General features: G+C 39.3%; 192 protein-coding genes and 2 tRNA genes (2 of these 194 cut by a window edge). 70 read left to right on the plus strand and 124 right to left on the minus strand.

What is annotated here, in order from left to right:
* Nucleotides 1-959, minus strand: the start of a protein-coding gene (locus OGI71_RS18975) for a nucleoside-diphosphate sugar epimerase/dehydratase (protein WP_282251061.1). 1,018 nt of this gene lie to the left of the window's left edge; only the first 959 of its 1,977 coding nucleotides appear in the window; it begins with the start codon at nucleotides 957-959; its stop codon lies beyond the left edge, outside the window.
* Between the two features lie 388 nt (nucleotides 960-1,347).
* Between OGI71_RS18975 and OGI71_RS18980 the strand changes: the two genes are divergently transcribed.
* Nucleotides 1,348-2,145, plus strand: a complete 798-nt coding sequence (locus OGI71_RS18980; RefSeq protein WP_282251063.1) for a CpsB/CapC family capsule biosynthesis tyrosine phosphatase — start codon at nucleotides 1,348-1,350, stop codon at nucleotides 2,143-2,145.
* A 167-nt stretch (nucleotides 2,146-2,312) separates the two neighbouring features.
* Here the strand turns inward: OGI71_RS18980 and OGI71_RS18985 are convergent, their stop codons facing one another.
* Together OGI71_RS18985 and OGI71_RS18990 are read right to left on the minus strand one after the other, a co-directional pair.
* A complete protein-coding gene (locus OGI71_RS18985; RefSeq protein WP_282251064.1) occupies nucleotides 2,313-3,884 on the minus strand; it encodes a hypothetical protein in 1,572 nt (523 codons plus the stop codon).
* 45 nt (nucleotides 3,885-3,929) lie between these two features.
* Nucleotides 3,930-4,103, minus strand: coding sequence for a hypothetical protein (locus OGI71_RS18990; protein WP_282251066.1), 174 nt, complete (start codon nucleotides 4,101-4,103; stop codon nucleotides 3,930-3,932).
* A gap of 1,179 nt (nucleotides 4,104-5,282) precedes the next feature.
* On the opposite strand from OGI71_RS18990, the gene OGI71_RS18995 reads away from it, so the two are divergent.
* Together OGI71_RS18995 and OGI71_RS19000 are read left to right on the plus strand one after the other, a co-directional pair.
* The gene (locus OGI71_RS18995) at nucleotides 5,283-5,456 is read left to right on the plus strand and encodes a hypothetical protein (RefSeq protein ID WP_282251068.1); all 174 of its coding nucleotides are present in this window, start codon (nucleotides 5,283-5,285) and stop codon (nucleotides 5,454-5,456) included.
* Between the two features lie 35 nt (nucleotides 5,457-5,491).
* Nucleotides 5,492-7,303 (plus strand): hypothetical protein, encoded by a 1,812-nt coding sequence (locus OGI71_RS19000; RefSeq protein ID WP_282251072.1) that lies wholly within the window; start codon nucleotides 5,492-5,494, stop codon nucleotides 7,301-7,303.
* Between the two features lie 403 nt (nucleotides 7,304-7,706).
* Here OGI71_RS19000 and OGI71_RS19005 read toward each other — a convergent pair whose 3' ends face one another.
* From OGI71_RS19005 to OGI71_RS19015, 3 genes are read right to left on the minus strand one after another with little or no spacing between them, the layout of a single operon-like run.
* Entirely contained in the window at nucleotides 7,707-8,495 is a 789-nt protein-coding gene (locus tag OGI71_RS19005; RefSeq protein ID WP_282251075.1) for an HAEPLYID family protein, read from the minus strand.
* A gap of 57 nt (nucleotides 8,496-8,552) precedes the next feature.
* Nucleotides 8,553-9,731 (minus strand): C1 family peptidase, encoded by a 1,179-nt coding sequence (locus OGI71_RS19010; protein WP_282251077.1) that lies wholly within the window; start codon nucleotides 9,729-9,731, stop codon nucleotides 8,553-8,555.
* Nucleotides 9,732-9,740: 9 nt separating this feature from the next.
* Complete coding sequence (locus OGI71_RS19015) at nucleotides 9,741-10,868, minus strand: acyltransferase family protein (protein ID WP_282251079.1); 1,128 nt, start codon at nucleotides 10,866-10,868, stop codon at nucleotides 9,741-9,743.
* Nucleotides 10,869-11,167: 299 nt separating this feature from the next.
* Here OGI71_RS19015 and OGI71_RS19020 point away from each other — a divergent pair, with 299 nt between their 5' ends.
* Nucleotides 11,168-13,492 (plus strand): TonB-dependent receptor, encoded by a 2,325-nt coding sequence (locus OGI71_RS19020; RefSeq protein WP_282251081.1) that lies wholly within the window; start codon nucleotides 11,168-11,170, stop codon nucleotides 13,490-13,492.
* 5 nt (nucleotides 13,493-13,497) lie between these two features.
* Nucleotides 13,498-14,280 (plus strand): DUF4249 domain-containing protein, encoded by a 783-nt coding sequence (locus OGI71_RS19025; RefSeq protein WP_282251083.1) that lies wholly within the window; start codon nucleotides 13,498-13,500, stop codon nucleotides 14,278-14,280.
* 25 nt (nucleotides 14,281-14,305) lie between these two features.
* On the opposite strand, the gene OGI71_RS19030 is transcribed toward OGI71_RS19025, so the two are convergent.
* Nucleotides 14,306-15,376, minus strand: a complete 1,071-nt coding sequence (locus tag OGI71_RS19030) for an endonuclease/exonuclease/phosphatase family protein (protein WP_282251085.1) — start codon at nucleotides 15,374-15,376, stop codon at nucleotides 14,306-14,308.
* Between the two features lie 390 nt (nucleotides 15,377-15,766).
* Here OGI71_RS19030 and gldL point away from each other — a divergent pair, with 390 nt between their 5' ends.
* The 4 genes from gldL (at nucleotide 15,767) to OGI71_RS19050 (ending at nucleotide 20,225) form a co-directional block, all read left to right on the plus strand.
* Nucleotides 15,767-16,579, plus strand: a complete 813-nt coding sequence (gldL, locus tag OGI71_RS19035; protein WP_282251087.1) for a gliding motility protein GldL — start codon at nucleotides 15,767-15,769, stop codon at nucleotides 16,577-16,579.
* A gap of 30 nt (nucleotides 16,580-16,609) precedes the next feature.
* Nucleotides 16,610-18,145: a gliding motility protein GldM gene (gldM, locus tag OGI71_RS19040; RefSeq protein ID WP_282251089.1), complete on the plus strand. Its 1,536-nt coding sequence runs from the start codon at nucleotides 16,610-16,612 to the stop codon at nucleotides 18,143-18,145.
* Between the two features lie 225 nt (nucleotides 18,146-18,370).
* Entirely contained in the window at nucleotides 18,371-19,039 is a 669-nt protein-coding gene (locus tag OGI71_RS19045; protein ID WP_282251090.1) for a helix-turn-helix domain-containing protein, read from the plus strand.
* A 16-nt stretch (nucleotides 19,040-19,055) separates the two neighbouring features.
* A complete protein-coding gene (locus OGI71_RS19050; RefSeq protein ID WP_282251091.1) occupies nucleotides 19,056-20,225 on the plus strand; it encodes a hypothetical protein in 1,170 nt (389 codons plus the stop codon).
* Between the two features lie 71 nt (nucleotides 20,226-20,296).
* Here OGI71_RS19050 and OGI71_RS19055 read toward each other — a convergent pair whose 3' ends face one another.
* Together OGI71_RS19055 and OGI71_RS19060 are read right to left on the minus strand one after the other, a co-directional pair.
* On the minus strand, nucleotides 20,297-20,692 hold the full coding sequence (locus OGI71_RS19055; protein WP_282251093.1) for a hypothetical protein: 396 nt from the start codon (nucleotides 20,690-20,692) through the stop codon (nucleotides 20,297-20,299).
* 148 nt (nucleotides 20,693-20,840) lie between these two features.
* Entirely contained in the window at nucleotides 20,841-21,020 is a 180-nt protein-coding gene (locus tag OGI71_RS19060) for a hypothetical protein (RefSeq protein WP_282251095.1), read from the minus strand.
* 241 nt (nucleotides 21,021-21,261) lie between these two features.
* Between OGI71_RS19060 and OGI71_RS19065 the strand changes: the two genes are divergently transcribed.
* A complete protein-coding gene (locus OGI71_RS19065; RefSeq protein ID WP_282251097.1) occupies nucleotides 21,262-21,864 on the plus strand; it encodes a TetR/AcrR family transcriptional regulator in 603 nt (200 codons plus the stop codon).
* A gap of 48 nt (nucleotides 21,865-21,912) precedes the next feature.
* Here the strand turns inward: OGI71_RS19065 and OGI71_RS19070 are convergent, their stop codons facing one another.
* The 11 genes from OGI71_RS19070 to OGI71_RS19120 form a co-directional block, all read right to left on the minus strand.
* Nucleotides 21,913-23,226 (minus strand): aminotransferase class I/II-fold pyridoxal phosphate-dependent enzyme, encoded by a 1,314-nt coding sequence (locus tag OGI71_RS19070; RefSeq protein WP_282251099.1) that lies wholly within the window; start codon nucleotides 23,224-23,226, stop codon nucleotides 21,913-21,915.
* Nucleotides 23,227-23,431: 205 nt separating this feature from the next.
* Nucleotides 23,432-23,617 (minus strand): CsbD family protein, encoded by a 186-nt coding sequence (locus OGI71_RS19075; RefSeq protein WP_046675215.1) that lies wholly within the window; start codon nucleotides 23,615-23,617, stop codon nucleotides 23,432-23,434.
* An 80-nt stretch (nucleotides 23,618-23,697) separates the two neighbouring features.
* Entirely contained in the window at nucleotides 23,698-24,660 is a 963-nt protein-coding gene (locus OGI71_RS19080) for an Rpn family recombination-promoting nuclease/putative transposase (RefSeq protein ID WP_282251103.1), read from the minus strand.
* A gap of 143 nt (nucleotides 24,661-24,803) precedes the next feature.
* Complete coding sequence (locus OGI71_RS19085; RefSeq protein ID WP_282251104.1) at nucleotides 24,804-24,971, minus strand: hypothetical protein; 168 nt, start codon at nucleotides 24,969-24,971, stop codon at nucleotides 24,804-24,806.
* Nucleotides 24,961-25,230, minus strand: coding sequence for a hypothetical protein (locus OGI71_RS19090; protein WP_282251105.1), 270 nt, complete (start codon nucleotides 25,228-25,230; stop codon nucleotides 24,961-24,963). The genes OGI71_RS19085 and OGI71_RS19090 overlap by 11 nt, the downstream gene beginning before the upstream one ends.
* Nucleotides 25,231-25,270: 40 nt before the next feature.
* The gene (locus OGI71_RS19095; RefSeq protein ID WP_282251106.1) at nucleotides 25,271-25,759 is read right to left on the minus strand and encodes a DUF5675 family protein; all 489 of its coding nucleotides are present in this window, start codon (nucleotides 25,757-25,759) and stop codon (nucleotides 25,271-25,273) included.
* Nucleotides 25,759-26,388, minus strand: a complete 630-nt coding sequence (locus tag OGI71_RS19100; protein WP_282251107.1) for a fibronectin type III domain-containing protein — start codon at nucleotides 26,386-26,388, stop codon at nucleotides 25,759-25,761. Before OGI71_RS19100 ends, OGI71_RS19095 begins: the two co-directional genes overlap by 1 nt.
* 159 nt (nucleotides 26,389-26,547) lie before the next feature.
* Nucleotides 26,548-26,832 (minus strand): hypothetical protein, encoded by a 285-nt coding sequence (locus tag OGI71_RS19105; protein ID WP_282251108.1) that lies wholly within the window; start codon nucleotides 26,830-26,832, stop codon nucleotides 26,548-26,550.
* Nucleotides 26,833-26,913: 81 nt separating this feature from the next.
* Nucleotides 26,914-27,231: a hypothetical protein gene (locus tag OGI71_RS19110; protein ID WP_282251109.1), complete on the minus strand. Its 318-nt coding sequence runs from the start codon at nucleotides 27,229-27,231 to the stop codon at nucleotides 26,914-26,916.
* 163 nt (nucleotides 27,232-27,394) lie between these two features.
* Complete coding sequence (locus OGI71_RS19115; protein WP_282251110.1) at nucleotides 27,395-28,447, minus strand: histidine kinase; 1,053 nt, start codon at nucleotides 28,445-28,447, stop codon at nucleotides 27,395-27,397.
* A gap of 4 nt (nucleotides 28,448-28,451) precedes the next feature.
* Nucleotides 28,452-29,303, minus strand: a complete 852-nt coding sequence (locus tag OGI71_RS19120; RefSeq protein WP_282251111.1) for a response regulator — start codon at nucleotides 29,301-29,303, stop codon at nucleotides 28,452-28,454.
* Between the two features lie 114 nt (nucleotides 29,304-29,417).
* Here OGI71_RS19120 and OGI71_RS19125 point away from each other — a divergent pair, with 114 nt between their 5' ends.
* From OGI71_RS19125 to OGI71_RS19145, 5 genes are all read left to right on the plus strand, one after another.
* Entirely contained in the window at nucleotides 29,418-29,630 is a 213-nt protein-coding gene (locus tag OGI71_RS19125) for a hypothetical protein (RefSeq protein ID WP_282251112.1), read from the plus strand.
* A gap of 23 nt (nucleotides 29,631-29,653) precedes the next feature.
* Nucleotides 29,654-30,157 carry a hypothetical protein gene (locus OGI71_RS19130; protein WP_282251114.1) on the plus strand — a complete coding sequence of 168 codons (504 nt, stop codon included), beginning with the start codon at nucleotides 29,654-29,656 and terminating at the stop codon, nucleotides 30,155-30,157.
* Between the two features lie 4 nt (nucleotides 30,158-30,161).
* Nucleotides 30,162-31,109 (plus strand): hypothetical protein, encoded by a 948-nt coding sequence (locus OGI71_RS19135; RefSeq protein ID WP_282251116.1) that lies wholly within the window; start codon nucleotides 30,162-30,164, stop codon nucleotides 31,107-31,109.
* 17 nt (nucleotides 31,110-31,126) lie between these two features.
* Nucleotides 31,127-32,122, plus strand: a complete 996-nt coding sequence (locus tag OGI71_RS19140; RefSeq protein ID WP_282251118.1) for a helix-turn-helix transcriptional regulator — start codon at nucleotides 31,127-31,129, stop codon at nucleotides 32,120-32,122.
* A gap of 195 nt (nucleotides 32,123-32,317) precedes the next feature.
* Nucleotides 32,318-32,746 (plus strand): hypothetical protein, encoded by a 429-nt coding sequence (locus OGI71_RS19145; protein ID WP_282251120.1) that lies wholly within the window; start codon nucleotides 32,318-32,320, stop codon nucleotides 32,744-32,746.
* 101 nt (nucleotides 32,747-32,847) lie between these two features.
* Here OGI71_RS19145 and OGI71_RS19150 read toward each other — a convergent pair whose 3' ends face one another.
* From OGI71_RS19150 to OGI71_RS19160, 3 genes are read right to left on the minus strand one after another with little or no spacing between them, the layout of a single operon-like run.
* Nucleotides 32,848-34,176 carry a RagB/SusD family nutrient uptake outer membrane protein gene (locus OGI71_RS19150; protein WP_282251121.1) on the minus strand — a complete coding sequence of 443 codons (1,329 nt, stop codon included), beginning with the start codon at nucleotides 34,174-34,176 and terminating at the stop codon, nucleotides 32,848-32,850.
* A gap of 49 nt (nucleotides 34,177-34,225) precedes the next feature.
* A complete protein-coding gene (locus tag OGI71_RS19155) occupies nucleotides 34,226-37,405 on the minus strand; it encodes a SusC/RagA family TonB-linked outer membrane protein (protein ID WP_282251123.1) in 3,180 nt (1,059 codons plus the stop codon).
* Nucleotides 37,402-38,034: a hypothetical protein gene (locus OGI71_RS19160; protein ID WP_282251125.1), complete on the minus strand. Its 633-nt coding sequence runs from the start codon at nucleotides 38,032-38,034 to the stop codon at nucleotides 37,402-37,404. The genes OGI71_RS19155 and OGI71_RS19160 overlap by 4 nt, the downstream gene beginning before the upstream one ends.
* An 867-nt stretch (nucleotides 38,035-38,901) precedes the next feature.
* On the opposite strand from OGI71_RS19160, the gene OGI71_RS19165 reads away from it, so the two are divergent.
* Nucleotides 38,902-39,402, plus strand: a complete 501-nt coding sequence (locus tag OGI71_RS19165; RefSeq protein ID WP_282251127.1) for a hypothetical protein — start codon at nucleotides 38,902-38,904, stop codon at nucleotides 39,400-39,402.
* 258 nt (nucleotides 39,403-39,660) lie between these two features.
* Here the strand turns inward: OGI71_RS19165 and OGI71_RS19170 are convergent, their stop codons facing one another.
* The 3 genes from OGI71_RS19170 to OGI71_RS19180 all read right to left on the minus strand — a co-directional run bounded on the left by OGI71_RS19170 (nucleotide 39,661) and on the right by OGI71_RS19180 (nucleotide 41,861).
* A complete protein-coding gene (locus OGI71_RS19170; protein WP_282251128.1) occupies nucleotides 39,661-40,569 on the minus strand; it encodes a DUF4625 domain-containing protein in 909 nt (302 codons plus the stop codon).
* Between the two features lie 287 nt (nucleotides 40,570-40,856).
* On the minus strand, nucleotides 40,857-41,321 hold the full coding sequence (locus OGI71_RS19175; RefSeq protein ID WP_282251129.1) for a DUF1579 family protein: 465 nt from the start codon (nucleotides 41,319-41,321) through the stop codon (nucleotides 40,857-40,859).
* 39 nt (nucleotides 41,322-41,360) lie between these two features.
* On the minus strand, nucleotides 41,361-41,861 hold the full coding sequence (locus tag OGI71_RS19180) for a DinB family protein (protein ID WP_282251130.1): 501 nt from the start codon (nucleotides 41,859-41,861) through the stop codon (nucleotides 41,361-41,363).
* 626 nt (nucleotides 41,862-42,487) lie between these two features.
* Between OGI71_RS19180 and OGI71_RS19185 the strand changes: the two genes are divergently transcribed.
* Together OGI71_RS19185 and OGI71_RS19190 are read left to right on the plus strand one after the other, a co-directional pair.
* Nucleotides 42,488-43,234 (plus strand): DUF4143 domain-containing protein, encoded by a 747-nt coding sequence (locus OGI71_RS19185; RefSeq protein ID WP_282251131.1) that lies wholly within the window; start codon nucleotides 42,488-42,490, stop codon nucleotides 43,232-43,234.
* A 145-nt stretch (nucleotides 43,235-43,379) separates the two neighbouring features.
* Nucleotides 43,380-43,901, plus strand: a complete 522-nt coding sequence (locus tag OGI71_RS19190) for a hypothetical protein (protein ID WP_282251132.1) — start codon at nucleotides 43,380-43,382, stop codon at nucleotides 43,899-43,901.
* 91 nt (nucleotides 43,902-43,992) lie between these two features.
* Here OGI71_RS19190 and OGI71_RS19195 read toward each other — a convergent pair whose 3' ends face one another.
* From OGI71_RS19195 to OGI71_RS19205, 3 genes are all read right to left on the minus strand, one after another.
* Nucleotides 43,993-44,613, minus strand: coding sequence for a hypothetical protein (locus OGI71_RS19195; protein ID WP_282251133.1), 621 nt, complete (start codon nucleotides 44,611-44,613; stop codon nucleotides 43,993-43,995).
* A gap of 89 nt (nucleotides 44,614-44,702) precedes the next feature.
* Nucleotides 44,703-45,299 (minus strand): methyltransferase domain-containing protein, encoded by a 597-nt coding sequence (locus tag OGI71_RS19200; RefSeq protein WP_282251134.1) that lies wholly within the window; start codon nucleotides 45,297-45,299, stop codon nucleotides 44,703-44,705.
* Between the two features lie 346 nt (nucleotides 45,300-45,645).
* Nucleotides 45,646-47,556 carry a nucleoside-diphosphate sugar epimerase/dehydratase gene (locus tag OGI71_RS19205; protein WP_282251135.1) on the minus strand — a complete coding sequence of 637 codons (1,911 nt, stop codon included), beginning with the start codon at nucleotides 47,554-47,556 and terminating at the stop codon, nucleotides 45,646-45,648.
* Between the two features lie 341 nt (nucleotides 47,557-47,897).
* Between OGI71_RS19205 and OGI71_RS19210 the strand changes: the two genes are divergently transcribed.
* Entirely contained in the window at nucleotides 47,898-48,998 is a 1,101-nt protein-coding gene (locus OGI71_RS19210; RefSeq protein WP_282251136.1) for a nucleotidyltransferase family protein, read from the plus strand.
* Between the two features lie 81 nt (nucleotides 48,999-49,079).
* On the opposite strand, the gene OGI71_RS19215 is transcribed toward OGI71_RS19210, so the two are convergent.
* The 4 genes from OGI71_RS19215 to OGI71_RS19230 form a co-directional block, all read right to left on the minus strand.
* A complete protein-coding gene (locus OGI71_RS19215; RefSeq protein ID WP_282251137.1) occupies nucleotides 49,080-50,039 on the minus strand; it encodes a sugar phosphate nucleotidyltransferase in 960 nt (319 codons plus the stop codon).
* Nucleotides 50,040-50,224: 185 nt separating this feature from the next.
* Nucleotides 50,225-51,277, minus strand: a complete 1,053-nt coding sequence (gene gldN / locus OGI71_RS19220) for a gliding motility protein GldN (protein ID WP_282251138.1) — start codon at nucleotides 51,275-51,277, stop codon at nucleotides 50,225-50,227.
* A gap of 36 nt (nucleotides 51,278-51,313) precedes the next feature.
* Complete coding sequence (locus tag OGI71_RS19225) at nucleotides 51,314-52,612, minus strand: SUMF1/EgtB/PvdO family nonheme iron enzyme (protein ID WP_282251140.1); 1,299 nt, start codon at nucleotides 52,610-52,612, stop codon at nucleotides 51,314-51,316.
* 33 nt (nucleotides 52,613-52,645) lie between these two features.
* Entirely contained in the window at nucleotides 52,646-53,338 is a 693-nt protein-coding gene (locus OGI71_RS19230; protein WP_282251141.1) for an outer membrane beta-barrel protein, read from the minus strand.
* Between the two features lie 1,613 nt (nucleotides 53,339-54,951).
* On the opposite strand from OGI71_RS19230, the gene OGI71_RS19235 reads away from it, so the two are divergent.
* The 3 genes from OGI71_RS19235 (at nucleotide 54,952) to OGI71_RS19245 (ending at nucleotide 58,844) form a co-directional block, all read left to right on the plus strand.
* Nucleotides 54,952-55,884: a hypothetical protein gene (locus OGI71_RS19235; RefSeq protein ID WP_282251143.1), complete on the plus strand. Its 933-nt coding sequence runs from the start codon at nucleotides 54,952-54,954 to the stop codon at nucleotides 55,882-55,884.
* Between the two features lie 513 nt (nucleotides 55,885-56,397).
* Entirely contained in the window at nucleotides 56,398-57,327 is a 930-nt protein-coding gene (locus OGI71_RS19240) for a hypothetical protein (RefSeq protein ID WP_282251146.1), read from the plus strand.
* A 371-nt stretch (nucleotides 57,328-57,698) separates the two neighbouring features.
* On the plus strand, nucleotides 57,699-58,844 hold the full coding sequence (locus OGI71_RS19245) for a hypothetical protein (protein ID WP_282251147.1): 1,146 nt from the start codon (nucleotides 57,699-57,701) through the stop codon (nucleotides 58,842-58,844).
* A gap of 195 nt (nucleotides 58,845-59,039) precedes the next feature.
* Here OGI71_RS19245 and OGI71_RS19250 read toward each other — a convergent pair whose 3' ends face one another.
* The 37 genes from OGI71_RS19250 to OGI71_RS19430 form a co-directional block, all read right to left on the minus strand.
* Nucleotides 59,040-61,433, minus strand: coding sequence for a polysaccharide biosynthesis tyrosine autokinase (locus tag OGI71_RS19250; protein WP_282251148.1), 2,394 nt, complete (start codon nucleotides 61,431-61,433; stop codon nucleotides 59,040-59,042).
* A gap of 7 nt (nucleotides 61,434-61,440) precedes the next feature.
* Complete coding sequence (locus OGI71_RS19255) at nucleotides 61,441-62,127, minus strand: polysaccharide biosynthesis/export family protein (protein ID WP_282251149.1); 687 nt, start codon at nucleotides 62,125-62,127, stop codon at nucleotides 61,441-61,443.
* 305 nt (nucleotides 62,128-62,432) lie between these two features.
* On the minus strand, nucleotides 62,433-63,575 hold the full coding sequence (locus OGI71_RS19260; RefSeq protein WP_282251150.1) for a DegT/DnrJ/EryC1/StrS family aminotransferase: 1,143 nt from the start codon (nucleotides 63,573-63,575) through the stop codon (nucleotides 62,433-62,435).
* Between the two features lie 16 nt (nucleotides 63,576-63,591).
* Nucleotides 63,592-64,182 carry an acetyltransferase gene (locus OGI71_RS19265; protein WP_282251151.1) on the minus strand — a complete coding sequence of 197 codons (591 nt, stop codon included), beginning with the start codon at nucleotides 64,180-64,182 and terminating at the stop codon, nucleotides 63,592-63,594.
* A gap of 9 nt (nucleotides 64,183-64,191) precedes the next feature.
* Nucleotides 64,192-64,797, minus strand: a complete 606-nt coding sequence (locus OGI71_RS19270) for a sugar transferase (RefSeq protein WP_282251152.1) — start codon at nucleotides 64,795-64,797, stop codon at nucleotides 64,192-64,194.
* Nucleotides 64,798-66,033, minus strand: coding sequence for a glycosyltransferase family 4 protein (locus OGI71_RS19275; protein ID WP_282251153.1), 1,236 nt, complete (start codon nucleotides 66,031-66,033; stop codon nucleotides 64,798-64,800).
* A gap of 1 nt (nucleotide 66,034) precedes the next feature.
* Nucleotides 66,035-67,252, minus strand: coding sequence for a glycosyl hydrolase family 28-related protein (locus OGI71_RS19280; RefSeq protein WP_282251154.1), 1,218 nt, complete (start codon nucleotides 67,250-67,252; stop codon nucleotides 66,035-66,037).
* Between the two features lie 6 nt (nucleotides 67,253-67,258).
* Complete coding sequence (locus OGI71_RS19285) at nucleotides 67,259-68,479, minus strand: O-antigen ligase family protein (protein WP_282251155.1); 1,221 nt, start codon at nucleotides 68,477-68,479, stop codon at nucleotides 67,259-67,261.
* 1 nt (nucleotide 68,480) lies between these two features.
* Nucleotides 68,481-68,978, minus strand: a complete 498-nt coding sequence (locus OGI71_RS19290) for an acyltransferase (protein ID WP_282251156.1) — start codon at nucleotides 68,976-68,978, stop codon at nucleotides 68,481-68,483.
* Nucleotides 68,947-70,197, minus strand: coding sequence for an oligosaccharide flippase family protein (locus OGI71_RS19295; protein ID WP_282251158.1), 1,251 nt, complete (start codon nucleotides 70,195-70,197; stop codon nucleotides 68,947-68,949). The genes OGI71_RS19290 and OGI71_RS19295 overlap by 32 nt, the downstream gene beginning before the upstream one ends.
* The gene (locus OGI71_RS19300) at nucleotides 70,187-71,557 is read right to left on the minus strand and encodes a hypothetical protein (protein WP_282251160.1); all 1,371 of its coding nucleotides are present in this window, start codon (nucleotides 71,555-71,557) and stop codon (nucleotides 70,187-70,189) included. Before OGI71_RS19300 ends, OGI71_RS19295 begins: the two co-directional genes overlap by 11 nt.
* Before the next feature lie 15 nt (nucleotides 71,558-71,572).
* Nucleotides 71,573-72,610, minus strand: a complete 1,038-nt coding sequence (pseI, locus tag OGI71_RS19305) for a pseudaminic acid synthase (protein WP_282251162.1) — start codon at nucleotides 72,608-72,610, stop codon at nucleotides 71,573-71,575.
* Nucleotides 72,607-73,617, minus strand: coding sequence for a GNAT family N-acetyltransferase (locus OGI71_RS19310; RefSeq protein ID WP_282251164.1), 1,011 nt, complete (start codon nucleotides 73,615-73,617; stop codon nucleotides 72,607-72,609). The genes pseI and OGI71_RS19310 overlap by 4 nt, the downstream gene beginning before the upstream one ends.
* Nucleotides 73,618-73,623: 6 nt before the next feature.
* A complete protein-coding gene (locus OGI71_RS19315; RefSeq protein ID WP_282251165.1) occupies nucleotides 73,624-74,448 on the minus strand; it encodes a hypothetical protein in 825 nt (274 codons plus the stop codon).
* Nucleotides 74,433-75,209: an SDR family oxidoreductase gene (locus tag OGI71_RS19320; protein ID WP_282251167.1), complete on the minus strand. Its 777-nt coding sequence runs from the start codon at nucleotides 75,207-75,209 to the stop codon at nucleotides 74,433-74,435. The genes OGI71_RS19315 and OGI71_RS19320 overlap by 16 nt, the downstream gene beginning before the upstream one ends.
* A gap of 6 nt (nucleotides 75,210-75,215) precedes the next feature.
* Nucleotides 75,216-76,049, minus strand: a complete 834-nt coding sequence (locus tag OGI71_RS19325; protein ID WP_282251169.1) for an aldo/keto reductase — start codon at nucleotides 76,047-76,049, stop codon at nucleotides 75,216-75,218.
* Nucleotides 76,030-77,220, minus strand: a complete 1,191-nt coding sequence (pseC, locus tag OGI71_RS19330; RefSeq protein ID WP_282251170.1) for a UDP-4-amino-4,6-dideoxy-N-acetyl-beta-L-altrosamine transaminase — start codon at nucleotides 77,218-77,220, stop codon at nucleotides 76,030-76,032. Before pseC ends, OGI71_RS19325 begins: the two co-directional genes overlap by 20 nt.
* A 2-nt stretch (nucleotides 77,221-77,222) precedes the next feature.
* A complete protein-coding gene (gene pseB, locus OGI71_RS19335) occupies nucleotides 77,223-78,233 on the minus strand; it encodes a UDP-N-acetylglucosamine 4,6-dehydratase (inverting) (RefSeq protein ID WP_282251171.1) in 1,011 nt (336 codons plus the stop codon).
* A 10-nt stretch (nucleotides 78,234-78,243) separates the two neighbouring features.
* The gene (gene wecC, locus OGI71_RS19340; protein WP_282251172.1) at nucleotides 78,244-79,452 is read right to left on the minus strand and encodes a UDP-N-acetyl-D-mannosamine dehydrogenase; all 1,209 of its coding nucleotides are present in this window, start codon (nucleotides 79,450-79,452) and stop codon (nucleotides 78,244-78,246) included.
* 9 nt (nucleotides 79,453-79,461) lie between these two features.
* Nucleotides 79,462-80,580 (minus strand): UDP-N-acetylglucosamine 2-epimerase (non-hydrolyzing), encoded by a 1,119-nt coding sequence (gene wecB / locus OGI71_RS19345; protein ID WP_282251173.1) that lies wholly within the window; start codon nucleotides 80,578-80,580, stop codon nucleotides 79,462-79,464.
* Between the two features lie 77 nt (nucleotides 80,581-80,657).
* Nucleotides 80,658-81,167, minus strand: a complete 510-nt coding sequence (locus tag OGI71_RS19350) for an ArsR family transcriptional regulator (protein ID WP_282251174.1) — start codon at nucleotides 81,165-81,167, stop codon at nucleotides 80,658-80,660.
* A 233-nt stretch (nucleotides 81,168-81,400) separates the two neighbouring features.
* Nucleotides 81,401-81,874 (minus strand): hypothetical protein, encoded by a 474-nt coding sequence (locus OGI71_RS19355; protein WP_282251175.1) that lies wholly within the window; start codon nucleotides 81,872-81,874, stop codon nucleotides 81,401-81,403.
* Between the two features lie 268 nt (nucleotides 81,875-82,142).
* Nucleotides 82,143-83,141 carry a sugar phosphate nucleotidyltransferase gene (locus tag OGI71_RS19360; RefSeq protein WP_282251177.1) on the minus strand — a complete coding sequence of 333 codons (999 nt, stop codon included), beginning with the start codon at nucleotides 83,139-83,141 and terminating at the stop codon, nucleotides 82,143-82,145.
* Nucleotides 83,142-83,147: 6 nt separating this feature from the next.
* The gene (locus tag OGI71_RS19365; RefSeq protein ID WP_120261148.1) at nucleotides 83,148-83,570 is read right to left on the minus strand and encodes an adenylyltransferase/cytidyltransferase family protein; all 423 of its coding nucleotides are present in this window, start codon (nucleotides 83,568-83,570) and stop codon (nucleotides 83,148-83,150) included.
* Between the two features lie 5 nt (nucleotides 83,571-83,575).
* Nucleotides 83,576-84,043, minus strand: a complete 468-nt coding sequence (locus OGI71_RS19370) for an adenylyltransferase/cytidyltransferase family protein (RefSeq protein ID WP_282251181.1) — start codon at nucleotides 84,041-84,043, stop codon at nucleotides 83,576-83,578.
* Nucleotides 84,044-84,169: 126 nt separating this feature from the next.
* The gene (locus OGI71_RS19375) at nucleotides 84,170-84,691 is read right to left on the minus strand and encodes a 3'-5' exonuclease (protein WP_282251183.1); all 522 of its coding nucleotides are present in this window, start codon (nucleotides 84,689-84,691) and stop codon (nucleotides 84,170-84,172) included.
* Between the two features lie 50 nt (nucleotides 84,692-84,741).
* Complete coding sequence (locus tag OGI71_RS19380; protein ID WP_282251185.1) at nucleotides 84,742-85,863, minus strand: UDP-GlcNAc--UDP-phosphate GlcNAc-1-phosphate transferase; 1,122 nt, start codon at nucleotides 85,861-85,863, stop codon at nucleotides 84,742-84,744.
* A 240-nt stretch (nucleotides 85,864-86,103) separates the two neighbouring features.
* Nucleotides 86,104-86,712 (minus strand): DapH/DapD/GlmU-related protein, encoded by a 609-nt coding sequence (locus OGI71_RS19385; protein ID WP_282251187.1) that lies wholly within the window; start codon nucleotides 86,710-86,712, stop codon nucleotides 86,104-86,106.
* A 61-nt stretch (nucleotides 86,713-86,773) separates the two neighbouring features.
* Nucleotides 86,774-87,574 carry a glycosyltransferase family 2 protein gene (locus OGI71_RS19390; protein WP_282251188.1) on the minus strand — a complete coding sequence of 267 codons (801 nt, stop codon included), beginning with the start codon at nucleotides 87,572-87,574 and terminating at the stop codon, nucleotides 86,774-86,776.
* Between the two features lie 16 nt (nucleotides 87,575-87,590).
* On the minus strand, nucleotides 87,591-88,688 hold the full coding sequence (locus OGI71_RS19395) for an EpsG family protein (protein WP_282251189.1): 1,098 nt from the start codon (nucleotides 88,686-88,688) through the stop codon (nucleotides 87,591-87,593).
* A gap of 1 nt (nucleotide 88,689) precedes the next feature.
* Nucleotides 88,690-89,835, minus strand: a complete 1,146-nt coding sequence (locus tag OGI71_RS19400) for a hypothetical protein (protein WP_282251191.1) — start codon at nucleotides 89,833-89,835, stop codon at nucleotides 88,690-88,692.
* On the minus strand, nucleotides 89,832-90,794 hold the full coding sequence (locus OGI71_RS19405; protein ID WP_282251193.1) for a glycosyltransferase: 963 nt from the start codon (nucleotides 90,792-90,794) through the stop codon (nucleotides 89,832-89,834). The genes OGI71_RS19400 and OGI71_RS19405 overlap by 4 nt, the downstream gene beginning before the upstream one ends.
* Before the next feature lie 4 nt (nucleotides 90,795-90,798).
* Complete coding sequence (locus tag OGI71_RS19410) at nucleotides 90,799-91,905, minus strand: glycosyltransferase (protein ID WP_282251195.1); 1,107 nt, start codon at nucleotides 91,903-91,905, stop codon at nucleotides 90,799-90,801.
* Nucleotides 91,902-92,795 (minus strand): glycosyltransferase family 2 protein, encoded by an 894-nt coding sequence (locus OGI71_RS19415; protein WP_282251196.1) that lies wholly within the window; start codon nucleotides 92,793-92,795, stop codon nucleotides 91,902-91,904. Before OGI71_RS19415 ends, OGI71_RS19410 begins: the two co-directional genes overlap by 4 nt.
* Nucleotides 92,795-94,084: an oligosaccharide flippase family protein gene (locus OGI71_RS19420; RefSeq protein ID WP_282251197.1), complete on the minus strand. Its 1,290-nt coding sequence runs from the start codon at nucleotides 94,082-94,084 to the stop codon at nucleotides 92,795-92,797. The genes OGI71_RS19415 and OGI71_RS19420 overlap by 1 nt, the downstream gene beginning before the upstream one ends.
* 11 nt (nucleotides 94,085-94,095) lie before the next feature.
* Nucleotides 94,096-95,160, minus strand: a complete 1,065-nt coding sequence (locus tag OGI71_RS19425; protein ID WP_282251198.1) for a lipopolysaccharide biosynthesis protein — start codon at nucleotides 95,158-95,160, stop codon at nucleotides 94,096-94,098.
* 18 nt (nucleotides 95,161-95,178) lie between these two features.
* Nucleotides 95,179-97,707: an SLBB domain-containing protein gene (locus tag OGI71_RS19430; protein ID WP_282251199.1), complete on the minus strand. Its 2,529-nt coding sequence runs from the start codon at nucleotides 97,705-97,707 to the stop codon at nucleotides 95,179-95,181.
* A 304-nt stretch (nucleotides 97,708-98,011) separates the two neighbouring features.
* On the opposite strand from OGI71_RS19430, the gene OGI71_RS19435 reads away from it, so the two are divergent.
* The 5 genes from OGI71_RS19435 to OGI71_RS19455 all read left to right on the plus strand — a co-directional run bounded on the left by OGI71_RS19435 (nucleotide 98,012) and on the right by OGI71_RS19455 (nucleotide 102,581).
* Nucleotides 98,012-98,926 carry a DUF5106 domain-containing protein gene (locus OGI71_RS19435; RefSeq protein WP_282251200.1) on the plus strand — a complete coding sequence of 305 codons (915 nt, stop codon included), beginning with the start codon at nucleotides 98,012-98,014 and terminating at the stop codon, nucleotides 98,924-98,926.
* Nucleotides 98,927-98,929: 3 nt separating this feature from the next.
* On the plus strand, nucleotides 98,930-99,400 hold the full coding sequence (locus OGI71_RS19440; protein ID WP_282251202.1) for a S24/S26 family peptidase: 471 nt from the start codon (nucleotides 98,930-98,932) through the stop codon (nucleotides 99,398-99,400).
* A gap of 230 nt (nucleotides 99,401-99,630) precedes the next feature.
* Nucleotides 99,631-99,900 carry a PqqD family protein gene (locus tag OGI71_RS19445; RefSeq protein WP_282251204.1) on the plus strand — a complete coding sequence of 90 codons (270 nt, stop codon included), beginning with the start codon at nucleotides 99,631-99,633 and terminating at the stop codon, nucleotides 99,898-99,900.
* Between the two features lie 20 nt (nucleotides 99,901-99,920).
* The gene (locus OGI71_RS19450; RefSeq protein WP_282251206.1) at nucleotides 99,921-101,549 is read left to right on the plus strand and encodes an ABC transporter ATP-binding protein; all 1,629 of its coding nucleotides are present in this window, start codon (nucleotides 99,921-99,923) and stop codon (nucleotides 101,547-101,549) included.
* 117 nt (nucleotides 101,550-101,666) lie between these two features.
* Nucleotides 101,667-102,581 (plus strand): hypothetical protein, encoded by a 915-nt coding sequence (locus tag OGI71_RS19455; RefSeq protein WP_282251207.1) that lies wholly within the window; start codon nucleotides 101,667-101,669, stop codon nucleotides 102,579-102,581.
* 126 nt (nucleotides 102,582-102,707) lie between these two features.
* On the opposite strand, the gene OGI71_RS19460 is transcribed toward OGI71_RS19455, so the two are convergent.
* Together OGI71_RS19460 and OGI71_RS19465 are read right to left on the minus strand one after the other, a co-directional pair.
* The gene (locus OGI71_RS19460; protein ID WP_282251208.1) at nucleotides 102,708-104,273 is read right to left on the minus strand and encodes a S41 family peptidase; all 1,566 of its coding nucleotides are present in this window, start codon (nucleotides 104,271-104,273) and stop codon (nucleotides 102,708-102,710) included.
* Nucleotides 104,274-104,384: 111 nt separating this feature from the next.
* Entirely contained in the window at nucleotides 104,385-105,665 is a 1,281-nt protein-coding gene (locus tag OGI71_RS19465; protein ID WP_282251210.1) for a replication-associated recombination protein A, read from the minus strand.
* A gap of 243 nt (nucleotides 105,666-105,908) precedes the next feature.
* Here OGI71_RS19465 and OGI71_RS19470 point away from each other — a divergent pair, with 243 nt between their 5' ends.
* The 3 genes from OGI71_RS19470 (at nucleotide 105,909) to OGI71_RS19480 (ending at nucleotide 110,387) form a co-directional block, all read left to right on the plus strand.
* Nucleotides 105,909-107,006 carry a tetratricopeptide repeat protein gene (locus OGI71_RS19470; protein WP_282251211.1) on the plus strand — a complete coding sequence of 366 codons (1,098 nt, stop codon included), beginning with the start codon at nucleotides 105,909-105,911 and terminating at the stop codon, nucleotides 107,004-107,006.
* A 204-nt stretch (nucleotides 107,007-107,210) separates the two neighbouring features.
* Entirely contained in the window at nucleotides 107,211-109,331 is a 2,121-nt protein-coding gene (locus OGI71_RS19475; RefSeq protein WP_282251212.1) for a carboxy terminal-processing peptidase, read from the plus strand.
* Nucleotides 109,332-109,556: 225 nt separating this feature from the next.
* A complete protein-coding gene (locus OGI71_RS19480) occupies nucleotides 109,557-110,387 on the plus strand; it encodes a universal stress protein (protein WP_282251213.1) in 831 nt (276 codons plus the stop codon).
* A 109-nt stretch (nucleotides 110,388-110,496) separates the two neighbouring features.
* On the opposite strand, the gene OGI71_RS19485 is transcribed toward OGI71_RS19480, so the two are convergent.
* Nucleotides 110,497-110,904, minus strand: coding sequence for a DoxX family protein (locus OGI71_RS19485; protein WP_282251214.1), 408 nt, complete (start codon nucleotides 110,902-110,904; stop codon nucleotides 110,497-110,499).
* Between the two features lie 442 nt (nucleotides 110,905-111,346).
* Between OGI71_RS19485 and OGI71_RS19490 the strand changes: the two genes are divergently transcribed.
* Nucleotides 111,347-112,177 carry a universal stress protein gene (locus OGI71_RS19490; protein WP_282251215.1) on the plus strand — a complete coding sequence of 277 codons (831 nt, stop codon included), beginning with the start codon at nucleotides 111,347-111,349 and terminating at the stop codon, nucleotides 112,175-112,177.
* Nucleotides 112,178-112,247: 70 nt separating this feature from the next.
* Here OGI71_RS19490 and OGI71_RS19495 read toward each other — a convergent pair whose 3' ends face one another.
* Nucleotides 112,248-113,150: an LD-carboxypeptidase gene (locus OGI71_RS19495; protein ID WP_282251216.1), complete on the minus strand. Its 903-nt coding sequence runs from the start codon at nucleotides 113,148-113,150 to the stop codon at nucleotides 112,248-112,250.
* Between the two features lie 223 nt (nucleotides 113,151-113,373).
* On the opposite strand from OGI71_RS19495, the gene metG reads away from it, so the two are divergent.
* Nucleotides 113,374-115,443, plus strand: coding sequence for a methionine--tRNA ligase (gene metG, locus OGI71_RS19500; RefSeq protein ID WP_282251217.1), 2,070 nt, complete (start codon nucleotides 113,374-113,376; stop codon nucleotides 115,441-115,443).
* 133 nt (nucleotides 115,444-115,576) lie between these two features.
* Here the strand turns inward: metG and OGI71_RS19505 are convergent, their stop codons facing one another.
* The 6 genes from OGI71_RS19505 to OGI71_RS19530 all read right to left on the minus strand — a co-directional run bounded on the left by OGI71_RS19505 (nucleotide 115,577) and on the right by OGI71_RS19530 (nucleotide 126,830).
* Nucleotides 115,577-116,347, minus strand: coding sequence for a GLPGLI family protein (locus OGI71_RS19505; RefSeq protein WP_282251218.1), 771 nt, complete (start codon nucleotides 116,345-116,347; stop codon nucleotides 115,577-115,579).
* A gap of 20 nt (nucleotides 116,348-116,367) precedes the next feature.
* Nucleotides 116,368-119,160 (minus strand): outer membrane beta-barrel protein, encoded by a 2,793-nt coding sequence (locus OGI71_RS19510; protein WP_282251219.1) that lies wholly within the window; start codon nucleotides 119,158-119,160, stop codon nucleotides 116,368-116,370.
* 636 nt (nucleotides 119,161-119,796) lie between these two features.
* Entirely contained in the window at nucleotides 119,797-120,237 is a 441-nt protein-coding gene (locus tag OGI71_RS19515) for an Rrf2 family transcriptional regulator (protein ID WP_120261185.1), read from the minus strand.
* A gap of 151 nt (nucleotides 120,238-120,388) precedes the next feature.
* Nucleotides 120,389-122,032 carry an alkaline phosphatase PafA gene (pafA, locus tag OGI71_RS19520; protein ID WP_282251220.1) on the minus strand — a complete coding sequence of 548 codons (1,644 nt, stop codon included), beginning with the start codon at nucleotides 122,030-122,032 and terminating at the stop codon, nucleotides 120,389-120,391.
* A 191-nt stretch (nucleotides 122,033-122,223) separates the two neighbouring features.
* Nucleotides 122,224-125,025 carry an excinuclease ABC subunit UvrA gene (uvrA, locus tag OGI71_RS19525; RefSeq protein WP_282251221.1) on the minus strand — a complete coding sequence of 934 codons (2,802 nt, stop codon included), beginning with the start codon at nucleotides 125,023-125,025 and terminating at the stop codon, nucleotides 122,224-122,226.
* Nucleotides 125,026-125,135: 110 nt separating this feature from the next.
* Nucleotides 125,136-126,830: a GMC family oxidoreductase gene (locus OGI71_RS19530; RefSeq protein ID WP_282251222.1), complete on the minus strand. Its 1,695-nt coding sequence runs from the start codon at nucleotides 126,828-126,830 to the stop codon at nucleotides 125,136-125,138.
* 304 nt (nucleotides 126,831-127,134) lie between these two features.
* Between OGI71_RS19530 and OGI71_RS19535 the strand changes: the two genes are divergently transcribed.
* The 3 genes from OGI71_RS19535 (at nucleotide 127,135) to OGI71_RS19545 (ending at nucleotide 132,617) form a co-directional block, all read left to right on the plus strand.
* The gene (locus OGI71_RS19535; RefSeq protein ID WP_282251223.1) at nucleotides 127,135-127,641 is read left to right on the plus strand and encodes an ecotin family protein; all 507 of its coding nucleotides are present in this window, start codon (nucleotides 127,135-127,137) and stop codon (nucleotides 127,639-127,641) included.
* A 290-nt stretch (nucleotides 127,642-127,931) separates the two neighbouring features.
* Nucleotides 127,932-131,099 (plus strand): SusC/RagA family TonB-linked outer membrane protein, encoded by a 3,168-nt coding sequence (locus OGI71_RS19540; RefSeq protein ID WP_282251224.1) that lies wholly within the window; start codon nucleotides 127,932-127,934, stop codon nucleotides 131,097-131,099.
* Nucleotides 131,100-131,129: 30 nt separating this feature from the next.
* Nucleotides 131,130-132,617: a SusD/RagB family nutrient-binding outer membrane lipoprotein gene (locus tag OGI71_RS19545; protein WP_282251225.1), complete on the plus strand. Its 1,488-nt coding sequence runs from the start codon at nucleotides 131,130-131,132 to the stop codon at nucleotides 132,615-132,617.
* A gap of 191 nt (nucleotides 132,618-132,808) precedes the next feature.
* Here the strand turns inward: OGI71_RS19545 and typA are convergent, their stop codons facing one another.
* The 4 genes from typA to OGI71_RS19565 form a co-directional block, all read right to left on the minus strand.
* The gene (gene typA / locus OGI71_RS19550) at nucleotides 132,809-134,614 is read right to left on the minus strand and encodes a translational GTPase TypA (protein WP_282251226.1); all 1,806 of its coding nucleotides are present in this window, start codon (nucleotides 134,612-134,614) and stop codon (nucleotides 132,809-132,811) included.
* A 78-nt stretch (nucleotides 134,615-134,692) separates the two neighbouring features.
* Nucleotides 134,693-135,883, minus strand: coding sequence for a glycine C-acetyltransferase (kbl, locus tag OGI71_RS19555; RefSeq protein ID WP_282251228.1), 1,191 nt, complete (start codon nucleotides 135,881-135,883; stop codon nucleotides 134,693-134,695).
* A gap of 276 nt (nucleotides 135,884-136,159) precedes the next feature.
* Nucleotides 136,160-137,407 carry an ABC transporter permease gene (locus OGI71_RS19560; RefSeq protein WP_282251231.1) on the minus strand — a complete coding sequence of 416 codons (1,248 nt, stop codon included), beginning with the start codon at nucleotides 137,405-137,407 and terminating at the stop codon, nucleotides 136,160-136,162.
* Nucleotides 137,408-137,558: 151 nt separating this feature from the next.
* Nucleotides 137,559-137,984: a DUF2147 domain-containing protein gene (locus OGI71_RS19565; RefSeq protein WP_282251232.1), complete on the minus strand. Its 426-nt coding sequence runs from the start codon at nucleotides 137,982-137,984 to the stop codon at nucleotides 137,559-137,561.
* A 466-nt stretch (nucleotides 137,985-138,450) separates the two neighbouring features.
* On the opposite strand from OGI71_RS19565, the gene OGI71_RS19570 reads away from it, so the two are divergent.
* Both OGI71_RS19570 and OGI71_RS19575 read left to right on the plus strand, forming a co-directional pair.
* Nucleotides 138,451-138,792 (plus strand): phage holin family protein, encoded by a 342-nt coding sequence (locus OGI71_RS19570; protein WP_282251234.1) that lies wholly within the window; start codon nucleotides 138,451-138,453, stop codon nucleotides 138,790-138,792.
* Between the two features lie 194 nt (nucleotides 138,793-138,986).
* A complete protein-coding gene (locus OGI71_RS19575) occupies nucleotides 138,987-140,882 on the plus strand; it encodes a heavy metal translocating P-type ATPase (protein ID WP_282251236.1) in 1,896 nt (631 codons plus the stop codon).
* 129 nt (nucleotides 140,883-141,011) lie between these two features.
* On the opposite strand, the gene pgi is transcribed toward OGI71_RS19575, so the two are convergent.
* Nucleotides 141,012-142,661, minus strand: coding sequence for a glucose-6-phosphate isomerase (gene pgi / locus OGI71_RS19580; protein ID WP_282251237.1), 1,650 nt, complete (start codon nucleotides 142,659-142,661; stop codon nucleotides 141,012-141,014).
* Nucleotides 142,662-142,998: 337 nt separating this feature from the next.
* Between pgi and prfB the strand changes: the two genes are divergently transcribed.
* The 8 genes from prfB to OGI71_RS19620 all read left to right on the plus strand — a co-directional run bounded on the left by prfB (nucleotide 142,999) and on the right by OGI71_RS19620 (nucleotide 157,275).
* Nucleotides 142,999-144,082 (plus strand): peptide chain release factor 2 gene (gene prfB, locus OGI71_RS19585; protein WP_282251239.1). Its coding sequence is split into 2 segments (ribosomal slippage): nucleotides 142,999-143,058 and nucleotides 143,060-144,082, totalling 1,083 coding nucleotides; the frame shifts between segments, so codons are not numbered across the junction.
* A 412-nt stretch (nucleotides 144,083-144,494) separates the two neighbouring features.
* On the plus strand, nucleotides 144,495-145,940 hold the full coding sequence (locus tag OGI71_RS19590; RefSeq protein ID WP_282251241.1) for a glycosyltransferase: 1,446 nt from the start codon (nucleotides 144,495-144,497) through the stop codon (nucleotides 145,938-145,940).
* Between the two features lie 39 nt (nucleotides 145,941-145,979).
* Entirely contained in the window at nucleotides 145,980-147,281 is a 1,302-nt protein-coding gene (locus OGI71_RS19595) for a nucleotide sugar dehydrogenase (protein WP_282251243.1), read from the plus strand.
* A 224-nt stretch (nucleotides 147,282-147,505) separates the two neighbouring features.
* Nucleotides 147,506-148,042, plus strand: a complete 537-nt coding sequence (locus tag OGI71_RS19600; RefSeq protein WP_282251245.1) for a sigma-70 family RNA polymerase sigma factor — start codon at nucleotides 147,506-147,508, stop codon at nucleotides 148,040-148,042.
* A gap of 198 nt (nucleotides 148,043-148,240) precedes the next feature.
* Complete coding sequence (locus tag OGI71_RS19605; protein WP_282251246.1) at nucleotides 148,241-149,356, plus strand: FecR family protein; 1,116 nt, start codon at nucleotides 148,241-148,243, stop codon at nucleotides 149,354-149,356.
* 238 nt (nucleotides 149,357-149,594) lie between these two features.
* A complete protein-coding gene (locus OGI71_RS19610) occupies nucleotides 149,595-153,020 on the plus strand; it encodes a TonB-dependent receptor (protein ID WP_282251248.1) in 3,426 nt (1,141 codons plus the stop codon).
* A 16-nt stretch (nucleotides 153,021-153,036) separates the two neighbouring features.
* Nucleotides 153,037-154,830 (plus strand): RagB/SusD family nutrient uptake outer membrane protein, encoded by a 1,794-nt coding sequence (locus tag OGI71_RS19615; protein WP_282251250.1) that lies wholly within the window; start codon nucleotides 153,037-153,039, stop codon nucleotides 154,828-154,830.
* A 66-nt stretch (nucleotides 154,831-154,896) separates the two neighbouring features.
* The gene (locus OGI71_RS19620) at nucleotides 154,897-157,275 is read left to right on the plus strand and encodes a PQQ-binding-like beta-propeller repeat protein (RefSeq protein WP_282251252.1); all 2,379 of its coding nucleotides are present in this window, start codon (nucleotides 154,897-154,899) and stop codon (nucleotides 157,273-157,275) included.
* A gap of 240 nt (nucleotides 157,276-157,515) precedes the next feature.
* Here the strand turns inward: OGI71_RS19620 and OGI71_RS19625 are convergent.
* Nucleotides 157,516-157,587: transfer RNA gene (locus tag OGI71_RS19625), tRNA-Glu, on the minus strand.
* Nucleotides 157,588-157,727: 140 nt separating this feature from the next.
* Here OGI71_RS19625 and OGI71_RS19630 point away from each other — a divergent pair.
* Nucleotides 157,728-160,244 carry a family 20 glycosylhydrolase gene (locus OGI71_RS19630; protein ID WP_282251254.1) on the plus strand — a complete coding sequence of 839 codons (2,517 nt, stop codon included), beginning with the start codon at nucleotides 157,728-157,730 and terminating at the stop codon, nucleotides 160,242-160,244.
* Between the two features lie 158 nt (nucleotides 160,245-160,402).
* On the opposite strand, the gene OGI71_RS19635 is transcribed toward OGI71_RS19630, so the two are convergent.
* The 3 genes from OGI71_RS19635 to OGI71_RS19645 all read right to left on the minus strand — a co-directional run bounded on the left by OGI71_RS19635 (nucleotide 160,403) and on the right by OGI71_RS19645 (nucleotide 166,259).
* Nucleotides 160,403-162,898, minus strand: a complete 2,496-nt coding sequence (locus OGI71_RS19635; RefSeq protein ID WP_282251255.1) for a TonB-dependent receptor — start codon at nucleotides 162,896-162,898, stop codon at nucleotides 160,403-160,405.
* 142 nt (nucleotides 162,899-163,040) lie between these two features.
* The gene (gene nagB / locus OGI71_RS19640) at nucleotides 163,041-164,996 is read right to left on the minus strand and encodes a glucosamine-6-phosphate deaminase (protein ID WP_282256150.1); all 1,956 of its coding nucleotides are present in this window, start codon (nucleotides 164,994-164,996) and stop codon (nucleotides 163,041-163,043) included.
* A 114-nt stretch (nucleotides 164,997-165,110) separates the two neighbouring features.
* On the minus strand, nucleotides 165,111-166,259 hold the full coding sequence (locus OGI71_RS19645) for a methionine aminotransferase (RefSeq protein ID WP_282251256.1): 1,149 nt from the start codon (nucleotides 166,257-166,259) through the stop codon (nucleotides 165,111-165,113).
* A gap of 72 nt (nucleotides 166,260-166,331) precedes the next feature.
* Between OGI71_RS19645 and OGI71_RS19650 the strand changes: the two genes are divergently transcribed.
* Nucleotides 166,332-167,012, plus strand: coding sequence for a TlpA disulfide reductase family protein (locus tag OGI71_RS19650; protein WP_282251257.1), 681 nt, complete (start codon nucleotides 166,332-166,334; stop codon nucleotides 167,010-167,012).
* A gap of 108 nt (nucleotides 167,013-167,120) precedes the next feature.
* Here the strand turns inward: OGI71_RS19650 and radA are convergent, their stop codons facing one another.
* The 3 genes from radA to OGI71_RS19665 are packed head-to-tail and all read right to left on the minus strand — an operon-like array spanning nucleotide 167,121 to nucleotide 171,422.
* Nucleotides 167,121-168,509, minus strand: coding sequence for a DNA repair protein RadA (gene radA, locus OGI71_RS19655; protein WP_282251259.1), 1,389 nt, complete (start codon nucleotides 168,507-168,509; stop codon nucleotides 167,121-167,123).
* A gap of 31 nt (nucleotides 168,510-168,540) precedes the next feature.
* A complete protein-coding gene (locus OGI71_RS19660; RefSeq protein ID WP_282251260.1) occupies nucleotides 168,541-169,701 on the minus strand; it encodes a dipeptidase in 1,161 nt (386 codons plus the stop codon).
* Nucleotides 169,698-171,422 (minus strand): serine hydrolase domain-containing protein, encoded by a 1,725-nt coding sequence (locus tag OGI71_RS19665; protein ID WP_282251261.1) that lies wholly within the window; start codon nucleotides 171,420-171,422, stop codon nucleotides 169,698-169,700. The genes OGI71_RS19660 and OGI71_RS19665 overlap by 4 nt, the downstream gene beginning before the upstream one ends.
* Before the next feature lie 171 nt (nucleotides 171,423-171,593).
* Here OGI71_RS19665 and xseA point away from each other — a divergent pair, with 171 nt between their 5' ends.
* Together xseA and xseB are read left to right on the plus strand one after the other, a co-directional pair.
* The gene (gene xseA / locus OGI71_RS19670) at nucleotides 171,594-172,877 is read left to right on the plus strand and encodes an exodeoxyribonuclease VII large subunit (protein ID WP_282251263.1); all 1,284 of its coding nucleotides are present in this window, start codon (nucleotides 171,594-171,596) and stop codon (nucleotides 172,875-172,877) included.
* Nucleotides 172,878-172,919: 42 nt separating this feature from the next.
* A complete protein-coding gene (xseB, locus tag OGI71_RS19675; protein ID WP_259185623.1) occupies nucleotides 172,920-173,147 on the plus strand; it encodes an exodeoxyribonuclease VII small subunit in 228 nt (75 codons plus the stop codon).
* Here the strand turns inward: xseB and OGI71_RS19680 are convergent.
* The 7 genes from OGI71_RS19680 to OGI71_RS19710 all read right to left on the minus strand — a co-directional run bounded on the left by OGI71_RS19680 (nucleotide 173,144) and on the right by OGI71_RS19710 (nucleotide 183,291).
* A complete protein-coding gene (locus OGI71_RS19680) occupies nucleotides 173,144-173,788 on the minus strand; it encodes an MgtC/SapB family protein (RefSeq protein WP_282251269.1) in 645 nt (214 codons plus the stop codon). The genes xseB and OGI71_RS19680 overlap by 4 nt on opposite strands.
* Before the next feature lie 188 nt (nucleotides 173,789-173,976).
* A complete protein-coding gene (locus OGI71_RS19685) occupies nucleotides 173,977-174,690 on the minus strand; it encodes a pirin family protein (RefSeq protein ID WP_282251271.1) in 714 nt (237 codons plus the stop codon).
* Between the two features lie 97 nt (nucleotides 174,691-174,787).
* On the minus strand, nucleotides 174,788-175,534 hold the full coding sequence (locus tag OGI71_RS19690; RefSeq protein WP_282251273.1) for an amino acid racemase: 747 nt from the start codon (nucleotides 175,532-175,534) through the stop codon (nucleotides 174,788-174,790).
* A gap of 60 nt (nucleotides 175,535-175,594) precedes the next feature.
* Entirely contained in the window at nucleotides 175,595-176,578 is a 984-nt protein-coding gene (locus OGI71_RS19695; protein ID WP_282251274.1) for a DUF4973 domain-containing protein, read from the minus strand.
* Between the two features lie 15 nt (nucleotides 176,579-176,593).
* Nucleotides 176,594-178,651, minus strand: coding sequence for a RagB/SusD family nutrient uptake outer membrane protein (locus OGI71_RS19700; protein WP_282251275.1), 2,058 nt, complete (start codon nucleotides 178,649-178,651; stop codon nucleotides 176,594-176,596).
* 12 nt (nucleotides 178,652-178,663) lie between these two features.
* The gene (locus tag OGI71_RS19705) at nucleotides 178,664-181,822 is read right to left on the minus strand and encodes a TonB-dependent receptor (protein WP_282251276.1); all 3,159 of its coding nucleotides are present in this window, start codon (nucleotides 181,820-181,822) and stop codon (nucleotides 178,664-178,666) included.
* 11 nt (nucleotides 181,823-181,833) lie between these two features.
* On the minus strand, nucleotides 181,834-183,291 hold the full coding sequence (locus OGI71_RS19710) for an IPT/TIG domain-containing protein (protein ID WP_282251278.1): 1,458 nt from the start codon (nucleotides 183,289-183,291) through the stop codon (nucleotides 181,834-181,836).
* A gap of 987 nt (nucleotides 183,292-184,278) precedes the next feature.
* Between OGI71_RS19710 and OGI71_RS19715 the strand changes: the two genes are divergently transcribed.
* On the plus strand, nucleotides 184,279-184,938 hold the full coding sequence (locus OGI71_RS19715) for a DUF6266 family protein (protein WP_282251279.1): 660 nt from the start codon (nucleotides 184,279-184,281) through the stop codon (nucleotides 184,936-184,938).
* Nucleotides 184,939-185,221: 283 nt separating this feature from the next.
* On the opposite strand, the gene OGI71_RS19720 is transcribed toward OGI71_RS19715, so the two are convergent.
* Both OGI71_RS19720 and purD read right to left on the minus strand, forming a co-directional pair.
* Nucleotides 185,222-185,293 (minus strand) — tRNA-Glu (locus tag OGI71_RS19720).
* 91 nt (nucleotides 185,294-185,384) lie between these two features.
* Nucleotides 185,385-186,659, minus strand: coding sequence for a phosphoribosylamine--glycine ligase (purD, locus tag OGI71_RS19725; RefSeq protein WP_282251281.1), 1,275 nt, complete (start codon nucleotides 186,657-186,659; stop codon nucleotides 185,385-185,387).
* 194 nt (nucleotides 186,660-186,853) lie between these two features.
* Between purD and OGI71_RS19730 the strand changes: the two genes are divergently transcribed.
* The 7 genes from OGI71_RS19730 (at nucleotide 186,854) to idi (ending at nucleotide 195,358) form a co-directional block, all read left to right on the plus strand.
* Complete coding sequence (locus OGI71_RS19730) at nucleotides 186,854-189,538, plus strand: TonB-dependent receptor plug domain-containing protein (RefSeq protein WP_282251283.1); 2,685 nt, start codon at nucleotides 186,854-186,856, stop codon at nucleotides 189,536-189,538.
* Between the two features lie 39 nt (nucleotides 189,539-189,577).
* Nucleotides 189,578-190,342, plus strand: a complete 765-nt coding sequence (locus OGI71_RS19735; protein ID WP_282251284.1) for an enoyl-CoA hydratase/isomerase family protein — start codon at nucleotides 189,578-189,580, stop codon at nucleotides 190,340-190,342.
* A 21-nt stretch (nucleotides 190,343-190,363) separates the two neighbouring features.
* A complete protein-coding gene (locus OGI71_RS19740) occupies nucleotides 190,364-191,047 on the plus strand; it encodes a hypothetical protein (protein ID WP_282251285.1) in 684 nt (227 codons plus the stop codon).
* Nucleotides 191,048-191,081: 34 nt separating this feature from the next.
* Complete coding sequence (locus tag OGI71_RS19745; protein WP_282251286.1) at nucleotides 191,082-192,818, plus strand: phospho-sugar mutase; 1,737 nt, start codon at nucleotides 191,082-191,084, stop codon at nucleotides 192,816-192,818.
* The gene (locus tag OGI71_RS19750; RefSeq protein WP_282251288.1) at nucleotides 192,819-193,361 is read left to right on the plus strand and encodes an NUDIX hydrolase; all 543 of its coding nucleotides are present in this window, start codon (nucleotides 192,819-192,821) and stop codon (nucleotides 193,359-193,361) included.
* A 78-nt stretch (nucleotides 193,362-193,439) separates the two neighbouring features.
* The gene (locus OGI71_RS19755; protein ID WP_282251290.1) at nucleotides 193,440-194,753 is read left to right on the plus strand and encodes a nicotinamide mononucleotide adenylyltransferase; all 1,314 of its coding nucleotides are present in this window, start codon (nucleotides 193,440-193,442) and stop codon (nucleotides 194,751-194,753) included.
* 71 nt (nucleotides 194,754-194,824) lie between these two features.
* Complete coding sequence (gene idi / locus OGI71_RS19760; protein ID WP_282251291.1) at nucleotides 194,825-195,358, plus strand: isopentenyl-diphosphate Delta-isomerase; 534 nt, start codon at nucleotides 194,825-194,827, stop codon at nucleotides 195,356-195,358.
* 170 nt (nucleotides 195,359-195,528) lie between these two features.
* Here the strand turns inward: idi and OGI71_RS19765 are convergent, their stop codons facing one another.
* From OGI71_RS19765 to gcvP, 3 genes are all read right to left on the minus strand, one after another.
* Entirely contained in the window at nucleotides 195,529-196,353 is an 825-nt protein-coding gene (locus OGI71_RS19765; protein WP_282251294.1) for an N-acetylmuramoyl-L-alanine amidase, read from the minus strand.
* 207 nt (nucleotides 196,354-196,560) lie between these two features.
* The gene (locus OGI71_RS19770) at nucleotides 196,561-197,220 is read right to left on the minus strand and encodes a hypothetical protein (RefSeq protein ID WP_282251296.1); all 660 of its coding nucleotides are present in this window, start codon (nucleotides 197,218-197,220) and stop codon (nucleotides 196,561-196,563) included.
* Between the two features lie 394 nt (nucleotides 197,221-197,614).
* On the minus strand, nucleotides 197,615-200,488 hold the full coding sequence (gene gcvP / locus OGI71_RS19775; protein ID WP_282251299.1) for an aminomethyl-transferring glycine dehydrogenase: 2,874 nt from the start codon (nucleotides 200,486-200,488) through the stop codon (nucleotides 197,615-197,617).
* A 555-nt stretch (nucleotides 200,489-201,043) separates the two neighbouring features.
* On the opposite strand from gcvP, the gene OGI71_RS19780 reads away from it, so the two are divergent.
* Entirely contained in the window at nucleotides 201,044-201,997 is a 954-nt protein-coding gene (locus OGI71_RS19780; protein WP_282251301.1) for an arginine deiminase-related protein, read from the plus strand.
* A 171-nt stretch (nucleotides 201,998-202,168) separates the two neighbouring features.
* On the opposite strand, the gene OGI71_RS19785 is transcribed toward OGI71_RS19780, so the two are convergent.
* The 7 genes from OGI71_RS19785 to rpmB all read right to left on the minus strand — a co-directional run bounded on the left by OGI71_RS19785 (nucleotide 202,169) and on the right by rpmB (nucleotide 210,750).
* Complete coding sequence (locus tag OGI71_RS19785) at nucleotides 202,169-205,348, minus strand: carboxypeptidase regulatory-like domain-containing protein (RefSeq protein ID WP_282251303.1); 3,180 nt, start codon at nucleotides 205,346-205,348, stop codon at nucleotides 202,169-202,171.
* 243 nt (nucleotides 205,349-205,591) lie between these two features.
* Nucleotides 205,592-207,181 carry a bacillithiol biosynthesis cysteine-adding enzyme BshC gene (bshC, locus tag OGI71_RS19790; RefSeq protein ID WP_282251305.1) on the minus strand — a complete coding sequence of 530 codons (1,590 nt, stop codon included), beginning with the start codon at nucleotides 207,179-207,181 and terminating at the stop codon, nucleotides 205,592-205,594.
* A gap of 325 nt (nucleotides 207,182-207,506) precedes the next feature.
* The gene (gene rimO / locus OGI71_RS19795; protein WP_282251306.1) at nucleotides 207,507-208,844 is read right to left on the minus strand and encodes a 30S ribosomal protein S12 methylthiotransferase RimO; all 1,338 of its coding nucleotides are present in this window, start codon (nucleotides 208,842-208,844) and stop codon (nucleotides 207,507-207,509) included.
* Nucleotides 208,845-208,938: 94 nt separating this feature from the next.
* Nucleotides 208,939-209,901 (minus strand): signal recognition particle-docking protein FtsY, encoded by a 963-nt coding sequence (gene ftsY / locus OGI71_RS19800; protein ID WP_282251307.1) that lies wholly within the window; start codon nucleotides 209,899-209,901, stop codon nucleotides 208,939-208,941.
* A 135-nt stretch (nucleotides 209,902-210,036) separates the two neighbouring features.
* On the minus strand, nucleotides 210,037-210,204 hold the full coding sequence (locus OGI71_RS19805; protein ID WP_257095943.1) for a DUF4295 domain-containing protein: 168 nt from the start codon (nucleotides 210,202-210,204) through the stop codon (nucleotides 210,037-210,039).
* A gap of 53 nt (nucleotides 210,205-210,257) precedes the next feature.
* Nucleotides 210,258-210,440: a 50S ribosomal protein L33 gene (gene rpmG, locus OGI71_RS19810; protein WP_002998409.1), complete on the minus strand. Its 183-nt coding sequence runs from the start codon at nucleotides 210,438-210,440 to the stop codon at nucleotides 210,258-210,260.
* A gap of 76 nt (nucleotides 210,441-210,516) precedes the next feature.
* The gene (gene rpmB / locus OGI71_RS19815; RefSeq protein ID WP_046672597.1) at nucleotides 210,517-210,750 is read right to left on the minus strand and encodes a 50S ribosomal protein L28; all 234 of its coding nucleotides are present in this window, start codon (nucleotides 210,748-210,750) and stop codon (nucleotides 210,517-210,519) included.
* A gap of 218 nt (nucleotides 210,751-210,968) precedes the next feature.
* Here rpmB and OGI71_RS19820 point away from each other — a divergent pair, with 218 nt between their 5' ends.
* The 3 genes from OGI71_RS19820 (at nucleotide 210,969) to OGI71_RS19830 (ending at nucleotide 212,685) form a co-directional block, all read left to right on the plus strand.
* Nucleotides 210,969-211,235, plus strand: a complete 267-nt coding sequence (locus tag OGI71_RS19820) for a signal peptidase (protein ID WP_282251365.1) — start codon at nucleotides 210,969-210,971, stop codon at nucleotides 211,233-211,235.
* Nucleotides 211,219-211,941, plus strand: coding sequence for a DNA repair protein RecO (recO, locus tag OGI71_RS19825; protein WP_282251367.1), 723 nt, complete (start codon nucleotides 211,219-211,221; stop codon nucleotides 211,939-211,941). Before OGI71_RS19820 ends, recO begins: the two co-directional genes overlap by 17 nt.
* Before the next feature lie 255 nt (nucleotides 211,942-212,196).
* Nucleotides 212,197-212,685: a DUF805 domain-containing protein gene (locus OGI71_RS19830; RefSeq protein ID WP_282251368.1), complete on the plus strand. Its 489-nt coding sequence runs from the start codon at nucleotides 212,197-212,199 to the stop codon at nucleotides 212,683-212,685.
* Between the two features lie 106 nt (nucleotides 212,686-212,791).
* Here the strand turns inward: OGI71_RS19830 and OGI71_RS19835 are convergent, their stop codons facing one another.
* Nucleotides 212,792-212,989: a quinol oxidase subunit 4 gene (locus tag OGI71_RS19835; RefSeq protein ID WP_282251369.1), complete on the minus strand. Its 198-nt coding sequence runs from the start codon at nucleotides 212,987-212,989 to the stop codon at nucleotides 212,792-212,794.
* A gap of 116 nt (nucleotides 212,990-213,105) precedes the next feature.
* On the minus strand, nucleotides 213,106-213,297 hold the full coding sequence (locus OGI71_RS19840) for a cold-shock protein (protein ID WP_046672593.1): 192 nt from the start codon (nucleotides 213,295-213,297) through the stop codon (nucleotides 213,106-213,108).
* A gap of 162 nt (nucleotides 213,298-213,459) precedes the next feature.
* On the opposite strand from OGI71_RS19840, the gene OGI71_RS19845 reads away from it, so the two are divergent.
* From OGI71_RS19845 to gcvT, 6 genes are all read left to right on the plus strand, one after another.
* Nucleotides 213,460-214,176 carry an SIMPL domain-containing protein gene (locus OGI71_RS19845; RefSeq protein WP_282251370.1) on the plus strand — a complete coding sequence of 239 codons (717 nt, stop codon included), beginning with the start codon at nucleotides 213,460-213,462 and terminating at the stop codon, nucleotides 214,174-214,176.
* 2 nt (nucleotides 214,177-214,178) lie between these two features.
* Entirely contained in the window at nucleotides 214,179-214,676 is a 498-nt protein-coding gene (locus OGI71_RS19850; RefSeq protein ID WP_282251372.1) for a DUF4112 domain-containing protein, read from the plus strand.
* A 146-nt stretch (nucleotides 214,677-214,822) separates the two neighbouring features.
* Nucleotides 214,823-215,191 carry a hypothetical protein gene (locus tag OGI71_RS19855; protein ID WP_282251374.1) on the plus strand — a complete coding sequence of 123 codons (369 nt, stop codon included), beginning with the start codon at nucleotides 214,823-214,825 and terminating at the stop codon, nucleotides 215,189-215,191.
* 1 nt (nucleotide 215,192) lies between these two features.
* Complete coding sequence (locus OGI71_RS19860) at nucleotides 215,193-215,885, plus strand: pseudouridine synthase (protein WP_282251376.1); 693 nt, start codon at nucleotides 215,193-215,195, stop codon at nucleotides 215,883-215,885.
* On the plus strand, nucleotides 215,879-216,697 hold the full coding sequence (locus tag OGI71_RS19865) for a hypothetical protein (protein WP_282251378.1): 819 nt from the start codon (nucleotides 215,879-215,881) through the stop codon (nucleotides 216,695-216,697). Before OGI71_RS19860 ends, OGI71_RS19865 begins: the two co-directional genes overlap by 7 nt.
* Before the next feature lie 80 nt (nucleotides 216,698-216,777).
* Nucleotides 216,778-217,860 carry a glycine cleavage system aminomethyltransferase GcvT gene (gene gcvT, locus OGI71_RS19870; RefSeq protein ID WP_282251380.1) on the plus strand — a complete coding sequence of 361 codons (1,083 nt, stop codon included), beginning with the start codon at nucleotides 216,778-216,780 and terminating at the stop codon, nucleotides 217,858-217,860.
* A gap of 82 nt (nucleotides 217,861-217,942) precedes the next feature.
* Here the strand turns inward: gcvT and OGI71_RS19875 are convergent, their stop codons facing one another.
* The 3 genes from OGI71_RS19875 to OGI71_RS19885 are packed head-to-tail and all read right to left on the minus strand — an operon-like array spanning nucleotide 217,943 to nucleotide 218,799.
* Nucleotides 217,943-218,185, minus strand: a complete 243-nt coding sequence (locus OGI71_RS19875) for a DUF6358 family protein (RefSeq protein WP_282251382.1) — start codon at nucleotides 218,183-218,185, stop codon at nucleotides 217,943-217,945.
* Nucleotide 218,186: 1 nt separating this feature from the next.
* Nucleotides 218,187-218,483, minus strand: coding sequence for a PLDc N-terminal domain-containing protein (locus OGI71_RS19880; protein WP_282251384.1), 297 nt, complete (start codon nucleotides 218,481-218,483; stop codon nucleotides 218,187-218,189).
* Between the two features lies 1 nt (nucleotide 218,484).
* Nucleotides 218,485-218,799, minus strand: coding sequence for a rhodanese-like domain-containing protein (locus OGI71_RS19885; RefSeq protein ID WP_282251388.1), 315 nt, complete (start codon nucleotides 218,797-218,799; stop codon nucleotides 218,485-218,487).
* Between the two features lie 267 nt (nucleotides 218,800-219,066).
* Here OGI71_RS19885 and OGI71_RS19890 point away from each other — a divergent pair, with 267 nt between their 5' ends.
* The gene (locus OGI71_RS19890) at nucleotides 219,067-220,371 is read left to right on the plus strand and encodes a M20/M25/M40 family metallo-hydrolase (protein ID WP_282251389.1); all 1,305 of its coding nucleotides are present in this window, start codon (nucleotides 219,067-219,069) and stop codon (nucleotides 220,369-220,371) included.
* Here the strand turns inward: OGI71_RS19890 and OGI71_RS19895 are convergent.
* From OGI71_RS19895 to surE, 8 genes are all read right to left on the minus strand, one after another.
* Nucleotides 220,368-220,868: a GNAT family N-acetyltransferase gene (locus tag OGI71_RS19895; protein ID WP_282251390.1), complete on the minus strand. Its 501-nt coding sequence runs from the start codon at nucleotides 220,866-220,868 to the stop codon at nucleotides 220,368-220,370. The two genes, OGI71_RS19890 and OGI71_RS19895, sit on opposite strands and share 4 nt — an antisense overlap.
* On the minus strand, nucleotides 220,865-221,437 hold the full coding sequence (locus tag OGI71_RS19900; protein WP_282251391.1) for a thiamine diphosphokinase: 573 nt from the start codon (nucleotides 221,435-221,437) through the stop codon (nucleotides 220,865-220,867). Before OGI71_RS19900 ends, OGI71_RS19895 begins: the two co-directional genes overlap by 4 nt.
* 9 nt (nucleotides 221,438-221,446) lie before the next feature.
* Nucleotides 221,447-222,637 (minus strand): M20 family metallopeptidase, encoded by a 1,191-nt coding sequence (locus tag OGI71_RS19905; RefSeq protein ID WP_282251392.1) that lies wholly within the window; start codon nucleotides 222,635-222,637, stop codon nucleotides 221,447-221,449.
* Nucleotides 222,638-222,650: 13 nt separating this feature from the next.
* Nucleotides 222,651-223,109 (minus strand): SPOR domain-containing protein, encoded by a 459-nt coding sequence (locus OGI71_RS19910; RefSeq protein ID WP_120261266.1) that lies wholly within the window; start codon nucleotides 223,107-223,109, stop codon nucleotides 222,651-222,653.
* A gap of 20 nt (nucleotides 223,110-223,129) precedes the next feature.
* Nucleotides 223,130-226,417: a preprotein translocase subunit SecA gene (gene secA / locus OGI71_RS19915; protein WP_282251394.1), complete on the minus strand. Its 3,288-nt coding sequence runs from the start codon at nucleotides 226,415-226,417 to the stop codon at nucleotides 223,130-223,132.
* 321 nt (nucleotides 226,418-226,738) lie between these two features.
* Complete coding sequence (locus OGI71_RS19920) at nucleotides 226,739-227,608, minus strand: 1,4-dihydroxy-6-naphthoate synthase (RefSeq protein WP_282251395.1); 870 nt, start codon at nucleotides 227,606-227,608, stop codon at nucleotides 226,739-226,741.
* Nucleotides 227,609-227,688: 80 nt separating this feature from the next.
* Nucleotides 227,689-227,949, minus strand: a complete 261-nt coding sequence (locus OGI71_RS19925; protein WP_282251396.1) for a hypothetical protein — start codon at nucleotides 227,947-227,949, stop codon at nucleotides 227,689-227,691.
* Nucleotides 227,939-228,748, minus strand: a complete 810-nt coding sequence (gene surE / locus OGI71_RS19930; RefSeq protein WP_120261270.1) for a 5'/3'-nucleotidase SurE — start codon at nucleotides 228,746-228,748, stop codon at nucleotides 227,939-227,941. Before surE ends, OGI71_RS19925 begins: the two co-directional genes overlap by 11 nt.
* Before the next feature lie 155 nt (nucleotides 228,749-228,903).
* On the opposite strand from surE, the gene kduI reads away from it, so the two are divergent.
* On the plus strand, nucleotides 228,904-229,749 hold the full coding sequence (gene kduI / locus OGI71_RS19935) for a 5-dehydro-4-deoxy-D-glucuronate isomerase (protein ID WP_282251397.1): 846 nt from the start codon (nucleotides 228,904-228,906) through the stop codon (nucleotides 229,747-229,749).
* 96 nt (nucleotides 229,750-229,845) lie between these two features.
* Nucleotides 229,846-230,686, plus strand: partial view of a DUF4861 family protein gene (locus tag OGI71_RS19940; protein WP_282251399.1) — the 5' portion only. It continues 287 nt past the right edge of the window; 841 of the gene's 1,128 nt are visible here — the first part of the coding sequence; its start codon is at nucleotides 229,846-229,848; the stop codon falls past the right edge of the window.

Raw genomic sequence — 230,686 nt, forward strand, 5'->3', positions numbered from 1 at the left:
CTTGCAATTTGACGTGCCAACTCTGAGCCAATGGAACCTGCGGCACCAGTGACCAGAATCACCTTGCCCTTCATCTCCTCCTCGATTTCTGGATGATCCAGTTTAATAGGCTTACGTCCAAGCAAATCCTCTATCTTCAGCGGTCTGATCTCCCGTTTAGCGCCAGAATTGAGCAGGATCCGGGCGGGTGGCATAATTTTGAGTTCAAGCCCGATATTCTGAAACCAGTCTGATACATATTCCAACCGCTCAGGGTCATTGTTTTCCACCGCAATGATCACCTGTGTGATTTCATGTTTGCTGATATATTCCTTGGTAATTTCAGTAATATCTTTGATTTTCAAACCTGCAAGACGTTTGCCGATACGTGAGACTTTATCTTCTACAAAGGCGACAACTTGATACTTGATTCGCGGATCTTCCTTCAGCAAGGAGAAAGACACTAGTCCCGGACGCGAAGCTCCAAAAATCAATACATTTTCACCTTTTCGTGCGGGTAAGAATAAATACTCAAAAATCGTTCGGTATACCACGCGTGCGCCGACCATAATTACAAGAAGGATACAGGCCTGCATGGTTAAGACACCATAGGAAAGACGAAGGTAATCTCCCGCTATTGTCTCCTTTTCCACAACAGCTTTAACGACCAGAGTTAACAGCATCAATATAACATAGGCAGATGCAACAGTCTTAAAGATTTTAATGGTGTCCCGGATGCCTGTTTGACGTACGATACCTCTATAAGTGTTATAGCACAAAAATAGCACAAAATACACAGGCAAAACCAGTATAAGCTTCTTCAACATAAGAGCTACATCAAAGACACCTTTGAAATTATTTACTACATAATTTGAAAACACATAACTTGCGAATACAAACCACATATCGATCAGCAAAATGACCCATCGAGGATTATCCTTCCGTAACCGTTTTCTTAAATCCCATAGAGATCCCATCATAGCTTTCTTCACGTTTTAGTTTATTTATTTTTCCGTCGTATTCCATTTATGGAGTTAGCACAACGCATATGGCTTATTTCAATTTTGTAAAGGATGACCAAGATACTTAAAATTTGACAATCATTTGGTCTTTTTACTAAAATATCGATAATGACAGGCGCCATATACCCATCTCCATATCATCGTGGACTAAGCAACTATTATACCGAAAATATTACAAACAACGATAAAAGTTAAAAATCACGAACAAAAGGCAGCCAACATTTACTGTTGTTCAATAAAACTCTCCCTTCTTCATATTTATCCTTTTTAATGAACACCAAAATTGGCATATTGTTTGTAAAACCTTCTGTAAGACAGACAAAACCATATAGCTGAATTATATATTATGAATTTTTTAACCAATTTGTTTAAAAATAAAAAGCCTTCATCCATAAGACCCCTGGCTCAGCTGGAATTTCTGGAAGTGGACATGCACAACCACCTGTTACCCGGAATAGATGACGGCAGTACATCTGTAAAAAATTCTATTGCATATATTCAAGAATTACAGCGTTTGGGTTTAAAGAAGTTTATCTGTACTCCCCATATTATGGCGGGTGTACATCCAAACACCAAGTCAACTATCGAGGGAGCGCAGACTGCTCTTGTTCAAGGATTGAAAGAGAATGGCAACGGAGCCGATATTTTTGCTGCGGCTGAACACATGATCGATGATGGTCTGACCTCACTTATTCAACAGGATGAACTCTGTGTGATGCCCGGTGGTTATGTCCTGATCGAGATGTCTTACCTATCCGAGTCCAAAGCACTTTTTCACATTATTTTAGACATCCAGAAACTTGGCTACAAACCTATCCTTGCACATCCTGAGCGATACAACTATTATCATGGAAATTTCAATATTTACAAACAGATCAAGGATGCAGGTTGTCTATTGCAGTTGAACTTATTATCACTCAGCCGCTATTATGGTGTGGATAGTAAAGCAATCGCCATGACATTACTCAAATCAGGCATGTATGATTTTGTTGGCACGGACCTACACCATGAGCGACATCTTGAAGCCCTCAAGAATATAGCTGAAAAATATCCCGTCCGCGATATGCTAAAAACCTCCCCTATTTTAAATCAGACCCTGTTGGATCATCTGGACAGTAGTAAATCCCAGGGAATAGCTGGTTAAATAATCGGACTGTCCTATTTTCTATTCAAGACAGGCCAAATGAAATAGCAAACAAAAAATAATACGAAATAAAGAAAATCGCATAAAAAAACGCATTCCCCGATTTGGGGAATGCGTTTCCATTAAACTTATTATCCAAATAAATTATATCTTACTCCTCAAAGGAACTATCTTTTTACACAACGGATTTGATAAGCAGTATTGGCCCCAGCACCTGAAGTTGAAGCACCCCAGATATCCGTAAAATGAAACTGCTTCTTATCTTCCAAAAGATAATACCCTTGCCCTCCTATAGAATCACCAGTGTTATTTGTATGATAAGCTCCTCCGAACGGCAAGTAAAGAAATTTATCTCGGCTTGCGCCAGGATTAACTTGAGTACCAAAGAAGATACCCATATTGGTAGCTTTTGTGCCATCCCAAGTCCCCTGATATCTTCCGACACCATAAGGATCTGGATTTTTAGGGTTATCAGCCCCATTCTGATTTGTCCTTTTGATCAAATTATCGAATTCAGCTTTTGTTGGAAGTTTCCATGTATTCAATGGTAAGACCAATGAACATGGATCGGCATTTCCACCATTTAATTGAACTGAAGGCTTTTGATTGTTATGTGTTGCGGGATCATTTACACCAAAAACTTTAGGTTTTTCATACCCCGGAAACCAATAATTACCATAAGCATCGTTGGTAGCAGCAAAACCATATACACCATTATTATAGACCAAATTTCCCAAGGCCCACACTTCACCACCAATATTTACCTGTGTAGGCTTTTTCAGTTTAAATTCTAACACATATTTCACACCTGGTTTTAGATCCCAACCGCCTTTATTTATATCCTTCGCTACACTGCCACCAATAGACAAACCTTTTAACCACACAATACCATTTGCAGTAGCTGCTGTCGTTATGAAAGTAGAATCAGAATCGATCACTGTACCAGTTGTATTTTTCAATTTGAAAGTAACCGGATTGACAGCCCCTTTAAATGTAAGGGCACTATTATTCAGGTTCACATCTACAGCTGCATTAGAAGGCTCGATTGTTGCTCCTACAATGCTGCTAACAGCTCCAATAGCCGAAGCGTCGAATTTCAATGTTACTTGTGTAAATAGATGCTCAAGATCAGCATTCAATATATTCTGACCATCCTTTACTTCAAACGGCACCTGATCTAACATAAAATCCTGATCAGCAGTCAGACCTTCAAAATTTACTGCGCTCAGCTTTGTACCAATTGCAATTGATGGTAAGGTTTTATTTGAACCAGACGCATAGATTACGAATGTATATTTACCTGTTTCAATGGCAAAATCTTGTGTACCGTTTCCCTGTGTAAAAGATTTAGTCTCCTTGTAGTTACCAGCCGCATCAAAAATTGCTACATAGTAAACCGTTCCCTGTTTCAAAGCCTGTTGTTCACTACCTGTGGAAACAGTTGCCGCACGGTTTGAAGCTTTCAGACTTGGAGCCGCTACTTCCTCGGCAGTTAGGCTAGCAACCAAGGTATATTGATTATTAAAGGGAATTTCTACTGTTTGTGTTGCGGAAGCATAAGTACGGCCCGCTGAAGCAGCTTTGACTGGTCCGGTTTTAGCAAAAGCTTGACCTATATTTAAACGTACGGTTGTGCCTTCAGGTACCACAGCACTATTATTTTCCTTACTACATGAAGAGATAAATAATGCGCATGCGAAAAGAGAGGCAAAACCAAATTTTATTGTAAACTTATTCATGAAATTGATTGCTTATATCACTAATTAATTAAACCACCTTATATACTACCAATCGATTTCTTGCGTCTGCGTTTCAGTCTGCCAAGATTCGGTTACCGAACTGTTTACAGAACCAGCAGCAATGCTATATTCCAGTGCGATATTTTGTACATTCATGCAAGGAGCTTCATAAGGAAGACGGCCATCTAGGTTAGCCAGGTTTTTTGTATTCGTTTTCATTTTTTATATGTTTTTAAAATTTCTAAAGCAACTTCTGTTCGTGTGACTAGCACACGCTATGAAAAAGACGGTATCTAATTAATAACAAGACTTTTAACACAGAATAATATGACACTTCTAAGTCAGAAGTTGCACGAAAGTAGATAATATTTGAAAGGAGCCAAAGGAATTCGACTGATGTTTGTTTTCCTGTAGCTAAAGCCCTACAAACAAACTTAAAACGAACCTTTTACATGACATTTCCATGAGAATTCAGGCCAGGTTTGGGACAACCTTGCCATTAAAAAGAGTCTGACATTATTTTTTAGAGACGACGAAAAGAATGAGTTCTACTTAGGAAACCGAAATCGGAGCTTACGTAATCCATTGATTGCTTAAACACTTTAATTATTATGAAATCGAAAACACCAAACAACACTGAAAAACAAAAAAACCTAAATCGATATATATTTTTCCAAAACAATAAATGCAAAGAGCTATTGCTGTTTCTCAATAAAGTTTAAAGGAGATATAGCAACAAATATTTTACTTCAAAAACAAGTGAATATTATTAGGAAATTGATTATCGATATTAAAAACATGTACTATAATTCAAAAATAAAGCAACCACTGACATACACTTATAAATATGGGCTATTAAGAAAGTAACTGTTTAAACACATTAATTATAAAACAAAAATTTACCGAAAAAAAATTATTCAAGTTCAAAACAAAAGGCAAACAACTTTGTTCAAGCAAAGTATTACGTCATATACTAGGTGAATAAAATGGTTAAAAATGCCTCTATTTTACATTAAAAAGCAGTTACATAAAAAAAGAAAACAATAAGGCAGTGAAAAAAGAAAGATCGCTAAATATCAAATGAATTTTATTAGAGAAAATAATTTACAATATTTTTTTTGCACAAGTTGATATTTAGTCGTAATATTACAATTCAAAAACACACAGTGTTTTAGCCAAACTAGAAAAAGTAGTAGACATATATAAATTTATAGCAGCATTAAGTAGGAATATTATAACAAAATTGACGCAGTGATAACAATAACACTTGTCTGTACGCAGAGACAAGCAGCTTATCGAAACGCTAATTTTTAATTTTTTAACAAAGAAGAATTAAATTGTTTATTAAATTTTAAACCCCACGCTAGCAATAGCATGGATTATCCAAATAATATTATCATGAATAAGAACGCAAAAAAAATGTACGTTGCTCCGTCCATTAAGGAGCACGTTATCGAACTTGAGCAAGGCATTGCTGCAGGTTCACAACCTGCACAACCAGGAGCAGGCGGAGCTACAATTGACGATGCAGAAGGTAGTGGTGGATCGGGTTGGGACACTGGTGGTTTTTAAGCAAGTATCCCTACACTAACATTTTTATTAAAATTATGAAAACATTCAACAAAAACTTCGCAAGTAAATTTGCTCTCGCAGCCTTTTTAGCATTAGGTACATTAGCTGTAACCAGCTGTAGCAAAGACAACCAGAACGGTCAAGAAGTACCGGACGGCAAAAATCAAATTATTGTTCGCATCGCGGGAATTAGCGATGGTGAAGAGGTTAAAACTAAAGGTAGCAACCGTACATCATCCGCGCAACACAACCTACAGCTCGTTCAGGGCAATGGTTTTGATGCACTTATTGGTGTAGACAATCAACTTCCGGTGACAGAAATCGCTACGGCGGGTCAATCGGGCATTAAAGCAGCAAGTGGAACCCGCGCAGCTTCGCCAGTGGCTAGCGGTACCAAGTATCGTTTATTCTTATACAAGAAAAACGGCACATCTTATAATTTTGAGAAGTCAGTAGAATTATCTTCTGGCACAGAAACAGCTGTTAACGTAACAGATGGCGCAACATATAAATGGGTTGCTCTTTCTTACAACTCGACTACAGTACAAGTTCCTGAAATGCAGAACTTAGCATTACCAGGAAATACAGATGTACTTCGTGCAACAAATGAATTTACTGTAAGCGGCGCGGCGGTTCCAATCAACATTAATTTCAGCCGTGTATTCGCCCGTATCGGTATCGAACTGAACACCATGGGTATGTTTGCACCGATTAATTCGGCAACCGTGGCTGTGACAGGGAACAACGCAAAAACAGGAACACTTGACGTAGCCACAGGCACATTTGTCGGTGCACTTACGGATGTAACTGCAGCACTTACCTATGCTGATTTCGTTACAGCTCCAGGTTCAGACGGTCAACAAAAAATAGCTTATTACTACACCGCTGATCAAACACTACAAAATCTTAATGTGTCTGTTAGTGCGCTTAAGATCAAACTTGAAAATGGTACGGAACGTTCATTTGGCGCAACGTTATCAAAAGGTCAAGAGATCACACCAGAACGTGGTAAAAACCACCGTTTCTTATTGGGTATTACTGAATCGCCATTAACCTTTGGCGGTGTTCAATGGTCAAGATCAAACCTGTATTACCAAGCAGGTTATAACCCATACCGTTTCTACCATTTCAACCAGCCAACGACAGACGCGAAGAGTTTCTTCTCTTATGGCGCCGCCAAACCAGGTGTCTTAGGTACATATGCATCCCCTAAAGACCCTTGTGCATTGGTATACCCTGCAGGCCTATGGAAAACCCCCGCTAAAGCCGATTTAGATCCTATTAATTCCAATGGATTAACAGGCTTATTAGGTGATCTTGATTTAAATATATTAGGTAGTACAGTAGACTTATTAGTAGATGCTCAAAACGCACTGGCTGCGAATGTTGCGGGTGCAACATCTCCTGTTGGCGCTGGTTACTCAGAATTCACTGCTACAGGCGTTAATGCCGCTTATGGCACAGCGACTTCAGCAACAAACAAATTGCGTTTTAACTTTAATGGCTTTATGAGAGACGTGTCTCTTGTGGAAGATCTTATTACACTAGATTTAGGTTCAACTGGTGGTAAATATACAGCTTTTTGGACTAATGATAGGTCTTTACTATCTCCTCTTGAACCTATTGCAGGTTTGGGTGTCACACATTATTTAGGAAATAGATATGCAGGCATACTCGGCGTAAATGCTGGATACAAAGGATTTAGATCTACAAATGTCTTGGGTATCACTCTTTTAAATAGTGTGAATGTCATTAAATCATCCTTGATGAACGTACGTTGTGTGCGCAATGGCGCTTGGAATCCAAATGCAGCAGGATACAACCCTAATCCGGTTCTTCCGAACTAAGATTAAAATTAAATTATTACTCCTGGTTTATCCCAGTGGCAACTATTATCGACAGGGACTTTCGTTTGAAAGTCCCTGTTTTTTTTCCCGCCCGACATTTGATTATAGTTGCCGAATTGTCACTTTCCCGCTACATTTAAAAATTTCTTTGCGAAGTTTCGTAAAATTTGACTATAAAATTCCCATTTATATTTTCTACATTTGGGCCGTCAAGTCATTTTTTTTGCGTTCGACTTGATAATATTAATGGATAGAATGGGACGAAGGCGTTCGTCCCATTTATTTTCAACAAACTAATAATCAACACTTTAAATACACTTCAAATCACTTATCGCGCTCTACAAAAAATTAACTTAAATCCAACCTAGCATACTCGACATTCTCTTAAAGATAGATTTATATTTTAAAGCTGATAAATCAATCTAAAAAATGAACTGATCGCATTTTCTTTTCCTCCTACTGGAAAACCGACAGCCATACCGACGGCTAATTTATCATTCAACCCCAATTTAACCTGTGGCCGAAGTGTGGTCTCCAAGCAACCCGAGGCGACTTCTTGGTTGATCTCCAATCCAATAAAATGGTCTGTTTGTGGCAAGGTATAATGCAAAGAAGTATTGATCTGCCAGTTCATTCCCGTCTTACCTGATTTATAATGATAAGCAATCTCCGGACCTGTATAGATCAAGGTATGCCAGTTTGAATGCCAACTTTTAGCGGCCACAAAAAAAGGATTAAATGCAGTGCCACCGTCCGCGAAATTAAAAATCTGCGTATAGCCCACAGCTAATGTTGTTGCCTGTTTCTTCGAAACATAGAAGGAATATTGTGAGGACAACCTTAACCTTTCGAGTTTATTGCCCGAGGAAACATCGGCTATTTTACTTTTTGTATAGGCAAAGTCTGTCTCTACTTCCAGCCCCAATCGATCTATGGGCGCAAACTCATATTCCGCCAAATAGCCATATTCATCTGCCTTGCCCATTTTTTTGATATCTGCACCAACATTAAACTCCTTCTCGCCCTTCCTTGCACCCAAATCACGAACAAGATCATTATATAAGGGTTCAGCATGATGTACTTTATCAGGTATATATCGCCCTTGTTGCGCTTGCGCATTCGTTGTCCCCAGTAGCATCCAGGCCATCAGGAAAGCTCCAGAAAATTGTATGATTGTGTTGTTGTTTTTCATACAACAAACCTCCCAATGAATTATGGAAACAATTGGGAATGTATAGCTGCTAGCTTATTAGATCTTTAGCCTCGCTCGTAAGGATGGATCAAGCGCTCCCTTATGCAACATTAACGTGATGGTTTTATAGTTGACAAATTCCTTGGTGACATACATATATCCTTTAAAATCGTTAGCCTTACCCCAGGAATTTTTAACAACGTAATATTCTTTTCCATGCTGATCCTTGGCAAGCCCGACGATATGCATCGCGTGATCATCGGTGGTAGCCCAGTTGTCGAAAGCTTGTTGCCTCTCTTCGGCCGTAATCTTCTTCTCAGTGCTTGGTTTTACGAACATGGTTTTCTTTTCGTCGTTAGACATCTTGTCAAATGGTTTTTCAGGAACGTAAGCAATACCGTACTGCCAGGAGAAGCCCTTTTCAGAAACATCTGTCGTCCATGCAACCGTATAGCCTTGTTGCAACGCCCTATCAATAATGCTCGTTAGATCCTGCATGGGCACATTATAAGAACTATCAAATGACCAATTATCCGGTACCAATAGCACAAAAGGCTTATAGTAAGGTTGATCTGTTACAGAAGCAAAGCCAATATAATCGTCCGGGTCAATCCCGATCACCTGATCTGCAAATGTGCGTGCTGTATACACCTTTCCTTTATAGTCGAATTTTTCGGGTACTACCCCTAGATGCGCATCCAGTGTAGCGCTATAGGCTTTCTCCCAATTCGGTGTCAAGGGTCTACCCTTGACCAATACTTTGAGCATTGCATTTAATAGAGGGGTCATCTCTCTGAAATCATTGTAGGTATGATTACCAGGCAGTCCAGCATAAGCCGATCGAGGCATCGCGCCATATTTACGGAATACATTCAATACATCATGTAATTGCCCACCTTCACCCATTGTCAAGCCACCATGGAGGCGTACATAATTATGCGCCTTATCCAAATAGGCCTGTCTAGCGGTAAAGACCTGAGAAATTTCAACGGGTTCTTTCCCCATCCGAATCATCTCCGACTCCAAAAATGAATTGCCAGTGTATGACCAGCAGGTATTCGATGCTCCTTGTTGCTTGACCGGCGTGCATCCTAGGTTGATGACATCTGTAAATACATACTCGGTTTTAATTCTCTTGTATTTATTTTTATTGAGCATCTTACGAATAAATGTCGCAAGCAATGCTCCAATAATCAAAACAAGAATAATAATGATTAGCCTTTTATACTTTTTCATAATTCCCCATTAACGTCCGCCACTGATCATTGCTGTAAACCGGGGCCAGAACTGCTTTAATAAACTATAAATTACCAAACCCAATACAATTATAATCGTAGGGCATGCCAAGTATAAGAACAGCAATAATCCCTCAGACTGTGGCATGAGTACCTTAAATAAAAATTTGATGATAAAAACCAAAGGTAATCGATGGTATGCAAAAATAAAAAAGCTGCTATTGGCCAAGAAGGTGTTTGTCCGCCAGCTTTCTTTTCCTATAAAATGAGCTGCTATGGACACAGTCGTAATAAGACCTATGATAATTCCAGCACAATACAAGTCAACCCACCACCTTGAACCTAGGAAAAATAGCTGTGCCGCGACGAGCAGGATATACAATGGCACGACAATTGGCAGCATCGGCCGCTTACCACTGACAAAGTTTTTATTGTTGATACTAAAATACGCCCCTGCAGTGAAGAAAAAGAAAGAAACCGTACTCAGCCCCGGTAAATAAAAAAAAGGATTAAAAATCCAAAGCAGTCCCATTATAATCACAGCATAAGTTTTCAGCTTTTTAATGAGTATAAAGACTATTGGAGAAAACAGCACCACGACCATCAAATCACGAATAAACCAAAAGGGAGAGTTAATGGGTAAGGATTTATTCAAATGTGAATTTACTTGGGAAGTATCCCAAAAGGACCAAAGCCAATCCAACAAGCTATAATCTGTTATTAATTTGTTTCTACCAGAAACCAAGCTTCCCGATAAAAACGTTTGCGCAAGCAAAAGAAATAAGATGACCAACAGGTTCCAGAAAATATAAGGAATCAAAAGCGATCGAACACGTTTTTTTAATTTTTGAAGATAAATCTCGGTGGAAAATGTCGCTGTTTTATAGAAGAATAAAAAGCCTGAAATAAAAAAGAAGAGCGGTACACAGACCTCGAAGATAACTTTGGAGAATAAGAAAAAGATGTGCGAAAAAATAGGATAGCTAGCAAAACTGATCTGCTTTACACCAGCCATCACAATATCCGAAAAATCCGTATGGATAAATACCACCCCCACAATCAAAGGGAAGCGTAAAAAATCAATGGTCTTTGACTGCAGCTCATCTCCAGACATTTTATAAAGATAATCTTTACCCATTAGTTAGATTTAAATTATGTATTGGAGCCCTTAAATTACACATTTCTAATTAAATATCCATTATCTGCTTTGATTCACCCAATTTGAACATGCACATTGCAAGTAGAACTGGGCCTTAAATAAGACATCGGGGACAATATTCAATGTACCAAAAGCGTTACATATATAACTAAACCGAACTAAAATAGGAGACATTATGCCGCCTGCTTAACATAAACTATCACAACAAATATTAATAAAGGGTTAATACATCATTCCATTTTCTATTGTATACAAATCAATTCAGATAAGAGCTAAAAATGCGCCCAATAATTCAGTATTTTCTTCCCATTTCTCTTGTACTATCCCCTTTCATTCTCTCAGCACAAGAAGCTGTACTAAGCGGCATCGTTCGTGATGCAAGTACCGGAAAGCCCCTTCATGGCGCAGTCATTATCACAGTCAATGACAGCATAGGTGCCACCTCAGACCTACGCGGATATTATCACTTATCACTTCCCAGGGGAACACATCCGTTTGCGATCAGTTACATCGGCTACCAGCAACAGATAGCTACTATCGAACTACTCCAATCCCATGAAAGAAATTTTGAACTGAAGCCCTTTGCCAATCGAATAGATGAGGTGCTGGTATCCGCCAAAGAGAAGGGTGAATCGGTCGATGATCCACACATGAGTACAGTCCATCTCGCCATGAAAGATATTAAGGATGTCCCCGTTCTTTTTGGTGAAAAAGACCTCTTAAAAACCATACAACTCTTGCCGGGGGTACAAAGTGGAGGTGAAGGCTCGACCAATTTTCATGTACGTGGTAGCGATGGTGGACAGAACTTGATTCTGCTTGATCAGGCTACAGTTTATAATGCTTCGCATCTGTTTGGTTTTTTCTCCATCTTTAATTCCGATGCAATCAAGGATGTGCAACTCTACAAAGGTGGCATACCGGCCCAGTTTGGCGGACGGATTTCTTCTGTATTAGACATTTCCATGTTGGATGGTAACAAAAAACAGTTCTCCGGTGAAGGCGGGCTGGGGATTATTGCTTCCCGGATCAAACTTGAGGGACCACTCACACAAGATAAGAGTTCTTTTTTATTCAGCGCCCGCCGATCCTATGCAGATTCATTTTTAAAACTGGCAAAAAGTAAAGATATGGATAACAATAGTCTGTATTTTTATGATTTAAATGCCAAGCTCAGTATTAATCTGGGCAAGAGAACCAGCCTATACTTATCGGGCTATCATGGCAAAGACAATTTAAAGTACAGCGACCTATTTCATATTGCTTGGGGGAACAGCACTACAACAGCACGGTTGAACCATCAGTTTAATGATAAAATATCCAGTAACACATCCCTTATTTACAGTGGGTTCAACTATCAGGCTGGGGTTTCCAGCCAACAGATTGACTTTCAGGTCGCCTCCAAAATCCGAAACGCGCATGCCAAGCAGGATTTTTCCTATTATGCGAATGCCAATAATACCATCCGGCTTGGGGTAGGTGCATTGGCGCAATCCATCAAGCCAGCCAATCTCTCCTCCGATAAAAATCAATCAGTCAATCCAACCACCATTGAAAACCAGCGCGGGATTGATCTAGGGGGATATATCTCTCATGAATGGAAACCTACAACCGACTTGTCCCTACAGTATGGTGTCCATGTCCATGATTTTATAGTGCTAGGCAAAAGGACTTTCTATCAATTTGACAAAAATGGAAAGCCTGTTTCCGAAAAACGTGATAACAGCCGGATTGCTAAACATTATATCAATCTGGAACCACGCATATCTGCCAGTCTTGTACTGAATGAACAAAGCAGCTTAAAAGTCTCTTACAACCGTATTGTGCAAAACCTACATCAACTGACCAATACCACGGCAAGTCTACCCACCGATCAGTATGTACTCAGCAGTCTAAATATCAAGCCGCAACGTGTGGACCAGGCTGTCTTGGGATACTTTCGTACTTTTAGGAACAAGCAATATAACTTTTCGGTCGAGGCTTACTATAAAAGGCTTGGTAATCAGATTGATGTACGCAATGGAGCTACCTTACAGGCCAATACCTATTTCGAAGGGGAGTTGCTCTTTGGTGTCGGGCGTGCGTATGGCCTGGAGGGCTACCTGCGCAAGAACAGCGGCCGGCTAAAGGGATGGATCAGCTATACTCTATCCAAAAGCCGTCGCAAATTTAACGGGATCAATGAAGGGAAATGGTTCAATGCACGCCAGGATCGTACACACGATCTCGCCGTTGTAGCGAATTATGCGCTTTCCAATAGCTGGACACTCAGCGGAACATTTGTTTTCAATACCGGAAATGCCGTTACATTTCCCAGCGGGAAATACCTTATCAATGGCAAATCCATATTCTACTATACCGAGCGAAATGGCTATCGTATGCCCGACTATCACCGCCTTGACTTGTCAGCAACCTATGATCTACATACAACTAACAAACGTTTTCATTCGAGCTGGACGATTGGTGTATATAATGCCTACAATCGAAAAAATGCTTATACCATCGACTTTCGGGAGGGTAAGACTAACCCAAATCTGACAGAAGCTTACAAAATTGTTTTATTCGGAATTATTCCATCCGTCACGTGGAATTTTAAATTTTAAACACCATGCATGTTAGACAATCTTTTACCCTATCCTGTCTGTTGCTGCTGATTTCCTCCTGTGAGGAAAAAATGGACCTTGATCTCAATAAAGCTGCAGCTCGCATTGTCATCGATGCCCAACTATCCGATGCCAGTTCAGTTCAGCGGATCCGCATTTCACATTCTGTGGGATTTGACGATCCGATCAATACTTCCGGGATCAAGGGAGCAACGGTATCAGTCAAAGACAACGAGAATAGGCACTACTCTTTTCAATATGAGAAAGACGGCTATTATATCCATCGTAACTTTAAGCCCGTTGCCGGCCGGATCTATACGTTGAATGTTGCAGTACAAAAGCAGCAATACAGCTCAAGCTGCCAGATGCCAGCCTATGTCGCAGTGGACTCCACCGGCATTTCAGAAAAAAGTCTCAATGGTAAAACCTATTTTTTTGCAACACTGACTTTTAAAGATCCCGCCAAGGTTGCCAATTATTATAGCTATACCTTATCGATCAATGGTGGCCCCTTTCGCTTTGCCAATGCACAATCTGACCAGTTCAACGATGGATTGAAAGTGACACATTACATCTCTGACTTAGGGACAAACTTAGTACCCGGCGATGGTGTGATTATTCGTCGCTATTGTGTTGACGAAAAAACTTACCAATATTGGAACGAATACCAAAATAATAACCTTAGCAATGCCGCACCCAGCAACCCAAAATCCAATATTTCCAACAATGCACTGGGCTACTTTTCCGTCGCTTCAGTAAAGGAATATCAATTAAAGATCGGGCAGTAATCAAAGCGCTGTCCAAATAAAAAAATTACTCCCGATTGTCGCTTTCTTCTTTACGACCTTCGACGATAAGCTCGTTTACTTCATCCATTTCTCCTTGTTCAAGGTGCTCGATATCTTCTGCCTGTTCGTCTGAATAACGGTCAATGAAAAAAGTACAGCCCATCGGAAAATGGTCAGATCCAACAGAAGGATAGATAAACAATTTATCTATAAATACATTTGGACTGTGGAACAGCAAGTCTAAGGGTACCCGGAAAAACCAATAATTGGCGTGGAAAGTAGATAAGATCCCACGTCCTATACGTGCATCGATCAGCTTGCTGGTTTTCTTAAACAAGACGGAGGATCTCGCCCAAGCCACATTGTTAAAGTCTCCCGTAACCACCACGGGCATTTTATAATCACGCACTTTTTTTGCCACACTGAGCAGATCACCATCCCGTTCTTTGGAGTTTTCCTCCTCTGTAGGACTTGGTGGTGGTGGATGTACAGCAAAAAAGATAAAACGGTGACCATCCTCCGTTTCCAATTCGGCTTCGATACTTGGAATATCATCTGCAACAAAATAGTGAATCTTGCTTTTATTGACTTTCAGCTTGGTATAAAAATGCATACCATAGGTATTGTCTAGCGTCACCTTGACAACATTCGGATAGTCCGATTCCAATACCCTTAACGCCTTTTCCCATACCGCATCACTTTCCATGGTCAGGAAGATCTTCGGTTGTTCTTTCCGAATCAAATCGATAAAACGATCGTACTCTTTATTGAATTGCAGCACATTGCAGGAAATCAACTTGATGCTATCCGAAGCATCTTTGCCCTTCTCGTATTTATCCTTACGCCAAAATTTAGTATAACGCACCAGGATAAATACATGATAGCCGATCAATATTGCCTGCGCGCCCTGGATGCTCCATATCCAGGGCGATTCCGCCACCAGATAAAAGCCCCAGGCCAATACGGGCACCTGAAAGACCAGCAGCTGCAATTTAATAAATTCAGCCACACGAAAGACCCAGTGCTGGCAACGGATAAACGGTAGCAAGCTAAGGAGGATCAAGAGTCCTGATAAAACAAGAAATAAAATCTGCATATTGATTTCAAATTTACTTCACAAAGATATTGTTTGAGTGAGACTTTCCCCTATCTCCTAATCGATAGAAAGATCCCACAAGAAAAGTTACAATTTTCTATCATCCTACATCCAATTATTATCAGTATAACTATTGGGACCAACGAACGTTTATTTTATTTTGAGAAAATGACTATATCCAACCTCAAATGAGCCGAACAAGAAAGTAAAATTTAAGCTTACCGGGATCTTTGGTATATTTTTTGAAACAAGCAGATCTATCAAATAATCAACACTAAATGGAGGTACCATCGTCAATACGATATACTATTAAATAGACAAATCCGTTTTATACAGATAAAGTCAAATAAAACTATCAAAAAAATTAGACCAAATACACACATAAAAACTATGAGCAAGAAAAAAGACAATTCAAGATGGCTAAATGTAGCTATATCCTGGGGCGCAAGTATCGTCATCATTGGGGTACTGTTCAAGATTCTCCATATCGGCGGCAGCACTGCCAACTATATGATCGGTATCGGGCTCGGGGTTGAGGCGCTACTTTTCTTTTTAATGGGTTTCAATCCCCCAGCGCCAGAACCAGACTGGAGCCGTGTCTATCCTGAATTGGACGATAATTTCAATGGCGAGCTCCCTGTACGTGGCAAAGCCGTTGTGGCACAGCCGGCAGGTCCATCGGCAACAGCCGCATTGGACAAAATGTTTGCAGATGCCAATATTGAGCAGGCAAGTATCGAAAACCTGGGCCGTGGATTACGTGACTTCAGTGAGAAGGTATCCGCTATCAACAAACTATCTGACGTGTCATTGGCAACCGAAGAGTTTACACAAAAGCTGCGCACAGCTACATCAAAATTTGACCACCTGAGCTTAGCCTTCGAAAAAGCGTCGGAAAACCTCGTGGCCATGTCCAACACCTCCGGTGATACAGCAAATTACCACGATCAGGTCAAAAATCTGACCAGCAACCTCGGTCAGCTGAATGCCATGTACGAGCGTGAACTCCGCGACTCAGCATCTCATTTGCAATCCATGAATAAGTTTTATGAGAACTTAAGCTATACCATGCAAAACTTCAACGAATCACTGGATGACTCCAAAGCCTTTAAAGAAGAAGTAGGCAAACTGGCGAAAAATCTGAATGCGTTAAATGCCATTTATGGCAATATGCTTAGTGCCATGAACCAGCCGCGCGTATAATTTACCCTTGTATTACTTAAATTAGAAAAAATGGCATTAGGAAGAGAAACGCCAAGACAGCGGATGATTGGCATCCTTTATCTGGTCTTGCTTGCTTTATTGGCACTCAATGTACCAGATTCGATCTTGGATGCGTTCAAAAATATCAACAACAGTCTCGAAACATCTAAGTCAAATGTCAATACAGCTGTACAACAGCTGTTCGCTGCATTTGAAAACACCAAGTTAAAAGAAGAACCGGCACGCGCCAAGCCTATTTACGATAAAGCTAAAAAGGCACAAGCCATTATTGGCGAATTGGATAAATATATTCTATCCCTGAAAGAAGAGTTTGTCAAACAGGGCGGTGGTTACGATGAAGAAAAAGGAGATCTTGTCAAACGGGAAAATGAGGACATCTCGCCCAATCTGATGATTAATGAGAAAAAAGGAACCATCCTCAAAGACAAAATCAATGACACCCGTGCCAAGTTATTGGCATTACTGACACCAGAAGAACAGAAAATGGTTTCCTTTTCACTGGAAGCCAAGAATCCAGAGAAATCGGTGAATGGCAAAAAATCATGGGAAGAAATTAATTTTGGCAGTGGCACGCCGCTTACAGCAGCAATGACTATTCTGACAAAAATCCAAACGGATGCACAAAATGCAGAGTCAGATATTGTTAAGATTATCTTAGGTAAAATGGATCAGGCAGTGGTCAATCTGGACAAGTTTGCAGCTGTAGCTGTTGCACCGACCTCCTACCTGGTACAGGGACAACCCTACAAAGCCGAAGTCTTTTTAACGGCATCCGATTCCAAGTCCGAACCAGCGATCTCTGTCAATGGCTCATCCCTACAGATTGTTGATGGTAAAGGTGTATACGCTGTACCAACGAACCGGGAGGGTATTTTTAGCTGGACCGGGGTAATTAAAGTTAAACAGACTGATGGTTCCTATAAGGAATACCGGACGCCACAGCAGACCTACCAGGTGGCCCGTCCTTCGGCCGTTGTATCACCAGATAAAATGAATGTGCTGTATATCGGTGTCAATAATCCAATTTCGGTTTCAGCTCCAGGCACGCCTACAGATAAAGTACGGGTAAGCATGAGCGGTGGCAGCATATCTAGCGCAGGAGGCGGAAAATACAATGTGCGGGTAAGTTCGCCGGGCACAGCTCGCATCTCGGTATCGGCTGAAGTCGCTCCTGGTAAAACACAGACTTTGAGTTCAACCGAATTCCGTGTCAAAAGAATCCCGGATCCAATTGCCAAATTTGCAGGTAAAACCGGTGGATCTATGGCAACAGTAGCGCTGAAAGCACAAAATGCACTGTTTGCGAAACTAGATAACTTTGACTTTGATGCATCCTTCAAAGTAACCAAGTTCACGATGATCCTCGCCAAGCCACGTGCGGACGCGATTGTCCTTTCCACCTCGGGTGGACAATTAAGCTCCAGTATGTCATCAGCATTAAATGGCATTGTACCAGGTACTCGTGTGATCTTTGATAATATCGTAGCAGTTGGCCCAGATGGGACATCCAGACAGCTTAATGCAGTCGCATTGACCGCAAATTAGTAAATCACCCCTACATTTATACATTAGGCCTGTTCTTTTAGTAGAACAGGCTTTTTTTTAAATCCATGCCTACCGATAGTAGCAAATCCATGGCTTTAGACCGAAACGTACACTGTCAGAGCAACAAAGATGTTATAAACACCTCAAATTCAAGAAAAGATATTATCTTTATATTAATAGTTATTCTAGCTTGCTTTATAACAAACCTAGTTCAAGCATATTATTATGGGAAAGAAACCGAAAAACGAGCTTTCAAAGTCAGTATCACATCGTATCGATGAGATTTTGCGTTTGACAAAACTTCCTATCCAGGAGTTCGCCAGCATTTCGGGTATCAATATCCGATCTTTGCGGGGCTATCATGCCGGTGGCATTCCCATTACACTGGAATCGATCCTAAAAATCTGCACAGCCTTATCAATCAATTTTCATGATTTCTGTGATTTTAACAAAAAGTTAAGTTTAAAGGGACAACCACCACCCATAGCCTCTCCTATAAAACTGAATAAATTCAAAAAACCGTCAGATAATGCAGCGGAAGTCATCCGTCTCGCAAAGCAAGAAAAAAGTGAAAAGAATAAAGAGTATCGCGATCAAATTACCAATATCACCCGTACATCCGACTACTTTTTACGCCCACGGACCCTGTTTCAAATGGTTGTAGATTTCTCGGTCGATTACGATATAAACATTACCCCCGAAAGGCTCAAAGCGATACTACAACAATGTATAGCGAAAGGGTTTATCAAGAAACATCAAACACCCTGGGACTATGGTATCGGTTATCATAGACAAAAACGTATATGGATCTATTTCAAGAATGAAAAAGACCTCTTAAAAGATCCTGAGAAAATCTTTGGTTACAATTGGATCCGCGATAGCATTCTGGCGTAGGAGGAGGTGAAATAATTTGAAACAAACACAAGAAGATATTATTGCCTATGCGTTTTCTATAGTGCGTGAATTTCACAGCAAGCATGGCAGAACTCCGATCCGCCGGGAGATGGAGAACATCAATACAATTGCACGTCGCTATTTTGGTTCCTGGAATAATTTTATTCTTGCGGCCGGATTAAAGCCTAATATAAACAGGTCCAAAGAAGAGATTACAGCTGAACTACTGGCATTGGTAAACGATTTTTATAAAATTAACGGCCGGATTCCAATGCGCAGGGAATTTTCTGCAAAATCATCCAGTATCAATAAATATTTCGGATCGTGGAACAAGTTTATTGCCGCAGCCGGATTTGCCCCGAATGACCGTAGAATTTCTTCCATCGGAAAACTAAAAAATTCACTGGTCAAATTTTACCTTAAACATAGGCGCTCACCCAACATATCGGATTGCACCAAAAAGAATGGGCTCTATAATTCATTATCCTATTACAAACATTTTAAAGTCGACAGCTGGGCTGATGTACTGGAGTATGCCAAGTTAAAACCTCACTTTCGGGTTACAACGATGACGGAAGCTGAAGCCAAAGAGAAAGTGATCAAGCTGATCAAAAAACACCATATCAAATATTATAAAGACTACAAACGGTTAAAGCCCGAAAATTATCCCTCGGTTTGGTATCTGAAAGAAAAATTTGGCTGGAACAACCTATGTTATCTCGCCGGAACTAAAATACCCGTTACCAAGTTTAGCATCAAAGATTATTACCTCAGTCTGGCCAAGGAACTCGGTAGAACACCTACCACCAAAGAGCTGGAAGCCAAAATGGGCGTCACTGCCGGGGCGATGGTCTGGAAAACCGGCCAGCGCTTAAATCGTTTGATCGAATCTTTCGGCCAAAAGCCGGCTTATAGTACGCGTGAGCGTTGCAAGCTCAGCAAAAAGCAGCTTGCGGAACGCTATAAATCCAAAAGCATCGAACATGGTTATCCAAACGGAATGCCACGCAGCAAACTGATGGAGCTTACCGGTTACTCCAGGGATATATATGAACTTCGTTTTTTTTCGATGAATGGACTGCGGCTTGTCTGTGGATTCAAACTGCTCCAAAGCGGCAATAAGCGGTACACCGAAGAGGAACTGCGTAATATATTGAAGAAGCCTCATTACGCCAAAAGAAATTAATTGAGGCTATGACCAAAAAAGAAAGAGCCATTCCCCTGTGGCAATGGCTCAAAAAATTCAATAAATTGCTATTATTTACGCTGGCAATCGGCTGTCCACACTTTGTCATCTTTGGTGTAACCGATTGTTAATTTACCAGCATCAATGCGGATCACTCCGGTACCGGCCGAGCCTATATTGATCAGCACGTTATCCTTCTCCTCAAAATCAACGCCATTGAGATTAGGAATACTATTGCCGAAAGCAAAATTATAGGTATTGCCAGTTTTCGTTACTGTAATGCTTCCGTCGCCAGAAGGTACATCTTTACTATTATCCTTTAGATCGTCAAACGCAATCTTCCCCTCGTATTTGCCGATAAAAAGATTGTTGTCTGCCGGATCATCATCTTTGCTGCATGAAATGAAGCTGATTACTGCTGTCAAGATAAGCATACCTAGTCCCAATGTTTGAATAAATTTTCTCATTGTTAATGTGTTTTTTATTAAAAATCGATAGGTTAAATCCAAACTTTATGCCATTACCCCAGGTGCAAAATAAGATCCGTATCAATTGAAACAAAAGAAGTATAAATACACATCACCCGTACAAATACAATACTGCATACCAAATTATTTATAGCAATACATTTGTATCAGATCCAAGAGGAGCCGGTGGAACTGCTGCCACATTGCGTTCAATCTCCTGTGTTTCCACATGTACGGCAAATTCAGCTGTTTCGATAGGTATGCCTTTTACTGTTGCATATTCGCATGTGAAAATGGCACCGAGATAAAGGATAGTAGCCTTAACCATACACTGCTTTCATCTCTTGTAAAGCATTGTATGGCTACTGTATCTCAACATTATATGTAGCATTTTTTGTAACCAATCGTTTAAATACCTCACAACTCTTTAACTAATTAACGGTATGCTAAGTTAATTTTTTTATATTTGATATTAATCTTTAAATCTTTCGATTTCAGGCAGTATTATGACCGATAAACAACAGTCGAGAAAAAAATATCAGGGAGAAAAAAATAATAAAGAACGAACCATGGGGAAGTTAATTGCTTCCGTTGGCAAAGTACTTGAAGAAAAAGGTTATCCCGGTCTCACCATTGCTAATATTTCAAAAGAGGCAGGTGTTGACCGCAAGCTCATTGGCTTATACTTCGGCACACTGGACAAGCTGGTTGAAACTTACATCAGGGGCAAAGACTATTGGCTTACTGCGACGACGAACGCTGTGGGATATTTTGGGAATGCACCCGAGGTAGGGTCAAGAGGTTTTTTAGAATCCTTATTATTAAATCAGTTTGACGATTTTCTTACCAATACAGAAATGCAAAAGATTTTGGCCTGGCAGATCTGCGAGGAATCTGCACTCATGTCTGAGATTTCGCAGGAACGGGAAAAGATGAGTGCCCTATTCTTTGCCTTTGCAGATAAAGAACTTCAAGGCAAGGACCTCGACCTCAGGGCTGTTGTCACTATTCTGGTTGCAGGTATCTATTATATTGTTCTTCATGCTGCACATACAAAAAGTACCGTCTGTGAAATAGACATCTCCACTCCAGAGGGATTGAACAGGATCAGAGCTTCGATCAAGAACATTTTAGGGTGGGCCTATAACTCAGTCGAGGAGCCTGCCGGATAGCTATATCCCCCTTACTTTTCCGTTTAGCAGAAAATGGTACGGTATGCGCTATTCTTTTTCAGGGCTATGTTCGCTAATGAATTCGCCGGCTGAACGATCCTCCAAACGGGCTACGACCTTGAATGCACTATAGATCTGATCGACTGAATATTGATGCTCACCTAAAGTTTCAAAAAACACTTCATTCAGCGCCTTTACCATTCTTTCGATCTGATCGTAGGATTGCAGCGTTGTCATTGTAAATCTTATACCTGAATGGTTTTTGGATACAGCGGGAAATACCCCGATGTTCAACAAAAATCCGCGCTTGATCATTTTTTCCATAATACTATATGCAAGCTCGGCCCTCGATGTACCAACAAAGAATATTCCCGAATCAAAATTCGAAATTAATGGCAATAAGGTTGCTTTAAATAATGAGTTTGCGTATTTTATCCTATTTGCCAGTTCGGTTTGCAGTACATATATTTCGTCTGTTAAATGGATCTTTGCAGAGGCAACCGCAGCACCTAAGGTCGCTGGCTGCAAAGGACCAGAGGAATTGAATGGCGCCCCACAGGCACGCACTCTTCTGGCGATTTCCATATTCGGAAAAATCAAAATACCACCGCCTGTAGCAAAAGCTTTGGCCATCGATGAGGCTATGATCATCCTATCGTGTATGGTATGATTACTAAGTATGTATCCTTTCCCGTTTTTACCCATTATACTCATACTGTGTGCATCGTCGATATAGGTATGGAATGCGGGAAAGGAATCCAACAAATTAAAGATCTCATCAGCAGGACAGCGATCACCAAACATGGAATATACCCCATCAGCAAAATACCAAACCCTTTTATACGTTTTTTGGAGTGTTTCGATGCGTTCCTTCAGTACATCTAAGCGGTTATGTCGGAGGACTTCAAAGTGAATTGGCCAATTCGCCCTAAATATATTTATACCACTTAGTACCGAATTATGCAGTTGCTGATCGACGATGATAGCATCTCCAGCGCCCAGAATCACAGGTATGGCAGACAAATGTGCGAGTGTTGTCGTGGGAGCAACAATGGTAGGAGCTTCAAAAATCCTGCTCATCAGATCTTCCAGTTCTCTATATAAATCAATGGAAACGTATGCTCTCGATTCGGAAAATTGCACACCATATTTTTCTACGGCAGCTATTGCAGCACGTTTTAAACGTTCATCATGCTCCAGTCCAAGATAGCTGCAAGAGGTAAAGTTCACCAACTCGGAGTCATTGATGCGGATAAGGTTGTCGGTTGTCAGATTACCTTCCTGAGTTAAATGGAGTATACCTCTTTTAACGCCTTCAGAAATGCTCTGGTCGATAGCGCTCATAAAATTATGCTGGTTCATGCTTTGGATTTTATATTTAAGTTATCTATTAAAGTTATCGAATTTGGCCTAAATAGTAGAGCGGTTTCTCGTTATTACTGAGGCTGAATCAAGTTTTTGTAGATAATAGCAACATCAAAACATTTTACCTAGCCGGACTTATTTCAAAAAAAAACGGATAACATTACTGCTATCCGTTTTTCCTTATCACAAAAAACACTTATTTCTACAATCCGTTCAACCAACTATTCACCTCATCTTGTGTTTTTCCGGTCTTCTTCTGAAGTTTACCTACCAATTCATCCTCTTTGCCTTCTGCATACAGTAAATCATCATCCGTAAGATCGGCATATTGCTGTTTTACTTTGCCTTTAATCTCATTCCAACGGCCTTTCCAAGTTAATTCGCTCATACTATTTTCCTTTCGTTGTTTATGAATAGAACAGCCTATAACCAGAATCGTTTAAAAGAAATTGTTATAAAATGTTAAAATTATTTTAATTTTTCGATCTCTTCGATAGAGAGGCCAGAAATTTCGCTAATATCCTCTTTACTATAGCCTTTATTTAGCATCTTGCGAGCGGATTCGATAGCTTGCTTGTGTTCACCTTCTGCACGACCTTTTGCACGACCCTCTTTAAGACCTTTTTCAAGACCTTTTTCAAGACCTTTAGCATGTCCCAAGGCTTCTCCGGATCGTAATGCTGAATTAAATACACTCTCGGCATCACGTTTGTGTTTTAGACTCGATTCGTATGACATCATATCCTCCTTCGTTAATTTACCTATCTCCCCTACTTCAAAGATAAGACCAAATATCCGCTTATCCAAAAACGAAGGCAATTTATCCATGGTACTCAAGTGTTTAAGTAAATATAGCCATTGATCCATAATTGTCACTAACTCTTCGGGCCTCTTATCAAACAAAGGTAGCGAGACCAACTTATATCCCAACTTGTCATAGAAGATCTCATTGGTTGATTTATCACATAAGACCACATCATGATAGTATGGTCTATTGGTAATCTGGTGTAATGGCGCATTACCATTCTCCATCATATTAAATTCCAAGATACCAATAAAATAAACCTCAGGTAGACAATAATTATTCCCTTTACTGCCACGGGGCAGTTGTTTATTGATTAAACGTGATGTGTAGTATACCGCGCGATCTTTAAAAAACTCTTGAAACAACTGCTGCATCTCAATAATAAATATTTCGCCTTTATTACCGATACAGTGTAAGTCAAAGACTACCCTTCGCATATTTTCATAATCACCGTCATGTTCAACAGGTTTGTATCGTAGGTCAGCAATAATTTTCTCGCCTTCGAAAAGACTATTCAAAAATTCAATTAGTAGAATCTTGTTTTCCTCGCGCCCAAAGTAAAGCTTCCAGCCGAAATCAGTACTAGGGTCTACATATTTGCCAATATGCCGTTTTAATTTACCCATAATTATTAAATATTGGTTATCAAGCAAATATAAATAAAATATTATAAAAATACTAATAATATTAGCATTTGATTTTAAAGATTATCCTGTCGGTCAGGTATACATCAAGTGAAGGGCTTCTGCAGTAACAGAAGCCCTTGGTTTCACTTTCGTTTAAATACCTGATTTAAAACGCGGCTCAATAAGAAACTCGCAAGCGTTCCGATCAATGCCGTCAATGCTCCGTTAAGCAGGTCGCCTACTGAAAAAGACGCCCAGATACCGCAGAGTGTGCCACCGATTGCCGATAAGCGCATATCACTAAGTTTCATCAATCGCTCCTTTCCCCGCGGGGTTTACCCTCTGCATATCTAGTGCCTGTTCCCCTAGCCGCCCCTCCTTATCTTCCGGGCCTGTTTCATCCTTCTCCCCTTCACTGATCCTCTGATCATCTTCGTTGATGACCGATTCGATGATCCCCAGCCCCAGCGCAAGATACCGAACGATATTTAATGCCTTCCCGGACAGCTTTATCGGTGCTGCAAGTACTAGTCCCAGTACCTTTCCTATTTTATTGATTATCTTTTTCATCCGTATAAATTTTTATTATGTGTTAGCTGCCTTCGTTGATTTACACGTCCCGGCTCAAACTGGCATAGTTCCCTCCCGTTAGCCTATTTTCGATGGCCAGGATGACCTTGCCACTTTTTACATGGTCGATCACCATTTGATATAACTTCTGGTAAGCCTCCTGTGATTGATATACTTCATAGTCTTCGCGGTTTTTGTCCCGATGGAAGTAAGTCCCCACCAATAGGCAGCCGACAGTATCCGCATGCGTATTGCCGATATGGATATAGATATTACTGAAAGCTGGGACATCCTGTATCTCGATCATGCCCTGATGCATATCCGGAAAACGCTTCTTATAAGTGATATTCATTCCGCCCCAATAGTTAACCCCCAGACAATAGCTCCCGGCCGGAATACAAGTCTGTCCCTTGATTTTACGGTCACGTATCCTGTCTTCGAGGACATAACATTGAAATAGGCCATCTATATACAATTCGGACAGGGTACTATTCTTCCCCTGTCTGACCCTTTTGAGCAGCATATTCATTAACGCACCAGGATATTGGCCGAATCACTCCAGTCGCCCACCCCTTGGGTGTTGATCGCGCGCACCTGCACTTCGTAGAATTTGCCTACTTCCAACGGAGCAATAATATTGCTCCGGGACGAAGTGGTCGTAAATCGATCTCCCCATTCGATCGGAATATCCGTTCGTATGCGAAAGCGGTATTCGTAGATCGTCGCTATCTTTTGGGGCGCAAAGTCCAGCTTCACCTGCCCGGACTGCCGTCCATCCGAGAGCCGCACATTATCCACTTTGAGGGGCACCTGATTGGCAAAGGAGGTACTATTGGTCGGGAATCCCGAACTCAGTAAGGTGGAGAGATGACCTTGGGCCACCGAGTTGACGTAGTATCCCAGCTGCTGCATCACCACAATAAGCGGGCTGCGGCTCTCATCTTTGAGAGCGGTATCTTCGGGCGAACCACGTTTACGGGCAATAGCCAGCTTGGCCGTGAAATCATCCAGCAAGGTCTGTATATCCGCCAATGCAGGCGTCGGTGTCGGGTACTTGGCATTGCCGGTCATTGCACCGATAATTGTATTGCAGCTGATGACCAGTTCATCATCTTTCATTTTTCCAAATCCGATCAGGGCTTTCATTTTTGTCGCCATATTTCTTCTATTTTATTGACCTGTAAATGCTATCTGGCATTTGACAGTGTCGGTTTAAAAATCTGTTTGTTAACGATTAAATCTTCCTCGCGAGATCATTTAATGACACAAACATAGTATGGGAGTAGACCGAAAAAGAAGTTTTGACCCAGATTGAGCTTAATTGAGCCCATCTGAGCCAACCTGATCGACAGTACGCCAGAAAAGAATGATTTTGCCCTGTGACTGCTCAGTTTCACATGATAAAATAGTGTTTCCGTCCCCTGGAATATTCGCGCAATCCAAGGACTGACACAAACAGACCAGTGAAAAGTTCATTTGGCCAGGCGGGGAAATGAAACAGATGGGTGACTGTTTCATATTTCTGTGTGACTGAACAGCAAATTCCCCTGACTGTTCGTTTTCCCCAAGCGGAAAAAACGGAACCTCACCGGTCTGTTTCATACTTTTGGTCGGGAAGATCGCAAAAACACAGCGCGAAGTCACAGTTCCTTCGCACCTAATCAAACCGCTGGGGCCAGAAAATTATATTTTCCCCTTGAGTCGGCTTCTTTCGAGTGCTTCAATCAGATCTTCTTCAAAGTAGCGGTCATCCCCAGTCAGGGTCATCGGATTGAGCAGTCCCTCACGCACACGGCGCTTGTAGGTCGAAACACTGATACCGAGGTAATCGGTCACTTCGGTATGTGTCCAAAGCTTACGTCCGCGCAGTGGCTTTTGTTCTACTTTCTTTATTTTAAGGATGAGGATCAGGGTCGCCAGCAGGCGGTATATCGCCACTAAAATTTCAGTCAATTTTTCTATACGATCTATTAATGTATGTAAGAATACACTTAGGTTCATGGTCTATGGATTTAAGACCATCGACGTACAGGTAGGGTTATTTCCATGGACAAAGAAAAATCAGTTCTATTTCAAGGTCTGCCAAGCCCTGCGAAATAAAGGAAAATACCCACGGATGGTAAAAGGTTTATAATTACCTTAAGTTACACATTTTTCTGATCTGTTAGCTTCTGTCAATGATTTGTGGGAATGAGACTGATAACATAAATATAGAATCATCATTACTTACCGTTATTGCAGCACGCTGCGGATCCAGCAACCGCAGCTGACGCGCTATTCTTTCCAGCGTCGTATTGTGACTTACCTTACCTGCCACCGCTCTCGCGGCAATGCGGTTTGATACCTGCAGCTTCATCCTATGATCCTCCGCCATGGTGATCACTATCTGTATTGGGTACTTCCCTATGGATGTCTCACCGTATTGCAATGCATTTTCGACCAGATTAAACAGGAGCATTTTGGGAATCCTATAAGCTCCGTCCGATATATTCTCCACTTGTAGCGAAATTGAATGTCCCTTTATAAATTCATACATACGTACCAATTTATCAACCATTTCCATCTCCCTCCTTAAGTCAAACCATGTATCATGATTATTCATATATACCTTGGCTATATTACCCAATATACCTACAGCGAGCAATGCATTTGCTGGTGATTTGCGGATCAATGCCCGGATGGTAGCCATACTATTTGTTATAAAATGAGGATTGAGATCTTTTGTCAGGGCAATTAATTCCCAATTTATGGATATATGTTCGATTTCGTTAAGCCGCTGCTGCGCTTCCCGATAGGCTAACCACTTATCAACACCAAACTGCCAGCTATACATAAAGAAAGCTACCAGTACGGGCGGAATGATTAAAAATATCACAGGCCAGAAATTTTCAATATTCCATTGTTCCGGTGTCCATTTCAATGCACCCGTAGACAGGCTAATCAAGATTGGAATAGAACAAAAAAACAGAAAAAGCAGCATGACGAAAGTCATCAGCAGCCAGGCATTATACCTGGACCATATAAATAGTCTGGGGAGTATCAGATGCCTAACCACTACATATATAATACTGGTCAGGCCCATGGCAGTCAATTGATCCCGCCAATCCTGAAATGCCGCAGGTATGATAAGAAAAATATAAGCCAGCGCAAAGACAATCGCAGCGCTCAGTACGATATTTTTGAGCCAGGTAAGCATAAATTGTTTTCTTGCTGGCATGACCTTACAATTTGTGGCGAATATCCATCATCTCCAATCTTCTATGGAGTTCATCAGCACGTGGTTTTGAAACAGATAGAAACTTTGGTCCGACAGTGACTCCTTCCAGGCTCACTTTTCTAACATAGTTTAAATTAATGAATACAGACTGATCGATCCGAACAAATCTCGGATCTTGCTGGAGTAGATCTTCCATGTCTATCATCCTTTTGTTGAGCACCCCCAGCAAGACAAATTGATCATTTGGCCTAAGCGCGTAAAAATGAATGTAATTATATAATTTTTCTAAATAAGCAATTTCCGCAAGTGCGACCGGGACTTTTGCATATTCCCTTTTATTTTCAGGATTCTTTCGCATTGGAGGACCATTCTTTCGTGCAAGATGCAGTTCGCTTTTTGGGTCAACAAAATCCAGAAAGATCGTCGGTTCGGTCTTGGGGGACCGATCAGCACTACTGGCGGAGGCCTTACTTTGTAAGTGCTTTAACAAGCCCAGCAATTCATCCACTTCAACGGGCTTGGACAGGAGACCATCAACATGCACTTTATAGCCCTTTAAAGCATAATTATCAGCATATCCGGTGATAAAAACAAAATGAGAACAGTAACAGCGGATTCGCTCAATCGCGTCAAATCCCGAATATTCCGGCATCTCAATATCGCAGAATATAATATAAACTTTCTCCTCCGCATTTAAAAAATACAATTCGGCATCTCTTACCGAGGTAAATTTACCATGTATCTGAAATAAGCCAAGCTCTTCCAATACGGCGGCTGTATCCTCCAGTGCACCATACAGATCATCGATTATAACAACGGGAAATTTGCCCATAATAGGTTTATGTTGATTGATCACAAAAATAGTTATAGCCGTAAAGTAAATAATTACATCGGTATAAACAAATAGTTAACCCCAAGTTATCCCTTGATTTTAACAATTTAAAGAAACAAACAAAAAAACACTTATATCATGAAACAACCCAAGTTATTCAGCTATCTCATTTGCGCAGGCCCCTTTTTTGCGATGAATGTCACACCTAATCCCATCATGCCCGGGCAGGAAATAAACAACAAAAATTACATACACCTGAAAACGGTGGAGAATCCCATTCAAGATGGACTATCTACCCGCTTATTCTTTCCCTCCTCACCCAAAGAACAGTTCACAAAACATTCGAAATAACGACAGTTGCCTTATTGAAACCTATGCTAAGACTGATTTTTGCCCTAGGCTGTGCCATACATTTCTGTATGGCATCAGCCTACAATCTGCGGATCATTTTTAAACTTCCTGATCATTTGCCAGAAATATTCGAGTTCGCTTGCCTATATCAGGACCTCGCAGGCCTGAGTGGAGGCTATACTTTCTATGGCCCCAGCGTAGGAATGCAGATACAGCTTGAATATATCCAATATCAAAAGGGTAAAGCAACTCTGCTGAGCGAACCGCGCATACAAAGTGCTACCGGAATGCTCCGGCTCAACAGTTACCTGCAATTGGGTTCATCATTCGTTGACAGCAGTCAGTCTTATCTACAGGATCGGGCGCGTACATCAATCAGTAATCTAACAGGCGGTCTGTCCGATATTGTGGCTGCCGACAGCATTTCATGTCGTTTAATAACGAAATATATACCAGCATTAGTTCAAAAAGGTGAGCCGCACCTTTCATCCCAGTACATCATTCTTTTTGAGTATATCAAAAATTAAGGTTATGAACAAGGAAGAACAGCTAAGCACCGATACGATCCTACCTATTATGTCTAGGGGACTGGGCCTGCTATTGGCCATAGACATGTGGCGGCTATGGCCAGACCTCAGTATGCTATTTGGCCAGGGTACTTTCCTGGAAGAGCACAGCATTTCATGGCAGCAAAGACCAGATACACTATCCATCCACACCCTGATTTCCAATTTGCCGGAGTACACACTAGCCAGCCTAGAATGGATCCATTTCTTTGGCTTGCTGTACATCATCTGTGGGTTAGCCTTGTTTTTTGACCACTATCGCAGAGCCGCAATGCTGGGGCTCATTATATTGCATTATCTTTTTTTTATCGCCAACTATACCTGGAGCTACGGAGCAGATTATCTCGCACAGACAGGTTTGTTTACCGGTTTCATATTCTGTTGTTTCGGAAGTCGTGGATTACGTCACCAAAGATGGGCCAGACTTGGGTCCACAGTATTTAGGTTGCAGCTTACTGTCGTGTATTTTTTTGCCGGCTTGGGTAAAGCCATTGGCCCCACTTGGTGGAATGGCGAAGCCATTTGGAAAGCCATACAGCAGCCCTTAAGCCCTGCATTAATCAGCATCCCGCAAGTCGCCCAGCAGTTTGCGACCATCTGGGCCGGACTAGGAATTGCCACATTGCTTTTAGAATTGGGATATGGATTGCTATGGATCAACGGCCGAGCCCGTATCTATATCAGTACCGGCATTATTTTAATGCATTTGGGTATTGCACTGACCATGGGGTTAATCCATTTTTCCTGTCTGATGATCTGGTACAACCTCTGTGCCTGGGATCATCCTCTCTTACATCGTATTGCCAAGCTAGTTATAAAACCTCTTGAGACCACCGAGCCAACGTTACAGGTGCGAACGGCGACAGCGGATCTCGATACAAGGGAAGGAGGTAATAACAAACACGTTAAATAACCAAAAGCCAATTATTTATGAAAAAAACATTCCATTTTAAGCTGCCGGAGGTCGGCACATTTTCTGATCAGGTAAAAGCCTTTTTGCCCAAGCTGGCCAATTCAGCGCTACAGCGGTATGAGGATTCAGGCATTCAGCTTGTCGAAGAATACATTGACTATCATAGCGTCATTTTTTACCGGTTGCAGGCCCATGTGCAAGTACCCAACAGGCTATCCATCGAAACGTGTAAGGCAGATTACCACCTGCTGTACAATCTCCATTCACCTACCGAAATCATACTTAAGCAAGCATCAGGTAACAGCCGGGCAGCGCTTCCCTCCCCATACGCCAGCTATATCTATCTTCCCAATGGGGCCCTCCATACAGACCTAGCCCCCGGCGAGTATCTGGTATATGGCGTTTTGGTCGACATAGGCTATATACGACCCGTCCTATACCAAGAGCGCCATTTTCTATCAGAATTCAGATCCGCCCATTTGCGAGATAAAGATCGGTTTTATCAGAGTGCCATCTGGCCTATCAAAGAGCGGACCCGCTATCAGCTGTCCCAGATTGAAACACGTTTTTTCAAGTATCATAAGGACAACGAAGCCCTGGCGGTCAAGCTCGTCTATGACCTGTACGATATTGCTATTTACAAAAATTTTGAGGGGCATGAAAAGATCAATCCGGATGAGCTGCTGGCCGAACGCGCCCTACAGCTGATCAGCGATCAGGTACTGCAGACCTTTAGCTACTGTTCTATCCGGGCCATTGCCGATGCGCTGGAGACGGACATCAGTAAACTGGGCAAAGTCTACAAGTCAACGTACGGTGAAACGCCAAAGCAGACCTGGAATAAGCTCTTGATCCAAAAGGCCAAAGATTTGTTGCTCATGGGGTATTCTGTCAAAGAGGTTTCCAATTATTGTGGCTATGGACATCAGCAAAATTTCTCGACTTTTTTCCAGAAGCAGACAGGAGTCCCCCCTGGGGACTACGGTAGCGATAAAAATGGGGGTGACCGATAGCTATTGATCGAAAAATCATACAATGGCCAACCGAAAAGTCATACATCCATGGAAGATCGCTGCGGTAACTTTGGTATGAGATAACAGATCGGCTGGGCTCGGGCAGTACCGGCCGGTCAATAGGGAACAACTCCACGGCTGATTCAGGAGGATAATAAGGATAGGTAAATTTTTTAAAATTATAAACATAGAAACATGAACAAAGTAGTAAAAAGAATCATCGGCACCATGAGCATTGGTGTTATGACATTAGGAATTTCAATGGGTGCAAATGCCCAAAGTATTAAAAATGAAAAAGAGGTCAAAGCGGATAAGGAAGTTAAGGCCAGCAAAGAAACAAAGCTTGTACTTGCAAATCAGACATGGTATTTTACAGGGTCTTCGAGCGATAATCCGACAACTCCAAGCCTTTATACGACAACGCCGCATTCAGATGGCTGCCCTACTCCATTACAGCGAATTTGTACTATTGAGGCTCCAGATAATGGCAGTGGACAACCGGATATGTCAGCACCGGTGTTGCCGGGTAAGACAGTTGCTGATCAAATCAACGATGCTAAGGACTCTCTAAACACATCAAGTCCACAAACAAATGAAACCGTTAGCAGTTTCCGAAAAAATTAAATGCCGAACAAATAGGGCTATCCACCTTGGATGGCCCTATGCTATTTTAGTTACATCCTTCAGTCCGTGCATTCAGTCTACTTCAACCATTGACATTATCTTTATCTCAGGTTCTGAGGAATCTGACTTTGGAGAATAACTTCCTGAGGTATGGGGAGACAAAACCTAGGATCATTAGCAGGTAATACAAAAAGTTTCATCTCCCCATTGACAAGCAAATCGCGCTTCAAGACTATCCCCCTATTATCCAAGGCATTTAATCGTCTAATGTCCATCCATCTCACCCCTCTCATCAGCATCTCTTTCCTCCTTTCATCCAAAATTAAAGCTAACAGTTTATGTTTGTTACTTTCCAATTGAATACCATATGATTTATCCTTCCAGCGATTTGACAGCAGCTGATCCAAATAGTTTGCCGCTTCTTCCATTGCGCCTCTCCTGGTCAAGCATTCAGCTTTAGTCAGATAAAGCTCTGGCGTAGCAAAACCGCCAAAGTAAGATACCGCGGTATTGGCATAATATCCTCTGAATGATATTTGGTTTGATGAATTCACCGAAAAAAACAATGATTTCCTTAAGTCTAAGGCATCGTACATGGCATACAAGTCATTGCTTATAAAGGAATAATCAGGATAAATCAATTGATAGCTTTGTCCAGTTTCGGCATAATATATAAGCTCAGGATTCTTAGTATTAAATGGCTGCGCGCTCTCAGCGGCTACAGTTTTGTAATCCAAAAGATCGTCCGTAATTCTCAGGGCTTTATCGGTAAATGACTCTGCCGAAAGGTAATCACCCATCGCCAGATAAGTTCGCGCCAAGGCCATAAAAGCCGCAGCTTTGCTTGGTCTTGATATGAATTTGCTTCTGTTATCCAGATTATCTGCTGCTTTTTTAAGGTCATCAATAATTTGCTGATAGGTATCATTAAGATTACTACGCTGGATTTTTTCTGCCAAGTCTGCTTCAAATTTTAAGGGCAGGCCAAGTTCCTGTTTTGCCGTAAGCGAATTATAGGGTTGACAAAAAATCTGGGCAAGTAAAAACAGTTGATATCCTCTTATGAAGTGTGCCTCACCATACAGTTCTTGATAAAGTTGTGGGTTAGTATTTGGCACTCTCTCTAACGCGTTCAACACTGCATTCGCCATCATAATAGCTTTATATGGCGTCATCCACGATGCCAAATCCGTTGCATTCACATCTGCGCTCCAAATATAAATCTCCTGCAGATATGGAGGGACGACACCATATTGGTCAGCGGAGACATAATAATCATCTGTCCCTGTTTCCAATAGTCCAGGCAGGTTTCTATTGAGATCACCTTCATTGTCAAGCAGCGCTCTCAGGTCATTCAATGTTTCGGCGACCGAAACCGAATAGTCAGCTTTTTCTTCTAAATATTTACCACATGATATTATGCATAGCATGCATATACTACAAAGAAGTAATCGAGAAATGTAAAATGATTTTTTCATATTAAAATTGCATATTTAATCCAACAGAATATGTTCTGGCAGGAGGCATAAATGAATAGTCCGGATCCAAAGGCGTATTTGCTTTTTTCCAGAGGATACCCATATTATAAGCATTCAGATTCAAGCGTATATTTTTGAGATAGCGCATATTTTTAATTTTTAAATCATAGCTAAACTGCACATCCTGTAAGCGGATTAAATCTCCTCTCAAAATATTCGGTTCAGCATTGGCATAAAAACTATCACGCGAAGAATTAGCCGGATAGATCAAGGATGGAACAGTAGTCTTCAATTCGTCACCAGGCTGCTGCCATCTCAATTCATAATCAGCATGAGTTGCCCAAGAATTAAAAAGATTAGCATACATTATCGTAGATTTTTGAAAATAATGTCCTCCTTTATACAAGATGTTGAATGAGAATCCAAAATCTTTATATTGCAATGCGTGTCTAAATGAACCATAAAATACGGGTAATCCCGTGCCATAATAACGTAGTTCACGATTAGGTACATTTAATAATTTGCTATAATCTTTCGAAGTCTCATTATCCAATATTCCAAGAGGATCACCTGTCAGCCCATCTAGACCTTCAAACTTATAGGCAAAAACAGGGTACAGGCTGTATCCCTCCATAGGGCGATTTGTTGTTCCTGAATTCGATACGAGAGCAGGCGAAGTATACTTGCCACCATTGTACTTATCTACGTTATTCTTATTATATGAAAAAAGGAATTGTCCATTCCATTTAAAATCACCATGTAAAATCTGGCTGCCCAACTGAAAATCAACACCTTTAGAACTCAATTTACCTACATTCCTTTCTAAATTTGTAAAACCATGCGTTGGGTCGATATTATCTGCAGCAAGTAAATCTGTTGAGACCTTCTTATAATATTCGAGGGAAAACGTCAACCTTTGTTTCCACAGCGAGAAAGAGAGCCCGTAATTTGTCTGTTGCACCTGCTCCCATTTTAGCTTCGAATTCGCCAATGAACTGACGCGAGCATAGGGCTGATTAGCAATCCAGTATGAAACTGCCTTTGCGTTAGAAATTAACGGATAAAGAGCAGTATTACCCCCAACATTTCCGCCAAAACCATAGGTGAATGACACCTTCATATTATCCAGGAAAGTTAAATCCGCCAAAAAATGCTCCTTGTTTACGAGCCATGCACCTCCAACAGACCATAATGGATTCCATCGGTTATTGGTTTGTTTACCAAAATTATTAGACGCATCCTGTCTGGCTGAAGCATTTAAGATATAGCGATCCATCAAGGTATAGGCTCCATTAAAATACAAGGAAATAAAACGATTGTTTCTTTTACTAAATTGGTCGAGATAAGGAATATTTTGTAAGCCAAAATAATTCCGATAAGTCTGCAGTGAATTCGAATAGTTAACGGGGCGTGATAACTGTGTATTCGGATCAAAACCATATACACGCGAACCTTTGGTATTTGCCAATCGATCAGAAAGCTCTCCGCCTAGTAGAAACACCAGGTCATGCAGCCCCCATTTTTTGGAATAGTCGACTTGTACCCTTGCCTTATGGCTAGTCATCTGGCCAATATTAAAATCGACAATTTGTCCTTTAGGCAGATTATTTACCAACTTCCCTGCGTCTTGAACCGTAAATTTATTATATAGATCTCTAAAATAATATGCGTTTTCTGTATAGATCGTTTTATTATCGGCCGTTTCATTCTCATAATTATATAATGCCGAAAGCCTCCATCCATTTCCTATTATATAATTAAACTGCATATCAAATGCCATATATTTAGCATCTCTGTCCACCTGAATAGCATCTGCTTCTTGCAAAGGCCTGAAAGTCCAATCCAAGAGGTTTCCATTGCCTACTGTGTCGAGAAATACGGGATTATATTGATAAGCAATCGGCAGCGCTGTGCCATCATCGGTAAACAATGAAGCATAAGGATACAAGTTTGATTTTCCACCGGAGATGCTAATCGGGTAGCTAGGATTATAGCCCCGATTCTTTCCTAAGGTTTTGGTATAAGTAAGACCAGGCGTGATATTGAGCTTTTCCCCTATTTTAAACTGGGTACTCCATCGCAAATTCAATTGATCTGTTTGATTCCCCTTAGCTGCTGGAAGAGTCATTTTATATCCCAATCCAATTCGAGTCAGTGCTTTTTCAGTTCCAAAACTATAGCCCATATTCAATTGATTATTCACTGACATGCGATAGAAGCCATCCAGCAACTGATCTCTATAATCTGTCTTTCGATATTGATCAATGGCTTTGGAAGCCTCTTCCTGAGATATTTCTCCTTTAGCAACACGATTTAACAACAATACAACGGGAGAGAACACAATATTCCTGTTATTTACATTTTGAAGTGACGCTTTATAGAAGCCTTTTTCAAACAACATCATTTCGACATCAATAAAATCGCTGCTATTCATCGTTGGTTGATAAGCAATGTTTGGTTTTTGTGTGAGCGAATAATCCCATGATACATCCAACTTATTAGCAATATTTGGCTTTTTGAGATTAATCACAATGACACCATTACCAGCTCTTGCCCCATAAATAGAGGTTGCTGCTGCATCTTTCAAAATGGAAATTGACGCTACTTCATTTGGGTTTATATTGTTAATATCACCTTCAAAAGGAAAATTATCTACGACAATCAATGGTTTTGATAATATTGAACTGAACGATCCCAATCCGCGGATATTGAGCTGTGCGTTTCCCGACCTATTGTCATACTGAAGGCCGGTAGCAAGTCCTTCCATTTGCTGCAATACACTCCAGGAAGTTCTCTTTGTCAGCAGTTCCCTGTCCAGCTGCACGATACTGCCGGTAGCCCGTTCTTTTGGCAACCATTGATAGCCCGTGTTGACCAATACTTCTTGCAGCACATTCGTCTTATTCTTTAATTTAAACTTCGTACTACCATCAATTTTATAAATCACCGTGTCAAGATGTTGGTATGATTGGTGTTTAATTACAATTGATATAGGAAGAACATTAACAGGTATGCTGAATTGACCATATTGATCCGAACTCGTTATTGAATTATTTTGTTTTGCGAGAATGGTTGCATTGGGAATCACATTTCCCATTTCATCGCTAATAACTCCCTTAAGAATGTCCTGCGCACTTACCCCCAATGGCAAGCAAAAGAACAATACGAAATACCATTTCATAATCGTTCTCCTTCCTCTTTAGATGAAATGGGAAAGCGGGCATCCAACAGGTTCATTCCAGTTATCGTACGTATTGCTCCGTCCTCGTTAATCCACACATACATAGGGTATGCAAATGAATCAAACAGATCATACAGGTAGCTATCATAAATAATAGATTCAAAGTCGTCCATTCCAAAATCCCTGTATCTTTCCATTCTATAGAATTTTTTGAACGCTTCGATATTGTCCCAGTTTGGAAGGTTATTGACCATTATTACGTTTAGACGATCTTTGTATTTTTTTTTCGCTTTTGCGATTTCCTTCTGATCAAGTAAGCAGCTCCTGCAGCCTAAGTACCAAAAATCCAACACTAATATTTTTCCCTTATATTTTTCCAGTGTTGCTGAGACAGTATCTCCATTACGAAAGAAGAGATGTTTGCGAGTCCAAAAGTCCTTAGGCACATCATTGCCTACACGCAACACCACTTTTTTAGGCTTAGGCCCATCGGCCCCGCTGTCCTTGCGGGGCGTTTGAGCCGATAAACTAAACATAGAAACTAAGCATAGGATAGATAGTAGGGCACTATACAGTTTGATTGTCTTCGGATTGGGCAAGACCTCTCCTGCCCCAAAAATATTTCTCATTTTTTAGGTGTTTAAAGAGTGACCAAAACACATCGCTTCCCCTTCCGAGTTAAATCAGTTTTTCCAGGTTCCTAAGCCTTGCTTAGGTCACTCCAGTAAATAATAGAACTATTAATAGGTTCTCAGATGCGGTGCAAGACAGTTACATGTGAATAGATATAGACGATACCGCATAAGTTAGAAAATGAAAAACCGACCTTTCTTATAGAAAATCTATATTTATTTTTTAGAATCTTTGCTTATGATTTGCAAAATCCGTACTTTTAAGCTGCTAAAAATAAAAGAAACAGGGATAGCGCAATTGTCGGGCATTGATCTTGAAAAAAACAGGTCGGTAAAACCAACAATGTTAATGCAATAAGCAGGCCTTACAGGCTTTTTTACGCGCATTCCGGCACCATATGGTATCGGTCATTGTTGATTTTAAGCTCTTTGATACTACCCCGGAGGGCAATATTTATTCTTGATCAACAGGATTACTGCATGCTGCCGACTAGGATACTTGATCTGTCGTTGCGATGATGAACGTGTTCTTGACTCTAGCTGTTTCATAATTTAATAGCTGGGTTATTAAAAAGAGTCTCGTGGGAAAGAAAAGGAAGCTCCTCTAAAATATAGAAGAGGTAAGCTCCACTACTATCCACTGAGCACGGGCACGGCAAAGAGCCTAAACACAGCTTCAAATAGGGAGCTTACCCCTACTTGTTGTAAAGATACAAAAAGTGTGGGGGTGCGCAAACCCTACGTCCCGTGTCATTTGAAATTTGCCGTTTCGTGCTCGAGACTTAATCAGACTAACTGATTGCATAACAAATATACAAAGGTTTAAATTAAAAAACAAGAAAATCCTCGTTTTTAAAAATTAATATGATAAAACTTGATTACAAACTTTACAACACTATTTCATTTCGTTCTTTTTTAAAAGGCTACATAAATGAAAAATATAAAAATCTCCCAGTACTCTCTCAGAAAATGGAGGCCATAGACTGGCTTTTGGAAAAGGAAACTGCAAAATTAACTGCGAAAACTTTTTTTAACGTTATAAGATCCTTAGAGTTAGATTTAAAAACAATTTGCGATCTATTCTTTAAGACGATTCCATCAATCAAACTAAAATCTATTAAATCTTCAAAAAACAAACTAGAAGACTTATTGGGATCCTATTTTAATTCTAAACTAGAACTGGTGACAGCTTCTGGAATTAAGGAAACGACTTTAAACGAATTATTTGATAATAAGTTTGACCGATTATATGCATACGAAGCTTGCGCAATTGCTATATCATTTGGAATTGAACCAGCAGTTCTCTTCGACTATTTCTACGGTGATGGTCCACGTCCAATCATTGGAATCATACCTTCCAAGTAAACTAAGTGATGAATAAACATTAACCAAAAACAAATTTCAAAAACTTTGATATTAAATTTCTTATTACTATATTAGTAATGCCGGTTAAAGTAAAACCAACTCTAACTAAGCCTCCTGAGTTACATCTGGAGGCTTTATTTTAAATCATCCTTGAATTTCAATAAAATACTTTTCATAAAATTAGGTTAATAAAAAAGGTAACTCCCCTATCATCGGGCGATGCAAGGGGAGTTTTTTTATATTAAAGGGCCTATTGATTTAAAACCTAATTGTAATGGGAATAGACTTAAAGGTACTCATGTTAAAAGTTGTATTTTTATATAAAATAACAAGATTGTACTGAGCAGATTGCCATTGTCTGTCGCCGGCAATTTGACTACCCAAGCCATCTTTCTCCGCACCGATAATAATATCGTCACCACTGAGTGCTCCATCGACCAACTTATACGTATTGACTTTAGATGCTGGCCCCAAATCCTTATGCTCCACCTTAGATATAATGATTGCCTTTGTCAAGTCAAGTTTATCTATGGTTTCAGGAAAATAATTCAGCGTTCGTTTGATCAATGCTGTATATAAGATACCATCACCTTGTATCTGCTTAATCTGTGCCCGGGCTGTAAACTTATCCCCTTTTTTGAAAAGTAAGGGGTTTTCGACATAGGTATTCATATAATAGATCATCTCGTCATTTCGGGAGAAAATATCACGGTCTACGATAGGATCGACAGGCATATTAGCCGCATCGAAGATCTGAAAATCATCCTTTAGTTCCAGCTTCGATCCGTTTTCGTCATTTACAATGAAGAAAAAATCAAATTTACCCTCGGGTGCTTCCAATGGAATGGTAAAATGCTTATGTACATTGGCATTTTTTAGTCCTTTAAACTCATTCCATGCAATTTCCATCTTCCATGATGAGGTATAGGTCTCCCCAGCCTTTGGTAAAATCTTGATTTGAACAGATTCGATTTTGTCTCCAGCAAGGAGATCCGCATTAAAATGGAAATCTCGTCCTCTGATCGCCTGCTTATTATTTGCATAACCGATTTCTACATTTTCAGTCTTTGGCTGAGTAACCTCGGGCACTTCCCCATCCTTTTTGCAGGATATAAATAGCCCTGCTGTGAACATAAATGCCAAGATAATTTTTATTGGTCTGATCATATGGTATTGTTTTTTTAAATGCAATATGGTTGCAAATATAATAAATATATAATCAAAAGCAATACAGTTGCATTAATAGAGGCTAATCCGATACCTTAACTTTGATTTGCAGTATCCAAACATTATCACAAAAAAGCGGACGAAATTACTACTATCCGATATTTCTTATCACAAGAAAACACTTTTCTATCCATAATAGATAACTCCTCTTCACATCGACCGATGATAAGGGGGTGTTGACCGCCCCCGCTGAACCTTAATTAGCGAATATTTGTTGATGCTTTGCGTTAAACAGGCGAATAATTTGCATTAACGGCTAGGAATTCTTCACCATTTGGCGAGACATTGTACATTTTTATCTGAAGGCTATTATCAGTAGGTAATGGAATGTCAATTCGCCAACCCCAATCGGGATTATCATGTACTTCATAAGTGCCCCTTAAAGAAATATCTCCCACCTCATTCATTGTACCATAACAGTTCATGATCTTTCGACCCATGCCCCATGAGTCAATCCATGATGCTGTAACTTCGGATTGTTCATTGTTGTTACCCACTAATAGCATCCCTTCTTGCGCCACTCCTTCATGATGCCAATCATAAGTAAGCTTCAAAAATTTGCTATTAGCAACGGCTTTTATAGCTAAGTTTGATATCGAATCAAAGTTAGGATCAGGCAACCAGCTTAGGATCAACCGATGGTTGCCTTTCCAAAGTCCAATGTATTTATTATTTACATCTATTAGCTTCATAATTATTTCCGTTATCTCCAAATTAGCTCCGGAGTATCGCTATTTTTGCTGCCGCATCACATTCCAAAAATTATAATCCAACATGGGTGCTTTTAAAACGCCTACATTGTGCCCAATAGTAACTATTTGCCCGCGATGGTAGGTTGTGTGGATTAATAAATGCTGGAGGTACTCATACTTGGGGAAGTTTGACGAAAACCATTGGGATTCTATTAAATAGGGTTCGCTCATCGCTTCAGTATTTTCCTTTACATACGCCGCCAAAAGCTTTGCCTCATTGACCAAGTTGGCCATTTCTTTTTCGATATCCACCGTTTTGGCGATGTATTCAAAACTTGGTATTGGCGTTTCACGGATCATCGAGGACCAGTACAATTGAGTATCACTAATATGTTTCAGTGTTTTTGCAATGCTACTAAAACTGGATGGACATTCCTTCTGCAACAATTCATGGGAGTAGTTTTTCAGCCAACCGACCAATTGCTCCACAACCCAAACGTTGTATTCAACGCTGTTTGTCATTGATGTATTTAAACTCATGGCATTCTTATTTTTTTAAATCAATAAAACTTACAAATTAGGATGAATTCTACTTTCTTCAAGAAGAAGGGCATTTCTTCAGAAGCTTGGTTATTTCTTCTATTAAATATAGTAAATATTTTGACTTAAAGTTCTACTATTTAGATATTTCCATAGACTGGAAATAAGCAATTGGGAAAGCCACAGCTCTGGCAATTTAATATGCCGCCAGCCAAATTGACAAGCCTCTCTGAAATTATTCCGAACACCGAAAAGTATTCCACAGTCCACCAACTTTGACCATACCCGTGCAGATCTCTCCTGCGGCGAAAACTCATGGAAAATAATGGTATGGTCTGTAAAGCGATACCTTCTCAAATGTATTGCTGCATGCAGCTAAAAATCTTGGAAGACAAACAGCTGTAATCATATCTATAACACAAGTAAAATTTTAGAAAAGTTATAAACATAATTATAACTCTATCTATATTTAACTTTATTTACTTTTACATCAAAATATTGATCTATACTGTACAGGGAGCAATGCAGAACTGCTCTCTGGCGATATTGCGGGAAAATTGAGTGGTCCTTTTATAGAAATAAGTGTCTACAGCCTTACCTATAACGAATTCTTGCAGTTCCAAAATTTGGAAGATTCACAAGGCACGTTGTTAAAATATTTAAAATACGGTGGATTACCTTACTTAAAACATCTGCCTTTAGAGGATGAGATTGTCTTTGAATATTTAAAAAACATCTATTCAACTATTGTATTTCGAGATATTATTAATAGGTATTCCATTAGAAATACCATCTTCTTAGAGCAGCTTGTATTTTTTCTAGCCTCTAACACCGGAAGCCTATTTTCCGCAAAAAAGATTAGCGATTTTTTGAAATCGCAACAGATCAATATGGCTCCAAATCAAGTTCAAGTTTACATCAAGCATTTAATAAATGTCTTTTTAATTCATCAAGTAAAGCGATATGACATTGAAGGAAAACGCCTCTTTGAAATCGGTGAGAAGTATTACTTTGAGAATCTAGGTATTCGTAACGCACTTTGGGGATATCGGCTACAAGACATGGGAAAACTAATGGAAAATATTGTTCACAATCATTTACTGGCTGAAGGTTACACCGTCCAAATTGGTATTTTATCTTCCTATGAAATTGATTTTATCGCGGAAAAAAATGGTGAAAAATTATACCTTCAAGTAGCCCTATCACTTTTGGAGGAAAAAACTATAGAACGGGAATTTGGCAACCTACAAAAAATCAACGATAATTACCCAAAGATGGTCATTACCATGGATTCGTTTACAGGAAACACCATTGACGGAATTTTAGCCGTAGACCTACGAAGTTTTCTAACTAACCGATGGAGAAAATACTGAAGGAAAAATGTTAAAATCGGTACGGTTTTCCATAGCTCTCGAAGTGAATCAATAATTCATTCGGTAAATAAAAAATATATCCAATAATCAGAATCCTTTTGTATCTTTAATAAGCAACTCAATTATTCATCTAATACAAAGAAACATGTTCAAAAGATTATCTTTATTTAGTATTCTGATCTTGGGTATAACCACAAATTCTTTAGCACAGCAAGATTGCCAAGAAATAAAGGCTACATTGGAGAAAACCAAAGCTGAAAATGAATACCTAAAAAACTCATTAAAAATTGGCAAAGCAATCAATGACGTTACGACGGATAATATTCTTTTTAAATTAACAAAAGTCGAAGGGGATTCAAAGGCTCAGACTGTTACATGTACTATTGTTCTGACTACCTCGGCAGCCAACTGGTATATCAATTCAGACGTTAGGTCAATTATAGATATTGATGGCAATGAATATCGTTTAAAATCATTCACCAATGGTGCTTCAGATTACCTAACAGCCATTCAACTGAATACGGATGTACCTATAAAATGCACCTATACGTTCGAAGGGATACTTCCGGCCGTGAAAATGATCAAATTATTTAAATTCGGTTATTCGCATTCGGCGGGAGAACCCTATTTTGTAGACTTTAAAGATATTTCAATTGACTGGAAATAACCGATCACGAAAGTCATATACTGAGGTTTAGGCTTTCCATTTATCAATGCAAAATGATGTTTTAGACATCGTGTCGAATAATAAAACAGAGCTATTCAGAACAACGAAAGTTGTCCCATAATCCATTTAGCTTTGTCCACACAAGAGCAGTTCGCTGCTGGGGTGAAAACTGATGAAAAATAATTGTGTGGCCACTACCGGGACACTTTCTCACATGTATTGTTGACTGTAATGTGATAGGCTGCTTGCCCATATAGTCCACCATTTGAATTGTACCGATAAAGGTCAATTCATCTTCTCCCTGAGGCTGGGCTAATTTCTTGAATTTTGCCTTGGTTTTCTTGATCAGCTCCTTTGGCAGGGCGCGCTTTTCTATGTTACGATGCACAAGTCCATCGAAATACATAGACAGATTATTTTCAATTGTTTTTGAATCGAGTACCTGCTGGCCTTCTACATACCACAAGAAAGCATAAGACCAGTACTCATCACTCTGAGGCTTGCTCCATCCGGTCGTAAAGCGAACATCTTCTACACCTTTATAGGGAATTTTAGCTGCAAAGTCTACGGGTATCGTAAACCGCTCTATTCCCCATCCATCAAGGCTAAGATCATAAGGAGCTCGCCAAGCTACTGGATCGAATTTTTCTTGTGCTTGTAGGCCTAAATTGATGGCCAAAGCAAAAATTAATAAAAAGAAACGCCTTATCATAATTGACTCATTTATTGCCGGTTATGCTAAGGTAACAATAAATATTTATCCGAGCGTGGATAATTTTACAAAACCAAAAAATAAAAGCATTATATACTCTTTCTCCAAAAATTCAGCAAGCCATTACATGCTGTGTACTCCATATTGAAGCTTAATGGAATCTCGTCCCATCCACTCCAATAGGTAACCACCCTCGTTCCGATAGGCATTTTTTGGAGCTGGTCTCGGAGGTACTTTGTGTAAGTATAATAGAGGTCCCTATTGGGAAGTATTGAATTATCGATTGGGCAGGATTGATCCAGGTTCTCATAAAAAGAATTATAGAAATAGAATGCATCGTAGTCTTCGAAAGAGACCTGATCAATATTAGCATGAATGAATTCCACGTTTTGTATATCATGCTTTTTGGCCAGATTGTTGGAAATGCGGACGAGCGATTCCCGTTGTTCGACACCATAGAATCTACCATTTGTGCAGGCTGCCCCCACTAAACAAAATTTGCCGGCACCAGCACCGATATCCAACACTTTGTCATTTGAGCTTTCAACTAAATATTGTGAAGCCATCTTAGCCACATCCACAGGAGTCCAATGACGTGCTGCAAGCTCTCTAATTTTTGGAGAATAAAGACCGTTGAATGTACCGTCATCTACATCCACGTCGGATCGCAATAATTTAAAAACCATTTGTTTCGTTTGTAAGGATTAAATAGCCCCAGCTGAAGAGCAAGGGAACAATCATAGTTGCCTAAGAAAGTGTATTTTGCCCGATTTAGGGTCTATTTCTACGAGTATCTTTCGATGGTTTTCATATTCGTAGATATACCAATTGGGATGTTCAGGATCTCCAGCTGAATATGTACTTAATACTTGGTCGTGGTTTGATGTTGATATTTCTAGTGGATTATTATCCATTCTGGGCATTCATATTAGTGTCCTCTAATTTACGATTTTCTGTTTTATTGTGCAATAGTACCTAGCGTTCATCTAAAACTAAAGACTTTAAACTTAACACAAATGCTTGGTCTATTTTTTATTTATCCAATGTTTCATAAACAGAGTTCTGGGAGCGATACTCAGGTACAATATCTTTAATCAGCTGTACCAAGCGCATTTTATCTTGGTTTGGATCAGCTGCTTTCGCAAGTGTACATAATTGTTCCACGCGTGCTTTCTGCAATGTTAAGTCCGGAGTATTAACCTTAGCGATCATAATCTTTTCATGATAGGTCTTCTCCGTATTCTCGCCATTGGCCAAAAGCTCTTCAAAGATTTTTTCCCCAGGGCGCAGACCAACAACTTTAATATCAATATCTTCGGGATAATTATATCCTTTGAGTCGGATCATCTGCTTAGCCAATTCCATAATCTTAACAGGTTCTCCCATATCAAAAACAAATATTTCACCGCCTTTGCCCATAACAGCCGCTTCCTGCACCAACTGACAAGCCTCAGGTATGGTCATAAAATAGCGCGTTATATTTTCATCTGTAATGGTGAGCGGTCCCCCTTTGAGCATCTGTTTTTCAAACAACGGGATTACTGAACCATTAGACCCTAATACATTACCAAAACGGGTTACAATAAAATTCGTCTTCGAGTTGATATTGACCGTCGATATCGCAATTTCGGCAACACGCTTAGTCGCACCCATGACGTTTGTAGGGTTTACTGCTTTATCGGTAGAGACCATCACGAATTTGGATACATGGTATTTATCGGCCAACGTTGCTACATTGTAAGATCCCCAGACATTCGTTAAAATTGATTCGTAAGGATTTGCCTCCATTAAGGGCACGTGCTTATAAGCCGCTGCATGGAAAACATAGGTAGGTCTATAAAATTGGAACAAGGTATCCATAAAAGATTCATCCCGAACATTCCCCACTATAAAGGTACAACGGGGAAAATGAATGCTGTTACTCAGTTCCTGTTGAATATCATATAAAGCGGATTCAGCCTGATCCACCACGATAAGTTGTTTTAGGTCAGTATGGGCTAGCTGCCGCACCAGTTCACCACCTATCGAACCGGCACCTCCGGTTACTAGTACGATTTGCCCTTTCATCTCCGATGCAATCGCAGGATTATCCAAGTCGATCGCCTTACGTCCCAATAAATCTTCAATGCGTAAGCTCCGGATCTGTCTGGTTGCAACTTCTCCCGCCAAGAGCCTGGCCGTATCCGGAATAATCTTAACAATTAATGGAATCGGTTCGGCGAGTTTAAACACTTTATTTAGGCGCTCTGGTTTACGGTCATCCACCGCAATAATAATTTCGGAGGCATTTCCGTACCGTTGTACAAAGGTTTTATTTAACGCATTAATGTCATGAATTTTAAAGCCCTGGATTCGGTTACCGATCCGATGCGGATTATCATCCATAATAGCAACAATACGGTATTTATTACGCGACGTGGTATGGATAAAGTGAAACGTGGTATTCCCCATATTCCCAGCACCAAAAAGGATAACAGGAATACGGTTATCTTTATTGCCCCACATCAGTTCGTGGTACAAGGCACGATAAAGCACACGGCTGAAGGTCATGCCGAAGCCAGCTATTAATGCATGAAAAAGAAGCTGTGTATCCGAAAAAGGGAGTATATCATCATAGGTGGGTGACCACCATTCTATTACTTTACAGATGAAAACAGCGGAAAAATATGCCAGGACAATAGCTAGGACAATACGTTGTAATTCACGGATCCCAGTCTTATGAACGACTCCTTTAAATGTGCCGAAAATACAAAACCAGATTAAATAAACTAAGGAGACAAGTAGTGCCTGCCTGGCCATGTCACCAAATTCTACCCCACCCCTATGTTTGAATATAAGAATATAACTGATAAAAAAAGCTGTAGCGACAATAATCATGTCCAACAGCAAAATTATCCAACGAGGCTTGTTAATGGACAAGCCCTCTTTCCATAAATTACTCATTTAAACTATATATAGAATATTATATACTTTAATCGCATTTTGCGATTAAAAAGTATCCCTTTCACTAATTAAATATTTTAAAAATATCCTTTGTGCTATATCAGTACATTTATCGTACCTAAAATAGTCCTGGTAGTTACATATTTTCAAAAAATTATGCGTCCGCGAAATTACTAAATTAAAAGATTAATAAATGACAAATAAACCTGCTTAATACGGATGTCAACTTTGTACTTTTATATAATAAATTACTATTATTCACTTCAATCTGGAACTTCAATTCCCTAGGAGTACCGCTCAAAATCACTATCTTTGGACAAATTGTTTTTGCGAAGATCTAAATGGACAATCAACTAAGGGATATATTTTTTCAATTACTGCGGATCGGTTTATGGGGGGAGGGAGCTTTATATTTAAAACAACCATTGACGATAGAAGATTGGAGTAAAATCCATCGTTATGCCATCAACCATACAATAGAAGGTTTAATTTATGATAGTTTTGCATTACTAGAGGAAAGCCAGCTTCCACCACAGTCATTGCGATTAAAATGGGCTGTGCGTGTAGATCATATCGAAAGGCATAATGCAAAAATGGATCGTGTCATCGCAGAACTATTTACCGCTTTTAGTGCATATAACATTCGTCCTATATTACAAAAAGGACAGGGGGTCGCGTCCTATTACCGAGTGCCCAATCATCGGATTAGCGGGGATATTGATTTCTGCTTCGAAGATGACGGTTATGCAAAAGCAAGAAACTATTTAAAAGAAAATCAGCTAAAATTTCAGGATACAGCTGGCTTTAGTTTAGACTATAATTACAAAGGTATTCACATCGAGCACCATAAAAGAACGTTTGATTTTCGTAGTCCACTAAAAAGAAGGTACCTCAATAGACTTTTGGGAGAATATAAGTCAAAGCAGCAAATCCTATCCATAAATGATGTACCAGTGCGATTATTAGCTCCAGAGCTACAATTGCTCCAGGTTAACATTCATATCTTAAAGCATCTAATTACCTATGGAATAGGCTTACGTCAATTCTGTGATTCCGCCAGGCTTTATTTTGTCGTATCCGACCAGATAAACAAAGTAGCGCTGCAAGAAATTTATAAGAAAACTGGCATTCTAAAATGGATCCATCTTTTACATAAAGTTTTAGTTGAAAACCTAGGCCTTCCCAAAAGTAAACTACCCTTTCCTTATCCCGAAAATCTTGAAACCGACTGGATGCTCGACGAAGTTTGGTATTCCGGAAATTTTGGGTTTAATGATGAACGTTTTGCGAGCAGCAAGTCGCCCAGAGTCTTTGCTCGTCCAGATTCACCCAAACGTCTATGGCAAAATTTCAAACGGTATGTCAAGTATGCTCCAGAAGAAGCCATTGCTTTTCCACTCATACATACATATTCAAAATTTTTAGGTAAAGATAGCGATTAGCTTTCGGAGGGTTTGTTTCACGGTGCAAAAAAGCGTACTCCTCTTTCTGTAGGAAAATACGCTTTTAAAATGATAACGATATTAAAAATCTAAGTAGATACTCTCGTCTACTACTTTCTTTACCCGCCACAAGCGTTGTGGATAATGTCCCGCATCGATCAACCGCTTAATGCTCTCTTGTACCTGTTCTTTGTCTTCCCTATAAGTTACCCCAAACCACTTCGCACCTGTAGGTAATACAGAAAAATTAGCTAAACCTTGCTTTACCATATAATCCGGCAAATCGGGAATAAAGAATTCGGCTTTTGGATTTCCATAGTTCTGCTCAACAAAAATGGGAAATAATGTACGTGCCACCTCAAATATCTTCGGTGTAAATCCCCAAAAGTTCATTGAAACTCGCGTCTTAGAAGGCAATACAGTTTCTTGCTCTTGCTGTACATACAAGATATGTTCATTCTTACGATAAATATTTGTTCGTTCGGTCACACTCTGTAAATGGTCTGTTTCATTCACTTCACATACACCACGGGACACATAACCAAAGTCAGACAAGGTATTTCCCACTTCAAACCCAACCAAAGCCATTTCTTGATCACTGGCTCTTTCATTGAGGAAATCTGCCATCTTTTGAAATGCATCATAACCATAAAAATCATCGGCATTGATGACACAAAATGGACGATCCACTGCTTCCTCGGCACTCATTACCGCGTGTCCTGTACCCCAAGGTTTCTGACGCTCAACTATACGTTCCACACCAAACTTACTTAAATCAAAGTTTTGGTACACATAATCCACTTCGACTGTATCGGGCAACTTATCACCAACATTATTCTTCATCACTTCCGTGAACTCTTCGCGAATGACAAAAACCACCTTGCCGAAACCAGCACGTATTGCATCATAAATAGAATAGTCGATGATTTTTTCCCCAAATGGGCCAAAACTTTCGACCTGTTTTGCGGAACCGTAACGGCTTGCCATCCCGGCAGCCAAGATGACCAAAATTGGCTTTTGATCCGTTTGTATATCCCTCATTTTTTCTGTTAGTTTAAATTGATTTTTTGATAAAAAAGAGTTACCTCAGTTGTACTGATCAACTTATTGACAATGTTTATACCAATTCCATTTTCCCGGTATTAATAAATCATGAAATTTAAACGAAGAAAGCGAGTTAGCCTATCGGATAGACCTAACTCGCTTTCAATACCTAATTCTTTGCTTTAGAGCTTTTCTTCAGTCTCTTTAGTATTTCCCGAACTCTCAGTTTTTCCCTCTTCATGCTGTTCTAGCTTCGATTGCCTTTCTTTCGATTCGTTCTGGTTGGATTGACTTCCTTCCAGTTCCTCGGCTTTAACACCCTTTGGATTGCTCCATAATTTCTTTTTATAAGCGTCCAACTTCTCCTCTACTTTCCTACCATCTAATAATTGTCCACCATTCTCAGATTCTTTTAAATTCTGCAACATCCCCGGTGATGATTCGCGCACAATTGTACTAGCAAATTTATTCTGTACAAAGAAATCATCCATGGTCATATCATAGAGCCCTTTATCCGGATCGGAAATATCCACCTGTACAAGGCTGTAACGCAATTGAGGGAAATACAGCCAAAAAGCAGGGGTTGCCCCTACAGATTCAGCTAATTCCGCAGATGTGGTAATATTCATTAATGGGGCAACACCAATAATCCGCGTCTCTAGTCTGCTCCGTTGTTTATCAAAAAAGATATCTTCCTTCACTCGAAATTTAGTCACCCGACTTGGATCAAATTCGTTGAGTGCCATCTTAGAATCGATCTGGTTTCCTTCACCATCGAAGATCGGAACCAATACACTATCCGCAAATCGGGCCATTCCCTCTTGTGCACTTAAACGACCTTTGAAAGAATCATCATCGGGACTGTAAAGGGAAAGCTTCCCTTTTTCAATCGCTTTCATTACCACTTCGATCAGGGAGTTTCCGGGGATAGCTAAGATGTAGTTCTTTTCATCCTTTAGATCAATATCACGCCATACACGTTTGTAGAAACGGATATTTTTTTTGTTCACCTCAGGATAAGCAAAAGGCACAGCATCTTCCATACTGTTTGCCTGATAAAATCCATCTGTTGTGGGAATGGTATCAGGATTCACCTCCCCCGAAACCACTGGCACCGCTGACATGATATTATTTAAGGTATCCTGTTTCCTAGGAACTGTATCTATTGTTGTTTCTTGCTGAGCGAACAATGATCCAGTTATCAATGCCATGGTAACTGTTATTATTGTTTTCATCTTTTCCATTATCAATTTTATAATTTACAGTCTGAATTAATACTTACGTGTTTTACTTTGTACTGTAGGCATCTCGAATGCAGACATCACACAACGGAAACCAATATAAGAATGCGGTTCGTAATCCACCGAGTAATTCCGTGTCTCGCTATTCAACTGCTCGCCGTTGTCTTTCCATGAACCGCCACGTACAACTTTCCGTTTAAGTGCATCACCATCTTTTGCATCTGCATCATATAGCAATGCCGGATTAAGATCATTGACAAATACCACCGCAGATGGGCTGTATGCATCCAGCGTCCACTCCGAAACATTTCCAGCCATATTGTACACACCAAAAGCATTAGGCATGTACGATTTAACAGGTAAGGTGAATGTCGCGCCATCGCGGGAGTACGTACCATCCCCCTGTTTAAAGTTGACGGCCAATTTCTTTTTACCTTCCGTACCATCAATTGTCATTCGGGAACCGGCAATTGTATCCTGTGGATCCAGTTTACCAGAAGCCGCATATTGCCATTGTGCCTCAGTAGGTAAGCTTAAGCTTAGCTGATAACCGTTCAGGTAAGAGTTTTTCAAGACTGTTGAAGCCATTTCGCTTGCACGCCAGTCTGTGAATGCCCGCGCCTGCCGCCATGTCACACCTACAACAGGATAATAGTCAAAAGAAGGATGCGTAAAATAATTTGCATCTAAGGAGGCTAATTGCGCATTTGGAAAATCTTTTGTCCAGATATCTTCCACCGGCATTACCACAACAGAATCCGTCACATAGGCTTTTTTCATATTGCCTTTAGACTGTAAGTAGGAGAAGCGATATTTAATTACCTCCGGATTGAGTGCACGGCGGTTACCACGCATTTCCAACATTGGGGCTATGCGTTCTTGGATACTGGGATCGTTACTTTTCCATAAAGGAGATACTTTTTTAACCTTTGCCCAGTTAATTCTTCGCTGCCCCACCTGTTCACCTGCGATCTCCAAAAAGTACTGATCATCTTGCAGGTAATCCGTTACAGCAACTGAATCTGCTACCCAGTTAACAAACTCACGATATTGTTTGTTTGTTACTTCAGCTTCATCAATAAAAAATGCACTTACACTTACATTTTTACCGACATTGCCGCTATCAAGTGAGCCTTTAAAAAGTATAGTCCCTGAAGGAACATAAACCATACCCGGAGGCGCTGGGAGCTTACCCCCTCGAAAAGCATTTACTTTAGGTGCTTTGTAGATTGCTGAGTTCGATTTACAGGCAGAGAAACCGATTAAAAGTGCCAAAGCACCAAAACCCAACAGCCGATTTTTATAGATCTGTTTTATTATCGTTATCATTATTCGTTAATTAAATTAGGTTGTTCGATTTACTTATTTCCGATTGAAAAGCGCATATTTAAGCCCTAGGGATACGAAACCATATTGATCATTACTTTTGTTCTTTATGCCATCAAGATTATCATTGGTTGTTATCGTATGCTGGTAGTTGACGTTGATTGCCCATTGTGGACCATATAGCGTACGCCCGAATGGAATATCAACACCTACATTGACGGGAACGACAAAATGGATTTCACCTAAATCATCCGCTAGTCCACCACCTTGATTGGTAATTGCATCAACATACATGGGATCAATATTACGTTTAATGCGATTTTTCACTAAGCCTGCGCCGGCACCGACATAGACATTGGAAAGAATACGTGAAAGTGTGTTGGCCTGTAAAGTGTAATAACTGTAGTTGTCGGCATGTCCCATAAACTGGCCTAAACGAACTTTACCATTTAGATTTCCTGCGAAATATCGATTTTCAAAATCACTATTATAGCCATTACCACTCAATGTTCCTTTTTCACCGTGCAGACCAACTGATATAAAGGGATTAATTAAGTAATCTGCTTCGCCATAAAAAGCGAATTTAGCCTCTACATTAGCCAGGTCTGTTAAATTATATGCAACACCTGCACCTGCTCCCACACTAACGGGCCGTGAAAACTGTGCTGATACGGATCCTATCATAAAACCAAAAATCCCTACTGCCGTACATAATAGTTTTTTTCTCATAGTGAGTTGATTAGTATTAAAAATATTACAATCTTAACGGATTGATTCAATAATTATTATAAAATAGAACCCCAAGTCGAGTATTCGACTTGGGGTTAAACAACAATAAGGCCAAAATTAGCAAATCAGGCACTTGCCCAATATTTTTTAGCTTGGCATATCAGCTATTATAAAAAAAACTCCGAAAATTGTAAATTCTAAATAGCACAAAAATTAGATATTAAGTCCTAATGTCAATAACAGCTGTTGACCTTGAGTCAATCGTCGAGAGGTGCTAATTTTATTTATTATCTTAAGCTGGGCTATTTCGAATACATATGCATTGAGCGCCCTATTAAATAAAAATAATTGATATCATACCCCAATTGCTCAAAAAATTATTTACTTTTAAAACGAAATGACTAGACTACATAACCTTGATTATTTAAGGGGCATTTGTGCTTTTTTTATAATGATTTACCATTATTCAAATATGGTAGCTCCTATTCCTGACTATAGTATACTGAGCAAATTTGGATATTATGGTGTGTCGATATTTTACATTCTTAGCGGCTTGACGCTTTTTCATGTATGTGAGCATCGATTCAATTTTACATTTTCTGAAATAAAGGTTTTCTTCAAAAAAAGAGTATTTAGAATTTTTCCTTTACTTATTCTCACCACTCTCTTATCCATCTATTTTGTTAAACCAGATTTAAAAACTATTATACTTAACCATTACTGGCCTCTTCGGGATTTTCGCTTGGGATAAAGCAATTGTTACTGGAGGTTGGTCTATTGGAAATGAATTAGTATTTTATTGCTTTTTTCCAATTATCCTTTTGTTTTCAAAAAGGAATACAAAAATTTTTATAGTAATTACCCTTACATCATTAATAGTATAGTTATACTTCGCATTTTGCCTTATAGATACAAAAAATCATTGGCACAATTATACGAATCCATTTAATCAGATTTTTTATTTATTTCAGGGATTGCCATTGGAAGGATATTAAAATACAAAAGTGAATCCAATGTTGTATCGTTAATTTTTATTCTAGTTGGCCTTTTTATCTTTTATTTCCCTTTGGAAATAAAAGAAAGACAATTATTGGTTTCTTATAACTACAGGCTTATTTACACAGTAGCATCTATATTAATATGTACTGGTTTTTATAAATTAACATATACTCTTCCAGATATTCTAAATAAACCTTTAACTATTTTAGGAGAGGCCAGTTATTCTGTATATCTTCTTCATATGTTTGTTTTCTACAGTTTTAAAATTTTAAACGCAAAATTTTTTAATTTCCCGATCAGCTATATAGTAATTCCATCTATAATTGCAACAATTATTTCGAGCTATATATGCTATATGTATTTTGAAAAGACATTCGTAAAAATGGGCTCTAAAAAATAGTATGGGATTTCCTACTTTTAATAGTTAGGTTCCTATTGACAAATTTAAAATCAAACACCAACCTTTCAGCCAAAATCGAGAACATTTTTATTATTGGACGGTTTTTTCTTTTTATTAAGTAAACTTCTCATCCAAAATATTTTTCTAAAAACAAACAGTTAAATAAATAAAATTATACCACTATCTTAGTAACTTAAATTAAAAAACAAAAATTATGAAATCATTGCTAATGTTTTTAATTCCGCTCTTTCTATTCGGGTGCGGAAAAGATGGTGCTATCGGGCCACAAGGCGAACAAGGTCCTGCCGGTCAAAAAGGTATCGACGGAGCCAATGGAAGTAAAATTTACAGTGGAAAATCAGCGCCTACTGCAGCCACTGGGGTAAACGGGGATTTCTTCATCAACTTGACCAATGGAGATTTATACGGACCGAAATCACAGACTGGATGGGGACAGCCATTTAATCTCAAAGGACCACAAGGTCCAGCTGGGCCATCAGGAGCAACTATCCTTTCAGGTCAAACTGCCCCAGCATTAACCGTTGGAAATATCGGCGACTTTTATATTAACATCAAAGAAATGGTCATTTATGGTCCTAAAACAGCTACAAGCTGGGGTAGCCCCGTAAGCTTAAAATCTGACGCCGAAAACGGAGTTTCTGTTTATCTTATAAAACCAGATTGGAATAAAAATTTAGTTGTTATTGAAGGAACAAATGAAAAAACATTCACTACATTTTCTGACGAGTATACAATCCCAGCCACTGCAAACGATTATCTAGTCTTTTACGTGGCAGGAGCAGGTTGGTCGTCTCTGAAACGTGATATAACGTTAAACAACTGGCAGCAATTAGAAAGATCTGGAGGCAAAAATTTCTATATCATACCTTATATAATATTAGACCATTCCGGAGCGCTTTCAAATACAAGATTTGAATCTATAATTACTTCTACTACCTTTATTAATCCGACATACAAATTTACGATGGAAGGAACTGTTCTACCTGATATAGTAGGCGGCAATCAAATTATTCATCAGTGGGCAGTATGGATACTGATTAAATCATATAACTATAAAGAATTAAAAGCAAAAGCGCCGGAAGGGGTTGTTGACACTGATAGATATTTCAGAATACAAAAATTCTAAAATATTTCTAAAATATTATAGTGATCACAACAGGTGGTTAGCTTGTTGATTTAATTTTCGGCATAATGAGCTCAATGTAATAGTGGACCCGTTATTTTTGAGCTCATTATGGACATCATCAATTTACAAACTGTAATAACAGCTGAAAAATAGTGATTGCGTTTAACCTCATTAACAAAGTTCTGATCTATTAAAAGTATAGCAAAGTTTATCTACAATTGCAAACATTATTTCGAACTACATACGTTATATGTATTTTGAAAAGACCTTCGTGAAAATAGGTTTTAAAAAATAGTATGGGGTTTCGTACTTTTAAGATTTAGGTCCTTATTGACAAATTCAAAATCAAACAACAACCTCTCAGCCAAAATCGCAACCATTTTGATTATTTGGCAGGTTCTTCTTATCATCAAGTAAACTTCTCTTATCCAAAATATCTTTTTTAAAACCAAACGGTTAAATAAATCAAATTATACTACTATCTTAGTAATTTAAATTTAAAAAACAAGAATTATGAAATCATTGCTAATGTTTTTAATTCCGCTCTTTCTAATCGGGTGCGGAAAGGATGGTGCTATCGGACCACAAGGAGAACAAGGTCTTGCCGGTCAAAAAGGTATCGATGGAGCCAATGGAAGTAAAATTTACAGTGGAAAATCAGTGCCTACCGCAGCCATTGGGGTAAACGGGGACTTCTTTATCAATTTGGTCAACGGAGATTTATACGGACCGAAAACACAGACTGGATGGGGACAACCATTTAATCTCAAGGGGCCTCAGGGTCCAGCTGGGCCATCAGGAGCAACTGTCCTTTCAGGTCAAACCGCCCCAGCATTAACTGTTGGAAACATCGGCGACTTTTATATTAACCTCAAACAAATGGTCATTTATGGTCCTAAAACAGCTACAAGTTGGGGCAGTCCTGTAAGTCTAAAATCTGATGCCGATAACGGTGTTTCTGTTTATCTTATAAAACCTGATTGGAATAAAAATTTGGTTATTACTGAAGGAACAAATGTAAAAACGTTCACTACAGTTTCTGACGAGTATACTATCCCAGCCACTGCGTACGATTATCTAGTCTTTTATGTGGCAGGAGCAAACTATTCGGGTCTGAAACGTGATATAACATTAAATGATTGGAATCAACTAGAAAGGTCCGCAGGCAAAAATTACTACATCATACCTATCGTACAATTAGACATGTACGAGGAACTTCAAAATACAAGATTTGAATCTGTAATAACTTCTACTACCTTTATTAATCCGACATACAAATTTACAATGGAAGGAACTATTCTACCAGGATTAGGAAGCAAAACAGATATTCATCAGTATGCAGTATGGATTCTGATTAAATCATATAATTATAAAGAATTAAAAGCAAAAGTACCAGAAGGAGTTGTTGATACTGATAGATTTTTCAGAATACAAAAATTCTAAAATATTATAGTGATCACAACAGTGGTTAGCTTTCTTGATTTAAATTTCGGCCATAATGAGCTCATTATAATAGTGGGCTCATTGTTTTTTAGCTCAACATGGATATCATCAATTTACAAACTGTAATAATAGCTAAAAAGGTATAAATGCATCTAACCAAATAATTCTGTCCCACAAACAGTATACCTATAATACCACTCCATCGGTTGATTACCTTACATTCATTAATCTTTCCCGCCTATTACATGCTATTTTGAATACACGCAAATGTACTGTAAATAAAGCAGCTATACCTAAATCTTCTGTACTATGCGCAACGTACTATGGCATAATTATTGAACAAGAGCAGTTATAAACTGCAATAAATCGTTATGAAAATTGTACGATTTTCTATTTTCTTAATGACAATTTGTTATAGTTGTCGAGAAAACGATCAATGGGATATCGACAATCCCATCTCCTCAAGTGATGCTTTGTTTGAAACATTAGGCGTTCTGGATTCGACAACGATGTATCATAGCACCGCTGTTGCAATTTCGGCTGATGGGAATGTCATAGTAGGTCGAAGTAAAGGATCCCATCATATATATGAAGCTTATAGATGGGAAGACGGCAATATGAAATCTATACTAAATAGTGGGATACCTTGGGTATTTGGTGATATGGAAGTCGCAGATGTTTCGGCTGATGGATCTATAATAGTAGGGACCGGCTTAGTGCAAATGGTAATGTATAACTTTGAAGAAAGAGGGTATCGCTGGGAAAATAATCAAATTGAAATACTTGAGGGAGGTGCATACAACAACAATGTGACAGGAATATCCTCACTCGGAAATTTAATTGTTGGCTCAGCTGGCGATCGCCAAACATCATTCTTTCCTTGTTATTGGCAAAATAGTACATTTCATTCTCTTGATGTCGATAATCTACACTCGATGACAAACGAAGCTAACGGAGTAAATACTGTATCAGGCGATGGATCGATAATGACGGGCAGTCGATTAGTTAAAGATCAAAACGGGGTGATAGTATCCGAAACAGTCCGCTGGGAGAACAATATTCCGACGAGATTCTCCAACTATTTCGTTGGAAGTAATTTCACGTCTGGTTATCCTACCGCAATATCGAAAGATGCGACTTCTATCGTAGGTTCAGGAAGAACTTCAAGTGGTCAAGAGGCATTCCGTTTAAAAAATGGGCAAGTAGTTGGTCTCGGGGATCTATCGGGGGGCATTTTTAGCTCCACGCCGCATGATGTTTCATCCAATGGCTCTGTCATAGTAGGAAGCAGCTCAACGGCAGGATCAACAGAAGACAGTGCATTCATATGGACCGAAAATGCAGGTATAAAAAATTTGCAGGAGCTGTTGGAGGACGAATATAACATAAATTTTGGCGACTGGAAGTTGACGGATGCAACCGCAATTTCTGCGAACGGAAAAGTAATTGCAGGTAATGCAGTAAGTTTGAGTAATTCTGCACGTAAAGTTGCTTGGCGTGTTAGATTTAGCGATTAATAAGCAGTCAAATGTTAACCCCTAAATAGTATCATAATTAATATAAACGTACTTCAAATATAAATCGGGAAGAAAAAATACAGAACAATCGTACAAATCGACTTAGATAGTTTATTATAAAATAGAACCACAAGTCTTCAACGAGACACTTGTGGTTCTAAAGGTTCAAAAGTACATCAAGGTTATACTTTTATGCTATTTAAGATTTAAGCGATCTTTTACGGCTTGCCAAACTCTCGGTAAACCACTCTTTTTCTTCCCTTTATCGCCATAACCATAACCGTAACCATAGCCGTAACCATAGCCACGAGCAAAGTCTACATCGTTAATAACTGAAGCAAGATTTCTCAATTTACCTTCAACATATAACTCTCTCGGAACCTGTAGCAATCGTTTATCTAAGTAGTTAACACGAGACACGTATAATGTTAAATCAGCATTATGCGCTATTAATAAAGTATCGGTCACCAAACTTACTGGGGCAGTATCAACTAATATATAATCATAATGTTCCCTAGCATATTTGATTACATCATCGAAATGTCCATTCATCAATAATTCAGCTGGATTCGGAGCAATATAACCTGAATAAACAACATCAAAATCGTAATTACCAGGTTTTTTGATGATGATATTGTTTACGTCCATTTCCGGATTAATCAAAAACTGCGTGATACCCACATTCGTATGCTGCAAATGTGATAGCCCCAAATAATCCAAAACTTTGGGGCTGCGAATATCTGCTCCAATTAACAAAACTTTTTTACCAGACATTGATAAAATTTGAGCTAAATTAGTGGTAACAAACGACTTTCCCTCTCCAGAGATAGTTGAAGTTACAAATACTACCTTCGATGTTGTTTTTTGGTCAGCACCAAACATGAAGTTCATATTTGTCCGTAATATACGAAAAGCTTCCGCTAAGGAGGAGCGATCATTCAGGTGGACGATTGTATCTTCAGCAGTTGGTATCTCTCCTAATATTGGTGCTCCAATATTATCCTCAATATCTTTCCTAGAATGTATTTTACTGTCCAATAGGAATTTTAAATAAATAACTGTAAAAGGAATTAAAAACCCAGCTAGCAAAGCGCCAATATAAACTAACGATTTACGAGGAGCCACCGGAATACTATTCCCATACGCAGCATCAATTACTTTTAAATTATCAGGTGTCGCTGCTGCTTTAACTTCACTTTCTTCACGTTTCTGCAAAAGCAAGAGGTAAAGCGATTCAACAATTTGCTGCTGTCTTGATATCTTCTTGAATCCTTGTTCCTGATTGGGGATTGAACTTATTCTTCCTTGAATTTCATTGGATTTCCGTTCAATACTGTTCAATGCCAATTTAGTAACCCTTTGATAGTTTTGTAATGATTGCGCTATATTCTTTCTACTTTCGGCAATATTTTCATTCAAAGCAATAACAGTAGGATTTTGATCCGAAGCCGACTTCAGAAGATCATCTTTTTCTATAACAAGTTTATTATATGCCTCAATTGCAGCGCCAATAGAAGCATCTTGCAATCCGATATTGGATGGTAAAAGCTTTCCAACCTCTTGACTTTTAAGGTAGTCATTCATATGATCCACTAACTGCAATTGCGTCCGATATTCAAGAACTTTCTTATCATTCTCCGATGCTGTACTAAGGAATACTCCTGCCTCTGTGGCCATATCCACCATAGAGTTAGCTGATTTAAAGTTGGCGGCTTCCTCGTCGGCCCCCGAAAGATCTTTGGAAATCAACATTAAACGCTTATTGATAAAATCAGAAGTTGCACGGGTCATACGTAATTTATCGTTCGTTAGATCCGCATTATAGACATCAATTAATGTATTTAAGATTAGCTGCGATTTCTTCTCCAATGCTGATACCATTGAAAAATTCACGATAAAAGATTGTGCTTCTTTACTTGGTTCAATACTGATAGCGGCTAGATTCGCATCGATCGACCAATCTCTTGGAATAACTGAAATTTCGTAGTCTGTATCTGCTTCAAGTTCACTATTAGGATTTCGCTTGAAAACACCCCGATACTTTCCAATGCTAACTATATTGTCAAATCTAGCGTCAATTCTCTTTCCTGAAAATAAATCAACGATCACAAGGCCATCTTTCCCTTTTGAATTAACCTTAAATTTCATGGATATACTATCTTGTTCTCCTTGTGGCTGAAAAACAAACGGCATATCCGTCTCCAATACTTCTGATGATCTGATTTTTCCCTTTACTGAGTAGATAATATTGAGATTATACTGCTCTACTACCTTACGCATTAGCCTACGAGACGAAAGCACTTCAATTTGATCCGTTACAAAGGCAGCTCGCGACCCTCCAAATCCCATGCTACTTGAAAGTTCGGAAATACCAGCCAGCTCGCCAGCAGAGGCACTCCGTTCATCTTTTAAAAGGATTTTTGCACTCGTGTTATATGTTCTCTGCGCATAGCGGAGGTATAACATTGCCGCCCCTAAACAGAGAATAACGGCGATAACAAACCATTTCCAATAAAACGCATACTGCTCAAAGAGTTGCCTTAAATTGATTTCTTCTTCTTTCTTAATTTCTAAAGGTCGTTGTTCCATATGTAGTTTAACGGGTCAATACTGAAATTACTGTAATTATCAAGCTAGCAATTGAAATAATGATATTTGTATTTGCCCCTAGCTTTGAATTATTTATTTGAGCCTTGTTAGGCTCAACATAAATTACGTCATTTTGAGCTAGATAATAATAAGGTGAATTAAGTGTATTCTGTTTCGTAAGATCTAATCTATGTATTTCTTTCTTACCACCTACTTCCCTAATCAACATCACGTCGCTCCTTACTCCTCTTATAGTTAGATCTCCGGCCATACTAAGTGCCTCTAAAACCGTCACTCGTTCGTAGGGTAATACAAAGGAACCGGGATGGGCTACTTCACCAAGTACAGAAACCCTAAAGTTATTAAAATTCATATTTACTCCTGGGTCCTTGATATATTTACTCAATTCAGCTCGAATCTTCTCAATAGCTTCTAATCTTGTCAAACCAGCAACATGGATTTCCCCAAGCATAGGCAGCATGATATTGCCGTTATTATCTACTGTGTAGGTTGGTCGAAAAGCCATATCAACTTGTTGTGTCATATTTCCGTTCGATATGGAATTAACGGGATTGAAGGGCACCGTTACTTTTGGATCTGCGGCAGTGACCACTATCGTTAATATATCACTCGGTTGGATCTTAGGAACATATTGTTCATATAATGTTGAAATCTGAGAGGAATCAGGTTGCATGTACACCATATTCTTACGGGACCCACAAGAGGTAAACGCAAGAAAAAGTACACTACAGAGCGCAAAAATTGCACTATACTTTGAAATTAATCGCATGCTTTATGTATTATTATAAAATGGTTTTCATTATTTGACAAAACTACATCTATTTATTTGCATATTTATAATGCTTAATTTTATGTGTCTCTCCCTAACAAATTCTATGCCTACTTTTTTTTATAAATTAAGAAGTACAATCCGTTCGCTTTTATATATTATTTTAGAATATCAAATTGTCACGAAAATGTGTTTATCTTTGTTGACATCTATGAAAATTCATCTAACACTCTTTCAACTGATTTTTGTATTCTTTCCCTATCTTCGTCTGTTAAATTAGAACCTGAAGGTAGACACAATCCATTATTAAATAGTGTTTCTGCAACATTCGCACCATAATAAGGTGAGTCGGCAAATACAGGCTGTAGATGCATTGGCTTCCATAATGGACGAGATTCAATATTATCCTTCTGCAGAGCTAGCCTAAGATCCTCACGATTAAATTTTGCTTCTATCGAATCGACTTGAATAGATGCAAGCCAATGATTTGAATAAAAATCACTACTAGGTTCAGTAAAGACTGTTACTCCATTCACATTTGTAAACAGGCTTACGTAAAACTTTGTCATGGCGCGGCGAGCAGCTACTCTTTCCGTCAATACCTCCATTTGTCCGCGACCAATACCTGCAGAAATATTTGACATTCTATAATTATATCCAATATGCGAATGTTGATAATGTGGAGCGTTGTCACGTGCTTGAGTGGATAAAAATATAGCCCTTTCTTTATCCTCCAGCGAGTGACATACAAGTGCACCACCCCCAGATGTTGTAATTATCTTATTCCCATTGAAACTTAAAATCCCAAAATTACCCAATGTTCCACAGGCCCGACCTTTATATCTGGATCCCAAAGCTTCAGCTGCATCTTCGATAACAGGTATTTCAAATGTACGAGCAACGTCAAGAATTTCGTCCATTTTTGCTGGCATTCCATATAAATGTACAACAATTATTGCCTTTGGTTTTTTACCTTTTGAAATGCGATCGATTATTGCTTCTTTAAGTGCTATTGGACACATATTCCATGTGTCCTTTTCAGAGTCTATAAATATGGGAATTGCCCCTTGATACACAATTGGATTTGCAGAAGCTGAAAAAGTCATCGATTGGCAAATTACCTCATCACCATAAGTTACACCGCTCTCAATGAGGGCCAAATGCAAAGCAGCTGTTCCTGCTGAAAGTGCTGCAACTTTAACATTCTCTGATAAAAACTTCTCAAGGTCATCTTCGAGTCCAGTAACATTTGGGCCTAATGGTGCAACCCAATTCTGATCAAAAGCTTCATGAATAAACTTTAATTCATTTCCCCCCATATGAGGAGAAGAAAGCCATATTTTATCTAACATAATATAAAATTAGTTTTTATTGTTTTTTTATAATTCTTCCTGGATTCCCGACTACAGTACATCCGTCTGGTACATCTTTAATAATAACTGCACCTGCACCAATAGTACACCATTTCCCTATCTTAATTCCCTGAATAATACACGCTCCTATACCGACATGTGTCCCTTCTCCCACCTCTACATTACCTGCAAGTGCTACATTAGGAGACAAATGTACAAAATCACCAATTATACAATCATGATCTACAGACGTATTAGTATTTATGATGCTGTGATTTCCAATATTAACATCAGCATTTATTGTGGCTCCTGCCATCACCACTGTCCCATTGCCAACATACATTCTCGAAGATACATGTGCCGCGGCATGTATGGCGGTTTCGTATTGGAAATTATTATAAGAATCTACTACAATCTTTCTCACACGATTATTTCCAATTGAAATTATAACTTTTACTACTTCAGCTGGCGGTTTATGGAAAACATTATACCCTAATAAATTTTCTTTTCCACGGTCTTCATCAATAAATCCGCTGACTTTTATTTTATTACTTTCCAAAATTTCTGCGATAACTTTACCATGACCACTTGCACCAAATAAATACATAATCTAAAATTAATTATTACCGTTAAATGGTTCAATTGTAACATGCCCTTCTGCAGATATCCCTTCGCTTTTTAATACTTTTTTAAACGTCATAAAAAAAACTTTAAAATCGGTTACGAAGGAAACATTATCTACGTACCATACATCTAATTCGAACTTCTTCTCCCAAGAAATGGCATTACGACCGTTAACTTGCGCCCATCCTGTAATTCCAGGTCTCACTTCATGACGACGATGTTGAGTTTTATTATAAAGAGACATATATTGGATCAATAAAGGTCTTGGGCCAATAATAGCCATATCTCCTTTAAGGACATTTATTAATTGAGGAATTTCATCGAGTGAAGTCTTGCGAACAAAAGCTCCTATAGAGGTCAACCTATCTACGTCAGGTAAAAGGTTTCCAGCCGCATCTTTCTTATCATTCATAGTTTTAAACTTAATGATATTAAATACTTTTCCATTCAGACCAGGACGCGCCTGAAAAAAAAAGGGTTTTCCATTATTAACAAAGTATAATCCTATAGTAACCAAAATGAAAATAGGGCTGAGAATCAATAAGCTGACCAATGCTATACAGAAATCAATAAGTCTTTTTAAAAAGTACTGATACATCTATTTAATAAATTTTGCTATTTCATCAAGATATTTATTTGCCAAAAGTTCCCTATCGAAGTTAACCTTGGCATATTCATAACCATTTTCTCCTTCTCGTTTCAATCTCTCTGGATCCTGCATATAGGCACGAATAATGCGATTAAACTCAATTGGATTTTCAGGTTCTACGTACTCTCCGGCCTGCGCTTCTTCGACCAGCTCGCGGGAAACGCCATCTATTGCCATCAAAATCGGTTTTTTGCAAGAAAAATAATCAAATGATTTGTTTGAATAAACGGTCTTAAAAGTATCAACTTTTTTTAATACCGAAGCGCCCATCTCCGAGGCTAATATATATTTAAAAACTTCCTTTTTGGGTACAGGGTCCAAGAAAGTAATATTTTTTAGATTCATCTCTTTCGCTTTCTCCATCAAACGAGCTTTTTCCATGCCTTGTCCTATTAGCAAAAATAATGCATTGGTGTCTTCGAGTAAATGGGCGGCCTCCAATAGTTGATCTAAAAAATTAGCTATACCATGGGCTCCGACATAAGTAATTACGAATTTATCAACTAAACTATTTTGCCGCCGAAACTCTTCACGATCAAAATCTTGTAATAATGATTCTGATAATGAAAAATCAGCCGCATTTGGAATCATGATTAACTTTATTTCCTCAACTCCTTTATTATCCCGAAGTGTCTTATAAAAAGCTGGGGTTAATACGTTTATTAATTTCGCTTTGCTGTATATAAAGGATTCAAACCAATAAGCGAGTTTGATAATAAATTTATTTGTAAGAACTCCCGTGTCAATTGCAGATTCTGGCCATAAATCTCTTATCTCAAAAACCATCGGAATTCCTTTTATCTTTGAAATAAGATAACCGGATCCTCCGACAAATAATGGTGGAGAGGTTACCAAAACCGCATCATACTGCCCTTTAACTTTAAATATCCCCGCCCATAAGGAGGAAAACATAAATGAAAAATAGCCCCATAAGCGACCTAGAAAACCTTTATTGTATGATTCAGATACGTGGGTTCGATATACTGTTACATCCCCCTGCATTTTTTTTGCAAAAAATCTATTTTTATACTCTGCTCTTTTTGTCGAACCATTATAATGCATCATACCAGCGATCACTGTAACTTCATGCCCCAGAGAGATCCAAATTTTGGCCATCTCATTCCATCGCGATCCCCCTGGATCGTCTTCCTCTAAAAAATATTGATGCAGTAATAAAATCCTCATTTTACCTATTTATTTTAACATTACTATTTTCTGCTATTGCTTTCATTTGTACATTACCTTTTACTTGGGGACTTTTTAGGGTAAAAGCTTTTATCCCTCCAAATCCTTTCGCATTTTGTAATCCAGTTGAAAGATCGTTGTCAATAATTGTGCTATTAAATATAATCGCCTTAGTTGATCTACTGGCATTTGATCGCAGACTAGATTGAACTATATTTTTACAATGATCATTTGAAGAACTTAACCCTATCGTATATCCAGGATATGAAGATGCTACCCTACAAATGTAATTATTGATATTTTTATTGCTGTAGGTACTTATATTTTCTGGATCATCTATTTTTAGATCCGACCAATTAAAGTTATTACCATAGATACTAACCTGTTGTGGCGGCATTCGTTTTACAACAGCTATACCAGGATCGGACCCGACAGCCAGTCCATTTTTATAAAAGCTGTTATTGAATATTTTAACGTTTTTTACACGGTCAAATAAAGCTTTGGCATTGCTTCGGTCATACCGTACAACAACAGAAAAAGCACTCTGGTCCTTTGTGTAACCAAATGTGGAGTTTCGGATTTCAAGATTGGAACTATTAATAAAATAAACATCATGCGTCAATCCTTTTGAAGCATACCCGTTGTTGGTAATTTTGGAATTTGATAATGTCAAATTATTACAGATACCAGACAGACCTGTCAAAATATTATTTTCACTAATAAGACCGTCAATATTTATTGAATTTGAATAATAAACTTGTACCCCAGATGTACCGCCCGATGTATAGACGTTGCTTATATTAACACTTTGAGAATTTAAAATTCGAATAGTAGCAGCATCTACGCTGTAATTACTTATACCTCTCTTGACGTTTCCTTTTAGTACAATATCGTTTATCGTTATATTACTTATTCGGTTCCCATAGAATATACTATTCTTACTGTTCAACTTAGATCTAGAAATTGTCGCCTGGTTCCCTAAAATTGCCTTGTTAGACATCAAAACTATTTCTCCATTTACAATGTAATTTTTCTTCGAGAATATTACAGTACGTGATGGCGAATTTATCGCTTTCTGAATGGCATAGGTGTCATCAGTGACACCATCTCCTTTGGCTCCATACGCCTCTACAGTAGTCGACCCCGTTTGATTTGCAAATCCATCTGAGAAGATCAAACTCAAAAAGAGTATAATAAAAAACTTGATTGCCTTTAACATAACATATTAATTTTGAGCTCGCCCCCTAAAGTTTGTTTTAAACATTGTCAGTGAGAAAGCAATTATAAAAATAAAAGGATAATTTGAGAAAGCTCCTGATAGAATTGTACTGAAAATAAATGCAGCAATATAGTAACCAATAACAATTGAATGCCTGAATGGAGAACCTTTTACAGTATTTCTAATCATTCGTACCAACATTAAAAATAGAAATATTCCAAGAAAGCCAATTTCTACAATCATCTGCAATATAATATTATGAAAGCTCTTCGGGGAATAGGCCTCTAATCCAACAGGTGTATGCTCTTTCATAATAATAAAGGAATTACTAGGTCCAATTCCAAATAAATAAGTTTTATAGAGGTCTATTTGCCCCCAAATATAAGCATTCACCCGACTTATTACAGACCCAATACCTTCGTAATCATCCAATGTAAATATTCGACGGATTGTATCCGCAAACAGGTCAAAAAACGTGTAATCATCAAAAATTTTCTTATTTGCTAGATATGGCGTTAATATGAGAATGAGCAAAAACATAGATAGAATCCACAGCATTTTATATTTATAGAATGGAAGTTTAGAAGAATAATAAATACCAAAAAACAGCACAAGCCCAATAATCAAAAGCCTGGCATCACTATAAACAATAAAGAAAAGAGAACAAAAAATCACCAAATACTTTATCAATGTTTCCTTTTCTATTAGAAAATATAATGGAATAAAAATAGCCAGAACAGTAACAAATTCATTTTCATTCCAAAAAAATATATTGACCATGGGAGCTCTATTCTGTGTATTGGGATAAACACCTCCAGCAAAAAATTGGATAAACGCTAATACCAACATCACATAATGAAATTTCTTAAAAAAGTTATATAGATAATCTAAACCAACCTTATCAATAAAATAGTTCATTATGATGAAACAAAAAGGGACGAGAATATAGTGTAGGGTAAAGACAATATCAAAATCTTGAAATCTGTTAAATGGCAAGTAACTAATAATATAACAGTACACTACTGTAAAAATTGCCAGACCAATAAATTCGGTCATAGTTCTTTTACGCTCTGGGATCATCATAAGAATAGTTGGCAATAAAAGTATCCTGAAAACAGTCATATTTCCATCAACCCCAGCCTTTAAAACAGCATTTAAATATGATGTGATCAACAATAAGGAAATCCACCAGCCATTTCTGTTAACCTTAAGATCTAACAATCCCATATCAATAAACTTTTCCTTCCATTTTCAATTGTTCATAATGCACCGTGTCACGCATAGCGAAAACCTGCGCAGGGTTACCACCACAGATAGCATACTTTGGAATACTCTTTACAACAACTGCGCCAGCTTGTATAATAGCACCTTCCCCAATCCTAACTCCACCCAATATTATGACGTCTAGGCCCACCCATACGTTATCCTCGATATCGATATCTTTTGTAATGATCGTATGATCATAAGGAATTCGATCACCTTTATAATTATGAAAAGAAGTTAGTATGCGGAGTCCTTCAGCAGAATGAAAATTATTACCAAAGGTAACTTGACCTTTACCATAAACTTTAACACCATTAAAGTTTACATTTTTACCAAATTTCTCTTTTCCATTAAATCGGCACGTGCCATTAACTTTACATTGTGAAAGAAGGCCTTTATTATAACGAAAGGCACAATAAAGTAATAGTAATTTAGAACGCAGGTTCTTGATGAATTTTATCATTTTTTTTACTGAATAGTACCAAAAAATAAACCACTATAAATGAAATTAACGTTGCTATTGCTGCTCCTATTATTCCGATCCGAGGTATTAGCGCAAAATTTAAAACGACAGAAATAATAGCAGAAATGAATGTGAATATGCTCAATTTTTTCGTATCTTTTGTATATAGATAAAAGTTAGATTCAAATTTGTACAAAGATAGAATAACATTAGCAATTAGAACAACTATAATAATCTGATTTGAAATCTTATATTCAGAGTGCTTAATAAATAAATCACTAAAAGAAAACCAAACCAATAACGTTAAAATTCCTAATAAAGGCACGATTAAATAAATAAGCTTTCGCACTTTTTTGATCTGATTTGTTTTATTTTCTTGCATCCATTTAAAATAAGTTGGAGTCCACGCTAGGTTAAAACTTGTATAGAAAAAATTGATTGCCATACCAATTTGGTATGCTACGGCATAATTTCCTAAATCTTTTTCTGAAAGATAGTATTTGATAAAAAAACGATCTCCAATATTTAACACATATCCAGACAACATGTGTAATACAAGGGGGGCACTATACATTATTCCCAATTTAAGGAGCTCTGATGAAAATTTAAACATATAACCAAGCTTCACAAACTGTACTATTGTCAAAATAGCCACCAGAAAACTTGAAATCACGGTTGGTAAAACACGAAACTTCCAATCCAAAGGCTGTAATACTTTAAACAAAATAAATAAAATACCCAATTCCAATAATATATTTGCAACTCTAATAAACAAATATGACTTGGCTTTATTGTTTACTCGATATATGGCTAACAAGCCCTCCGTAAATTGATTAAAGAGAAAGTATGCTATACTAAGTAAAAGTAAGATTTGGTAAGTGTCAGACAAGAAAGGCGAAAGGCAACAAACGATAATGGTAGCTATAATAGAAGTGAGCAGCTGAAATAACTGAATCGAAGTGACAAAAATCTTAAATCTTTTTTCATCAAAATCATAATAGAACCTAGTGATTGATTGTACAGTACTTAATCCTAATATAGGAACAAGAAACATACTAATTGAGCGGAACAAATCTACATAACCATAATCCTCGGGGCCTAATGTCGCAACTAAAAAAGGTAAGAGTAAAAGTGGTAACCCGCTATATACTGCATTAGTAATGCCATAAATTAACGTCTCTGAAACTAATTTATTTTTCGCAAGAGCCCTAATGTTCATTGTTAGAGATTTTTATTAATGCTTTATCATAGTTTTCAAAAACATGAGCAGCATATATTTGGTTAACATCCTCCTCAAGTGGCAAAAGATACTCCTCTGTTTTTACGGCTTGAACAAATTGCACTTCGTCTTGAAAAAAATTAAAAGATTTGATAAAAGAATAGTTTTGTCGAAAAATCGATGTTTCATTTTCCTTTTCAAGTAGAAAACAAGGAATACCCATAAATAGTGCTTCTAAAGCACCGGTTGAACTTTTCGAAACTAACAGATCAGCAGCTTTATAAACTTCAAACACGTTAGTTTTATAAATATCCAATATTGTAACATTTTCTCGGCTCTCAAGATGCTTACATTCGTGGCGGGGCAAAAGTAGCAAATTGAATTCATTAGAAATAGATATCAGCTTCAAAGAGAATTGGTACAACTCATCGATATCATTTGTAGTTGCTATTATAACTACGTTTTTTTTATTTATAGACAGTTTAGACTTTAAATAGTCTCCAATGACTGTATAATTTTTTCCCTTCCATAAGCCATATGATCCAACCACAAAGGAATTATCTTTATTTACATAATTCAACGAATCTAAACATTCTTTATCCTTATCACCATAAGTAAAAACGAAATCCGGTTTAAATTTTTTCGACTTTTCAAATAATATCGTATTATATGAGGGATGTAAAGGATAAATTATTCCATGTTGTAATTCAATAATTGGTATCCGCCGCTGCTTAAAAGCATAATTATAGCCATAATACCCGCTAGGAAATACGGAATAAACCATTTTTGGTCGGGAAATAAATCTTAAGAAAAAATGCATAAAAAAATATTGTCCCACAAAACGCTTCATTAAAGGTATCAAGTTGACCTTGATACCCTGCTCTTGCGCGAAATCAGTAAACCTTGGATCAATGACTAGATGTTTTCTCTTGAATTTTAGAATACTGAACAGGTAAGACCCAATAAAAAAAAAGGCATCTGAAAGAATAGTATCTTTAGAAGGGTGTTTATGATTTTGAATAACAGGATTTTCTATAAACAAAACATCATTATTTTGCTCAGACACTATTGATGCTACCCTATCATAATAATATCTTTCGAATTTTTTTCGCCTTTCAGCGTTCGAAAATACCCAAACCGATCGCTTTTTGAAAACACTCGGAAAAGTCATTAAGGCTGTCTTAAGAAAACGCCATAATATAGCTGAGTTTAACTTAATTAATGGGTTACCTACATTGTTATTTGTTCTAATCAAAGATATTACATAGTTTCTCACGATATAGGTTACATCTATATCCTTATACTTAAACTCAAATTGGTCTAAAGAATTGTCTATTTTATGATAATCTTCAATATTCATAATTGATATAGGCAATTAAACTAAATCTTCCCAACAAACACGCTCCCCTTTTTCAATCCTACGTATTGCAATCTTTCCAATTACTTCATTATAATAACGTGGGTGCATACCAAATCCCGGACGAACAGAGCGAATATTATCACTAGTTAATTTCTCTCCATTTTCTATATCTTTCACTACGTATAAAGAACGTGAAAAGTCTTTACCCTTTTTTTGTTTGTCAGTCAGTTTATAATCTACGACACCAATTGCTTTTTCTGCTTCCCGAACTGCCTTGACCATTTCGGAGAATTCGCCTTCATCCATAGAAAATGACGCATCAGGTCCGCCAATTGAACGGTCTAAAATAAAGTGTTTTTCTATTATTTTAGCTCCAAAACATGTTGCAACGACAGGAACTGTGCTTCCCATTGTGTGATCAGACAATCCTGAAATTACACCAAATTTTTCGGCAAAATCTTTTACCATTGCCATATTGGCTTCTTCTATTGGGGCTGGATATGATGAAGTACATTTTAACAACGCTATATTCTCGTTCCCCATTCTATAGCATGCATCCAAGGCGAGCTTAATATCTTCTTCTTCTGCAATACCAGTAGATATAATAACAGGTTTACCTTTTGAGGCAACTAACTCAATTAAGGGAATATCGGTTATCTCGAAAGATGCGATCTTATATGCGGGAACATTTAACGTTTCAAGAAACTCCACGCTTGTCGGGTCAAAAGGTGACGAAAAAAATTCTAAGCCTTCTTCATCAGCAACCTTTTTTATATCCTTATGCCATTCCCAAGGTGTATAAGCTTCTTGGTACAGATTATATAGATTTTTACCTTCCCAAATCGTTCCTTTAATTAGGAAATCATCTTTTTTAGAATCTATTGTAATCGTGTCGGCAGTATATGTTTGTAATTTAATACAATCTGCTCCAGCTCTTTTCGCGGCCCTAACTGTCTCTAAAGCAACCTCTAAACTACCATTATGATTAGCAGAGAGTTCGGCTATTATAAAAACCGGGCTTTTATCGTTTATTGCTTTACTTCCTATCTTCATTGCAATTCTTTATAAAATTTTAAATTTTCTGATTCATTAATGACGCTATAATCTAATTTATTGAATATCTTAATGGAAGCGATATTTTCTTTTAAAACATAACCAATAAGTCTGTCAATAGGAATTTTAATATCCTTAGCCTTTTCTTCGGCTAATCTCAAAATAGCTGTCCCCAAACCTCTACCATAGTACTTACTGTCAATCAGATAGCTAATTATACCTTGATTATTTTCCTTTACATCTATTCGAACTGATCCCAAAGGGTTTCTCATACTATCCTCCAAAATAAAATAGAAGCAATTAGGATCCTGAATCTTGTTATTAAACCATTCAATATGTTCTTTTTTTTCTATTTGATTTTGATTAAAGGAATATTTTCTAGTGCACGGATCGCTCGCCCAAACATAGGTAAGATTACAGTCTAATAAGGTCGCAGCACGTAATGAAAGAGTATTTAATTTGGCATGATATAAAACATCAATGTATTTGCCTTCAAAAAAACAATGATCTTTAAGGGTGGCCTCGTGATCAAAACCGGCTCTTTTCAACGCTACATATAATCGTGGTCTTAAATCAAATGCATAAGTATAAATTTTGTGTAAAGAAAGACCTCTAAATGCAATTTGAGATAAAATACTCAAATATTTTTCCCAATGAAATTCAAAGCTGGTTTCCTCCAGTTCTGTTTTTATGATAAATGATATTTCCGCGTTTTTATCAATCCAATTAATATGCACTAATCCCCCGTAGCCAATACAAATACCGTTTTCTAAATAAGAAAACAAAATTTGGTTGGGAAAATCTTGCTCGAATAATTGGCGAACAACTGTATCAAAATATTGCTCCTGATCTTTCTCTGTTAACACTTTGTTCTGTCTCAAATGATAGATTTGTTCATTTCTCCATCTCATGATTTCGAAACGATCCTCATATCTAATGGGGACTAACTGAAATTCGGCCGATGTCCAGGAATTACCCTCCAAACATTTATAGTTTTGAGTAAACATATTCAATTAATTTAATGCATTTCGTAAAATATCCGACGTTTTGTTATACTCCAACTTTTCCAAAAGTCTTATTGCGCTTTTAACTTCATTGTCAAGGTTTTGTTCTGAGTTCTTTTGGAACATATTTGAGTTTCCTTCAAGAATCCACGGATAATTTTTTTTGACATAATAAACAAGCTCGAGCCCCTGAAAGCCTAGATTATTTTGTATTTCTGCGAGGATATTTGCTACCATAAAATCTTGAGGAGTGTCTACCGTCAATCTACATTCCTCTAATTTCCCTTCAATTAAGTAATTTCCTTTACTATATTTTGCTTCCCTTTTAAGTATTAAAGTAACATGTTCTGTATCAGAATCATTTAGAATATATTGTTCTGAGTCAATTAATGAATTCCCTTTCATTACCTCAATATTCATACCTAAAGGTAAACCAACAGTATGTGTGTAGTCATTTCCTTCAGCACAATGAAAATTAATCGCTTTAGCAATTATATTAAAATCAATAAAAGGGTTATCAGCTGTAAGTCTAACAATATGATCAAACTTAAATTTCTTTTGAATATTCAAAAAACGACTTAATACGTTAGATTCATCGCCTCTAAAACATTCTATTTTTTTAGAGAAACAAAATTCCTCAATAACATCATTCTCCGAATTAATTGATGTTGCTATGATTATTTTTCCTTCTAAATTTGACAAAGCCACAACTATCATCTCCAATACTGAACGTCCTGAAGGGAAGGGAAGCGGCAATAACACTTTACCAGGCAATCTTTCAGATTTCATCCTAGCCTGAATAATATAGCCAATATTAACTACTTGCTTGTCCATCCTCCATCTACTATTATGTTTTGACCTGTTATAAAATCCGATGCATTTGACACAAGTAGCATAAAAACACCTATTAGATCCTCAGGAATACCAACTCTCTTTAACATAGTATTGTCTGCCAACCTTCTTTCAAAAGCTGGATCTTTCCTTTTTACTGAATCAGATGGAAATGGTCCAGGAGTAACGCAATTGACTTGTATATTATCTTTACCTAGATAGGACGCATAATATTTCGAAAGTTGGATAAGACCGGCTTTTGCTGCACCATAGTGCGGCGGATTTAAGGAGCCAGGAGAATCTTCATAAATGGTAAAGTCCGGAGCCACTACCCCATACATAGAAGAAACGTTAATGATTTTACCATATTTTTGATTTTTAAAAATTGGAATTATTTTTCGGATAACTCGGAAAACAGAATTTAATGTGCCATCTACACCATACATAAAATCTTCATCCGACATATTCTCCGGCGACTGTCCTTTTAGATAAAATGCATTATTGATGAAAACATCAATCCTACCTTCTATTTTAAAAACTTCGTCAATTGCAGAATTGATCTCTTCCGTTATACCTATATCACACTTTACAAAAATAATATTACTTAAATCACCAAACTGTTCGGTAAATTTTCGCTCATCTCTAGCAAGTATATAAAGTCTAGCTCCACAACTCGCAAGATATTTCACGCAAGGACTACCTAGATAACCATATCCTCCTGAAAAAAGTATTATTTTATTGGTTATGTCAAAAATATCTTTCATTAGCAATTACTTTGGCCATTCCGATGGCATTAATATTTTATCTTCAAACTTATGGTTTAGCAAAGGCAACTTATTATGCATTTTCCCTAAAGTGAGAATGTTCTCCTTAAATTGGTTCAAGTCATTAACCCCAATATTTACTACATCGACATAATCTTTCTCTAAAACATATCGCAACAGCCTAACAGACAAATTATCAAGCTGCTGCAACGTTTCTAGATACGGTTTGACCTCATCAAAAAACATATCCAAACTATCAGGAGCACAGAAGAACAAACCTTGCAAAAAAGTTGATCTTGTGTGAATTTCGACACCTTTTTCATGTAGAGCTTTAATATAAGCATCAAATCGGTGGTCAAAATAATTTAGCGGGACCTGCACAATATCTAACTCGAGACCTTTTTGAAAAATTTCTTCCAACTCTTCAACAGAATTGAACGATGCTCCAATTTTTTTTACCTTTCCTTTCGTTTTTAATTTCATTAAAAATTCCCAGTTTTGGCGATTTTCTATTAAATCATACGGCCTATGAGCCATATATCCGTAGAAAGCCTCAATTCCAAGTCTATCTAAAGAAATTTCAAATTGTTTAGGCAAAGTAATTTCACTTGGAATATATTTAGAGATTATTCGAAAAGAATCTAAGTCGAACTTCCCTAAAACATCCTCAGCATCTCCATATGCAAATGCAGTATCTAAATACTTTATTCCAATACTTTCTGAATATCTCACTATTTCTCCCACCTCTTGGAGCGGAGTTTTTCCTGTGGAATTTGATATTCCATAATGTGCACCGAATTGTACCGTACCTAAACCTATTTTATTGAGCAAAGTAGTCATTTATCGATTCTATCACAAATTGCTGTTCATCCAATGATAATGTCGGATACATTGGTAAGCTTATACAGTGTTTATAATATAATTCCGAGTGAGGTCTATCCCCTTCCTTCCATCCAAATTGACGATAATAAGGCATAAGATGACAAGGAATGTAATGGATTTGAGCATATATATTCTTAGTCCTTAGATAATTATAAAGACCTAATCTATCATCTACCTCTAAAACATATAAATGATACGCGTGGCCTTCAACAAAACCCGAATGTCCCTTAATATATGATTTACCATCGAAAGCATGCTCATATCTGTTTGCAATGGCACGTCTAATTTCAAGGCCTTGGTCCGCTCTTTTTAGTTGACTATCCCCTAAAGCAGCTTGAAAGTCAGTAATTCGATAATTATATCCCAAAGTTTGCATTTCCATGTACCATAGAGGATAACTCTCATTTCCTCCCGCAAAATCAATCGAGTTTTCGAAAAGATCATCTTGCTTAACAATACCATGGGTTCTTAACTGGAGAAGCCTTTTATATAGCTCCTCATCGTTAGTTGTTATCATACCACCTTCACCAGAAGCAATATGCTTCACAGGATGAAATGAGAAAATTGCTAGCTCTGCGAAATTACCATTACCACATAACTGTCTTTCCCCTTTAGTATCAACAAAATATCCTCCAGGAGCATGGCAGGCATCTTCAATAATCCAAAGATTATACTCTTCTGCTAGCTTCTTAAATTCTTCTAAATTAACTGCTCTTCCAGCAAAATCTACTGGTATAATACCTTTATACGTCCCTAACGGCTCAGATTGCAGCAGACTCCGTACAGAATCTATATCCAAAAGGTAGGTATCAGGGTCAATGTCTCCAAAAACTACCTCACCCCCACAATATTTTACACAATTGGCAGAAGCGGCAAACGTAATAGGAGTAGTAATGACCTTATCCCCAGGTTTTATGTCCAAAGCCAATGCACAAAGGTGCAAGGCAGCTGTACCGTTAGCTACTGCAACCGCATATTTTGCCTCAACATATTCCGCGAAATTATCTTCGAATTCTTTAATTTTCGGACCTTGCGTTAAATAATCTGACTTTAAAGTTTTGATAACAATTTCAATATCTTCTTCCGTTATATTTTGCTTACCGTAAGGAATCACTTTGTTCTTTTCCATAATTATATTTCGAAAGTTGAATCAACGTGTTCTTTTATTAGAGTTCTGAGACCTTCTACAGTTTCCCACTCAGTGTTATCCCCGGAATTATATGCAAATCCTTCCTGAACTTTGGCACCATTAAACTTTGCTAGGAACTCTTCCAAATTCCATTTGGGTGTCGAAGGCAGAATAGTATAATATTTACCTAAATCGTAAGTATAAAAAGAATCTGAAGGAGTAATCATCTCTTCGTGAACCTTCTCTCCAGGTCTGATACCAACTACTCTATGCTCACATTCAGGACCCACTGCTGTAGCTACGTCAGTAATTTTGTAAGATGGAATTTTAGGAATAAAGATTTCTCCTCCCCATGCGTTAAATAACGCATGCATTACCATGTCAACTCCACCTTGCAAACTAATATTGAATCTTGTCATATTAGAATCTGTAATCGGTAAAATTCCTTCCTTTTTCTTCTTTATAAAAAATGGTATTACAGATCCATTGGATCCCATAACGTTTCCATACCTAACAACTGAAAAACGTATCGGATTATTCCCTCTAATATTGTTTGCTGCAACAAATAGTTTATCTGATGCTAATTTAGTAGCACCATATAAATTAATAGGTGCGCAGGCTTTGTCTGTTGATAAAGCCACCACCCGTTCAACATCAGTAGCAAAACATGCATCAATTACATTTTGTGCGCCGTGAATATTAGTCTTAACGCATTCATCTGGATTATATTCCGCAATAGGCACATGCTTCATTGCAGCCGCATGTATAACATAGTCAACACCTTTCATTGCTCTAATAAGACGTTCTCTATCGCGAACATCCCCTATGAAAAATCGAATTTGAGGATATTTATCAGCTGGATAGTCTTGAGCCATTTGAAATTGCTTTTGCTCATCACGCGAAAAGATAACTAGCCTTTTAATATCCGAATAATTTTTCAAAATATGTGCAGTTAAAGCCTTTCCTAAAGAGCCTGTACCGCCAGTAATTAAAATTGATTTGTTCTCTAACATTATATTTGTTCTATTTTTTTACACCACAAAAATCCAAAACTATTTGATCATCTCTGAAAGAGATATTATTAAACTCATTATGTGCGACTAGCAAAACGACAATATCGGCCTTGACTACGGCCTCATTATAATTTGTCAATTTAAAAACTTTGTGCTCCTTCACATTCGGTTCAACAATATACATATCAGCATCCCCAGAATCTTGAAGTACCCTTTCTGTAATATGAATTGCTGGAGACTCTCTTAAATCATCAATATTTGGTTTAAAAGCCAAGCCCATAATAGCAATTGAAGGTTCGCGGCCATTCTTAATTTCAAATTCTAAACGAGCAGTCTTGACCTTCTCTGCACACCAAAAAGATTTATAGTTATTAGTTTCTCTGGCCTGTGCGATCATACGAGATTCCATAGGGAAATCGGCTGTCAAAAAGTATGGATCAACTGCTATACAGTGGCCTCCTACACCACAACCAGGCTGGAGAATATTCACACGGGGATGCTTATTCGCTAAACGAATCAAATCCCAAACATTTATATCCGCTTTATCACAAATTAAAGAAAGTTCATTTGCAAAAGCAATCTGTGAATCTCTAGATGCATTTTCAGTCAACTTACACATCTCGGCAGTACGCGCATTGGTCGGGTGCAATTCACCTTTCACAAATTGCCCATAAAATGCCAAGGCTTTTTGAGTAGAAGCTTCGTTTACTCCTCCGATTACACGGTCATTATGAACCAGTTCGTACATGACATTTCCTGGAAGAACGCGCTCAGGACAATATGCCAATGAAATTTTCCCCTCCAGTTCAGGACGTTTTGAAAAAATCAAAGCCATCATCTTCTCTGTAGTTCCAACAGGCGAAGTAGACTCAATCACGTACAAATCACCTTCTTTCAATAATGGAATAATTCCTTCTGTAGCTGCCTGTACATAAGATATATCAGGCTGATGATCTCCTTTAAATGGCGTAGGAACAACAACTAAGTATGTATCAGCTTCAACAGGCTTTGTGTCCGCTTTCAAGAAACCTTCTGCCACAGCTTTTGCCACAGCCTTATCTAAATCCGGTTCAACAATGTGGATTTTACCAGCATTGATTGTGTCTACAACATGCTGTGAGATATCCACACCATGAACAGCGATTCCGCTATTTGCGATTAATGCAGATGTAGGTAATCCTATATATCCTAAGCCAACGGTTACTACTTTTGCTTGCATTGATATGATTTATATTAAGTTTTTAATAAAGTTAACAATTCTTTCACAGGCTTTACCATCACCATACGGATTATGTAGCCCGCTCATTTGTTGATATCTATCTTCGTTTTTTAGCAGTTCTTGTGCTTCAGACACAATTTTTTGTGTATCTGTACCTACAAGAATCACCGTACCTGCATCTACAGCTTCAGGCCTTTCGGTAGTATCACGCATCACCAATACCGGTTTACCAAGACTAGGCGCCTCTTCTTGTACACCACCCGAGTCTGTGATAATTAAATACGATTTATTCATTAGCCATACAAACGCAGGATACGCTAACGGATCAATTAGATGAATATTATTCACATCCGATAGGATTTCATAAACAGGTTTCTTCACATTTGGATTAAGGTGCACAGGATAGATAATTTGCACATCAGTATTAGACAACGCAATTTCCTTTAACGCCTGACAGATATTAATAAAGCCTTGTCCGTGGTTTTCACGTCTGTGACCAGTCACCAAGATCAATTTCTTCGCAGGATCGACCAGTTCCTTCAGACGGTTAATTTCTTCATTATCCAGGTCTTTTACGCGGTCTGAGCTCTCAAATAAAGCATCAATAACGGTATTTCCGGTAACAAGTATATCCTTATCCTGAATATTTTCACGCAATAGATTTTGTCGTGAAGCTTCAGTAGGAGCAAAATGAAAATCACAAATACGTCCAGCTACCTGTCGATTGATCTCTTCTGGAAACGGAGAACGCTTATTGTGCGTACGAAGTCCTGCTTCAACATGACAGACTTGAGCACCAGCATAAAAAGCAGCGATACTTGAGGCCATTGTGGTGGTGGTATCACCGTGAACATACACATAATCGGGTTTAAAATCCTCCAATACAGCCTTCATTTCAGTTATAATATCAGCTGTTAATGAATATAGATTTTGATTAGGCTTCATTAAGTTCAAATCGTAATCGGGTATGATATCGAAAAATTCCAATACCTGATCCAACATTTCACGATGCTGTGCCGTAACACAGACCTTTGTTTCAAAAGATTCATCTTTTTGGAATTCCTTAACCAAAGGCGCCATTTTGATCGCTTCTGGCCTAGTTCCGAATACAATTAAATTCTTCTTCATATATTATTAGTCAAATCGCAAATCATATTAGTTGAAAATTTGCAATAATTTAAGTTAAAGCTCGCTTAGCCGTTTAGTTATACAGCACCTTCAAAAAGTATTATTTTACGTTGTACATCCAAATTTTTGAAATGGATCTTAATGTTTTTCCCTAATTTTTTTTCAACCTTGTCCGCTAACTGCAATAAATATGCCTGTTTTATATTCTCACCCAAAATTAACACATCTATTCTCCCTGAGTCTAGCCCTTCGGCATAGTCTCCGATTAAGCTAACTTCCTGAATATCTCCTGCCTTTTGTAGGATCTGCTCCACAATTTCATCGATACCCAAATAGGTATGAATTAATTTCTGAAGAGGCTTAAATAAAGAATGATTCGTATTGGCTCGGTATAATATTTTATTCTTTGCTGTACTCTTTTCCAAATACCCCGCTTCTGACAGCTGGTTAAGTTCCTTTCGTATCGCATTGGTCGATTCCTGAAACTCGTCTGCCAATCCCCTTAGGTGCCCCTGATTACCAGCAGAAACAAAAAACTTAATCAATAATTTGAGCCGGGTCTTAGAAGTAATCAATGAATCCAACATCGGTTTAGTATTAATGAGTAACAAAAGTACTCAATACAAATAAATTGTGCAAATGAATAAATTGTTAAATAATAATGTTAAATCAATTATCACTGTACATTCTTTTTATTCACCTGAATAACAGCGCTTAGATACTGGAATTCACGTGGAACATCAAACCAAAAAACATATAAAATTGGTTTCTTGTAACGGAGCGCCCATAAAAAATGGAAAACAAGAGTTAGTTTGTTAAGTTATATTTCAGCTTTCTGATACAGATCCGAAATGGGTAAAATTGCAGTAAAGGATTCAGGTCGACTTTCTTCAAAATTCAGCACACCGGAAATACTAACACGTCCCCCAGTTAAGTCTCCAATCTTGGTACTGCGCCTATTGACCTTAAAGCGAACGGAAACATCAGACTTTGTATTGTCTTTCCGTTCAAAGGGAATAACTAAAATTTGCTCCAGGTTAACATCCAGGGCAGCATTGAGGGGCTTTACTTTTCGAATAACAATATTCTTCAACCGCTCGTTACTTCGCTCTGCCTGGAACACAAATACACCACTTCTGGCATTTCTATCTCCACTATATTGTCCCGGCCGTTCCTGAAACATGTAGCTGACAGTCATGCCGACGCTGTTGTTAAATCGCTGTTCTTGCTTTTTCTTCTGCCAGAAAAAAAATCCCCCTAAAAATAAAAAAATAAGTATGGCTATGGTCATCATATCAAATGTTGGTTAAAATTAAATGACTAAAGTGCCGCACGCATGGGTGCCATAAAACACTAACCAAATATCTGATATTACTATTAATTCAACATTAAATCGAGCAGGGACAAATCAGGGACAATTGCGAATGCGCTAACAAACAGCACATATGCACATTAATTTTCTGTTAACAACCTGCTTTGGGGAACAATATTAAATAGTGCTGAAATCTCCCAACAAAAGAGCCTGATCATTCTATAATCAGGCTCCATTATTTCTTTTGCAATTAGTCAATCAGTTTGGACTGATGACGCTCTAATGTATTGTATATTTTTTTGACATCCTGCGACTTTTCTTTCTGTAGCACAAGAATGGCATCTTTGGTATGAACAAGTATACTATCTCTTAAACCAACAAAGGCAGTATAAACATCCGTACCGATCACCATATTACCATTCTCATCAACAGGGTGTCCTGTTTGTTTGAGATAATCATACATTGATTCAAAGGACCCCAGATCTGACCATTGAAAACTTGTAGCAACTACGCGAATTTTCTTGGATCGTTCCATTACAGCATAATCAATGGAAATGGATGGAATTTCTTTGGACAAAGTTAAGTCAAGCTCCCCATTCTGACGATGCTGCCAGGCATTAAAAGCCGTTGCATATACTTTGGGTTCGAAATTCTGTAACTCACTTAGGAAAGTATCTGCTCTAAAACAAAACATGCCTGAGTTCCATAGGAAGTTACCCCGCTCTATAAAATCCTCTGCGGTATCCTGATTCGGCTTCTCCCGGAAAGACAATACCTTATCATCTTTATACTCGATATAACCGTATCCCGTTTCAGGTCGTGTCGGCTGTATACCAAAGGTCACAATATAACCTTTGTTTGCTTTTTCTATACCAGCTTGAATAGCTTTCGCATAGGCCTCATCCCCAACGATAACATGATCCGATGGTGTGACAATAAGAATATCATCAGGTTGAGCTGCAAATGCGGCAAAGGCTATTGCAGCGGCAGTATTGCGTGGTGTTGCTTCAACAATATCGATATAGTCCACTTTATTGTTTTCCATCACTTCCCGGCTCAGCCCATGATTATCACGATTGCCTACGACAATGACCTGACCACACAAGGACTGATTGCGCTTGATAGTCATTTCAAACAAAGATCCCTCTTTGAATAAAGAGAGATATTGTTTGGGATAGCTCTTCCGTGATAGGGGCCATAGCCGGCTACCAACTCCTCCTGTTAATACAACATGGATAATAGTACTCATGATCAATTAATTATTTCCCGCTTCCTTATCGGCTACGACTTTTCGTAAACCCGCGCTTGAAAAACGATGTGTACGCTTATTATAATAAATTTCAATATTTTCTTCCACACAGTAAGATCTTCCTGTAAAATCTGTATCACGATACTCCTCGCCGATAATACGTATATGAATCGGCAAAGCTTTGATCATATCAATCAAGTCCTGTTCGGTCTCGTAAGGGATTATCTCATCCACATAGCGGCAGCCCTCCAATTGGATATAACGCTCGACAATTGTTTGGGTGGGCTTTGCTTTCTCCGGAAATACCTCCGAAGGATCTGTATTAAGCCCAACAATCAGATAATCACAATGTCGTTTGGCCTCCTCCAACATCATAATATGTCCGGCATGCAATAAATCAAATACACCAAAAGTAATTCCGATTTTCATAGCTACTACTTGTTAGAATTAAAAATTTCTTTTTCGTCTGAATTAGCTTCCGCAACAATCTTACGTAGCCCTGAACTTGAGAAACGGTGGTCACGGCTATTAAAATATAATTCAATACCCGTTTCCCCACAATACGCTCTTCCAGTAAAATTCTTTTCTCGATACTCATCACCGACAATACGAACATCAATTTTAAAGGATTTCAGAATGTCTTCAAGATCCTGTTCGGTTGCATAAGGTACAATCTGATCGACATATTTACATCCCTTAAGTTGGATATAACGCTCAACAACTGTCTGAACAGGTTTATTTTTTTCTGGCCGATCCAAAGTAGGGTCGGTCTGCAAGCCGCAAATCAGGAAATCACATTGTCGCTTGGCATCCTCAAGCATTTTGATATGCCCAGCATGCAGCAAATCAAATGCACTAAATGTAATACCAATACGCATATTCTTAGCTGGTATATTTACCATAATAACACAAAAATTTAATTAATAAAGATACTTAAAGGTACTCCCTCTATAAATTTACCAAATATAAAATTATAATGGGAGAACATCGGAAAATAACATTTAGTTCAGCCGCAATTGAGGGAAATATCACACCCAAGAAGGGACATCGGCATGCCTAAGATATAGATTGGCGCAGGCCCGCGCATCAGAAAGCGCCTCATGATGGTTAAGTTCAATTCCCAACACCTCACAACAGGCATTCAATCGGGCGGGTTTAAAACCTTTTTCCTGATAAATCCTGAAGGTACATTCCCATTTTTCCATTAAACCCAGACTGTCGTAAGGCAGATTATAATAATTCATGGTCTTACGCAAAACGCCGCGGTCAAACAATTCATTATGTGCCACCATTATCCGGTTATTGATGAATGGGAAAATCCGGGGAAACAACTCCTTAAATGTAGGCGCTTGTGCTGTATCTCTTGGTTTGATACCGTGGACACGTGTCGTCTGCCACATATATTGGTTTTGAGGAGGCTGGATCAGCGAATAGAACTCTTCAACGATGACTCCCTGCTCCACCACCACCAGGCCAATGGCACAAGCGGAATTTTGGTTGGCTGTAGCCGTTTCGAAATCTATTGCTGTAAAACTTAATCCTGATTGCATGTTCACTCCTCCTAAAATTCGAGGTAAAATTAGAGGTTTTTTAGATCATATCAAACCCCCGTTTGCAACAAGCCCTCCTGCTTCTCTTTTTTAGGCATTTCGATAATTTTTGCTTCTTTGACAACGGCCACTTCTGGAATCCCCTGTGCTCTTCTGCTTCTGCGGGCTCTCACCATCTGTATACGCTGACGGCGGATAGCATGTTCCATTTCGCCCTTAATATAATAATTATTAAAAATATATTGTTTGACAATGAGATAGAACGCGCTCAATGCGGATAATATCGCTATAGCAAAAGACCATTGTACGGAAGCATCAAACCGGACAATATAAATAACCGATGCACCTAGGGCCAATTGCACCAAACCATAAACTGTGGAAACCAATAGGCTGCTGTGACCAACTTCATTGCTTAACATGTGTAGCAAAAATGTTCGGTGGGGTTCGAAGATATGATAACCTTGATAAACACGACGAGCAACAGACCATCCGATCTCAATCCCATATACTCCAAGGAAGAGGAGATAAGTAAAATCACCTGTTTTAAGGATTAATTTTCCCAGAGCAAACAATAGCATAAACGAGAGTACTGCAGGCCCTACATCGCCGGCAAAACAGGCAGCTTTCTTCCTAAAGTTAAAAAATCCAAAAACGACCACTCCCAATAAGGTATAGATCAAGAAATCTTGCTCGATATAATTTATGGTGGTATTAACGTAAAGTAAAAGACCGCCCATGATCAATGTACAAAAGGCTGTCATGCCGTTGATACCATCCATAAAATTGTATGCATTGATGACTCCAATAGTAAATACAAAGGCCAAAACAAGATAATACCATGGGTAATTGAATATACCGAACTCATATACCATAAGTAAGACCGAGGCTAGATGAACAGTGAGTCTTGCTGTTGGATGTACTCCCCGAATATCGTCTAAAAAAGAAATATAGGTTAGAAGCGTAAGCCCCAAAAAGAACCAGGGGTACTGGAAATCGTTATTTATAAAATATATAATTGCAGCGACATAAAAAATAATTCCCGCCCCACGAATGGTAACCTTCGTATGTGAAGAACGCTCGTTGGGTTTATCAATTATATTTAATCGATCTGCAATTTTTAAATAAAGAAACTCTAAGGCGAAAAGGAATATAAGAGTAAAGATATAAATCATAAAATGTAATTAGTGAGTCAAATAAAGCTGTGCAAATATAATAATATTAAGTTTTATTTAACAAACGTTACTAACAACATTTTCGCTACATTAAGAAAATATTTTTTTTACATTGAATTTGCACTGTGCGAAAAGGTGATCCAAGTAAAAAAAGTCGCTTGGGGGTTCTAAAACATTTCGAAATATGCTAGAAAAGACCTTCAAACCAAACGCAAATATTTTTCCTTCCCAGCGCTTTTCCTAAAGTATATCTGCGGCCAAAACCCACCTATTAGTCTCGAAATCATATTGTTTAACCACTTTTGCAGGTATTCCAACCGCAATACTGTAATCAGGAATACTCTTGGTCACCACCGACATCGAACCAATAACACAGCCTCGTCCAATTGTAACTCCAGGTAAAATACATACATTCTCCCCAATCCACACATTATCTTTTATGTGGACGGGTTTGGTAAATAGTAATCGTTCATTGGGTTTGGTTAGTGGACTATCTTGCACCTCACCTGTATACGATCCATGATTCAAATCTGAAATAAAAACACGGCTAGCAATTAATACATCATTGCCGATAACAACCTTATCACCTGCCGCTATATGCACATAATCATTAAGCTGAACATTATTGCCAAAAATCAAGCATTTTTGCTCGTTTTTTTCAACCGGATGAACTTCAAGGCGGCAGCCGAAACCTGTTGTTAAGTTATTACCAAGATCTATCAACCTTCGATTTCTTACATCGAATGGCAAACGGATCAGTCTAGCCCCAGGATAGAATAACCTAGTATGTAAGGTACTTATCAATAAACGTATAACTCCTAATAATCCATAACGTTTATACATTTCCATATGAAATCATTTTATTTTTTAATTCTGCCCTCGCTATTAACTAGGCTATAAAATTTCGGATCTAGCGCAAAAATACAATTAATACCCTTCGAGCATATTTTAAAAGCGAAAACACATTAAAAAATAAATACTCAGCACTATTGATTATCCCTATCCTTAGTGCCATTCTAATATTTTTAAGTTCTCCTTTTTCCATTTCCCACAAATTACTTGAAAGCCCTGACTCTCCAAAATCATGTTTACCTCCACCAGTAATCACCAAGCTTTCATTCAAAAGGTAGCTTTTACATTTATTTGCTATGCGAATGAAATAATTACCTTCTTCTGCATAGCGTTGAGTTTCGTCAAAATATCCCACCCGATCAACAATCTCACGTTTAAAAATAATTGTCGGTGTGACAAAGACAAACTTGAAAAGCAATTCTTTAGCTGATATCTGATTGATTACATCTAATTTTCGGAGGGCCAACTGTTGAATATATTCTCCATTCCTGGTTGTACCCAGAAAATCTATGGTCGGATCTGCCTCCAGTATTTGTAATTGTCGTTCTAATTTGTTTGGCAGCCAGGTATCATCCGAGTCCAGTAAGCAAATCCAATCACCTGTACAGCGCTTCATACCTTCGTTACGGGCTACGGACACACCTGCATTCTTTTGGTTCACTAATCTGATATTATCTCTTTGCTGATCTTTGATATAATTTTCAACTAAGATTTGTGAATCGTCAGTCGATCCATCGTTAATAATGATAATCTCTATGTGCTCTTGCCAGGTCTGCGCATACACAGAATTAACGGTTTGCAAAATTGATTTTGCTGCGTTATACATAGGTATTACAACCGATACTTTGATTTGATTCATGTAAAATAATTATCTGCTATCCGATCTCCGTTGGTAGATCTTTATTAAAAATTGATTTATACGGTACATACAATTCCTCATAAAAAGAAACGTTACTCTTTAACCGCATTAAATAAAACAGAAATACCACTAACAATACTAAATTTCGATTTGACCTAAACTCAAAACGCATAATGAAGAATGGAATAAGCAAAAACTGAAAATATTCGTAATACTGCGCCATACGGGCAACAGCAACAGAAACTGGCGTAATAATAACAAATATACACATGCCTGCGAAGTAGAGATTAAATAAGCCTCTAAATGTTACATTCTCTTTATACAGATCATAAAAAAATCCTATTATTAACAGCAATAACAAAATGCGATAGCTCGAACCAACCAACATAATTTGAAAAGCCGAACGGGTAGGCTCCGCAGCATAATCGCCGCCTTCTTCTGCATAGGTTAACGCCTTTTCAGAAATAATACCAAAATTAATCTGCCCAAGAAATTTCAGTCCGATCTCGAAAATTACAGAGAGAAAAAAAGATAATAACATTCCCATTAATATCTGTTTTCGGGAAAACGTCTTATTGTATAAAAAATAAGCAGGTATAAACAAAATAGCAGATCGATGGAACAAAAAAGCAATAATAACACAAATCAAAAATTTTGGAAAATTCCTCTTTTCTATGAATACAAATGAAAACAAGGTCAATGCCACAGCAACGTTAAAACGGACGAAAAAGATAGACCCCATATAGAATCCAAACCAAATCATCAAAGAAACGAAAGGTTGTAGCGAATACTTCCGAAAAATATAAAAGTGCAGAGAATATATAATAAGTGCCTGTATAACAAGGACAATTGTATAATTATTACTAACAGCTGCGACAAAATAATTGAGATAATAGAACCCTGGTTCGAAAGCCAAGAGATAAAAAACGTTATCCACGTTTTCAAATAATCCGATATAGGCTCCCCAGTCTGTTCCCCGTTCCCATCGTAAACTTGCCAAACAAAATAATAACAGAAAAGGAAATATTAACACCTTACTTAAAAGATATTTCCCGCGATTAATTTCGAAGAAAGCAAGTACTGCGAATAATATATAGATTAAATATAGATACATGTTAAAGAATCATCTTCATCTGCTGAGCGCCAAAAATATATCGTGCTGCCTTTAAATTTACAGAAAATTGCTTTAAATCCACCTCGCCCCGCATCACTTGTTCCACGACCTCATAGATTTCTTCTTTGCTATCACAAAGAAATCCAATAGGCCCACAGGCATTGAAGACAGACTCAAAATAATCGTTCCGCAAAGCAACAATAAACTTATCTTGCTGAATTGCATCAAATATTGCTCCACTAGCAGTGAATTGATAATGTTTATTATCGTAAAAAAACAAGATATAGTCCAACATACTTACCTCTTTATTGAATTCGTTTCGATCAAGAAAAACATTCGGACCGGAAGCAAACTTTATCCATGGATATTCATCTGTTTCAAAATTATGCCAGCCAATGAGGTGTGCCGAAAATTGCTCCGGGTATTTTTCTGAGAAATAATGGGTGATCTCACCGAAAATTTTAAATCCCTTCGCTTGCGTCGCAACACCAACCCAACCAAATCGAGTCATTACTCCACTTTTATTGACCTTGGGAAGAGATTCATTGAAAATATAAGGGTGATGCATGGTGACAATATTTCCCGTCAAATTCGGATAATACCTAGTGAAATTCTGGACAATAGATGGTCCAAGGATAATCAATTTTAGATTTTTAGACAAAGTGCCCCGAAAAAAAGGTTTCAAAAAAGAAGAATACCAATATAGGGGGCTAGTTATCTTATATGTTGAAAATAAATAACCCAGCTCGCCGTGGCAAACAACATAGACCTCTGTTTTTAACATTCTTAAAATTATTTTTAAGAAAACAGCAAAGACCGGATTAAGCGCTGGGAATACAATACGCGATGACTTAAACTTCAATAAATAAAAGATATTTAGAAAAGTTCCAAAAAGATATCTAAAAAATATAGCGTAAAATGAATTTCCTTTGGGGAGGTTTTTTGATTTAAACGTTATCCGATTTGAAAGCTCTTGAAATCCCTGATCTTCCTTTAATAACTTTACTATGGCATTTATAGCCGATTTGTCTGCTATGTAGAGCAAAGGGGTCGTTGAACTATTTAAAATAACATATAAAAACGAAGTATTAAACATTTCGTGAAACCCACCAATGGAAAAAGTATCAACAATAACAGTCTTTTTCATGATTTCCGTTTAAGCACATTTATGATTCTATTTTTTTTCAATGCCATAAAATAGCTCAACACTAATTTCAGTGCATTAACGGAAATGCCAGCATCGGCTATCAATTTTTTAAACTCCTCATATCCCATCTCAGCATGCACACTACCTGCTTGAACCGAAAGCCAACGTAAACACAATTGATCCGTTATAGCGATCTCATTTTCTGTAGTTACATGTTTTAGCCAGCTAATATATTGGCTCGCTGCGTTCAATTTCTTTTCAACGACTGATTTAGATTTTATATCCGACGAAATGTTGAAACCACTAAAACGCCAATAAACATTCGAGCTGAGCGCTGTAATTTGCTTACCATTATTTAACGAATATAGAAACCAAGTAGCGTCATCTGATGCCCAACCCAAAGGGAAATCTGCGAATTTAAATCTTTCATATAGCGATCGGTGAAAAATATACTCTACTGCAAAACTCCGAAAGCCATTGCAAGCCAACCTATTCCTGATAAAGTCAATTGAGCTTATTGATCCCCCAATATCATTTAGGTGATCAAATTTAGTATAGCTGGGGTGCAATTTCCCATGCTCATCAATAACTTTGGTATGAAATTTATATAACAAGCTATGTTCGTTATAGTTATTATAGAACACCTCTACTGCATTGCATTCGATCAAATCATCATCAGAAAAAAGCCAGACCCAATCTTCCTGCGTTAAATCAATACATCTTTCCCATTGTTTTGTCAAAGATTCACCACCTAAGTTAACTTCAAAACGATGATATCTTATCTCTAATTTATCGCAGTATTTGTCCAATATTGGTTGAATTGTATAAGGACTATTATCGTCACCAATGTATACTGTAAAGTTTTTAACCGTCTGAAGGCTTAGACTTTCTAATGTATTTTCGATAAACTTATTTTTATAATATGGAATGACTATCGCCAAGTTGGATTTACACATCATTATATCAACGATCTAAATATGAATAAATTTTTTTTACAATCAGAGACCAGCTAAATTCCTGTTTAGCTCGAGATATGATATCCGTTTCTGCGGGTAGCCTTATCTCTTCATTAATAATTGACTGTAAAATAACGGTCAGCTTTTCAACATTACCAACTTCAAAAAAAATGCCGTAAGGTCCCGCGATTTCTATAGCAGGGGTTAATTCGGTAGATACAATAAAACATCCACATGACATCCCCTCTAGCAAAGCTATACCAAAGCTTTCAAACTTTGATGTCTGAACAAAAATCTTGGATTTTCGGAGCCTTCTCAATAACATTCTTCTATCGGAGATTGGTCCTGTAAAGAAAACCTTATTTTTAAGTTCTGGATTTGCTTCAAAAAAGAGGCTAATATCTCCCCGAAAGGTCTCGTCTATAGGACCTATAAATTCGACCTTCCAAGCTTGCAGATCTAGCGTACACAATGCATTGAGCATCGTTAAATTATCCTTTTCCGGCGCGCCAACTCGTCCCACTAATACGATAATTTTTTCTTTTTCCTTATTAAGATCTTGTTCGGTAAGAAATGACAACTTTTCAAAATCAAAACCGTTCGGAATATAAGCAACACGCATAGATACATCTTGTTCGAAGAAATTTTGCAAAGATCTGCTTTCAACAGATATCAGATCTACTTTATTATATAAACTAACTTTAAATTTCTTCCATAGTCCTTTAGATTTCGCAAAACTGCTTTCTTTTATACTATCATTTGCATCCAATTTAAAATAAAACTTGACTCTATTACCGGTAATCACTTTAATAAACAAAGCAATTAAAGTTTTGATAAATGACTGATGAAAGAACATGACAACATCGAATCTTCTCAAATGATATAAAAGGAAAAAAAAGATGTTTAAATTTTCATTCTTAAATGTTTTTTTGATTCTATAGTAGGATAGACCTTTTACCTCGGTATCAAGATATTCCATGGACTCCCTTTTTTCATAGCAAGCAATGGATGATTTGTAATAACCTTCTTTTTGCAAAAAATAGGGAATCATGCCTACATCTTTAATCAAATGGATATTAGCTCCACCAGGAAAAATTGTTATAAAACGTTTCATAAACTTTCAATCTTACGTATTAGCTGCAACTTACGCTTATAGCCCTCAACTTTTGAAGGTGATCGCTTGAGCTTATTGTAAATTACGACCAATGTATAGAAAAAAGTATCAACTTTGTATGATAGGCGAATCAAGTAGCGCTGATTTGTTTTGGTATAATAGAGCTTCTCGCTTTTGCGCATTCTATAAGCTACTTTTTCATCATTAGGCTCGCTCTGTCCCTCTAAATGAATAATCTTTGCATTTGGAAGAGACATAACATCATACCCTAATTGCCGAACTCTAAATGTTAATTCTGTTTCTTCATAGTACATGAAAAAATCCTCATCAAAGCCACCCGCCTTGACAAATATAGATTTTGGTATAAATAAATCTGCCCCAGAAATATATCCTACTTTTTGAGGAATACCTGTGTTATTAAAACTACCTACTCGTCCTAGGATTTTCCCAAGCTTAAAAAAACATAAAAAATCAATTTCCGCCGTTAAACTTGGAAGAAAACTCCAACAAGAAAATGCTGGTTGGAGATTGGCGTCATATAAATTGCCTCCTACGATCCCAACCTGTTCATTGCTTTCACAGAAAGCATAAAATTTAGCTATAGCATTATTTAATAAGACTGTATCCGGATTTAATAGAAAAAGATATTTTCCTTTAGCCCCTTTTGCTCCAAAATTGTTTCCGGAACCAAAGCCGCGATTTTCTGGATTCTTGAGAAATATAACCTCGCTATAATGTTCATGTATTCGTTCGATGTCACGCTGTGGGGAGTCGTTGTCTACTACAATGATCTCAAAATTTATACCGATAGTATGTTTATAGACAGACTCAATCGAACTGAGTATCAACCGAAAAGAATTATAATTAACGATTATAATAGAGACATCCATTACTTCAAAATATTTTTACAAATACTTATTACAGCACCCAAAGAAAATTTATTGGCCAACAGTATATTTACATTTTTTTTTACCAAAGTAACGTAAAGCGCCCCTAAAACAAAGAGCTCTATCAGCAAATAACTATAACTTGTTCCGATAAAACCATATTGAGAGCTTAACACCAAATTGAGTAAAAAACCTATGCATGCAGCCATTGCCGTAACGCGAAAAAAATCTTTATCCATCTTCAAATTCAACATCGTTTGTATACCCAAAAATGTATTGACCATGGATATTAGAGGAAGGAATGCCAGAATCTTAAGTGGTGCAATGGCGTTATCAAATTTATTACCATAAATTAAATGAATTGAAAAAGGAGCTAGAAAGAAAATGAGAATTCCAACAACCAACAAAACATATATCAAAACAGGCAGTAAACTTCTCAATACATTTAACCCCTCTTCGACATTCGCATTAAACGCCTTTGAAATATAAGGGAAGAGCACTGTAGATAGGGGCAAATTAAGAACATTAATAACAATAAATATTAACGATTGGGCTGTAGTATAATAGCCAACATCCGCTTTTGAAGCGAAAAAACCCAACACGATAATATTCGTTGTCGTATAAATAGAGACTACAAAGGAAGATAAGTACATCATTCTTTCTTCTATCAGTAGGCCCCAAACTCTTTTAGTGGATATGAAGTTAAACTGGATATGAAATTTCTTGACAGCAAAAGCAACCAAAAACCCCGAAATCCCAAAGCTCAAAAAGAAATTAATAAGCGGCAGGACAATAAGATCATCTGCTTTTTTTACCAAAATCAAAATAAATATACAATTAAGCAAACCCCTTAAAAAATTAGTAAATGCGAAAATATTCAAGTGCTGCATACCCTGAAACACGTACTGTGGTGTTAAACAGGTAGAGATACAGGAGCAGAACACGATTATTGCTACAGCTTTATTACTAGCCAGGGGACTGAAGACAAATAATGCGATGATAAATAAGAATACTGAAACCAAAAACAAGTACGCCCGAGCTGTCATAACTTCTGAAAAAACTTTGCTTAAGGAAGAGGGTTCTGCCGCTATGCGTCTGGTTGCTGTATAGTCAAAACCGTAAGAGATCAATATATTGAAATAAGCCACAAAAGCGGTCGCGTAATTAATAATTCCATAACCCTCGGGGCCGATAATCCGAGACACATAAGGTATGGTAATTAATGGAAACACATAATTGATCAACTGTACAAGTCCCAATGAAGCAAAGCTCTGCAGTAAATTCTTTCGCATTCTAAGTAATTTTAATCAATTTGCTCCTCACTCATCGCTGATTTGTAAAATCTAATTAATGTTAATATAAAGGCGGAAAACACAAAACACAAAATAAAACCTATAAAGAAATAGAACTTTTTGCTTACTACTTTATTTTCCAGCGGAAATGTCGGAACATCGATTAACTGAATGAGGGGAGATTCTTTTAATAGGGTCATTTTTGCAATTTCCAAATTTTGAACCAGCTGGTTTAAAATAGCTTTATTCGTTTCGGCTGAAAATTGTGAACGTTGACTAGGTACTATACGCTGTGCCTGACGTGTTGGGTTCAAATTCGGGGTAGCATCGACAATAGAAGCCATTGTACTAATGTTTCCATTCATCATACAACGGATGGAATCTGCCTGCTGTTGTAGCAATTGAATATTATGCTGGGCCCTTTTTGTTTTGGTCTGCATGTAAAAGTCATTGACTTGCTGCACTAAGGCCGTATTAAATTCTTTAGCAAAAGACTCGTCAAATGCTGTAATTTCCACTTTTATAATCGACAACTTTTTATCCAATTTATCTACTTTCAGATTTTTCTTGATAAGCTGACCAATGACTTTATTCATCAGACTATCACGTTGTCTTAACTCAAATCCCGCATCATGTTTTCGAAAATCGATCTGCTTATCTTTTTGCTGTTTCTCCTCTTCCAATTCTAAATAACGGTCAATCAGAAGCTTGCTAGTATCTGACGCAGAAGTTTTAAGTAAAGTAGCTTGAAGCATTTTGCGGGATTTATAAAATTCCAGTAAATTATCGCCCTGAAAAATCCCGCCCCCGGATCCGCCAATGTCCATCCCCACCATCGAAGCCAAACCTTCATATTGACTAAATCCACTACTCTTCTCTCCAGATTCTAAAACGAAGGTTGTGATAGCAGTATAAGCCGTTCTTTTGGTACTTGCATAAAATGACCCCACAGCGCCACCTATTAGTCCCGCAATAATTAGAATATACCATCTACCAAGTAGAAATTTTAGCCATTTTTGAATTAAATGCACCAATTCTTTTAATGACAGCTCACCTTTTTCTCGCGTATTATCCATCTCAACCAATATGTTAAATTAACGCAACAATGATACAATAATAGCCGCTAACGAAGCGATTCCTGTTCCTAATCCAACCCAACCTTGAGCACTCATCCGCTCTCTTGGTGCACGCTTCGGAACAACAATCTCCGCCCCAGGTTTTACTTCAGGATACCCACCAGATTTACCTTTTACAGCACCATTGGCATATTGAACAAAGACACGTTTTTTCAATGCATTGTCCGTAAATCCACCAGCTTGATTGATATAATATTTTAGGCTTTTACCCTTAACATAGACTACATTGTTTGGATTTAATACTTCTCCTACAACCTTGACTGTCTCTAATTCTTTTGGCACAGTAATAATATCACCATCCAAAACTAGCAAGTCGCCTTTTTCGTAAGGTTTTTCCAGAATTTTATTCAACTCAATCCCCACAAGGTCACTCGGCTCAACATCATCAGCCGACATACCTTGCTGCGATACTTTGGCAAGTGCTTTATTTTTTGCCCGAGAACTGTTTGCATCCTCGTCGTTTTCTTGTTCTTGTCTATTTTTTTTACTATTTCTCTCTTCGTCCAGACTATCCTGCTCCAATTCTTTTTTCAAACGTTCTTTCTCTTTTTTCTCTTCTGCTTTCAATTTAGACATCCCTGTACGTTTTAGAGAAGCGCCCTCAGTATAAGCATAAGTGGTCAATCCCCCCGCCCGCTTGACGATGTCGGAAATACGTTCATCCTCCCGCGAAATGGTATAAATACCGGGATATAGGACCTCACCCTCGATCGTCACTTGTCGCTGTGTACGGAACCCCGCGTCTCCTAAGACCGAAACAACATCGTAAGGTTGCAAAGCTATCGTCGGATCTGTAAGGATACCATCTTTAATATCAACCAAAATAGTTTGCGAAGAACTATGATCATCAGCATTGCGCTGTTGAAGTCTTCGGGCAATTTCAACACGTGCATTTTTTGCAGCCTCAGTAAATCCACCAGCTTTTTGAATAACGTCACCTAGTGTTGCATTGCTAGCGAAAGGCAGATCACCGGGAAAACGTACTTCACCCTGAACGGTAAATTTATATTCGTCACGTAAATCAAAAATAGAAGCGATTTCGATCTTGTCCTCACGCTTCAATGGTATATCAGCAACTGTACCAGCCAATACTTCACGTACATTAAAATTAATTAGCTCGGATGTGTTATCTGCTTTCAAACGGTTGATGATCCCTCGTTCCAAAAAGGCATCCTCACGTACACCATCGGCCATTTCAAGCACTTGCTTGAGTGTCAGACCTGACTCCAAACCAAATATACCCGGGCGGAATACCGCACCAAGAACGGATACGCGATTCGCATAACGCTCCAATATCGGCTCGACAATATATTGATCTCCCCCTTTAGGGGTATAATTTGCGAATTGATCAGCGTAGACATCTTGCACACTTCGTTCCCGTCCTGTTGTTTGCAGGATCTTGATCTTCGCAGTATAGGCATTTTCTGTAAAATCGCCCGCATAACGCAAGATATCGGACAATGATTCTCCAGCTACAGTCTCGAAAATAGCTGGTCGTTTTACTTCACCCTCAAACTGCACACGCGCTCCATATACAGGAATATGGATAATATCCTGATCCTGTAAACGTATATTACCTTGTTGTATACCATTAGCCAAAAAGTCATAGACATCAATTGTGCTGACGACACGATTACCACGGATCACTTGGATCTGACGGTAAGTACCATTTTTATTGGGGCCTCCAGAAGCATAGAGCGCATTGAAGACTGTGGCTAAAGACGGCAAACTATAGGTACCCGGTTTGGTAACCGCTCCGGTCAGGGTAACACGAATGGTACGGATATTACCAATTGTTACACTTACGTTAGTCCTTCCTGAACGGATTGCAGGGTAGGTTCCACTTAAACGTTGTTCAATCTTACTCTTCGCCGCAGCGATCGATAAGCCCGCAACATTAATTTGACCCACATATTCCACCTTGATCATTCCATCTGGGCTGACAGGCAAATTATAAGAGGCTTCATTGTCGCCCGTAATATCCAATAAGATCTCATCATCAGGACCAATGATATAAGAACTTGGTGTCGCCATCCGAAGATTGGGCTCAAAAGTAATGCTATTATTTTTAAACAGATCCGCGCCAAAAATCTTCAATTTTCCATCATCATGATGAACGGAATCTTGATTATTGGCCCGTTTATTTTGTAGGGAATCAGTCGTATTTGTTCCTCCGACCTGACGGCCAGTTGCTCGCCCTGTGGTAGTAGTCGTATTCGTTCGCTGCGATTGATCGGGTTGTTGCTTTTTACGTTTAATTTTCGCCAAACGATCTTTTAGTTTTTGTACTTCAACAGTAGATACCCCTTGCGCACGGGCAAAACCATCCAATTGGCTTTCATCATAGCCCATTAAAGCAGCTTGTTTTATGTATTGCTCTATCTGTGCATCTGTCAGATTATCTACTTTGATATTGGCAGGATTGGTCTGTGCGTATACTGAGCCCACAAATCCGATCATGCAAAACCATAATACTATTTTTTTCATTCGATATATTGGCGTTTGCCGCAAAATTAGTAAAACTATTTAATTAAATCGTTTAAAATATTTACACCAGAGGTTCTAAACAGACAAGAAAGAGTTCTCTACCTCCTCACTTAAATCTTTCGCTATTCAGGCATCTAACGTAAAAAGTCTTTCTTTTGCTACGACTTGCCCCAAAGAAATCAGGAACTTCAATTTAAATAGCAGCCAGGCACATGGGCAGCTTTAGCCTCAATTAATGCTGTTGATTCTATCCATGGAATCCTGAAAGTTTTATTAACTTAGCGAAGTTAAGCATTAAATTAGAATGAAAAGTTCAACTCTTGGTTTTTGGTTGCCGATAGGTATGATTGTAGGTCTTTTGTGGGCCTGTGATGGAAATAATAAATCAAAAAAAGAAAGTAACGAAACAATACCGCAAAAAGCGAGTACGATGAGTGCCGCAGATAGTAGCTTGTTACATTTCTGGGATAAGTTCGACATGAAGGACACGGTACAAGTGAAAAATCCGGACATTGGCGAACAGAAAATTGCTGATTTTATTGGGTTATTATCGAAAACCCCGGATTCAGCCCTGCGCGATAAGGCCGTGGATCTGATGTTAGACAAAGCCAAATCCAATAGGACCAGTTTCGACTACTTCATCAAACTATACGAACGTTATCTTTATGATGGTAATTCGCCGATGCGAAATGATATTATCTACGAGTCTGTACTTCGCTATATGATCAAAACCGATCTATTATCGAATCTAGAGAAAGAGGCCTATAGACCCATCTACAAGTTGGTGTTACGCAATAAGGTAGGTCAACCCGCTGAGGATTTTAGCTATGAGCTGGCCAATGGAACAAAACAGAAACTATCACAAACTAAGGGAAAATTCACCTTTTTGATCTTTTATGATCCCGATTGTACCCATTGCAAAGAAACAATTCACCAACTCCGCGATACACCGCAATTGGTTGAGTTATTCTCGCAACTACAGGTACAAGTTGTTGCAGTTGATCCCTGGGGCGATCGTACCAAATGGAAAAATTATATGCCAGAAATGTCTGAAAAATGGATCAATGGTTTTGATAGTGATAGCAAAATTTTATCATTCAATCTTTACGACCTCAAGGCTTCTCCAACAATATATCTCTTGGATGAAAACAAGAAAGTCCTATTGAAAGACACGTATCTACAACCGGTGATCCAATATTTTGTTCAAACCAATCAATAATATATGGCTGAACATTCGGAAGACAATAAGACACGTGTCATCTCCAATGCGCTCTATTTTGCCGAAGTACAGCGTATGCTCGACGAGGGCAAGGAAGTTCGTATCCGTATCAAAGGTGGAAGCATGCGTCCATTTATTCATGACGGAGACAGCGTTTTACTACAGACTTATCGTGGTGAGTCTTTGCAACTAGGCAGTAATGTATTGGCCAAGTATGAGGGGAAGTTTGTTTTTCACCGTTATGTAGGAAAAAAGAATGGGCAGATCGTACTGGCAGGCGATGGCAATCTTGTGCTGCGGGAGTATATAAATAGCACGGATATTATTGCGATCGCTTCTATTCATTTCCCACAAAACTCAGCATTGGAAATAAGTTTAAATCATAGTTGGGCAAGATTACGCGGCTTGGGATGGTATCATATTCGTCTGCTACGCCGGGTTATTGCAAAACTGAGACGCTTAATAACGCGATAAAGTAGGCCCTGCTGGTGAAACTGAAATCTATAACCACAAATAAAAAGGTTGAAAAAATAATTATTAACTTTGATTTTATTTATTCTATTTCGTCCTAATATGTGAACTACCCAAATACGATAAACAAATAAGGAAAATTTGGGTATTCTATAGGATATTAAAACCGCCGAAGGCAGCATGAGTACCTTAAAAAAGGAAAATTAGCTCATGAATAAACAGATAATTTATATATGAAATTAAGATCGGATTTAGTATTGAGAACAATTGGTTCAGATCATTTAATTGTTGACCCTAGTCAGGATATGGTTGATTTATCAACCGTATACACCCTAAACAGCACCGCAGCATGGCTTTGGGAGCAATTAAAAGGAAAAGAGTTTGACACAGCTACAATCGTTGAACTACTCTGTGACAACTATGAAGTGGACGAGGAACAAGCGCAATCCGATGCTAAAGTTTTACTTGCGGATTTTGAAAAACAAGGACTATTGGAAAAATAACCTTTCCATTGATAATCTGAATGAATAACAACAGCCTGAAACAACATGCGCGCTGGGCATGGTCAATCAGCGATGGCTACCGCGGTAGATTGCTTCTATACTTTGTATTGGAACTGATCTGTATCGGTCTCTCCCTGATCTTTGTATACCTGTCCAAAAAAGCAGTTGATGTAGCGACTTCCCCAGGAGAATTACCCCTTAAATGGCTGTTGATAGGCATTATTGGAAGTATCACGCTGAATGTAGCAATAAAAGGCTATTCAGGCCGTCTGTTGGAGCGCATCAAGTTGATGCTGACACTCCAGTTGCAGCGTCATATGCTCGACGCACAGATGTTATCGGTATGGCGGTTGATCAAAAATTGGCATACGGGAGATATCCAGATCCGGATTCAGACAGACTGTGAAGAAGTTGCCAATACGATCGCCAGTACCGTACTTTCTTTTGTATTGACGATTATCCAATTATTGGCTTCTGTGGGTTTCTTGTGGTATATGGATCCGATGCTCGCATTGATGATTCTGGCCATCTCGCCCCTCTTTGTCTTTTCAAAGATTTACTTCCGTAAAATGCGCAAACTCAGCAAGGAGGTCAAAGAGGAGGAAAGTAATTTTTCAAAGGTCCTCCAAGAGAATCTGCGTTTCCGCCTGCTGATCCGTGCCATGGGCATTTTCCCCAAAAGGCGTGCGAAGCTGACCGAAACGCAACAGCAGCTCTTTATGCTGAAAATGCGTCAGATCAATTTTTCAACATATACCCAGGGAGCGATGAAAGTCGCCATGAATGCAGGTTATTTGGTCGCATTTATCTGGGGGATCTATCGGCTACAATCCGGGCAGATTACTTTCGGAACAATGACGGCTTTTTTGCAATTGGTGGCGCGCATTCAGAGCCCAATTCTTGCCTTGATCGGCTATATCCCTGGCTTCGTCCGCTTTCGTGTATCTGCAGATCGGCTGCTGGAATTACAAGAAGGTGAGATTGAACCTCAAGTAAAACAAGAACGCCTGAACAAAACAGAAGAACTGCGCATCACTGACCTATCCTTTCGTTACGAAGACAAATGGGTCTTACAGCAGTTAAATCTTTCCCTCAAAGTGGGGGAACCAACAGCAATTATTGGTCCGAGTGGAAAAGGAAAGACCACCTTGATCCGCCTATTGCTATCGCTACTTAAAGCCGAAAAAGGCGATATCATATTGGTAGATACCGATGGCGAACGATCATTGGAGGCAAAACATCGCATCAATTTTGCCTATATCCCACAGGGCAATTCACTCTTTAGTGGAACAATACGGGAAAACCTTATGCTCCATGTGAAAGAAGATGGACCACTGGATATCGATAAAGCGCTTTGGCTAGCCTGTGCAGAATTTGTATTTGACTTTCCTGACGGAGTAGACACCCTAGTGGGGGAATCCGGCATGGGTTTATCAGAGGGCCAAGCACAACGTATCGCTATTGCCCGTGCACTAATGCATAATGGTGATATCTGGCTATTTGACGAGGTAACCTCGGCCCTGGACAGAACGACTTCAGATATGTTAACACAACGTCTGCTCGAATATGGAAAACATAAAATATGTCTATTTGTAACACACGACTTACATCTGGCAGATAAATGCCAACATCGCGTCTACCTCGATTAAAGGTGTATCTGTGATTACCAGATAGCTCTGAAAACAATCAGGATAGGCAATATAAATATTAAAAGATGAACTGAGCCTTCAAGCTCAAGAAGTAATTATTCACATAGGAACCGAATTATGAATATAACGAATTCACCTGAGTTATCTCAAACCCGCTACCGCATTGCAGACTTAATTTTGGAGTTTAACCATCCGACACATATTGCTTTGAACCATATCCTCGGCTCCTTTCTGGACTTTCAGATTGATATTGTTGACGAAAAAGCTAACATTGTCATCAATATAAGTTTAGAAAAGGCCCCTGTGACAAATGATATGGGAATCTTGCGGACTAATGAGTCCATCGCTTGGGGAGATCGCTTTCGTTTTTATGAAAAGGGGAACACCTTTATTACAACCATCGTAAATGACAAAGGCAATGAGACATGGTATCAATATAGTAACCGCAACTTTGAGCAATCGACAATATATGTCCCAGAGAGCTCTTCAGATGAACAAGGTGCTGTAATTACCTGGATGTCCATGATGATATTTGGCCAGGCCAGCCTCCTACACGAGACGATTATGATCCATGCCTCTGTGGTCAATCATCAGGGTAGCGGGATCGCCTTTTTAGGGAAGAGTGGAACCGGAAAAAGCACGCACAGCCGGCTATGGTTGACACATATTCCCCACACGGTATTGCTCAATGATGATAATCCGGCTGTCCGAATAACAGCAGAGGGCATTTTTATCTATGGAACGCCGTGGAGCGGCAAGACCCCTTGTTATAAAAATGAACGATTACCGCTAAAAGCGTTCGTTCGGTTACAACAGGCTCCGACCAATACCTTTAACTGGCAACCAGGACTCAAGGGCTTTATTGCTGTGTTACCGAGTTGCACCGCAATCCGATGGAATAAAGATCTCTTTGCAGGTATGAATACAATCTTGGAAAAAATTATTAGCGAAGTACCCGTGGGCCATCTACAATGTCTGCCCGACGCGGCTGCTGCCCAGCTGTGTTATTCATTAGTATTTAGTAATGAGTAATTAGTATTAAGATTTTATTAAAGTAAGAGGTCCCCGGATAACATAATTATCCAGGGACCTTTCTATCTTTTTGAGCTATTATCATACCGTACTCGTGCGCTATTAGCACACTGTAGCAGCACGAACTTATTTGCTCCTTGTCTTGATCATGCCACGCTCTGGCCTTGCATGCATTTTGCCCTGATCCACTGTTTGGATCGTACGTGCAGAAATACTGCGCATAGCCGCCCGTGATTTACTTGTGGGAGCTGCATCAGCTAAAGCTGTTGCCAACATTTTCTCCTTAGGATCTCCGACGTCAGCTGAAACATCGTCACCGATACCACTCTTATCAGGAACTAGACCGTCCCAATAATCACGCAGACCGGATTCAGTTCCCTTGTTATATTTCTCGCCGAGATTTCCCCGTGAATTCTTCAGAATAAATGAAGCCGGCCAATAAGATACTTTGTCCCGGACTTTCTGCTCGAAAAAACCAACTGGCTTACCATAGGTTCTTGATTCAGTTGCAATGATCTGCACTGGAAGGTGTGGTGTAAGCACATTAACCAACATCTCCGCAGCTGAAGCCGTCTCCTCACTCACCAAGAAATACACTTTAGTCAGGTTTAACGTACTTAGTCCCTCGAAGTAGGTATCATGCATGTTCAGTTGATCCCTTAAACTCTTGGCGGCATCTGACTGCATATACTTATTCATTTCATAAGTAAGCATCAGCTTACCTTTGGTCTTGGCACCACCGATCTTATCGGCAATATAGATTGCAGCGTCGACATAACCACCACCATTGTACCGCAGGTCAACAATCAGGCTTTTGATCTGTTTGGTCTCATATGCTGTAAAGGCTGCATTGATATTTTTCTGATTCTGATTGTTATTTTCAATCTCTTCAAATGATGATAAAGCCAAATAACCGACATTATTGCCACTATTGAGATATATGGTATCCTTGTAGATCGGATTGATCACATACGAATTGTTATAGCTCATTGGTTTTTCGAACACCTTATTATCCGCACGTTTCACCTGCAAGGTAAGATTTGCGGCATCCAATGCCGAATTGATTTTATTCCGCAATCGACTATAGGCAGCAGGGTCTTTTACTTCGCAGGTTCTACCCCCATCCGGACAGCTGACTTCGATCGAATAATTTTCCTGATCATTATTGACAGATGTAATGATATCTGCGCGTTTAAACCCCGCCAATTGTGCTGGAGAGCCCCCTTCAACAAAGGAAATATAAGGTCGTGCGGTAGCTGCATCCAAAGAAAACCATTGTACTGAGATGCCATAACCTTCGTTGTTATCCATCTTTGTACTGGCCTGCTCGGCGATATTGTAACCGTTGATACCTTCCATAAAGGAAAAGCGGTCAAAAACCCCGGCGTAACCAGCCGCCACATGGGCAGGTGTCAGCCTTTTGAGTGCATCAAGCACATTGCTCGCCGAACCATATTGATCGGTATACTGAGCCGGATTTTTTAAATAATCTGGAATAGATCCATCCGCCCATACGGAATAGAGCTTATAATATTTATAAATATCGTCTTTAATAAGCTGACCTTCGGTACGGTCAGTTGGTTCCGGCTCCGGTTCGGGCTTTGGATTATCCTTTTTACAGGAAAGAACAGTAAGTCCGATCAGCGCTATCGCTGCCCAACGTCCTACTTGCTGTAGAGGCACTATGTTCATATATTGAAGCAATTTGTAAAACAAACATAGATAAATTGCTTTTTATATGCAATTTAATTACGCTTGAGATCAAACAATTGTAGTTTTTCGGCGGCTACTAAGATCTAAATACTAATATCTATATTTCTCTTTCCACTTGTCCCGAAGGCTCTGTCGGACCTTCTCCTCCTGAGGATTTTGTCCTGGTTCGTATAATTTTACACCACTAACCTCTTTGGGTAGAAATTCCTGTAACACAAAGTTTCCAGGATAAGCATGCGCATATTTATATTCGGCTCCATAGTTGAGTTCCTTCATCAGTTTAGTCGGTGCATTACGGATGTGTAAGGGAACCGACAGATCACCGCTTTGTTTCACGAGCGCCTGTGCCTTATTGATCGCTTCATAGGAGGCATTGCTCTTGACCGAAGTTGCAAGATAAATGACGGTTTGCGAAAGAATAATACGTGATTCGGGCCATCCGATAACGTTCACTGCCTGGAAACAGTTGTTTGCCAACAAGAGCGCATTGGGGTTGGCATTGCCAATATCTTCTGAAGCCAAAATCAACAACCTGCGCGCGATAAATGAGGGGTCTTCTCCCCCTTCGATCATCCGGGCAAGCCAGTATACGGCAGCATTTGGATCGGATCCTCGTATAGATTTAATAAATGCCGAAATAATATCATAATGTTGCTCCCCAGCTTTATCATAGATCGCCATATTCTGTTGCACCTGCTTCAGCACAAAAGCATTGCTAATGGGTTCCTTATGGAGAACTGCGGCATTGACAACAAGTTCAAGCACATTCAACAGCTTGCGTGCGTCACCACCAGACAAGCGTAACAGCGCCTCATACTCTTCGACAGCAATCGCTTGCTTTTGGAGATACTCATCCTCATGAAGTGCCTTTTGAACCAGACCAATAAGGTCGCTTTCTGAGAGATGCTCCAACACATAGACCTGACAACGGGATAACAAAGCTGATATAACCTCGAAGGAAGGATTTTCAGTCGTAGCGCCAATCAGTGTAACCAAACCACGCTCAACGGCCCCCAGTAGCGAATCCTGTTGGGATTTGGAAAAACGGTGTATTTCATCAATAAACAGAATTGGCTGATCCTGATTGAAATTCATCAGCCGTTCGGCCTTATCAATGACCTCACGGATATCTTTTACGCCAGCCTGAATTGCACTCAGGGCAAAGAAAGGTCTATCCAGCTCCTTGGCAATCAACAGCGCCAGACTTGTCTTTCCAACACCCGGAGGCCCCCATAATATCATTGAAGGGATATTCTTTTGTTGGATCGCATGATAAAGTACTGCATCGGGACCAACAATATGCTGTTGTCCCACATAATCTTTCAATTGATGTGGTCGTAATCGTTCTGCAAGAGGGATACGTGTTGCCATAACACAAATTTAAAAATTAAACCATACAATAACTAAATATTTTAGCGTACCCTAATAAAATATACACAAGCAGTGGGCATGTAACTAAAAAAGAAAATAACCGGTAAGCCACAGGCTTGTACCACCAAGGTCTCAATACTCAATACTAACTACTTCATACTCAAAAAACACTTTAACATTTTTTCACACAATTTTTCTTCATATTTGTATTAGACGTTAATTGACGCGTAATAATGAATGAGGATGACGAAATACTGGACCTTACTTTTGACTGCCCTAACCACGACCCTTGGAATGAGCGGAAAGGTTATGGCACAGAATACCCCAAAGGACTATACTGGGGCAATAAAAAAATATGATGCTTCATTTAGCGGCGTCGGTCCGGAGGTGTATTTCCTACCTCCTCCAAAGACTGAGAACGAAATTATTGAAGACAATTATACGAGCAAAAAAAGCTTTAGCAAGGAAATTGCCAGGCAACTGTTATTCCAACGTTTATTACTGCAATTGAAAAGCACCAATAATATGGGTCATTTTCAATATCTGATGAATCCTGTTCCCGCTAATACCACAGCATGGAATAATACCATCGAAAATCAGAAAAAAGCAGAGAACTGGATTGCCGGCTATGCCTTAGCCAATGAAGCTGCACTATTTGCAATTAAGAATAATGACAGTATCGCTGCTTCAAAATTTCTATATGATGCATTATCATTAGCAAATCGTACCGACAATAAGGATGATATTGCAACAATTAACTTGAATTTGAGCAATTTTCAATTGTATCATGGCGATTTTGACAAAGCTGAAGAAAGTGCCCAAAAATATCATACCTATGCCACGGTAAGCAAAAGCTATCTCGAGCAGGCCAATGCCTGGTTATTAATTGCTATGGCCCGTGCAGGGCAAAAAAACTTTAAGGCCGCCGAAAATAACATTATCCGAAGCGCTATCCCCTTATTTAATAAAGCAAAGGCTTATGAAGGTAAAATATTCGCATGGGAGATGCTAGCGGAGATCTATTTTAAGCAAAACAAATTCACCGAGGCACAATGGTTCCTATTGCAAGCACGTGATCTGGCCAATGCAAAAAATCTGAGTGGTGAGCTTGCAGAGATTGAATACCTACTTGCCGCTTCCAAGCAAAAGGATGGTAATTACAAGGTGTCCATCAAAGAATTTATTCAAGCTGCTGAATTGGCCTCCAATGAGAATAACAAACAGTTGTCATTGGCGATATTAGACAAATTGGGCGAAGTATATCTTGTATTAAAGGACTACCCTTCGGCCGACCAGACCTACAAGGCATATACACAACTGAAAAACGAATTGTACAATTAATTGACCTTCGTAAGATAACAGCAACCGAAGAATCGAAAGTAAGAAATAAATCGTATTTTAAGCTTTTTGTAAATATTAAAGGATAAATCAAATAAATTTTTAGAATCTATGATAATGTGCTATGAATTTCACTAAATTTAGCACGCTTATCAATAAGAGCTGAAAATTTTTAGTTATAAAATGATTATTAAAACTGTCGAAAATATGTTTAGGAAACTCATATTTGCACTTTTTGTGGTATCTATTGTCTCTTGTGGTTCAAAACCACGGGTAGCACTTCCAGATGATGGTGGACTCAAACCGAGCACACAACATCAGATCATCGCGAAAGAAGTGATTGGATTATTGGAAAATGCAAGCTACAAGAAGGTCAAAATGAATGATTCCATATCTGGAATTATCTATGATAATCTGATCAAAGGTTTAGACCAGAGCAAGAATTATCTACTTCAAGCGGATATTGATGCATTTCAAGCTTACAAGAGTAACCTTGCCCAGGATATAAAAGGAGGAGATCTTTCTTCGGCCTTCCAGATCTTCAATGTCTATAAAAAGAGATATTTGGAAAGAATGCAATATGCGCTTTCTGAGATCGACAAAAAGCAAGATTTCACCAAAGATGAATATTATCAGCCTAACCGTGAAAAATTAGGTTGGTTCAAAACAGATGCCGAAGCCAACGATCAATGGCGTAAACGTGTGAAGTACGATTTGTTGAACCTGGAAACTGCTAGTGGTAAATCTACTGATAGTGCAAAAACCAAGCAGGTGGAAACATTGAAAAAACGTTATGTGAATTTAATTTCCCAAACAAAGAAATATAATTCAAATGACGCCTTTCAGATCATTATGCAGGCGCTTACAGATGCTGTAGATCCACATACTTCTTATTTCAACCCTTCGTATGCGCAAGCCTTTAATGAAGGCATGGCAAATACATTTGAAGGTATTGGAGCAAGGCTGACCATAGACAATGAGGCAGTAAGCATCAATGAGATCATTCCCGGTGGACCTATCTTTAAAGACAAGACCATCCAAGTGAATGACAAGATCATTGCTGTGGCACAAGGTAAAGATGGTGAATTTGAAGATATCATCGGCTGGAGATTAGACGCCGCTGTAGCCAAAATAAAAGGTCCGAAGGGAACGATCGTACGGCTTAAGATTATCCCGGCAGGACAACCGATGAACTCGCATCCGCGCATTGTTTCCTTAGTACGCGAAAAAATCGTTGTCGAGGAAGAGTCTGCCAAGAAAGAGATTATGAACATCAAAGGAGCTGACGGAAAAATGTATAAAGTCGGGGTGATCAATATCCCTAAATTTTACATGGATTTTGAGGCCTACAGAAGACGTGATCCGAACTATAAAAGTACAACAAGAGATGTAAGACTGATCTTAGATACGCTGAAACAAGCGAAAGTGGATGCTGTAATTATCGACCTACGTTTCAATGGCGGTGGCTCACTACCTGAAGCGATTGATCTTACAGGATTGTTTATTGATAAGGGGCCTGTTGTACAAGTAAGGGATACTAAAAATAATATTGATGTCGAAGAAGATAAGAATGCAGGCGTAGCATGGGATGGTCCTTTAGGTGTAATGATCAACCGTTTCTCTGCCTCGGCCTCAGAAATTTTCGCTGGTGCAATTCAAGATTATGGTAGAGGAGTAATCCTTGGCTCACAAAGTTATGGTAAAGGAACTGTTCAATCGGCTATCGATATGTCGCGTGTGATTAGCCCTACAAGTCGCCTATTATTGAAAGCATCCGGAGAGAAAGATCCGGACACACCGGAAGGAGCACCACAGTATGGACAGATTAACATCACTTTGGGCAAATTTTACCGTGTCAACGGTAGCAGTACGCAACACAAAGGGGTAACTCCTGACATTACATTCCCGTCTCAATTCTCCGCAGAGAAATTTGGTGAAAGCTCAGAAAAATCTGCTCTTCCTTGGGATCAGATTCAATCCAGTAACTTCAAAAAAGTAGCGGATATGAGTGGAGTGGATAAAAAGCTGGAGACGCTACATGAGACCCGGATTAAAAATTCACTGGAATATAAATATTTGAAAGAAGATATTGAAGAGGCTCAAAAAGATGAAGATGTCAAAATTTCATTGGAATTAAATAAATTCAAAAAAGAAAAAGACGACAATCTCAAGAAAAATAAGGACCGCATCAATGCTTTACTGAAATTACAGGGTAAACCGGCATGGGAAGAAGGCAAACCTCAACCAAAGATGGACCTTGACTTTGTAAAAGATGAGAGTGCGAAAGTAATGACTGATTATATCATTAATTTTGCGAACAAAAAATAGAGAGGAGTAAAATTCCGCGAAAAAAGGCAATCGTAACAACGATTGCCTTTTTTTATGATGCTCATCACAATCTCAAACCTTTAACATTAAATTCATCTTTTCTTTGTAACTTATCATAACATTAATTGTTCTACACATAAAGACTTTAAAAATAGAACTGACAATTGGAATCTATAAAATAAGAGTCTGGATAATGATGGATTTTACCCTTAAAACGATATCACAATGAAACGTATCCTGCTTCTAACCGACTTTTCAGAAAATGCACTTTTAGCGGCAAAACAAGTAGCCTTATGTGCAGACGCTTGGAAAACTGAAAAAGTTATTGTTTACCATACTTATAACAGTGTAACAATTGTAAACAATGAACCCATTGTTGTGGTTAATGACGAAGTAAAAGAGGCTAAAGAGAAAGAATTAAATGCTTGGTTGGAGCTGATCGGGCCACTCTTTCCTCCACAGGTGACACTGTCCCACAAGATGGAAGATGTCGATCTTCCGATAGGTGTAAATGACCTATGTAAATCTGGAGATATCGATCTTGTCGCGCTAGGGATCACAGGACAGACTGGTTTCGCAAAGATCCTGGTGGGAAGCAATGCCATTACCCTAATGGACATCTGCAATAAACCGATGTTGATTGTCTCCCATAAGGTAAATCCGGCTGTTCCAAAAAATGTATTGGCAACCACTGACCTGAAAGAAGTTGACAGAAAGCTGAGTTTGTTTAATCTGGATCAAGTCCTCGACACATTTTCAGCGCAGTTATATGTTTTGAATGTTGCGAAGAAAGAAGGCTCCGCCGCAGATTTGGCACAAGAATTAAAACATTTGCATGAAAGGCTGGACAAGTATAAACCAATCTATGATTACATCAGTCATGAGGATATTACATTGGGAATAGCAGAATATGCGAAAGAGAAACATATAGACCTCATCCTGTCATTTCACAAGAAACAAGGTTTATTGGCGAGTTTATTTAAAACTAGTATATCCAAAAAAATTGCTTGGAACGGCGCTGCAAACTTATTAGTCATTCCAATGGATAAATCATAAATAGCATAAAGGAGTGGGGCAAAAGTATCTCTCCAAATATTTAATATTCAGGATATACTTTTGCCTTTTAGGGTTACTGTCATTTTACATAGATTTCTATCTACACGATCTATTTCTTGTCTACAGAATGTTTGCCCGGGCCGATAAACACGAGTCCCAAAAATACAAAGAACAATTCAATGGCATGAGATGCGCCAGAGACTCCATCACCTTTTGAAAGATGCATCAATCCAGCAACCACCATGGTAAAAGCAAGTAACAAGGCTGAAGGTCTAAAAAAAAGACCCAATAGTAAGAAAAGACCACCAATAGTTTCCGTAGCCGCGGCCATAAAGCCCCAAAATGTCGGAATAAAATTGATGCCCATATTGCCCATGGCCTTTCCAACCCCCGCCCAGAGCTCAGGACCTCCCTGCAACTTCGGCAAACCATGCATAATCATCATCACTCCCAATCCGATGCGGAGGATCAACAAACCTGTATCCCTATATTTTCCCAATGAATTCCAAATTGCCATAAATAGAAAATTATAATGTATTAAAATGTTAATTACTGATTGATATTTCTAAAATAATCAAATTTTATTGATTTGTGTTTATTTTCAGCGGTTTCAATGAGCTCACTTCGTTCGGTTATTGATTTGTGTCTATTTCTCAAAGGTATCAATAAACTCATTTCATTCGCTAATTAGTACCCATTTATCCTACTTGGTATCGGTGAACTTGTCATTCATGCTACGCACTTTATCCACCTTTAATGATAACAAAATTAGGTCAAAATGTGTTACATCCCCTTGATATAGATTAAGAAATAACAAAACAGGTCTATTTGAGTGAGGGAAAGAAAGACGAAATGGGGCAATTCACTTTAAGAAAAATAAGGGAAGCCGACAGAAAAATATTGTATTTATGATACTAAATGCGTAATTTAAGTCTCATAGACCCGATTATAAAATTATTATGAAGAATCTTCTCTTATTAACAGATTTCTCGGACAATGCCTATGCTGCGGCTCAATATGCCGCAAAATTAGCTCCGCTTTGGGGCATAGAAAGGGTTGTGCTGTACCATACTTATGAGGTTATACCAACGGTTGGAACAGAACCTGTTGTCATCAGCAATTTGGATATACTAGAAGAAAAACAAAAAGATCTCAACGTGTGGCAAGAAGACCTCATCCAACTCTTTCCACAGGGAATAGCATGGAAAGTGGTACTGGAGGAGTATGAATTGAGCTATGGCGTCAACCGTACTTGTGCTGAGGAAGATATCGATATTGTTGTCGTCGGAACTGCTGGAAAAAGTGGTTTTAAAAAGCTTCTCTTGGGAAGCAACACGTTAAAATTAATTGAGAATTGCCACACCCCATTGCTGGTTGTACCTGCCAAAGCCGAATTCAGAATCCCCAAAAAGATGCTGATCGCAACCAATCTCAAAGAAGTGAAGCTTAAGTTAGACCGGCTTCTGATCAATGCAGCTGAAGTGCTCCGAAAGAGTGAGGTCTATGTAGTTCACGTTACCAAGGAAGATCCTGCCAGTAAAGTTGTCAGCACAGAGATTAACATTATGAACGATCTATTGGCCCCCTACCATCCCATATACAGCTATATCTTACACTCGGATATTGCCGTTGGCATCAATCAATATATTAATGAAAACCACATTGATATGATGGTTACTTTCCATCGCGACAAAGGGTTACTTAGCCGGATTTTCAACACCAGTATCGCGCAAAAAATGGCTTGGAAAAGTCAGGCGGCCATGATGGTTATTCCTGTACATTCAGGATAATATAAAAATATCGACAATTAAACCGTAGCATCCCGGACACAACTATTTAATTGTCGATAGGGTTAATCATCTATAAATAGATGAGCTCCGTTTTATCGGCACTCGTTACCAATTTCACTTTCCGGCCTAATACCAGTGCATGGTTATCATCTATATGTCCTGCTGGATAACCAAAGGCGACAGGAAAATCATATTCTTTGACTTTATCCCAAATAATCTCCTCTACAGTCTGTCCAAATGTAGGATCATTGTCTTTCATGGATGAAAAACTGCCCACAATAAGACCTTTCAATTTTTTGAATTTGCCCGCACGTTTCAACGCCCACAGCATCCGATCCACTGAATAATAAGCCTCACCCACATCCTCGATGAAAAGAATCTTATTTGCATACTTGACATCTGAGTCTGACGCCAAAATAGACAATAAAATAGCCAAATTCCCACCAATTAGCTTGCCTTCAGCCTCACCGGAGCGGTTTGGGAATACAGATTGTTCATAGCTAAAGTCTGTGGAATCGCCAAACAATGCATTTTTTAACGTCTCCAAGGAAGCTTTCGTTCCTGATTCAAAAGATTTGGGCATCTGCCCATGTATCGTCGCAATTTTATAGTTACGTTGGATATGGCTATGCAATACTGTGATATCGCTAAATCCGACCAACCACTTGGGATGCTGCTCAAACTTAGAAAAATCGATCTCATCGACAATCCGAACACAGCCATAGCCCCCTCGGGCAGCAAATACGGCTTTAATGGATGGATCATCCAGGGCCCATTGGAGGTCTGCAGCACGTAAGTGGTCATCGCCGGCAAATTGATGATAAGATGTCCCCACGGTCTCCCCTATCAGGACTTCTAACCCCCAGCTCTTCAATGTTTCAATCCCTAGATCAATATTCCCACGGATAAAGCTTGCAGGACAAACGATGGCGACTTTGTCGCCTTCTTTAAGAAATTCAGGTATTTTAGACATATTTATTATGTTTCATATATAATTTGATTCTTTACGGCTATGAAGCGATCATTAGCCAACTCATTTCATTTTAGCCCAAAGTAATTTGTTCCAACTCATGATGGTTTCCTCCAATAAAAATTTTCAATGGATGAGGAGACAACAAATTTATCTTAGTATTATACCGCAAATTGAATTATCTTTGTGAAAGAAACAAGTAAAAACTTTAATATACTTTCAAGCATTGAGTATTCTAGATAAAAAACGATATACAATTACTTCGGCATTACCGTATGCCAATGGTCCTTTACATATCGGGCACCTTGCCGGAGCTTATATTCCAGGTGATATTTTTGTTCGCTATTTGCGTTTAAATCAAAAAGATGTGGTCTATGTCTGTGGTTCGGATGAACATGGTGCAGCCATTACCATCCGCGCAAAAAAAGAGGGAATTACGCCACAGCAGATCATTGATAAATACAACAAACAAATCAAAGAAAGCTTTGAAGAGTTTGGCATTTCTTTCGATATCTACCATCGTACCTCCGAACCGATTCACCACCAACTGTCGCAAGATTTTTTCCTGAACTTATACAATAAAGGTGAATTTGTCGAGAAATTTTCGGAGCAATACTACGATGAGGAGTACCATCAGTTTTTGGCGGACCGTTATATTACTGGGACCTGTCCAAACTGTAAATCCGAAGGTGCCTATGGTGACCAATGTGAAAAATGCGGTACCTCACTAAGTCCAACAGACCTGATCAACCCAATTTCGACATTAAGTGGGAAAACTCCCGTATTAAAAGAAACGAAGCATTGGTATTTACCTTTGGATAAATATCAACCTTGGTTGGAAAAATGGTTAATCGAGGGCAAGAAAAACATTCTTAAATCCAACGTTTTTGGCCAATGCCAGTCTTGGCTCAAGTCAGGTTTGCAGCCACGTTCTATGACCCGAGATTTGGATTGGGGGGTAGATGTTCCCCTGAAAGAAGCAGAAGGAAAGAAACTTTATGTATGGCTGGACGCACCAATAGGTTATATTTCTGCAACGAAACAGTGGGCAATCGACCACGGAAAAAATTGGGAAGACTATTGGAAAACCCATGACAATCCAGCAGATGATTCAACATTGATCCATTTTATCGGAAAAGATAATATTGTATTCCATTGCATCATATTCCCAGCGATCCTTCATGCTCATGGAGACTATATCCTGCCAGAAAATATACCTGCAAATGAATTCCTTAATTTGGAAGGCGATAAATTATCGACATCCAGAAACCATGCTGTTTGGTTACATGAATATCTACAGGAATTCCCAGACAAACAGGATGAATTACGTTATGTATTAACCTCTATTTTACCTGAGACCTCGGATGCTGAATTTACCTGGAAGGATTTCCAAGCGCGGATAAACAACGAGCTAGTAGCGATCTTTGGTAACTTTGTCAATCGTGTAATGGTACTTTCCCATAAATATTTCGATGGCAAAGTATTAAATGGATCTCCACTTACAGCAGTGGATCAAGCGGTATTGGATGAGTTAAAATCCTATCCGGCGTCTATCAAATCATCACTGGAGCAATTCCGTTTCCGTGAAGCGCTGGCGGAGTTTATGAATGTGGCACGCCTTGGAAACAAGTATTTAGCGGATGAAGAACCTTGGAAAGTAATCAAAACGGACGAGGAACGCGTAAAAACGATCCTAAATGTAGCATCTCAGATTGTTGCTAACCTTGCCGTGTTGGCACAACCATTTTTACCAAAAACAGCAATCAAATTATTTGAAATGCTCAATTTCCCGCAAGGAAATTGGAACGATGCAGGTAAGGAAGGCCTAATTCAGGATGGCCATCAGTTGGGTGAAGTCCAATTGTTGTTTGATAAGATAACAGACGAACAAGTTGAGTTTCAATTAAACAAACTTGCGGAAGCGAAACAAAAAAACCGCGCGGACAACACGAAGGTCGCCCCTGCTAAAGAAAATATTAGTTTTGACGATTTTGTCAAAATGGATATCCGTGTAGGGACAATTTTAGAAGCTGAAAAAGTTGCGAAAACAAAGAAATTACTAAAATTAACAATAGATACGGGTATTGACAAACGCACCGTTGTATCGGGTATCGCGGAGTTCTTTAGCCCAGAAGAGATTGTCGGACGCCAGGTCTCAATTTTGGTAAATCTAGAACCTCGTGAAATCAAAGGCATTACCTCACAGGGTATGATCTTGATGGCCGAAGATGCTGATGGTAGATTGGATTTCGTCAAACCGGATACAGCGATCAAAGTCGGTAGCACAGTACGCTAACTAAACGTAAGATATAGCATAAACAAAGAATGCCTGTCGCAAAAGACAGGCATTCTTTGTTTTCAAAAGCCATCCGGTATTTCTATTCCCTTTTAGTGATTTGCTTTAGCTACAGATACCAAGCAAAGAGCGGTTAGAATAAGACATTTTGCAATCTCTTTTTAAAATCTTTCTCATCCATCCAATCATAGACAGTATCTTTTAACTTTTTTATAACCTCCGTTTTCGATTCGGCAACAACCTTCTTCTTTTTGGTAAGTACATTGGACACTGGAGTATTGGTGATCTCGACCTTCGTTGCAAACATATTGATATTCATACTGGGGATAGATATCCCCAAGATCAAGCCCGGCAGCCCATGGATTAATTCTGGCCCCCCTGATATCGGAATCTGTCCCGCAAAAAATGCGACAACATAGATTGAATCTTGTATGATTCCATTTGCTCGCCTACAATCATAGCCTGCGATGTTGCGATATTCATCAGTGTACTTCCATTTCACTGCAGGCAAAGAATCCTTCATCAACAGTTGCTCATCACCAAAAGGTAATAATTTGATGAATTCTTGGTTCTTGAAATTCAAATAAGTTTTTGAATCAGTCACTGCCGGATTATACCAGGAGACATTTCGATAGTTAGCGGGGTAATCTTCCTGTACGGTTTCAAACAAAGTCTCGGTATCATAAAACTTCAATGTATGATGTGTGATCATTTCAACAGGTCCATTTTTGACTGCATTCTCTACCCCCAGTTTATCCCAGGTATCCAAGTCTGGCTTACTTAAATAAGTTCGTTTCAAGTAGTTCTGCACATGGAATTTCCGTTCGAAAGTCACAGTGCCACTGTTCGGGAAAAATGCATGCTGTGCCTGTATTGCAGTGATGGACAAACATAAAAGCCCCATTATTAATATTATTTGCGTCCTCATTTGGCATCTCCTCTCATTGTTGTAAAATTGTAGATCACTTTTAACATCCCATAACGACGCAATACGTTGTTGCTTGTCTGGATAAATGCAGTACCATCCTGATAGCGACGCACTCCAATATTTTTATTTAATATATCGTTGACAAATAATTGCGCTTCCAAAGATTTGTCCTTTAAGAATTTTTTAGAGATATAGCCATTCATGTTCATCATGTTAATGGATTGCAATGTCTTTGTTGCAGCTTGATAATTCTGTTGCATGGATAGCGAAATTTTAAAGTCTTTGGGTAAGTAATAGGTGACTTGCGAATAAGAATTGAATTTAAATGTTGTCTGATTCAATTCGGGCTGCAAATAGGAATCCATTTTTTCCACGCCTGGACTCAAGTTAATATAAAAGTCCATTTTATTTGCTTTAAAACGGTTAAAACCTATATTAGGACCTACGCTCCAAGTTTTGTTACGGTTTAGCTGTGGATCTTGATTCAATAAAGAAAGATAACTATACTGACTATTATAGTTAAGGTCCATACCAAGGTTCATCTTTAATCCCCATTTCTTTTGTATCGGAAAACTATAGCTTCCGCCTCCATACAAAGACCAATTATCCTTATCAATATTGACATAGGAGATTTGTCGGGTACCCTCTTCCAAGTTATAGCGCACACTACTATTAATATTGCGTTTTCCCTGATAAGCGCCAACATAGAAATACATATTTTGATCTTTTAGCTGCTTATAAGAGTTATAATTGACAGAATAGGAATTATTGAACCCAGATTTCAGATCTGGATTGTCCAAATATTCCACGAGCGGCTGGGCATTTTGTTTAAGTGGTTCGATCTGTGTCAATGAAGGCTGGGCAGTCTGTCCACTGTAACGGAAGCCTATGTTTTTACTTTTAGAAATTTTGTAATTTACCGAAAGCGATGGCCTTAAAGAGGTCTGATCGCGCTGCAATATGGTATTTAAATTATTATAGGTTCTTTTTACAGCTTCAAATTCTGTTTGGTTACTCAGATTGATTGTCAAGTCATTTGTTTTATAGTTCAGTGAAGTATTGATACTATTTTTTAAACTGGAAAAATTAAAATCATTCAATACACTTTCATCCAGCACGGTATATTTTTGTGTGATAGGATCTCTATTGAAGGATTGATTGAGTGTTTCTGATTTATTGCTTGAAAAAGAGTACCCGATTGATCCTGTAATCTTTTTTGAAAGGGGCTCGGTATAGGTTATCGAAGCGCCATACGTATTATTTCTGATTTCATCTTTTTTAAATTGATCGATTGTGTCAGTACGCTGGCTATTTTCAAAATAGTTTTCCGAAAAATATTGTGTCTTCGAGAGGTTCCGATCCGTATTTGCGTTGACATTAAATGTGATGGAGCGACGTTCTTTTTTAAACCGCCGTGTCAATATTGCATTTACATTAAATTTATCCTGATCACTATTCAGATCCCTGCGCGATATGGTGTTTGTAATCGGCTGTCCGCTCAAGGTTTTCTGATAAGCTTCCGCTTCGGAGACATTATCCCTATTGGATTTATTAAAGCCCATATTCACGGTCAGATCAGCAAGCGAATCCAATTTATAATCATACCTCAAATTAGCAACATTTGCTCTGTTTTCATTTTCCGTTCTGGTTGTATTACTGTCTATTTGTGCCCGTTCTGGCAAGTTATTCTGCGCATTATAGGTACTTGTATTATCAACATTGATCTGACTACGCTTGTAATTGACGTTAATTTTGTGCTTATCATTTTTAGACTTATCGGAATAGCTTACCCCCATATTTAAAGCTTTAGGTACACCTCCACCCCTGTATTGGCCATCCCATCCGCCTTCCGTTTCATCTCCACCGGAAGAAATCATGATACCTCCACCGTCCATCATCTGTACATTGCCGCTTCCCCCCACACCATATTTTTGACTATCCTCAAAGCCCAAACCTACCATGCCGTCATTGGCCAAAATACCATAAGCGGCAATCTTCTGTGCCCCTTTAAACTTATTGAGCATGACTTTCCCACCATAATACTTATCTGTTCCTGCACCTGCGATTGCCTGACCAAACATCCCTTTCTTTTTATCCTCCTTGAGTTTTATGTCAATAGTTTGCGTACGCTCTCCGTCATCCACACCGGTACGCACAGCCAGATCGGATTTCTTTTCGTATACCTGTACCTTGCTCACCATATCCGACCGGATATTTTTGGTAATCAGGGTTGGGTCATCCCCAAAAAACTCCTCTCCATCGAGCAGCACCTTTTTTACCTCTTTTCCCTGCGCTGTAATCTTCCCTGTCCCATCGATCGTAATACCTGGAAGCACCTTGAGCAAATCCTCAACCTTAGCATCTTTCTCAACCTTAAAACTACCAGCATCATACTCTATCGTATCTCCTTTAATAACGACTGGAATTCGTCCATTGACCTGCACTTCCTCCAAAAGTAATGCTGTCTTTGACAGCGATACCATACCGAGATCAAGACTTTGGGATGTAATATGGATATCTTTCACGAGGTCAGCATATTGTGGATAGGACACGACCATTTTATAAATACCTGTATCCAGATTGGCAATTTGGAAAGTCCCATTTTCTTTTGTTCGATCGAACTTAATTAATATAGAATCTTTTGGGTTAAGTAAAGCAACTGACGCTTGATGGAGTTTAGCTTTGTCTTTGGCATCAACAACTACACCTGTAAGCCGCTGTTGGGCATAGGAAATAGAGCTTATGGCTGAAAGTACAAGAAACAAAACTAAGGTATAGGTTGGTCTCATAAATTTCCGTTTATATATTGTCGCAATAAAGATATCAATGTTGCTACGGAAAATTCGTAAAATAATGTTAAATAATTAAGAAATTAAAAAAATAGTAAAAACAAAAGTAAAAAGCTGTAAAACAACTAATTAAAGACAAATATCTAATAAAACTGGATAGAACAAAATGTTACACCAGCTTTGTTTTCCCAATAAGACACAACTAATAATATCAGAAGAAATATAGTTTCACACATTTCTGCCTGACATATTGAAAATAGTTTCGCTATAGAAAAACCGGTAGCGATGCTTTTTTTACAACCTGTAATCTATTATGATACCAACAGAGATTTCATGGATCTTTGTGGTCGCTTCATAACTATTCAACTGAAATTTGCACAACAGGAATATATTCTTGTACTTAAAGAGTAATTTTTCTATCGCTTTCGATTGTTCATCAGATATCTGTTCCAAGCACGATTGGCCTCGCCTAGCTCATAGTATAAGGCAGCGTGTGTAGAACATTATCCTGCTAGTCACCTTTTTAGAAATACCTTCAGTATAAAAAAACAGCAGTAACTTGCGCTACTGCTGTCTATACTATTCATTGCAAACAAACCTTTTTGCTTAGTTTGTAAACGACATCGAACAAGTCAATTATTCGACGTTTAAATTCAACTCTTTTTCTTTATTGATTAAATGTGCAATGCTGGTGTCATTCAAAATTTGCAACATCGCATTCCGCACTTCCACAAATGTATCACGGATGCCACAGGCATGCTCTTCGGTACACTCTTCACAGGAACGATAAAAATTTAGACTGACACAAGGGAGCAAAGCAATCGGTCCATCGATCAGACGCATTACCTGAGATAAAAATACATCCTCTGGAGCTTTATTGAGACTATAGCCACCACCTGCACCTTTTTTACTATAGAGAATCCCTGCGTTGCGCATTTCAAGGAGAATCTGTTCCAAGAATTTTTTTGGAATATTTTCTTCCTGCGCGATCTTAACGATCTGCATAGGTTCATTTCCGTAGTTACGACCGAGCACCATAAGTGCCTTAATTGCATATTTTGTCTTTTTGGAAAGCATAATTTGTTAACCCCCTGTTGAATTGCAAATTTACGTTTTTTATTCAATAGAATAAAACCTATAAAACTAGCTGTAAAAGAAAAGCCCTTAGCACAATTTACCCGTTGGATATCCTTATGCTAAGGGCGAATATTATTTGATAACCGAATTGCTATTGGCCCAATACTGCTGTAATGGGTTTACCGATACTTCCATTGGGTTCGGTAATATGCAATAGTGATGAAATTGTAGGCGCAATATCGACAATATGGACCTCGGTATTGGACACACCTGGCTTAATACCCCAGCCCATAAATACCAATGGGATATGGGAATCATATCCCGACCAAGTACCATGTGTCGTACCCGTAGAACGTGGGGTACCATCATACCATTGTGGTTCACAAACGATCTGGATAACACCACTTCGTTTGTAGTTATACCCATTGATCATTTTTTCACGGACAGGCTCTGGAATCATTAGGCCTTCGCTCTTTTCCATATCTGCAACGTATGCAACACCTTCGGTGTGGCGCAATTCGCGAATAATTGTCTCTTTTATTTTATCCCGATCCAATTGAAGCGAATCAATGATTTGATTATTCAAATGAACCTGATAATTCATCATACTCTTGACGATTTTTTCCTGTCCAAATTTCTCTTTCAACTTTTTGTTTAGATCCGAGATAATCTGACGGGAATAGAAATAACCGCCATTTCCTTTCATATCCATATAGAATCTCGAGTTGTAAGAAGCGCCATGGTCAGCAGTCAGGAAAAAGGTGTAATTGCCTTTACCGACAGCGTTGTCCAGATAAGCAAAGAAATCGGCAAGTTGTTTGTCCAATTGCAGATAGATATCTTCAATTTCTACAGCTGTTAATGAGTAGCGATGTCCGACATAATCTGTAGCCGAAAGACTAACACAAAGGAAATCGGTATTTTTAGTTGGATTATTTCCCATCTGCTCATTCTTGATGGCTTCCATTGCCAGATCTAAGGTAAACTGATTACCCATTGGCGTTGTTTTTATCAACTCAAGACCTTCGTCTTTCATCAACTTAGATGTCGCACGCGGTAAGGTTGGTTTCTCTTCACCAGGATATTTCCCTTCATAGATATTATCATCAGCAATACTATTCGCTGCATAAGTACGCACATCGTACATCGGCTTCCAGTCTGCCTTAAGATATTTTTCCGCTAATTTTTTCTTATTGAAGTCAACGACCCACTTCGGTAATTGATCCATATAGAAATTGGAGGTAATCCAGTTGCCCGACTTCGCCTCAAACCAATAAGCAGCATCCGCAAAGTGACCGGCAGGTAATATGCCGCCTCTGTCTTTAATTGCGATACCAATGACTTTAGATTTAAAATTTGAAGCCAGTTTCAACTGATCCGTTACTGTAGAAGCCAGTAAATTACGTGGGGATTGTTTTCCTTCTTTCTCTGTAGTACCTACACCAACGACATTGTCATCTTGGGTACAATACATATTCTTGCCTGTAAGCTCCTCGATCCAATCATTACCCGCAATACCGTGGATTGAAGGAACAGAACCAGTGTACACCGAACTGTGTCCTATAGCTGTATAGGTCGGAATATAATTGATCAGGGTATTCTCGCAGGAGAAGCCTTCTTTCAAAAGTCGCTTGAAACCATCATTTCCATATCGGTCCGCAAAGCGATATAGATAATCCCAGCGCATCTGATCCACCATCAGACCGACGACCAATTTGGGTCTTTCCGGTTGTTGTGCCATGGAGGAGAGTGCAGCTATTCCAAATACGACACTTAAAAAAAATCTTTTAATCATAATAGTATTAAGTATTGAGTATTAAGCATTAAGATATTAGATTTGAGACGTTCACAATACGAAGTCTCCGACTTACCTAAATCTCCTTTTTTTACTTATTAATTTTAACCGTTGACTTTACTAATCTAAGTCCCTAACTTCAGCAGCCACTGTGTAGAGCCGCCGTTTAATAACGAATGCTAATGTAGGGTTTAATCTTTTAAATGCGTTTTTAAAAATTGTCCTGTATAAGAATCTTTACAATGTGCAAGATCTTCTGGAAGTCCCGTAAAAACTACCTTTCCACCTTTATTACCCCCTTCAGGTCCAATATCAATCACCCAATCCGCCGACTTGATCATATCCATATTATGCTCAATGACCAAAATACTATTGCCGAGAGCAATCAAAGCATCAAACGATTTTAGCAGTTTTTTAATATCCTGAAAATGCAAACCAGTAGTCGGTTCGTCAAAGATAAACAGGGTCTTCTTGCTGTTATTGCCTTTGATCAAAAAGGAAGCAAGTTTAATCCGTTGGGCCTCACCCCCTGAGAGCGTACTGGAAGACTGCCCGAGCTTTACATACCCTAAACCAACATCTTGTAATGGCTGTAACTTAGCCAATATTTTAGGCTGGTCACCGAAGAAGACAATGGCTTCATCCACGCTCAGTTCAAGTATATCTGCTACGGATTTACCTTTATATTGCACGTCTAGCACAAACTGCTTGAAACGTTTTCCACCACAGGCCTCACATGGGAGTACGATATCTGCCATAAATTGCATTTCGATCTTCACTTCCCCCTCACCTTGACAGACATCACAGCGGCCACCCTCGACATTAAAAGAAAACGCAGCTGGTTTCAATCCCGCAGCTTTGGATGCGGCTTGATTGGCATACAATGCCCTGATCTCATCCCAAGCCTTAACATAAGTCACTGGATTGGACCGTGAAGAACGACCGATAGGATTCTGATCGACCATTTCGATCTGTTCCACTTGTGCAATATCGCCTTCTATGGAATCATATACACCTGTTTGTTCACCAGAATAATTACCGATTGATTTCTGCAATGCCGGATAAAGAATCCGTTTTACCAAGGAAGTCTTTCCGGACCCAGATACCCCAGATACGACGGTAAATGTATTTAAGGGAAACTGCACATCGATCCCCTGAAGATTATTTTCATGCGCTCCCTTTACAGTAATACTGTTGGACCACTTTCGCCGTTTTTTGGGAACTTCGATCTGGCTCTTGCCACTCAGATATTGACCCGTTAAGCTCCTATCATCTTTTAGGATCTCACTATACGTTCCCGCAAATACCATCTCACCACCATTGATCCCTGCTTCAGGGCCAATATCGATCAAGTAATCTGCAGCCTCCATCATTTCCTGTTCATGCTCAACCACAACAACCGTATTACCTACATCACGCAGGGACTTCAGAACCGAGATCAGACGTTGTGTATCCCGCGGATGTAACCCAATACTTGGCTCATCCAGTACATATATTGAGCCGACGAGCGAACTTCCGAGCGAAGTTGCCAAATTGATTCGTTGGGATTCCCCTCCGGATAGCGTATTGGACAAACGGTTTAAGGTAAGGTAGCTTAATCCTACATCGCATAGAAATTGTAACCGGTTATTAATTTCGGCCAATAGACGTTTGGCGATCACCTTTTCATTTCCTTCCAGAGACAAATCTGTAAAAAATGCCAAAGCTTCTTCAAGAGGCATCAATACGATATCGGTAATTGACCTACCACCTACTTTGACATAGGTCGCATCTTTGCGCAACCTTGTTCCTCTACAATCCGGACAGTCGGTCTTACCACGGTAACGTGATAACATCACGCGATATTGAATTTTATAGGTCTGTTCTTCAAGCTCTTCAAAGAACTGGTTAAGCCCTGTAAAATAACTATTTCCCGTCCAGAGTAATTCTTTTTGTGCTGCAGTCAGATCAGAATAGGCGCGGTGTATCGGAAAATCAAACTTTAAAGAATTTTTTACCAGCACCTGTAACCATTCGCCCATTTTCTCTCCTCGCCAAGGAGCAATAGCGCCATCATAGACAGAGCGACTCTTATCTGGTATAACAAGATCTGGGTCTATACCAATGATCTTCCCATAGCCTTCACACCGACGACAGGCACCATAGGGATTATTGAAACTAAAGAAGTTGGGACTAGGCTCCTCAAAGGTAATTCCATCGAGTTCAAACTTATGCGAGAAATGATGTCTTTTATCCTTTTCTTCAATATACAATTCACCTTTACCCTCAAAAAATCCGGTTTGAATAGAATCTGATAATCGATTAATGGTATCATCATCCTGTTCGATACGTACCCGATCCACTACGATCAATACCTCGCCGTCCTGAATCGTTTCATTGGCCATGCTCTTATCGTCAATAATACTTTCGATTTTTTGCATTTTATCTTGATAAACGACACGGACAAATCCTTTCTGCAGTAAGAGAGACAACTCTTCTTTGAGCTTTCGCCCATGGGAAGGCACCAACGGAGCCAAAAGCGTGACAGATTCTCCCTCGTCAAACTTCAAGGCAAAATCTACCACCGAACTCACACTGTCTTTAGTCACCTCCCTGCCTGAGACAGGAGAAATCGTCTTACCGATTCTTGCATATAGTAATTTCAGATAGTCATATATTTCGGTAGAAGTTCCGACAGTAGAACGGGGATTGCTGGTAATAACACGTTGTTCAATCGCAATCGCTGGAGCGATCCCTTTGATGTAATCGACTTCGGGTTTATTCATCCGTCCCATAAACTGCCGTGCATAGGAAGAAAGACTTTCAACGTACCGTCGCTGCCCTTCAGCATATAGGGTATCAAAAGCGAGGGAAGATTTTCCCGAACCCGACATTCCTGTAATGACAACTAATTTATTTTTGGGAATATCAACATCAATATTTTTCAGATTATTGACCCTAGCCCCTTTTATTTGAATATATTCTTTTGGAGTATGCTCCACTTTTTTACTCATAATAATCCTTATCTCACACAAAGTTACGCAATCTTGGCTGATTATAGTCCCTATGAATTAAAAGCTCTCACGAAAAAATACAACCGCTATCATCATGCAGTTCTATAAATTTAGAGGCTGCCTTTTTTCATTTCAGTGACAGCATAATCAACGGCTCTAGCTGTTAATGCCATATAGGTCAGCGACGGATTTTGCGTTCCTGTTGAGGTCATGCAGGAACCATCGGTGACAAATACATTTTTCACCAAATGTAACTGGTTCCATTTGTTCAACAACGAGGTCTTGGGATCCAGTCCCATACGTACTCCGCCCATTTCGTGGATATCTAACCCCGGATTTTGGTTACTGTCACTAATGTTGAGATTCTTGACTCCTGCAACATCCAGCATCTCCTGCCCTTGTTGAAAGAAGTCATCTCTTGATTTGTAGTCGTTTTCCTCGTAACCCACGGCTGTAATCAATTGAGGAATACCATAAGGATCTTTCTTGTCTGCACTCAATCGCACATGATTGCTTTCCTTGGGAATCGTCTCGCCCTGCATCATCATAGAGACGCCCCAGCCCTCAAGTTCGGATAAACTGTCTTTATAATCCCCGCCTACCGGTACTCCCTCAAAAGCCCCTCCCCGCGAACGGGAAGCCCCAAAGAACGAGGCATAACCTCTTAAAAAATCTGTTTCCTGTCGATGTACATTTCTAAAATTGGGAATAATAGGTTGGGTTGGCCTACGTCCATAATAATATTTATCTTCATAACCCTCCATTGTACCCGTTATTGTACCCAAATAATTATGAAAAGCGACATATTTCCCCAACAGTCCACTGTCATTTCCTAGGCCATTCGGAAAACGGTCGGAAGTGGAATTCAATAGAATCTGGTTTGTCGCTAATGCAGAGGCATTGACAAAAATAATTTTCGCAAAAAATTCTTGACTCGCCTTAGTTATGGTGTCAACAATACGGACACCGATCGCTTTTTGTAAACTATCATCGTAAAGTATAGATTCGACAATCGCTTGAGGGCGAATGGTCAACTTTCCTGTTTTTGCCGCCCAGGGTAAAGTGGATGCATTGGAACTAAAATATCCACCAAAAGGACACCCACGATGACATAGGCTACGTGCCTGGCACTGGCTCCGCCCTTGATCAATATGGATCTGTCTGGGCTGTGTCAAATGAGCACAGCGTCCCTGAATCACTGGACGATCTTTATACTGCTGCTGTATGCGTTGTTGTATCGCTTTCTCTACAACGTTCATCTCCCAGGCCGGAAGAAAATCACCATCTGGCATCGCGTCAATTCCATCCTTATTACCCGATATTCCGGCGAAATGTTCGACATACGAATACCATGGTGCTATATCATCGTAACGAATTGGCCAATCCACTGCAAAGCCATCCCTTGCAGGGCCTTCAAAATCGTACTTAGACCATCGCTGGGTCTGACGGGCCCAAAGGAGAGATTTACCACCAACTTGATCAGCCCGAATCCAGTCAAATGGTTTTTCCTGAATATAAGGCTGGGCCGCATCCGGCAGAAAAAAGTGCTTGGCGTCTTCCCGATAGACATAACATTTTGAAGCAATTGGATTTTCATCCTTGGCCTGCTGTTCCACTTGTCCACCGTGCTTGAACTGCCAAGGATCCATATACGCTGTGGGATAATCCTGGATATGTCTGGCATCTTTACCTCGATCCAAAACAAGTGTTTTCAATCCTTTCTCGCAAAGTTCCTTAGCGGCCCATCCGCCAGATATCCCCGAGCCGATCACAATAGCATCAAAATGATTCTCCTTATTCATCATTATATTTAGGTCGTATTTGAAGAGTTAATATACTGTAAATTAAAACTATTGCAGCAAATATTCATTACAACTCACATGATTTTGTTACAAAACAAACGAAGAACAAATGTATCAACCACAGCTTATCAAAGGGTGCTCTTTTACATCCGCACAGGGTTTAACAAACAATTATTTTAAATATTCAACCATTTGCAATTAATCCTTCTGAATTTTATTTAGTCTTAGAAATATAGTTTTACAAAACAGCGTAGCAATAGCAATAGCAATAGAAATTGCGTTTAAAGAATAAAATAAAAAAAAGGTTATGAGAAAAAATGTATTTAAAGTTATGGTCATGATGCTATTCGTTTTCGTCGCATCCACAACAGTAAGTAAAGCACAAATGGTGATTGATAAAATAGATTTAAATATTTTTCCAGCAGCGGAAAAAGGATACAAAAAAATGGTTATCGAAGTTCCATATTCGGAGAATGATAAAAATAAGAAGATCGAATTCTCTGTAAGTAAATGGATGGAGGTAGATGGTTGTAACAGTTTTAATCTAGCTGGTTCTTTTGAGAAAAAAGATCTTCAAGGCTGGGGGTATGATTACTATGTATTTAAAACTAATGGAAATGTAGCAAGCACAATGATGGCCTGCCCAGATAAAGCAAAAAGAAATCTTTTTGTGAGTGCTCAACCTGAAATAGTACGTTATAATGGTCGGATGCCTATCGTTATTTATGTCCCTGAAGGTTATGAAGCGCAATTCAAAATCTACTCAACAGATGGGGATAGCTACCGTGCTGCTGAAGTCAGAGAAAAGAAGTAATCATACAGTTTAGTTACTTAAAATAATAGCAAACAAGCGCTGCTTGTAGCAGAAAGTCTCCAATAAAAATTGGAGACTTTCTTTTTTATATACTGTTAAAAAAACGATCAACATTATTGCCTCCCTCGTGGCATTTTGCTCCAAAATTGGCAACGGGGCTTTCAAGATTATGATTTACACGACATTATAACAAAAGAACTTAATACTATAAACTTAACACCCGGTTAGTTTAGTATTAATATACAAAGTTTAATATTGCTTACGTTTTCAGACATAAGTATAAAATGATCATGTTTAATCAACCTTCATTACATCTACCAAAAATTGCAGTACTCACGTGTATTTTAACGACGTTATCTGCAAAGGGTTTTGCCCAATCCCAAACATTTCAGGGAAAGCTGATTGATTCAGTGAGTCAGGATGCAATTCATGGCGCAACCATTCGAAATTCTCATCTGAGTAAATTAGTTTCATCAGACCAGGCAGGAAATTTTTCCATTCAGGCGCAAATCGGAGACACCTTACGCATAGGTTTTATGGGTTATCTTCCTAAAAGCTTTATTATCTCAAACCAGGGGCCTCTACAGATTTCGTTATCTCCCAATCAACAATCGCTCAATGAAGTTGTGGTAACTGCCCTGGGTATAAAAAAAGAAAAGCAGGCCATCGGTTATTCCGTACAGGAGATCAAAGGAAAAGATCTGGTAAAAGCCCGCGAACCAAACGCAATCGCTAGCCTTGCTGGCCGGGTATCGGGTCTGACAATTACGCCGAGCACAAATCTATTTGGAGACCCTGGTATCACATTACGCGGAAGAAGCAATATTCTTATTGTGGTGGATGGAATGCCGATCAATACCGACTCCTGGAACCTTAGTCCGGACGACATTGAATCCTATTCGGTATTGAAAGGAGCGAATGCAGCAGCCTTATACGGAAATCGCGGACAGAATGGTGCCATTGTCATTACGACCAAACGAGCAAAGACAGAGGATAAAGGCTTTCAAGTAGAGTTCAACTCGAGTACACAACTGCAGACAGGATACAATGCGATTCCCAAGATCCAAACCGAATATGGTCCCGGTTCAAATTTTCAATATGCTTTCAAAGATGGACGTGGTGGCGGAATAAACGACAATGACTATAATATTTGGGGACCTCGATTTGAAGGCCAGCTTATCCCACAGTACAATAGCCCCATCGATCCTAAAACAGGCGCATTGGTTCCGCTTCCCTGGGAAGCTCGTGGGAAGGATAACTTGAAGAAATTCCTTCAAAATGGACTGTTAAGCACCAACAATATTGCTATTTCAAGTAAAACAGAGCGTGGGGACATTCGCCTTTCGGCTTCTCAGCTATTTCAACGTGGCACAACACCGAATACAAAACTCGGGGGCACGAATATCAATTTAACAGGGGGGATCAATGCCGGAAGCAAATTGAGGATTGACGCAAGCATCAATTACAATAAGCAGTATTCGCCAAACTATCCCAATATCGCTTATGGACCAAACAGCCCCATTTATATTCTAACACTATGGGGTGGTGCGGATTATGACATCAACGATCTGAGGAACTATTGGCAACCGGGTAAAGAAAATGTACAACAGTACAATCGCGAATACACGATATATGACAACCCTTGGATGACAGCTTATGAAAACCTACGCACTTATGATAAAGATGATATTTACGGCTATGTATCTGCCAATTACAAATGGAACAGCCATCTCTCTTTAAACGCACGTACCAGCGCAAGCACTTGGAACAGGAACCGAACCATCAAAATTCCAATCTCGGCCAATTTATACAATTACAATATTGGCGGGAGTCGTGTCGGTGGTTACCAAGAAACGTATGATACCTTCTGGGAAAATAACACCGAAGTTTCATTAAAATATCAAAACCGCATTTCAGAAGACATTGGCTTTACAGGTTCGGTATTCGGGAACTTACGAACAGTAAGTGCAAAATCATTGTTTGCCCGTACGGATCGAGGTTTGACTGTCCCTGGAGTCTACGATTTAAGTAATTCGGTCATGCCGACCGTATCGACCAATGACCGTGCACTACGCCAAGTCGGAAGCGCCTATGGTTTTGTGGATCTTGACTACAAAAATATGCTGTTCTTGAATCTGACTGGTCGATTTGATAAATCGTCAACCATGCCCCTAAAAAATAACACCTATTTCTATCCATCTGCTTCCTTAAGTGCTGTCATATCGCAGATGGTATCTTTACCTAAAATGATCTCATCACTGAAAGTGCGTGGTGCCTACGCAAATGTTGCCAGCGATTTTGTCAATGAAACAGCACAATATGATATTTACAAACTTCTACCGGCCTATACCAATTATGGTCGCTGGGCGAATTCCATGACTGGTGTCACCTATACAGATGTATTACCGAATCCAGATCTCGTAGCGGAGCGTGTAAAGACTGCGGAGATCGGCTTGGAAACCCGCCTCTTTAACAACCGTCTCGGCGTAGATTTAGCGGTATTCCGAAACCTGGAAGGCCCCCGCATCATCGAGCTAGCCACATCGGTCACTTCGGGTGTAAAAGCAAGACAAACCAACGGGTTGACTTTGCTACGAAAAGGGATTGAATTGAGCATCGACGCAACAGCAATCCAACGAGAACGCTTTAGCTGGAATATATTGGTCAATGCATCGACCAATCATGCCTGGTTGCATGATATCGATGGCCATCAGACCCGATCAGGGGATGTACGCATCGGAGAACGCTGGGATAGCTTCTATGTAAATGATTTTCAACGCGATGAAAAAGGGAATTTAATCGTAGGAACCAATGGTCTGCCGGCCTACAATCCTTACGTCAGCAAGATTGGATACAGCGATAATAAGTTCACAGCAAGTATCAGCAACAGTTTCCGCTACCGTGATTTCAACTTTAGCTTTCTAGTCGACGGTCGCTTTGGAGGGTTGATCAAAAATGTGCAGGATGCCAAACAATGGGGTTCAGGAACGCATCCCGAATCGGCCAGCGCCTATCGCTTAAAAGACTGGGAAAACAGAGACAGCAAAGACTACAAGGGTTCGGTCATGACTGAGGGACTAAAAATTATCAAAGGCCAATTGAGCACGGACCAAGATGGTAAAATAATTTCTGATACACGGGAGTTTGCACCAAACGACATCCCCGTTCTATGGCAAAACTGGGCTACCAATTATTACCAATCTGGACCGATCAGTGCAAAAGACAGGACATTTGTAAAATTACGGGAAATTGTCTTCAGCTACAATCTTCCAGCTAGTGTACTGAAAAACTCCAGGTTTTTACGTAGTGCAAGCGTATCCCTAGTCGGCCGAAATCTATTATACTTTACCAGAAAAGGCACAAAAAATATGGATCTGGATCAATTTACCGCCGCCAGTTCGGATTACCAGACTCCATCGGTAAAAAGCTTTGGTCTAAATATTAATGCAACTTTTTAAAGATTTTAACACATCAAGATATTTTCAACCATGAAATACTTTAAATCAGTCTTACTTTTATTGCTCTTTGGCAGCACGTTGAGCTCCTGTAAAAAAATCGAAGACCTACAAAAGGATCCCGCGGCCGTGTATGATCCCGCCCCCAAACTGCTCTTTACAGGTATATTAATGCGATCTCATGATGCTCCATGGAACGAAGACCATCGTTACAATCAGTACATGACCCAAAATGAGGCCTATTATACTGGACAGCCATACAGTTGGACCACAGGTTCCTTCGAGACACCTTATGGCATACTACGGGATGTATACCGGATGGAAATCGAAGCGGCTAAAACACCCGAATTGGGTGCTGTGTACCTCACGCTAGCCAAATTCTTCAAAGCCTATTTTTTTGTCCGCACAACCGAAATGTTTGGCGATATTCCAATGGCAGATGCGCTAAAGGGAGAGGCCAACAACAACTTTGCCCCTCGGTACAATACCCAGCTGGAAGTGTATCAGCAAGTGCTCTCCTGGCTAGAGGAGGCCAATACTGAACTCGCTGGTTTTAAAGAAAAAGGCACTATACTTGACGGTGATTTCTTCTACAACGGAAAGACGGAACAATGGCAGAAGTTGGTCAACTCCCTCAAGCTGCGTATACTGCTAAGCCTGAGCAAACGCGCCGATGATAGTCCTGCGCTACGCATTAAAGAGCGATTTGCGGAACTCCTTGCCAATCCTTCAAAATTCCCGTTGATTCTTGATAATAGGGACAATTTCCAGTTGCAATATAACTCCATCAATACCTATCCGCTCTGGCCGACTGATGGTGTGATTATCAAAAAAGATGTGCGGAATACCTTGGGAGCAACTTACTTGGATATCCTAAAAACAACCCGAGATCCACGATTGCTGGTTCAAGCGCTCCCGGCCTCCGCTTTACCTTTTGACCCAACGAAACCTTTCGAGGCTTATCAGGGCGGCAAAACAGGGGATCTACAAAGCAGCCTCCTGAAACAAGCGACAGAAGGCCAACTTTCTATGATCAATTTTGACTATTGGCTCGCTTCACCTTCGGGTTTACCATCCATTCAGCTTGGAGCGTCTGAGGTGCAATTTGCGCTTGCTGAGGGAATCAATCGTGGTTGGAGCAATACTGATGCAAAGTCCAGATTTGAAGCCGGCATAACCCTGTCTATGCAGTTCTATGGGATTTCCCCGGAGAAGATTGCCGCCTTTCTAAAAGGTTATGCTTACAAAGGGAATAATCCCGAAGGCTTGAAACAGATACTCACACAAAAATATGTTGCCTTCTTTGAAAATTCAGGCAAACAGGCTTTCTTTGAGCAACGTCGTACAGGTATACCAGAGTTCAATGTTGGTCCGGCAAATGCCAACAACAACCAGATCCCTAAACGATGGGCTTATCCGAAAAACGAATATAGCACCAACGAAAGCAATTTAAAAGAAGCTTTGCAACGGCAGTTTAACGGATCAGATACACAAAATGATCTGATCTGGTCTATCAAATAAACAAAATCAATACGATCGATTGTCCCATTCAATTTATTCAGCTTCTTCCCTCCTAGCCTTTTCCAGCTTAGAAGCCTTTACAAAGAAGAAATTAAGAAAGGGGGAGGACCGGAAAAAGTGGTATAAGCTGATATAAAAAAAGCCCTCGAAATAGTATTTCGAGGGCTTTTTTTATAATCTTTAGTTACCTACTATTGAAATTTTTTCGCGTTTACTTTACGCTCATTTTCTGTCAAGTAGATTTTACGCAAACGGATAGATTGTGGTGTAACCTCGATGTATTCGTCTGCTTGGATATATTCCATAGATTCTTCTAGAGAGAATTTAATTGCTGGTGCGATACGTGTGTTATCATCTGTACCAGATGCACGCATATTTGTCAATTGTTTACCTTTAACAATATTGATCGTTAAGTCATTGTCACGGATGTGCTCTCCTAAGATTTGTCCTTCATAAATATCCACACCTGGATCAACGAAGAACTTACCTCTATCTTGTAGCTTATCAATAGAATAAGCAGTTGTTGTACCTTTATCCAAAGAGATCAATACACCATGCAAACGTCCAGGGATTGTTCCTCTCCAAGGCTCGTATCCTTTCAAACGGTGCGCCATAACAGCCTCTCCAGCTGTAGCAGTCAATACGTTGTTACGAAGACCAATGATACCACGAGAAGGAATTTCGAACTCAAGATGTTGCATTTCACCTTTCGTTTCCATCACTAAAAGCTCACCTTTACGTTGTGTTACCAACTCGATCACTTTACCCGAAACTTCTGCAGGAACGTCAACAACCAACACCTCGATAGGCTCACATTTCTTGCCGTCGATCTCTTTCAAGATTACTTGCGGTTGACCTACTTGCAATTCGTAACCTTCGCGACGCATTGTTTCGATCAATACAGATAAGTGAAGGATACCACGTCCATATACCAACCAAGCGTCTGGAGATTCAGTAGGAACGACACGTAATGCCAAGTTCTTCTCTAATTCTTTTTGTAGACGATCGTGAATATGTCTAGAAGTAACCAATTTACCTTCTTTACCAAAGAATGGTGAGTTATTGATCGTGAACAACATATTCATTGTTGGCTCATCAATGCTAATAACTTCCAATTGCTCCGGGTTGTCAAAATCAGCGATTGTATCACCGATATCGAAACCTTCGATACCAACAACAGCACAAATATCACCACATTTAACTTCCTGTACACGACGACGACCTAAACCTTCAAATGTATGCAATTCTTTTACACGTGATTTTACGATCTTACCATCACGTTTTACCAACGAGATTGGTTGACCTTCTTTAATTATACCACGAGCGACACGACCGATAGCAATACGTCCTACGAACGTAGAGTAATCCAACGACGTGATCTGCATTTGCAATGTACCTTCAACAAATGGCGAAGGTGGGAAGTGACTAATGATTGCATCTAATAATTCAGATACATCTTCTTTCTTTTCTTTCCAATCTGTTGACATCCAACCATGTTTGGAAGAACCATATAATACGGGAAATGCCAATTGTTCCTCTGTAGCATCAAGGCTAAAGAATAAATCAAATACATTTTCGTATACTTCTTCTGGGCGACAGTTTTCTTTGTCCACTTTATTCACAACAACCAAAGGTTTCAAACCTAAGGATAATGCTTTTTGTGTAACGAAACGTGTTTGCGGCATTGGACCTTCGAAAGCATCCACAAGCAATACAACACCATCAGCCATTTTCAATACACGCTCAACCTCACCACCGAAATCGGCGTGACCAGGTGTATCAATAACGTTAATTTTTACTCCTTTATATTCAACAGAAACGTTTTTAGCGACAATAGTAATACCGCGTTCACGTTCTAAATCGTTATTATCCAGAATTAAATCACCTGTACCATCATTGTCTCTAAAAAGATTTGTGAAGTGTAAGATTTTGTCTACCAACGTAGTTTTACCGTGATCGACGTGAGCGATAATCGCTATGTTTCTAATATTTTGCATCTAGCAAGTAAATTTGTTTTTAAATTCAGGGTGCAAAGATAAACATTTTGCACCATAAATTTTATAACTATGTGTATTTTATTTAATTACACCTAATTCTTTACCTACTTTAGTAAAGGCGGCGATAGCTTTATCCAAGTGTGCAAGCTCATGTCCTGCTGAAATTTGAACACGAATACGAGCTTTTCCCTGAGGTACAACAGGATAGTAGAAACCGATCACATAAATACCTTCGTCCAACATCTTAGCAGCAAAAGCTTGTGCAAGTTTCGCGTCGTAAAGCATCACAGGTACGATTGGGTGGAAACCCGGTTTGATATCAAATCCTGCTTCCGTCATTTTTTCACGGAAATATTTGGTGTTGGATTCAAGCTTATCACGCAAAGCGGTCGTCTCACTCAGCATATCCAATACCCCAACAGAAGCGCCTGCAATTGCTGGTGCCAATGTATTTGAAAATAAATAAGGGCGTGAGCGCTGACGTAACAAATCAATGATCTCTTTTTTACCTGACGTGAAGCCACCAGAAGCTCCACCAAGGGCTTTACCAAGTGTTCCTGTAATGATATCTACACGATCAATCACATTGAAAAGTTCATGCGTACCGCGGCCTGTGGCACCAATGAAACCTGTACAATGCGATTCATCGATCATCACCAAAGCTTGATATTTGTCCGCAAGATCACAGATCTTGTCCAATGGCGCTACTGATCCGTCCATAGAGAATGCGCCATCGGTAACGATGATTTTGTGTCTTGCGCCCGATGCTGCCTGCAACTGTGCTTCTAAATCTGTCATATCCGCATTCTTATAACGGAAACGCTGCGCTTTACACAAACGTACGCCATCAATGATCGAAGCGTGGTTCAATTCATCGGAAATAATTGCGTCCTCAGCACCAAACAATGGTTCGAAAACACCGCCATTCGCATCGAATGCTGCCGCATATAAAATCGTATCTTCTGTTCCTAAGAACTGGGAAATCTTTGCTTCTAATTCTTTATGTACATCTTGTGTACCACAGATAAAACGTACAGAAGACATGCCATAACCATGCGTATCAATGGCTTGCTTTGCCGCTTCGATAACCTTCGGGTGAGAAGATAGTCCCAAGTAGTTGTTTGCACAAAAATTGATGACTTCCTGTCCTGTGCTCACTTTAATATCTGCTCCTTGAGGGGTAACAATCACCCGCTCTTGCTTATACAATCCCGCTTCTTTGATTGCTTCCAATTCCTTTTGTAAAACTGGTTGTAATGTATTGTACATAATTCGAATTTATTTTTTTATACAATATTACAGTTTTTCTTTGGTGGAAACAGCCTGTTTATTGAGAATTCACCTCAAATCAATGTTTTGATAACATTAAACCGTTTGCACAAATTTATACCGCCCTTTCATTTACTTCCTTTTGCAACGAATAACGGTATCATCATGGCATAGATCACAGGCAAGCGACTTCGGATCACTGGCAGCATGACAGCGAAGTATTAAATGTAGCAACTGATAGCGATCAACAATGTATTAATTTAATACAGATTTGGTTTATTCATAACGCAGCGCATCCACGGGATCCAATTTTGAAGCTTTGGATGCCGGATAATAACCGGATAGCATCCCCACAAGACCACAGACAGCAAATCCAAGAATAATAGCTGTCCAAGGAATAATAAAGGATGTTCCTAATTGCAGAGCCAATAAATTACCGATCAGGATGCCAATAAATATACCCGCGACACCACCCATCATACAGATGACAATGGCTTCCATCAAAAATTGCTTGCGGATCACACTTGGAGTAGCCCCTATTGCCTTCCGAATACCTATCTCCCGTGTCCGTTCAGTAACAGACACCAACATGATATTCATTAATCCGATGGATGCACCTACAAGGGTAATAAAAGCAATCACGACTGCTCCTAGGGTCACCATCGCCATATTCTGCATGAGCATTTGTGCTACAGCGTCGGATTTGGTAATCTCAAAATCATTGGTTTGTCTTGCAGATAGACCGCGAATATTCCGAAATACGATGGAAGCTTCTCCAATTGCAGCTTCTAATCGCATGGGATCATTAGAAGAAACTGTGATCACATAGGATGGCTCCACAACCTGCATGACAGATCTTGCTTTCACCAAAGGGATAAAACAGGCTCTATCGCCCCCCATACCTGCAGAAGACCCCTTGCTTTTCAGTACGCCTATCACCTGATAACGAATATTATTGACTGTGATATATTGTCCTATTGGATCAAGGATTTCACTAAAAAGCATTTTACTAACTTCACTACCAATAATAATCACAGCTCCACCGGTCTCCACATCCCGAACAGAGAAATTACGTCCCTCACTGACAACATATCCTGAGGTTTGAAGATAATTTTCATCTGTCCCTATGAGTCCAATATTGGGATTGGTTTTTTTGGATTGAAATTTTACTGTCGAATTCCAGGTCACATTGGCGCTGATGGAGGTCGTTGCATTAAAATGAAAATTCTGTCTGAAACGGGCCGCTTGGGCATAAGTGATATTTGCGAAGACCTTAGATCGCGTTCCACCGGTACCAATCTGCACATTGATCCCTCTATTCCGAATATTGAATGAGTTGGAACCCATGGAGGAAAAAGAATCCGTAAGGGAATTTTTCATGGCATCGATAGATGTCAATACGCCAATCAGGGCCATCATCCCTATGGCTATAATCAGCGCTGTTAAAAATGTCCGAAGTTTATTACCTACAATAGATTGCAGCGCAAGTTTTACGTTCTCAACATAAGACATTTTTACGGACATACAGCGATTATTATAATTTGCAGATGAAAATACTGTTATTCCTCCACAAAACCAAAAGGCAATTTATTCTAATGAAATAAATTGCCTTTTTTATACCAAATCATTGCCATCAAGAAGGTCGATTTTGATTTGCTATAGTTCTTCAATACAATTAGTTGATCCTTTTCCAGGTTTCGGTCCTACCCAATAAACTGACGCCGACATAGCCACGTATATCAAGTTTATCACCTTTTAAAGTCATTTTACAGCTATAGGTCTTTCCTGTTTTTGGATCATAGATTTTTCCATCCTCATAGCTATTCCCGTCTTTTGTAAAATTGGTCAGGATCTCCAATCCCTGAACCGCCCTATCCTGAAGCGCTTTGTCGGGATTTTTCACATCTTTTTTAGGCTGTCTGGATTCATTGTTCGGAAATTTAAGCCAATACAGTTTACCGAAAAATTTGTCTCCTTTTTTATAAATCTCCACACGTCCCTCTCCACTTGGGTTTTCCCATTTTCCGATGATCGGATCTGTTTGTGCAAACAATGTTACTGTAGCAAGTAACATGATGAATGACATCATAATTTTCTTCATTGGTCTACTATTTATAAGTTATTACTAAAAAACGATCGCTGATATCTAATCTATTAATATGAATAAATATACAAAATATTTACTATGCTTGCATATATTTATTTCTCGTGATTCCAATTTATTTAAATAGACACAAAGATTCATTTTTGGTTTAACGATGCCCCCTATTTGCCAAGTCCCATTAAGTCTTATTTGGCACTTATTCGACCCTGTGCGACCTTTGATCTGTCCATAATTTCTAAATCTTATATCCTTTTTCGATCGCTTCGCTATAGATCACTTAAAAAATCAATAGCGGATTAGTCGCAGACTTCCGAACAAAGTCTGAGCAGATCCGGACAAAGTATGAGAAAAGGGCCAACGAAACAACAGTTCATCAGTATATGCACATTAAATTTTGGCATCGCGTTTGCACGATAGTTTTTATATTATTACTTTATTCACTGTTTATAAATTAGCGCATATTATGAAATTTATTATTAGTCTTTTACTCACCGGAGTTGTTGTCGCAATCGCTTGCTGGCTTATACCCGGTGCAAAAGTTGCTGGTTTTGGCTGGGCTATTGTCACAGGACTGGTTATCGGGTTTGTCAATGCTACCGTAGGTTCTATTTTGAGGCTGTTTACCTTCCCTTTGAACTGGCTTACACTGGGTCTAATTTCCTTTATTATCACTGTTTTGATGGTCTTGCTTTCAGACTCACTCCTTGGAGACAAATTTAATGTAGATGGGTTTTGGACCGCGGCGTTATTTGCTATCGTTGTCGCAATATTAGAAATGATCATCGGAAGCACTTCAAAAGACTAAAATTATATTTATTGAATGATAAAAAGGCTGTTTTTCAAATAGAAAAACAGCCTTTTCTATTTCAGCATGACGAATAACTTACGGATGGTACGTCTACTTTGAAAACCCGCTTATCCGCCATTTTTATTGGACCTTCGCTCGCTTTTTAAGCTTAAAATAGCTAAATTTATATTATTTAATAGACCCCTCGATATATGTGCGAACACAATCACGAGCATAGCCATACAGAAAAAGATACACCTTGGTGGATTTCACAACGCAAACTCCTTATTGCTCTCATCATATTGATCACACTGTTGATTCTCAAGTACGCATTTAAGATCACGCTTCCGTTTTACGCGTCACTCCTTCTAAATGGTATTGCTTACTTATTGGCAGGCATTCCGGTTCTCCAGATGGCTTTTCGAAAGGCAAAGCGTGGCGATTTCTTCAACGAGTTTTTTCTAATGAGTATTGCAACCCTGGGCGCATTTGCAATACGGGAATTTGAAGAAGGCGTAGCTGTAATGGTATTTTATCAGATTGGCGAATGGTTTCAGGATACCGCCGTGGACAACGCAAAAAAATCCATTAAATCACTATTGGATATACGTCCGGACAAAGTCACTGTCTTACGAAATGAAAAACAAGTGGACGTCAACCCCAAGACGGTTGAAATCGGCGAAATTATTCTCGTCAAAGCTGGCGAAAAAGTGGCGTTGGATGGTAAACTGATCAATGAACGGGCGGCATTCAATACCGCAGCGCTAACCGGAGAAAGCAAACCGGACACCAAATATAAGGGTGACACCGTCTTTGCAGGTATGATAAATCTAGAAACAGTTGCTGAAATCACTGTAGGCAGCTCGTTTCAGGATAGCAAATTGAGCAAGATATTGGAGATGGTGCAAGATGCGACAGCGCGCAAATCTAAAACACAGCTCTTTATCTCAAAATTTGCAAAAATCTACGTCCCTATTATCTTTGCGCTGGCACTTCTGGTACTTATCGTCCCTATATTCCTTGTCAGTGATTATAGCTTCAGAGACTGGTTTTACCGCAGTTTGGTCTTTTTGGTTATCAGTTGTCCTTGTGCACTAGTGGTCTCTATACCCTTGGGTTATTTCGGCGGAATAGGACTGGCCTCCAGAAATGGAATATTATTCAAAGGCGGCAATTTCCTGGATGCCATCACTGCAGTTGATACTATTGTTATGGATAAAACAGGCACCCTCACCGAAGGTGTTTTTGAAGTAAAAGAGGTCCACGCTGTCAATGGGCAAACCACAACATTACTAGATTATGCCAAGGCCATTGAATCGAACTCTACCCATCCAATCGCGAAGGCAATAGCGAGCTACCATCCGGGAGACAACTCATTCATTACAGAAAGAATTGAGGAAATCGCGGGCTATGGACTCAAAGCAACGATCAACAATAAGCTTGTCCTCGCGGGCAATAGTAAATTGCTGGATAAGTTCGGCATTCGCTATCCGGAAGAAATAAAGCAAATTGTCTATTCCATTGTATTGATTGCCATAGACAATCAATATGCAGGCTACATTACCGTTGCAGATCGAAATAAGCCTGATGCAAAAGAGGTTATTTCGGCTATGCGGGCACGAGGCTTATACACGGTCATGTTGTCCGGTGATAAGAAGGCAGTAGTAGACGAGGTCGCAAGGGAACTTGGCGTTGACAAAGCTTACGGTGACCTTTTGCCTGAAGATAAAGTAAGTCATGTGAAGGGACTGATCGACGAAGGACGAAATGTCGCTTTTGCTGGAGATGGCGTCAATGATGCTCCCGTGGTCGCCTTAGCTCAAGTAGGTATAGCAATGGGTGGATTAGGGGCCGATGCAACCATTGAAACGGCAGATGTTGTGATCCAGAATGATGAACCACATAAAATTTTATCCGCAATCAAAATTGGTAAAATTACCCGCAATATCGTTTGGCAGAATGTCATCCTAGCGATGGGCATAAAGATTATTGTCTTAATCTTGGGTGCCGGAGGAGTTGCAACACTCTGGGAGGCTGTTATCGCCGATGTTGGGGTAGCGCTCCTGGCGATTCTAAATGCCATCCGTATACAAAATAAAACTGTATAAGCTAATTCGCTAGCGGAAGAAAACTGTACAAAATCGGTATAACATAAGCGGCTGACTTTTTCCAAAGTCAGCCGCTTATGTTATACAGTGGTATCAGTATTCCTGAATGCCATGTACTTTTCGCTCATCTTAATCACGCCAGGATTTATAAGTATTGATCAACCCATTGGTGGAAGAATCATGACTAGTGATGGGATTATTATCACCTAATTCAGGTAGAATCTTATTAGCTAACTGTTTACCCAGCTCGACACCCCATTGGTCAAAACTGTAGATATTCCAGATCACACCTTGCACAAAAATCTTGTGTTCATACAGAGCAATGAGTCTACCCAGTGTACGTGGCGTCATTTTTTTCAATAAAATAGAGTTTGTTGGCCGATTACCCTCAAATACTTTATACGTTTTCAATTCCGCCACCTCTTCATTCGATTTACCCGCTTTTTGTAATTCGGCAACAACCTCTTCCTCCGTTTTACCATTCATTAGTGCCTCTGTCTGTGCAAAGAAATTAGACAATAAAAGCTGATGATGATTGCCTATCGGATTAAGGCTATTCGCCGGTGCAATAAAATCGCATGGTATCAATTTTGTTCCCTGATGGATCAGCTGGTAAAAAGCATGTTGTCCGTTTGTTCCAGGTTCACCCCAGATGATCGGTCCTGTCTGGTAGTCTACACGCTCACCATTCCGGTCTATATATTTTCCGTTGCTCTCCATATCCCCTTGTTGGAAATAGGCCGCGAAACGGTGCAAGTATTGATCATAAGGAAGAATGGCATGGCTTTCGGCTTCAAAGAAATTATTATACCATATACCAAGCAAAGCCAATATCACCGGAATATTTTCCTCCAAGGCGCTGGTTCTGAAATGCTCATCAGCATCGTATGCACCTTTTAGGAGTTCCTCAAAATTATCAAAACCAATAGCTAGGCTAATGGACAGTCCGATTGCAGACCATAGGGAATAACGTCCGCCAACCCAATCCCAAAATTCGAACATATTTTGTGGGTCTATTCCAAAAGCCTTTACTGCATCCGTATTGGTGCTCAACGCCGCAAAGTGTTTAGCAACATCCTGCTCGCTTGCGCCCTTACTTAGAAACCAATCTTTGGCTGTATGCGCATTGGCCATGGTCTCCTGTGTTGTGAAGGTTTTGGACGCAATCAGGAACAATGTTGTTTCGGGGTTTACTCCCTTTAGCGTTTCAGCGATATGTGTACCGTCTACATTAGAGACAAAATGTACATTCAGCCTGCTCTTGTAAGCTTTTAAGGCTTCGGTGACCATTACTGGTCCCAAATCAGAACCACCGATACCAATATTAACAACATCAGTGATCTCCTTGTCTGTATATCCTTTCCATTCTCCGGAGAGAATTTGCTCTGTGAACGTTTTCACATGTGCCAACACACTTTTAACAGCAGGCATCACATCCTTTCCATCGACAAAAACAGGCCGATCGGATTGATTTCTCAATGCGGTGTGCAAAACGGGTCTATTTTCGGTCACATTGATCCGCTCACCCGCAAACATAGCCGCTATCGCTTCGGAGAGCTGACACTCTTTTGCTAACTGGATCAACAGTGCCATTGTCTCTTCGTTTACGCGATTTTTAGAATAATCTAAAAGAATATCCTCAAAAAGGATCGAAAACTTCTCAAATCGCTGTGGGTCTGCCACGAAAAGCTCACGGAGATCCTGCTGATTGATATCAATATAATGATCTACCAAATATTGGTAGGCTTTGGTTGTTGTAAAATTAATTTTTGGAAACATACTGTTTTTGTTGAAATTATTTGTTTTAAACCGCTAATAAGAACCTTCCATATTTTTTCATTACACCTGACACAGATCGCAAAATGAAGGTTTATGCTGTTGATGATATCAAAACTAAAAAAAAAAGGTCAATTATTAGTATTGAGTAATCAGTATTGCGTATTTAGCGTCCTTTAGGATCTGCTTACTGTATCCTTTTTCGACTCGCCCGACCAGCCTTGATCTCTATGTCTTCTCGTATGCTTCTATAAGGTAAGCTGAACAACTTATTTGGCTAGCGTCTTCTATTTAGATGTAACATCGGTTTTATTGATTAAAAATATCTACATTAGCAGATATGACAAAAGAACAAATTCAAGACTTGAGGGATCGTGTTACTTCCCTGAGGAGGCATCTTTGACATCGATGTCCGTAAAGAAGAAATAGAAAGAGATCAAGCCATCACAATGGAAGCAACCTTCTGGGATGACTCCAAAGCGGCAGAGAAGATACTTTTGGCCATCAAAAACCAGAAAGTATGGACAGATCATTTTGATGAAGTTGCCTCCGCTGTTGAAGACACCTATGTAATGTACGAGTTTTTTCAATCTGGAGACGCAACTGACAAAGAACTGGACGACCAGTATAGACTTGCATTGGAACAGGTCGAAGAACTGGAGTTCAAAAATATGCTCAGTGCAGAAGAGGATCAGCTGGATGCAATCTTACAGATCACCGCGGGAGCCGGTGGTACGGAGAGTTGTGACTGGGCAGCCATGTTGATGCGGATGTATATCATGTGGGGGGAGAAAAATGGCTATAAAGTCACGGAACAGGATTCTCAGGAAGGGGATGTTGCCGGAATTAAAAGTGTAACTCTTCAACTATCTGGAGACTTTGCATATGGCTACCTTAAAGGTGAAAACGGAGTACATCGACTGGTTCGTATATCGCCGTTTGACTCGAATGCAAAACGACATACCTCATTTGCCTCGGTTTATGTATACCCCCTGATTGATGATAATATTGAAATAGACGTCAAAGATTCAGAAATCGAATGGGATACCTTCCGTTCAGGAGGTGCTGGTGGTCAAAATGTAAACAAAGTAGAAACAGCTGTACGGCTCCACCATAAACCCACAGGTATTATTATCAAAAATCAGGAGACGAGATCGCAATTGCAAAATAAGGAAAATGCGTTACGCCTATTGAAATCACAATTGTATGAGATTGAAATGCGCAAACGGCAAGAAGCCTCCGCTGCGATCGAAGGAAATAAAAAGAAAATCGAATGGGGATCCCAAATTCGTAACTATGTTCTACATCCTTATAAATTGGTCAAGGACCTACGCACAAATTACGAAACATCAAATACCCAAGCGGTATTGGATGGAGACCTAAATGATTTCTTAAAAAATTATTTGATGGAATTTGGCGGTTAATCTATCGCGAAAAATCTACAAAATCGAAAGGGGTATCAGCAAGGCTTGATAGCCCTTTTTTCACACAAAGTCACTGCCTTCTTTCGGACACAGTTTGTCACTTTAACTGTCAAGTTCTCTTAAAAAATTTCCCAAAAACGTTAAAAAACCTTAAATGTCTACTGCTCATATAGGGTTGTTATTTTTTGATCACACAAGCATCACAACAACATAATAATCTGTAAATCAGGAACTTAAAAACAATACAAATGTATCAATAACGTTACAAATAAGCTGCTTCTTCGATTTTTGGCACAAAATAAAGGCATGTATTTTGCGTTTATGGATTCGTAATATTTTCATTACAAAAGACTCCTCGTCTGAGTCAACAAATAAAGTAAAAGAAGAATGTATATCTAAAAATAGAACGGCTATGAATTACATGAAAGAAAACTCAATCGTATCAAAGCAGATGGCTAAACAATGGGAACCTGCAATGTACGACGTAAATGAAGAACAGCAGCAATCCGAGACCGCAGTAGAGAAAGTCGAAGAAAGCAGTTTTGGACCAAAGGAATACGGTATTTTCGGAGCGACCTTTTTCGTACTATTTGCATCAGTCTTTGGTGTGTATATGCTCCAACCAGATTTTGATGCATTACGTTTTCAACGTTTAGATAGTATAGGTGGAACATTTTTAATAGGCTTAGGTATATTTTTGGCCACTGTCGCGATCAGCTTTTTAATATTTTTAATTGTGCTTCACCGTAAATACAAGCCAATTGCATCTGTTTCAGATGAAGAACTACCGACCTGTACGATTATAGTTCCGGCTTATAATGAAGGACAATTGGTTTACGATACACTTCATAGCTTGGCGAGCAGCGACTATCCGGAGAAAAAACTTCAGATTATCGCCATTGATGATGGAAGTAAAGATAATACTTTCGCTTGGATACAACGTGCCAAAATGGAGTTGGGCGATCGCATAGAGATCTACCAACAACCTAAAAATATGGGTAAACGCCATGCTTTATACCGTGGTTTCAAATTAGGAACTGGAGAGGTATTTATCACAGTAGATAGTGACTCTGTGGTAAACAAGGACACTATTCGTAATATGGCCAGCCCATTTGTAACCAATCAGGAATGTGGCGCTGTAGCAGGTAATGTGCGCGTACTGAATAATAAAAAGGCTATTATACCACGGATGCTAAATGTAAGCTTTGTCTTTAGTTTTGAATTTGTACGTTCGGCTCAAAGCATGTTAGGTACCGTAATGTGTACTCCAGGAGCATTATCTGGATATCGCAGAGAAGCTGTCTTGAACTGTCTTGAAGACTGGATCCATCAAACATTTATGGGACAACCTTCCGACATTGGAGAAGATCGTGCCATGACCAATATGATTTTGAAGCAAGGATATCATGTATTGTTCCAGTCTAACGCGTTTGTATATACTGATACTCCTGTACGTTATAAAAACTTATATAAAATGTTTATCCGTTGGGAAAGAAGCAATGTGCGTGAAAACATTATGATGAGTCAGTTTGCCTTTAAGAACTTTCGTCAAGGACCGAAGTGGGGTGCGCGTATCTTATTGATTATGCAATGGCAAAAAGTGCTGCTATCTTACCCAATGCTATTATTGATGCTATGGACAGTATTCCATTATCCATTGATGTTTTTAAGTTCAACTTTGGTAGGTATTCTTATATTTTCAAGTATCCAAGCATATTTCTTTGCCTCTAAAAACGCAAATGCGAAAGAAGCCTTCTGGGCATATAGCTACAGTATATTTTATGCCTTTAGTTTATTTTGGATCACTCCTTATGCCATTGCTACTGCTGGACGTAGAGGTTGGTTGACGAGAGGTTAATTTCAGCGTAAAGAACGTATCTTTACTTTAAATATAAATATGACAGATTTTCAGATAAAAAAAATTGCCATCATTGGACAGGGATATGTGGGATTGCCATTAGCGATAGCTTTCTCTGATTTCTTTCCAGTGATAGGCTTCGATATTAACAAAACACGTATTGACGAACTTAAAGCCGGCATAGACCGTACACTGGAAACTCCTGCAGATGAGCTTACACGTGCAAGGAATCTATTTACGACATCGGAACAACGCAAAGGGTATGATGCGAGTGCAACCGTTCAAGATATCGCAGATGCCAATGTCTATATTGTAACTGTTCCGACGCCTATAGATCGTTATAATTCGCCAGACCTATCTCCACTGTTGGCTGCCTCCAAAATGATCGGTGAACTCCTAAAAGTTGGTGATCTGGTTATTTATGAATCCACGGTCTATCCCGGGTGTACTGAAGAAGAATGTGTCCCGGTTTTGGAAAAAAACTCAGGTTTGAAATTTAATCAGGACTTCTTTGTTGGATACTCACCAGAACGCATAAATCCTGGAGACAAGGTTAATTCACTGCAAAAAGTGATGAAGGTAACCTCAGGAAGTACTGCCGAGGCAGGACTTGTTGTGGATGGACTTTATAAACAAATTATTCACGCAGGTACACATCTTGCTCCTTCAATCAAAGTGGCCGAAGCAGCTAAAGTTATTGAAAATGCACAACGTGATGTCAATATATCGTTTATGAACGAACTCGCTTTGATCTTTGACCGCGTTGGTATAGATACGCAGGACGTGCTTGATGCTGCTGGAACAAAGTACAATTTTCTCCGTTTCAAACCCGGTTTGGTCGGTGGGCACTGTATTTCAGTAGATCCCTATTATCTGGCTCAAAAGGCAACACAATTAGGCTATCATCCACATGTCATCCTTTCAGGCAGGGAGGTTAATGATCAAGTAGCTTCATTTATCGCTTCCAAGGTCGTCAAACTGATGATACAAAAGAACATCAAATTCGATGGCGCAAAAGCTTTAGTATTGGGTGTAACCTTTAAGGAAAACTGTCCGGATATTCGTAATAGCAAGGTCGTCGACATGATTCAAGATCTCAAAGAATTTGGTCTGGAAGTAGATATCTATGATCCTTGGGTAAACCCTGATGAGTTAAAAAAACATTTTGGCCTTGACCTATTAACAACTCTTCCGCAGTCTGGCAATTATGACAGTATCATTCTTGCTGTAGGACATCGAGAGTTCTTACATCTAGATCTCAAAAATTTAAAAAAGAATCCTTCCGTTGTATTCGATATCAAAGGAATATTAGATCGAAAATTAGTGGACGCTCGCCTGTAGGGTCCTGTTTTTTTAGATTATTTTCAATGGTAACATTCTTTTAAACCGTCAGTTTTCCTGCTATTTATTGAGAAAACTGACGGTTTTTGTTATAAATGGAGATTATGCAATCGTTTGTTTAAAAAAATAGCATCAAATCTTTTGTTTTTAATATTAACTTAACACCACAATTATAAATTTGACCTCATTAAACTAAGGGATATTTAGCACAAATTGCGGTACTTATGAAACAGTTAGACGACACCGAGCTATTCATCAGAATTCAAGCGGATGACCGTTATGCTTTTTCTGAATTAGTCAATCGCTATTCAGACATACTTTTCCGTTTTATTCAACGCCGTGTTTCCTGTACCGAAGATAGTGAAGACATTTTGCAAGAAGTATTTGTTTCACTATGGAATCAGCGTCTTAATATCACAATAGAATACTCACTATACCCGTATCTATTTAAAGCGGCTAAGTATAAGATTATCGACTGGACAATAAATGAACAAAAAAAAATTGTCCGTGCCGAAAAACTACTGGCAAGCTTTCAAGGGGTGTCCCCGACATCCGAAGAGGAGCTTCTGGCAAAAGAATTAGCGGTATTGATTGACACCGAAATCGAAAAAATGCCCACAACAATGAAATCGGCATTTTCACTTAGCAGAAAGGAATCCATGTCGATCAAAGATATTTCTTCGGAACTAGCCATATCCGAACAAACCGTGAAAAACAACATTTCGTTAGCCTTAGGTTGGTTAAAGCTTCGTTTTAAATAAAATCTCCGCTATATCTTTATATCAAAATAGGCCATCCAAGCCACTATATTAGCAGGCGAACTCCCTATATCTCTCCTAACTAAAGGTTAGTACGAAAAAAAAGCCTTTCATAAAAATACACCCCTGTTTATCAGTCGTTTAAAAATAATTTCAATTTTCTTCGGTACTTTTATTCTCCTTCTCTGATTATAGGTCTGTATGAAGGAACAAGAATCGTCAGATCAAGCGAAAGCTTTGCTCAAAAAGTATCTGGAAGGCCAGTGTACACCGGAGGAAGAACAACAAGTTCTTCACTGGTTTTATGCACAGGACCAGTCCGAGGAAGAGCAATTAACGAAGGAATACTACACAGGATTAGCATCACGTATCAATACGAAGCTAGAGGCACAGCTATTTAGTGAATCTACTCCTACCGTCCGACGACTAACTTGGTTTCGTTCCAAATGGATGGTGGCAGCGATGCTTGTAGCCGTTTCAGGCTGTAGCCTTTGGATGTACAACAGATTTTCTTCGTCGGATCAAAAGCCGCTGGAACTGGCGGCGGAAGTACCTTCGCAGGATCAGGCCTTTCACAATGATATCCTTCCTGGAGGGCATTATGCCAAAATCATTACACCAAAAGGCGAAGAACAACAACTAGCCGATCCATTCGTCCAGCGACTTGAGCAATCATCCGATCAACAAGGAAAGAATTTTCTTGTTGATGTTCCAAAAGCGGGTTCTTATATGATTATTCTTGAAGACGGAACCAAAGTATGGCTGAATGCTTCTACAAAATTATCGTACCCAACACATTTCGAGGCCAGTCAACGCCAAGTTGCTTTAACAGGGGAAGCCTATTTTGAGGTCGCAAAAGATGCCAACAGACCTTTCCGGATCAATGCCAACGGTACCACAATTGAAGTCCTTGGAACAACTTTTAATGTCAATGCCTATCACGATGAGGTTTCTACATCTTTAGTGGAAGGTAGTGTGAAAGTCCTTAAGGAAGGTAACCAAACGATTATCAAGCCAGGTCAACAGGCGACAACATCGCTAACAAACGATATCAAAGTTACAGCAACTGACCTAACAAAAAATACAGCTTGGCAACGGGATGAATTTTATTTTGATGGCAACAATTTCAAAGATATCTCTCTTCAGATCGCCCGATGGTACGATGTTGAGTTTGAAAATATGGAGACAATCGGCACAAATTCAACCTACAAAGGTTCGATCAGCAGAAATAGTAGACTTTCAGAAGTGTTGCAGATCCTGGCGCTTGCTACGGGACGCAAATTTGATATTATCGGACGAAAGGTTATAATACAATGAGACTAATTACCCAAATATTAAACGGCCTATGGTATAGACATCAACTTTAGCGCCTTGTGGTTAACAAAAAAGGGGATGTTGACGCATCCCCGGTTAAATTCAAGGCTTATTTTACTGATTACCAACAGAAATTTTAAAACCTTAAAAATCATTCTAATTTATGAATTTTTTTTCTCCAATGAAAAGGCAGGAGAAAGATCGGGGATTCCGTATCCCTCCAGCCTTTAAAACTTTATGTATGATAAAGTTAAGCACTCTTTCCTTGCTTTCCCTCGCACTTGGAGCCCATGCGTCGGGAACTGCACAGACTGTCAATCTTTCCTTAAAAAAAGTACGGGTAGAGAAAGTTTTGCAAGAAATTTCAAAACAAACCGATCTCCGTTTTTTCTATGATGAAAAACTATTGAACAGTTTGCAACCTGTAAGTATCCATGTCGATCACGGACCTATACAGCAGGCCTTATCCAAAGTTCTTAAAGGTCAGAACCTGACATATCAGATTCTCAATAACACGATCGTCATTTCAGAAAAACAACGCACAGATATCGAGATAACAGGTACTGTACGCGGGCCAGAGTCTACACTAGCTGGTGTTACCGTATCCGTCGAAGGCCATGCTACACTTTCGACCAAAACCGATGCCAATGGTCAATTCAAACTTCGTATACCGGAGAACGCTGTATTGGTATTTCAATATATGGGTTATACCACAGAACGTGTGCAAATAGGCAGCCAACGTACAGTGAATGTGACCTTGCAAGAAAGCAACTCGCAGTTGGATGAGGTTATTGTTGTTGGCTACGGTACACAACGGAAAGTGAATCTCACCGGAGCCGTTGATATGATATCGTCCAAACAACTGGAAAGCCGTCCGATCGCAAATCTTGGCTCCGGGTTACAAGGGTTAATCCCCAACTTGAATATCACAAGTTCTAATGGACGTGCAACCACCAACCCCTCATTTAATGTACGTGGTTTTACAAGTTTGAATGGTGGAGAACCGCTAATATTGGTGGATAATATTCCTTATTCGACAGATGAGGTTGCTCGAATCAATCCAAATGACGTCGAGAATGTATCTGTATTAAAAGATGCTGCCTCTGCAGCTATCTATGGTGCTCGTGGCGGTTTTGGCGTTGTATTAATCACGACCAAAAAAGCGAAGAGCGACAAATTAGATATCTCGTTCAGCAGCAATGTTGGCTACCGGACTTTAGGAAAGTTACCTAAATTTATTACGGATCCTTATCAGGTCATGGATATCAAGAATGAAGCAGGCAAGCCTTTGTATAACCTTTATCCAGAATCTGCCCGTGAATATGCAAAAAAACGTTCACTAGATCCGTCGTTACCTGCTGTGACCCTGTCCGACAATGGTCAAGATTGGGTGTATACAGGCACAACAGACTGGTTAAAAGAAGCCTATAACAATACAGCTCCGACTTACAACGCTAATCTGAGCATCGCAAAGAAATCTGATAAGATCGGATATTACCTTTCCAGTGATTATTATAAGCAAGATGGGCTTTTAAAATACGGAAATGATATTTACAAACGGTATAATGTCAGGGGAAAAGTTGATCTTGATGTAACCAGTTGGCTGCAAGTTTCCAACAACACACTTTTAACCAGTACGAATTATGAAGCACCGGTATTTCTAGACGGAGACTTCTTCTGGAATGTTAACCGAACAAATTCTTTAGATGTACCATTCAACCCAGATGGCACTTGGACAAGAGCGGGTGCTCAGGTACTCGGTGCATTGCAAAAAGGAGGAAGAAAAGATGATCGCATCAATGAATTTGTAACGACATTTGCTGCCAAAGCTTCATTAATCAAAGGAGTTTGGGACTTAAATGCAGATGCAACAATCCGACGGACTTCTGGTCTAACGCGTTCTTACGATGTCCCATCCATGTACAAAACGGGCCCAGAAGCGATCTTAACACCGACCTTTTCAAATACCTATGCAAGGAATGACAATTCAACGACTCGGTATAATGTATATAATATCTATACCGACTTTCATAAAGAATTCGGAAATCATTATCTGCAGGCGATGGTCGGTTATAACCAAGAATATAATTATAATAATACAAACTGGATCAAAGCGCTAAGTCTTATATCTTCGTCTGTTCCCTCTATCGGAACCGCAACTGGAGATATCTCCAAAGATGAGCGAATTAAAGACTGGGCAGTGCAAGGCATATTCTCTCGTGTAAGCTATAATTATAAAGAAAAATACTTAGCAGAGTTCAATGGCCGCTTTGATGGCTCATCTCGTTTTCCTGCAGGTAATCGCTGGGGATTTTTTCCATCTATTTCCGCAGGATGGGCCGTTTCAAAAGAAAACTTTTTTGAGCCGATAAAAAACGCGCTGGCCATGGATTTTCTAAAGATCAGGGGTTCTTATGGTTCTTTGGGCAATCAGTTATTCAATTACAATTCTGATTATCCTTACCGTGATACCTATCCTTACATTCCTATTATGACCAACAAGCAAACGGATTATATCTTGGGTAACGGAAAACCGCAAGCAGTATATAGTCCCAATGCCGTTTCAGACACCTTTACTTGGGAAACAATACAAACTGTCAATGCGGGTATTGATATGAATTTCTTCAACAGCAAGTTGGGCGTTAATTTTGACAAATATACACGCTACACCAAAGACATGCTGGTCCCGGGGAAAGTATTGCCAGGCCCATTTGGCACAGTTGTTCCCGTGGAAAATGCCGGTGATTTAAAAACCAAAGGTTGGGAATTACGTCTGACTTGGCGCGATAGCAAAGAATTAGGTGGTTCACCGTTTTGGTATAATATTGCGCTTACATTAGCTGATAACAGATCCTGGATAACACGGTTTGACAACCCAAGCAAATCTCTGGGTAACAACTGGATCAACAATTACGTCGGACAAGAAATCGGAGAAATATGGGGAGCTGATATCACTGGATTTTTCAAAAGTGATGCTGATGTAGCTGACCATCCGAATCAAACTGCTATGGGAACTGACGATCAATCCTATAAATTCTATGCCGGGGATCCGATCTTTGCTGACCGTAATGGGGATGGTAAAGTAGATATGGGTAAGAAAACTGTAGATGATCCAGGAGACATGCATATCATCGGCAACAATAGCTCTAGACTACCCTATAGTATTGACCTTTCTACAGGATGGAAAGGTTTTGATTTCCGCGTATTCTTACAGGGTATCGGAAAACGCGATTGGTACCCAGGCGGATCCAACATCTATTTCTGGGGTGTGTATGCACAACCTTGGACTAACCCTACAGCACAAAATGCTGATCATTGGACACCGACAAATCAGGATGCTTATTTCCCGGCAGTACGCGCTTATTCTGCGGAGGATAACTACCAGCAACTGGGCATACCCAATAAACGCTATATGCAAAATGGGGCTTATATGCGAGTAAAAAATCTTACACTCGGTTATACGTTGCCTGCATCCGTACTACAACGCATCAAATTGCATAAAGTACGTTTCTTCTTTAGCGCAGAAAACGTCTTCGAGATTTCACACCTCAAGGTAAAATTGGATCCAGAATCTTTGGGCGGTCTATATCCATCATCAGCGAATCGGGTACAGGCAGCTTATCCTTTTCAAAGGACATTTACTTTCGGTCTGAACATGAATCTTTAATTCTAAAACTCAAAAAATGAAACGTATCAATTATATCGCTTTAGCATCGCTGGTATTCCTAGGAGTATCCTGTAAAAAAGACTACCTTGATCGAACTTCCGGCTCTGCTATCACCAAAGAGGTCTTTTTTAATACTCCTGAAGATCTAGCCACATACACAAATGGTCTTTACAAACAAATGCGTGCAGAATATACAGACTTATATTCGGATAATATTGCCTTGAGCAACAACGATCAAAATGCTGAAGTCAGAACACTCCTAGCGGGCACGCTTTCTCCTGCGACCGTCAAGGGTTGGGATAAGGATGCATGGGCACCATTGCGTGATGTCAATTATATGCTAAACAATGTCGGAAAAGTAAGCGGAGATCCTGCTGTCATTAACCATTATATAGGAATCGCTCGTTTATTCCGTGCAAACTTCTACTATAAGATGGTAAAAAAATATGGCGACGTGCCCTGGTACTCTCAAGTATTGGGAACCTCCTCCGAAGATCTATATAAAGCAAAAGACCCACGTACTGCGGTGGTCGACTCCCTTATGAAAGATCTAGAATTTGCAGCAGCAAATGTACTGCCGGCAAGGACAGACAATTCTTATATAACAAAATGGAGCGCATTGACCCTATTGTCACGAATCGCACTCCACGAGGGAACTTTCCGTAAATACCACCCAGAATTAAATCTACAAAACACAGCAGCGACATTTTTGGAAAGAGCTGCATCTGCCTCACAGGAAATCATAAATAACGGTGGATTTGTAATTTCAGGAAATAACGCAACGGACTATCGCGCGCTCTTTTCTAGCAATAACTTATCGACCAATAAAGAGATCATCTTTATCCAAAAAAATAGTCGCGATCTTGGCGTTGCAAATAATACACATACAGTGTTAGATTGGCAATGGGCGCTAAGTGCTAACTTGGCCAACGAGTTCCTAATGAAAGATGGTACCCCATTTACTTCAGTGGCAAATTATGGTAAGAAAAATTTCTCAGAGATTTTCCAGAATCGCGACCCACGTCTTGCAGAGACAATAATGCCGCCAGGATTTAGTAATAATGCCGCAGGCACGCCTTATATCACTCGTCCTGACTTTGGGGGATTGCTTCAAATTAAGTTCTACCCTCGCGATCCTGCACTGCGTGGTGGCTGGGAACTCAATTATACCGATTTGCCTATCATGCGTTACGCGGAGGTCCTATTAATTAATGCCGAAGCAAAAGCTGAATTAGGAAAATTGACCCAAGCTGATATTGATGTTACTGTAAATAAGATTCGCAGTCGTGTAGGTATGCCTGCTTTAAATCTTGCCGTTGCCAATGCGACACCAGATACATATCTCGCAAACCAATACCCTGCAGTCTCTGGTGTCAATAAAGGCGTACTTTTAGAAATTCGTCGAGAACGTCGTGTTGAACTCGCCTGTGAAGGATTCCGTTTTGATGATCTTTATCGTTGGAAAGCCGGAGCTTTACTTGCACAGGCTCCGGGGGGAATGTATATTCCTGCCCTAGGTGGAATAGATGTAACCGGCGATGGGGTCGCTGATATCGCCATCCTTAAAAAAGGGGATGAATCGCCAATAGCAAACCTTCCTGCGGCTGTAAAGGAGAAAATTGTAAAATTTTATGTGAATGAAGGAACATTCTATCTTGAAAACGAAACCTCAGGGAAGGTAATGTTTTTGGATGATAAAGCACCACAACGCCCAAGAAGCTTCAATGAAGCGAAATACTATTACTTTCCGATACCCATCGAACAAACTGTATTGAACCCAAAATTAGAACAGCCAATGGGCTGGAAATAACGGTTTGATTTTAACCATAAAGAGCCAGCTCTCCCCCGGGAGCAGCTGGCTCTACTTTATAAAACTATGATAAAATTAACTAAACTAATCACATGCCTTCTACTTCCGATCGCGCCCTTATTTGCACAGCAACGGGTAGGTCGCGTTTTTGAAGATCAGAATGCAAACAACCAGTTCGAACAGAACGAAAAACAACTTGCCGGAATTGTTGTATCTGACGGTTATGATGTTGTAAAAACGGATAATACCGGAACATACACCTTACCTCACAATCCAAACGCCCGCTTTTTGTTTGTTACCATCCCTAGTGGATATAAGGCGACTAAAACACATTATATTCCGCTTCGTGCTGAGCATAAAAATTTAGATTTCGCCTTAACCAAAGATGCTGTACAACAAACAGATTTTTTGCGATTTATCCAAGTTACGGATACCGAAACGCCTCTCTATGGCCCATGGATAGATAACGTCAGAAATTATGCCCAGCAGCAAAAGGCGAGCTTGATTATGCATACCGGTGATATCTGTTATGAACCAGGTATGCTTTTTCATGCCAAGCAAGTAAACTCCGAACTGATGGGCAGGCCTACATACTATACGGTGGGCAACCATGATCTCGTAAAAGGAGAATATGGAGAAAAGCTATTTGAAGACCTCTTTGGCCCGACCTATTACTCTTTTGATGCTGGTCCAGCCCACTTTGTCGTGACGCCAATGCCAAATGGAGATTATAAGCCAAGTTACACAGCCGACCAGATCATCGCCTGGCTTAAGAAAGATCTTGCATCAATGGACAGATCCAAACCTTTGATCTTTATCAATCATGATTTCTTCGCTGGCCCAGACTTTATCCTGAAAGGTGAGAAAGAGCAAATTGACTTGATGCAATATAATCTGAAGGCTTGGTTTTATGGCCATTGGCACAACAATTTTGTTTTTAAACAAAAGGGAGTTTATGTTGTCTGTTCAAACGCTCCCAATAAAGGGGGTATTGACAATTCTGCAGCGCAGTTTGTCGTGGTCGATATCGACAAACAAGGAATCAAAGATATTAAGCCTATTTATACCAATCTACGTGACCATATCCAACTGGTACATCCGACCACTGACCAACAAATAAACACTCAAGAAACTCTTCCAATCGTGGTCAGTGCTTATGACAGTGAGCGGAAAATACAAAGGGTAGCAGTGGAAATCTCTGCCCATGAAACTGGTAAACGTCTTACTAGCGTACAGCTGTCTTCTTCTGGCGACTGGTTATGGCAAGCAAAGGTACCTTTCGGAAAACAAAAAGGTCAATATGATGCGCTGGTTACCATCGTATATCAAAATGGAGAACAAGCCTTAAAAAGACAGTCTTTTAATTTGGCTGGCCGTGCAGAAAGCGCCATGAAGCTGCAATGGTCTGCTGCTGTAAACGGAAATATTTGGAAAACCAGTCCGCAGATTGTCGGGGACAAACTTTTCGTTGCGACGATGGACGATGGTATTGGAACCAATCATTCCATTATAGCACTAGATAAACGCACCGGAAAAACGCTGTGGTCATTGCCAACAATTAATTCCATCAAACATAAACTGCGCTACAGCGACGGTATATTGCTCGCAACTGATGTCGAAACAAATATATATGCCATCGACGCAAACACAGGCAAAATCCTGTGGACAAAAAAAACATCCAATCCAAGCCTTCCTACATTTGTATCTGGCCCAGCACTTGACAGAGGAATTTATTATGCAGGCCTAGGCAAGCGTATGTCAGCAATTAACATCCATAGCGGGAAAGTGCTTTGGGAAGGTGTCGATCCATCGGGCGGCGAAGCGACTCCAGCAGAACTATCGGTCGTAGATCAAACCTTATTAGCAGGATACAACTGGAATGCCCTATGTGCGTATGATATCCAAACTGGAAAACTCCTTTGGAAACGCCAAGAGGATGGGCTACGTTTTAGAAGCGGCGGCGTTACCGCAAAAGACGGTTATCTGTATACAGCCGGGCTCAATGGCATATTTAAGCTAAACTTACAGACTGGCGAAATCGCACAAAAAAGTATCAAAACAGATGATTTTAAAGTCATGGCCTCTCCCAAAATTGTTGATGACCTATTGGTCATGCCGACATCTACAAATGGGATAAAAGCATACGACCCTCAAACCTTAGAAGAGAAATGGCATTTTTCTACAGGTGAAGCACTTGTATACACCTCCCCTTATAGTAGTCCCGACCAACACAAACCGGTCGGAACCGTAGAGTCATCGGTAACTGAAGCCAAAGGAAAACTATTTTTCGGTGCTTCGGACGGTTACGTCTATATGCTCAGCAAAGAAGGAAAACTAATTTCAAAATTCAACCTGGGTGCTCCTATTTTTTCGGAAATCACTGTGGATGGTGATTTTATTTATATCGCTGATTTCGCAGGAAATGTCTCCTGCTTTAAATTATAGCAGACAACTTTAACCCACAGGACGCCCGGATCTGCGATTATCCCGAATCCGGGCGTCCTGAGTTTTTTTATCAACGAATTTAAAAAATGAGTTTGTGTCCAATCGACAGCCGAACAGATGACTAGATATTTTCCAAGCAGATAATCTTCCAGCAGATAAATAAAAAGTTGAGCTAGAGATTCGAAAATAGACGAGGGTTTTAGCATAAAAAAAAAGCGACTCTTTTGAAGTCGCTTTGTGTAGCCCGTAGGGGAATCGAACCCCTGTTTCAAGAATGAAAATCTTGCGTCCTAACCCCTAGACGAACGGGCCGTTTTCTGTTTCGGTGTGCAAATATAGAAAGTTTTCTAAATCTGTCAAAATTTTATCGGAATTTTTATTCATTTTTTTCAAAATACATCTTAAAACCCTCTAAAATAGCTATATTTAGACTCATTGAAAAAGTAACCAACATGACTAATTTTAAAAAAATTAAAAATCCGCTACGCTATGCTGGTCTTGGCATGGCACTTTTCAGCCAGGTAGCATATGCTCAAAAATCGAGCTCAATTGCAGATCAGCTGCAACTCACCTGGCAGGTCAAGGATGGCCAGAACATCCGTAAAAACCCTGTCTCAACAATCATTCTGAAAAACAAGGGCAAAAGTGCGATACAGCTCAATGATTGGAGTCTCTGGTTTAATTTTATCAGATCCATTGATCCTGATAAAGTAGATAAAAGATTTGCCATTGACCACAGGAATGGCGATCTATTTCAAGTGAGCTTTAAGAAAACCAATTTTTCATTAAAAGCACAGGATACCATCCATATTGATTTCATTACAACAGGACTTGTCAATTATACCGATGGACCAATCGGTTTGTACATAAAAAATAGCAAAACTGGGCTTTCAACAGATATTCAGAACTATAACGCGGTGAAAACAGCACCTCAATCCGATGCTGAAAAAGCGGATTATTGGTCTCATAAGTATGCCCTAAATAAACTTACCGAAGGTATAGAGGCGCAGGCCATTATCCCTTTACCCAGCAATATCAGTATCAACAATAATGCAAAATTCAATATATCGACTAGTACAAAAGTATTTATCACTAGCGAATTCTCTTCCGAAGCAAGCTTTCTGACAGATTTCCTAAACAAATACGCAGGTATCAGGTTGTCAACTAGCTCTGAAAAACAAGATGGTATTGTTATCGTCAAAGCAAACGATCTGAAACCTGAATCTTATCGCCTAAACATCGATGCAAAAGGTATCCAAATAGAAGCGGCGGATAAGGCTGGCGCTTTTTATGCCATACAGTCTTTGAAATCTTTGATTAATCATCAACAATGGAATAAAACGAGCAAATCAATTGCCTTACCTTATGCAAAAATAGAAGATAGTCCTCGTTATGGCTACCGTGGGTTTATGTTGGATGCGGCCCGTAATTTCCATAGCAAAGCAGAAGTGTTACGGATCTTGGATCTGATGGCTACCTACAAGTTAAATAAGTTCCATTTCCACTTTATTGACGATGAAGGTTGGCGATTGGAAATTCCATCTTTACCGGAACTGACTGCAGTGGGAGCCAACCGTACTGCTAATTTCGAAGACGGTAAAGGAATTCAACCTGCTTACGGCTCAGGTGCAACTGCAAAAGCGCATCAATTCTACACCGTAGCTGATTATATCGAAATCTTAAAATATGCGCAAGCAAGGCATATCGATGTGATACCTGAAGTAGAAACACCAGGGCATGCCCGTGCAGCAATCAAAGCAATGCGTGCGCGCTTTGCACATTTTACGAAGGCAGGTGATAAGCAAAAGGCTGAGGAATTCCTGTTGGATGATGCGGATGACAAATCTGTGTATAACTCCGCGCAAAACTGGAACGACAATGTGATGAACCCTGCCCTGCCTTCAACGTATCATTTCCTGAGCAAAGTGGTCGATGAAATCAAAGCTATCCATGAAAAAGCTGGAGTACCGTTGAAAATTATCGATTTGGGAGGTGATGAGACACCGAGTGGTGTCTGGGAAAAATCACCAAAAATCCTTGCTTTCATGAAGGATAATAACATCAGTAATGTACTTGATGTATGGCCAATATATATTGCCAAAATCAACAAGATTGTTCAAGAGAAGGGTTTGACGATGTCAGGATGGGAAGAGATGGGCATGCGCAATAAAGGAAAAGGAATGGAAGTTAACGCCGAATTGGGTAAATCCGGCATCCATCTCAATGTATGGAATAACCTTCCGGGACAAGGACAGGAGGATTTAGCTTACCGACTGGCAAATGCAGGCTATAAAGTTGTTTACACGAGTGCGGCAAATAATTATCTGGATATGTCATGGGACCGCGACTTTGCTGATCCGGGCCATAGCTGGGTCGGTACCGTAAACCTGAACAGAACCTATTCTTTTTCACCAGAAAACTTCTTCATTAATCTTCGTAAAGATGATACCGGAAAAGATCTCGTAAAAGAAGCGTATACCAACAAAGAGCAGCTTACTGCTGAAGGAAAGAAAAATCTGCTTGGCATTAAGGGTGCACTTTGGGCCGAAAAAGTATCGACAGATCAACGCCTTGAAGAGATGATATTCCCTCGATTAATTGCTATTGCAGATCGCGCATGGGCGCAAGAACAAGCTTGGGAAAAAGGCAATTCTTATGATGAAGCAACCTATCGTAAGTCTTATACGGCCTTTATTAAGAAATTAGGCGAGGATGAATTGAAGAAACTGGATATTATTGATGGGGGTTATACCTATCGCCTTCCGAAGCTTGGAATTAAAAAAGAGGGTAACCAGCTTTATATCAACACCGATTATCCCGGATTCAAAGTCTATTATACAGAGAATGGAAGCACACCGACATTGAAATCAAAAGAAGTAAATGGCACAATTCCTTTTCAAACGGGCAAGAAATATCTATTCAAAGTCTTTGATGCCAAGGGTAGATCTGGAGACGTTATTGCATATTAAAAACTGAACTGGATTATTACAATAAAAAAGTGATATCCGATGTCCTTAAGCTCGCCGGCGAAATAGTATAGGCCGATAGCAATTCTAAAACTGAAAAGGGATGATTTCGAATAGAAATCATCCCTTTTTACTTGTGCTCACGATTAAATGCTATCTGCTTAAAACTTATAGCCTAATGAAACAGCCGCATTTCTAGGGTCGATCTGATTAATAAAACCGCCTCGGAAATACGAGTTCAAGCCAATCTCGTTGGTGATATTGTTAACAAAAACTTTTGCATCAAACCTTCGCCATTTATAACCCACCTGTGCATTTAAAGTTGTATAAGCTGGCATATTGAATGGTTTTTCGCCATAATATTCCCCGTGGCCTTGCGGTGTTAGACTATATTCATTTACTGGACGATCGCCCACATAATAAACTCCGGCACTTAAGCTCAAATTTCTTAAAGCACCTTGATTAAACACATATTGCACCCAGGCATTAGCTGTATGTTTTGGCGCATTCATGGGAGCAGAACCATTCATATAGGATGGAGAGTTTTTATATCGGGCATCCAAATATGCATAACCTAACATCACTGTTAGATTTTCCAATACACGACCATTTAATTCAGCCTCGATACCATCCCGGATTAAATCACCCGCTTTAAAATAAAGTCCAGTTGTCTGATTTTCGGAATTGTATTCCGCATTGGTCAAGTCTGACGTATAGATATGAAAATAGGTTAAATTAAACCGTAATCTATTGCCTAACCAATCGGACTTGATTCCTGCTTCAAATTGTTCTGTCGTTGAAGATCCAGCCTTCGTTCCATCAGTTAAAATATTGGCAGCACTTCTGAGATTGGTGGAGTTCGTATAAGATCCGAAGACATTAAAATTCTCGAAAGGCGTTACGATAACTCCCGCCATCGGATTCCAGGCTGACTCCCTTTTATTTCCGTTTGATGTAAAGTCCTTCGTGGTGATTTCGGAGTAACGTAAACCTAATACTGCTTTAATATATTTATTGAATTCAATGACATCCTGTGCCATGAAGCCAACAGAAGAATAGTAATTTCTAACTGGTGTTTTAGCCTCAAAAGCCACCTTTTTTCCTACCTGTTTGTTCCCCAATGAATCCACATAGGATACTTGAGTCAAATCATTGGCCCAATCACCATGAATATCAATCACGTCGATTGTACCCCCAGCTAATGCAGATTGTCCTGCCTTTGACAAAAGAACTTTACTGTCCAATAAACTCAATTTGGTACCAAATGAAGTTGTTGTTGCATCAGCGATACGATAATCAACTCCTGCTTGTACCAGATGTTTTACGTTACCTGTATAAAGATCTTTTCCAATCAGATCAAATTGAAATGTCTTGTTCTTATCATCCCTTAAGCTCTTACTCATCTTCCGTGAAAAGGTATTGTACTTCTTCTCACTGTCCTCTATCAGGGTCGCTGACGTTGTCAAGTTATCGACCTGATAAGATGATGTCGCTATCGAAGCGCGAATGCTCCAACGATCGGTCAATTCATGATTAATCTGGCCCATAAAACTCTTCATCTCCGTATTAACATTATCAGAATTCATTCCCAAGAATTTATTGTTGGGAATGACATACAATGCATTGACACCCTGCGAAGGGTTCAGGTTAACTGCCGAATTTACCGGAGTGCGGTTATCGTTGAAATAATCCCCCTCCAATGTGATCGTTGTTCTCTCAGTAGGCTTCCAAGCCAGTGATGGATTCAGATAGACACGGTTGGCTGAAAGCCCTTTTCTGAAACTATCATTCCTTTCATAGGCACCATCCATACGAAAAGCGACAGTCTCCTTTTTATCTAATACTGTCTGAAAATCGAATGTTGGCCGAAACTGCCCCCAGCTTCCCACACGTAGCCCAACCTCGCCAGAGTTTGTAAAATTAGGCGTTTTTGTCACAACGTTAATCACCCCACCGGCATTCCCAAGGTCAGTAATAACGCCTTGTGTCACCGCTGCCGATCCTTTGATCATCTGGATAGACTCCACCCCTTGCATATCAACGACGCCCGAAGCCGTCTGAAACTGTGAGTCCATACGTACGCCATTTTTCAAAACTGGCACACCTCTGAAACCACGTGTAGATAATGATTCTTTGACGCCGCCGTAAGAACCAAATAGTGTAACGCCCGGAATATTTCTAACAGCATCAGTCAATGTTAATATACCCTGATCTTGAATTACTTTATTGGATATCACCGATATACTCTGAATCTGATCAGAAGGTTTTAAAGGCATACGGGTAATCATCTCAAGCCCCCTCGGCTTTTTATTCCGCTCACCGAACACTTCCACTTCATCGATAGCTCGCTCATTGCTCACTAACACCACCGGTTTTATGACGACCTCACGGTTAGTGGAACTAAACACATAATCAACCGATGTAGCCTGGTAACCTAAGTAAGTAAAACGAATGATTGCATTCTGATCGACACCCTGAAGTCTAAAATGACCTTTATGGTCTGTCCGTACTGTTTTATCACCGATTGAAACGGTTACTGAGCTTAATGGGTTGTTGTTTGCATCCACAACCTTTCCTTTTACGATTCCTGAAGTTTGACCGTATACAGCGCTTCCGATTAAAAATGTAGAGGCAAGTGCAAGTAAGTGTTTGTCCATGTTAATAATCTTTGGTATTTATTTTTAATTAATCTAAATAACGAAACAAAGGTATAAAAATTTTGCTTGCTATAACAACTAAAAACAAAAAAGCGCTGAACCAATTAAGATTCAGCGCTTTCCTATATTAATTCAGACTATTTTAGTCAAATTTCCATCTCACAAAAGCTTCTATCGCTTCATAGTTTGCAAGACCTAATCGGTCATACATTGATGCGGTATCGCTTGTACGGTCTTCAGCACGTACCCAGAATTCACGTGGATCATCACCCGGGAATACAGGTAGATCTTTTTGAGATTGATGTTTGAAGATCGCTAAACGCTTGCGGTATACCTCTTGTGGGGATAATGGAACAGCCATTTCGATCTCATGGATCGGATATTCATGCCATGCACCTCTATACAACCACAACCAACAGTCTTTTGTCCACTCGTCAGTTTTGCTCAATCTTCTCAAAGCCTCGAACAAAATATCGAAACACACTTTATGCGTACCATGTGGATCTGCAAAATCTCCTGCTGCAAATACTTGGTGAGGTTTCACCTGACGCAACAATTCCATCGTTTGTTGGATATCATCTTCAAACGATACATCCTTCGCAAATTTTTGTCTATCGTAAAATGGTAGATCTTGGAAATGGATATTTTCATCTGGCAACCCGACTAAACGAGCTCCAGCAATAGCTTCTCCTTTACGGATCAATGCCTTTATTTTGCGAACAAGTTCGGTATCGATCTGATTAGGTTTTTTCGTTGCAAAGATTGCTCTTTCCTCATCATAAATCCGATTGATTTGAGCGGCCTCTGTATTTGCACCAATTTGATTTGCCAGATCTTCAGCAAATTCTAAATAACGTACTACATCATCATCCCACACAGCTGTATTACCACAAGTCTGGTAAGCAACATGCACATTGTGTCCTTGATCAGCCAAACGGATAAATGTACCGCCCATAGAGATGACATCATCATCAGGGTGTGGAGAAAATACAATCACATTTTTCTTAGCTGGATTAGCACGCTCTGGACGTTGCGAATCGTCTACATTAGGTTTACCACCTGGCCATCCTGTAATCGTATGTTGAAGTTCATTAAAAATACGAATATTGATATTATAAGCAGGGCCAGTTTCTGTCACCAACTTTGCCATACCATGAGCGCTATAGTCTTCGTCCGTCAGTTTCAAAATCGGTTTATTGATTTCCAGCGCTAACCAAACAACAGCTTTTTTGATCAATGTTGGCGTCCAGGTAACATCTTCTGCCAACCATGGAAGGTCAAAACGTGTCAACAAGGATGCCGCTGCCTCATCTAAGATGAATTCGACATTATCCGATAGTTGAAGATAGGTTGCAGGAATCTCTGACGAAATTTCGCCCTCAACCGCTTTCTTAATGATCTCGGCTTTCGTTTCAGTCCAAGCCATCAAGATAATCTCGCGTGCTTTGAAAATTGTACCTACGCCCATCGTGATGGCTTTTCTTGGTACATTTTCTTTACCACCAAAAGCACGTGATGCATCCCGACGTGTCAAATCGTCTAAGGTAACAATACGAGTACCAGAGTTTGGAGCAGAACCTGGTTCATTAAAACCAATATGGCCTGTACGACCAATACCTAATAATTGAATATCTAAACCACCAGCAGCTGTAATCTTTTGTTCGTATGCTTCACAAAATGCATTGACTTGATCCGGTGCTAGGGTACCATCAGGAATATTTACATTCGCCTTATCAATGTCTACATGATCGAACAAGTTTTTGTTCATAAAAGTCACATAGCTCTGATCGGCGTCAGGTTGCATAGGAAAATATTCATCAAGATTGAAGGTAATCACGTTCTTAAAGCTTAAACCTTCTTCTTTGTGTAAGCGAATCAATTCTTGATAAACTTTCACCGGTGTAGCACCGGTAGCAAGACCTAGAACAGCTTTTTCACCTTTCTCCTGCTTTGCACGAATAATTTCAGCAATACGATTTGCAACGTTTTTCGAAGCTGAATTTTGATCTGGATAGACGCTTACGGGGACTTTTTCGAAGCGTGTTTCTTCCAATAAATTTAATCTAGCCATTTTATGGATATATTGATAAACGTGAATTACAAATTTATGAAATTAGTGAGTTAAGTTGAAGTAAAATTTTAATAAAGTGGCTTATTCTTAACAATATTTTAAATAAAACCTTTTAGCCCTTATTTTAGCATAGAAATCCCGCTATATTTCATTTAAAATCGCTACTGCTTTTAATAAAGTGGCATCTTGCTTAGCAAAACAAACACGTAAAACCTGCTGATCTGTAGCTTGTTTATAAAACGCAGAGAGTGGAATGGTCGCTATTTTGTAATGTTTTGTCAAATAGCAGGCAAAATCAAATTCCTTCTCCTGACTAATGGCACTATAATCGAGATTAAGAAAATAGGTTCCTTCACAAGGGAGAATCTTGAAACGAGACTGTACTAATCCATTTTTGAGTAAGTCTCTCTTCTTCGCGAAAAAGCCAGCGAGACTCTCCACGTAAGCAATATCTTTCAAATATTCAGCAATTGCAATCTGCATAGGCGTATTAACACTGAATACATTAAACTGATGGATTTTCCGAAATTCACGCATCAATAGGACTGGCACTACACAGTAGCCGATCTTCCATCCCGTAGTATGCAACAGCTTTCCGAAGGAAGCGACAACAAAACTCCGCTCCCGTAAGCTCGGTATACTTAAAACAGATTGTGGTGACACGCCATCAAAAACGAGATGTTCATAAACTTCATCGCTCAATAAGAGGGTATTTGTTCCCGCTAATAGCTTCCCAAGTTTATTCAGGTCCTCTTTTCCAAGTACTTTTCCAGTAGGATTATTCGGATTATTGATAATCACCAATCGTGTTTTTTCGTTGATCAGTGTAGCCACATAATCCCAGTCAATTTGAAAATCTGGTGCCAATAATCGAACTGGAATAACCTTACCCCCAAACAATTCAATCGTTGGGGCATAACTATCATATGCCGGTTCAAATATAATCACTTCATCTCCAGCACCAACAACTGTTGCTATAGCCGTAAAGATGGCCTGGGTTCCTCCGGCTGTAACCGTGAGTTCTTCAGTCGGATCTATATCCACGGCATATACCTTCTTGTATTTATTTACGATCGTCTCCCGTAGACTTTGTGCACCGATCATTGGTGCATATTGGTTATGTCCTTTCTCCATTGCGGCGGAGACCAATTGCACAAGCTTGGGATCTGTCTCAAAGTCTGGAAAACCCTGCGACAGGTTCAGCGCCTGCTCCTCATTGGCAAGCATGGTCATCTTGGTAAAGATCGATGTACCGACATGTGGAAGTTTAGCTATTAGGTTGAAGTTCATTTTTTGATATTTTATTAATCTACCAAATTAGTGGATTTTCTTATATTTGTAAATATATACAAGAATAGCAACATGATAAAATACATCACACTACTTTTTTTGGTTCTTCCGTTCTTTGGTTTAGCACAGAAAAAAGAATTGACCAAACAGGAATATATCGCCCGCGTAAAAGCTGCACCGGATTCCATCTCAACTTTAGTTGATTTGCGCCGTGTAGGCGGTTACGACCCTGTCTATACTGAATTACAGGCGCTTTATAATACCTTGAGTGGCAATGTAAAAAATTCCATTGAAGGGAAAGAGTTTCAGGAATATCTAAATGCACTGGAGACGGTTCAGATCGGCAAAGTTGCGCCTGCTTTTACACAAAATGATACAACAGGCACCCCTGTACAACTATCCGATTTCAAAGGTAAATATGTATTACTTGATTTTTGGGCCTCATGGTGTCCAGACTGTCGCGTTGAAAGTCCAGATCTTGTAAAAACGTACGAACAGTTCAAAGGAGACAACTTTGAAATCCTGGGTATATCCTTTGACAAAGACCGTAACTCTTGGATCAAGGCCATTCACACAGACAAGCTACATTGGAAACATGTTTCTGACTTAAAACGTTGGCAAAATGATGTTGGTACATTGTACGCGGTGAAATCTATTCCCCAAAATGTACTGATTGATCCGAATGGAAAAATCATTGCGAAGAATTTACATGGAGATGCTTTACGTGCGAAGCTAAAAGAAGTATTGAAGTAAGAATGTATGTTAGCCAAGAGGCTACAGGGCAATAGGAGAAATATTAAAGAAAAAAACAGGTGTCCGAAAATCGGGCACCTCTTTTTTTTTACTGATTTATTATTCTATTTAGCCAAATAAAGCGCTAAACAGGTCTTCCAATTTAGCTACTGGCCTAATGGCAATATTATATTTCTTGGCATCCAATCCTTTGGTATTAAACTTGGAAATAAATATCCCATCAAAGCCCAACTTCTCTGCTTCTTGGATACGTTGTTCAATCCGATTTACAGCTCTGATCTCTCCCGATAAACCAACTTCGCCGGCAAAGGTCAGACTGGTCTTTATCGGAATATCTTGTTGTGACGAAATAATAGCCACGATAACTGCCAGATCGATGGCTGGATCTTCAACACGAAGTCCTCCGGCAATATTCAAAAATACATCCTGTGCACTTAACCGAAAACCAAATCGCTTTTCCAATACAGCCAACAACATGTTTAATCGTTTTGTATCATAACCTGTAGATGAACGTTGGGCTGTACCAAATGCTGAATTGCTCACCAAGGCCTGAACTTCAATCATCATCGGCCGCATTCCCTCGAGCATGGCAGCAATGGAAACACCACTCACGGGCTCATCTCGCTGTGAAATCATAATTTCGGACGGATTTGACACCTCCCGCAATCCGGAGCCCTGCATTTCATATATACCCAATTCCGACGCGGAGCCAAACCTATTTTTTACCGCACGCAATATACGGTAGACGTGATGGCGGTCGCCCTCAAATTGAAGTACGGTATCAACCATATGTTCCAAGACTTTCGGTCCTGCAATGGAACCATCCTTGGTAATATGTCCTACAATAAATACTGGGGTACTGGTTTCTTTCGCAAACCGGAGTAATTCGGCTGTACATTCCCGCACTTGGGAAACCGAACCCGGTGCCGATTCAATCTGCGCTGAATGCAAGGTTTGGATAGAATCTATGACAATGACATTAGGTTGTACTGTCTCAATCTGCTTGAAAATATTTTGTGTAGATGTTTCCGTCAAAATATAACAATTGGCTTTAGAGGATTGTGACAATCGCTCGGCCCGCATCTTGATTTGCTGCTCACTCTCCTCTCCGGAAATATACAGGGTTTTAACCTGTGGAATGGACAAAGCCAGCTGGAGCATCAATGTGGATTTTCCAATTCCGGGTTCGCCTCCTATCAACACCAGGGAACCCGGGACGATTCCCCCGCCCAACACCCGATTAAACTCCTGATCTGGAGTCAAGATACGCGATTCATCCTGATATACAATCTCATGAATAATAGCCGCCTTGTTTGCCCGCTTTGTATTCCCCGTTGTTGTCGTCGTGCTTCGCCATTCAGGAACTTTTGAGCTTGACTTTTCGACCACTTCCTCCACGAAACTATTCCATTGTTTGCACGAAGGACACTGTCCCATCCATTTGGGAGCCTCATAGCCACAGTTTTGACAGAAATATGCTGATTTTGTTTTTGCCATTCTACGAAATTACAAATTTCTATCCTTTACTTTACCCTTCGTTTTCTTTTAAAATCCGTAGAAAATTCTGTCCCATGATTTTAGCGATATCTGCTTTGTTGTAACCTCTTTCTAAAAGTCCTTTTGTCAATAAAGGAAATTTAGAAACATCTTCCAAGCCCTGAGGAGCAGATTCGATGCCATCAAAATCCGATCCAACAGCAACATGTTCAATTCCTACTTTCCCAACGAGATAATCAATATGGTCCAATAGTTTGGACATTGGTGCATCGACTTCATACCTAGCATCCGCGGGTAACTTATCATACATCTTCCAGGTGCTCAATGTAGTATCGGCATTCTTACCAAATTGCTGTGTATATATGCTCTTTAATCGTGTCTCATACTCGGGATCTAAAAAACCAGAGTAAAAGTTGACACCGATCACACCGCCATTTTTCTTCAGGGCCTCCAATTGTTCATCTTTCAGGTTTCGGAAATGTGGACATAAATGGTAGGCATTGCTATGTGACACCAATATTGGCTTGCTGGAAACCGTAATGACATCATAAAAAGTCTGCTCACCACCATGAGAAAGATCGACTAGCATGCCAAGTTCATTCATTTTCCGAATGATCGCTTTCCCATGATCAGTTAATCCTTTTGCCTTCGCATCCATCTTACCAGACTCCATCGCAGCACAACTCGCCCAAGGTACATTATAGTTCCAGGTCAAGGTTAAATATTTCGCGCCACGTTCATGGAGTTTGATGAGATTGTCTATGCTCCCTTCGATCATATTACCGCCTTCCACACCGATCAATGCAGCAATTTTTCCAGCTTTTAAAATAGCATCAATATCCCTTACTGATTTTGCCAAGGCAATATTCTCGGCGTTGGCAACGATCATTTTCTCCAGTGCATCTATTTGCACATTCGCATGTTCAAATGCTCCAGTCTTCCATTTTGCATCATCGGACCAAACAGCAAATACCTGCACATCGACTCCACCTTCTTTTAATCGCGGCAAATCCGTAGCGCCCGTCTTCAGTCGTTGACCAATATCCTTTCCTCCTAAAATTGATTCATAGATTACATCATTATGTCCATCCACAATAATTAGATCCTGATGAACTTTTTTATAATCCTGACTATAAGCCAACCTGTTTAAAGATAATATGCCCAGCCCCATGAACAATAGTTTTTTTATCATTTCTTCACTTCATTGATTGCTTCATAAATGGCATCCTGAATCCGGCTACGGATATTGAGATCCAACAATTTAGTGCTGACCTGCGGGTGCACACGATTGGATAGGAAGATATAAATCAATTGGTTTTGAGGATCCACCCAGATACATGTGCCTGTGTATCCGGTATGCCCAAAAACAGTACTATTGGCCAATTTAGAGGGATACTCATTTTTCGGGTTTGGATCCCAGCGGTCGAAACCCAATCCTCTTCGGCTTGTCGCAGACTGCTTAGACGTAAAAAGATCTATTGTTTCAGACTTAAAATACCGCTCACCGCCGTATTCTCCACGGTTGAGCAAAAGCTGTCCATATATCGCGAGGTCATTGGCTGTAGCAAATAAGCCGGCATGCCCAGCGATACCACCAGCCATAGCTGCCCCCTGATCGTGCACATATCCTTCCAACAATGTCTTACGAAACGAAGTATCCTGCTCCGTAGGTACAATCTGTTCCTTCGCAAATCGTTCCCTCGGAAGATATCCGGCATGTGTCATCCCTAATGGTCGATAGAAATTCTCCTGAACATAATCCTGCAATGGTTCGGCCGTCTGATGTTCGGCAACTTCCTTCATCACATACATGCTAATATCACTATACACATAGTTTCCTGTTGGCTTAACAGGTGATTTTAACATTTCGGGCCACATCAGATCGCGGTAATAATGATTGAGAATATAACTATTGTCAGCCATCTTGACTTGATGTTGTTGGTCTGGTACGGCGACAACATCACCTGCTTTCAAATATTTATAAAAAGGGATAAATGGCGTAAACCCTGCTTCATGTAACATCACGGAACGCAATTTGATATCCTTTTTATTTGTATACTTTGCCTGCAAGAGGTAATGCCCCATCGTACTATCGAGATTAATGATATTGCGCTCAGTCAATCGCATAATAACAGGAGTTGTGCCCGCAATTTTACTGACTGAGGCCAGATCAAAAATATCACCTGTTTTTGTTGGGATGTCTTTTGTATAGGTATGATAACCATAAGGTTTCTCCAATAGCACCTGCCCATCTTTGATAATCATCACAACTGCTCCGGGGGTCGCCTGCTTTTCAATGGCCTCTTGTGCAATGGCATCAATTTTTTTGGTCAATTTACCCAAATTCAGATTGGAGTTTTCACCTAAACTGTATTGCAGTCTCGATTGGGCCGTCTTAATATTTCCTGCAGTAATCGCGGCACCACCAAAAATAGACATCGCAGCATTGCGTTGACCAAGTTCGGTAAAGGGTGCCAACAACTCGATCAAATCAGACTGTGGATGTTCGGACAATGATTTTTTGTTGCGTTCCTGTTCAAAGAAATGACAAAGAACAACCTTTTTATTGTTCAGCACTGCCTGCTTTAACTGTGACAAGCAGTCAGCATCCAAATCATCTTCCTTACCCGCAACAATAATCGTATTATAATATTTGATATCTTCATCAAATTTACTGAAATCAAATAGCGTTATGCCTGCATAACGTGCCAATTGGTTTGTAAACGCGGCATATTTTTCAGCATTAGGCACAACGACGGCAATACGTAACTGCGCCAGATTGCCCAGAGGGAGTAGCTGATCAACATTATTGTAAAGTATGGTTTCATTCTTTATGGTCGACTTATACTGAGCGAACAAGGGGCCAATACAGAACAAACCTGCAAATAACACCCCAAAAAATCCTTTTTTCATTCTGATTTTATCGTTTTTTAGGTTCTATCAAATAAAAATACGAATAAAATAAAAAAGCAAAGTCCTTTCCCTTAAAAAAATCAATTTTGTTACGCCTTTTTTTTACAGCTTCAGCAGATGGATTTTTGGCATGAGCAAGTATAAATCTTTTTTTTTCTGTAAGTTTGATTAATGCCGGAATTGATTCAAGATAAAACAATATTTTCCCTTTTGGAGGTAAGCAAAAGTATCCAAAAAACGCTTGCTGAGCGTTACAAGAGCTTATATTGGATCAAGGCGGAGATGAATAAGCTCAACCATTATACGCATTCCGGACATTGTTACCCTGAGCTTGTTGAAAAGCAAGACGGTAAAATTGTAGCTGAGATCAGATCAACTTTGTGGAAAGCAGACTTCACCCGAATCAACAACAATTTTCTGAAAATTGCGCAAGAACCCCTACGGGAAGGCATTACGATGTTATTTCAGGCAAGTATTTCCTATGATCCGATGTATGGTTTGAGCTTAAGGATTGTCGATATTGATCCAACTTTTACGTTGGGGGAGCTGGAGAAAGAAAAACTGGATAGCATTAGAAAGCTCAAAGAAGAAGGCATTTACGAGGCTAATAAATCAGTCCCGTTCCCAATGCTTCCAAAAAGACTAGCCATTGTTTCGGTGGAGACGAGCAAAGGCCTTTCCGATTTTTACAAGATTATCAATCAAAATCCTTGGGGTTATCGGTTGGAATGCACCTTATTTCCGGCGCTCTTACAGGGTGATAAATCTATCCCCTCAATCATCAATCAACTCGCGGTGATCGCCGATAAAATAGCTGAATTTGACGTGGTCGCCATTATTCGTGGTGGTGGTGGTGAGGTTGGGCTATCAAGCTACAATAATTATCTGTTGGCAAGGGCTATAGCAATCTTCCCTATTCCTGTATTGACCGGAATTGGCCATTCTACCAACTATACCGTGAGTGAAATGGTGGCCTACAAAAATGCAATCACACCAAGTGAGCTGGCTGACTTCCTCATTCAAAAGTTTCATAATTTTTCTGTTCCTATTGACAAAGCAACTGAAAGCATCCAACACCAGATCACTACTCGTTTTAAGGAAGAAAGGAATACTTTGTCTCAAATGGCAACGCATATCCAATGGGTTGGGAAAAGAGAACTTCAGACTGCGCGCGCCAATATTCAACAGATTCAACACGAACTGGCTGCGTTGATCAAACTACGCTTTTATGAACATAAAACAGCGTTGGCGCACACCGAACGGATTATCCAGCTTTCTGATCCGCGACGACTGCTTAAACAGGGGTTTTCCATCACAAAAGTCAACGGCAAGTTACTTCAATCTGTTGATCAGCTATCTCCGGGTGATCTGATCCAAACGATGGTGGAAGATGGCGAAATTACAAGTACTGTAACGGATAAGAAATCGCTTAGCGACGGATTCGAAGACAGCTAACGGAATTATTTGAAACTGAAAAATTTAAAGAGATAGCATACAATGGAACAAAAATATACATATACCGATGCCTTCAATGAATTACAAACGATTGTAAAAGAAATTGAGAATGGAACAACAAATATTGATGAACTTGCTGAGAAAATCAAACGTGCATCTGATCTAATTGAGGTATGTCGGGCAAAATTGACCGCAACCGAAGACGAGGTGAATCAGTTGTTGCAAAAGATTTCCCCGGTACAGGATTCAGATCCCGGTTCCCCATCCTAATATTGATATGCAACAATTTGTTTATCCCTTCGCAAAACTTTAACGAGCTCTTTATGTTGATTTATGTTGCCTGTCAATCGCCAGGTGGTATTCAGACTTTCCTTATTATACCGTTGATTTACAACCGTTGCTTTAAACCCCATCTGTCTGATCAACTGCTCTGTATGTTCAAAATCTGCTTCAGATAACGTCTGGAGTTCATAGTCTTTAATTTTATGGTAATTATCAATATAAGTCTGTAAATAGGTCAACAGCCCCAAAATTACTAAAACCAATCCTACACCGATAAAGGCTAAAAAAATATACCCCGCGCCGACACACATTCCCAGAGATGCGGTTGCCCATATCGTTGTTGCTGTTGTAATGCCACTAACTTTATTATCTTCTTTAAAGATTACTCCAGCCCCTAAAAAACCAATTCCTGTAATAATATTAGCTGCTAGTCGATCTGGATTTCCGACACCTATCTTCAACGAAATAATAGTAAAAAGGCAGGAGCCAAAACTCACCAGTATAAAGGTCCGTAATCCTGCAGATTTATTACGGTATTCGCGTTCGACGCCAATCAATAGCCCGATCAGCACTGAAAACATAATCAGTAAGACATCCCTGCCCTCAAAAGCATGTAATAAATTGTCCATGGGCTTTACTTCTATTCCTACTCCAATTTACAAAAAATAAGGAGTACCTTTTACAGAACTCCTTATTTTTATATTAGTTATTTAGATTTCTTTTTTCAACTGTTTCGTCGTCTTCCTGGTCTAGTCGAACAATGCAACTAGCATAAAATCAAGTATTACCCAATCATGAAAGGAGCAGACTCCCAGGACTAAAACATTGGGACTTCAATAAGTAACAGCTTTGCATTGTACTCAGCCTTAATCTCAATGCTATCCAACTCGAAGATGCCAATGGCATCCCTTCGCGATAATATTTCGTCTGCTACCTGCACCTTGCCCTCTAGCACAAAAAGATAAATTCCGTTTCTTTCAGAATGAACATTGTACGGGATTGTATTCCCTTCATCCAAGTCCACAATATTGAAATATGCATCTTGATGAATATGAACCGCATCTGGATCCGAAACATCAGGGGACACAATGGTTACAAATTTATTATGACGGTCCAAATGAAGGTAAGACTTCTGGTCATAACCAGGAGTAAGATTCATTTCATGGGGTATTATCCAGATCTGAAGAAACTTAACAAGCTCCTTCTGGTCCCCATTAAACTCCGAATGCTTTACTCCCTTTCCTGCAGACATAATTTGTACATCTCCAGTTTCAATGTTTCGGACATTGCCTATACTGTCCTGATGGGAAAGTACTCCTTCCAGAGGTATGCTCACAATCTCCATATTGTCATGAGAATGGCGACCAAAGCCCTGCCCCCCTTCAACCTGATCATCGTTTAATACGCGTAGCGCTCCAAAATTTACTTTTTCTGGGTCAAAATATTGCCCAAAGCTAAACGAATGGGCACTTTTCAACCAACCAAAATCAACATGGCCACGATCGTTTTCTCGGTGTATGATCTTTTGCATCTGTTCCTTCCTGTTATATAAACAACTATTAATCAGAGGACAAAACTCATACCAACAAGCATTTCCCTAAAAAATCTGCCAATTTGACAAAGCCACGCTAGAGTGCTTTGAGTTTTCCGGGAGCAACCGCTTGAATCAGTGCTCGGGCGAGAATACGATTGGGATCAATTACAACCATTCCGTTGTGATCTTTTTCAGGAATAGCCAATGGCAATTCGGCACATCCCAAAATAATCACCTGAGCACCTTGTTTTTTCAAGTCATCCATAGCCATTAATAGGTCTTCTCTTGCCTTATTGGCTATAGGTGCTGGCTGTGCCTTAATACCATAATCTTTATCGTAGATAGCATTGTTTACCTTTTCTTTCTGTGCACCTTCAGGCTCCACAATAGGAAAACCCTTTTTCATAAAAGCTTCCCGATATTGGCTATAAGCCTGTTCACCTGCTGTCGATAGCACTCCTATTGTACTTTCTGGATAATTTTCATGAACAAAGCGTACTGTCTCATGAACAATATGAAGTAACTTCAGTTCATTCCCTAAACGGGCCATCTCATCCTGGATAACTGAAAAAATCGGTTCTGCATGCGCTGTATTCGACGGAATTGCCGCAATCGTTGCGCCAGCCTGCTCCAGTTGTTTTAAAATCATCGCTATTGCCTTTCCTGGATTCTCCTTCGATGTATCCAATAAATATGCGGAACGATCTGGAATCAAATTAGGGCAGGAAAACAACAACAGTGGCAAGTGTTCCTGATCGGAACTTGCCACTGTTTCATCTATAATTTTCTTGGCTATATCCAAGCCTGCATAAGGACCTAGGCCACCTACTATACCAATCATAACTACTATCTTTTATACCTTATGATATAACCAATAGCTCGCCGAATGGTTTGATAAAGTTTACCATTCAATGGCTTGATCCTCATCTGGAATCTGTGTATTGAGCTGACGCTCCAAAATCAATGAGCCAGAAACCTTGAATTTGATCGCCGTAGTAGAAACAAGCGTATAATCGGTAAATTCGTAATCCACATTATTGATTGTGATATAACGATGCAATAAATAAGGACGGACGGCGTCCATCTGTTCTGAAACAGTATAACTTGCATCTTTTTTGACAACGAACTTCATATTTGGATTTACGGCACGAAAGCTTACCCCACCTTTGTCATTGAATGTTGCAAAAACTTGATAATTCTTCCGGTCCTTTCGCTCTTCATCTATATTACCCGCATAAAAGAAGATCGTATTCTCATCGACAACATAACTCTTTATTTGACTTTTTACGATCGGGGTTTCATTTTCATGTCCTTCCATAACAACCTTCAAGGCCGTCCCGCTATAGGTCCCGGAGTAATTGTTAAAAGGGTTGATACGTAATAGTGCTTTTTTATAATGCTTCCGGGGATTGACCTTATATTTAGCCCCCGGATCATCCAAAATGGTCAAGGGAAGCACCCATTTTTCGGTCATATCAATACCTTTCAGGGTAAAATCAATGGCCATTAATCCGGTATTTTCTCCAGACTTGATATCCACCGCTGATGGAATCGTAAAAAAGTTAGTACTGAGCTGTTTGTAATAAAAATCCGTCCTCGTCTGGAATCGCTCGTAATTCAGGATACCCAATGTATCAGCATCCACCCCAACCTTGACCGAAAGATTATTATCGTTTGTTGTCGACCCGCTCACTTCCAACGGTTGCATGAAGGTGGTCTTTTGCCCATCCTTGTAACGAACATAGATATTCGCGACCCCCTCACTTTCCAAGGGAGCTTTAAAAGAAATGTAATGTTCGAACTGTTCCTCTTTCCATTCATCATTACAAGAGCCGCAGACAGCAAGTAAAGTGAGGAACAACAACTGTATATATGACTTGTTCATAAAATGCATATTTGGTTAATCATTATAAGTCCATCCAGGATTTTGAGTCAGATTCTTATTGCGCTTAAGTTCGGTATGGCTAATCGGCCAAAACCACATTTTGTCAGCAAAGGTTGTCTTCAAGGTCCAGATCGCGACGGGCTGATAGAAAAGGTCACGTTCCTCTACGTTCATCAAAACGTTACAGCCATAGACCGGCAATGCTTCTTCCACTGGCGCATCCATCCAGCGACGTAGATCATAGTAGCGCTGTCCTTCCCCCATCAGCTCAATAAAGCGCTCCCGTTTCAATGTTTTGCGCAACTCATTTTTGTTACCATATATACTGACCGCATAGTCAGGCACTCCAGCACGGATACGAACTGGGTGGACACCCTTTTTAATTTCAGCAATGTCACGACTGATCGAGTAACTTGATCCGCGCCAAGACGGAACCGTATATGAGCCGCTTAACTCATTTAGCGCCTCAGCATACATCAGCAATATATCTGCATAACGGATGGCCGGCTCTGCCTTAGGAATAATACGTGAGCCAACTCCGCCTTCGTAAGTATCACTGGGATGAACAAACTTCTTAACTCCGAAACCCGTACGCAGCCAATAGCCATTCGCTGAATTAAAGCCGTTCCCTTTTGGGTCAGCGCTATAATAGAAGATTTGTTTATTGCGGTTTTCCTCTTTTGTTTCATTAAGCAATGTCCAAAAACTTCCACTATAAGCCACCGAAGCATAGAATCTCGGTTCTCGGTTTGCATATTGCAACGACACTCCGGGACGCAATGGCCTGTATTTTTTGTTGTCATAATCCTCCTGAGACACAAAACCACCGATACGATTTGAACCATTTCCACGGCCAATTTCCTTATCCTTACCCGGTACATCCGTGCCATCATTCATATAATAAGCATCCACCAGCTTCTGTGTTAGTCCGTGCGTATTCCATCCCGTTGCTGAACGCGGTAGTTGGTGGATGACCATTTGGTCGATACCCTCATTCGGTTGGTTGTTACCTCGGGTAAATATTAACTCCGGATTACCCGAAGCAGTCAATGTCCCATTAAAGACCTCTGCATATGATTTGGCAGGATCAATATCCGCCCAACCTGCTGGCCAGCTTTTATCCGAAAAATTATGATCCTGAGGAGGCCTGACTGTTGCCTCATCACCCGTTTCCTGAAAAGGGGCCGTGTAAAGCCGATATACCCCCAGTTCGATGACATCACGCGCAGCAGCTGCAGCCTTTGCCCATTTCTCTTCTTTATAATCGGCAGACAACAGGCGTTTCATCTGCTTGTCTACCAACCGCGCCGCGTAACCTGAATTATTCCCATTGGCCAATGGACTTGCAGCATACAGGAGTACCTTAGCCCGCGCAGCCAATGCTGCCCCTACAGAAGGACGGCTAGAGCCATCCTGTCCACGTCTCATCCCAAGGGCTTCCATTTCTTTCGCGGCCGTTAATAGTTCGTTGCTGATGAATTCAGCACACTCATCATAGGTATTTCGCGCAATGGCCAGTTCTTCGTAACTATCCGTATAATCCAAGCCTTCATCGGGCAGTATCGGAATTGGTCCATATTTACGGAGCAATAACCAGTAGAGGTAAGCCCGCGCAAAACGCGCCTGACCCCGATAATCAACGATTTCAGCCTCAGACATCTCGGTATTCATATAGATATTATGGATAAAGGTTGAAGCATTCCGAATCCCGCGATACGATTGAGTCCATGTCCCCTGTTTATCAGTTTCGGTATACAAACCCATTTTAAACATATTATAGGACAGTTCATTTTTTGATGGATCGTAATCCTTGTCCCGATCACCATAATACATATCATCTGCGAAACAGTGTGGTGTCAGGCCTTTACTGGCGACATCGGCATTTTCACCTTTAAACTCCTCAAATACATGAGCCAGCCATTTCTCCGAATACAGCTTGCTTTTAAATGTTTTTTCCAAGGTGATCCGATCTTTAAAATATTGGTCGGACTTTAAGTAATCCTTTTTACAGGATGAGATCAAATTTGTGCCCAAAGCGAGCATCAACGCAATATATAATGTCTTTCTTTGCATCTTTTTCTAATTTTATAGGTTAATATTGATGCCAAATGTAAATGACTTGGGTAGGGGATAATCCTCGCCCCTTGGTGTTGCCAGCTCTGGATCCCAAAGTTTGAATTTTGACCAGGTCAATAAATTTGAGCCGACGAGGAACAGGCGAATGCTATTGGCCTTAATCCGATTGGTGAGGTGTTTTGGCAGTGTATAACCAATATCCAGAGTTTTCAAACGAAGATATTGTCCGTTTTTCAACCAAAATGTTGACTCTCTGAAATTATTAATATTGTCTCCAAAACTTAAACGTGGATAAGATGCATTCGGATTCTCGGTTGATGGATCGCCTGATATGTCGGCAGAAATCCAACGATTATCACCCATGACACCTTTCATCACCTGGCCCCATTCGCCTTCACGAAAGGCTTGTACCGTTTTTCCATAAATCGAAAAAGTAGATTTCCCTGATCCTTGGAAATGGACACTAAGGTCAAATCCGCGCCAACTTACAGAAGCACCTATACCATAAACCAAATTAGGTCTTCGCGTTGCTCCTATGGCCACCCGGTCACCATCATCCACTATGCCATCTCCATTGACATCTTTATATTTTATATCTCCGGGCTGATAATTTGGTGGATTATTATCAAACTGTTGTTTCGGGCTATTGCGAATGTCATCGTAATCTTTAAACAAGCCTAAAGCGATCAATCCTATAGACTGATCCACACGATAGCCTTTTTGATTTTGATAACCATATACGTTATTTTCCTCATCGATTGCCGTAATTTCGTTCTTACTATAGGTGATATTGCTACGTGCTGTAAGGTTCAATTCACCAATCTTCTGTTTATATTCCAAGCGTCCGTCGAAACCACGTGATTTTACTCCGCCCACATTCGCTCTTGGAATACTTTCCAAGCCAACCATGCTTGGCAAAAATCTTCGTTCCATATAAATGCCGGTACGTTTCTCATCAAAGAAATCGAAGTTGGCGACAATTTTATCCCGAAATAAAGCGATATCCAAACCCAGGTTATTTTTGGTAGCCATTTCCCATGTTACGTAGGGCGAAGCCACCTGACTATACCGAATACCACCATAATAACGATCTAGGCCATAGTCAGCCCATTGATACCCCCCTTCGGGAATCCTCTGACCGCCGTCCAGTATAAGGTTCCCATTATTATCTCTACGCCAGATTTCATCAATCGTATATAAGTACGGGAAGCGTTCGTTGTTGTTGCCTATTTTAAGTTGGTCATTTCCCACCTTACCCCAGGAGTAACGTACTTTAAGCAAATTCAGCCAAGGAACATTATTTTTGACAAAAGGTTCCTCGGAGATATTCCATGCTGCTGCGACAGCGGGAAAGAAGCCATATTGTTGCCCCATGGCAAAGTTTTCCGAACCCGTATAACCAAAATTGAAATCAGCAACATAACGCGACTTCCAATTATAGGTTAATCTTCCTGCTAATGCCTGGTTACGTCGTGATACACCATTTTTGATGTCATTGCCCAAATCAACTGTTTTGGTAAAAGCATCGCGGGTAAAACGTGCAACTGCTCCTAAATTATGGTCTCCGATTTTGCGATCATAATTAAACATAACATCATAAAACTCCCGTCTATTTCCTTCGGAGTACCCTCCCTGTTCCATTTCTCTGGGATTAGCCTTATGCGTAAAAATGAGATTTCCATTCTCATCACGCGCGCGTTCGGCATGCCATAATTCAGGCAATTTAATACGTGTGATATTGTTATTATTATAGGTATCAAAGCCGACAATACCCCTAAGCCTTAAACCTTTGGTAATAAAATCAAAGTTCTGTTCGATTGTGACATCGGTCTGCACTTTGTTTTGCCAATTTTCATTGAATCCCGACTGTGTTGACATGACCCATGGATTGATCTTATTGCCATCTCCTATTGTTGGCACACGGCCGTTGGAATACAGCACTGGTGTACTGATCGGGGAATATCCAAAAAAAGAACCCCAAAGATCCTGATCACCCAGGCCTGGACTATTCCGTTTGTCCAGTGATCCCGCAACACCAACTTTCAATACCGTGCTTTTGGTCACGTTGATATCCGCATTCAGACGATAATTCCAACGTTTATAATTAGCATTTGTGTTATAATCGTTGCGCAGTGTTTCATCTGTTTTATACATACCACCTTCATCGACATAACTTCCCGACACGAAATAACGCGTTGTGGCCCCTCCTCCTATCATATTGAGGTTTGCCCTATACGTCATGGCACCATCTTTCAACAACAGATCTTTCCAGTTGACATTGGGATAAAGATCCGGGTCCAATCCCAAACGCAAGATTTCCAGCTCTTCCGGACGATAAATAGGTTCAAAATTTCGTGTGATCCGGGCCTCATTTAGTAGGTTAGCATAAGTTACACCATCCTCAAATTCAGGCGTAATCGTACGCGTATTATAAATGGTTTCGTCCTTAAAATTGATGTTGATTTTTCCCTCTTTACCGCGTTTAGTAGTGATCAGGATAACGCCGTTTGCACCTCTAGAGCCATAAATTGCAGTCATAGCTGCATCTTTAAGCACTGTAAATGTTTCAATATCTTCGATATTTATATCATTGATATCGCGCTCAACATTGTCTACCAAAACTAAAGCTGCGCTACCACCACCGAAGGTAGAAATACCACGTATCCAAAACTCGGAGATATTTCTACCGGGCTGACCAGACTGCATCATCGCCATTACTCCTGGTACATTTCCAGCGAGTGCATTCGTGATACTTGAAGTCGGGTTGGATTTCATGGTTTCTACATCGACTCCACTTGCAGCCCCCGTCAAAGTCAGCTTCTTTTGAGTTCCTGTTCCTGTTACCACCACCTCATCCAATACACTGGTCTCCGATTCTTTCAAGCTCACATCAATGATATGTGAATCTTTCACAAGTACTTCCTGTTTTTGATAGCCAACAGAAGAGAAGACGAGTGTTTTGTAACGCTCTACCTTTATCTTATAGTTACCCTTGCTATCCGTGGTCGTCCCTAGCCCCGGAGCGTCTTTCACAGCGATGCTGACACCGATCAAAGGGGACCTTTGGGTATCGACAATAACACCCGTTACTTCAACAATTTCTTGTGCGAACACACTCAAGCTGAAACTGAGAAGCGCCATACATGTTAGTAATATTTTATTTATCATCTTATCACAGGTTAATCTTGGTCATTTTCATCCATTTCCTCCAGAGCGATCTTACGAATTCGCCTATTTTCCCGGTCTCCGATATAAAAAGCTTGTTCTTTTTCATTATAGGCGATGCCTGATGGTCGATCAAAACGAGCATCTGCCCTTAGATCTCCATTAACATAACCGTAAGGATTAGTATTCAGGCTTGAACTACCTCTACCAGCAAAAGTTGTTACGGCACCTTCAGGCGTAAGCATACGAATGGCATGATTCATAAGGTCTGTAAAATAAAAATCGTAGACATCAGGCTTACCTGCTTCCACATAGGCTTGATTTTTTACAAATACCCCTTGGTAGGGCTGATTGACACGGGCTGAGGATCCCACCCCATCTTTATAACCGGATTCACGGACTTTACCGCAAACTAAATAGGGTTGGTTAAACCGTTTTTTATCCCAGTTGTAGTCCGCACGCATAATATAACCCTGGTTAATCACCAAAATATAGGCGTAGTTTCCCGTCGGATGGATCAAAGCCCGATACTCCCACTCCGGATCCTGAATCACATATAACTGCTCAGCTTTTACCGTTTTATCCGTGAAATACTGATTGAGATCAAAACGGAAGAACTCTCCCTTTGCATAACTGTTAAAATACATTTCCCCATTAATTGGGTGGATGGAGGCCCCATTACATTGTCTACTTTTGGTCAGTACTTCTTTATCGAGAAAGCTCTTTGCACGGGAAAACAAGAGGGTAGATTCATCGTTCTCTCCTCCCCGATCTTGCGCCACAATCATATATTTCCCATCTACCGAAAAATCTACACTACGCGGACGGTTAAAATCGGAACGCTTTTTGGTAATCGTGCTATCCTCAAAATTGATCAGATAAAGGCCATTATTATCATCAAATGTCACCCACAGATGTTTAGGATTCATGGGGTCAAACTTCATAAAAGAGGAAAGCCAAAAGCCGCTCGCCATTTTGTTTTGGTCAGCATCTTTAAACTTGCCATCTTTCCAAGGTTCGTCACCGCGGGCATTCCGGTAACCAGCGAGTGTGGATACCACCAGCTTACGTTTATAATCAAACTTTGCTTCTGCCCGTCCTATGACAGGTTTCTCGGCCCCGCCAACACGCACTTCGATATCCCCCGCGAAAGCCTGTTTGGGAACAAGGCAATACAATGACTCTCCTAAAGCATTAATAACGACTGCTTGTTGTCCTCCTATAAGTACAGTAACATTCTTCGGATCATTTCCGAAATTTTGCCCATAAATAATTAGACGCTGACCCATACCGCCCGATTTTGGGTTGAAATCAGACACGACGACTGGTTTATTGGGATCAAAAGGCTTAGATTCTCCCATAATTGCTGTTGTATCGTTCTTGCAGGCCCAAAGACCAAAGGTGAGAATCATAAAGACCCAGAGTCTACCCAATCGGTACAAGGCTCTACTCGCTACTTGTTTTGTTCTCATAAATTATGAATTGGTTAGAATTTATTTCAAATACTTTTTTTTAGTACCCCAGTGGACCGCTTCCGGATATTTTATCTTTAGGCTTATCTCGTTGAAAGCATGTCAGGGACTTAACTAGTTTTTCTTACGTCGAAATTTTAGGACGAACGAATCGATGCCCGCCCTTTTGAAGGGCGAACTTCTTTTAAAAGTTTACACATAATTGATTTTTTAAATTATAGCTAAATGGTATTAGCTTTTGACAGCGAAAAAAGACTTTCGTGCAATAGCTTCAAAGTCTTCCTAATTTATTTAAATTACTTTTCTAATACTTTCTATTTCCGTTTTCAAATCCCGAATAGGACACAGCTTCATGTTTTATTAGAAACTCCCTGTTCCTCGTTTAATAGTTACTTCAAACCATTCTACTGATTATTCGCATTGTACTGTCTGTTCCGTTCAAAAAAATTTGTTGGATATTTCTTAAATTTTGGTTTCTAATATTTCTCTAAGATGTTCTGCTTTATAATTGATTACTCAAAAGTAGGGAACGTAAAATTTTTGAGACTATCGAATTATCTCAATAATCTGCGTATTTGTATCAAACCAAAACATCCATAACACAATAATCTATAAACTAGCTTACTAAGGATTTATTTTTTCTGTACAACTAATCAGCTAGTTGATATATAGTCCTTGAAAAGTAGATTTATTTCATTTTGGTCCAGATTGAGATCTTGGATCCTTTTCTTTATGATTGTTAGTTTCTTTTATCGATATTTTTAGGGACAACACATTAAAATCAAATAGAGATCAAATTAGTCCTTTTCACAGTACTTGTTCAGTGCTCGTTCAGTGTTTGCTCAGTGATAACTCAGTAAAGACTGAATAACCAGTGACTGATTACTGTCTAAAAATTGATTGAAAATTGTTATTAGGTATAGTCTGGTATTAGGATGTTTCGGCTTTAATGCCTATCTTAACTATCCATATTATAATCAGTTAGTTATGGCAATCATCAAAAATGGCGTTAATGGAACTGTTTCTGGGAAAGCAGGTTCCGTTGTGTTTGTGTTAACGAAAACAGGAAATTATGTGCGTTCTCTCCCGCGCGTTAAAAAACGGGCGCCCACTCCTGAACAGTTGCTCAGTAGAACGCGCTTCAAAATTGTGAGGTCGCATATTAGCCTGTTAAATTCGATCATCAAGATAGGTTATAAGGCGTATAGCTATCCAAAGCGGGCATACGATGTCGCTATGTCTTATAATCTGAACGAAGCACTTATCCAGGAAGGAGACGGTTTTGTGGTTAACTGGCAGAAATTTATGATTGCCAAAGGAAGCCCAAACCCCATCACTTCCTACACGATGGATTTCGATCAGGAAAAACAAGTGCTTCAGGTTACTTGGGAATATGATGCCTATCTGGAGAAGAAGTTTGACACAAGGTCTTACGATTCCTTCTTAATCCTGTATAGCGCAGCGGATAATAGTGTTGAATTTCCACTTTTGATGAACGACTCGAAAAACAGCTTAATCTCTGGCAAACAAGATGTTAATATTCCAGAGCATAGAAAGGAAGCGACTTATGAAGTGTATCTATTTTTTGTAGAGAGCTATGGTGGAGGTAATACAGATAGCCTGCACTTGGGGAAGATAAAAGTTTGAGCGGTATCATGTGTCATTATTCCAGATTGAATGTAACCCGTAGTACGAAAATCTTAAAAAGACCAGATGCTTAAAATAAATAATTTAAAGAAATTTTATGGGAATCACCTAGCCTTACACATAGGAGATGTAGAATTCGGAGAAGGGCTGGAATTTCATCATTTGATAGGAAATTGCATATGAAGGTTGTTCTTCACTTTTTTCTTGGGAATCAATGTAGGCTTTGCAGATACTGAAAAACAAAAAAACCTGCAAATTTACGATTTTGCAGGTTTTTCTTTTGTAGCCCGTAGGGGAATCGAACCCCTGTTTCAAGAATGAAAATCTTGCGTCCTAACCCCTAGACGAACGGGCCATTTTTAATGCAACTCCAAAAGCTTTCTTGTTTTTGGAGTTGCAAATATAGACCTTAAAATTAGTATTACAAAAATAATTTTAAATATTTTTTAGATTAGGTCAAAACCGATGTCACGTCTGAAGTATTTTCCTTCAAAATAAATTCTTCCGGCATCAGCAGTAGCCTGTTGAAGAGCATCAAAAAGTGAGTCTTGTAATGTCGTAACGGCAATTACACGTCCACCGGCAGTGACAACCTTACCATCCTGCTCCTTGGTCCCTGCTTGGAATACAATAGATTCCTTGACGTTTTCCATATTCGCGATCTCTTTTCCAGATTCATAGGCTCCAGGGTAACCTCCCGCCACTAACATCACCGTAACGGCTGTTTTTGGTGAAACGGTATAAGAACGTTGGTCTAAATTTCCTTGCGCAACGCCTTCCAACAAATCCAATAGATCAGATTCAATCCGTGGCAATACAGATTCTGTCTCTGGATCGCCCATACGAACATTATATTCAATGACATATGGTTCCCCTTCAATATTCATCAATCCAATGAAAATAAAGCCTTTATACGGAATACCATCTTTCTTCAGTCCTTCGACAGTTGGTTTGATGATACGTTCTTCCACCTTATTCAAAAATGTTTCGTCAGCAAAAGGTACTGGAGAAATAGATCCCATTCCACCTGTATTTAACCCCGTATCTCCCTCTCCTATCCGCTTATAATCTTTCGCAGAAGGTAATACCTTATAGGAGTTTCCATCTGTCAATACGAATACCGATAGCTCAATTCCTTTTAAAAATTCCTCAACGACAACGACGCGACTTGCCTCTCCAAATTTGGAATCCGCAATCATAGCTTTCAATTCAGCTTTAGCATCTTCAAGTGTTTCACAGATCAAAACGCCTTTTCCCGCAGCCAAACCATCGGCTTTAAGAACGATCGGCAATTTTTGGCTCTCGAGATAAACCAATCCTTCCTCCAATGACGCGACATCAAAAGAACGTGATGCAGCAGTAGGTATGCCATGTCGATCCATAAACTGTTTCGAAAAATCTTTTGAACCCTCTAATTGGGCTCCTTCCTGTTGCGGACCGATTACCGGAATCTCTTTCAAATCTGCACGGTTCAAAAAATAATCATGAATACCTTTTACCAATGGCTCTTCTGGTCCTACGAGTACCATTTGTATCGCATTTTCCAACACAAAGGAGGCGATAGCTTCAAAATCAGTAACTTTAATATTGACATTTTGGCCATATGCTCCTGTACCAGCATTTCCTGGAGCAATAAACAATTGACCTAAACGTGGACTTTTCGACAACTTATAGGCGAAGGCAGATTCACGACCTCCGGAACCGATTATTAGGATATTCATAGCACAAAGATATTTTTTTTATGCTAATTTTCAGGCATAAGATGGTTCAAAAACGGATTTTAAATTTATTTTCCGGCTCAAAAGAACTCCAAAGCATCAATACAAATAATTTAACATCTCCAATTCGATAATATTTTGATTTATAAGTTGATTAAAGGGAAAATATTTTCTAATTTTCAAGAAACATTAGTCATATGTACGCTCGAATATTGTTGTTAGTCAATTGCCTATTACTTCCTTTCTTGGCGCTCGCTCAAATTGATCAAACGTTACAGACATTGGAGTCTTACCATGAAAATCATGTAACCGAAAAAATTTATTTACATCTAGACAAAAATGACTATTCGGCCGGTGAAAATATTTGGTTCAAAATGTATTGTACCACCGCACCTTTCAACTACTTGAGCAATATCAGCAAAATCGCCAATATCGAATTAATCTCACCAACAAATAACGTCATCAAGAGCATCAAAATTCCACTAACATTAGGGCTCGGCATTGGTGATTTCAGCCTTTCTGACACCCTCGTGGAGGGTTCGTATAGAATTAGAGCGTACACCCGTTGGATGCAAAATGATTCCATATCCAATTTCTATGAGCGTATTATTCCTATCACCAACGGAAGAGCGGATAATGTCATAACCCAAAGCACATTGCTTAAAAATGGGAATGAAAATTTCTTCCAGATCAATCTAAAAACAATTCAGGGAGCACCTTTAATAAACAGCAGTGTAAGCTATGCCCTCAAACAAGATGGCCAAAAGGAAAAGACAGGACGATTAAAATCCAATGAAAATGGAACGATAGCACTTGAACTCAAAGATAACTTTAAAGGCGGGCTATTAACATTGCAATTCCTTTCCTCAGACAAAAGACGTGTGTTAAAGAGTTTTACCGTCCCAAATCCAAATCAGCAAAACAGTATCCAGATTTTTCCTGAAAGTGGTGAATTGGTAAACAATATCTTGAGCAAAACTGGAGTCAAAGTTCTTAGCCCTGCAGGCTTGGGTCTAAAATCAAAAATCAAAATCGGAGAGGAAAACCAATCGCCGATCATCGAATTTGAGACCAATGCTCTTGGTATGGGAAGCATGCCGCTTATTCTAAGCGCTGGAAAAAAATATATTGCCACAGCAATCTTCCCAGATGGAAATTCGGTAAGCGCCCCACTGCCTCCAGTAGCAGCCTCTGGCTATGTCCTCACCGTCAATTCGGGTTTAAAAGACAAAATCGCAGCCCAATTATCCTCCACTAATGATCTGGTAACCGGCAAAGATGTTTATCTAATCGCACAATATAATGGTATTGTACTACATGCTGTAAAGCAAAAGTTAAATGGACCGGAGATTCTATTCAATATTCCCAAAAAGGATCTTCCTTCGGGAGTGATTCAACTGTCTGTACTTAATGAGCAGATGACCCCCATCATCGAGAGGCTCGTCTTTAATTACAATGCTCCTAAAACATTATTTCCAATAGCAATCCAGTTAAATAAGCCTTCCTTTTCGACGAGAGACCAGGTCATCGCAAACCTCTCCGTTAAAGAAGGTAGTAGCGATACATCAAAAATAGCGGCACTATCTGCTGCTGTAGTCAATCTCAGTAAAATCGATTCTACGACAGACCAATATTATTCTTCCATAATCTCGGAGCTTCTACTCAAATCCGATCTCCGTGGTTTTGTAGAGCGGCCGAATTATTATTTTGAAGATCTAAATAACATCCGGTTTACTGATCTTGACAACCTCATGTTGATCCAAGGCTGGCGTAAACTGGATTGGAAGAATTCTCTCAGTACAACGAATAATCCACATCTACCTGAAAAGGGACTCACAATATCAGGAACAGTAAAGAAAACTGGGCGCAAAGCGGTCGTTCCTAATGCGAAGGTGACCTTAGTACCAACGAGCAATATGATGCTGAGTATAGATACATTGACAAATAATGATGGTCGATTTGTTTTTGATAACTTATTATTCGCTGATAGTATTAAATTTATAGTAACGGGGAATGGTCCAAAGGAGAAGAATAGGGTCGATATACTTGTTGACGAAACCGCAGTTCCAGCAGTTACGGAAAGCAAAGACCAGCCATTGATCGCGAATGATGTAAACACCAAACTGATCGATCAACTCAAAGGTAGCCAGCAATTTTTGACGGAACTGGAAGCTGCTGGTATTATTCAAAAAAGTATTAAATTGGAGGAAGTCCAAGTTAACAGGGTAAGGACCAATAAAGCAGACAAAAATTCAAGAAATCTCAATGGCCCCGGCCATGCAGATCAGGTTTTATCTGCGGAAGATCTATCGACCTGCACAACCCTGGAGCAATGTCTCGCAGGAAGACTAGTGGGCGTTATCTTCCGAAATGGAGTCCCTTACAGCACCCGATCGATGGGAATGAACGGGGGTAGTCCCATGCAGGTTGTTTTAGATGGAATGTACATTGAGGCGGATCAGATCAGCATGATCAATATTCAGGACATCGCAAGTATCGAGGTGCTGAGGAGCATAGGCAATACCGCCATTTATGGTATGTATGGCGGAAACGGTGTATTGGTCATTACGAGTAAATCTGGTGAAGCATTTTCAGCCTCCTATACGCCAACAGGAATTGTCACAATTGTGCCTAAAGGACTGCATGTAAACCGTAATTTTTTCAAACCACAATATAACACCGCTCAAAAGCAGGAACTCAAGCGTGATCTCAGAACAACCATCGCCTGGGAATCTAACCTGGTTACAGAGAAAAATGGGAAAACCAAATTTGATTTTTTCACTTCTGATGAACCCGGAACTTATAAAATTATCATCGAAGGAGTTGACATGGAGGGCAAAATTGCCCATCTTGAATATTTAATAGAAGTGAAACCACAATAGCAACACGAACAAACCGTTATAAATTTATATAAATTCGTTATGGAGCACATTAAAACCAACATAGAAGACCATATTTTAAGTATTTTTTTGGATCGGGGAAAGTCAAACGCCATCGATACAAAGCTATTGAAAGAACTTATAGAGACCTTGGAATCTAACCAAGAAAACGATGCCGTCCGTGGAGCGATTCTTATTGGTAAGGAAAACTTTTTTAGTGCCGGTCTCGACCTTATAACCTTATTCGGCTATGATGAGGATCAAATCCGGGAATTCTGGAATCTTTTTTTGGAGGCAACGTCGCTACTGGCCTCTTTTCCTAAACCGATAGCTGCCGCCATATCTGGTCATAGCCCTGCTGGAGGTTGTGTATTTGCCTTATGCTGCGATTATAGGATCATGGCTGAGGGGAATTTTGTCATAGGTCTCAATGAGATACCTGTTGGGCTTATCGTTCCCGAAAGTATCTTCCAACTTTATGCTTTTTGGATCGGGAAACGACATGCTTACCAGAATCTCCTCGAGGGAAAACTGCTTTCTCCGCAGGAAGCAAAATCACAGGGCTTAGTCGATGAAGTCGTTCCAGCGGATATACTTTTTAATACCGCAGCAAAGAAGATCAGACAGATCACGCAGTTTAATCAAAAGACTTGGCAGACTTCTAAACTAAACTTCAGAAAAGAAATAATTCTTAAATTGCGCGAAAATAGAGAAGAAACTATTCAGGCCATTCTAGAGCAATGGTGGTTACCGTCAACACGGTCTATATTAAAGTCGATCATCGAAAACTTGACTTCAAAAAAATAATATTAAATAAACGAAAATAACATGAGAAACCTCTTTTTCTTTGTTCTTATCTGTCTCTCCATAGGTGTGATCTCCTGTAGAAACAATAAAAAAGAAGACAAGGCAGTAAAAATTGCCCAGGATTCTATCCCTTTGGATACCATAAGCAAACCAGACACGATCGAAAAAGAAGTGAAGAAAGAGGATACTGAAACACTGGAAGAAGTATTGGAAAAAATTGCCAAAGCATATACTGATCAAGACAGTAAAACAATCAATAACTATATCCATCCAAAATTAGGGATCTATATCATCTATCGTCCGGGGGCATTAGATTCGTATGTGCATCAAAGTAGTTTTAACTTTTCCAAACCAGTACCAGAATATCATTCGTATGAAAAACTGAGTTACAAAGGACCTCTAAAAGCAGGAAAACTGCCTGTTTTTGACTGTGGAACAATGAAATGGGACAAACTTGGTTTTTTTTATGATAGGAAGTCCCGTCCGAATGAACTGTCACAAACAGCCAAATTCATGAATGAGATTTTAGATGCAAAAATTAATCAAACCGAATTACTGCGATTGAGAAATATAGAAACCAGGAGCTACCGTGCAATCATGACTTCCAACGAAAGCGAAGAACCTTTTGTTTTTCATGTGACAAAAGAGGGGGAAAAATGGTACATTACAGTCATTGACCGCGCCTATGCGGGTTGCGACGCCTAAAAGAATTTTTTACATTTAGCCATATTTAACGATCATGGGAAATTTAGATAAAGACATACAAAAGAAAGTTGACGATTGGTTGACCTCAAATTACGACGAGGAAACAAGGTGCGCTGTTCAGAAATTAATAGATGATCAGGCCGAGACGGAATTGATTGATTCATTCTACAAGGATCTCGAGTTTGGAACTGGAGGTTTAAGAGGGATTATGGGTGTGGGATCCAATCGTATGAATAAGTATACAATTGGAAAAGCGACCCAGGGATTATCAAACTATCTAAAAAAACAGTTTCCCAACGAGGAGATAAAAGTAGCCGTCTCCTACGATAGCCGTAACAATTCGCAGTCCTTTGGCCAGCTTGTTGCCCAAGTATTTGCAGCAAACGGTATCAAGGTTTATCTTTTTAACGAACTGCGTCCTACACCGATGCTATCTTTTGCAATCCGTCATTTTGGATGTAAAAGTGGGGTCATGTTGACTGCTTCACATAATCCTAAGGAATACAATGGCTATAAAGCTTATTGGAACGATGGTTCACAATTGACAGCTCCCCATGATAAAAATGTAATCGATGAGGTCAATGCTATCGCTAGTGTCAAAGACATCCGATTTGAAGGGAATACCCAAAATATTATTTCTGTTGGTGAAGAAATTGATCCAATTTATATTGATGCCAATAAAGCACTAAGCATACACCCAGAGGCCGTACTGGCACAGAAGGACCTAAAAATAGTTTATTCTCCGATACATGGTACTGGAATTACGATCGTTCCAAAAATGCTTGCCTCATGGGGCTTTGAAAATGTTACTGTGGTCACCGAACAAGCGAACCCGGATGGGAACTTCCCTACAGTGATCTATCCTAACCCTGAGGAGGAGGACGCCATGGCCTTAGCGAAGAAAAAGGGGGAAGAGATTGACGCAGACCTTGTTTTAGCAACCGATCCAGATGCGGACCGCGTAGGGATCGCGGTTAAAAACAGTCAAGGCCAATTTCAATTACTCAATGGTAATCAAATTGGCAGTTTGTTAATCTATTATGTGCTGAGTGCAAAAAGTGATCTAAAACAATTGGGCAACAACCCTTATATTGTGAAAACGATTGTAACCAGCAACCTCCAGGTTGACATTGCAAATCATTACCATGTCGCTCATTATGAAACACTCACTGGGTTTAAATATATCGGCGAACTGATAACAAAACTAGGTGATTCGGCACAATATCTTGCCGGTGGAGAGGAAAGTTATGGCTACTTAGTCGGTGATTTAGTCCGGGATAAGGATGCGCCTAATTCCTGTGCATTCTTGGCCGAGATGACTGCATATTTTAAGTCAAAAGGCAAGACTGTTTATGAAGTGTTATTAGATATCTATCAAGAATTTGGTTGCTATCAGGAAAAACTGATCTCTTTAACAAAAAAAGGAAAAGCTGGAGCCGAGGAAATTCAAGCCATGATGGCCGGTCTACGCCAAAACCTACCTACCAAGCTCGGCGGAATAGAAGTCAAAGAAATTCGGGATTATGAGCTTTCCCAAACAACTGACATGAAAACAGGCCGTAAAAGCGAAATTACCCTTCCAAAGTCGGATGTATTACAGTTTATCACTGTGGATGGTGACGTGATTTCAGCGAGACCTTCGGGTACAGAGCCCAAAATCAAATTCTATTGCTCCGTTAAGGGGACGCTGCAAGATAAAAGTAATTACCTAAGCCTTCAAAATATATTGGAAGAAAAGGTAGACCGTATGATGAAAGATATTGTTGGATAAATGGAAAAATGGAAACGATTATCATCTGAATATATCTGTAAGGAACCTTGGGCAACATTACGCAGGGATACTTGCGAACTACCCGATGGGCGCATTAATGACCACTATTATGTCCTGGAATATCCGGATTGGGTTAATATGGTCGGCATCACTGCACAAAATGAGTTATTAGTAATCCGGCAATACCGTCATGGTGCAGGTATCATTTCATTGGAAATTCCGGCCGGTACCACTGAGCCAGGAGAAAATCCGCTAGACGCTGCAGTTCGGGAAATGCTCGAAGAAACGGGATATCAATTCGATAAAATTGAAGAGATTGCGAGTCTCTATGCCAATCCCGCGACAAGTGGCAACATTACCTATACCTACCTCATGACAGGTGGACAGAAAGTTCAGGAACAAGATCTGGACGAACATGAAGAGATTGAAGTTTTTCTTATCCCACTTGAGGAAGCGAAAACAATGTTGCTGGAAAACAAATTTAGTCAGGCATTACACAGCAGCGCATTATTCTATGCTTTTAATAAATTAGGCTTGTTATAAAACAAGCCTAATTTTATTCTGTTTTTCTCTTTCATACTTTAATTTTTACTAGACTTTTGATTTTTGTACCTTTGTCCTATGGCAAGAGAAATTTTTGAAACCAAGCGCAAGGCCCTGAAAATAAATCTAAATCCTGAGATTTATGGAACCTTCGCTGAGATCGGTGCTGGACAGGAAGTCGCACGAAACTTTTTCAATGCAGGGGCCGCTTCTGGCACAATTGCAAAAACAATGTCGGCTTATGACATGGCATTTAGTGACGCGATTTACGGTGAGGAAGAAGACGGCAGATATGTCAGCAGGACCCGTTTACAAAAAATGCTTTCTCATGAATTTAACTTGTTGACCCAACGCTTGCATGGTGATAAATATTGCAATAAAAAATTCTTCGCCTTTGCAGATACTGTTACAACACTGAATTTCACCAAAACGAATGAGCCTCATGGATGGATTGGTCTTCGTTTTCAACATGAGGTCGGTGGGCCCACAAACGATATTATTGTCCACGTCAGACTTTTGGACAGTGACAATCAGCTGCAACAAAAAGTACTGGGCATTATCGGGGTAAACCTGCTTTTTGCGGCTTACTACTACACAGAAGATGTGCAGACCTTGATTGAATCCTTGGTTGATAATTTATCTGTAGGATCGGTCGAAATTGATTTAGTTAAGTTAAATGGTCCTTTGTTTGAAAATGTCAGCCAACGACTGATCAACTTATATCTCATTGCCAAAGGATTTGCAAAGGCTGCTATTTTCCAACCAGACGGTAAAGCGGTCCAGATCAAGGATTATTTGTACAAAAAGAATATCATCTTACTTCGTACAAAATACCGCCAGAAATCACTTCCTAACTTTGACCTATTTAACCTTGCTGTCGAGCAGTTTAAGAAAAATACGGGGGCAACGGACAGCGATACCATTGTATTGATTGAGGTGTTAATGGGTAATGTACTGGAAGATACACATGAGATTACGGATGAAGATCTACAGGAATTTGCATCGAGAGCAGATGAATTATGTGCCACAGGGAATAACATTATCGTCAGCAACTTCCGTAGAAATAATCATCTAGCGGAGTTTATAAGCAACTTCAAACCCAAAAATATCGGGATTGCAACAAACGTATATAACTTAAAGAACATCTTCAATTCGGACAACTACAATAAAGACCTTTACACCAACGAGTTACTATCCTACATATCAGGTATGTTCAATAAAAATGTAAAGCTTTATGCTTATCCATATCTATTGAAAAAGGAAAATAAAATCATCACAACGCAAAATATGCCCGTCTCGGAAGAAGCCAAACCACTATTTGAATTCTTAATTAAGAACGGTTATATCATCGATATTGAAAATTACGACGAGAAATTTGTAAAAACCGTATAACACAAATCTTCGCTATAATTTATTATATAGTCCAATTTGGTTAAATTGGACTATATTTATGTCTGAGCCTTATGAAGCAAGAAAATGTAATATTAGTCGATTCCAATGACGCTGTCATTGGGAGTATGGAAAAATACGAAGCTCACGAAAAGGGTTTGCTACATCGAGCTTTTAGTGTCTTTTTGTTCAATGACAGGGATCAGCTGCTTATGCAGCAAAGGGCTTTGGACAAATATCATTGCGGTGGCTTATGGACCAACAGTTGCTGTTCTCACCAACGTCTTGACGAGAGCAACTTGGATGCTGCCGAACGTCGCCTGATGGAAGAACTCCGAATAAGTGCATCAGACATATACGATGCATTTTCATTTGTTTACAAAGCCGAGTTTGACAATGGCCTTACTGAGCATGAATTTGATCATGTACTTATTGGCAAATTCAACGGCGAGTCTGATTTTAATGTTACAGAAGTAGCAGCCGTACAATATATGGATCAACAACAGATCAAAGATGAGATCGCGCACTTTCCGGGGAAATTTACCCCTTGGTTCAATCTCATCTATCAACGTGTATTTGAAACCTATTTGGACAAATACAAGAAGTAAGATCATCAAAAAGGCCTGAAGCGATAAAAGCAGATCGACGTCCTCCTTATCATGGCCAAACCCTATCAACAGCACGCTAATAGAAACTCAAGGGTCTGCTAGCCTGCAAATAAAAAGGAGCAATTCTATCACAAATTGCTCCTCTCATTTTTATACTGTTCAAGAAACCACTATAAGTATTTCTGATAGATGGAATACATAATCTTTAGATCGTTTTCATTCAAAAATGCGGTATTCACATCTTGTTGAATATAGTGAATTTTAAAAGCTTTTATGGCTGCATCCAGATTACGGACATCATAGCCAATAATACGCAAAGCCATTTTTGGATTAAAATCGACAGGCGGCGTTTCTAAAAATTCCTCATACCAATAGCCAAATCCCTGATCTGCCAATTTTTTCCAAGGGAATCGTGATGGGTCATTTTTACGCGAAGGTGCCAGATCCATATGTCCGATAAAATTTGCCTGTGGAATCTTATAGGTATTTTTCAAATAGTTCAGCAGCTGAACCAAAGCATTTATCTGTGCATCCGTCCAGGGGTCTGTCGTCCCATTATTATCCAACTCGATACCTATCGACGAAGAGTTCAGATCAGTATCATTTCCCCACTTACCCAGACCGGCATGATGTGCCCGGTATAGATCATTCACCATCTGTACCACCTTACCATCCCGCCCCACAACATAATGTGAACTTACACCGGCTTTCGCAGAGTGAAACGTACGGATTGTCTGTCCTAACGAATCTTGAGCCGTATGATGAATGACCACAAAATTAGGCTTTCGGATACCGAAATTGATCGAGGCGATCCACTGCTGATCTTTGACATTGACTTTCTCCAACTGCCCAGATACAGGAGACTGGCGATACAGCTTAGAAAACTCTTTTGCTTGGTTTTTATATACCTTTTCGGTCTTAGCATATTTATTGCCAGCACAAGATGTGATCAATGCTGCAATAATAAAAAGATTGAATCGTGATGTTATCCTCATATCGAAATGTTTCAACACAAATATACTTCCAAAATAGGATATCGGTATGATTGTACTCTAAAATGATACAATAATCTTCTTTTCAGAGACAGCTCCAGTGAAATTGCCAATTGTTCTCAAGTGATTTACCGCACACGAGTAGCTATCATCAAAAAAGTCCAGATGGAATATCTGGACTTTTTAAGATCGATGTAACGTATCGATATTTTATTTTAAAGCGCTTACATTCAATTTACCCATGAATGCTTTCAGCTCATCTAAACTATACCCATTACCTCTTAATGTGATCAAATAACGATCTTTTTCAAGGTAGCTGATTTCGGAACTCTTTGGAGTCGAACCTTCTACACCTTTATTATCCGTTGTTTTCGCCCGCTTTCCTTCAAAATCACCTGTTTTCTCTACTTCTGTATCAGTGATATTTTCTGAATCGACCATAAAGCCCATTTGCGCAAGACTAACAATAGCGGAAGCGGTCTCACCCGCACCATCAATAATGCTTATTTTAATGTCCTTTTGATCATCGACAGTATATGTTGCATCGCCAGAAACGACACTTACACCATACATAGAGCCCGCAGAATAAGACGTTCTTTTCAAACCGTCTAAGCTTTCTGGGAGAAATGCTTTTAATTCATCCGAACTCAATGGTTTTTCAGATTTCAGTTTGGTCTGAAGTTCTTCCATTTTCTTTGCACCATCAGTCAGGTTATCTAGATTAGATACCCCTTTAACCACATCCGAGATTCCCGTACTTGTTTCATTATCATCTGCAGCACCATCCTTGGATTCGTTGCGATTACCGCAACTTGTGATCAAAATAGCTACACCCAATAATAGGGACATTACGCTCAATTGTCTTTTCATAATTATCAGTTTTTTAGATAAAACGTTAGAAAGATAAAAAAATGATTTAATGGGCGCAACTATTTAAAATATAGCAGTAAAATAGTCCTATTCGTTTTTCCTGAACTTATCTAAGAATGTTTGGGGATCATCATGCTTACATACTCTTTCGTGTCTATCCTTCTGGTTTATAAAGGCTTCATTTAAAAGCCTTAATATTTCCCAGACTCCTGCAAATAAACTCGTCTGGATTAACCCTTTTACGGTATAATGCTTTATTTGCCTAGCCCCAATTCGTCTCACACTAAAAGTCAATACATTTTGCATAACAATATAATGACCTTTTCTAAATTCTCAGTAAAAATAAAAGCCCCTCCGATATGGAGAGGCTTTAAGGATATTATTTTTAAGGCTGTTACGCCTCAGCATATTCTTCGATAGAAGGACATGAGCAGATCAATGTACGGTCTCCCTGAGAGTCGTTTACACGACCTACAGAAGGCCAGAACTTACGTTCTCTTACGTACTCCAACGGATAAGCCGCAGTTTGACGACTGTAAGGTCTATCCCATTCATCTGCAGTAACCACCGCTGCTGTATGCGGAGCATGCTTCAATACGTTATTTGCTTGTTCAACATCTCCGGATTCAACCGCAGCAATCTCCTGACGAATTGCAACTAATGCATCACAGAAACGATCCAATTCAGCTTTAGATTCAGACTCTGTTGGTTCAACCATCAATGTACCCGCAACAGGGAAAGAAACTGTTGGTGCATGGAAACCGTAGTCCATCAAACGTTTTGCAATATCAGCAACTTCGATACCTACATTTTTGAAACCACGGCAATCTAAAATCATCTCATGCGCACAACGTCCATTGCTACCAGAATAAAGTACTGGATAAGCATTTTCCAAACGCGCTTTAATATAGTTTGCATTCAATATTGCAGTCCGTGTAGCATTAGTCAACCCTTCACCACCCATCATCGAAATATAAGCGTGGGAGATAATCAAGATTGATGCTGAACCAAATGGTGCCGCCGAAACAGCTGTAATGCCTTCTTCTCCCGAAGTAGAAACAACTTGATGGTTTGGCAAGAAAGGTACCAAGTGTTTAGCAACACCGATTGGCCCCATACCCGGACCACCACCACCATGTGGAATACAGAACGTTTTATGCAAGTTTAAGTGACAAACGTCAGCACCTATATGGCCCGGACTAGTCAAACCTACCTGTGCATTCATGTTTGCGCCATCCATATATACCTGACCACCATTGGTGTGAATGATTTCACAAACTTCAATGATTGATTCCTCAAATACACCATGCGTAGACGGATAAGTCACCATTAAAGAGTTCAGGTGAGCAGCATGCTCCTCCGCTTTTGCTCTTAAATCTGGGATATCAATGTTTCCAAGTTCATCACATTTCACGACCACCACTTTCAAACCAGCCATTGAAGCCGAAGCAGGGTTTGTACCATGTGCAGAAGCTGGAATCAAACAGATATTACGACCATGATCGCCACGGCTCTCATGATAAGCACGGATAACCATTAAACCGGCATATTCACCTTGCGCTCCTGAATTAGGCTGGAAGCTCATTTTAGCAAAACCTGTGATCTCTGATAACCAATCGTTCAATTCACCGATCATCTGCATGTACCCGGAAGTTTGATCTGTTGGTGCGAATGGATGTAGTCCACCAAATCTCGCCCAGGTAACTGGAGTCATTTCAGCGGTCGCATTCAGTTTCATTGTACATGAACCCAATGGGATCATCGAATGACATAAAGATAAATCTTTCGCTTCCAATGATTTAATATAGCGTAACATTTCATGTTCAGAATGGTAGCTATTAAAGTTTGGATGAGTTAAGTAAGCTGAAGTACGAACCAATTCAGCAGGAATCGAAGAGCCTAAGTTTTCCTCTAGCGTATCGAAATCTACGTCGTTCAATGTTTTGCCTTGAATTTTTGCAAACACTTTTACGATCGTTTTGATATCCTCATAGGTTGTTGTTTCATCGATAGCGATAGAAACTTGTGAACCGTTGTAGTAGAAGTTCAATTCATTGTTCAACGCTTCAGATTTTAAAGCGCCGGCATGTCCACCTAAATCTACACGTAGTGTGTCAAAATAAGCGTTATTCAATTGAGTATAACTCAAAGACTGTAAAGCGTGATCCAATAAATTTGCTAAAGCATTGATACGGGACGCAATATTTTTGATTCCTTCTGGACCATGGTAGACAGCGTAGAAAGAGGCCATGATAGCCAATAAAGCTTGCGCTGTACAGATATTCGAAGATGCTTTATCACGACGGATATGTTGCTCACGTGTTTGTAAAGCCATGCGTAAAGCGTACTTTCCATTCGAATCAGAAGTTACACCGATGATACGTCCGGGAATATTACGTTTGAAGCTATCACGTGTAGCGAAGAATGCCGCATGAGGACCACCGAATCCCATTGGTACACCAAAACGTTGTGAGTTACCAACAACAACATCTGCCCCCCATTCTCCCGGAGGAGTCAACAAGGCTAAACTCATTAGATCCGCAGCAGCACATACTGTAATATTTTTACCGTGTGCAGCCTCAGCAAATGATTTGTAATCAATGATTGACCCGTCTGCCGCTGGGTATTGTACGAATGCAGCAAAAACATCATCTGTCAGTTCTGATTCTTGAATAGCTGTAATTTTCAGTTCGATACCGAAAGAAAGCGCACGCGTCTTTAACACGTCAATCGTCTGTGGATAAGCGTTTTCAGAAACCAAGAATACATTTGCATCTTTGTTTTTACGCGCTGAATAAAGCATAAACATCGCTTCAGCAGCAGCAGTAGCTTCATCCAATAATGAAGCGTTTGCAATTTCCAATCCAGTAAAATCAGAAATAACGGTCTGGAAGTTTAACAGTGCCTGTAAACGACCTTGTGCAATTTCTGCTTGGTAAGGTGTATATTGTGTATACCATCCTGGGTTTTCAAACACATTACGTTGAATTACACCTGGAAGGATCACATCATAGTAACCCTGACCAATAAAAGATTTAAAAACTTTATTTTTCTCTGCGATTTCCGCTATCCGCTTTAAATAAGCAACCTCAGACAATGCTTTTGGAAGATTTAAAGGTTTTGGAGCACGGATTTGAGAAGGGACCGTTTGGTCAATTAGCTGGTCAATTGACGATACGCCCAATTTGGCCAACATTTCATTCGCTTCAACTGGACTTGGGCCATTGTGGCGACTTTCGAATTTTTCTTGGAAGTGTATATTGCTCATGTGTGCAAAAAGTTAACGCTTATAGACAGTTAGCGACATAATAATTAGGTAATTAACTCTCTTATAAACAGTCGTTTTTTGGATGAGCAAAGATAGCAAAATAAATGACTGAAAACGAAGCAAAAAAGTGGATAAAAAGTCAGTTTTAAGTACAAGCGAATATGCAATCGATTGTCCTCTCCATATCAAAATTAAAATAAAGATAATCAATGACCGTTCATATTGAAAATATACCAATCAATCCGAAAATAGATTGACACAATGACAAAAAACAAAAGATTATGCTACTATTTTTCAACCATCATTTTTTCTTTTTAAAGATATTCTTTTTGCAATGGCGCTGATTTTTCAATACATTAGTATAAGTACCAATTGTAATTGATTGCTGACACAACGAAATTATTCAGAACGAATGTCACGCAGCTTCTGGAATACGCTGATTCGCTCAAAAATATTGAGAACAGGTATTTTCTCTTTCCTACAATAGGGCTCATACAAGTAAGAATATCATTTCTTTTTAACAAATATAAACCAGCGAAGTAACGATTATAAATCATGAGAAAACAGGTAACAGACAGCGTACTTCTCGTAAGACCCTCTGTCTTCCGCAAAAACGAACAGACCGCAGTCAATAATTTTTTCCAAAAGGACATTGAAAATCTAAGCGGCGAAGAAGTAAATAGAGAAGCACAAGGTGAATTTGATGCTCTTGTCAATGAATTGAAATCACATGGTATTTTAGTGACCGTCATTCAGGACGATGAAAAATCTGAAAGCCCAGACAGTATATTTCCGAACAATATTGTCTCTTTCCATCAGGATGGCAAAATTATTTTTTATCCGATGTTTGCCCCCAACCGCCGAAAAGAGCATTTATTGGACTTTGAGGGACCATTGAAGCAAAACGGTTATTATGTAAAGTTGATTAAAGACCTCAGCGAGGCCGAAAATAATCGACAATATTTAGAAGGAACAGGTGCTCTTGTACTAGATCGTACACATCGCATTGCTTATTGCGCCCTGTCTGAACGAGCGGACCGGACAATGTTAGATGAATATTGTAAAACTGAAAACTACACTCCTATTGTCTTTCATGCATTTCAGACAGTCAATGGCGAACGCAGACCTATCTACCATACCAATGTGGTATTGGCTGTGGGAGAAGATTTTGCAATTTTATGCCCGACTGCAATTGATAATCCATCTGAGCGTGAGGCACTACTAAAGAAATTAAAAGACACTGGTAAGGAAATCATCGAGATCAATGAAAACCAACTGGAAAATTTTGCAGCAAACTGCCTTCAGGTGAGAAATAAATATGGAAATCGTTTTATTGTCCTAAGTGATAAAGCATTGTCATCACTAACACTGTACCAAACCGCACAATTGGAAAAACACGGCAAAATTATCCATCAGGATTTACATGTCATTGAAACCTGTGGCGGAGGCAGTGTCCGTCATATGATGGCTGAGGTGTTCCTGCCAAAAGAAAAAGTGATGAATGCTTAGGCATTCATCACTTCTATAGATAATCAAATTTCAAAGATAAAATAAAGAAGGACCAAATCCATAATGAATTTGGTCCTTCGTCCACTTTACAATACTCACCTTGCTAATCAAAGGCTTATTTTGACTTAGGTGCTAAAATCGGTTTTTGATATAACCGCTTTTGTTTATTAGCTAAAAAGAATAGCGTAATCCTAGCTGAAATTGATAGGGGTTACCTGAAGGAGTAACTATCCCTGAATTGTTCACATTATAATTAAACTGCTGTTTTGTAACATCAAAAGGGATCAGCTTCTCTCCAGCAGCATCTTTTCCACCTAAAGCATATAAATTCTGGTTACCTAAAGATTCATTGATACCCCAAGTTTTCTTGAAGAGATTGCCCACGTTGAAAAGATCTCCCGATATTTCCAATGCATGGTTCCTATACAAATTGAATTTCTTAGCAATCCGTAAGTCAATCAAACCATAGAAACCATTTACTCCACCATTACGTTCGGCCATTTTACCTTGGTATTTTTTGATATAATCTTTAAGACTTTGACTCGCCTCGGGATTATTCAACAGATTGTTTAAGCCAGTAACCAGTTGTTTTGAGGTATTGGGATTATTAGGGTCAAAGATAAAGGCCAGATCATTGTCTCCAGCAACAAAGTCTCCGTTAATATTTCCTCCCGCCAATAAACTATAACGTGTACCGCCAATACCAGAATAGCGTACACCCACACTAACACCGTAAAATGTTGGCAACGTACCATAGATCACAATCTTATTGCGGAATTGATTGTTCGAATAGCTCATCTTACTCAAATCGCGCGGATCATCTTTCACAGCCAAAGATAAAGTTGCTGTATTAGCTACATTTCCGTTGAAGGAGGTATTGTCTTTCGCATCATTCCAGGTATAGCTAACCGAGATAGATCCATCTTTATAATATTGATAACTGGCATCCAATACGACAGCAAATTGATTAACTTTTCCTTCAGAATTCAATTCCAGAACGCGGCCAAACTTATCAGAAATACGTCCTTTTTTCCAATCCGGAGCACCGTCTACGATAGATGTTGCTGGGACAAATACGCCTCTATTATCCTCATTAGCCAATCTAAAGAAAGGATCCTGTACCATATTTCGATCTACGTACATATAGTTATTGCGTCCTAAATTCATATATCCCGAAACGCTCGCTTTTAATTTTTCTGTAAAAAAGTGTGTATAAGATACATTGGCTTTGTATACAACTGGAATCTTGGCATCTGGACCATAAGTATTGATGGTCGGTACTTGGAACTGGGTCAAAGTAGGCGCTAAAGAAGGATCTTTTCGGTAGTCAATAAAATTCGGTGTCGGTACATCAGCCCCACGAACATCAACAGTAGCAAAGTGTTTACCATCGAAAGTAAGGTTATTGATCGTCATATAGTTATTGATATCCGAAGCAAATATACCTCCCCCCACTCGGAAGAAATCTTTACGTTCTTCGTTTACATCCCATGTCATTTGAAAACGAGGCTGGATAACGAAAGACTTCAGTTTATGATCTGTACGTACTCCGACCTCTTTTAACAATTCTTCGTTTAATGGAGAGGTTGGATAATGACCATAATCCAGTCGCAATCCAGCTACCAAATCCAATCCTTGTGCTAATTTAGTCTGTAATTGCCCGTACACACCAACATTGAATATCTTACCGGCTACTGCAGGGTCATTGACCAATGGAACTTCACGATAGTAAGCGTATGGCTTCATCTCGTCAAAGTTTTGCATGGCTGTCTTTCCATCACTCGGTCTAAAGTGAAAGCGGCCATTGACCTCACTTCCATAAATAGAGTTTGCGTGCGTATACATCAAGTCCACGCCAAAGGTGTAATTAATATTATCGGTACTGTAATAGATATTTTCAACAAGCTGAAATACGTTATTTTTAAAGGATTCCTGTGCAAAACGATGACCACCCAATTGCAATGTCGTCTTTTTATCTTCTCCAGCAACCTTGGAAACTGCATCTTCGACAATTGCACGGGGAATATTTTGACTAGGTAAAAGGTCTCCTGGACTACTCTTCTGATAGGTATAGAGATGTTGTACTTTCAATTCATTGGTTACCTTAGGGGAAATGGTTGTACGTAATGTTGCCAATAAACTATTGTCTATATTTTTGTCATTTCCATAGGATTCATATAACGTAATTGGCTTATTGTCCTGCAGCCCCAATTTATTGTTATCGCTCGTAAAATTATTGCGGATTGTCAACAAGTTTTTATCATTGATCTGCCAGTCAATACGGCCGAAAATGGCGTCAGAACCTCTCTTTTTATCAAAAGCACCATATTGACGTTCATCACCCAATCCATACTTTTTCCGTCCAATATTGACAAACTCATCCAACGTCGCATTTGTGACATTGAATCTTTTTTCATCGGCTTCAGAGTTGATATCCGCAATAATCAAAGGACGGGAGTCCTGCTGATGATCCCAAGCAACAAAATAGTGCAGTTTATCTTTTATAATCGGACCACCTAAAGTAAAGCCATATTGATAAGTTGAAAAATCATTGCTTCGTTTATTTCCTCGGATATCATATGGGCTGGACAACCAGTCGGCACGAGAATATAACCACGCGCTACCTTGGGTTTTATTTGTCCCTTGTTTTGTCACAGCACTGACGGTTCCCCCTCCCGCCCTGCCATAGGTTACATCATACTGATTTGTCACGACCTTAAATTCACGGACAGCTTCTATGGAAATTGAAAATGGGGCGCCACTCCGACTTGTTGTTGACCCTGCCGAAGTTGGGTTTTTCGCATTCATACCATCAATCGTAAAATTGGTAGAAGATCCAAGCTGACCACCAATATTATCGCCTTTGCTCAATGGAGATAAATCCATTAAAGACGTAAAATTACGACCATTGACGGGTAGCTTTGCGATATCTCGGGCTGTCACCGCAGTTGCAGCACCAAGGTTCTCAATTTTATTTTTCAACGTACTTATTCCCGTGAGTTCAACCGTTTCCAATACGTTGGATGCATTTTGAATAGGAATATTTAAGCGAATCATATCGCCCTGGTTTAGTGTAAAGCCCGAACGAATCTGTTCGCCATAACCAATAAAGGTAACTTTGATAATATATGGCCCTCCGAGTGGAAGTTCCTTAAAATTGAAATCACCATTGGCATTGGTCGATGTTTTGGTGGTAAAACCTGTAGATTCGTTACGAACCTCTACTGAAGCCCCATGAACGCCTTTGTTATTCTCGTCCGTAATCTTTCCGGAAAATCCTGCTTGGGTTGTTTGCGCATACAAACCTGTTCCTATCGCAATGGCACAAGTCGTAAGTAATATTTCTTTCATTTAGTTGTTGGTTGTAATATGGCAACAAAACTACTCTGACAGTATTAACAGAAGCTAAACGAAATATTATGAAATTATAAACAAAGCATCATAAAACACTATATGAAAAAATAACGAAGCAAAAATAAAAGATAGGGAACAATAGGCCTATTCCGAATAAAACAAGAATCACGCAAATTATAGCTAAGTTTCATCATCCTGCTTGCCTAATATTCATAAAAAAAGTCAGTAAAATACTGACTTTTAATATAAGATGGTAAATTTGAAATCCAAGGGATTAAAATATTTATAAAGATCTCTAAAAAGGTTATCACCATATTTTACATACAACAAAGCAAAGTTTTCAGATCGCTCTTGCAGCCCTCCCCCGGGAAAGAGCTTTTCTTTTACATTGTCGATATCTGCCAATGCATGCTGATGGTTTCGTTTTTCGGCTTTCATCAACTTTTTTTCTAGGTTGTTCATCGCCTTTTTCAGGCGAGCTTTTATCGCCTCAGTGCTGGGTCCTAGACTAGGATCAATTTTGTGTGTACGCAACCTTATCTTTCCGAAGATCGCATTCAGTTCCATCCATTCATCATTAAGATTCAATCTTTCCTTCGTATGACGACGCACATATTCTTTCTTCAAAACCTCCGCAGGGCGAAAGATGCTTTTGAAGGTTAGATCGACCCGGAAAAGCTTGGCAGCCACATTATCTTCGGTAATCATGGCTGAATTTCGCGGAATTAAGATAGGGAAATCTATTTGGTACTGATCAAAATTAGATTTTAGTTGCATCCAATAGACCATCTCAGCACCGCCACCAATATAAGCTAAATTAGGAAGGATAATTTCCTGATACATTGGGCGCATTACCACATTTGGACTAAAACGTTCAGGATGGGCATCTATTTCTTTTTCCAGCTCTTCCTTGGTAAAATATATATTTTGATGTAGCACCTCATATCGGCCGTCTGCAGCCAGAACCAGGCGTTCTCTAAATTCGTCAGTCAGATAGAAGAAGTTGATCTCCCGAGCATGTACCTGAGTAGAAAACCCTTTCGCTTCCAGTTCTTTCGATCTGTCCGTAATGGCCTTAAAACTATTTTCTGATAAAATATCCGTTTTGATAATTGGTTTAAATAATTCCTTTAGCTCTTTATCATCTGCATCGATAATCAAAAGGCCATAGGATTTAAAAAGTTCGTTCACCATATAACGCGTCGCATCAGCCAACCTTTTGTGTTTCAGATAAGCGTCCTCTACAATACGTGTAAGCTTAGCAGAATTGTCTGAAAGGCCAAGGATATTGGTGTATTGCTTTACTGCATCGACAATTGAGGTGGTATCCATACGTCCTGTAGCAGATATCGCGGGCGTCTCCCATGCAATTTTTTTCCCATAGACCTTGGTATGATTAATTTCTTCAAAATCATGATCCTCAGTTGCCATCCAATATACAGGGATAAAGTTTTTGTCCGGATGTTTGGCATGCAAGTCTTCGGATAGACGTATTGCCGTCATGATCTTAAATATAAAGTATAAGGGTCCTGTAAAGATATTCAATTGATGGCCTGTGGTAATCGTATAGGTGTTCTCCTGCAACAACAAATCTATATTTGCGGCGACGGTGGGAGAATCCTGCAACAATGTCGCATATTGAGCTTTTAGGCGCTCCACAAGAATGGTGCGGTGGCCAAAATGCCTTTTTTCGTGCAATTGCTTCTCAAAACCATCAAATGTTGGCCAGTGTCCAACAAACGGTTTCAGTGCCTCGTCATGAGCCAGATAGGCCAGCAATGTTTTGGAGAAACTATTTGTCTCACTATATTCGATATAAGTTGCTTTCATATATGCTTATTGTACGATATACAAATGTATTTAGTTTGAGCAGACAAAATACTGATTTTTAATAAAAAGCTCATTCCACTTTTAAATTATATCATTCTATTGACAAATGTCGAAATAAAACATTCATGCTTTCGCAAGCACCACCAACTAAGAAGTCAACTGAAGGTTCTTCCTGACCAATAAACTGAGCAAAGCGAAATCACTGATGCCTTAATGAAAAAAAATCAATAAAAAGCAGACATTTTTAGAAAAAAAAAGAACCTCCCTGTATTTGGGGAGGCTCTTCTGTATAGTATCTTCACCGCCTACATCGGCCAATCAAGTATTATTTTTTGACAATTTCGCCATAGAGATCGAAATCTTCAGCACGATCGATTTTTACCTGCACAAAATCACCGATTCGTGCATAGGAATCAGCAGCCGAAATCAGTACCTCATTGTCCACTTCCGGGGAATCGTATTCTGTTCGCCCGATAAAATAATCTCCATCCACACGGTCAACCAGCACTTTATAAGTATGACCAACTTTGGATTGATTGATCTCATAAGAAATACCTTGTTGAACCTCCATAATAGCCTCAACCCGCTCTTCTTTTACTTCTTGCGGTACATTATCCGCCAAGGTATGTGCATGCGTCTTTTCTTCATGAGAATAAGTAAAACAACCCAAACGATCAAAACGGGTTTCTTCTACCCATTCCAACATTTCTTGAAAGTCTTGTTCAGTTTCGTCTGGATATCCACAGATAAGGGTTGTACGTAAGGCAATATCTGGCACTTTGTCCCGGATGGCATTGACAAGATCGATCTGCTTTTGTTTGGTTGTCCCTCTGCGCATAGACTTCAACATTGGGTCAGAGATATGCTGCAATGGCATATCCAGATAATTACAAATATTTGAACGTTCATTCATTGCGTCCAAGATATCCATTGGAAAACCAGAAGGATAGGCGTATTGTAAACGGATCCACTCAATACCGTCCACGTCAGATAGATGACGCATTAAATCAGAAAGATTACGTTTACCATAGATATCCAGTCCATAATAGGTTAGATCCTGCGCAATTAAAATCAACTCTTTAGTTCCATTTGAGGCTAAAAATTTAGCTTCTTTAACCAAGTCATCAATTGATTTGGAAACGTGCTTACCACGCATTAATGGTATTGCACAGAATGAACATGGGCGGTTACAACCTTCTGCGATCTTAAAATAAGAAAAGTGTGAAGGCGTCGTCAATAAACGTTCACCCAACAATTCGTGGCGGTAGTCAGCTCCAATGGAGGATAATAAATCCGGCAAATCATTTGTGCCAAAATAAGCATCCACACTCGGTATTTCCGCCTGCAATTCTGGCTTATAACGTTCAGAAAGACATCCTGTTACAATCACCTTATTGATCTTACCTTGATCCTTTAACTCCGAATATTGTAAGATTGCATCAATAGATTCTTGTTTAGCATTGTCAATAAAGCCGCAGGTATTGATGACAACAATATCATTCTCCTGTATATTTGAGGCTTCATGGACAACTTCCATCTGGTTACCTTTCAACTGGCCCATCAGCACTTCACTATCGTGAATATTTTTCGAACAGCCCAAAGTAACCACATTGACACGTGGTTTATTGATCAAAGGGACAGATTTCGTATATTTTGTCTTCATATGATTAGAAGGGTTTGTCGAGAAAAAAAAGGGGCTGATTAATCATTCCTAAGCAAAGAATGACAACCTTATTTCCGACAATTGTTTTAATTTTCTATTTGAAAAGGGAGTCTACAAATTCCTTTTTATTAAATAATTGGAGATCGCCAATTTTTTCGCCTACACCAATGTATTTCACAGGAATCTTAAATTGATCAGATATCCCAATGACGACACCGCCTTTCGCTGTTCCGTCCAATTTCGTCAGCGCCAAAGCGTTTACGTCTGTCGCTTGTGTGAATTGGGTACATTGCTCTATGGCATTTTGACCTGTTGAAGCATCTAAGACCAATAAAATTTCATGCGGCGCACCGGGGACAACTTTTTGCATGACATTTTTAATTTTGGTCAATTCATTCATTAAGCCAACCTTATTATGGAGACGACCGGCGGTATCAATAATACAGACATCTTCGCCATTCGCTAGAGCAGATTTAACTGTATCATAAGCGACCGAAGCGGGATCTGACCCCATCGCCTGTGCAACAACGCGCACGCCAACACGTTCACCCCAGAGTTTAAGCTGATCTACAGCAGCAGCACGAAAAGTATCCGCCGCACCCAAAACCACTTTACTTCCAGCCTGTTTAAGTTGATGAGCAAGTTTACCTATTGTAGTAGTCTTTCCAACACCGTTCACCCCGACCACCATAATGACATAAGGCTTATGGTCTCCGTAATTAAAGTTTTCAAAATCTGAGCTATTATTTTCCGCCAGTAAAGTCTGAATCTCTTCTTTCAGTAAATTGTTCAGCTCAGAAGTGGACACATATTTGTCTCTTGCAACACGCGCCTGTATACGGTCGATGATTTTTAAAGTCGTTGTAACCCCCACATCAGAAGTAACCAAAACCTCTTCTAGATTATCAAGCACATCGTCATCTACAGTCGATTTACCAACTACGGCTTTCGTTATCTTGGAAAGAAATCCTTCTTTTGTTTTTTCCAAACCTTTATCTAAGGCTTGTTCTTCTTCTTGTGTTTGTGGTTTTTTCTTAAAAAAATCAAATAATCCCATGGAGTGTTTAGTGAAAATTGATGTCCAAATATAAACAAATGTCCTCAACAAAAAAAGCCCTTTCGGTAGGATACCAAAACGGCTATTTTTTATCGAATTCTTTTTAAAGAAAAACTTTAAAAAAGGAAAATGCTACTAGTTATTTTTTTGAGCTTCTGCAACTACGTCTTTCACTTTATCATTGTGAATCATACCTTCTTTGAAAGTATACGCGCCAGTTTTCGCAGATTTAGTAGTAACAATAACCTTTGTAAATTCTTTACCGCCACCTTTTTGTAACGATGCAACTGCTTTCTTTGCCATGGTATTTAAATATTTTTACTCAGCCCTCTATTGCAAGTGCTAAGATGGGTGAATTACTTAATTTCTTTATGAACAGTAACTTTTCTCAATACTGGGTTGAATTTTTTCAACTCTAAACGCTCAGTTGTGTTCTTTTTGTTTTTAGTAGTGATGTAACGAGACATTCCCGGAAGACCACTTTCTTTGTGTTCAGTACATTCTAAGATAACTTGTACTCTATTTCCTTTTTTAGCCATTGTTTTACTTTATTTTGATCCTAATATAGGATTGAAATTCATGAATAATCTTAATGTAACAGGCGATAAATCAATATTAAATTGATCCTTTAACGATAAATTTATTGATCGCAGCTGTGATACCGTTCTTGTTGATGGTCTTGATAGCAGAAGTAGATACTTTCAACGTAATCCAACGATCTTCTTCTGGAATGTAAAAACGTTTAGTTTGTAAATTTGGATAGAATTTACGTTTAGTTTTAACGTTTGAGTGAGAAACGTTATTTCCTGTTAACGCTGCTTTGCCTGTTAAATCACAAATTCTTGACATGATATTATCTTTTTTGTTGTCTTTATTACAATATGTTAATCCTTTGCACTCTCTGCAAAGAGTTTGCAAATATCTATATTTTTTTTTAGATAAGCAACAACATTAAGGGAATTATTTTTAAAAATAGTTCTACACAGGAATGGTATGGGCAAAAATAAAGCATTTTATTGTATTATATTTGCTCTGTAAAGAAAAATAGTTTTCAACAATTCACATTTATGAACAAATATCTTCGCAAGGGTCTAAGAGAAATAATCATTGGTGTATTATTGGTTATCCTCGGTTATTACCTGATGGAACAACGATCCAACTGGTATAAATTAGCCATGCTCGTCGGAGTGGTTGCATTTAGCATTGGTTTCCTCACATTAATTTATAGAATGATTCGAAAAGTGGACCGCAATGCAATTATCGAGATGCGTGGAGAGGCCCATAAGGAGGATGTTCCTAAAAAAGACAAGGAAGAAGATGCTGAACAAAACTAGAGCTGTCGTCTTAAAAACAACAAATTATTCGGAAAGCAGCCTCGTCGCGCAACTATATACCGAGTCATTTGGCATGCAATCTTATCTCATTGCTGGAGCACGTAAGCCAAAAGCAAAAATCAAAGCCAATATCTTACAACCTTTATATCTGCTGGAAATCATAGCAACACACAAGGACAATGGCTCACTACAGCGCATTTCGGAAGCTCGGCAAACTCCGGTATTACAGGAAATACCTTACGATATTATAAAAAGTTCGCTAGCGCTCTTTTTAAATGAAATTTTGTACAAAGTATTAAAAGAACAAGAAAGTGACCCTTATTTATTTGAATTCATCCATCAGTCTATCCGATGGTTAGATGAAACCCATTTAAATCTAGCCAATTTTCATCTGGTATTTCTAATCAAACTGACACGCTTTCTTGGCTTTTATCCGACCGCATCCAAACAGTCTCTGCCCTATTTTAACCTACACGAAGCAACATTTTCAAACAGTCTCCCAGAACACCCGCTTGTACTTCAGGAACCACATACTTCAATTTTCCGGGATTTAATAACATCAGAATACTCAAATTGTGATCATATCAAAATGTCTAGTACAGACCGACAATTTTTATTGGAAAAGTTGCTGGATTTCTACCGTCTCCACCGCACAAATTTCAAGGAGATAAAATCGCTCTATATACTTGAAGAGATTTTTCGATAGTGCTGTACAACTGTTATTATAAATAGGTCATCCCCAAGACAGGCCTGTACATTTGGAGGAATAAAAAGATACACTCAATGGGAGACCAATGAGCACATAACATTAGGATCTATTTTAAATTAATATTAAATTGAGCCCAATAAGGCTTCCATAATAATTGTTTAACCAGATAAATTCTTGGTACATTTATTGTAACAGAACCATATTAACAAATGATTTACTAACATATTTTTCACCTAAAAATCTAAAAATTATATGGAAATTAAAGATTGGTTTTTAAAAGTTGTACGGGATAACTATGCAAACTTTAATGGACGTGCACGCCGTAAAGAGTATTGGATGTTCTTTTTGGCAAACGTTATCATTGGAGTAGTCTTCGGAATACTCGGCCGAATTGCAGATGTATTTTCTTATATTTCTGGTTTAATAAGTTTAGCATTACTTATCCCAGGTATTGCTGTTGCAGTACGAAGACTACATGACACAAATAAATCGGGCTGGTTTTTACTGTTGGCTCTTATTCCATTTGTCAACTTATACCTGATTTATTTAATGGTTATTGAAGGAGACAAGGGGCCTAATCAATACGGTCCTGATCCAAAAGCGGAGGAAAATGGAACAAACCATCCATTCAATCAGCCACAAGATCCATTTGGTTCTTCACAACCGAATAACCCCTTTGGAAGTTCACAGACACCAAGCTCATCTTCAACACCTCCTGCAGATAACGATCCTTTTGCATAGGTCGTTCGAAATAACAAAAAAGAGCTTTCATTAAAATGAAAGCTCTTTTTTGTTATTCACTTTTGTTGAGTACGGAATTTCCTGCAAAAGCGAAAAATCCCTGAGATCAATGTTTATGTTTCTTTTTCTTTTGTTGTCCTGGAGCAAAATCTTTTGCAGATTGTTCTCCATAATATTTTTTTGCCTGACCAGGAGGCATACCTTTTGATCCACGCCCATGTCTATGTCCATGATGCGAGGAATAACATGCGGACATCGAAATTGCCAGCACCACAGAAAGGATCAATACTAAAGTACGTTTCATGTTAAACTATATATTTGAAACATATCAATACAATTATCAGTCCAAAATATTTCCTCAATAAAAAAGCCCATGCAGATGGCATAGGCTTTTTCACAATAAATATATCTTGAATCTAATTAGATAACTCTTACATTTACCGCATTAAGACCTTTACGGCCTTGTTCAACTTCGTAAGATACATTGTCATTCTCACGAACTTTGTCAACTAATCCAGAAACGTGAACAAAAATTTCGCTCTCGCCTGAATTAGGGATGATGAAACCGAAACCTTTGGTCTCATTAAAGAATTTTACTTTACCTTCTTGCATGGCACTATTTTATTAATTTCCCTAAAGGTATAGAAATAAAATTAAAAATCTGAACGTTTTTATTTTTTTTATCCGTTAAACTTTTTTGTCTACTTTGGCTCCAATCTTGTAGCAATGCGACAATAGCAATCGTATTATTATAAAACTTTAAGATAGTAAAACATGAAAAAAATATTATTAGGACTGGCTTTTTTAGGTTTGATGACAAAACTAAACGCTCAACAAATGGTAAATAAAGAATTTGTATCCACAGTGGGTCGCGCTGAAGAAGAAGTGACTCCAGACATCATCTATATAGATGTTACACTAAAAGAGTTTTATGACAATGGAAACACCAAGAAAAAGGTTGCTATAGATAAGTTAGAAAAAGACTTATTTGATTCGGCAACAAAAGCTGGTGTTAAAAAAGAAGATTTTACGATCCAGAATATCTGGAGTTACAATACTCCGGAAAAAAAGAAAAAGGATACGGATATCTTGCTTTCCAGACAATACCGCATCAAGGTTACCAACTTAAACAACTTAGATCAATTATTGGATGGTGTCGATAAGGCCGGTATTCAAAGCACCTACATTAGCGAATACGATTATTCGAAGAAAAAAGAACTTGAAAAGACCTTAAAAACAAAAGCGGTTTTAGATGCCAAAGTGAATGCGCAGATTCTCGCTGAAGCAGCAGGACAAAAAATTGGTAAAGCAATCGTGCTTTCGGAGACGCCTCAACAAATTATTTTTGGTGTTCAGCCGATGATGCGTAATGCGATGTATAAAGGCGCCATGGCAGAAATGGCAGACGACGCGGGTGGTAATGGGCTGGACTTAAATATCAGACCAATGAAAGTGACCAGCGAAATCAGCGCTTCTTTCGAACTATTGTAATCATGCATAGAGAATTATCTCAAGAAGATAAGAAGAAACAAATAGACCAAGATTTCGGTTGGATCAACCGAATATCTTGGTTAATGGATAATCAATTCAAGATTGGTAATTTCCGGTTCGGATTAGATCCAATTTTGAATTTGATTCCTTTGGGCGGTGCTATTGCCGGCCTTGGCACATCACTGGTTCTGGTCATCGCCATGTGGCGAAATGGGGCAAGTCCAAAATTAGTTATCCGCATGCTACTCAATATCAGCCTCGACGCAATCTTAGGAAGCATCCCTTTTCTGGGTAATATATTCGATTTCTATAGCAAAGCCAATGAAAAGAATATCAAACTTTTACGCGAGCACTATTATGAGGGGCGACACAAAGGCTCTGGTATAGGTATTATCCTAACGATAGTATTCCTACTATTTATCTTAATAGGAGGCACTTGTTACCTGATCTGGATTTTCTTTTCCTGGGCGTTTTCTCTTCTAAATGGGATTTCTTTTTAAGATCCAGCCTTTTTTACCCCTCCCTCCGTCCACAACAAATCCTTCGTACAAAAACAATTGTGCATATCTGATATCTATTTAATAATTTTGATAGCGATAGATACTGTTTTTACCTGATCTATCAACACTAATTTTAGTATTATAAAATGAGTAAAAAAAGAATATTTGCCCTACTTCTGGTTGTCATCATGCTAGCGGCCATCCTGACAAATCCAAGCAAAGAGGAGCATGAGAAAATTGTACGTGCAAAAGCCGAGCAATTATTGAAAAGTCAGCTTCATGCAAAAGACCAGGCCTTTTTTGGATTGGGCATGCAACTTTTTGGGAACAAATTAGTCGATGATTTTGTCCAAAATTCTGTTATTATAGACAACTATTATCTCTTTTCCCTCACCAAGATCAAATGGCAAGGTAAAGAACAGATTATAGGTGGTGGTGCATTTAAACAGATTTGGTTGAGCCCCAAGATTGACGAAAAAGCAGATGAAATCATTGCTGCATTGAAAAAGATCTAATATGTCCTTAGAAATTCTTTACGAAGACGAATCCATCGTAGCGATTAATAAGCCACATGGTTTATTAGTGCATCGCTCATCCATTGCGCGTGATACATCCGAATTTGCCCTTCAAATACTACGGGATCAGCTCGGAAAAACGGTGTATCCGGCACATCGCTTGGATCGTAAAACTGGCGGTGTGCTGTTATTTTCCCTGAATAAAGAAACAGATCAATATTTACAAAAAAGCTTTCAGGAACATCAAATAGACAAAAAATACCTCGCCGTACTGAGAGGCTTCGCCCCTGAAGAAGGGATTATCGACTATCCTTTGAAAAAAGACAATGGCACGATTCAGGAAGCACAGACATCATTTAGACTATTGGCTAAGAGTGAGCTCGATATTCCTTTCGGGAAATTCCCAACCTCGCGTTACAGTCTTGTTGAAGCCAATCCGCTGACTGGTCGCATGCATCAATTACGGCGTCACTTTGCACACATCTTTTATCCCATTATCGGTGATCGTCCGCATGGCTGTAACAAGCAAAATAAATTCTGGAAAGAGAACTACCAGATGGATACAATGCTACTGCATGCCTCTGAATTAACCTTCAAACATCCGCTGTCAGGTGAAACTGTTCATGTAAAAGCAGCTATCCAATCCGATTTCCAGAAAGTACTTGGAATCTTAAACATACACGAATTATGTTAAAATTAATTCTCGAAGCATTTATCAGCATATCGGGCATCGCCGCAGCATCTGGGATTGTCTACAATAATGATGAACTCCATATTGTATCGGATAACAGCAATTACCTCTATAGCTACAACCTCACCCACCTACGCTTATCCAAAACAGTCTTATTTGAAGCTGAGCCCATGGAAAATATAAGCAAAGCGAATAAAATGGATCTTGAATCTATTACTTTCTATGGCAATCGTTATTATCTCTATGGCTCAGGGTCAACTGAAAAAAGAAACAATCGTTTTATTTGGGACGGAAAAAAGGTCATACAGGAAGACTATAGTAAAATCTATACGCATTTTATGCAGAAATTTGGGATAAGCAAAGAGGACTTTAACATAGAAGGCGTAGTACATATTGATGACCGAATATTGTTTTTCAATAGAGGAAATGGCCCCAAAGGCATCAATGCTGTTTTCGAATATAACAGTAATGCTGAAGATAAATATAGGTATATTCCTATTGAATTACCCAAGTTAAATGGGATCAGCACCGGTTTTTCCGATGCGACAGTTGTCGGTGATGACATTTATTTCATTGCAACTGCAGAAGATGCAAAATCGACCTATCTCGATGGGGAGATCGCGGGATCTTTACTTGGGAAAATATCAACAGATCTGTCCTCCAAACCTAAAGTATTTCAAATACCCGAAAATCACAAGTTTGAGGGAATCACCTTCAAAGAGAAAACTGATAACGGTTTAATTTTCTTACTTTGCGAAGATGCTGATACAGAAGATGCTGAGTTGATGGTTTATTCGTTGAAAGTAACGAATTAAATCGTTTGTTCTAAAATAGATTCAAGGCTAGGAATCACGTATATTTTATTAAATTTGCAACTGATTAAAACTTAATTTTTATGTTAAAAAATACTGCCCTTTCGGAGACGCACATTGCTTTAGGAGCAAAGATGGTTCCCTTCGCAGGCTTCAACATGCCAGTACAATATACAGGTATCAATGATGAGCACGAAACAGTTCGTACAGGTGTAGGAGTTTTTGATGTAAGCCACATGGGCGAATTCATCCTCAAAGGAGAGAAAGCCCTGGATCTTCTTCAAAAAATTTCTTCAAATGATGTATCGAAATTATATGACGGCAAAGTTCAATATGCTTATATTCCAAACGAAACGGGCGGTGTAGTAGATGATTTTCTGACATACAGACTAGACGATAACACTTATTTTTTGGTTGTCAATGCGTCCAATATTGAAAAAGACTGGAACTGGATTTCCAAATACAATACCGATGGCGTAGAAATGAAAAATATTTCTGACCAGACTTCTTTATTTGCAGTTCAGGGCCCTAAAGCAGCGGATGCTTTACAATCGCTGACAGATATCGAGCTTGCACCAATGGAATACTATACCTTTGCCAAAGGTACTTTTGCTGGGGTAGATAACGTATTGGTATCCGCTACAGGATATACTGGTGCTGGTGGTTTCGAGATTTACGTTGCCAATGAAGATGCTCAGAAAGTTTGGGATGCTATTTTTGAAGCTGGAAAAGCTTACGGAATTAAACCTATCGGATTGGGTGCTCGCGACACTTTACGTTTAGAAATGGGTTTTTGTCTTTATGGAAATGACATTGATGATAATACTTCTCCTTTAGAGGCCGGATTGGGTTGGGTAACGAAGTTCACAAAAGACTTTGTAAATTCTGCTGCACTTAAAGCTGAGAAAGAAGCTGGACTTAAAAAGAAACTGGTTGGTTTTGAAATGATCGACAGAGGTATCCCGCGTCACGATTATGAAATCGTAGATGCTGATGGCAATGTGATTGGCCGTGTTACTTCTGGAACGCAATCTCCAACATTGAAAAAATCAGTAGGTTTGGGTTACGTAGATACTGCATTTGCAAAAGATGGTACAGATATCTTTATCCATATCCGTAATCAAAAAGTTAAAGCTAAAGTAACGAAACCTCCATTTGTAAAATAAGAACAGGTGTAGATAATATAAAAAAGAGCAGAAGACGATTGTTTTCTGCTCTTTTTGTATGTGATAAGTAAGAAACTCGCTACTATTTATTTTTTCCTTTTGCTTGCTTGGCAGCATATTCCTGCTTTTTTTCATGATCCTTTTCTTGGATAACGACTTTTATCCGCTTGCTTAAGACTACCTTAAGGTAAATCAGAACAACCAAAAATGCGATAGACAATCCTGTCACCAACATATTTCCAGCTTTATATCCTTCAAATCCACAATACGCCAAAAATACAATGGCCAAGTTCAATACAATATTCAGTATAAAATATTTTGTCATATTACTTTTTTGTTAATCCCAATACACGCGGTCGCCACACAAAGAAATAGAAAATTCCGCCGATAATATTAAACAGTACAATAGCCAGTGCCATCAACATGCGCTCACCATTGGAAATAGTCCTGGAAAGCATAATTTCCCGCAAGGTCAATATCACCCATAAAAGGGACAATAAAATAGAGAGACTACCTAATACAGGGAAGATCCCTAAATTTAAGAGCCGAGTTAATAGGGCTACGATATAAAAAGCAAGACTAAACAAGAAAGCTTGTTTAGTCTGATGCTCCAAATTTTTCATATTAATAAACGTCTAACTCTGGATCGATTTCCTCTTTCCAGGCCAAGATGCCGCCTTTTAAATTTGCTAGATTATCAAATCCTTGTTGCTCCAACAACATAATTGCCTGTGCTGAACGTTTTCCAGAACGACATTGAACGATAACCGGTTTATCCTTCGCAATCTTATCGGACTCGATCAAAATTCCCGAAAGTGGAATATTTAAACCGTCCAAATTTGAAACTTCGTATTCAAATGACTCACGCACATCAATCAATTGAAAATCTTCGTTATTATCGATCTTGTTCTTTAATTCTTGTACAGATACTTCTTTCATTGTCAAATAATTTATACTCAAATATACTACATTTTTTTCTGAATCGTCTGTCTTCAAAGACCATCAAGAACTTTCGTACCTGTTGCCAATTCAATGGATCCTCGAAAGGTTTATTGAAAGCATCTTTTCTCGGAATTCATTAACATCCTCCATTTCAACTTTCATGACCTTGAGCATAAAGATGATATGGGTTTATGGTAAGGCATTACGAATTTCCGCAAAAATTACATGCGAAATCATTATCTTCATCCGAACATTACTAACTTTATGAAATCAGCACCTAAAATATTTTTAGCCTTATCGCTAATTGCGCTATCTTCCATGACATTTGGACAGCAAGTGATTTCCGAACAACAAGGTCAGGACGTGAGTCGTATCTTAAATACGTTGGCCTCGGATAATATGCGTGGACGATCAGCCTTAACAAAGGACATTGAGCCTGCTGCAGATTTTATCGCGGGAGAGATGAAAAAAATGGGTCTTAAACCTTATGCCGAAGAGTCTTTCAGACAAACATTCCAACTGGACAAACTCTCGCCAAAAAGCAATACCGCAACCATAAATAAAAAGACAATTCCCGCGGAGCATATCATATCGCTTGGAAACCATGTGGATCTCAAATGGGATGATAAAAGTCCCATTAAAATCGTTAACATTACATCCGACTCCGATTTCGCTCAGGCCTTCCGGGAACAGTCCTTATCCAAAGAAAATACACTTGTATTGGTAGATCCATCCTTTGAAGCCTCTTTTGTTCGTTTTGGCCAGATGCTTAGCAACCCAAAATTTATTGAAGATTCAAGTATACAAAAACCCTCAATAGTTTATCTGCTAACCAAGGAAAAACCAAAAACATTCCACATTCATATTGAACGGAATCTTCAAAACTTCCCGCTTTTTAATGTTGCGGGAGTTATCCCCGGAAAAAGCAAGCCAAATGAATATGTGATCTTTTCAGGGCATTATGACCATATTGGTATATTACCTGCTGTTGGACAGGATTCGATCGCAAATGGAGCCGATGATGATGCTTCGGGAGTAACAGCGATGTTGACGCTGGCAGACTACTATAAAAAGAAAAACAGCAATGAAAGGACACTTATCTTTGTGGCATTTACAGCAGAAGAGCTCGGTATGTATGGTTCAAAATATTTTTCCAATCACATCAATGCGGACCAGGTTGTGGCAATGGTCAATATGGAAATGATCGGAAAAGATTCAAAATTTGGCCCTAATACGGTCTATATAACAGGATATGATCAATCCGATTTAGGCAAATTAATGCAGGAAAATCTGAAAAACACAAATTTCAAATTTTATCCTGATCCTTATACAAAACAAAATCTATTCTATCGAAGTGATAATGCTGTGTTAGCGGCTAAAGGTGTTCCCGCGCATTCATTTTCTACATCGCAAATGGATAAAGACGAATATTACCACACCGTAAAGGATGAAGTAACCACATTAAACGTTCAAAATATTATCTCCAGTATCGAAGCGATTGCGATTGGGGCCTCAGGTATTGTAGAAGGCAAGCAAACTCCCTCGCGTGTGGAAAAATTAAAAGACTAGGAAGTGGCTGTACGATCTATTGCCAGCTGCATGACATAGTCATTCAATACATAGTCATAATAGGGAATATCAACAGTTTCAATAACCTGAAAACCCTGCTTTAAATAGAAATGGTAAGCAGGGTTATTTCTATTTACATTGAGTTCCAAAATGTCCTTGCCTTTGGCTTTCGCTTTTTCAATAGCAAAGTCAATCAATGCTTTCCCAAAACCTTTTCCCTGAACATTGGGCATCAAATAGAGCTTCTCAATACGGAGTTTATCTGTAAGAGTTTTCAATGCAACAAAACCTTGGCCAATACCGTCTTCCTTCAGAATATAAAAGAACTGTCCACCGACCATTCCTTCAGCTAAGCCCTCTATGGTATAGCTTTTCTCCAGCATGAAATCAATTTGGTCTTTTGAAAGTATTTCTCCATAAGCTTCAGGCCATATAATATGCGCCATATTAGAAATGCTACGGATATCTGTCTGTTCAGCTAATTCTATTGTTATCATGAGATTGTCTCTCCTATTAAAATATATTTTGATTTCGAAAATCTGAGGGTAAATAAGCCATCCGCTACTGTTTCATAAAGATCTTCACCAATTTTTCGAAGCCCTTCTGTCGTGATTTCTTCACCTTGGGAATCTATGTTTAGCTGTTCACCCTCCGTTTTCCATTTTGTAAAACCGGTAGGTACAAAATAGTAGCGTACCCCCTTAGCTAACAAGACCACATTGATCTGATCCAAATAGTGTTGATAGTGTGCAAGACTTATTTGATCCGTAATAATATTGACCGCCTTATACTGATGTTTAATGAGATATCCAATGGCCGATTGTAAAAAACTATCGATATATGGAATCACTTTTAAATTCTCCTGCGCTTGATTCGCTTGGGTCTGCGCAAAAACAATATCAAACTTGTATCCTCTAGCGTCCAATGGATCAACCATATTGTTTTCTATAACAATTGTTGGACTCCATTCAAGCAATTGCCCCAAATCTTCTTCGTCTATGAGAAAAAGGTCTTCAATCAGCAGAGCAGGCTCCTGGTTCTCACGAACGATATGATGCGATGACATACTAAAGATCTAATAGCCTAATCTGCGCAACGTGATATACGCCATTAGCCCTGTACTGATCTCCAACGAGGACTCGTCAACATCGAAGGTTGGTGTATGAACCGCAGAAGTTATTCCTTTCGCTTTATTTCCCGTGCCTAGTCGGTAGAAACAAGCATTGATTTCTTGCGAATAGTAGGAAAAATCTTCAGCAGCAGGCCAAAGATCTAAATCCACGACATTCTCTTTTCCAAGATATTCCTCCGCAAAAGTACGCGCACTCTTCGTCAGTTCAGGCTCATTGATCAAAAATGGATAGCCTCTGCGAACCTCAAAATCACAGGTAGCACCCATACTTTCTGCGATTCCAACAGCCATTTTTACCATCTTCTCATGTGCTTCGGCGCGCCATTGCTCATCGAATGTACGGAATGTACCCTCGAGATAAACTTGGTCAGGAACAATATTTGTTGCACCGTTAGCGATGATTTTGCCAAAAGACAAAACCGTCGGTGTACGCGGATCTGCAAAGCGGCTTGCTATCTGTTGTAAAGCAGTAATAATATGTGCTGTGATCACAATCGGATCAATATTCTGATGTGGATGTGCTCCGTGCCCTCCTCTACCTTTAACGGTCATAAATAACTCGTCACAGGAAGCCATATACTTACCTTCACGAAATCCAACTTTGCCAACTTCGATAAACGGCATTACATGTTGACCTATTATAGCAGAAGGTGCAGGATTTTGTAGTGCTCCTTCTTTGATCATAATGGATGCACCTCCAGGCAAACGTTCTTCGCCTGGCTGAAAGATTAACTTTACCGTACCACCAAATTCAGCTTTCAAGCTATGTAATATCTTCGCAGTTCCCAAAAGCGAGGATGTATGTACATCATGGCCACAAGCATGCATGACGCCTGGGTTATTGGATCCATAAGGTCGTCCTTCGACTTCCTGAATAGGTAATGCATCCATATCCCCTCGCAATGCGATTACTTCATCTGAAGGGAGTTCACCTTTAATTAGTGCTACAATACCCGTATCTGCTTTTACTTCGTAAGGGATGCCTAATTGATCCAGCTGCGCCTTTACAAATGCCGAAGTATTATACTCTTCAAAGGAAAGTTCAGGATTTTGATGAAGATGTCTACGGTTAGCGACTGTATCTTCAAAGTATTGATGGGCTAAGGCCAGGACTTTTTCTTTCGTACTTGCCATGAGGTTGTTTGATTTATTGATAGACAAAAACGCTTTCTGAAAATACGAAAACGTTACTAAAATATTGACGCAGCTCACGCATAAACGCATTTGCTTCGGAACGACTTCTAAAGTCGCCCACCTTCACCCGATAATTGGGTTCATCATAGGTGATATAGGTATCAACATCTTTATACATTCCCCGGAAACGAGTTTGCTCCGAAAAAGCTTGATTTCGACTAGATCCAGCAAAGATCTGTACGCGAAAGCCTCTCACCTTGACTCTTGTTGCAGCAGAACGTACAACAGGTTTCGAAGGAACTGTTGTGATTTTGCTTTCGACAGGATTGATTCCCATGGCAGCCCTAAAATTTTGAAGCTGTGTAATCAAAGAATCTTTGGTTACAATAACTCCACCCTTTTCTTGCGCCTTTACATTAACGATCGTAAATAGCACAAGTGCATGTATGAAAATCAATCCTCTCTTCAGCATAGTTTAACTTTTCTTATCGATTAGTTATTTGCGCCGTGGCAATTTTTATATTTTTTTCCTGAACCACAAGGACATTCGTCATTGCGTCCTACTGTATTCTCGTTGCGAACAGGTTCTTTCGGTCCATCATTCACATCTTCTTCACTGACACCTGTTGGTGAAACTAATTCTGCTTTTGTTTCAATCGTCTTTACAGGAGCTTGATTTACTTGTCTAGCCTGTAATGAAGTTGTTTCCTGTCCAGGGATCTCACCTTTGAATATAAAGCTCACGACATCCTTGTTCATAGAAGCCAACATGGATTTGAACAAGTTAAAGGCTTCCATTTTATAGATAATAATCGGATCCTTTTGTTCATAAACAGCATTTTGAACAGATTGTTTTAGATCATCCATTTCACGTAAATGCTCTTTCCACGCTTCATCGATCAATGCCAAGACGATTCCTTTTTCAAACGATTTGAAAACCTCTTTACCATTGCTCTCAATCGCTTTCTTCAAATTAGCTGAAACTTGGATACCGCGGATACCGTCTGTAAATGGAATAACCACATTTTCAACAATCTGACCGCGTTCTGCATACACATTATTTAATACCGGAACAGTCAATGCGCCAATAGCGTCAATTTTATGATGGTAAGCGTTAATTGCTTGCTCGAAAAGACGATCTGTCAGTCCTTCAATCTTACCTTGTGCAAACTCTTCAGCAGTAATTTCCGGAGTAATCGCAAAAATACGGATTACTTCGATTTGGAAGTCTTCAAAATTACCTTGCTCTTTGGCTTCAGCAACAATCTCTTCAGCAACGTCAAAGATCATATTATTCAAATCCACGTCTAAACGCTCTCCGAATAAAGCATTTTTACGTTTTGAATAGATTACTGTACGTTGGGAGTTCATGACGTCATCATATTCCAATAAACGTTTACGAATACCGAAGTTATTCTCCTCAACTTTACGTTGTGCACGCTCGATAGATTTGGTCAACATGCTATGTTGCATTACTTCTCCCTCTTCAACACCCATTTTTACCATGATATTGGAGATTCTTTCAGAAGCAAATAGACGCATTAAGTTATCTTCCAAGGAAACAAAGAATTGTGATGATCCTGGATCCCCCTGACGACCTGCACGACCACGTAACTGACGGTCAACACGACGCGATTCATGACGCTCAGTACCAATAATAGCAAGACCCCCAGCGTTTTTAACGATCTCGGTCAATTTAATATCGGTACCACGACCAGCCATATTCGTAGCAATGGTTACTTGGCCTGGTTGGCCAGCTTCTGCAACGATATCGGCTTCTTTCTGGTGCAACTTCGCGTTCAAGACATTATGTTTGATCTTCCGTAATTGAAGCATACGACTCAATAATTCGGAAATTTCTACCGATGTTGTACCAACCAATACAGGACGACCTTGTTCTGTCAGACGTTGGATTTCTTCCGCCACTGCATTGTATTTTTCACGTGCAGTACGATAAATAAAATCCTGTTGGTCATTTCGTTGGATACCACGATTCGTAGGGATTTCAACAACATCCAATTTGTAGATTTCCCAAAGCTCTCCCGCTTCTGTTGAAGCTGTACCAGTCATCCCCGAAAGTTTGTGGTACATACGGAAGTAGTTTTGTAATGTAATCGTCGCATAAGTCTGTGTCGCATCTTCGACTTTTACATTTTCTTTCGCTTCGATCGCTTGGTGTAAACCGTCCGAGTAACGACGACCATCCATGATACGGCCTGTTTGCTCATCGACAATTTTCACTTTACCCTCGTCAACGATATATTCTACATCATTCTCGAATAGGGTATATGCTTTCAATAATTGATTGATCGAGTGAATACGATCAGCCTTAATTGAGTAATCGCGTAACATATCTTCTTTCTGAGCGGCTTTTTCTTCCAAAGTCAACGAAGACTTTTCAATTTCCGCGATCTCAGTACCTACATCAGGTAAAATAAAGAATGAAGGATCCTCTCCTGTGGCTGTGATCAATTCAATACCTTTTTCAGTCAGTTCTACCTGATTGTTCTTCTCATCGATGACAAAATAAAGCTCGGCATCAACTTTAGGCATATTTTTATTTTGCTCTTGCATATAGTAGTTTTCTACTTTTTGCAAGATAGAACGATTAGCTCCTTCACTCAAGAATTTGATTAAGGCTTTATTTTTAGGTAAACCTCTGTAAGCTCTTAATAAAGCTAGGCCACCACCTTCTACATCAGAATCACCTGCAGCCAATGCTTTTTTAGCATCATTTAATACGGTATTGATATAAGCCTTTTGGACATGTACCAAACGCTCAATACGTGGTTTCAATTGATAGAACTCATGTTGATCACCACGAGGGATAGGACCTGAAATAATCAATGGCGTACGGGCATCGTCAATTAAAACCGAGTCAACCTCATCGACCATGGCAAAATGCAATTTACCTTGCACCAATGCATCAGGTGTCTGAACCATATTATCACGTAAATAGTCGAAACCAAATTCGTTGTTCGTACCATATACGATATCTGATTGGTAAGCTTTACGGCGTTGCGGCGAGTTTGGTTGATGTTTATCAATACAATCTACTGATAAACCGTGGAATTCAAATAATGGGGCGTTCCATTCAGAGTCACGACGAGCAAGATAATCATTCACGGTCACGATATGTACCCCTTGTCCAGAAAGTGCGTTCAAATAGGTTGGCAAAGTTCCGACCAATGTCTTACCTTCACCCGTAGCCATCTCAGCAATCTTACCACTATGTAATACAATACCACCGATCAACTGTACATCATAATGTACCATGTTCCAGGTTACCTCTGTACCAGCAGCCATCCATTTGTTTTTCCAAATGGCTTTATCACCATTGATAATAACGTTTGGCTTGTAGACAGCCAATTCTCTGTCAAAATCACTGGCAGTAACTTCCAATTCTTCATTTTCTGTCAAACGTCTTGAAGTTTCCTTCACCACAGCAAATGCTTCTGGTAAAATATCCTTCAATACCTCTTCCAACTTCTTATCACGATCTTTAGACAATTTGTCTACTTGCTCATAAATAGAAGTTTTTTTAGCCATATCGTCCTCATCTTGATCCGCCTCTTTTTTAAGCGTATCTATTTCTTGGTCAATATCTGCAAGGTAATTTTTAATTCTTTCTTTGAAGTCAGCGGTCTTGGCACGTAACTCGTCATTGGTTAGATTTGAAAGTTTATCATATTCAGCTTTGATTTGCTCTACAACTGGCTGAATCCCCTTGATATCTCTTTCGGATTTACTTCCAAATAATTTACTTAAAAACTTTAACATAATTTTTTTTCTATCTCAACTAAAGATTTTGTACAATAATGACTCCAAAGTAAAATTGCAGACAATTTGACACTAATCGGGCAAATTTAGTTATTAGATATGATATCTAACAGCTTACCCCTATTTTTTTTGCGTTATTTTTTTCAATCGGATTAGCTTGTTATTCTACTCATCTCAATTTACCCTATTATCTACGATCTCCTGTTCTGGGTATGCTAGTTATTTGATCATTAAACCCAAAAATAGTCACATTGAAACCAAACTGGTAGAGTTCCTATACAAGCGGCCTGCTCATATGGCTACTAAATATCAGTGATGATGTTATGAAAGAAACAGTTTTTTATCCGAATGTGGAATAAACCCCATTTCCTGCGCTTTCTGAAACATCTTAGTAATTGCATTACGTCCTTCGACCCCCAATTCAACGGAATATTTATTGACATACAGTTCAATATGCTTATACATCACCTCCTCACTCATCTCTTGCGCATGACTACGGATAAACTCCAATCCGGACTTTGGATTTGCAAAAGCAAATTCAACACTTTCTTTTAAAATTGTATTAAGCGTGTCTTTCACATCTTTCGGCAACGAACGTTTTACGACAATACCACCTAGCGGAATCGGAAATTTTGTCGTACTTTCCCAATATTCCCCCAAATCGACTACTTTATACAGTCCTTTTTCTGCATAGGTAAACCGATTTTCATGAATAATAAGCCCCAAATCAATTGAGCCATCTAATAAAGCTCCCTCAATATCAGAAAAGACCAGCTCTATTTTATTGGTTAATTCCGGAAATGCTAGCCCCAACAGGAAATTTGCTGTTGTAAACTTCCCCGGATATCCCACCTTTAACTTATTGAATTCACCCAAACCGTCACCATTTTTTAGCTTCGCTTGGAGCGTTTCGGCCAAAGTCGCATCTTTTGTAATCAGCATTGGCCCTACACCAAAGCCCAAAGCACTACCTGCATCCAATAATTCATAGTCTTCAACGGCATAAGCAAAAGCATGATAACTCAGTTTGGTGATGTCCAGATCTCCTTGAAATGCCTTCAAATTTAATGTCTCAACATCCTGATATTCCACCTCAAAATCAAGCCCTTTGGTGTCAATTTTATGATGAATCAAAGCATCAAAAATAAATGTATCATTTGGACAGGGAGAAAACCCCAATGTTAATTTCATTTTATTCCTCTTAAAAAATAAACAATAAAAACTTCGCAAATAAACTTCGCTGTATAGCTCGGATATCTTTACATTTCGTTTTATACAGTCACTTTATGTGTAATTAAATATAATATCATGGCCAAAAATGTCATGATGATAATTCCTTTCCCTACCTGATCATTACCTGAACGGTATGCAAACCTTAAGAAAATCAAATTGATCAAAACGGCAATGGTATACGTTGCCATTGGCTTCTCGGGCAGAAAATGAAGTTCGATGTCGGTGAAGCGTACCAATAAAAATGCCAGCAAGGGAAAAGCAATTCCTACGCCCGAACCTACCCAAAGATTATTTCTCACCTTTGCTGTGTTTCGTCGTACCTTCCAAATGATCAAAACTCCATGAATTGAGCTCTGGGATAGCATGATGTGCAGTCATGTCGAATTGTGTAGGAACTACTGAAACATAACCATTTGCTAATGCAAAACTATCCGTATCTTCTCCACGGTCTTGTAAGACAAACTTCCCTGTCGTCCAATAATAATCACGGTTATGTGGATCTATACGTTCATCAAATTCCTCTACCCAATGTCCTCCAGCCTGTCTGCAGATTTTAATCCCTTTAAATCCTTGTGTTTGAGGAAAGTTGACATTTAGCAGTGTATTTTTGGGTAAACCATTGGCCAAAACCTGTTCCGTTATGGAAATCACATAAGGCCTACAGTAGCTGAAGTCTGCATCATGGGAAAAATTATCCAACGAAAAGCCAACAGAAGGTATTCCCTCTATAGCTCCTTCGACCGCAGCAGACATTGTTCCAGAGTATAACACGTTAATTGAATTGTTGAGCCCATGATTAATACCGGAAACACAGATATCCGGCTTCTGTCCTTTGAAGACTTTATTAACAGCAAGCTTGACACAGTCGACCGGTGTTCCAGAACATTGGTACATCTCAACTCCCTCATAGAGATTGATTTTATCCAATCGAAGTGGTCTACCAAGCGTGATCGCATGCCCCATACCCGATTGTGCCGAATCTGGTGCTACGACAACCACATTACCAATTTTTTGCATTTCTTCTAACAACACCTTAATTCCCGGAGCTGTGATACCATCGTCATTAACAACTAAAATATTCGGTTTCTTCTTTACCATATACGAAGTTAGCAAATCTGAAAAATAAAAACCGCAAGAAAATTTGTCTTAATAGGTCCTTTACATAAGTACGACATCGATTGCGTAAGATTGTATCGTTTTTGAGAAATATTAGCCCTAAATTTAGCTTTCAAATAAAGAAAAATCATTCCGTTATGAGCATTAATTTTGAATCCCGCTATGCAATCGGGCCGAAAGAATACAAAACATTAGATACACAAGGATTAAGAGATAATTTTCTCATTGAAAAAGTTTTTGAAACTGATAAAGTTAACTTTGTCTACACACACTATGACCGTTACATGGCTGGTGGTGCAATGCCCGTAAATTCTAAAATTAAATTAGAAACAATCCCTGAATTATTAAAAGAACCTTACTTTCTCTCTAGAAGAGAATTAGGTATTATCAATGTCGGTGGCAATGGGCAGGTAGAAGTAGATGGAACATTGTATGAACTTAAAACCAAAGAAGCTCTCTATATCGGTCAAGGCGCAAAAGATATCTATTTTTCAAGTCAAGAAAGTGCGAATCCGGCAAAATTTTATTTAAACTCAACACCAGCGCACCATAGTTATCCTACCAAAAAGGTCACTAAGGAAGATGCTAATAAAATAGAATTAGGATCTCTGGAAACAGCCAACCACCGTACCATCAACCAGATGTTATTGAATAAAGTTGTACAGACCTGTCAGCTACAAATGGGAATGACAGAGCTAAAGCCAGGATCCGTGTGGAATACGATGCCATCTCATACACATGACCGTCGTATGGAGGTTTATTTTTACTTTGAGTTACCAGAAGGTCAGGCTGTATCTCATTTTATGGGACCGATAGACGAAACACGTCATATCTGGATGCATAATGATCAGGCTGTCATTTCTCCACCTTGGTCAATTCACTCAGGAGCTGGAACATCCAACTATACTTTTATCTGGGGTATGGCGGGCGAAAACCTCGACTACGATGATATGGATAAGTGCGCTATCACTGAGCTTAAGTAGTATTTAGATATTAAATGACAGATTTGAGATCTCAGTTCGTCAATCCTCCGGTTTACAAACGCTGTCTTTAATCTTTTTTCTTTAGTCCTTTATCAAATGAAAAGAACATTCATATTAAGTTTAACGCTAGGGCTTTCGAGCATCGCTTTTGCCCAAAACAATAAGACGATTACGGTTAAAAATCCTTCAACCGTATCTAGAACAGAGCTGATCAGTATTCCTTATGCAACATTCGAAAAACATTTTGAGTTGAAGAAAAATGTCTTTACGATTGTTGATAGCAAGGATAAAGCGGAATTGGCTTACCAACTGGAAAAGCTAGGACAGTCAATCCCTCAAAATGTACTGATACAAGTATCTATTGCGCCTAAAAGTGCTTTGACTTTTGGTGTAACTGGAAATAGTCCAAAAACCGTTGCTACCAAGACTTTTGCGCGTTATGTCCCAGAACGTAAAGATGACTTTGCTTGGGAAAATGACATTGCTGCATTCAGAGCCTATGGAAAGGCATTAGAAGGTAGCTCCGAAGATGCCCAAGGATTTGATTTTTGGTCTAAAAGGACGAATGATCTTATTATTGACGAATGGTATAAAACAGGGGATTATCATGCCGATCATGGTAAAGGTTTGGATTACTATTCTGTGGGTCAAACACTAGGAGTAGGCGACGCAACTCCATTTATTGATCAGCAGGTCGTCTATCACAAACATTATCGTCAATACGAAGTCTTAGATAATGGTCCTTTACGGACTACATTTAAGCTTATCTATGAGCCAGAAAATGTAAAGGGTCAACATATACAAGTTGAAAAAACAATCTCTCTGGACGCGGGAAGCCAACTGAACAAAATACGTTATGCAATCAAAAATACGACTTCAAGCAGCACCCCTGTTGTCGTTGGTCTTGCCAAACGAAAAGAGGATAAACCTCAGCTGT

The sequence above is a fragment of the Sphingobacterium sp. ML3W genome (genome assembly GCF_029542085.1).
Classification (GTDB): Bacteria; Bacteroidota; Bacteroidia; order Sphingobacteriales; family Sphingobacteriaceae; genus Sphingobacterium.

Coding starts and splice junctions, on each gene's coding strand:
- OGI71_RS19910 (WP_120261266.1), bottom strand. CDS start 223,109: ATGCTGAAGAGAGGATTGATTTTCATACATGCACTTGTGCTATTTACG.
- OGI71_RS19440 (WP_282251202.1), top strand. CDS start 98,930: ATGGCTGAACATTCGGAAGACAATAAGACACGTGTCATCTCCAATGCG.
- bshC (WP_282251305.1), bottom strand. CDS start 207,181: ATGAAAGCAACTTATATCGAATATAGTGAGACAAATAGTTTCTCCAAA.
- OGI71_RS19085 (WP_282251104.1), bottom strand. CDS start 24,971: ATGAAACTTAGTGATATGCGCTTATCGGCAATCGGTGGCACACTCTGC.
- xseA (WP_282251263.1), top strand. CDS start 171,594: ATGCCGGAATTGATTCAAGATAAAACAATATTTTCCCTTTTGGAGGTA.
- OGI71_RS19530 (WP_282251222.1), bottom strand. CDS start 126,830: ATGATGAATAAGGAGAATCATTTTGATGCTATTGTGATCGGCTCGGGG.
- OGI71_RS19025 (WP_282251083.1), top strand. CDS start 13,498: ATGCATGTTAGACAATCTTTTACCCTATCCTGTCTGTTGCTGCTGATT.
- OGI71_RS19400 (WP_282251191.1), bottom strand. CDS start 89,835: ATGAAAAAGACTGTTATTGTTGATACTTTTTCCATTGGTGGGTTTCAC.
- OGI71_RS19485 (WP_282251214.1), bottom strand. CDS start 110,904: ATGGCAATTTGGAATTCATTGGGAAAATATAGGGATACAGGTTTGTTG.
- OGI71_RS19605 (WP_282251246.1), top strand. CDS start 148,241: ATGAAGGAACAAGAATCGTCAGATCAAGCGAAAGCTTTGCTCAAAAAG.
- OGI71_RS19325 (WP_282251169.1), bottom strand. CDS start 76,049: ATGACTACTTTGCTCAATAAAATAGGTTTAGGTACGGTACAATTCGGT.
- OGI71_RS19680 (WP_282251269.1), bottom strand. CDS start 173,788: ATGGACAATTTATTACATGCTTTTGAGGGCAGGGATGTCTTACTGATT.
- OGI71_RS19495 (WP_282251216.1), bottom strand. CDS start 113,150: ATGTCTAAAATACCTGAATTTCTTAAAGAAGGCGACAAAGTCGCCATC.
- OGI71_RS19200 (WP_282251134.1), bottom strand. CDS start 45,299: ATGGTTTTTAAATTATTGCGATCCGACGTGGATGTAGATGACGGTACA.
- OGI71_RS19370 (WP_282251181.1), bottom strand. CDS start 84,043: ATGGTAAATATACCAGCTAAGAATATGCGTATTGGTATTACATTTAGT.
- OGI71_RS19175 (WP_282251129.1), bottom strand. CDS start 41,321: ATGAAGCTAATAGATGTAAATAATAAATACATTGGACTTTGGAAAGGC.
- OGI71_RS19660 (WP_282251260.1), bottom strand. CDS start 169,701: ATGATAAAAAAACTATTGTTCATGGGGCTGGGCATATTATCTTTAAAC.
- OGI71_RS19630 (WP_282251254.1), top strand. CDS start 157,728: ATGACTAATTTTAAAAAAATTAAAAATCCGCTACGCTATGCTGGTCTT.
- OGI71_RS19115 (WP_282251110.1), bottom strand. CDS start 28,447: ATGCCAGCAAGAAAACAATTTATGCTTACCTGGCTCAAAAATATCGTA.
- OGI71_RS19470 (WP_282251211.1), top strand. CDS start 105,909: ATGACGAAATACTGGACCTTACTTTTGACTGCCCTAACCACGACCCTT.
- OGI71_RS19295 (WP_282251158.1), bottom strand. CDS start 70,197: ATGAACATTAGGGCTCTTGCGAAAAATAAATTAGTTTCAGAGACGTTA.
- OGI71_RS19235 (WP_282251143.1), top strand. CDS start 54,952: ATGAAATCATTGCTAATGTTTTTAATTCCGCTCTTTCTATTCGGGTGC.
- OGI71_RS19095 (WP_282251106.1), bottom strand. CDS start 25,759: ATGAATATGCTGCTCAAAAGGGTCAGACAGGGGAAGAATAGTACCCTG.
- pseI (WP_282251162.1), bottom strand. CDS start 72,610: ATGAAGATAGGAAGTAAAGCAATAAACGATAAAAGCCCGGTTTTTATA.
- OGI71_RS19635 (WP_282251255.1), bottom strand. CDS start 162,898: ATGGACAAACACTTACTTGCACTTGCCTCTACATTTTTAATCGGAAGC.
- OGI71_RS19355 (WP_282251175.1), bottom strand. CDS start 81,874: ATGATGACCATAGCCATACTTATTTTTTTATTTTTAGGGGGATTTTTT.
- OGI71_RS19225 (WP_282251140.1), bottom strand. CDS start 52,612: ATGATAACGATAATAAAACAGATCTATAAAAATCGGCTGTTGGGTTTT.
- OGI71_RS19610 (WP_282251248.1), top strand. CDS start 149,595: ATGATAAAGTTAAGCACTCTTTCCTTGCTTTCCCTCGCACTTGGAGCC.
- OGI71_RS19385 (WP_282251187.1), bottom strand. CDS start 86,712: ATGGAAATGTATAAACGTTATGGATTATTAGGAGTTATACGTTTATTG.
- OGI71_RS19730 (WP_282251283.1), top strand. CDS start 186,854: ATGTACGCTCGAATATTGTTGTTAGTCAATTGCCTATTACTTCCTTTC.
- typA (WP_282251226.1), bottom strand. CDS start 134,614: ATGCAAAATATTAGAAACATAGCGATTATCGCTCACGTCGATCACGGT.
- OGI71_RS19065 (WP_282251097.1), top strand. CDS start 21,262: ATGGGGAAGTTAATTGCTTCCGTTGGCAAAGTACTTGAAGAAAAAGGT.
- OGI71_RS19075 (WP_046675215.1), bottom strand. CDS start 23,617: ATGAGCGAATTAACTTGGAAAGGCCGTTGGAATGAGATTAAAGGCAAA.
- OGI71_RS19710 (WP_282251278.1), bottom strand. CDS start 183,291: ATGAGAACAAAACAAGTAGCGAGTAGAGCCTTGTACCGATTGGGTAGA.
- recO (WP_282251367.1), top strand. CDS start 211,219: ATGCTGAACAAAACTAGAGCTGTCGTCTTAAAAACAACAAATTATTCG.
- OGI71_RS19030 (WP_282251085.1), bottom strand. CDS start 15,376: ATGCAGATTTTATTTCTTGTTTTATCAGGACTCTTGATCCTCCTTAGC.
- OGI71_RS19155 (WP_282251123.1), bottom strand. CDS start 37,405: ATGAAATGGTATTTCGTATTGTTCTTTTGCTTGCCATTGGGGGTAAGT.
- OGI71_RS19415 (WP_282251196.1), bottom strand. CDS start 92,795: ATGGATGTCTCTATTATAATCGTTAATTATAATTCTTTTCGGTTGATA.
- OGI71_RS19160 (WP_282251125.1), bottom strand. CDS start 38,034: ATGAGAAATATTTTTGGGGCAGGAGAGGTCTTGCCCAATCCGAAGACA.
- surE (WP_120261270.1), bottom strand. CDS start 228,748: ATGGTAAAGAAGAAACCGAATATTTTAGTTGTTAATGACGATGGTATC.
- OGI71_RS18995 (WP_282251068.1), top strand. CDS start 5,283: ATGAATAAGAACGCAAAAAAAATGTACGTTGCTCCGTCCATTAAGGAG.
- OGI71_RS19360 (WP_282251177.1), bottom strand. CDS start 83,141: ATGAGTACTATTATCCATGTTGTATTAACAGGAGGAGTTGGTAGCCGG.
- OGI71_RS19575 (WP_282251236.1), top strand. CDS start 138,987: ATGTGCGAACACAATCACGAGCATAGCCATACAGAAAAAGATACACCT.
- OGI71_RS19515 (WP_120261185.1), bottom strand. CDS start 120,237: ATGCTTTCCAAAAAGACAAAATATGCAATTAAGGCACTTATGGTGCTC.
- OGI71_RS19650 (WP_282251257.1), top strand. CDS start 166,332: ATGATAAAATACATCACACTACTTTTTTTGGTTCTTCCGTTCTTTGGT.
- OGI71_RS19590 (WP_282251241.1), top strand. CDS start 144,495: ATGAATTACATGAAAGAAAACTCAATCGTATCAAAGCAGATGGCTAAA.
- OGI71_RS19395 (WP_282251189.1), bottom strand. CDS start 88,688: ATGTATCTATATTTAATCTATATATTATTCGCAGTACTTGCTTTCTTC.
- OGI71_RS19785 (WP_282251303.1), bottom strand. CDS start 205,348: ATGAAAGAAATATTACTTACGACTTGTGCCATTGCGATAGGAACAGGT.
- OGI71_RS19780 (WP_282251301.1), top strand. CDS start 201,044: ATGAGAAAACAGGTAACAGACAGCGTACTTCTCGTAAGACCCTCTGTC.
- OGI71_RS19835 (WP_282251369.1), bottom strand. CDS start 212,989: ATGAAACGTACTTTAGTATTGATCCTTTCTGTGGTGCTGGCAATTTCG.
- OGI71_RS19245 (WP_282251147.1), top strand. CDS start 57,699: ATGAAAATTGTACGATTTTCTATTTTCTTAATGACAATTTGTTATAGT.
- OGI71_RS19045 (WP_282251090.1), top strand. CDS start 18,371: ATGGGAAAGAAACCGAAAAACGAGCTTTCAAAGTCAGTATCACATCGT.
- OGI71_RS18980 (WP_282251063.1), top strand. CDS start 1,348: ATGAATTTTTTAACCAATTTGTTTAAAAATAAAAAGCCTTCATCCATA.
- OGI71_RS19315 (WP_282251165.1), bottom strand. CDS start 74,448: ATGGACAAGCAAGTAGTTAATATTGGCTATATTATTCAGGCTAGGATG.
- gldM (WP_282251089.1), top strand. CDS start 16,610: ATGGCATTAGGAAGAGAAACGCCAAGACAGCGGATGATTGGCATCCTT.
- OGI71_RS19080 (WP_282251103.1), bottom strand. CDS start 24,660: ATGGGTAAATTAAAACGGCATATTGGCAAATATGTAGACCCTAGTACT.
- OGI71_RS19445 (WP_282251204.1), top strand. CDS start 99,631: ATGAAATTAAGATCGGATTTAGTATTGAGAACAATTGGTTCAGATCAT.
- OGI71_RS19695 (WP_282251274.1), bottom strand. CDS start 176,578: ATGAACAAGTCATATATACAGTTGTTGTTCCTCACTTTACTTGCTGTC.
- rpmG (WP_002998409.1), bottom strand. CDS start 210,440: ATGGCTAAAAAAGGAAATAGAGTACAAGTTATCTTAGAATGTACTGAA.
- OGI71_RS19645 (WP_282251256.1), bottom strand. CDS start 166,259: ATGAACTTCAACCTAATAGCTAAACTTCCACATGTCGGTACATCGATC.
- OGI71_RS19280 (WP_282251154.1), bottom strand. CDS start 67,252: ATGTTAAAGGCAATCAAGTTTTTTATTATACTCTTTTTGAGTTTGATC.
- OGI71_RS19510 (WP_282251219.1), bottom strand. CDS start 119,160: ATGAGACCAACCTATACCTTAGTTTTGTTTCTTGTACTTTCAGCCATA.
- OGI71_RS19430 (WP_282251199.1), bottom strand. CDS start 97,707: ATGAAAAAAATAGTATTATGGTTTTGCATGATCGGATTTGTGGGCTCA.
- OGI71_RS19880 (WP_282251384.1), bottom strand. CDS start 218,483: ATGAAAAATTTGGAGCATCAGACTAAACAAGCTTTCTTGTTTAGTCTT.
- OGI71_RS19490 (WP_282251215.1), top strand. CDS start 111,347: ATGAAGAATCTTCTCTTATTAACAGATTTCTCGGACAATGCCTATGCT.
- OGI71_RS19855 (WP_282251374.1), top strand. CDS start 214,823: ATGAGTAAAAAAAGAATATTTGCCCTACTTCTGGTTGTCATCATGCTA.
- OGI71_RS19840 (WP_046672593.1), bottom strand. CDS start 213,297: ATGCAAGAAGGTAAAGTAAAATTCTTTAATGAGACCAAAGGTTTCGGT.
- wecB (WP_282251173.1), bottom strand. CDS start 80,580: ATGAAGAAGAATTTAATTGTATTCGGAACTAGGCCAGAAGCGATCAAA.
- OGI71_RS19565 (WP_282251232.1), bottom strand. CDS start 137,984: ATGAAGAAAATTATGATGTCATTCATCATGTTACTTGCTACAGTAACA.
- OGI71_RS19920 (WP_282251395.1), bottom strand. CDS start 227,608: ATGAAATTAACATTGGGGTTTTCTCCCTGTCCAAATGATACATTTATT.
- ftsY (WP_282251307.1), bottom strand. CDS start 209,901: ATGGGATTATTTGATTTTTTTAAGAAAAAACCACAAACACAAGAAGAA.
- OGI71_RS19545 (WP_282251225.1), top strand. CDS start 131,130: ATGAAATACTTTAAATCAGTCTTACTTTTATTGCTCTTTGGCAGCACG.
- OGI71_RS19455 (WP_282251207.1), top strand. CDS start 101,667: ATGAATATAACGAATTCACCTGAGTTATCTCAAACCCGCTACCGCATT.
- OGI71_RS19255 (WP_282251149.1), bottom strand. CDS start 62,127: ATGCAACCTGATTCCTCTCAGATTTCAACATTATATGAACAATATGTT.
- OGI71_RS19895 (WP_282251390.1), bottom strand. CDS start 220,868: ATGATAACAATAGAATTAGCTGAACAGACAGATATCCGTAGCATTTCT.
- OGI71_RS19240 (WP_282251146.1), top strand. CDS start 56,398: ATGAAATCATTGCTAATGTTTTTAATTCCGCTCTTTCTAATCGGGTGC.
- OGI71_RS19460 (WP_282251208.1), bottom strand. CDS start 104,273: ATGAACATAGTGCCTCTACAGCAAGTAGGACGTTGGGCAGCGATAGCG.
- OGI71_RS19735 (WP_282251284.1), top strand. CDS start 189,578: ATGGAGCACATTAAAACCAACATAGAAGACCATATTTTAAGTATTTTT.
- OGI71_RS19845 (WP_282251370.1), top strand. CDS start 213,460: ATGAAAAAAATATTATTAGGACTGGCTTTTTTAGGTTTGATGACAAAA.
- OGI71_RS19595 (WP_282251243.1), top strand. CDS start 145,980: ATGACAGATTTTCAGATAAAAAAAATTGCCATCATTGGACAGGGATAT.
- OGI71_RS19860 (WP_282251376.1), top strand. CDS start 215,193: ATGTCCTTAGAAATTCTTTACGAAGACGAATCCATCGTAGCGATTAAT.
- OGI71_RS19410 (WP_282251195.1), bottom strand. CDS start 91,905: ATGAAACGTTTTATAACAATTTTTCCTGGTGGAGCTAATATCCATTTG.
- OGI71_RS19205 (WP_282251135.1), bottom strand. CDS start 47,556: ATGAGTAATTTATGGAAAGAGGGCTTGTCCATTAACAAGCCTCGTTGG.
- OGI71_RS19705 (WP_282251276.1), bottom strand. CDS start 181,822: ATGATAAATAAAATATTACTAACATGTATGGCGCTTCTCAGTTTCAGC.
- OGI71_RS19110 (WP_282251109.1), bottom strand. CDS start 27,231: ATGAACCTAAGTGTATTCTTACATACATTAATAGATCGTATAGAAAAA.
- OGI71_RS19285 (WP_282251155.1), bottom strand. CDS start 68,479: ATGGGATTGTTAGATCTTAAGGTTAACAGAAATGGCTGGTGGATTTCC.
- rimO (WP_282251306.1), bottom strand. CDS start 208,844: ATGAAGACAAAATATACGAAATCTGTCCCTTTGATCAATAAACCACGT.
- OGI71_RS19765 (WP_282251294.1), bottom strand. CDS start 196,353: ATGAGGATAACATCACGATTCAATCTTTTTATTATTGCAGCATTGATC.
- radA (WP_282251259.1), bottom strand. CDS start 168,509: ATGGCAAAAACAAAATCAGCATATTTCTGTCAAAACTGTGGCTATGAG.
- pafA (WP_282251220.1), bottom strand. CDS start 122,032: ATGATTAAAAGATTTTTTTTAAGTGTCGTATTTGGAATAGCTGCACTC.
- OGI71_RS19850 (WP_282251372.1), top strand. CDS start 214,179: ATGCATAGAGAATTATCTCAAGAAGATAAGAAGAAACAAATAGACCAA.
- OGI71_RS19005 (WP_282251075.1), bottom strand. CDS start 8,495: ATGAAAAACAACAACACAATCATACAATTTTCTGGAGCTTTCCTGATG.
- OGI71_RS19450 (WP_282251206.1), top strand. CDS start 99,921: ATGAATAACAACAGCCTGAAACAACATGCGCGCTGGGCATGGTCAATC.
- OGI71_RS19420 (WP_282251197.1), bottom strand. CDS start 94,084: ATGCGAAAGAATTTACTGCAGAGCTTTGCTTCATTGGGACTTGTACAG.
- OGI71_RS19560 (WP_282251231.1), bottom strand. CDS start 137,407: ATGTCCGTAAAAATGTCTTATGTTGAGAACGTAAAACTTGCGCTGCAA.
- OGI71_RS19135 (WP_282251116.1), top strand. CDS start 30,162: ATGAACAAGGAAGAACAGCTAAGCACCGATACGATCCTACCTATTATG.
- OGI71_RS19505 (WP_282251218.1), bottom strand. CDS start 116,347: ATGGGGCTTTTATGTTTGTCCATCACTGCAATACAGGCACAGCATGCA.
- gcvT (WP_282251380.1), top strand. CDS start 216,778: ATGTTAAAAAATACTGCCCTTTCGGAGACGCACATTGCTTTAGGAGCA.
- OGI71_RS19750 (WP_282251288.1), top strand. CDS start 192,819: ATGGAAAAATGGAAACGATTATCATCTGAATATATCTGTAAGGAACCT.
- OGI71_RS19165 (WP_282251127.1), top strand. CDS start 38,902: ATGATAAAACTTGATTACAAACTTTACAACACTATTTCATTTCGTTCT.
- OGI71_RS19540 (WP_282251224.1), top strand. CDS start 127,932: ATGTTTAATCAACCTTCATTACATCTACCAAAAATTGCAGTACTCACG.
- xseB (WP_259185623.1), top strand. CDS start 172,920: ATGGAACAAAAATATACATATACCGATGCCTTCAATGAATTACAAACG.
- OGI71_RS19230 (WP_282251141.1), bottom strand. CDS start 53,338: ATGAGAAAAAAACTATTATGTACGGCAGTAGGGATTTTTGGTTTTATG.
- OGI71_RS19300 (WP_282251160.1), bottom strand. CDS start 71,557: ATGAATATTGAAGATTATCATAAAATAGACAATTCTTTAGACCAATTT.
- OGI71_RS19015 (WP_282251079.1), bottom strand. CDS start 10,868: ATGGGTAAAGATTATCTTTATAAAATGTCTGGAGATGAGCTGCAGTCA.
- OGI71_RS19830 (WP_282251368.1), top strand. CDS start 212,197: ATGGAAATTAAAGATTGGTTTTTAAAAGTTGTACGGGATAACTATGCA.
- OGI71_RS19600 (WP_282251245.1), top strand. CDS start 147,506: ATGAAACAGTTAGACGACACCGAGCTATTCATCAGAATTCAAGCGGAT.
- OGI71_RS19435 (WP_282251200.1), top strand. CDS start 98,012: ATGAAAAGTTCAACTCTTGGTTTTTGGTTGCCGATAGGTATGATTGTA.
- gldN (WP_282251138.1), bottom strand. CDS start 51,277: ATGAAAACAATAATAACAGTTACCATGGCATTGATAACTGGATCATTG.
- OGI71_RS19535 (WP_282251223.1), top strand. CDS start 127,135: ATGAGAAAAAATGTATTTAAAGTTATGGTCATGATGCTATTCGTTTTC.
- pseC (WP_282251170.1), bottom strand. CDS start 77,220: ATGGAAAAGAACAAAGTGATTCCTTACGGTAAGCAAAATATAACGGAA.
- OGI71_RS19480 (WP_282251213.1), top strand. CDS start 109,557: ATGAAACGTATCCTGCTTCTAACCGACTTTTCAGAAAATGCACTTTTA.
- OGI71_RS19885 (WP_282251388.1), bottom strand. CDS start 218,799: ATGAAAGAAGTATCTGTACAAGAATTAAAGAACAAGATCGATAATAAC.
- OGI71_RS19745 (WP_282251286.1), top strand. CDS start 191,082: ATGGGAAATTTAGATAAAGACATACAAAAGAAAGTTGACGATTGGTTG.
- OGI71_RS18990 (WP_282251066.1), bottom strand. CDS start 4,103: ATGAAAACGAATACAAAAAACCTGGCTAACCTAGATGGCCGTCTTCCT.
- OGI71_RS19475 (WP_282251212.1), top strand. CDS start 107,211: ATGTTTAGGAAACTCATATTTGCACTTTTTGTGGTATCTATTGTCTCT.
- OGI71_RS19320 (WP_282251167.1), bottom strand. CDS start 75,209: ATGAAAGATATTTTTGACATAACCAATAAAATAATACTTTTTTCAGGA.
- OGI71_RS19310 (WP_282251164.1), bottom strand. CDS start 73,617: ATGTTTACTCAAAACTATAAATGTTTGGAGGGTAATTCCTGGACATCG.
- OGI71_RS19375 (WP_282251183.1), bottom strand. CDS start 84,691: ATGCAATCAGGATTAAGTTTTACAGCAATAGATTTCGAAACGGCTACA.
- OGI71_RS19090 (WP_282251105.1), bottom strand. CDS start 25,230: ATGAAAAAGATAATCAATAAAATAGGAAAGGTACTGGGACTAGTACTT.
- OGI71_RS19265 (WP_282251151.1), bottom strand. CDS start 64,182: ATGTATTTATTTGGTGCAAGTGGTCATGGTAAAGTTATCGCAGAAATT.
- OGI71_RS19195 (WP_282251133.1), bottom strand. CDS start 44,613: ATGATAAGGCGTTTCTTTTTATTAATTTTTGCTTTGGCCATCAATTTA.
- gldL (WP_282251087.1), top strand. CDS start 15,767: ATGAGCAAGAAAAAAGACAATTCAAGATGGCTAAATGTAGCTATATCC.
- OGI71_RS19060 (WP_282251095.1), bottom strand. CDS start 21,020: ATGGTTAAGGCTACTATCCTTTATCTCGGTGCCATTTTCACATGCGAA.
- secA (WP_282251394.1), bottom strand. CDS start 226,417: ATGTTAAAGTTTTTAAGTAAATTATTTGGAAGTAAATCCGAAAGAGAT.
- kduI (WP_282251397.1), top strand. CDS start 228,904: ATGAGCATTAATTTTGAATCCCGCTATGCAATCGGGCCGAAAGAATAC.
- OGI71_RS19100 (WP_282251107.1), bottom strand. CDS start 26,388: ATGGCGACAAAAATGAAAGCCCTGATCGGATTTGGAAAAATGAAAGAT.
- OGI71_RS19405 (WP_282251193.1), bottom strand. CDS start 90,794: ATGATGTGTAAATCCAACTTGGCGATAGTCATTCCATATTATAAAAAT.
- OGI71_RS19145 (WP_282251120.1), top strand. CDS start 32,318: ATGAACAAAGTAGTAAAAAGAATCATCGGCACCATGAGCATTGGTGTT.
- OGI71_RS19465 (WP_282251210.1), bottom strand. CDS start 105,665: ATGGCAACACGTATCCCTCTTGCAGAACGATTACGACCACATCAATTG.
- OGI71_RS19070 (WP_282251099.1), bottom strand. CDS start 23,226: ATGAACCAGCATAATTTTATGAGCGCTATCGACCAGAGCATTTCTGAA.
- OGI71_RS19270 (WP_282251152.1), bottom strand. CDS start 64,797: ATGTATCAGTACTTTTTAAAAAGACTTATTGATTTCTGTATAGCATTG.
- OGI71_RS19170 (WP_282251128.1), bottom strand. CDS start 40,569: ATGATCAGACCAATAAAAATTATCTTGGCATTTATGTTCACAGCAGGG.
- OGI71_RS19875 (WP_282251382.1), bottom strand. CDS start 218,185: ATGACAAAATATTTTATACTGAATATTGTATTGAACTTGGCCATTGTA.
- OGI71_RS19755 (WP_282251290.1), top strand. CDS start 193,440: ATGGCAAGAGAAATTTTTGAAACCAAGCGCAAGGCCCTGAAAATAAAT.
- OGI71_RS19215 (WP_282251137.1), bottom strand. CDS start 50,039: ATGAGGGATATACAAACGGATCAAAAGCCAATTTTGGTCATCTTGGCT.
- OGI71_RS19140 (WP_282251118.1), top strand. CDS start 31,127: ATGAAAAAAACATTCCATTTTAAGCTGCCGGAGGTCGGCACATTTTCT.
- OGI71_RS19390 (WP_282251188.1), bottom strand. CDS start 87,574: ATGAATCAAATCAAAGTATCGGTTGTAATACCTATGTATAACGCAGCA.
- OGI71_RS19690 (WP_282251273.1), bottom strand. CDS start 175,534: ATGATTGGTATAGTAGGTGGCCTAGGTCCTTATGCAGGCTTGGATATA.
- pseB (WP_282251171.1), bottom strand. CDS start 78,233: ATGTTAGAGAACAAATCAATTTTAATTACTGGCGGTACAGGCTCTTTA.
- OGI71_RS19290 (WP_282251156.1), bottom strand. CDS start 68,978: ATGATAAAATTCATCAAGAACCTGCGTTCTAAATTACTATTACTTTAT.
- OGI71_RS19770 (WP_282251296.1), bottom strand. CDS start 197,220: ATGAAAAGACAATTGAGCGTAATGTCCCTATTATTGGGTGTAGCTATT.
- OGI71_RS19905 (WP_282251392.1), bottom strand. CDS start 222,637: ATGGCAAGTACGAAAGAAAAAGTCCTGGCCTTAGCCCATCAATACTTT.
- OGI71_RS19260 (WP_282251150.1), bottom strand. CDS start 63,575: ATGTTAGATAAAATATGGCTTTCTTCTCCTCATATGGGGGGAAATGAA.
- OGI71_RS19865 (WP_282251378.1), top strand. CDS start 215,879: ATGTTAAAATTAATTCTCGAAGCATTTATCAGCATATCGGGCATCGCC.
- OGI71_RS19685 (WP_282251271.1), bottom strand. CDS start 174,690: ATGCAAAAGATCATACACCGAGAAAACGATCGTGGCCATGTTGATTTT.
- OGI71_RS19150 (WP_282251121.1), bottom strand. CDS start 34,176: ATGCTATGCATAATATCATGTGGTAAATATTTAGAAGAAAAAGCTGAC.
- idi (WP_282251291.1), top strand. CDS start 194,825: ATGAAGCAAGAAAATGTAATATTAGTCGATTCCAATGACGCTGTCATT.
- OGI71_RS19820 (WP_282251365.1), top strand. CDS start 210,969: ATGAACAAATATCTTCGCAAGGGTCTAAGAGAAATAATCATTGGTGTA.
- OGI71_RS19190 (WP_282251132.1), top strand. CDS start 43,380: ATGTTCAAAAGATTATCTTTATTTAGTATTCTGATCTTGGGTATAACC.
- OGI71_RS19125 (WP_282251112.1), top strand. CDS start 29,418: ATGAAACAACCCAAGTTATTCAGCTATCTCATTTGCGCAGGCCCCTTT.
- OGI71_RS19700 (WP_282251275.1), bottom strand. CDS start 178,651: ATGCAAAGAAAGACATTATATATTGCGTTGATGCTCGCTTTGGGCACA.
- rpmB (WP_046672597.1), bottom strand. CDS start 210,750: ATGTCAAGAATTTGTGATTTAACAGGCAAAGCAGCGTTAACAGGAAAT.
- OGI71_RS19010 (WP_282251077.1), bottom strand. CDS start 9,731: ATGAAAAAGTATAAAAGGCTAATCATTATTATTCTTGTTTTGATTATT.
- OGI71_RS19055 (WP_282251093.1), bottom strand. CDS start 20,692: ATGAGAAAATTTATTCAAACATTGGGACTAGGTATGCTTATCTTGACA.
- kbl (WP_282251228.1), bottom strand. CDS start 135,883: ATGTACAATACATTACAACCAGTTTTACAAAAGGAATTGGAAGCAATC.
- OGI71_RS19380 (WP_282251185.1), bottom strand. CDS start 85,863: ATGATTTATATCTTTACTCTTATATTCCTTTTCGCCTTAGAGTTTCTT.
- OGI71_RS19180 (WP_282251130.1), bottom strand. CDS start 41,861: ATGAGTTTAAATACATCAATGACAAACAGCGTTGAATACAACGTTTGG.
- OGI71_RS19130 (WP_282251114.1), top strand. CDS start 29,654: ATGCTAAGACTGATTTTTGCCCTAGGCTGTGCCATACATTTCTGTATG.
- OGI71_RS19425 (WP_282251198.1), bottom strand. CDS start 95,160: ATGGATAATACGCGAGAAAAAGGTGAGCTGTCATTAAAAGAATTGGTG.
- OGI71_RS19805 (WP_257095943.1), bottom strand. CDS start 210,204: ATGGCAAAGAAAGCAGTTGCATCGTTACAAAAAGGTGGCGGTAAAGAA.
- OGI71_RS18985 (WP_282251064.1), bottom strand. CDS start 3,884: ATGAATAAGTTTACAATAAAATTTGGTTTTGCCTCTCTTTTCGCATGC.
- uvrA (WP_282251221.1), bottom strand. CDS start 125,025: ATGAGTAAAAAAGTGGAGCATACTCCAAAAGAATATATTCAAATAAAA.
- OGI71_RS19890 (WP_282251389.1), top strand. CDS start 219,067: ATGAAATCAGCACCTAAAATATTTTTAGCCTTATCGCTAATTGCGCTA.
- OGI71_RS19665 (WP_282251261.1), bottom strand. CDS start 171,422: ATGAAAAAAGGATTTTTTGGGGTGTTATTTGCAGGTTTGTTCTGTATT.
- OGI71_RS19740 (WP_282251285.1), top strand. CDS start 190,364: ATGAGAAACCTCTTTTTCTTTGTTCTTATCTGTCTCTCCATAGGTGTG.
- OGI71_RS19020 (WP_282251081.1), top strand. CDS start 11,168: ATGCGCCCAATAATTCAGTATTTTCTTCCCATTTCTCTTGTACTATCC.
- wecC (WP_282251172.1), bottom strand. CDS start 79,452: ATGCAAGCAAAAGTAGTAACCGTTGGCTTAGGATATATAGGATTACCT.
- OGI71_RS19275 (WP_282251153.1), bottom strand. CDS start 66,033: ATGAGGATTTTATTACTGCATCAATATTTTTTAGAGGAAGACGATCCA.
- gcvP (WP_282251299.1), bottom strand. CDS start 200,488: ATGAGCAATATACACTTCCAAGAAAAATTCGAAAGTCGCCACAATGGC.
- OGI71_RS19715 (WP_282251279.1), top strand. CDS start 184,279: ATGGCAATCATCAAAAATGGCGTTAATGGAACTGTTTCTGGGAAAGCA.
- OGI71_RS19000 (WP_282251072.1), top strand. CDS start 5,492: ATGAAAACATTCAACAAAAACTTCGCAAGTAAATTTGCTCTCGCAGCC.
- purD (WP_282251281.1), bottom strand. CDS start 186,659: ATGAATATCCTAATAATCGGTTCCGGAGGTCGTGAATCTGCCTTCGCC.
- OGI71_RS19570 (WP_282251234.1), top strand. CDS start 138,451: ATGAAATTTATTATTAGTCTTTTACTCACCGGAGTTGTTGTCGCAATC.
- OGI71_RS19620 (WP_282251252.1), top strand. CDS start 154,897: ATGATAAAATTAACTAAACTAATCACATGCCTTCTACTTCCGATCGCG.
- OGI71_RS19365 (WP_120261148.1), bottom strand. CDS start 83,570: ATGAAAATCGGAATTACTTTTGGTGTATTTGATTTATTGCATGCCGGA.
- pgi (WP_282251237.1), bottom strand. CDS start 142,661: ATGTTTCCAAAAATTAATTTTACAACAACCAAAGCCTACCAATATTTG.
- OGI71_RS19250 (WP_282251148.1), bottom strand. CDS start 61,433: ATGGAACAACGACCTTTAGAAATTAAGAAAGAAGAAGAAATCAATTTA.
- OGI71_RS19350 (WP_282251174.1), bottom strand. CDS start 81,167: ATGTTGGATTCATTGATTACTTCTAAGACCCGGCTCAAATTATTGATT.
- OGI71_RS19615 (WP_282251250.1), top strand. CDS start 153,037: ATGAAACGTATCAATTATATCGCTTTAGCATCGCTGGTATTCCTAGGA.
- OGI71_RS19900 (WP_282251391.1), bottom strand. CDS start 221,437: ATGTCATCGCATCATATCGTTCGTGAGAACCAGGAGCCTGCTCTGCTG.
- OGI71_RS19210 (WP_282251136.1), top strand. CDS start 47,898: ATGGACAATCAACTAAGGGATATATTTTTTCAATTACTGCGGATCGGT.
- OGI71_RS19105 (WP_282251108.1), bottom strand. CDS start 26,832: ATGAAACAGACCGGTGAGGTTCCGTTTTTTCCGCTTGGGGAAAACGAA.